The sequence below is a fragment of the Limimaricola variabilis genome (assembly GCF_034371605.1).
GTDB lineage: Bacteria > Pseudomonadota > Alphaproteobacteria > Rhodobacterales > Rhodobacteraceae > Limimaricola > Limimaricola variabilis.
Window position 1 is genome coordinate 1,548,474 of sequence record NZ_CP139691.1, and the last position, 216,367, is coordinate 1,764,840.

The window sequence follows — 216,367 nt, forward strand, 5'->3', positions numbered from 1 at the left end:
CGTGCGCGCAGCAGCCGGTCGGTGAAGACATGGCCGCGCTCCGGATCGGCACAGAGCTGGATCTCGTCCACCGCGAGGAAATCGGCATCCAGTTCGGGCATCGCCTCGACGGTGCAGACCCAGTAGGCGGCACGCGGCGGCACGATCCGTTCCTCGCCGGTGACCAGCGCCACCACCGAGGGGCCGCGCGCCTTGACGATGCGGTCATAGACCTCGCGCGCGAGCAGCCTGAGCGGCAGGCCGATCACGCCCGTCCGGTAGGCCAGCATTCGCTCGATCGCGTAATGCGTCTTGCCGGTGTTTGTAGGGCCGAGCACGGCCGCGATGCGGGAGGGGGTCATGGAAGGTCCTGTGGTCGCGCCGAGGCGGCGGAAAGATCAGAGCGTGCGGCCGCCGAGCATGATGTCGAGGCGATGCGCGGCCTCGCCGGCCTGCGCATCCTGCGGCTTGAGCGCGAGCACCCGGCCCCAGACCTCGCGCGCGGCTTCGGGGCGGCCCATCTCCTCGAGCAGCGCGGCGAAGCCTTCGAGCGCGCCGAAATGGCGCGGCTCGATCGCCAGCGCCGCGCGCAAATCGTCGATCGCCGGGCCGGTCAGCCCGTCGAGGTAATAGGCGTTGGCACGCAGCACATGCGCCTCAGCAAGGCCGGGCGCATGATCGATCGCGGCGGTCAGATGCTCGACCGCGGCCTCGACATCGCCCATGCCCAGCGCCTCGCGACCGCGAGTCAGCAGCAGGTCGATCGCCGGCGAGCCACTGCGCGACCAGGCCTCGCGGATCTCCGCCGAAAGACCGTCGGTCTGCGCCGGCCCCGCCGCCTGCAGCTCCTCGAACAGGCGCGTTACCCGCTCGTCGTCCTGCGCGATGGCCGGGGTGGCCGCGAGCCCGAGCAGCAATGCCGCGAGGACAGGTTTGATGGAAGGAAATCTTGCGCCCATAGTCCCCAGTGTAGGTGCGCGGCATGGCCGAGACCAGAGGCGCCCCATCACAAGGACCAGATCGGTGGCCATCCCGGCTTCCGCGAACGCGAAGGACGACATGATGAGTGAACTGGTGAGCCACGCGGTGACCGCGCTCAACACCAAGATGAACGGGCAAGGCCTCGAGGGCGGCCCGGCCAAGTTCGTGATCGCGGATGAGGGCGCGGTGATGATCGACGAGACCGGCGCGCGCGCCGGCGACGAGCCGGCCGAGGTCACGCTCAGCGCCGACGCCGACACGTTCCAGGCGATCCTCGAGGGCGATCTCGATCCGACCGCCGCCTTTATGCAGGGCAAGCTGTCGGTCGATGGCGACATGGGGCTCGCCATGAAGCTGGCGGCGGTTCTTGGCTGACGGCACCGGGGCACCGGCCGCGCCGTTCTTCGCGGAGGTGGCGGACGGCCCGGCATGCGCGCATTGGATCAGCGCGCGTGACGGCGTCAGGCTCAGGGCCGTGCATTGGCCCGGCCCGGCGCCACGCGGCACGGTGCTGATCCTCACCGGTCGCACCGAATACGCCGAGAAGTACGGCCGCGTCGCGACCGAGCTGGCGGCGCGCGGCTTCGGCTGCGCGACGCTCGACTGGCGCGGCCAGGGGCTGTCGGCGCGCGGGCATCGCGATGCTGCCCGCGGCCATGTCGACAGCTTCGCCGAATACCAGACCGATCTCGACGCGCTGCGCGAGCACGTCCTAGCGTCGGACCTTCCGGGGCCCTACTTCATGCTGGCGCATTCGATGGGCGGCTGCATCGGGCTGCGGGCGTTGATGCGCGGCGTGCCGTTCGCGCGGGTCTGCTTCACAGCACCGATGTGGGGGGTCCTGATGCGCCCGACGCTGCGGTTCGCGGCCTGGGGGCTGAGCAGCGCCTCGCGCTTGGTCGGGCTGAGCCACCTGCCCTCGCCCGGCCGCTCGGCAACGCTCGAGGACGCGGCCGAAGCGGCCGAGGCCAACATGCTGACCCGCGATCAGGAGAGCTTCGACTGGGTTCGCGCGCAGGTCACCGCGCATCCCGAGCTGGGCCTCGCCGCGCCGTCGCTGCACTGGCTCAACGAGGCGCTGCGCGAGACCCGGGCGCTGGCCCGCCTGCCCTCGCCCGACACGCCCTGCCTGACGCTTCTGGGGGACGAGGAATGGGTCGTGGATTCGGCCCGGATCCATGACCGGATGGCGCGTTGGCCGGATGCCGATTTCGAGGTGATCAAGGGCGGCCGGCACGAGTTGCTGATCGAGGATGCGGCCACGCGCGGCGCACGCGTCGACCGGATCGCCGCGCATTTCGCGGGCTGATCACTCCGCCGCGCCGAGATGACCGATCCGGGGCGGCGTCTCGCCCGGGGCTGGCAGCCGCGCCCGAGCCGGATGCCCCCCCGCCACGGTCTCGTGCAGCCGCTCCGACGGGTCGCGGCCGACGATGCGCCGGCTGCGTGACAGGAACAGCTTGTTCCAGCCGCGCCATGTGCTGACCGAAGGGGCCTCGGGGTCGCAGTCGAACTTGGCGCGCCAGCCATCGGGCAGCGCGAGCCCGCGCCCTTCCAGCCGCTCCAGCATCCAGACCAGAGGAATATTGGCCAGCGGGCGGCTCTCCAACGCGCCGCCGAGCTGGCCGCCGATATCGCCATGGGTACCCCGAAACCAGACCTGCTCCACCCGTCCCTGAAACCCCTCGGGCGTCACCCATAGCACCGGTGCATAAGCGTTGCGGGTCTCGTCCAGTGCCAGCGCATGATAGCCGTGCCGCACATGCGCGCCGAGCCGATGGTCGTGGAACATGTGGTTCGGCGCCGACCAGCGCCGGGCGACCGGCAGCCGCAAGCCGAGCGAGGCCACCGTGTCCCAGACGGCGACCGCCTCGATCTCCACATGGTCGTGGCAATGCAGTCTTGAGAAGGCCTGCGCCGCCGGGCTCGGCCCGGCCCCGCGATGACGGTAGTGGCGATAGGCGTCGCGCACGTTGCGCTCGGTCGCCTCGTCGGCGCGCAGCAGGCCGACCCGGCTGATCACCCCCGCCAGCGAGCGCACCGCGTAGGCGCCGCGCGAATAGCCGACGAGGATGATCGTGTCGCCGGGCCGAAACCGCGAGGCGAGCACCCCATAGGCGCGCTGAATGAGCCGGTTGATGCCGCGCCCCATGAGCACGTCGAGCGTCTCGCGCCACGAGGTCCACTGGATCCCGGCTTCGTAATGTACGGTCAGGTTGGCGTGCCGACCGCTTTCGCGCAGCAGCTTGTAGGTCAGCCCGGCATTGGTCTCGAAGCCGCGCTTCAGGGTCGACATCGTGCCGTCGAGGATGATGACATGGGTGGCCGGACCACGGGCCCGGGGCTGGCCTTCCGCCTGACGCGGTCGCCGCCCGACGAGACCCAGCAGCCAGTCACGGACGCTCATCGGGGCCCCTGTTTCCTGCCTGCGCTGTGACCGCCCGCCGCATCCCGCTCCTTCCGCAGTTAACCTTTACCCTAGAGGCCGGGACGGGTCTGTCCAGAGCCGAGCCAACTCGGCCCGTTCATATGTGCCATATCCGTTGAAACAGGTCGTTACCCCGACAAGATAGGCACCCATCGAGCGGAAGAGCAGCCAGTCGCCCTCGCTGGCGCAGCCCGGCAGTGCGGTCTCTCCGGGCAGCCGATCGAGGCTGTCGCAGGTGGGCCCCCACAGCGCGAAAGGGCGCGGTTGCGCCAGCGCCCTGCCGTTGCCCGGCAGCAATTCGACGCGGGACACGCCGATCGAGGGGCATTCCGACAAGCCGCCATAGATTCCGTCGGCGAGGTAGAGCGCGTCGCCGCGCCGGGCCTTGATCGGGACCGCATAGGCCATCGCGTCCGCGACCAGTCCGCGCCCCGGCTCGCAGACCAGCGGCGGCGGCGTGTCGAAGGCGGCGCGGGCATCGGCGATGGCCGCGAAGATCGGCTCCAGCGGTGGATCGATGCCATCGCGGCCCGAGGGGAACCCGCCACCGACATTGAGCCGGGCGAGCGTCACGCCCGCCTCGCGCGCCAGTTCGGCGCAGGCGGTGATATAGCGTGTCCAGGCGCGCGGGTCGGCGCATTGCGTGCCGACATGGAAGGTCATCGACACCAGATAGCCCTGCTCCGCCGCGCGCCGCAGCAGCGCCAGAGCCAGTTCGGGCGAGGCGCCGAACTTGGCCCCGAAATCATAGGCGGCGCCCGGCACCGGAAGCTTGAGCCGCACCGCGATCTCGGCGCCGCGCCCCACCCCCTCGGCGGCCAGCTTGTCGAGTTCGCCCATCTCGTCGACCGACCATGACACCACCCCGGCCTCGATCCCGACGCGGATCTCCGCGCGCGAGCGCACCGGGTTGTGGTAATGCAGCCGCGCCTCGGGGCAGACGCCGCGCACCAGCGCCATCTCGGCCGGCGAGGCGACGTCGAAGCCGCGCATCCCACCCGCTACGAGTCGCGCGATCACGCAGGGGTCGGGATTGGCCTTCACCGCGTAGGTGACCTCGCCCGCGAAGCCCGCCCGGAACTGCGCATGCCGCGCGTCGAGCGCCGCCGGGCAATGGAACAATACCGGTGCCTCGCCGGCATGACGGGCAAGCCAGGTCGCAGGCGTGTCGGCGGCATCGGCCACTATCGGGGTTTGCAGCATTCGGGGCCCTCCTGCTGCGATGTTGCGGCCATGCGTCGCCGGATCGAAGCGGCATTCCGCGCGAAATGCCTCGACGGATCGGCGAATCGCCGACAGGATCGCCGATATGACCGATGCCACCGATGCCCGCCTGCTCGCCCTGCTGACCGAAAACGCCCGTGCGCCGGTGGCGCAGCTGGCGCAGCAGCTTGGCCTCGCGCGCTCCACGGTGCAGGCCCGGCTCGACCGGCTGGAACGCGCGGGCCTGATCGCCGGCTACACCGTCCGGCTGGCGGAACGGGCGCGCGGCGGGATCTGCGCCACGGTGCTTGTGCAGATGGTGCCGGTGCGGCAGGCCGCCGTGCTGGCCGGGCTCAAGCGTCTGCCCGAGGTCGAGACCGTGCATACCACTTCCGGGCGCTTCGACCTCGCCTGCCGGCTGCGCGCGGCGACGACGGAGGCGCTCGACGCGGCGCTCGACCGGATCGGCGCCCTGGACGGGGTGAAGGCAACCGAGGCGCTGATCCATCTTTCCACCCGGATCGACCGGGGCTGATCCCTTTTCCTCCCCTCCCCCGCGCGCTACAGACAAGGCCGATCTGCACGAGGAGCCCGGGACATGGCGATGGAAAAGACATTCGACGCGGCCGAGGCCGAGGCCCGGCTCTACGCGGCGTGGGAAAAGGCGGGCGCGTTCCGCGCCGGCGCCGGCGCGCGCCGCAGCGAGACCTTCTCGATGATGATCCCGCCGCCCAACGTCACCGGCTCGCTGCACATGGGACATGCCTTCAACAACACGCTGCAGGACATCCTCGCGCGCTGGCACCGGATGCGCGGCTTCGACACGCTCTGGCAGCCCGGGCAGGACCATGCGGGCATCGCTACGCAGATGGTCGTGGAGCGCGAGATGGCCAAGGCAGGCAATGAGAGCCGCCGCGAGATGGGCCGCGAGAAGTTCCTCGAGAAGGTCTGGGAGTGGAAGGCGCAGTCCGGCGGTACCATCATCGACCAGCTCAAGCGGCTCGGCGCATCCTGCGACTGGGAGCGCAACGCCTTCACCATGTCCGGCGCGCCCGGCGCGCCCGAGGGCGAGCAGGGCAATTTCCACGACGCCGTGATCAAGGTCTTCGTCGACATGTACGACAAGGGCCTGATCTATCGTGGCAAGCGGTTGGTGAACTGGGACCCGCATTTCGAGACAGCGATCTCGGATCTCGAGGTCGAGAACATCGAGCAACCCGGCAACATGTGGCACTTCAAGTACCCGCTCGCCGGCGGCGAAACCTACACCTATGTGGAGCGCGACGAGGACGGCAACGTCGTCTTCGAGGAAGAGCGCGACTACATCGCCATCGCCACCACGCGCCCCGAGACGATGCTCGGCGACGGCGCGGTGGCCGTTCACCCCGATGACGCGCGCTACGCCCCGATCGTCGGCAAGCTCTGCGAGATCCCGGTCGGGCCCAAGGAACACCGTCGCCTGATCCCGATCATCACCGACGAATATCCGGAGATGGATTTCGGCTCGGGCGCGGTGAAGATCACCGGCGCGCACGACTTCAACGACTACGAGGTCGCCAAGCGCGGCGGCATCCCGATGTACCGCCTGATGGACACCAAGGGCGCGATGCGCGCTGACGGCGCCCCCTATGCCGAGGCCGCCGCCCGGGCGCAGGAAGTGGCCCGCGGCGCCGAGATTTCCGTGATGGAGGCCGACGCCCTCAACCTGGTCCCGGACGAGTATCGCGGCCTCGACCGCTTCGAGGCGCGCGAGCGCGTGATCGCCGACATCACCGAACAGGGCCTCGCCGTGATGGTGCCCGAATGGGACCCGCGCCTCGGCCCCAAGGCCGCCAAGCGCGAGGCCGCCGAGGAAGGCGGTACCCCGCCCGAGACGCGACTGGTGCCGCTTGTCGAGCACAAGCCGATCATGCAGCCCTTCGGCGACCGCTCCAAGGTGGTGATCGAGCCGATGCTGACCGACCAGTGGTTCGTCGATACATCCAAGATCGTCGGCCCCGCGCTCGACGCGGTGCGGTCGGGCGAGACCAGGATCCTGCCCGAGCGCGACGCCAAGGTCTATTTCCACTGGCTCGAGAACATCGAGCCCTGGTGCATCTCGCGCCAGCTCTGGTGGGGCCACCAGATCCCGGTCTGGTACGGGCCGACCCTGACCGACGGCCATGTCGATCTCGAGGCCGAGTGGACGCCGTTCTGCGCCGCCACCCGCGAGGAGGCGCTCGCCAAGATGGCCGCCTACTACGGCCATGACGAGATCCGCTTCGTCGAGGATCGCCAAGAGGCGATGGCGCTGTTCGAGGCGGCGGTGGGCAACACCACCGACGAGGGCGCGATCCGCTCGCCTCAGGCCCCGACCGCGATCCCGGTCTGGCGCGACCCCGACGTGCTCGACACCTGGTTCTCGTCGGGTCTCTGGCCGATCGGCACGCTGGGCTGGCCCGAGCAAACGCCGGAGTTGGAGAAGTACTTCCCGACCAGCACGCTGGTGACCGGCTTCGACATCATCTTCTTCTGGGTCGCCCGGATGATGATGATGCAATACGCCGTGGTCGGTCAGAAGCCCTTCGACACCGTCTATGTCCACGCCCTCGTCCGCGACGAGAAGGGCAAGAAGATGTCGAAGTCGCTGGGCAACGTCATGGACCCGCTCGACCTGATCGACGAGTTCGGCGCTGACGCGGTGCGCTTCACCCTCACCGCGATGGCGGCGATGGGGCGCGACCTGAAGCTCTCGACGCAGCGCATCCAAGGCTACCGCAACTTCACCACCAAGCTGTGGAACGCCTGCCGCTTCGCGGAGATGAACGGCGCGCTGGCGCCCGAGCGCCACGCTGCGCCGGCGGTGCCGCCCAAGGCGACCGCAACCGTCAACCGCTGGATTGTCGCCGAAACCGCGAAGATCCGCGAAGAAACCGACGCGGCGCTCGCGGCCTATCGCTTCAACGACGCCGCGAACGGGCTCTATGCCTTCGTCTGGGGCAAGGTCTGCGACTGGTATGTTGAGTTCTCCAAGCCGCTGCTGCAGGGTGATGACAACGCGGCCAAGGCCGAGACGCAGGCGGTGATGGCCTGGGTGCTGGACCAGTGCATGATCCTGCTGCACCCGATCATGCCCTTCATCACCGAAGAGCTATGGGGCAACACCGCCAAGCGCGACACCATGCTGGTCCATGCCGAATGGCCCGAATACGGCACCGCCGAGCTCGCGGACCCCGAGGCCGAGGCCGAAATGGGCATCGCCATCGCCATGGTCGAGGGCGTGCGCTCGGCCCGGGCGCAGATGAACGTGCCGGCCGGGCTGCAGGTGCCGGTGGTGCTGGTGAACGCCGACGAGGCCGTTCGCAAGGCATGGGACCGCAACGCCGCGATGATCTCGCGGCTTGCGCGAATCGACAGCCTGACCGAGGCGACCGAGGCCCCCAAGGGCGCGATCAGCGTTCCCCTGAGCGGCGCGACGCTGGCACTGCCACTGGCCGACATCATCGACGTCGCGGCCGAGAAGGCACGGCTCGAGAAGGTGGCGGGCAAGCTGGCCAAGGAGATCGGCGGGCTGAAGGGCCGGCTGAACAACCCGAAATTCGCCGCCAGCGCCCCGGAGGACGTGGTCGAGGAAACCCGCGACAACCTCGCCGCCCGTGAGGCCGAGGCGGCGCAGCTCGCCGCCGCGCTGGAGCGGTTGGCCGAAATCGCGTGAGTAAGAAGCGGCGGTCCGGTTGCCGGGCCGCCGCCCGTCAGAACGAGTCCATGAACAGGATGCGGAACAGCAGGGCGACGACGACGAAGCTGCCCGTCCCCAAAAGGATCAGCCAGACATAGTCGAAGGCTGAGCGTTCGTCGCTCCCCGGGGCATCGAGCCCGGCGCGAAAGGCTTTAAGCATTCGTCTCATAAAAAATAAAAATCGCCTTAAAGTTGTCACTGCACGCTAGGCGAGCCGAGCCCACCATGCAAGTGTTTGATGCTTGTGATGGTTATCGCCGCGCGGCATGCTTCCCGACATGACCGACCCACGCCTCACCCCGCTCGCCGCAGCCCTTCCCGACGTCGTTCCCTTCGTCGGGCCGGAAACGCAGGAACGCCGCCGCGGCCGTGCCTTCCGCGCCCGTCTCGGCGCCAACGAGAACGTCTTCGGCCTCAGCCCGCGCGTGCTCGAAGCGATCCGCGAAGCGGCGCCGGACGTCTGGATGTATGGCGACCCCGAGGCGCATGAGCTGCGGCAGGCGATCGCCGTGCATCATGGCGTCGACCCGAAACATGTCCGCGTCGGCGAGGGCATCGATGGCCTGCTCGGGCTGCTTGTGCGGTTGACCGTCGGCCCTGGCGACTGGGTCGTGACCTCCGAGGGCGGCTACCCAACCTTCGACTTCCACGTCGAAGGCTTCGGCGGCCGGATCGAACGGGTGCCCTATGCCGATGACCGGGTCGACGCGCGCGGCCTGATCGATCGGGCCGACTGGACCGGCGCGAAGCTGGTCTACATCGCCAACCCGGACAACCCGATGGGCGGAATGCACGGCGCGGAGGCGATCCGCCAGATGATCGAGACCCTGCCCGCCGACGCGTTGCTGGTACTCGACGAAGCTTATGCCGAGTTCGCGCCAGCGGAGGAGCTGCCCGAGATCGACCCCGCCGATTCCCGGGTGATCCGGCTGCGCACCTTTTCCAAGGCCTATGGCCTTGCGGGCGCGCGGGTGGGGTACGCGATCGGCCCCGCGCCGCTGATTGCGGCCTTCGACCGGGTGCGCAACCATTTCGGCTTGGGCCGCCTGTCGCAGGTTGCGGCGGTCGCGGCCTTGGGCGACGGCGATCACCTGACGCATGTGGTGACCCAGGTCGCCGCCGCGCGGGCCCGGATCGCCGCCATCGCGCATGATGCCGGTCTGGTGCCGCTGCCCTCCTCGACCAATTTCGTGGCGATCGATTGCGGCGGCGACGGCGCGTTGGCGCGCCGGGTGATGCAGGAACTGGCGGCCCGCGACGTCTTCGTACGGATGCCCGGCGTCGCACCGCTCGACCGCTGCATCCGCATCAGCGCTGGCAGCGAGGCCGATCTCGACGCCCTCGCGCAGGCGTTACCGGCCGCGCTGGAAGCGGCACGCGCCGCGAGCTAGGTCTCGCCGGGCAAAAGAAGGTCGCCATGCGCCCACCCGCCCCGGACTACACCTCTGCCTTTCTCGCCACCTTGGGCGTGCTGCTGTTCATGGGCTTGCTGACCGTGGCCGCGCTCTGGGGCTGGGTCGGCGTGCTGTTGGGCGCGCTGGGCTTCGACAAGCTCGCCCGCCCCATCGCCCGCCGCGCCCGCCACGTGCGGCGTTAGAGCCGGGCCGACACCTCCGCGACGCTGGTTTCGATCAGCTCGAGGCAATCGGGCGTCGAGAAACGGTGATCGGCCCCGTCGACCAGCGTCAGCCACATGTCCGGCCCTTCCGCATGTTCCAAAAGCCGCAGCGCGGTGGAGGCCGACACGTCCTCATCCGCCGTGCCCTGCAGGAAGCGCACCGGGAAGGGCAGCTTCAGCGGCGTGCGCAGCACCAGCTGCTTGCGCCCCTCCTCAATCAGGCGACGGGTGATCCGCAGCGGCTCGCCATAATCGGACGGGTAATCGAGGTGGCCATCGGCCGCGAGAGCGGCGCGCATCTCCTCCGTCATCTCCGCCCAGAACCCGTCCTCGGTGAAATCGGGGGCGGCGGCGATGGTCACGAGACCCGCCACCTTCGCGGGCATGGCGCGCGCCAGCAGCAGCGAGATCCAGCCCCCCATCGACGAGCCGACGAGGATCTGCGGCCCGTCGGTCAGCTCCAGCGCCGCCGCCGCGTCCTCGGCCCAGTCGCCGATCGCGCCCTCCTCGAAGCGGCCGCCGCTGCTGCCATGGCCGGAATAATCGAAACGCAGGAAGGCGCGACCTTCCCGCTTCGCCCAGTTCTCGAGATGCAGCGCCTTGGTCCCCTCCTTGTCGGAGCGAAAGCCCCCCAGGAATACCACGCCCGGCCCCGTCCCTGGGGTGAGATCATAGGCGATGCGGCGGCCCTGCGGGCTGGTGAAATCGGGCATGATCCTCTCCGTTCTTGGTCGGCGCGCAGCATCGAAGCGCTGGGCCACGATGGCAAGCCCCGCGCTTGACAGCCCGGCCCCACCCGATCATCAAGCCCCGACACACATAACCCGCAACCGGGCGTTCCGTGGGCGCCAAACCGACGAGGAGGCCGCAGATGGCCCAGATCTCCCTCACCTTCCCCGATGGCAACAGCCGCGAGTATCCCGCCGGCGTGACCCCCGCCGAAGTGGCGCAGTCGATCTCGCCCAGCCTTGCCAAGAAGGCCATTTCCGCCGACGTGAACGGCAATCACTGGGACCTGAGCTGGCCGATCCAGCATGACAGCAAGATCGCGATCCATTCCACCAAGGACGCCGAGCCGTCGCTGGAGCTGATCCGCCACGCCTTTGCCCATGTCATGGCGCGCGCCGTGCAGGAGATCTGGCCTGACGTGAAGGTCACCATCGGCCCGGTGACCGAGCATGGCTGGTTCTACGATTTCGACCGCTCCGAGCCCTTCACCCCCGAAGATCTCGGCGCGATCGAGAAGAAGATGAAGGAAATCATCGCCAAGTCCGAGCCGATCCGCAACGAGGTGTGGGACCGGGCGCAGGCGCGCGCCTACTACCAGGAGCGCGGCGAGACCTTCAAGATCGAGCTGCTCGACCGCATCCCCGAGGACGCGCCGATCCGCATGTACTGGCACGGCGACTGGCAGGATCTCTGCCGCGGCCCGCATCTGCAGCATCTGGGCCAGCTCCCGGCCGACGCCTTCAAGCTGATGGGCGTCTCCGGCGCCTACTGGTTCGGCGACGTGAGCCGCCCGCAGCTGCAGCGGATCTCGGGCGTGGGCTTCCGCAACCGCGATGAGCTCAAGGCGCATCTGACCATGCTGGAGGAGGCCGCCAAGCGCGATCACCGCAAGCTGGGCCGCGAGATGGACCTGTATCACCTGCAGGAGGAAGCGCCGGGCATGGTGTTCTGGCACCCGAACGGCTGGACCGTCTACCGCGCGCTCGAAGACTACATGCGCCGCCGCCAGAACGCCGCCGGCTACCGCGAGATCCGCACCCCGCAGGTCGTCGACCGCGTGCTGTGGGAGCGTTCGGGCCACTGGGAGGCCTATCGCGAGAACATGTTCATCGTCGAGGTAGACGAGGAAGGTGCCAAGGAAAAACGCACCAACGCGCTCAAGCCGATGAACTGCCCCTGCCACGTGCAGGTGTATAACCAAGGCCTCAAATCCTACCGCGACCTGCCGCTGCGGCTCGCGGAGTTCGGCTCCTGCCACCGCTACGAATCCTCGGGCTCCATGCACGGTCTGATGCGGGTGCGCGGCTTCGTGCAGGACGACGCGCATATCTTCTGCACCGAGGACCAGCTCGAGCAGGAATGCGCGGACTTCATCGCGCTGCTCGCCTCGGTCTACCACGATCTCGGCTTCGAGAAGTTCGACATCAAGCTCTCGACCCGGCCCGAGACCCGCGTCGGCTCGGACGAGATCTGGGACAAGGCCGAGACCGCGCTGGAGAAGGCGATCCAGAAGGCTGGGGCCGATTACACCATCGATCCGGGCGAAGGCGCCTTCTACGGCCCCAAGCTCGACTTCAAACTGACGGATGCGATCGGGCGCGAGTGGCAGTGCGGCACCTTCCAGGCCGACTTCAACCTGCCCGACCGTCTGGATGCGGAGTTCGTCAACGAGAAGGGCGACAAGGCCCGCCCCGTCATGCTGCACCGCGCGATCCTCGGCTCTTTCGAGCGGTTCTTGGGCATCCTGATCGAGAACCATGCCGGCCGCCTGCCGCTGTGGCTCGCGCCGCGTCAGGTCGTGGTGGCCTCGATCGTCTCGGATGCCGATGATTACGTGCACGAGGTGGTCGCCGCGCTGAAGAAGGCGGGCATCCGCGCCGAGGCCGACACCCGCAACGAGAAGATCAACTACAAGGTGCGCGAGCACTCGGTCGGCAAGGTGCCGGTGATCCTCGCCATCGGCGGCCGCGAGGTCGAGGAGCGCACCGTCAGCCTGCGCCGCCTCGGCGAGAACCGCTCCGAGGTGCTCAGCTTGGACGAGGTGCTGGCCCGTCTCAAGGACGAGGCGACGCCCCCGGACCTGCGCCGCGACGCCTGAGGCTAGAGCCCTTGGCGGTAGATGCCGTCCTCTTCGATCACCGGGCGCTTCATGAGCGCCGGGTGATCCTCCAGAAGCCCGGCCATTGGCCGGGCTTTTTCGTCATCCGAGAGCCCGCGCCACGTGGTCGAGGCCCGGTTGATCGCGCGGTCGCCGAAGGCCGCGAGGATCGCCGCGCGCTCCTCCGCGGCCAGCGGTTCGGCCCGGATATCGACCAGAACGGGGTCGTGCCCCTGCTCTTTCAGCGCCTCCATCGCAGCGCGCGTACGATCGCAGTTCTTCAGCCCCAGAACCCGCATCTTTGCCTCCAGTTGTGATTTGCCTTTCAGTGGCGCGCCCTAATGTCCTTGGCAACCGCAAGGCGTGCGGTGTGTGATCAAGATACGGGAGAGCGTGCCATGCCGAAGGGCACCGTGAAATGGTTCAACACCACCAAGGGATACGGCTTCATCGCGCCGGAGGATGGCGGCAAGGACATCTTCGTCCACATCTCGGCGGTCGAGCGCTCGGGCCTCACCGGCCTCGCCGATGACGAGCCGGTGGAGTTCGAGCTGATCGAAGGCCGGGATGGACGCGAGATGGCGGGGAATTTGCGGAAGGTTTGATTGTCTGCCGCTAACAGATGCAAGGCATCGAACCTATCAGACAGCTATTGCCAATGCTGGCTGACGAAAGGTGCTTTGCGATAACCTTTGTAGCTCTTTTTCGCCACATCCTCAGGGTCCGGCTTTCCGTGAAAGACCACCACGGACACCTCTTTCGGAAGAACGGTTTCCATAGCTGGCAGGGGCGCAATGCGCGGCAATCCGCGCCTTATCTTCTCAGGAAGCGCTGTGCCCCAGAATGTAGACCCCAGATCGAATTTGTAAGAAACCACCTTATCACTCTGAAACCAGTCAATCTCTTTAACAAGATCCGAGATATAATCCTGATCCCCGGGATATCTTTCGACGATGCTTCCGTCGACTTTCAATCCATCATACAGATATCTATAGGGCCCGGAGGGAAAGCACAGGATCGAGCTGTTGCAGCGAACATTCTGCTTTCCAGAAAAAGGCCTACAGGCGGAAAACGACAGCTCCTCATCGAGTAGAAAATCGATGCTCCCTGTAATGACGACATCAAGGTCCAAGTATAGTATCCGCGCGCCCTCAGGGAACAAATCAGGATTGAACAAACAAATTTTGTTCCACCAGCCGGTCCAGTTTTCCGTAAGCGGCACGACGTGGACGTCATCGGGCAAATTCGTTCCATCATCGGTCAGGCAAAAAAATTCATGCGGAACGTTTAGGTTCCGCCTGACCATATTCCGCAACCTTGTTACATAGGACGAAGGGTACTTGTTGCCCCATTTGACGCAAGCAACGACAACCTTAGACACGGCGCATCCTCAATTTCAACGGCATTACTCCCTGAATGGCCTAGGCTCATCAGCGTGGAGCTCCGTGACCCTATTTTCGGACAATGTCCGAGAACTCCCGCCACTCGCGCGCACTCATCCCCGACGTCGCTTGGGTCACTTCCTCCCCAGCGAGCATTCGACGCAGGCACTCCACACCGGAAGCTGAAAGCGTCACCCCCCCGAGGCGATACTCCTCGAAGGCGCGGTAGGCGGCAGGCACCCAGTCCCTGACCATCTCGCAGATCGCGTCCGCATAGACCCGGATCTCGTATTGCGCGTGGCTGTCGGCGCGTAGCCGCAGGAAGTGGAACAGGTTGTGCAGGTCCACCTTCCAGTACCACTGCGTGTAGATGTTGGCGGGCAGGTTCATCCGCGCCAGCTCGCGCGCGAGGCCCTGTTGGCCGTCATCGGAAATCATCGCTTCGTAGTGGTCATAGGCACGGTGCGCGTCCTCGCGGAGCCAGTCGAGCACGCGCGCCGATTCCTCCTCGCCCAGCACGTCGCCCCGGCCCTGGTTGTTCTGCGCCGACTGCGCGGCGAGGTCTTCGGCGCGGGGGATGTAGAACTCCCGGTCGAGGATCGAGTAGCGGGCGGAGTATTCGTTGACGTTGGCGGTGCGGTGGCGGATCCACTGGCGCGCGACGAAGACCGGCAGCTTCACGTGCAGCTTCAGCTCGCACATCTCGAACGGCGTCGAGTGCCAGTGCCGCATCAGGTAGCGGATCAGCCCCTCGTCGTTCTGCACCGACTTGGTGCCGCGCCCGTAGCTCACCCGCGCCGCCTGGCAGATCGCCGCGTCGTCGCCCATGTAGTCGATCATCCGCACGAAGCCGTGGTCGAGCACCGGGTGGGCCTTGTAGAGATGCTTCTCGGCGCCTTCGGAGACGGCGCGCAGCGTCTGTCGGGGGGTGGCGCGAAGATCCTCGATCTCGGCTTCCTGCTCGGGCGTCAGCGGCATGGGTTGGTCTCCTTGATCCGGGTCTGGAGCCTGCATAGCCGCGTGGCCGGATTGGAACAATCGCCCGGTGCCGTTCCACCCCGCGTTGACACCCGCCACCCTGCCCGGGAATGGTCGCGTCATCCCCCGAGGCCGAGGCCCCCGATGTTCCGACCCCTTTCCGCCGCAGCCCTGCTCCTTCTGGCCGCCTGTGGCGACGGCCAGCCCTTCGTGTTCCCCGACGAGGAGGAGACGACGGAGGAGGACAGCGGGGAAGGTCCGGGCGACTCGATCCGGCGCAGCGAGGAGCGCGACGCGGATGGCGGCGGCTTTGTCACGTCCGTGCAATACGACGCCGCCAGCGACAGCTTCAGCGTCGACAACATCCCCTTCGACGGCGACCGCCCCTATGAGCGGCAGGCCCGCTTCGGCAGCCTGAACGGCTTTGCGCTCTATGACAGCGTCGGCAGCTTCGGCGACGATTCGGTGGTGCTCGACCCCGAGACCGGGGCCCGGATCCGGCAGTTCGACTACCGTGCCATCTATGGCGAAAGCCGCGACACCACCCGCATCGACGGTCAGCTGCAGCCGCGCTCGCGCTTTGCCATCATCCGCACCGGCGATTATCGCGGCTATGGCTTCGGCGGCTTCCTCTACGAGCGCAACGGCGGCGTCGAGATCCCCAAGGACGGCCAGGCGGTGTTCAGCGGCGACTATGCCGGGATCCGGGTCTTCGACGGCGGAACCGGTCTCGAATACAGCTCCGGCGACGTGGAGATCGCCGTGGATTTCGAGGATTTCACCGAGGATGACGGGCTGCGGGGGGTGGTCTACAACCGCCGGATCTTCAATTCCGGCGGCCGCGAGCTTGCTGTGCTCGGGCCGAACGATCCGCTCAACGACGAGGCGCTGGTCGCGCCGCCGCTGACATTCGACGTCGGCCCCGGCGTGGTGCAGAGCAATGGCGAGATCTCCGGCACGGCATCGAGCACGCGTGGCCTCGAGGATGGCGGGACCGAGGTCTTCGAGGAAGGCACGTTCATGGGGATCATCGGCGGCGAGGCGCAGGAGATCGTCGGCATCGTCGTGATCGACAGCACCGATCCGCGCTACGAGGGCAGGATCAAGGTGCGCGAGACCGGCGGCTTCATCGTCTACCGATGATCCGACGCCTGGCTTTCGGGCTTGCCCTTGCGCTTGGCCTGGCCATGGGCGCGGCGGCCGCGCCGGTCGAGATCGGCCCCGACGCGATGCGCCGCCTCGCGGCCGGCGCGCTGGCCGCCGAGAATGCACCGGCCGCGCTCGAGCTGAGCCGCGCTTTGCTGCTGCGCGATCCGAACGATCCGACCGCATTGATGCTGGCGGCCGAGGCCGCGACGCTGACCGGCGACTGGCCGGGGGTCGCCGATTATGCCGGGCGGGCGCATCGGCTGGTCGAGGGACCGGCCCGGTTCCGCGCGGCCCGGCTCGCCGCCCATGCGCGGATGCGCCAAGGCCGCTTCACCCAGGCGCAGTTCTGGCTGCGCCGCGCCAGCCCCGACGCGCCGGACGCGGCCGCCCTGGAGGGCCTTGCCCGCGACTACCGCGCCGTTGCGGCGCGCAACCCGCTGGCGTTCCGGCTGGGTTTCGGCGTCGCGCCTTCCTCCAACGTCAATGGCGGCAGCCGCGCCGAGGAGCTGCGCCTGCCCGGCCTGCCCTTCGTGTTCGAACTGACCGGCGACGCGAAGGCGCTCTCCGGCACCGTGTTCGACGCCCGCTTCGGCGTCCGTGGGTCGATCGCGAACTCCGCCTTGCCCGGCCCGGCCTGGATCGACCTTGCCGCCGAGGCGCGCCTGCCCCGGCTGAGCACCTCGGCACGGCGGCAGGCGCCGGATGCAAAGGGCGCGGATTACGCGCGGGCCACGCTGAGGGCGGCGGCCAACCAACGGATCGCCGCCGAGGCGCCGATCGACCTTTCGGCCGAGGTTGCGCGGCACTGGTATGGCGGCGAACCCCTGGTCGACACCTTGCGCCTCGGCGTCGCCCGGCCGCTCGCGCGGACGCAGAGGGCCAACGTGGAGGTCAGCCTCGCAGGGGAATACAGCTATCGCCACGACCTCGACGCGGGCTGGTGGGCGCCGGTGGGGCAGCTCGGCTTTTCGAAGGAGCTGGCCGGGGGCGACCGGCTTCGGATGTCGCTCGGGCTGCGGCACGTGCCGGGGGAGCGCCCGGATCTGTCGCATGATGCCGTGACGCTGAGCCTCGACCATGACCTGGCACGCCCGGTGGGACCGGCGCGGATCGGCCTGGGGGTCGAAGCGCAATGGCGCGACTACGCCGCCACGCGCTACGATCTGGGTGGCCGTCAGGATCGGGAGTTGCAGGCCGAGCTTCGCGTCGGCCTGCCCCGGACCGCGCGCTGGGGCTTCTACCCCGAGCTCGGGCTTACCGCCCGGCGCAGCTGGTCGAGCGTGCCGCTTTTCGAGGAGCAGGCACTGACGCTCGAGCTGGGCCTGCGCTCCTCCTTCTGATCCGGGCACTGGCCCCCGGCTCCCAGCCTGCTAGGTTCAGCCGCGCAATCAGACAGCGGAGAGCCGGAATGGCGTTGAAATACCTGCACACCATGGTCCGGGTGAAGGATCTCGAGAAGAGCATGGCCTTCTATGAGCTGCTCGGCCTGCGCGAAACCCGCCGCAAGGAGAGCGAAGGGGGGCGCTTCACGCTGGTCTTCATGGCCCCCCCGGGGCAGGAGGACTGCCCGGTCGAGCTGACCTGGAACTGGGATGGCGACGAGGGCCTGCCCTCGGACAGCCGGCATTTCGGCCACCTCGCCTACGAGGTCGACGACATCTACGCGATCTGCGCGCATCTGCAGGCCAACGGCGTCACCATCAACCGGCCGCCGCGCGATGGACACATGGCCTTCGTCCGCTCGCCCGACAATATCTCGATCGAGCTGCTGCAAGCGGGCGAGGCCCTGCCCGCCAGGGAGCCTTGGGCCAGCATGGAAAACACCGGCCACTGGTGAGGCCCCGCCCCCGTCGGGGTCAGTAGATGTAGCGGATCTGATCGCTCCAGTAGCGCTCGATCCGCCGCAGCGACATGGTGATGTCGTCGATGCCCGACTGGTCGAGCACGCCGCGTGACAACATGCCCGCGGCGTGGCTCGCGAACAGCTTGTCGACGATATCTCGGATGCGGCTGCCCTTCTCGGTCAGACGCACCCGGACCGAGCGGCGATCGACGTGGCAGCGCTGGTGGTGCATGTAGCCCGCCTCGACTAGCTTCTTGAGATTGTAGCTGACGTTGCTGCCCTGGTAGTAGCCGCGCGACTTTAACTCGCCCGCCGTCACCTCGTTGTCGCCCACGTTGAACAGCAGGAGCGCCTGAACCGCGTTGATCTCGATCACGCCGACGCGCTCGAACTCGTCCTTGATGACATCGAGCAGCAGCCGGTGAAGCCGTTCCACCAAGGTCAGGCTGTCGAGATAGCTCGCCATGAAGGCCGTGTCGCGGGCACCGCGCAGCGTCGGCTCGAGGGTGGAATGCACGCTCATCGTCACTTCTCCATTCTGCCCGCCCGTAGGCAGAAATGCAGAAGAATGACGAATAAACGGTTAAACGGCGGGGCGCTTCATCGCGGCCGGGTCACGCCGCGCGCGCCCTTAGCGATCTCGGCCACCAGCGCGGCGTAGGTCTCGGGCACCGGCTGCGTGCCGGCGATCCAGGCATAGATGTCGTGGTCGTTCTCGGACAGAAGCCGGTCGTAGAGGGCCAGTTCCGCGTCGCTCATCGCCGCCAGCCGACGCGTGGCGAAATCCTGCAGGATCAGGTCCATCTCCTTGATCCCCCGCCGCATCGAACGCATCGCGAGCCGCCGCTCGCGAGTGTCGCGCGGCTCGTCGATGGGCGCCGCGGGCTCGATCGGCAGCCCGCTCACGAGGCCGCCTCCGCGGTCCGCTTCAGCCGCTTCTCCAGCGTGGCCATGCGTTCGGCCGCCTGCAGCATCTCGGCGCGCAGCACCCGCATCTCGGACAGGATCTCGCCCAGCGCCGGGGGTGTGCCTTCGGCCGGTGCTTCCGGGCCGTCGCCACGCCCGGTGAGCAGCCAGCTCAGCGACACGTTGAGCATCCCCGCCAGCATCTGCAGCCGGTTGGCGCGCGGCTCGTCCATGTCGTCTTCCCAAGCCTGGAGCGTCGCGGTCTCGACGCCGATCCGCGTCGCCAGCGCCGTCTGGCTCAGCCCCGCCGCTTCGCGCGCACCCGCGAGCCTGTCACCGAAGGTGGCGGCCGCCTCGCTGTAATAGCCTTCGTCCTGCATCGCATCCCTCCTGCCCGGCGGCCGCTTGATGGCGGCCCGTCCCAGCCATATGACATGGGCGGGGCGCCGTTGAAAGAACGGGCGCGACCCGTCCCGCGCAGCCAGCGACATCCCGGAGACCGTCATGCCGTTTCTTTCCGACACCCTCTCGCGGGTGAAGCCCTCCCCCACCATCGCCATGACCAACAAGGCGGCCGAGCTGAAGGCGCAAGGCCGCGACATCATCGGTCTCTCGGCGGGCGAGCCGGATTTCGACACCCCGGCCAACATCGCCGAGGCCGGGCGCCGCGCCATCGCGGAGGGCAAGACACGCTACACCGCGGTTGACGGCATCCCCGAATTGAAGCGCGCGATCTGCGCCAAGTTCGAGCGCGACAACGGTCTCGCCTACAGCCCCGCACAGGTCAGCGTCGGGACGGGTGGCAAGCAGGTACTATATAACGCGCTGATGGCGACGCTGAACCCCGGCGATGAGGTGATCATCCCCGCCCCCTACTGGGTCAGCTATCCCGACATGGTGCTGCTCGCAGGCGCCACGCCCGTCACTGTGGCCTGCGGCATCGATAACGGCTTCAAGCTGACGCCTGAGGCGCTGGAGGCCGCGATCACCCCTGCCACCAAGTGGCTGATGTTCAACTCGCCCTCGAACCCCACCGGGGCGGGCTATTCGCGCGACGAACTGAAGGCGCTCACCGAGGTGCTGATGCGCCACGACCATGTCTGGGTGATGACCGACGACATGTACGAGCACCTCGCCTTCGGCGATTTCCGCTTCTGCACGCCCGCCCAGGTCGAGCCGGGCCTCAAGGACCGGACGCTGACGGTCAACGGCGTTTCCAAGGCCTATGCGATGACCGGTTGGCGCATCGGTTATGCCGCGGGCCCCGAGCCGCTGATCCGCGCCATGGCCAAGCTGCAGTCGCAATCGACCTCGAACCCCTGTGCGATCAGCCAGTGGGCAGCGGTCGAGGCGCTGGAAGGCCCTCAGGACTTCATCGCCGCCAACAATGCCGTGTTCGAACGCCGCCGCGATCTCGTCGTCGCGGCGCTGAACGCCTGCCCGGGCGTGACCTGTCCGGTGCCGGACGGGGCCTTCTACGTCTATCCCGACATCTCGGGCTGCATCGGCAAGACCAGCGCCGGCGGCACCGGGATCGCCGATGACGAGGCCTTTGCCACGGCACTGCTCGAAGAAGAAGGCGTGGCCGTCGTCTTCGGTGCGGCCTTCGGACTGTCGCCCAACTTCCGCGTCAGCTATGCCACGTCGGATGCGGCGCTGGAGGAGGCCTGCGCCCGCATCCGTCGCTTCTGCGACGGGCTGCGCTAGGAGGAGAGACGCGATGACCGACCTGTCGGGCTATTATTTCAGGGTGCGCGAGACCGGTGGCACCATGTACCGCATCGGCGACGAGACCCGGCACCGCCGGGTCGACCTCGAGCAGATCGCGGTGATCAACACCCGCAACGGCGAGATCCGCGCCCCCGGCAACCGCGAGATGGCTCCCGAGGACCGGGCTGCGGCCGAAGCCTGGCTGGAACAGCGTCGCGCGATCCTCGCGGCCCGGCAGATCGACGATATCCATCGCGCCATCGACCACATGAACCTCACCGCGCAATGGGTGCAGAGCCAGGCCAGCGAGGCCGATCTGGAGGCCGTGACCGAGCCGCTGCTGCTGGCCATGCACGACCTGCGGACGATCCTGGTGCGCAAGAAGGCCGATCGGGTCGAGGCGGCGCGGCGGCAGGACTAGCGGTCGCGCCGACCCTTGCCGCGGATCACCCGCCACAGATAGAGCGCGACGATCACCATGATGATGCCGTTGGTCACCGGGTTGAGCCAGCCCTGCACCCGCTCGTACTGGCTCTCGAGCAGGTAGCCCGCGCCGAACAGGGCGCCGACCCAGACCAGCGATCCGGCGGTCGTGTAGAGCAGGAACCGGATCCGCCCCATGCGCTGCAGTCCAGCCGGCACCGAGATCAACGTCCGCACGGTGGGGATCATCCGGCCGAAGAAGATCGCGGCCGTCCCGTGCCGGTCGAACCAACCCAGCGCCCGCTCCACGTCTTCGCGCGTCAGGGTCAGCCAGCGCCCGTGCCGATCGATCCAGCGCATCAGCCGCTCGCGGCCGAGCCTGCGGCCCAGCTCGTACCAGAGCCACGCCCCCGCGACCGTCCCGATCAGGCCGCCTAGAAGCGTCAGGATCGGGTTCGTCTCGCCGGTGGCGGCGTTGTAGCCCGCGAGCGGCATCACCAGCTCCGAGGGGATCGGGGGAAAGACGTTCTCGAGGAACATCAGGAAGGTGACGGCAAAGGCGCCGCCGGCGGCGATCCAACTGGTGATGAAATCGAACATGGCCCGTCAACCAGCGGGCGGCGTCAGGGTTCCTGATCCATGATGCGCGCCGAGCGCGACCAGAACCGCCACAGCAGCAGCGCCGCCGCCAGCCCCAGCCCGGTCACCAGCCCGAGCCAGACCCCCGCCGCGCCGAGACCGAGCGGAAAGCCCAGCAGATAGCCCACCGGCATGCCGATCACCCAGTAGCTGATCGCCGCCATCACCATCGGCACGCCGGTATCCTGCACGCCCCTCAGCAGCCCCAGCGCCATCACCTGCAGCGCATCGACCACCTGGAACAGCGCCGCCAGCATCAACAGCGTCACACCGGTCGCGACCACCGCGTCGCGCGCAGGGTCGCCCGGGTCGACGAAAGCCGCGACGAAGATTTCGGGGATCAAGACGAAGACCAGGCCGACCAGCCCCGCCGAGACGGTCGACAGCACCATGCCGGACTGGCCGATCAGCCGCAGCGCCGTCTCGTCGCGCCGGCCCAGCGCCCGGCCCGCGCGCACGGTGGCGGACTGGCTCAGGCCGACCTGGACCATGAAGGCGACCGAAGTGATCTGCAGCGCGATGCCATGCGCGGCGAGCGGCACCGCCCCGATCCAGCCGATCATGATGCCGGTGGCGACGAAGAGCCCGCCCTCGGCGAGGCTGGTCAGGCCGATCGGCACGCCAAGCCGGACCACCCGGCCCAGCACCTCGAGATCGGGCCGCCAGATCCGCCGCATCAGGTCGTATTGCGGCAGCCGCCGCAGCGCATAGACCACGAGGATGACCGCCTGCAGGATCGCCATCGACAGCGAGGCGATCGCCGCGCCTTGGATGCCCAGCTCAGGCGCACCCCAATTGCCGAAGATCAGGGCGTAGTTCAGCACCGCGTTGCATACCGCCATCAAGAGCGTCGACCACAGCAGCACCGAGGTGTGTTCGAGCGCCGAAAGGAAGGACCGCATGACCATCGCCACCAGGCCCGGCACCATCGCCCAGCCAGCGATCCGCAGATAGGCTTCGCCGGCCCGTGCCACCTCGGGCTCCTGGCCCAGCGCCAGCAGCATCGTCTCGGCCCACATCAACGGTGGCACCAAGATCGCGGCATAGATCAGGCCGATCCAGATCCCCATGCGGGTCACGCGCCGCACCAGCACGCTGTCGCCGGCCTCGGCCGCCGCGGCGACCACCGGCATCACCGCCCAGGCAAAGCCGGAGCCGACGATATAGAGCAGGAAATAGAGCGAGGTCGCGATCGTCGCCGCCGCCAGGGCCGTCACGTCGTACCAGCCCAGCATCACCGTGTCGGTGACGTTCATCGCCATCTGCGCGAGGTTCGAGCCGATCAGCGGCAGCGCCAGCGTGAACAGCTTGCGCGCATGCTGGCCGCGGGTCCGCGCCTCGAAGGGCTGCTCGGGAGAAATAACTGCCTGCGTCATGCAAATTTCCTACGCCGCCCGTCCCGCCCGCGTCCAGTTCGCGATTGTACCCCTGACGTCGGGGCGGGCTCAGCCCCCGAGCGTCCCGCGCCAGCCATGCACGGGTGCAAAACCCAGCATCCGCTTGGCCTTCTCGTTGGAATAGAAGCTCTCCTGCAGCCCCATCTCGCGCCGCAGCTCGACCCCCTCGTAGAATTGCGCGCGGACCTCCGCGTTGCTCAACCCGACCGACAGATCGTCATTCGCGACGTTGAACACCTCGTAGCCGAGCCCGTCGGTGGCGAGGCAGCGATCCACCATCTGCCCGAGATCGCGCGCGTCGATATAGGCGAAGATGTTGCGCCGCCTGAGCGCGGGGTCGGCCATGTAGGCCGGGAATTGCTCCGCGTATTCATGCGGCTCGATCACGTTGTTGATCCGCAGCCCGTAGATGTCGAAGCCGGTGCGCGCTTGGAAGCTCTTCGCCGTCGCCTCGTTGACGACCTTGGACATGGCGTAACTGTCCTGCGGCACGGTCGGGTGCCCCTCGTCGACCGGCAGGTAGGCGGGCTTGACCTCACCATCGTGGAAACAGACGCCGTAGGTCGTCTCGGACGAGGCGAAGATCACCTTGCGGATGCCGAACTTCGCCGCCGCGTCCAGCACGTTGTAGGTGCTCATCACGTTGACGCGGTAGGTCTCGTTGTCGGGCTTGAGCAGGATCCGCGGTACGGCGGCGAAATGCACGATCGCGTCGTAGCGCGGCACGCCCGTCCCCGGCTCGAGCTCGTCGAAGCCGGCATAGGCATGGGCCGCGTTGAAGACCTGCCCGGCATCGGTGAGGTCGCAGATCAGGTTGTCGACGCCCGGATGATCGAGCGGCACGAGATCCAGATTGGTGACGCGGTGGCCGCGCTCCAGCAGATAGGGGATCGCATGGCGGCCGGCCTTGCCCGCGCCGCCGGTGAACAGGATGCGCATGGTGTCCTCCCTCGCGTCTTGTACCGCTTGTCATAGTGTGGCCCCATCCCGGCGCAACCCGGAGGAGAGAGAATGACCAAGTTCCTGCTGGCCGCTTCGGCGGCGCTGCTGGCCGCACCCGCGATGGCGGAAAACCGGATCGACCGCATCCGCCCCGACGCTCCCGAGCTGGCCGCGCATGGCGCGCATGTCGTCGGCGTCACCACCATGACCTTCACCCGCGAAAGCGTGCCGGACGTGGCCCGCGCCACCGAGGATGGCGTCGAAGACTACGACCGCGAGATCACCGTCGAGGTCTGGTACCCGGCCGCCGAGGGCACCGAGCCGGGCGGCAGCTACACGGCGCTGCTGCGCGACGGCGTGACCGAGGTGCAGCTTGCGGGCCGTGCTGCGCGCGATGCCGAACCGGCGATGGAGGGCGAATATCCGCTCGTCCTCGTCTCGCACGGCTATCCGGGTAACCGGTTCCTGATGAGCCATCTCGCCGAGAACCTCGCCACCAAGGGCTATGTCGTGGCCTCGGTCGACCACCCGGATTCGACCTATGACGACATGGGGGCCTTCGGCTCGACGCTGGTGAACCGCCCCCGCGATCAGGCCTTCGTGCTGGAGCGCATGGCCGAGCTGGAGGACGGCATCGGCGCGATCACCGACGGCGACACGGCGGCGGTCATCGGCTACTCGATGGGCGGCTACGGCGCGCTGATCTTCTCCGGCGCCGGGCTGACCGAAGATTTCCGCATCTCGCGCTACGCCCCGCCGCAGGATCTTCTGGAGATCAACGCGCATGGCGCCGAGACCATGGCCGATCTGCCCGACGCGCGGGTCAAGGCGGTGGTGGCGATCGGGCCTTGGGGCCGCAACCGCGACGCCTGGGATGCCGAAGGGCTGTCAGCCATCGACAAGCCTCTGATGCTGATCGCGGGCGGGGTGGATGACGTGTCCGGCTACGACGCGATCCGTTCGATCTTCGAGGAGACCACCGGCACCGAGCGGCACCTGCTGACCTTCGACGACGCCAACCACAACGCCGCCGCGCCGATGCCCGCGCCGGAGGAAAGCTGGACCGTTTCCGAGAGCCTGGGCTACGCCCCCTTCGACCATTACGCCGATCCGGTCTGGGACACGGTGCGGATGAACAACGTCACCCAGCACTTCGTCACCGCCTTCCTCGACCTGCATCTCAAGGGTGACGCGGCCAAGGCCGACTATCTTGACCTCGTGCCGGACAGCGCCGATGCGGTTTGGGACCGGGCCGAAGACGGCACGCCGAACGCGGCCGACAACTACTGGGCCGGTTTCCCGAACCGCACCGCCAAGGGCCTGCGCTTCGAGACCCGCGTGGCGGGCGAGTGACCCGCGCCGGGGCCGCCCGCGCGGCCCCGGACCCAGCACCCGGCACAAAATAAGAACGCCCGCGCCAAGCATGGCGTTGCCCCTGCCCCCACCTCCGGGTTATATGGCCGGCACCCCAGAACAAGAGCAGTGCCCATGCCCGACGATCTCCTCTCCGGCGCCGAGCCCGCCTACGACGCCTCTTCCATCGAAGTCCTCGAGGGGCTGGAGCCGGTCCGCAAGCGGCCCGGCATGTATATCGGCGGCACGGATGAGCGCGCGCTGCACCACCTCGTCGCCGAGGTGCTCGACAACTCCATGGACGAGGCCGTCGCGGGCCACGCCAACCGGATCGAGGTCGAGCTTCTGGCCGACTACTCCGTGGTGATCCGCGACAACGGCCGCGGCATCCCGATCGACCCGCACCCCAAGTTTCCCGGCAAATCCGCGCTGGAGGTCATCCTCTGCACGCTGCACGCCGGCGGCAAGTTCTCGGGCAAGGCCTACCAGACCTCCGGCGGTCTGCATGGCGTCGGCGCGTCGGTCGTGAACGCGCTGTCGGATTCGATGGTCGTGCAGGTCGCGCGCAACCGCGAGCTCTACGAGCAGAGCTTCTCGCGTGGCGTGCCGCAGGGGCCGGTGGCCAAGATCGGCGCCGCCCCGAACCGGCGCGGCACAACCGTCACCTTCCATGCCGACGAGGAGATCTTCGGCCACCACCGTTTCAAGCCGGCGCGGCTGCTGAAGATGGTGCGGTCCAAGGCCTATCTTTTCTCGGGCGTCGAGATCCGCTGGAAGACCGAGATTGACGACGGCGAGACGCCGCGCGAGGCGACCTTCCACTTCCCCGGCGGCCTTGCCGACTACCTCGCCGAGACGCTGGGCAAATCCTCGACCTATGCCGACAAGCCCTTCGCCGGCACGGTCGAGTTCCGCGAGAAGTTCAACGTGCCCGGCAAGGTCGAATGGGCGGTGAACTGGACGCCCTCGCGCGACGGCTTCACCCAGTCCTACTGCAACACGGTGCCCACGCCCGAGGGCGGCACGCATGAGGCGGGCTTCTGGGCCGCGATCCTCAAGGGCATCCGGGCCTATGGCGAACTGGTCAACAACAAGAAGGCCAGCCAGATCACCCGCGAGGACCTGACCACGGGCGGCTGCGCGCTGGTCTCGTGCTTCATCCGCGAGCCGGAATTCGTCGGCCAGACCAAGGACCGCCTCGCCACCACCGAGGCGCAGCGCCTCGTCGAGAATTCGGTGCGCGACCACTTCGACAACTGGCTGGCCTCCGATACCAAATCGGCGGGCGCGATCCTCGATTTCCTCGTGCTGCGCGCCGAGGAACGGCTCCGGCGCAAGCAGGAGAAGGAGACGGCCCGCAAATCCGCCACCAAGAAGCTGCGGCTTCCGGGCAAGCTGGTCGACTGCTCGACCAACACGCGCGAGGGGACCGAACTCTTCATCGTCGAGGGCGACTCCGCGGGCGGCTCGGCCAAGATGGCGCGCGATCGCAAAACGCAGGCGCTGCTGCCGCTGCGGGGCAAGATCCTCAACGTGCTGGGCGCGGCCTCGTCGAAGCTCGGCTCGAACCAGGAGATCAACGATCTGACGCAGGCGCTGGGCGTGGGCCTGGGCACCAAGTTCAACGTCGACGACCTGCGGTACGAGAAGGTCATCATCATGACCGACGCCGATGTCGACGGCGCGCATATCGCGGCGCTCCTGATGACCTTCTTCTTCAGCCAGATGCGGCCGATGATCGACCACGGCCATCTCTACCTCGCCTGCCCGCCGCTCTACCGGCTGACCCAAGGCGCCAGGCGTCTCTACGTCTCCGACGACGCGGAGAAGGAGCGGATGATGGCCAAGGGCCTCGGCGGCAAGGGCAAGATCGACGTGCAGCGCTTCAAGGGTCTGGGCGAGATGGATGCCAAGGACCTCAAGGAAACGACCATGGATCCCGCCTCGCGCAAGCTGATCCGGGTGTCGATCAACGACGAGGAGCCGGGCGAGACGGCGGATCTGGTCGAGCGGTTGATGGGCAAGAAGCCGGAGTTGCGGTTCCAGTACATCCAGGAAAACGCCCGCTTCGTGGAAGAGCTGGACGTCTAATCGGAGGTTTGCTCCGCGAGCGATACCACCCCTGCATCGCGCAAGGGCCGGTCTGGGACCGGGCCCGTTGGCGGCAGGGGTGGCGGGGTGCAAACACGGGCGGCGGTCCCCGCCGCGCCGAAGGAAGGGTCATGCCCCTCTTGATGGCGAAAGCTTAGAGGCCGAAGTTCGCCGCGGTCAGGTTACGCTGACGGCGCGGGCCGACCTCGTTCCCAAAGAGATAGCTCACGCCCAGCATCGCTTCCGCGTCGCTGGCGCTGGCGAAGCCGTCGTCGGCATAGGAGCCGCCCAGTGTCGCGCTCAGCTGAACGCGGGGCGTCGCGTAGAATTCCACACCGACGTCGTAGGTGAAGGTATCCCAATCGTAGCCGAACACCTCGACATAGGTGTAGTCGAGCCCACCGGTGATGGCGACGCGCTCGCTGACGGCGGACGCCACCGAAAACGACGAAACGATGGCGGTCTCATCCGAGATATCATCGATGTCGATGACCGCCAGCAGGTGGCTCGAATGAAGGCTGTCGCCCGAGTTGCCTACTTGGAAGCCGACACCGTAGAGGTTTGCACCCTGCTCGATGCCAGCCATTTCGGCACGACCGAGCACGAAACCCAGGCGACCAAAGCCGATATCCCGGTAGCCGAATGCAACGATCGACGAACCATCCGCCGTCGCAGACGAGTTTTGGTCTTCGGAATGGAACGAACGAACCGCTGCCTGAACCCCGAAATCGGGACCGAAGGCTAGGTCGACGTTGCCGAAAAGGGTCGCGGTTCCGATATCACCGCTATCCCCGCTGGTACCCGTGGACGTCAAACCGACCTCGGCACTGCGCAGCTCAGCAGAAGCTGCACCTGCACCCATCGCCAAGCCGGCAGCCAGGAAACCTGCAATCTTATTGAACATTATTTTCTCCGTATCCGGGTGCCCAGAAAAAGCAGGCTCCCGAGGCGCACTCATCACCCCGGGGATACGAAGACAATCAGAAATGCACTTTTAGGTAGTTTACTAGTGCAATTATGCAACCCAAAGACGATCACCGCGCCTAGAGGTTAAACTGTTACGCCACCACCCCGTGATCCATCCGCACGACCCGATCCATCCGGCTCGCCAGCTCAAGGTTGTGCGTCGCGATCAGCGCCGAGAGCCCCGTGCCGCGCACCAGCGCCATCAGCGCGTCGAACACCCTGTCGGACGTGTCGGGATCGAGGTTGCCGGTGGGCTCGTCGGCCAGCAGGAGCCGCGGTGCGTTGGCCAGCGCCCGGCAGAAGGCCACGCGCTGCTGCTCGCCGCCCGACAGCGCCGCCGGGCGGTGATCGGCGCGCTGCTCGACACCGACCTGCGCCAGCAACCCACGCGCCCGCTCTTCGGCCTCCCGGCGGGAGACACCGGCGGCCAGCTGCGGTAGCACGATGTTCTCGAGCGCCGTAAACTCGGGCAGCAGGTGGTGGAACTGGTAGATGAAGCCGACATCGGCGCGGCGGGCCTGGGTGCGGCGGCGATCCGAGAGCGCGGTCATCTCCTGGCCGGCGATCTCGACATGCCCCGTATCGGGCGTGTCCAGCAGCCCGGCGATATGCAGCAGCGTCGACTTGCCCGCGCCCGAGGGCGCGACGAGGGCTACGACCTCGCCGGGGTGCAGCGACAGCTCCGCGCCGCGCAGCACCTGCACCTCCGAAGGCTTGCCCTTGTTGTAGGTCTTGGTCAGGCCGGTGAGTTTCAGGATCGGGTCATTCATAGCGCAGCGCCTCGACCGGGTTCATCCGCGCCGCGCGGCGGGCGGGAAAGAGGGTGACAACCCAGGACAGGGTCAGCGACAGGGCCACGGCCGACAACACGTCGCCCAGCTCCAGCTTGGCGGGCAGCGCGTAGATGCCGCGGATCGACGGGTCCCAGACGCCGCCGCCGGAGAAGTAGTTTACCGCCGAGAAGATCGGGTCGATCCAGATCGCGAAGGCGCAGCCGAGGACCACGCCGAGGATCGTGCCCAGCGTGCCGATCCCGGCACCGCAGATGAAGAACACCCGCAGCACCGAGCCCTCGGTGAGGCCCATGGTGCGCAGGATGCCGATGTCGCGGCCCTTGTTCTTCACCAGCATGATCAGCCCCGAGATGATGTTCATGCTCGCGATCAGCACCAGGATCGAGAGGATCACGAACATCACGTTGTCCTCGACGGTGAGCGCGCGCAGAAAGGCGCCCGCGCTGTCGCGCCAAGTCCACAGGAAGGCGGTCGGACCCGCCGCCTCGAGGATCTCGGGCAGCAGCTCCTGCACGTTGTCGGGGTCCTCGACCATCACCTCGATCTCGTCGACCACGTTGTCGCGGTTGAAGAACAGCTGGGCCTCGGCCAAGGGCAGATAGGCCCGAGTGCGATCGATGTCGTAGCGCCCGGCGGTGAAGATGTAGGTGACCTCATAGGCCGAAACGCGGGGGCTCTGCCCCATCGGGGTCTGCGCGCCGTTGGGCGAGATCAGCCGGACCTTGTCGCCGATCCCGACCCCCAGCTCGCGCGCCACGCCCGAGCCCAGCGCGATCCCCTCCCCGTAGCGGGCGATGTCGCCGACCCCGGTTTCGGGATCGGCGATGCGCGGCAGGCTCGACAGGTCCTTCGCCGAGAGGCCGTAGACCTCGACACCGGCATTGCTATTGCCGAAACTCGCCATCACCTGTCCGCGCACCACCGGCGCGGCGCGGGTGACGCCGTCGATCTGCATCAGCCGCTCGGACAGGCCGTCGTAATCCTCGATCACCCGGCGGGTGATGTCGGTATTGGGGATGACGCTGTCCTGGTAGACGGTGACATGGGCGTTGGCGCCGAGAATCGTGTCGATGAACTCCTCGCGGAAGCCCGCCCGCACCGCCAGCGTCGCGATCAACGCGAAGACAGCGAGCGTCACCCCGACGAGGCTGATCCAGGTCATGACGCTGACCCCGCCCTCGGCGCGGCGGGCGCGGATGTAGCGCCAGGCGATCATCCACTCGAAGGCGGAAAACGGTGCGGTGCGGTTGGCCATGCGAAGTCCTGTCAAATGCGCGCGGACCTTGGGGGGGCGCGCGGTCATGGTCAAGCCGCAGCCATGCCCGCTCACGCCACGGTGTCGGCGCTTGACGCAGGCGTCGCGCGCGGGCCAGCTAGTTGCGGGGATGTCATGCGCGCCGGGCGCGCCCATGGCCGCAGTTGGAGGAGAAGCGCCGATGCGCGCCGTGATCTGCCGCGCCTATGGCGGGACCGAGCATCTTGAGATCGTCGAACGCCCCCTGCCCGAGCCAGGGCCGGGCGAGATCCGCGTCGGGCTTTGCGCCAGCACGGTGAGCGCCGGCGACTGGCGCATCCGCTCGCTGACCGTGCCGGCGGGCTACGGGCTGGTGCTGCGCGCCGCCATGGGCTGGACCGGGCCGCGCCAGCCGGTGCTGGGCTCCGCCTTCTCCGGGGTGGTCGAGGCGGTGGGCAAGGACGTCACCCGCTTCGGGCCGGGCGACGAGGTGTTCGGCTCGACCGGGATGAAGCTGGGCGCCCATGCCGAGGCGGTGGTGATCGCCGCAGAGGGGGCGGTGGTCCACAAGCCGCATGTGCTGATCCATAGCCAGGCCGCCGCGCTGCCCTTCGGCGCGACCACGGCGCTGCAGTTCCTGCGCGACAAGGGGCGGCTCAAGGCCAAGCACCGGCTCTGCGTGGTCGGCGCTTCGGGCGAGGTCGGCGCGGCGGCGGTGCAGATCGGCCGGGCCATTGGCGCGCATGTGACCGCGGTCTGTTCGGCCGCCAATTCGGATCTGGTGCGCGATCTGGGGGCGCGCGAGGTGATCGCGCATGACGAAGAAGACCCCTTCGCCGAGGAGAACCGCTTCGACGTGATCTTCGACACGGTCGGCGCCGCGCCGCTCAAGCGGCGGATGCGGGCCCTGCGGCGGCGCGGGCGGCTGCTGCTGGTTTATGCCGGTCTCGGCACCGAAATCGCCGCCCGTTTCGCGGGTCGGGGCGGCCGCCGCGCCCGGAGCGGCATGGCGAATGAAAGCCGCGCCGACATGGAAGAGATCGCCCGGCTCGTCGAGGCGGGCGACCTGCGCGCGGTGATCGACAGCCGCTACCGGCTGTCGGAGATCGCCGCCGCCTATGATCGGGTCGCCACGCGCCGCAAGCGCGGCGCCGTGGTGCTTTTGCCCGACGAGGCCTAGGCCTCAGAGATAGGCGTAGATCCGGGCGATCTTCTCCACCGCCTGCTCGGGCGGCAGCTCCTCGCTCTCGCCGGTGCGGCGCGAGACCAGCTCCACAACCCCGTTCTTGAGCCCCTTGGGCCCGACGGTGATCCGCCAGGGCAGGCCGATCAGGTCCATGGTGGCGAACTTCGCCCCCGCCCGCTCGTCGCGGTCGTCATAGAGCGGATCGAGACCCAGCGTCCGCAGACCCGCATAGATGCCGGCACAGGCGGCGTCGGTCTCGGCGTCGCCCTGACGCAGGTTGACGATGCCGACATGGAACGGCGTTACCCCCTCGGGCCAGATGATTCCCTTCTCGTCGTGGCTGGCCTCGATGATCGCGCCGACGAGACGGCTGACGCCGATGCCGTGGCTGCCCATCTCCACCGGCACGCGCTTGCCCTCGGCATTGGTCACGGTCGCGCCCATCGCTTCGGAATACTTGGTGCCGAAATAGAAGATCTGGCCGACCTCGATGCCGCGCGAGGAACGGCGACGCTCCTCGGGGACCTCGTTGAACAGCGCCGGGTCATGGGTCTCGTCGGTCCGCGCATAGGGCGTGGTCCACTCGGAGACGATCTCCTTGAGCTGGGCGGGATCTTCGTAATTGACCATGCGGTCGGCCAATTCGAGATCGAGGATCGCGCTGTCGTAGAACACCTCGCTCTCGCCAGTCTCCGCCAGCACGAGGAACTCGTGAGTGTTCTCACCGCCGATCGGGCCGGAATCGGCGCGCATCGGGATCGCCTTGAGACCCATCCGCTCATAGGTGCGCAGGTAGCTCACCATGTGGCGGTCATAAGCCTCCAGCGCGCTCTCGCGGTCGACGTCGAAATTGTAACCGTCCTTCATCAGGAACTCGCGGCCGCGCATCACGCCGAAACGGGGACGCATCTCGTCGCGGAATTTCCACTGGATGTGGTAGAGCGTCTTGGGCAGGTCGCGATAGGACGAGACATAGCTGCGGAAGATGTCGGTGATCATCTCCTCGTTGGTCGGGCCATAGAGCATCTCGCGGCCCTGACGGTCCTTGATACGCAGCATCTCTTCGCCATAGGCCTCGTAGCGCCCGCTTTCGCGCCACAGATCTGCCTGCTGCAGCGTCGGCATCAAGAGCGGGATGTGCCCGGCCTTCTGCTGTTCCTCGTCGACGATCCGTTCGATGTTGCGCAGCACCCGCAGCCCCAGCGGCAGCCAGGAATAGATGCCGGCGCCAGCCTGCTTGATCAGCCCCGCGCGCAGCATGTAGCGGTGACTGACGATCTGCGCCTCGGCCGGGGTTTCCTTGAGCACGGGCAGGAAATAGCGGGTCAGGCGCATCGAGGAATTCCTATGTCTAGAGAGCCGGGCGGACGAATCCCCCTCTAGGGCAGAGCCGGGCACCTGACAAGCGCAGTCCCGCCCCTGCCCCGGCGTTCCGGCACGGCCCAAAAGGCTTGCGCGCCCGCCCCCCGGCGGCGAGATAGGTGGGACACTACCCCAAGGAGCCCCCACCGTGGCACTTCCGATCCAGCAACAGGCACGCATCTGGGCGGTGATCGCCGCCGTCACCTTCGTGCTGCTGTGGCTCTTGGGCGACGTGATCCTGCCCTTCCTCTTGGGGGGGGCGCTGGCCTATCTGCTCGATCCGGTGGCCGATAGGCTGGAACGGCTGGGGCTGAGCCGGAGCTGGGCGGTGGCGGTGATCGCTCTGGGCGCAGTGCTGGTCTTCGCCGCGGCCGTGCTGCTGCTGATCCCCACGCTGATCCGCCAGACCAGCCAGCTGGTGCAGACCGCGCCCGAGCTGTTCTCGGGGCTGCGCGATTGGCTGGCACTGCGCTTTCCAGACCTGATGGACGAAAGCTCGACCATCCGCGGCCAGCTCGACGCGATCGGCGCGGCGGTGCAGGCGCGCGGCGGCGAGATCATCAACGGCCTGCTCTCCTCGGCCATGGGGGTCATTAACCTGCTGGTGCTGTTCGTGGTGGTACCGGTGGTGGCGGTCTATCTGCTGGTCGACTGGGACCGGATGGTGGCGCGGATCGACGAGCTTCTGCCGCGCGAGCATGCGCCGACCATCCGTCAGCTCGCGCGCGAGGTCGATCGCACGTTGGCCTCCTTCGTGCGCGGCCAAGGACTCGTCTGCCTGATCCTCGGCACCTACTACGCGGTGGCCCTGGCGTTGGTGGGGCTGAATTTCGGCCTCGTCATCGGCGCGCTGGCGGGTCTCGTCACCTTCATCCCCTATGTCGGCGCGCTGGTCGGCGGCGTGCTGGCGATCGGACTCGCGCTGTTCCAGTTCTGGGGAGACTGGATCTGGATCGGCGCGGTGGCGGGGATCTTCGTCACCGGCCAGATGATAGAGGGCAACATCCTGACGCCGCGGCTCGTCGGTTCCTCGGTTGGCCTGCACCCGGTCTGGCTGCTGTTCGCGCTGGCGGTGTTCGGAGCCTTGTTCGGCTTCGTCGGCATGCTGGCGGCGGTACCGATCGCGGCGAGCCTCGGCGTGTTCGCCCGCTTCGCGATCGACCGCTACCAGCACAGTGCGCTCTATCGTGGCAGCGACCCGACGCCGCCGCCGGGGGCGTCTGAAACCATCGCGCCCGGCGCAGCGCAGGACGCCGGCACGGCCTCGCCGGAGGGCGCATGGCGTGGCAACTGAGCCTCGATCTGCCGCACGCGGTATCGCTGGGGCCCGAGGACTACATCCTCTCGGAGGCCAACCGCGCCGCGCATGACATGGTCACCGCCATGGTCTGGCCCGAGGGCAAGCTGGCGCTGATCGGTCCGCGCGGATCGGGCAAGAGCCACCTCGCCCGGCTCTGGCAGGCGGAGACGGACGCGATGATCCTGCCGGCGCGGGATCTCGGGCCGAGCCTGCCACTGCCCGGCCCCGGCGCCGCCATCGTGGTCGAGGATGTCCAGCGCCTCGCACCCGCCGCCGAGGCGACGCTGTTCCACTTGCACAACCGCCTTGCGGCATCGGGCGGACGGCTGCTGCTCACCGCCGATCGGCCGCCGGCGCGGCTCGACATCCGGCTCCCCGATCTGGCCTCCCGGCTGCAGGCCACGGCGGTGGCCCGGATCGCCGATCCCGACGACCGGCTGCTGGGCGCGGTGCTCGCCAAGCATTTCGCCGACCGGCAGCTGGTGCCAATGGCCGGTGTCATCCCCTATCTCGCCACCCGGATCGAGCGCAGCTTCGCCGCCGCCGCCACCGTCGTCGCCCGGCTCGACCGAATGGCGCTGGCCGAAGGGCGGCCGGTGAGCCGGGCGCTTGCCCGCCGGGCGCTGGACGCCGGCTGAGGCCCCCGCTGGACAATCCCGACATGCGGGCGCGATACTGAGGCTCCGTCACACCAATGTTGCCGAGATGCGCCAGACAGCTCCTATGACACAGGCCGATTTCCTCGCCGCCGGTTTCGCCGAGCCGGTTTCGCTCGACGCCGACCTCACCGGCCCGGCGCGGTTCGTCAACCGTGAGCTCAGCTGGCTCGGCTTCAACTTCCGGGTGCTGGAGGAGGCCGAGAACCCGCGCGTGCCCCTGCTGGAGCGGCTGCGCTTCCTGTCGATTTCGGCCACCAATCTCGATGAATTCTACACCGTCCGCGTCGCCGGCCTGCGAGAGCTGGCGCAGACGGGCAACGCCACGCCGGCGATGGACGGGCTGACCCCGGCCGAACAGCTGCGGCAGATCGACAGCGAGGCGCGGGCGCTGATGGCGCGCCAGCAGGAGATCTTCAAGGCGCTATGTGACGAGATGGCGCGCGAGGGGATCGCCATCCTGACCCGCGAGGACATCACCAAGGCCGATCGCGCCTTTCTCGCCGACGCCTTCCTCAACCGGGTCTTCCCGGTGCTGTCGCCGCTGGCCATCGACCCGGCGCATCCCTTCCCCTTCATCCCCAACGAGGGACTGGCGCTGGCGCTCGCTCTGGAACGGGTGTCGGACAAGAAGCCGCTGCGCGCGCTGCTGCCGGTCCCGGCGCAGATCGACCGCTTCGTGCCGCTGCCCTCCGAGGAGGGGCAGCGATATCTGCCGCTCGAGGAGCTGCTGCTGCTGAACCTCGACCAGCTCTTTCCCGGCTACAAGATGAAGGGGCACTGCACCTTCCGGGTGCTGCGCGACAGCGATCTCGAGGTCGAGGAGGAGGCCGAGGATCTCGTGCGCGAGTTCGAGGTCGCGCTCAAGCGGCGGCGTCGCGGCGAGGTGGTGCGGATGAAGCTCTCGGCCGGGGCACCGTCCGCGCTCAAGGCCACCATCATGGAGGAGCTGCACATTCGCGACGCCGAGGTGGTCGAGGTCGAGGGGCTGATCGGTATCGGCAATCTCAAGGAGCTGGTCACCGATAGCCGCCCGGACCTGCTCTGGCCGCCCTTCACACCGCGCGTGCCCGAACGGGTGCAGGATCACGACGGCGACATGTTCGCGGCGATCCGCCAGAAGGACATGCTGCTCCACCACCCCTACGAGACCTTCGACATGGTCAACCGCTTCCTGCAGCAGGCGGCGACCGATCCCGACGTGGTGGCGATCAAGCAGACGCTCTACCGGACCTCACGCAATTCGCCGATCGTAGAAGCGCTGTGCGAGGCGGCCGAGGAGGGCAAGTCGGTGACCGCGCTGGTCGAGCTGAAGGCCCGCTTCGACGAGGCCGCCAACATACGCCAGAGCCGTAGGCTGGAGCGCGCTGGCGCGCATGTCGTCTACGGCTTCACGCAGTACAAGACCCACGCCAAGATCAGCACGGTGGTCCGGCGCGAAGGCGACAGCCTCGTCACCTACACGCATTTCGGGACCGGCAACTACCACCCGATCACCGCACGGATCTATACCGACCTGTCCTTCTTCACCTGCGACGCGGCGCTGGGCCGCGACGCCACCAAGGTGTTCAACTACATCGGCGGCTCGGCTGAGCCGCTCGGCCTCGAGAACCTCGCCATTTCGCCGATCTCGCTGAAGACGCGACTCCTGGAGATGATCGAGGCCGAGGCCGAGCATGCCCGCGCCGGTCGCCCCGCCGAGATCTGGGCCAAGATGAACTCGCTCGTCGAGGCCGAGGTGATCGACGCGCTCTACGAGGCCAGCCGGGCGGGGGTGAAGATCTCGCTGGTGATCCGCGGCATCTGCGGGCTGCGGCCCGGCGTTGCGGGCCTGTCCGAGAACATCCGGGTGAAGTCGATCGTCGGCCGCTTCCTCGAGCACAGCCGGATCGTCTGCTTCGGCAATGGGCGCGGCCTGCCCTCCAAGAAGGCGCGGGTGTTCATCTCCTCGGCCGACTGGATGGGTCGCAACCTGAGCCGCCGGGTCGAGACGCTGGTCGAGATCACCAACGCGACCGTAAAGGCGCAGATCACCGACCAGATCATGGCCGCCAACCTCGCCGATGTGGCGCAGAGCTGGGTCATGGGGCCAGATGGCCGCTTCGGCCGCGCCGACTGGCCCGAGGATGGGCGCGCCTTTTCCTGCCACCGCTTCTTCATGGAAAACCCCTCGCTGTCGGGACGCGGCACGGCGGGCGCGGGCGACGTGCCGCAACTCACCCATGCGCATGACTGACCCCGCATGAGCCTGCTCTCGGACTGGAACCGTCGCCGCCTCGACCGCAGGCGGGCCGCGCAATTCGCCGCGGTGCGGGACGACGCGTCGCTGCGGCTCGACATGGCGGCGCTGCGCCGCGCGCGGGTGGTGGTGATCGGCCCCGCCGACACCGCGGCCGACGAGCTCGGTGCGCTCGATCCGGATGACCATGACCTCGTGGTGCGGATCAACAACGGCTTGGCCATGGCGCAGGCGGCGCAGGGCGTGCTGGGGCGGCGCACGGACATGCTGGTGCACAATCTCAAGGAAAGCGGTGCCCGCTCCGCCGGGCGTCTCGATCCGGAGATAATGCGCGCGCAGGGGCTGTCGACCGTGCTCTTCCCGCATGCCGGCCCCGGCCGGATCACCAGCGACCTGCCCCGGGCGCGCCGCCGCCTCGACGGCCTCGGCATCGCATTGCGGATGCCCGATCCCGATCTCTATGCCCAATGGTGCGCCGCGCTCGCCCCGGCTTTTCCGACCAGCGGCGCGGTGGCGATCCTGACCATGCTCGCCGCCCGCCCCGCAGGGCTGTCGCTGGCGGGCTTCACCTTCTTTCGCACCGGCTATGCGCCCGGATACAACGCCGCCGGTGCCGGGGCGCAGGGGGCGCGAGACTGGGTTGCCCGGACCGGCGTGCACGATCCCGACGCCGAAAGGCAGCTCGTCGCCCGGGAGTTGGATCTCGCTCGCGCGGAAGGTGTGGAGATCGCATTGGGAGAGGGCGTTGCCGCCGCGCTGGAGGCCTGAAACGGGGTTTTTCCCAATCCGATCAAGGCGCGGTTCATTTCCTGTTTGCCCTGCGCGCTCCAGCCGCTAAGACCGCCACCGAGGCGGAGCGTTGACTCCGTGAAGGGCCGGGCCACATGCTGCGGCAGGATCATGGGGGCTTCATGAACGATCAAGGCGACGCGCATCGCGGCGACTGGGGGCCTTTCGGCCGGCCGCTTTTCAACGATCCCGAGAGCCGTGCACTGAGCCGCGTGGGCGTGGTCGATATCGGCTCGAACTCGGTCCGGCTCGTGGTGTTCGACGGTGCCGCCCGTTCCCCGGCCTATTTCTACAACGAAAAGATCATGTGCGCGCTGGGCGAGGGCTTGTCCGAGACCGGCCGCCTCTCGCCCAAGGGGCGCGAGCGGGCGCTGAAGGCGCTCAAGCGCTTTGCCACCCTCGCCGAGGGGATGAACATCACGCCGCTCACCGCCGTGGCCACCGCCGCCGTTCGCGAGGCCGAGGACGGGCCCGAGTTCCGCGAGGAGGTGCTGCGCGAAACCGGGATCGAGATGCATGTCATCACCGGCGAGGAAGAGGCCCGGCTTTCGGCGCAGGGCGTGCTTCTGGGCTGGCCCGGCTCCTACGGCATGGTCTGCGACATCGGCGGCTCCTCGATGGAGCTGGCGGACATCGCCGAGGGCAAGGTCGGCCGCCGTCTCACCTCGGCGCTGGGCCCCCTGAAGCTCAAGGAGGTCAAGGGCGGCGAGAAAGGTCTCGACGCCTACATCAAGTCCACGATCGAGCAGATCCACGAGCAGATGGACGGCGAGACGGGCATGCGGCTGTTCCTCGTCGGCGGTTCCTGGCGGGCGATCGCGCGCTGCGACATGACCCGGCGCGACTACCCGCTCACAGTTCTGCACGAATACCGGATGACCACCGAGGCCGTCGCCGAGACGCGCAAATATATCGAGCAGGAGGACCCCTCCGACCTGCGCAGCCGGGCCGGCATATCCTCCGACCGGATGGCGCTGGTGCCGCTGGCGATCCGGGTGCTCGACCAGCTGGTGCAGGTGTTCCAGCCCAAGGACATCACCATTTCGTCCTATGGTATCCGCGAAGGCATGCTCTACGAGCAGATGCCCCCTGCCCTGCGCGACCGCGACCCGCTGATCGAGGCCTGCCGCTTCGCCGAGGCCAAGGACGCGCGGATGCCGGGTTTCGGGCCGATCCTGTTCGACTTCGTCCGGCCGCTGTTTCCGCATGCCGACTGGCAGCGCAAGCGGATCATCAAGGCCGCCTGCCTGCTGCACGACGTCAGCTGGCGCGCGCATCCCGACTACCGCCCGCAGGTCTGCTTCGACAACGCGACGCGCGCCAATCTCGGCGGCCTCAAGCATTCCGAGCGGGTCTTCCTCGGCCTGGCGCTGATGCACCGCTATTCCAACAAGCGCGAGGGCGTGCGCTACGAGCAGATGTTCACGCTGGTCTCCGACGAGGACCAGCGCGAGGCCGAGGTGCTGGGCCGCGCGATGCGGCTGGGGGCGATGATGTGGCTCGGGGCCGAGACGGTGCCCGGCAACCTCGCCTGGAACGCCGTCGACCGTACGCTGACGCTCGATCTGGACCCGCGCGCGAAATCGCTCTTCGGAGAGGTGGCCGAGCAGCGGTTCAAGTCGCTGGTCGCCGCGCTCGACGCCACCGGCGAGGTGCGGATCAGGGATTGAGCAGGTCGGCAAGCCGGGTGAGCCGCGTCGACGCGGCCACCGAAAGCCGCCCCGGTGCGGCCCAGGCCACCCCCCGAAACGGCATTCCCGCCGCGAGCGCCGTCGCCTCGTCGACCTCGGTATCGCCGACATAGATCGCCCGGTCGACGCCCAGCGCCTCGATCACCGCCCGCAGATGGCCGGGATCTGGCTTGCGGGCGGGCACGACATCGGCGCCGCGCACCGCGTCGAAGAGCGGCGCCAGCCCCAGCCTCTCCAGCACCGCCAGCGTCAGCGCCTGCGGCTTGTTGGTACATAGCCCCAGCCGCCAGCCCGCCCGCTTCAGCTCGGCGAGGTCCTCGGCCACATGCGGGTAGATGGTGGTCCGTGACACCGGTTGCTCGGCATAGGCGGCCACATAGGCCTCGGTCAGGATGGCAATGTCGGAGGGCGCTGCGGGAATGCATTGGTGGGTCAGCAGATCCGCGACCAGCTGCCGCGCGCCATTGCCGATCAGACCGGTCACGACGGCTTCGTCGGTCGCGTCGAGCCCGTGTGCAACGAAGGTCCGGTTCACCGCGTCGGCAATGTCGGGCGCGCTGTCGATCAGCGTGCCGTCGAGGTCGAATACCGCGGCGCACGCGCCGCCTCCGGTCTGCGTCATGCGTCGGTCCCGTTGGTCATGAAATCAGGTTACGCGCCGGACCTCCGGGGCGGCAATGGCTCATATGTCGATTTCCGGAGCCTCCGGGTCGGGCGCGAAATCGGGGGCCTCCGGCTTGCGCCGGATGATGATGTCGCCGTTGTCGAGGATCTCGGGCGCCTCGTAATTGGCGATGTCGTCGATCCGGTCGAGCACCTGCATCAGCGCCGGCCCCATTTCGCTCAGCAGCGCGCGCAGATGCGGCTCCGCCATCTCGGCGAAGGCGCGGAAATCCTCGATCGCGGGCTCCATCTCTCCGAGAATGCCCTCGAAAAACAGCTCGGCGCCCCGCTGCATGAGGCTGAAGCCCTCATCCTCGGCGGGGGGCTCGGGTGTCTGCGCCTGAAGCGGGGCGGCGAGAAGAGCGGCGACGGTGATCGGAATGATACGTTTCATGCTCCGCGATCTAGCTGTCGGCAGCAGTGTTTCCAGAGAGATCGAGGTCGAGCGTCACGGGGAAATGATCCGAGGCTGCGAGCAGCGCCGCGCGCAGATCGGCATCGGCGTAGATCGCGGGATCGTCGAAAGGATGCCAGATCCGCCAGCACGGAGAGAAGGCACGCAGGTCGGGCGAGATCATCGCGTAGTCGAGAAGCGCAGAGAGGATGCGCCAGTCGGGCGGCACGGCAAATCGCGCGGTGGCCGGCTGCGCCGCCAAGGGGTGCGCCAGCGCCAGCCGGGCATGCGGGTCGAACAGGCGCCGCTCCGGCGGTCCGTCCTCGCCCAGCGCGATCTCGATGCCCGAGCGGCCGAACAGCGCCTCCTGCGCGTCGAGGCCCGGGCCATCGTTGAAATCGCCCATCACCACGAGAGCCTCGCTCGCGTCGAGATGATCCTCGATCCGGCCACGCAGCCAACTGCATTGCGCGATCTGCTTGCGCCGGTTCTCGACCGCGACGCGGCGCTGCGCTTGGGGGGTTTCGGCGCCATGCGGCGCCTTGGACTTGGCATGCACGCCGATCAGTCGAAACGCCCGTCCCCCCGCCTCGATGGCAAGCTCCAAGGGGGGCTTCGACCAGACGATCCGGCTTTCGCCATGGCCCGCATGGGTGTCGAAGCGGGGCGCCCGCAAGCTTTCGCGCGGATCGTGCCGGGCCGTCAGCCGATCGGGATCGTACAGGAAGGCGATCTCCTGCTGGGTGTGGCTGGGAAAGCCGATCAGCGCACTGCGAGCGCGCAGGTTAATCTCGGTGGCCAAGGTCTCGAGGGCCCGAACCCCGTTGCGCCGGCCGCCGGTATCGGGTGCCTCCACCACCACGATGCCATCGGCATCGAGGACGCGCAGCACCTTGGATATCCCGTCGAGCTGCCGGGCGCGGGTGATGCCGTGCCGTGCGCTGTCGGCGCTGTCACGCTGCGGGCGGCCCGCATCGTCGAACAGCCGGTCGAACCAGGCGACGTTCCACGTCGCCAGCCGCATCAGCCCCGGCTCCCCTCGCCGCCTGCCATGGCCGCCTGCCCGGTCTCGATCCGCTCCCAGGCGTGGTTCGCGGCGATCAACCGGCTCTCGGCCAGCTTCATCGCCTCCTCCGGCAGGCCGCGCGCGGCGAGCCGGTCGGGATGGGTTTCGCGAACGATGGCCCGCCAAGCGGCGCGGGCGGCATCGCGCCCGGCCTCGGGCGCCACGCCCAGCACGTCCCACGGATCGGGCTCGCAATCCGGCACGAAGCGGGCACGCAGCCGGGCGAAGGCGCGTTCGTCGATCTCGAAGATCTCGGCGACCCGCCGGAGGAAGGCGTTCTCGGCCGGGTGGTAGTCGCCATCGGCGAGCGCGATGTGGAACAGCCCTTCCATCAGGTCGCAAAGCGGCCCCTTCTCGCCGCGGAACATCGCGGCGATCTTGCGGGCGTAATCCTCGAAACCGGCCACGTCGGTGCGCGCCATGTCGAACACCCGTGCGGCGTTGGCCTCCTCCTCGGGGGGGATGGTGAACACCTCCCGGAAGGCCGCGACCTCGTTGCGGGTCACGAGACCGTCGGCCTTGGCCATCTTGGCGCCCAGCGCGATCACCGCAATCGCGAAGGCGACGCTGCGCTCCGGCGGGGTGCGCATGCGTTCGAAGATGGAAGCGAGGCTTTCGCCCTGCCTGAGGGCGGCGATGATCTCGGCGATACGGGTCCAAATCGACATGGGGCCACCTTAGCGCCGCAGCGCGGCAATGTCAGAGAGGTTTCTGCAGGATCGCGAGGTCGAGCCAGCGGCCGAACTTGCGCCCGACCTCGGGCATGGTGCCGGTCCGGACGAAGCCCAGGCGTTCATGAAAGGCGATGCCGGCCGTGTTCTCGGCGGTGACGCAGGCGACCATCACGTGCTTGTCGGCGGCGCGCGCGGTGTCGAACAACCGCTCCATCAGCATCCGCCCGACACCGCGTCCCTGCAGATCGGGCGCGAGCAGGATCGTATGCTCCACCGTGTGGCGGTAGCCATCGGTACCGCGAAAGGGGAACCAGCGGGCAAACCCGCGCACCCCGCCCTCGTCCCAGACGAAGAAGGGATCGCCCGAGCAGGTGATCTCGGCGATTTCAGCATCGCTGCGCTCGGTCGCGTTGAAGATCGAGGTGGTCTCGCGGATCACCCGGTTCCAGATCGCTCCCAACGCAGGTGCGTCCTCGGGCGTGGCGGGGCGGATCATGGCGGGTCTCCGGCAGCGTGTCTCGGCAACCGTGATGTCGCGTCGCGCGCGCCGCTGCAAGACCGATCCGGAGATCGCCGCTGCCCATCGCGACAGAGTCATCACGCGTCGCGCGTGTGGCGCAGCCCCCCGATCTGCTAGGAATATTCCGTCCCGACCCTTCCAGCAGCCCCAGGAGAGCGGAGTTGTGCTCCAAGACGTTGGGCCTACTCTGCGTGGATTGTCGCAGCACCCTTCGCGCGGAGCACATTCGCGCCTATGTTGAAGACATGACACAGCTTCGCCCCATGCTCGCGCTTCTCGTCGCCCTGCTCTGGGCCGCTCCGCTCGCCGCCGCGCAGGAGGCGCCGGGGCCGTTGGAGCGATGGCTGGAGGAGCCGCGCGCGGCCTATCCGGTGGCCGAGGCGGAGTTGGCGGAATTCCTCCATGTCGCGCGGCCAATCATCGTCTTCGCCGACAACGCCAACGACCCGCAGTTCCAGCGACAGATGAGCTTTCTGGCCGAGCGAATCGACGACCTCGTGGCCCGTGACGCGATCGTGCTGATCGATACCGATCCCGCCGCCCGCAGCCCGATCCGGCGCGTGCTCAGACCGCGGGGCTTCGCTGTGATCCTGATCGGCAAGGATGGGCGGATCGCCCAACGCAAACCTGCGCCCTTCACCGCGCGCGAGCTGATCCGGGCGATCGACAAGCTGCCCCTGCGCCAGCAGGAGATCCGAGACGCCAACCGCCCTGTGGGCGGCGCTGGGGCGCAAGCGCTGGAGACGCGCTGACCGGTTTGGCGCGAGCACTCCGCGGCCCCATCGGACCGGAACCGCCTTGCACGCTTCGGCTGTCGCGTGCGGGCACCCTTGCTCAGTCGACGCAAAGCCTTGCGACGATTGACGATTGCCTCCCCAGTACCGGCACGTTCGACCGGCCAAACGAAAAGGACCGCCGGGATCACTCCCGGCGGTCCATCATGTCAACCGCTCCCAGCCAAGGCTGGGTGCGCGAAGGGCTCAGTAGCAGCCGTTCGCGTTCGGGTTGGTGACGCAGGGCGCGATGCCGCCGATGGCGCCACCGACCAGCGCGCCGGTGATCGCGTCTTCGCCGGTCAGTTCGGCAGCGGCAGCACCCGCGAGGGCGCCGGTCGCGGCACGCTCACCGGGGGTCGCGCCACAGGCAGCGAGGATGGCGGCGACGCCGAGCGCGCCGAAGAGTTTGAACTTGGATGCCATTCTTGGTCTCCGAAAATGAATGGTGGTGCCCCAGATGAGACCGTCACTGCCACTTCGCGCAAGCTCGTGCAAGAGAGCAACACGCACGGTTTCGCGCCTTGGGCACGCAGGCCATGGCATGGGCGACATCCCGCCACCCGCACCCGGCCTGGACCGGGTCACCAGTCCTCGTCTTCCTCGTCCTCGTCTTCACCCGGGACGTCGCCGAACACGTCCGGGAAGGAGCGGCGCGCCTGGGCCACGTCGATCCTGAGCAGCGCGTCGTAGTCCTGCGGATCGAACGGCTCCTCGGCAGGCACCACCTCGCGACCGAACAGCCAGCTCAGCCGGCCGGCATCGAGATTGCCGCGCACGAATGGCTCTTCGCCGAAATGCGCCCAGAGCGCGGCCATGAAGCCCTCATCGGCGCGGCGGTCGGGTGGGCGCCGGTCGCGGAAGCGCTCGCGACGGATGATCTTCGTCGGCCCCTCCTTGGAAGCGCGGCGAATGGTGAACTGGAAATCGGTACCGGGCAGCCGGCCGGGAAATCCGCGATGCTTTTCCATGTCAAACTCGTCCTCGGGCAGCGCCGCGACGGGTGCGGCAGCCCGCCGGATACCGCGCCACGCCGGCTTTCGCCATTCCCAAATGGGTCTGGACGACCTGGAAGACGACGCGCCTGCTCCTTGAATGTGACTGCGCGCTGTCGTGATGCCTCGGGCTTTGCAGCGCAAGCTGGCGCCACGCCTTTTCGCTTGCTGCACTGGGGATGCGGGCTAGCTCGATCCGCATGTTGCTGACCATCGCCATTCTGTTCGTGATCGTCCTGGGATCGGTACACCATTTCGGATTGGTGCTGTGTCGGCACATCCTGCCCCCCGCGAAAGGCCGCAATTCGCTGGTACCGCTCGGCGCCTTCATCCTGACCGCATTGCTGCACACGCTGCATATCGCGATCGGGGCGATGCTCTACGTGTTGCTGCAGGAGCAGGCTTGGCCCGGCGGCTTCGGCGTCAGCTTCACCAACTGGATCGACTACGTCTATCTCTCGGCCATTGCCTTTTCGACCGTGGGTTTCGCCGATCTCGACGTGACCGGGCCGATGCGTCTGGTCGTCGGCGCGCAGGCAATGGCGGGCTTCATGATCATCACCTGGTCTGCGACCTTCATCTACGACGTCTCCGCCAAGCAGCTCGAGAAGCACCGCTGAGGGATCAGCTTCCGGCGTGGCGCCACCCCGCGCGCCGTGCCTCGGCCTCCGAGCAGAACCAGCGTTCCCCGGCGCCCGTGTCGATCTTCGTACGGCCGTAATAGGGATCGCCCGGCATATGGTAGATGCGCCCGCCGCCGGAGATGTTGCCCTTGATCGCGCAGCCACCGGCCTCGACGCGCTCCGGTGCGGGGTCAGGGGTGCCCTGCCCTGCCCTCTTGGCCCGGCGCCAATCCCACGGTGCCTGAACCTCGCCGCGCCAGATGCCACGCCGGGCAGCGCGTGCTTCAGCTTCCTGCGCCACGTAGGCGCGGGAATACTCGACATAGGCCAGCGCCAGCCCCTCTGAGACCAGCATCTCGCCGATATCGGCACCATCCACGGCGCAGCGTGCGACGATGCGTTCGTAGCGATCGATGTCGACGGTCTCGCAACGCGCCTCGCGACCCGCGAAACGCAAGGACGCCTCCTGCGTGACCCAGTCGCCGCAGGCCCATTGCGCGCCTGATCCGGTGTCGCAGCTCTGCGCGTCCTCGGGGGCGTCGACACCGTGCAGCCGCACCCGTGCGCCGCCCACGTCGAGCGTGTCGCCGTCGATCACGGCGACGATGCCTGACGGGCCGGTTGCGGGAGCGGGCTCGATCGAGCAAAGCCCCAGAAATGCGAAGATCGCGAAGCAGGCCATGCCGGAGATGTCGGCGCTTTCGACGCCCCCGGCAAGTGTTTCGTTAACGAATAGTTAAGGAATTCGTGCTCGGCGCGAGTCTTAGCGCTGCGCCACCCGCCATGCAGGATGAATCCACGGCTTTTCCTGCAGCGGATCGAGCTTGCGGCCAAGAATGTGATCGGATGCCTTTTCGCCCACCATGATCGACGGCGCGTTGAGGTTGCCATTGGTGATGCGTGGGAAGATCGAGCTGTCGGCGACCCGCAGCCCCTCGACCCCGATCACCCGGCATTCCGGATCGACCACCGCCGACGCGTCGTCGCGGGCGCCCATCTTGCAGGTGCCGCAGGGGTGATAGGCGCTCTCCACATGCTCCTTGATGGCCTCGTTAAGATCCTCGTCCGATTGGTAGGCCTCGCCGGGCAGGATCTCGTGGCCGCGATAGGGGGCGAAGGCGGGCTGGGCAAAGATCTCGCGAGTCAGCCGGATGCAGGTCCGGAAATCCTCCCAGTCCTGCTCCGTCGACATGTAGTTAAAGAGGATCTTCGGCGCCTCGGCCGGATCGCTCGAGGCCAGCGTGACATGCCCCCGCGAGCCTGACCGCATCGGGCCTACATGCGCTTGGAAACCATGCCCCTCCGCCGCCGCCTGCCCGTCATAGCGGACGGCCATGGGCAGGAAATGGTACTGGATGTCGGGATATTCGACGCCTGCGCGCGAGCGGATGAAGCCCGCGCTCTCGAACTGGTTCGACGCACCGAGCCCGGTGCGGCTCAGCATCCATTGCGTGCCGACCTTGCCCTTGCCCCAGAGGTTCCAGTGGCTGAAGAGCGAGACCGGCTGGGTCGCGGCCATCTGGATGTACATTTCCAAGTGGTCCTGGAGATTCTGGCCGACGCCCGCGCGGTCGGCCACCACGTCGATCCCGTGCTCGGCCAAATGCGCGGCCGGGCCGATTCCCGACAGCATCAGGAGCTTGGGCGAATTGATCGAAGAGGCCGCGACGATCACCTCGGCGCGTGCGCGGATCACCTCGACCCGGCTGCCACGCGAGATTTCCACGCCGGTCGCGCGCCCCTCTTCGATCACGATTTTGCGGGCCAGCCCTCGAACCAGGCTGCAGTTGTCGCGCTTGAGCGCGGGACGCAGATAGGCATTGGCCGCCGACCAGCGGGTACCCTGCCAGATCGTCGCCTCCATCGGGCCGAAGCCTTCCTGCTTCTCGCCGTTGTAGTCGTCGGTGAGCTGGTAGCCCGCCTGCCCGCCGGCCTCGACGAAGGCACGGGTCAGCGGGTTGTCGCGGGGACCGCGGGTGACATGCAGTGGGCCGTCATGGCCGCGCCGCGCGGGGTCGCCGCCATGTCCGCCATCGTGCCAGTTCTCCATCCGCTTGAAATAGGGCAGCACGCTCGCATAGTCCCAGCCCTCGGCCCCCATCTCGGACCAGGTGTCGAAGTCGCGCGCATGGCCGCGCACATAGACCATGCCGTTGATCGACGACGAGCCGCCGATCACCTTGCCGCGCGGCGTGGCGAGACGCCGGCCGCCCAGATGCGGCTCGGGCTCGGAGCGGTAGCCCCAATCGTAGCGCGACATGTTCATCGGGTAGCTGAGCGCGCCCGGCATCTGGATGAACGGCCCGGCATCGGTGCCGCCATACTCGATGACGATCACGCTCTTTCCCGCCTCGGACAGGCGATAGGCCATGGTGCAGCCGGCGCTGCCGGCCCCGATGATGATGTAGTCCGCTTCCATGTCACGCTTCCTTCTGCCGGAGCGGCCTCGGGGCCGCTCGACGGTCGTCTTGTTGCGCCCCCTCGGGGGCCGGTTCAGAACGGGGCTTCGACGGCGCCCGTGGCCACGTAGACGGTCTTGAGCTGGCTCCAGTGCTCGATCGCCACCCGGCCGTTCTCGCGGCCCACGCCGGACATCTTCATGCCGCCGAAAGGCGCCTCGACCGGCGTCAGGTTGTAAGTGTTGATCCAGCACGATCCGGCCTGCAGCGCCGCCACGAAGCGGTGCGCACGGGCGATGTCGCGGGTGAAGACCCCGGCCGAGAGCCCGTAGATCGTCGCATTGGCGCGCTCCAGCGCCTCTTCCTCGGTCGCGAAGCCGAAGACCGACATGACCGGGCCGAAGATCTCCTCGCGGGCGATGGTCATGTGGTCCTCGACATCGGCGAAGACCGTGGGTTCGATCCAGAAACCCTCGCCTTCGAGCCGGCCGCCGCCCGCGACCAGTCGCGCGCCTTCCTGCTGGCCCTTGGCGATGAAGCCCTCGACGATCTCACGCTGCCGCTCGGACACCATCGGCCCGAAATTGGTCGTCTCGTCGAGCGGGTCGCCGGTCTTCACGGCCTTCAGGCGTTCGGCCAGCCGGGTGAGAAATGCCTCGCGGATGCCGTCCTGCACGAAGACGCGGGTGCCGTTGGAGCAGATCTGCCCGGTCGAGTAGAAGTTGGCATTGATCGCCGCCGAGACCGCGTCCTCGAGGCTGGCATCGTCGAAGATCACCAAGGGCGACTTGCCGCCCAGTTCCATCGTCACCGATTTCATCCCCTCGGCGGCGGCGGCATAGACCTTGCGCCCGGTCGGCACCGAACCGGTGAGCGAGACCTTGGCCACGCGAACGTCGCTCACCAGCCCGGCGCCAACCTCGCCATAGCCCTGCACCACGTTGAACACACCGTCGGGCAGCCCCGCCTCCTTGAGGATCTCGGCCACCTTTAGGGCGCAGAGCGGCGTCGTCTCGGAGGGCTTGAACACCATGGTGTTGCCGCAGGCCAGTGCCGGCGCGGCCTTCCAGCAGGCGATCTGGGTGGGGTAGTTCCAGGCGCCGATGCCGACCGCGACGCCCAACGCCTCGCGGCGGGTATAGACGAAATCCTCGCCAAGCTGGATGTGCTCCCCGGAGAGGGTCGCGGCCAGCCCGCCGAAATATTCCAGCGCGTCGGCACCGGAGGTCGCGTCGGCGACCAGGGTTTCCTGCAGCGGCTTGCCGGTGTCGCGGGTTTCCAGCTCGGACAGCTCGCGGTTACGGGCGCGCATGATGTCGGCGGCGCGGCGCAGGATGCGGCCGCGCTCGGTGCCGGTCATCGCGGCCCAGGCGGGCTGCGCGCGACGCGCCGCTTCCAGCGCCCGGTCGACGAGCGCGGGGGTCGCGGCGTGCAGATCGGCGATCTTCTCGCCGGTAGCGGGATAAATCACCGGAAGCGCCGTACCGGACGCGTCCTCGACATACTGGCCGTCGATGAAATGGCTGGCCTCGGGCTGAGTCGGATAGGTCATGACTGCGTACTTTCGGAATGGTGAAGGGGAGAGATCACTCACCACGCGGGAAGCGCTGGCTCTCCTCGAGAATGTTCAGGTCCATGTGGTTGCGCATGTACCGCTCGGAGGCGGCGCGCAGCGGCTGGTAGTCCCAGGGGTAATAGCCGCCCTGCCGAAGCGCCTCGTAGACGACCCAGCGGCGGGCCTGGCTCTGGCGCACCTGGGCATCGACGAGGCCGAGATCCCAGCGTTCGGAGGCAAGCTGGCGGAACTGCCGCAGCGTCTCGGCATGGGCGGGATCGGTGGCGAGGTTGGTCCGCTCGCCCGGGTCGGCCTCGAGATCGAAGAGCTGTTCGGGGTCGACCGGACAGGCGGTGTATTTGAACCGCCCCTGCCGCAGGCCGATCAGCGGCGCGATCGACCCTTCGGCGGCGTATTCCATCGCCACCGGCGTCTCACGCCGGCCGCCCTGCCCCAGATGCACGAGGCTCTCCCCATCGGTCCAGGGCGTGACCTCGGACATGTCGACGCCGGCGAGCTGGCACAGGGTCGGCGTGACGTCGATGCTCGACACCGGGTCCGTGACGAGGCTGGGCTCCATGCCGGCCGCCGAGATCATCAGCGGCACGCGGGCCGATCCCTCGAAGAAGTTCATCTTGAACCACAGGCCCCGCTCGCCCAGCAGGTCGCCGTGATCCGACACGAAGACGACGATCGCCTCCTGGCGCGTGTCCTCGAGCACCTGCAAGATCTCGCCCAGCTTGTCGTCGACATAGCTGATATTGGCGAAATAGCCCTGCCGGGCCCGGCGGACCTGCTCGGGCGTGATGTCGAAGCGGTCCGAATCGCAGGCGTCCCACAGGCGGCGCGAATGCGGGTCCATCTCGTCATAGGGGATCGCCTCGCCCGGCGCGTCGAGATGGGCGCAGTCGTTGTAGAGATCCCAGTATTTGCGCCGCGCGACATATGGGTCATGCGGATGGGTGAAGCTCACCGTGAGGCACCAGGGCCGGGCGTCGTGGCCACGCGCGAGGTCGTAGAGCCTTGCCTTCGCCTGATGCGCGACGTCGTCGTCATATTCGAGCTGGTTGGTGATCTCGGCCACCCCGGCGCCGGTCACCGAGCCGAGATTGTGATACCACCAGTCGATCCGCTCGTTCGGCTTGCGCCAGTCCGGCGTCCAGCCGAAATCGGCCGGGTAGATGTCGGTGGTCAGCCGCTCCTCGAAACCGTGCAGCTGGTCGGGGCCGACGAAATGCATCTTGCCCGACAGGCAGGTCAGCCAGCCGGCCCGGCGCAGGTGATGCGCGAAGGTGGGGATGTCCGAGGGGAATTCGGCCGCGTTGTCGTAGACCCCGGTGCGGAATGGCAACTGGCCGGACATGAAGGAGGCGCGCCCCGGCGCGCAGAGCGGGCTGCCGGTATAGGCATTGGCGAAACGCGTCGAGCGGGCGGCCAGCTTCTTGAGGTTCGGCGCGTGCAGCCAGTCGGCGGGGCCGTCGGGAAACAGCGTTCCGTTCAGCTGGTCCGCCATGACGATGAGGATGTTGCGGCTCGGGGTCATTTCAGCTCCAGTTCCAGCGCGGCGAGCAGCTGTCGCGTGGCGGCGGGCCCGTCGGCCGGACCGCCCGCGAGGCCCTGCTTGAGATACATCCCGTCGATCAGCGCGGCGAGGCGCTCGGCGGCATCTGAGGCACCCGCCCCCAGAAGCGGCCGCAAATCATGCGCGAGATTCGAGCGCAGCCGGCGGTGATAGATCCGCAGCAGCCGCGCGGCGGGCTCCGAGGTGCGGGCGAGGACGTAGAAATTGAGCCAGGCCGCCACCACTTCAGAGCGGAAGTTGGAGGGGCCGAAATTGGCGCGCAGGGTCGCGGCGACACGGGCGCGCGGGTCGCCCTGCGCCGCGATCAGCGCGTCGCGCACCTCGGCGGAATACTCGGCCAGCAAGTGCCGCATGGCGGCGAGGAAGATCCTTTCCTTGTTGCCGAAATAGTGATGCGCCAGAGCCGAGGACATGCCCGCGCGCCGGGCGATCCGCGCCACCGTGACATCGAGCGAACCCTGTTCGCCGATCTCCTCGATCGTCGCTTTGACCAAGGCCGCGCGCCTTATAGGTTCCATCCCGAGCTTGGGCATCAAGGGTCTCCTGATCCGCCCCGGTTCAACGACCGGGTTGCAACCGCGACCCTAATAGGCTTTTTATTGACGCGTCAATCAAGAACCAAAACACCACAGGAAGGACGACCATGATGCTTCGCACCACGATCAGCGCCCTGGCGCTCGCCACCGCCGCCACAGGCGCCTTTGCCCAGGACGCCGCCGAATGCCGCGACGTCGTGATGTCCGACGTCGGCTGGACCGACATCACCGCGACCACCGCCACCACCGCCATCGTGCTTGAAGGTCTGGGCTACGAGCCCGAGATCAAGGTGCTCTCGGTGCCGGTGACTTTCACCTCGATGTCGGACGGCGACATCGACGTGTTCCTGGGCAACTGGATGCCCACGCAGTCGAGCGAGATCGCCCCCTACACCGAGGATGGCAGCATCGAGACGGTGCACAAGAACCTCACCGGCGCGAAGTACACGCTGGCCACCAACGCGGCCGGTGCGGCGCTGGGCATCGCGAACTACGCCGACATCGCCGAGCACGCCGATGCGCTCGAGAACACCATCTACGGCATCGAGCCGGGCAATGACGGCAACCAGCTGATCCTCGAGATGATCGAGACCGACGCCTTCGGGCTGGGCGATTTCGAGGTCAAGGAAAGCTCCGAGCAGGGCATGCTGGCGCAAGTCGACCGCGCCTCCAAGCGCGACGAACCGGTGATCTTCCTCGGCTGGGAACCCCACCCGATGAACGCCAACTACGACATGACCTATCTCGAGGGCGGCGACGACTGGTTCGGCCCGAATCTCGGCGGTGCCGAGGTCTACACCGTCACCCGCAAGGGTCTTGTCGAAGAGTGCCCGAACCTCGGCCAGCTCCTGAAGAACCTCGAGTTCTCGCTCGAGATGGAGAACGAGATCATGGGCTCGATCCTCAATGACGGAATGGACCCGCGCGAGGCGGCGCAGCAGTGGCTCGCCGCCAACCCCGAGGCCGTCGAGCCCTGGCTCGAGGGCGTGACCACGCTCGACGGCGGCGAGGCGCTGCCCGCCGTCAAATCCGCGATCGAGGGCTGAGGGCCTTCTCGCCGGGCGCGCCGCGCATGGCGCGCCCCTACCCCGGCCCCCGTTTCAGGGGCCGGGCCCGGATCTCAGGCCGCTCGGCGGCCCCCGCCCATCCGACCCGCGGCGCCCGGCGTCGCATTCCCGACACGGAGACCCCGATGACCGGACCGAACCGAGGCCGCGCGCCATGGAAATGACCATCCCCAAGATCCCCGTGGGCCGCTGGGCCGCCGATGGTTTCGACTGGCTGGAGACCAACCTGGCCATCGTCTTCGACACCTTGTCGCTGCTGCTCGAGGGCATGATCGACGGCATCCTGTGGCTGCTGCAGACACCGCCCGAGTTGCTCGTCATCGCCGTCTTCGTGGGCCTCACCTACGCGTTGCAGCGCCGCTGGCAGCCGGCGCTGCTGGTCGCGCTGGGTTTTCTCTTCGTCCTCAACCAGGGCTACTGGGAAGAAACCACCGAGAGCCTGACGCTGGTGCTGTCGGCCTGCGTGGTCTGCATGGGCGTGGGCGTGCCGATCGGCATCGCCGTGGCGCACCGTCCCAAGCTCTATGCCTGGGTCGCGCCGGTGCTCGACCTGATGCAGACGCTGCCGACCTTCGTCTACCTGATCCCGGCCATCGTGTTCTTCGGCATCGGCATGGTGCCCGGCCTGATCGCCACGGTGATCTTCGTGCTGCCGGCGCCGATCCGGCTGACCCAGCTCGGGATCTCCAACACGCCGACTGCGCTCGTCGAGGCCGCGCAGGCCTTCGGCGCGACGCCGCGCCAGCTGTTGTGGAAGGTCGAGCTGCCCTCCGCCTTTCCGCAGATCATGACCGGCCTTAACCAGACCATCATGCTGTCGCTGTCGATGGTGGTGATCGCGGCCCTCGTCGGCGCCGACGGGCTCGGCGTGCCGGTGGTGCGTGCGCTCAACTCGGTCAACACCGCGCTGGGCTTCGAGAGCGGATTCGTGATCGTCGTGGTCGCCATCATGCTCGACCGGGCGCTGCGGGTGAAACGAGGATGACCATGACCGATACGAGCAAACGCAACGCCGTCGAGTTCGACGCCGTCAACATCGTCTTCGGCGACAAGCCCGAGACTGCCCTGCCCCTGATGGACGAGGGGCAGAAGCGGCCCGAGATCGCCGAGAAGACCGACCAGGTGCTCGGCGTGCACGACTGCACGCTCGACGTGCCAGAGGCCGAGATCCTCGTGCTGATGGGTCTGTCCGGCTCGGGCAAGTCGACGCTGCTGCGGGCGGTGAACGGCCTCAACCCAGTGGTGCGCGGCGACGTGCGGGTGCGCATGAACGGCGAGATGACCTCGGTCACCCATGCCGACAAGAAGACGTTGCGCCAGATCCGGCTGCACCACGTCGCCATGGTGTTCCAGCAGTTCGGCCTGCTGCCCTGGCGGACGGTGCGCGACAATGTCGGCCTCGGGCTGGAGCTCGGCGGCATGTCCAAGGCCCAGCGCCGGGAGCGGGTCGAAACCGAACTGGAGATGGTCGGTCTCGCCGATCGCGCCGATGCGCTGGTGGGCGAGCTCTCGGGCGGCATGCAGCAGCGCGTGGGTCTCGCCCGCGCCTTCGCCACCGACGCGCCGATCCTGCTGATGGACGAACCGTTCTCGGCGCTCGATCCACTGATCCGCTCGCGGCTTCAGGACGAGCTTCTCGACCTGCAGGCGCGCAAGAAGCGCACCATCATCTTCGTCAGCCACGATCTCGACGAGGCGTTCAAGCTCGGCAACCGCATCGCCATCATGGAAGGCGGACGGATCGTCCAGTCGGGCACCCCGCGCGAGATCTTCACCCGTCCTGCCAATGGCTACGTCCGCGACTTCGTGGCCCACATGAACCCGCTCGGCGTGCTCTGCGCCCGCGACGTGATGGACCCCGACGCCCAGCTTGCGGCCGAGGGACAGGTGACGGCCGACACCCCGATCCTCGAGGTGATGGCGCGCATCCATGCCACGCCCGCGCCGCTGGATGTGACAGAAGGCGGCCGCGTCATCGGCCAGGTCAGCCCCGGCTCGATCCTCGAGCGGCTGGGCCAGATGCCGACCGACTGAACAGCGCGTCGGGCGCGGCGGCGATCGCCGCCCGCCGCGCCCGCGCCTCACGCCAGGTGATGAAGATCACCGCGCCCATGATGATCGCACCGCCCAGCAGGGTGAAAGGATCGACCGGCTCGCCGAAGAGCAATGCACCGACCGCCACCGCCCAGACCAGCTGCAGAAACGTCACAGGCTGTGTCACGGTCAGCGGCGCCGCCGCAAAGGCCCGGGTCATCGTGTAATGCCCGGCGGTGCCGAGCCCCGCCGCCGCGAACAGCAATATGAGTTCGGTCGCGCCCGGCGTCTGCCAGACCGGCAGTGCGAAGGGCAGAAGCCCGAGCGGCACCATCAGCGACATCATCGCCACGATCACCTCGGCCGGAAGATCCTCAGAGAGCCGCTTGACCACGAGGTAGCCCGAGGCGATCAGCATTGCCGTGCCCATCATCGCGACATGGCCCGGATCGATCTCGCGTAGGCCGGGCCGCAACACCACCAGCGCGCCGATGAACGCCGCCGCCACCGCCGCCAGCCGCCGGGGCGGCAGCCTCTCACCCATCAGCAAAGCCGCGCCGACCGTCACCCAGATCGGGTTGAGGTAGTTGATCGCCGTCACCTCGCCCAACGGGATGCGCGCGATCGCAAAGAACCACAGCCCGACCCCGGCGCTGTGCAGCACCGCGCGCAGGCTCAGCAACCGCCAGTGCGACGGCGTGAGCCGCACCCGCGCCAGCGCCGGCAGCATGGGCAGCAGAAATGGCAGGCCCAGCGCGAAACGCAGCACCGCCGTCTGTGCCGCCGGCAGCGCCGCGCCGACCGACTTGATCAGCACCGTCATGCCGACGAAGCACAGCCCCGCCGCCACCATCCAGCCGATCCCGACGAGCGGGGCGGAGGCCGGGCGCGAAATGTATGCTGTCGTCATGTAAATCTCCTGCCGCCACAGGATCGCAAAGCCGGACCGGATGCAAGCCTGACCAAGCCATGGTCCCGCTTGGCCGTCCTCTAACCGCCCAGCACCAACCCGGCGGCGATGCTCCACATCACCAATGCGATGCCCGCATCGAGCACCCGCCACGCCGTCGGCCGCGCGAAGACCGGGCGCAGCAGTCGCGCGCCATAGCCCAGCGCGAAGAAGAACACGAACGAGGCCGTGACCGCGCCGGTGCCGAAGGCCCAGGTCTGCCCTTCGAAGCGCGAGGCAACCGAGCCCAACAGTACCAGCGTGTCGAGATAGACATGCGGGTTGAGCCAAGTCAGCGCGAGGCAGGTCAGCACCGCCCGGCGCAGCCCCGCCGGGCCGTCATCGGCGGCGCGCAATGCCTCTCCGCCGCGCCACGCGGCGATGAGCGCACGCGCCCCGTAGACGATCAGAAAGGCCGCCCCGCCCCAGCGCAGCAAGGGCGCGATCCACGGCGCGGCCTCGGCCAGCGCCGCGAAGCCCGACACCCCCGCCGCGATCAGCACAGCGTCCGACAGGGCGCAGGTCATCACCACGGCAAGGACATGGTCGCCTCGGAGCCCTTGGCGCAGCACGAAGGCGTTCTGCGCCCCGATGGCGAGGATCAGCGACAGCCCGAGCGCGAGCCCGGCCGCGAAGGCGGAGAGGGAACCGACATCCATCCGCCCGCCTTAGCGGCCGCCCCCTGCCCCCGCAATCTCAGAACGGCACGTCGTCGGCCTGATCGGCAGCCACCACGAAACGCGCGACGACCTTCTTTTGGCCGGCCTTGTCGAAGGCGATGTCGAGCTTGTCGCCCTCGACGCCCACAACCTCGCCATAGCCGAACTTCTGGTGGAACACCCGATCTCCGGCGGTGAAGGAGGACACCGCCGTCATATCGATGGTGATATTCTTGGCCTCGGCCGGCTGGCGCATCTGCCTCTGCTGGCCCCGGGCCTGCAGTCGCTTCCAGCCGGGGCTGTTGTAGACATCGGCCTTGGCGGCGTTGTCGTGCAGGCGCGAGCCTTGGATCGCGTCGATCGCGGGCGACGCGCTGGCCGCCATGCCGGCGGCGCCGTAGCCGCCGCCATAGAGCCCCGGCGGGGTCAGCACCTCGACATGGGTCTCGGGCAACTCGTCGATGAAGCGCGAGGGCAGCTGGCTCTGCCACTGGCCATAGACGCGACGATTGGCGGCAAACGAGATCGTGCAGATCTGCTCGGCGCGGGTGATGCCCACATAGGCGAGGCGACGTTCCTCCTCGAGGCCGCGCAGCCCGCTTTCGTCCATCGAGCGCTGAGATGGGAACAGCCCGTCCTCCCAGCCTGGCAGGAACACCATCGGGAATTCGAGGCCCTTGGCGGCGTGCAGCGTCATGATCGACACCTTCTCGCCCTCCTCGGCCTGCTCGTTGTCCATGATCAGCGCCACGTGCTCGAGGAAGCCCTGCAGGCTGTCGAAGCTTTCCAGCGCCTTCACAAGTTCCTTGAGGTTCTCGAGCCGACCCGGCGCTTCGGGCGTCTTGTCGTTCTGCCACATCGCCGTGTAGCCGCTCTCGTCGAGGATCATCTCGGCCAGCTCGACATGGGTGTCGCTCTCGTTGACGACCTGCGAATGCCAACGGTCGAGCGCATCGACGAGGATCGACAGCTCCTTGAGCCCCTTGCCGCCCAGAAGCTTTGTCTGGACCACGATGCGCGCGCCTTCGACGAGGCTGACGCCGTTCGAGCGCGCGGCGCGCTGGATCGTCTGCACTGCCTTGTTGCCAAGGCCCCGCTTGGGCGTGTTGACGATCCGCTCGAAGGCGAGGTCGTCGTCGAGCGAGACGGCGAGGCGGAAATAAGCCATCGCGTCGCGGATCTCGAGCCGCTCGTAGAAGCGCGGGCCACCGATCACGCGATAGGGCAGACCGATGGTCAGGAACCGGTCCTCGAAGGCGCGCATCTGGTGCGAGGCCCGCACCAGGATCGCCATCGAATCGAGGCCGATGGGCGCCATCCCCCGGGTGCCGCGCTGCGCCGCCTCGATCTCCTCGCCGACCCAGCGCGCCTCCTCGTCGCCGTCCCAATGACCGATGAGGCGGACCTTCTCGCCTTCCTGCTCCTCGGTCCAGAGCGTTTTGCCCAGACGCCCCTTGTTGGCGGTGATCAGCCCCGAGGCCGCGCCGAGGATATGCGGGGTGGAGCGGTAGTTCTGCTCCAGCCGGATCACCTCGGCGCCTTCAAAATCCTTTTCGAAGCGCAGGATGTTGCCCACCTCGGCGCCGCGCCAGCCATAGATCGACTGGTCGTCGTCGCCGACGCAGCAGATGTTCTTGTGCCCGCCTGCCAGAAGCCGCAGCCACAGATACTGCGCCGCGTTGGTGTCCTGGTACTCGTCGACGAGGATGTAGCGGAACCAGCGGCGATACTGGTCGAGCACGTCGTCGCGGGTCTGGAAGATCGTGACCATGTGCAAAAGCAGGTCGCCGAAATCGACGGCGTTCAGCTCCCGGAGCCGAAGCTGGTAGGCGGCATAGAGCTTGCGCCCCTTGCCGTCATAGGCCGAAGCGTCGGCGGTGGGCACGTTCTCGGGCGTCAGCGCCCGGTTCTTCCAGTCGTCGATGATCCCCGCCAGCATCCGCGCGGGCCAGCGCTTGTCGTCGATGTTCTCGGCCGTGACCAACTGCTTCAGAAGCCGGATCTGGTCGTCGGTGTCGAGGATGGTGAAGTTCGACTTGAGCCCCACCAGCTCCGCGTGCCGGCGCAGCAGCTTCACGCAGATCGCGTGGAAGGTCCCGAGCCATGGCAGCCCCTCGACCGTCTCGCCGAGCATCCTACCGATGCGCTCCTTCATTTCGCGCGCGGCCTTATTGGTGAAGGTCACGGCGAGGATCTCGTTCGGCCGGGCGCGCCCGGTGCGCATCAGGTGCACGATCCGCGCGGTCAGCGCCCGGGTCTTGCCGGTACCCGCCCCCGCCAGCATCAGCACGGGGCCGTCCATCGTCTCGACCGCGAGCCGCTGCGCCGGGTTGAGCCCGTCGAGATAGGGCGCGGCGCCGCCGGGCTGCGCCATGGCGCGTCGCGACAGGGGCATGGAGGCGGCCTCGAAGGCCTCGTCATCGGAAAAGCTGCTCATGGCCCCAATCTAGCCGTCGCCGTCCGTGAAGAAAAGCCGCGTTCCATATATGTTCACAACGCGGCGTTCTCGGGGCGAAATCATTGGAAGTTCCGCAGTTTCCCCCATCCGAACGGCAGATTCCGGCGCTTCGTTAACGGCCGGGCAGTGCCACGATGCCAGTCTGGATGGGCAACCACAGGATGGCCCTCATGACTGACCCCCGCTTTCTCCGACGCCCGCGGCTCAACATGCTGCTCGTGCTGTTCCTCGGCCTCGCCACCGCCGTCGCCTGGCTTTCCGTGGTTTACCTGCCGACCCCCTTGGTCAACCGCATGATGCGCGAGGATATCAGCCGCGAAGCCGAGCACTGGCGCACGCGGGTGCTGCACGCGCTCGAGAACGGCAGCATCGCCTTCGAGACCGGACAGATCAGCGCCGCCGATGCCGACTGGCTCGAGGAGGTGACGACGCTGTCGGATATCTACCGCTTCAAGCTCTTCACCGCCGAGGGCCGCGTCTTCTGGTCGTCGCGCCCTTCCGACATCGGCACCGTCAACGAGAAGCCCTACTTCCAGAGCATCGTCGCGCAGGGGCAGAAATACTACGTGGCCAATATGAAGCCGATGGACGAGGTCGACGGCCATCTGCACGCCGCCGCCGATCACCATCTGCCCGGCGACATGCTGTGCGTGGCGGAGATCTATACCCCGGTGATGCGCGACGGCCGCTTCGTCGGCGCGATCGAATTCTATACCGACATCACCGCGATGGGGCACACCTTCACCGATCGGCTGCGCACCATATTCCTCGGGCTGTCCAGCATTTCGCTGATCCTGCTGGTGATGACCAGCGTGGTGATCCGCCGGGCCGGACGGACGCAGCTGCGGGTTCTGCGCCAGCGCGCCGAAAAGGAACGCGAGATGATGGAGGACCAGATGCGGCTCGCGCGAGAGGTGCGGCTCTTGGGAGAGCTGAACGAGTGGCTGCAATCCTCGCGCTCGCTCGACGAGTTGTTCGAGATGGTCGGCCGCTTCATGAGCCACATCCTCCCTGAGAGCGAGGGCAGCGTTTACGTCTACTCCAACTCCCGCGATGTGCTGATGGGGGCGGCGAGCTGGAATGGCGGGCACCATTGCGACCACATCCGGGCCGAGGATTGCTGGGGCCTGCGCCGCGGCCGGACCTACAGCTTCGGCGCCTCCGAGGTGGACTTCCCCTGCGGCCATTCCGAGGCACAGGACGAGCGTCCGTCCTTCTGCTTTCCCGTGCTGGCGCATGGCGAGACGGTGGGGCTGCTGCATCTCAAGGCCAAGACCGGCATCAGCCTCGAGACCTTCCGCTCCAGCCAGAAGCTCGCCCAGATGTGTGCCGAGCAGATCAGCCTCGCCATCGCCAACGTGCAGATGCGCGACCAGCTGCATGACCGATCGATCCGCGACCCGCTGACCGGGCTCTACAACCGCCGTCACCTGACCGAAACGCTGCGCCGTCAGCTCGAGAGGGCCGCGCGCGAGGACCGCGCCTTGGCGATCCTTTCGGTCGATGTGGATCACTTCAAGCGCTTCAACGACACGCATGGGCATGATGCGGGCGACATGGTGCTGCGCGCGGTGGGTGCGGTGCTCGAACAGATCTGCGACGGCGACGAGACCGCCTGCCGCATGGGCGGCGAAGAATTCATGCTGCTGCTGCCGGAGCTGGGCCGCGAGGCGGCGGCGCTGCGGGCCGAGGCGCTGCGCGGCGCCATCGAGCGGATCAGCGTGCGCTACGGCGAGAAGACCCTGCCGCGGATCACCGTCTCGATCGGCCTCGCCGTGCATCCCGAAGACGGCACCATGCCGCAGCAGCTGATGAAGGCCGCCGACGACGCGCTCTACGACGCCAAGGCGCGCGGCCGGAATCAGGTGGCGATCGCCGGAGAGGAGGATCCGAACCCACAGGAGGCGACCGCCATGCTCCTGCCGGCGACGCCCGAGGAACCCGACGGAAGGCACGCCGCCGCCTGAACCTCCGTTAGCGCTATCAGTAGGGGGCGCCTATGACACCACCACAGTATCTCGGGGCTATACTGCACCGCAGAAAGCCCTAGACTGCGCCCGACCAAACGGAAGGGGTGGACATGGCCGATTTCGAGAAAATCCTGATCGCCAACCGTGGCGAGATCGCGATCCGGGTGATGCGCGCGGCAAACGAGATGGGCAAGAAGACCGTCGCGGTCTATGCCGAAGAGGACAAGCTCGGGCTGCATCGCTTCAAGGCCGACGAGGCCTATCGCATCGGCGAGGGGCTCGGGCCGGTTCAGGCCTATCTCTCGATCCCCGAGATCATCCGCGTCGCCAAGATGTCGGGCGCCGACGCCATCCATCCCGGCTATGGCCTGCTGTCCGAGAACCCCGAATTCGTCGATGCCTGCGTGGCGGCCGGCATCACCTTCATCGGCCCCAAGGCCGAGACCATGCGCAAGCTCGGCGACAAGGCCTCGGCGCGCAAGGTGGCGATCGAGGCCGGCGTGCCGGTGATCCCCGCGACCGAGGTGCTCGGCGACGACATGGACGCGATCCGCAAGGAAGCCGCCGAGATCGGTTACCCGCTGATGCTCAAGGCGAGTTGGGGCGGCGGCGGCCGCGGCATGCGGCCGATCATGGATGAGAGCGAGCTTGTCGAGAAGGTCCGCGAGGGCCGGCGCGAAGCCGAGGCCGCCTTCGGCAATGGCGAGGGCTATCTCGAGAAGATGATCCTGCGCGCCCGCCACGTCGAGGTGCAGATCCTCGGCGACCAGATGGGCCAGATCTACCACCTGTGGGAGCGCGACTGCTCGGTGCAGCGCCGCAACCAGAAGGTCGTCGAGCGCGCCCCCGCCCCCTATCTCTCCGAGACCCAGCGCGAGCAGATCTGCAATCTCGGCAAGAAGATCTGCCAGCACGTGAACTACGAATGCGCCGGCACGGTCGAGTTCCTGATGGACATGGATTCGGGCGAATTCTACTTCATCGAGGTGAACCCTCGCGTGCAGGTCGAGCACACCGTGACCGAGGAGGTCACCGGCATCGACATCGTGCGCGCCCAGATCCTGATCGCCGAGGGCAAGTCGATCGTCGAGGCCACCGGCTGCGCCTCGCAATACGACGTGAAGCTTGACGGCCACGCGCTGCAGTGCCGGGTCACCACCGAGGATCCGCATAACAGCTTCATCCCCGATTACGGCCGGATCCAGACCTACCGCTCGGCCACCGGCCCCGGCATCCGCCTCGACGGCGGCACCGCCTATTCCGGCGCGGTCATCACCCGGTTCTACGACTCGCTGCTGACCAAGGTGACGGCGCGCGCGCCCACGCCCGAGATGGCGATCGCGCGGATGGACCGGGCGCTGCGCGAGTTCCGGATCCGCGGGGTGAGCACGAACATCGATTTCGTGATCAACCTGCTCAAGCATCCGACCTTCCTGTCGAACCAGTACACGACCAAGTTCATCGACACGACGCCGGAGCTGTTCAAGTTCGACACCCGCCGCGACCGGGCGACGCGGCTGCTCACCTACGTGGCCGACATCACCGTCAACGGCCACCCGGAGACCGAGGGCCGCGCCCTGCCCCCGCGCGACGCCAAGACGCCGCGCCCGCCTGCCGCGCGCACCGATGCCCTCCAGCCCGGCACGCGCCAGATCCTCGACGAAAAGGGCCCCAAGGCCGTGGCCGAATGGATGAAGGCGCAAAAGCAGCTCCTCATCACCGACACCACGATGCGCGACGGGCACCAGTCGCTGCTGGCGACGCGGATGCGTTCGATCGACATGATCCGCGTCGCGCCCTCCTACGCCGCCAACCTGCCCGGCCTGTTCTCGGTCGAATGCTGGGGCGGCGCCACCTTCGACGTGGCCTACCGCTTCTTGCAGGAATGCCCGTGGCAGCGGCTGCGCGACATCCGCGCGGCGATGCCCAACATCATGACGCAGATGCTGCTGCGCGCCTCCAACGGGGTGGGCTACACCAACTACCCCGACAACGTGGTGCAGGGCTTCGTGGCGCAGGCCGCGACCTCGGGCGTCGACGTGTTCCGCGTCTTCGACAGCCTCAACTGGGTCGAGAACATGCGCGTCGCGATGGACGCAGTGATCGCGGCCGAGAAGGTCTGCGAAGGCACGATCTGCTACACCGGCAACATGCTCGATCCGGCGCGTTCGAAGTATGACCTGAAATACTACGTCGCCATGGCCAAGGAGCTGGAGAAGGCCGGCGCCCATGTGCTGGGCGTCAAGGACATGGCCGGCCTGCTCAAGGCCCCGGCGGCGACGCAGCTTTTCACCGCGCTCAAGCAGGAGGTCGGCCTGCCGATCCACTTCCACACGCATGACACCTCGGGCGCGGCGATCTCGACCGTGCTGGCGGCCTCGGCCGCGGGCGTGGACGTGATCGACGCGGCGATGGACAGCTTCTCGGGCAACACCTCGCAGCCGACGCTCGGCTCGATCGTCGAGGCGCTGAGCCAGACCGACCGCGACACCGGGCTCGACATCGAGGCGATCCGCGAGATCTCGAACTACTTCGAACAGGTCCGCGCGCATTACGCGGCCTTCGAGAGCGGGCTGCAGGCCCCGGCCTCCGAGGTCTATCTGCACGAGATGCCCGGCGGGCAGTTCACCAACCTCAAGGCGCAGGCCCGTTCGCTCGGCCTCGAGGATCGCTGGCACGAGGTCGCCAAGACCTATGCCGACGTGAACATGATGTTCGGCGACATCGTGAAGGTCACGCCCTCCTCCAAGGTCGTGGGCGACATGGCCCTGATGATGGTGAGCCAGGGGCTGACCCGCGAGCAGGTCGAGGATCCGAACACGGATGTCTCCTTCCCCGACAGCGTCATCGACATGATGAAGGGCAATCTCGGCCAGCCGCCGGGCGGCTGGCCCACGGCGCTGCAGGCCAAGGTGCTCAAGGGCGAGAAGCCGCTTCAGGATCGCCCTGGCAAGCATCTGAAGCCGGTGGATTTCGAGGCCGCGCGCGCCGAGGCCCAGAAGGCCACCGGGGAGGCCGAGATCGACGACGAGGATCTCAACGCCTACCTGATGTATCCCAAGGTCTTCACCGACTATGCCAAGCGGCATCAGCAATACGGCCCGGTGCGCACCCTGCCGACCCGGACCTTCTTCTACGGCATGGAGCCGGGCGAGGAGATCTCGGCCGAGATCGATCCCGGCAAGACGCTGGAGATCCGGCTGCAGGCGGTAGGCGAGACCGGCGATGACGGCGAGGTCCGCGTGTTCTTCGAGCTCAACGGCCAGCCGCGCACGATCCGGGTACCCAACCGCAAGGTCGCGGCCACGGCCCAGAAGCGTCCCAAGGCCGAGATCGGCAATCCCGCACATGTCGGTGCGCCGATGCCGGGCGTGGTCTCCACGGTCGCGGTGCAGGCCGGCCAGAAGATCAAGCAGGGCGACATGCTGCTCACCATCGAGGCGATGAAGATGGAGACCGGCCTGCATGCCGAGCGCGATGGCAAGGTAAAGGCGGTGCACGTGACGCCGGGCGCGCAGATCGACGCGAAGGACCTGCTGGTCGAGATCGAATGACCCGCCTCGGCGCGATCAGCCTCGTCGTCCCCGATTACGACGAGGCAATCGCCTTCTTCACCGGCCCCATGGGCTTCGTCCTTACCGAGGATATCGACATGGGGGCCGGGAAGCGCTGGATCCGCGTGGTGCCGCCGACCGGCGGCACCGGCTTCATCCTCGCCCGTGCCGAGGGCCCGGCTCAACGCGCCGCGATCGGGGCGCAGGGCGGCGGGCGGGTCTGGCTCTTTCTCGAAACCGACGACTTCGACCGCGACGCCGCCCGCATGACGGCGGGCGGCGTGGTCTTCGAAGAGGCGCCCCGGAACGAGCCCTATGGCACGGTGGCTGTGTTCCGCGACCCTTGGGGCAACCGCTGGGATCTCATCGAACCGGCCTCTGCGGGTTGAAGCGGGAACGCCTCGACGGCTGACAGGTTGTTTCGCGACGCCCATGGCTGCCCGCAAACGGGCCGCCGCTCCCGGGCCGCGCAGCAATGATGGACCACCATGATCGAGCTTTTCTCCGACCCCGCCGTCTGGGCTTCGTTCCTGACGCTCACCATCCTCGAGATCGTGTTGGGCGTCGACAACGTCATCTTCATCTCGATCGCCGCTGCACGACTGCCCGAAGCGCAGCGCCGTCGGGCGCGGGTGCTGGGCCTCGCCGGCGCGCTGGTGCTGCGCATTGGCCTGCTGTTTTCGATCGCCTGGATCGTCTCACTGTCCGAACCCTTTACCACGATCCTCGGCCACCCGCTGTCCTGGCGCGACGTGATCCTGCTCGTCGGCGGTGCCTTCCTGATCTACAAGGCTGCCACCGAAATCTTCGCCGAGGTCGAGGGCGACAGCACCCATGGCGCAGAAACATCGGCCAAGGCGACCTTCTTCGGCGTGATCGTACAGATCATCGTGCTCGATCTCGTCTTCTCGCTCGACAGCGTCATCACCGCAGTGGGCATCGCCGACCATATCGAGGTGATGGTCGCCGCCATCACCATCGCGATCCTGCTGATGATGGTCGCCGCTACCCCCATCGCCAACTTCGTCGAGCACCATCCTTCGACCAAGATGCTGGCGCTGGCCTTTCTGGTCATGGTCGGCATGTCGCTCGGGGCCGAGGGGCTGGGCTTCCATATCGAGCGGGGCTTCATCTACGCGGCGATGGTCTTTGCGGGCGGGGTCGAGGCGCTCAACCTGTGGCGCCAGAAACGGCGTCTTCGGGTGAGGATCGCCGCCGATAAGGTACTCGCGAGCGAGGGCGAGCGTGCCGGGGTGATGCACCGGCACTGAGCCCCGGGCGGTCGAAGAAATCGGTGCGGGCCGTGCATTTTTCGGCTTGCACCTCCCCGCCACCCCCGCTACATCCGCCCCACGAAACGGAAGCGGGTGTAGCTCAGGGGTAGAGCATTACCTTGCCAAGGTAAGGGTCGTGAGTTCGAATCTCATCACCCGCTCCAGTTTCGACCTCCCCGACATCGACGAGACCTGAACCGCGCCAGCGTGACTGCTGTCGTTCGGCCCCTTACTTCGGCTTGGGCTGGCATACCCTTCGAGACCGTTCCGTGTTGTCGCCAAGGCTTGCAGTCAGCAGGTGCAAGACGGGCCACACGGCACCACCCGGTGCCAGTATGGTCTCGCGAAGCGCGCTATCCCCATTCGGAGAGATCCCATTCGGCGCGATCAGGATGGCATCGGGCCTCCTCGCTCCACACGAAACCGGGCCGGTCAGAACTTCCGCAAAGTCGCCCGGTTTTTCTCTCGCCCCCCCTCTTGCACCTCTCCGCCGCTCCCGCTACATCCGCCCCACGAAACGGAAGCGGGTGTAGCTCAGGGGTAGAGCATTACCTTGCCAAGGTAAGGGTCGTGAGTTCGAATCTCATCACCCGCTCCAGTTTCGATCTCCCAACATCGCAGTGCCACCCTTGGCCCCGCCCCCGTCGCCGCCTATACGGTCGGCGAAACCAGACGAGGGATGACATGCGGACCGCCAAGATCACCCGCACCACCGCCGAGACGTCGATCGAGGTTGAGATCGATCTCGACGGCACCGGGGCTTATGACAACCAGACCGGCGTCGGCTTCTTCGATCACATGCTCGACCAGCTGTCGCGCCACGCGCTGATCGACATGAAGGTGCGCGCCAAGGGCGATCTGCATATCGACGACCACCACACCGTCGAGGACACCGGCATCGCGCTGGGCCAGGCGCTGCGGCAGGCGCTCGGCGACAAGAAGGGCATCCGCCGCTACGGCTCGTGCCACCTCGCGATGGACGACGCGCAGGTGCGCGCGGCGCTCGACCTGTCAGCCCGGCCCTTCCTGATCTGCAATCTCGACTTCCGCGCTTCCAAGATCGGCAGCTTCGACACCGAGCTGGTGCAGGAGTTCTTCCAGGCGCTGTCGACCCATGGCGGCATCACGCTGCATATCGACCGCATTCACGGCTACAACACGCATCACGTCGCCGAAGCCGCGTTCAAGGCCGTCGCCCGCGCGCTGCGCGAGGCGGTGGAGCCGGATCCGCGTCGCTCCGACGCGATTCCCTCGACCAAGGGGGCGCTATGAGCCTCACCGCGCTGATCGATTACGAGAGCGGCAACCTGCACTCGGCCCAGAAGGCCTTCGAGCGCATGGCGCGCGAGGGCAACGCGGGCGAGGTGATCGTCACCTCGCGGCCCGAAGACGTGGCCCGCGCCGATCGGATCGTGCTGCCCGGCGACGGGGCCTTTCCGCATTGCCGGAACGCGCTCTCGGCCCAGCCCGGGCTGCACGAGGCGCTGGTCGAGGCGGTCGAGGTGCAGGGGCGCCCCTTCCTCGGGATCTGCGTCGGCATGCAGCTGCTGGCCGAGATCGGCCATGAATACGAACGCACCGAGGGGCTCGGCTGGGTGCCGGGCGAAATCGTGCGGATCGAGCCGTCGGACCCGAAGCTCAAGGTGCCGCATATGGGCTGGAACGACCTCGTCATCGACCGGCCCCATCCAGTGCTGGAAGGGATCTCGACCGGCGATCACGCCTATTTCGTGCATAGCTGGCAGTTCCGCCCGACCGACCCCGACACGCTGCTCGCTCATGTCGACTATGGCGGGGCGGTGACGGCGGTGGTGGGGCGCGACAACGTCGTCGGCGCGCAGTTCCACCCTGAGAAGAGCCAGGCGGCTGGGCTGCGGCTCATCGCCAACTTCCTGAACTGGAAGCCCTGATACGACAAGGCCCGCGCGGATTGCGCGGGCCTTCTGTTTCACGGGAATCGCTCACTTCAGGAAGGCGGCGAGATCCTCGTAGAACTTGTCGGCATGGGTCGCGGTGAGGCCGTGCGGCGCGTCGGCATACTCCTTGAGCGTCGCGTTCGTCCCCACCAGCTTGGCCGCGCGCCGGCCCGACGGGTCGATCGGCACGGTCTCGTCCTTGCCGCCATGCACGATCAGGGTCGGCACCTTGAAGGCCTGCATGTCGTTGCTGAAATCGGTCTGGCCGAAGGCATCGACGCAGTCGAGCGTGGCCTTGGGGCTGGCCTGCATCGCCATCATCAGCGACCAGTGCAGCACGCCTTCGCTGACCTTGTTGTCGTAGAACGACTTGAAGAACGTCTTCAGGAATTCCGGCCGGTCCTTGCGCAGCCCCTCCTTGATGCCCTCGAACACGTCCTTGGTGACACCGTCGGGGTTCTTCTCGGATTTCAGCATCCCCGGCGCGACCGAGGCGATCAGCCCGGCGGCGCGGACATTGCGCCCGTCATGGCGCGACATGTAACGCGCGACCTCGCCGCCGCCCATCGAGAAGCCGACGATGGCTGCGTCCTTTAGATCGAGCTCACGCATCACCGTGTCGAGGTCGTCGGCCATGGTGTCGTAGTCGTAGCCTTGGAAGGGTTGTCCGGAGCGGCCGAAGCCGCGACGATCATAGGCGACGACCCGGTGGCCGGTCTCGGCCAGCCGCACCGCCTGATACTCCCACGAATCCGAATTGAGCGGCCAGCCGTGGATCAGCACCACGGGGCGGCCTTCGCCCCAGTCCTTCACGCAGAGCTGGGTATGGTCCTTGGTGGTGACGAGGGGCATCCGATGTCCTTCCCTTGATCGTTGACGGAAAGGAAAACCGGCACACCCCCCGCGCTGTTCCGGGCTATTGCTCCTTCTGCCAGACCCCGCCCTCGCGGCAGAAGCCCAGCACGCAGCCCGATACCGACAGCCGGTCCCCGGCGAGCACGAGCTTCGAGTTGTAGGTCTTGCCGTTGTCCGGCGCGAAGACCTTGCCGCGATACTCGCCGCCGCCGACCGCCTTGGTCTCGGAGATGATGTGGCGCCCGAGATTGGGGGACGCGATCTCGGCACCATCGGGTCCATAGGCCTTGACCAGCTGGCCGCAGAGCTGCGCACCGCAGGGCGCCACCTGCACCAGGCCGCTGTTGCCGTTGTCGTCGGGCGCCGTGCGCCAGGTGCCGAGCAGCGGCTCGGCCGAGGCCGTTCCCGCCATTGCCATGGCCGCCAGCGCGGCCCAGGCCAGTCTCTTCATGGTTGTCTCCTCCTCCATACAAGGCGAAGCTGACGCGAAGGTCAGCCGCGCAGGCAAGGCTGACGTGGCGTTGCATCCGGGGCCTTCGCGTGCCACAGCGCGGGCGCGACACAGCCCGGAGACCGCGCCATGATCCTGTACCCCGCCATCGACCTCAAGGACGGCCAGGCCGTGCGGCTCCTGCGCGGCGAAATGGACAAGGCAACCGTGTTCAACGACGACCCGGCGGCCCAGGCGCGGGCTTTCGTCGAGGCCGGGACCGAATGGCTCCACCTCGTCGACTTGAACGGGGCCTTCGCGGGCGAGCCGGTGAACGCGGCGGCGGTCGAGGCGATCCTCGCGGCCTGCCCGGGAACCCCCGCGCAGCTCGGCGGCGGCATCCGCGACATGAAGACCATCGAGACCTGGATCGAGAAGGGCCTCGCCCGGGTGATCCTCGGCACGGTGGCGGTCGAGAACCCCGATCTCGTTCGTGAGGCCGCGAAGGCCTTCCCCGGCAAGGTCGCGGTCGGCCTCGACGCGCGTGAGGGACGCGTGGCGACGCGCGGCTGGGCCGAGGAGACCGACGTGATGGTCACCGACCTCGCCAAGAGCTTCGAAGATGCCGGGGTGGCCGCGATCATCTACACCGACATCGCCCGCGACGGCGCGATGGCGGGGCCGAACGTGGCCGCGACCGAGGATCTCGCGCGCGCCGTGTCGATTCCGGTGATCGCCTCGGGCGGCGTGTCGTCGCTCGACGACCTGAAGGCCCTAAAGTCGACCGGTGTCATCGCCGGCGCGATCTCGGGCCGGGCGCTCTATGACGGCGCGATCGACCTTGCCGAGGCGCTGGCGCTGCTTAAGGGCTGACGCGAAGCGGCGCCGCACGGTCCCCCGCGCAGCGCCACCTTCATCACCTCGCGACTGCGCCGGGCCTCAAGCCGACCCGTGCGTGCCGGGGATCACTCCCCCGCCGCGGCCTTGGCAAATTTTTCCAGCGCGTTCTCCATCTTCTCGATGGCCTCGAGATCGTCGTCGACGGCGAGGTCGTCGAAGGTTTCCTCCGGCTCTTCATAGGCCACGAAGACCTGCCCCGACCCGTCGTCATAGGCGAGGATCTTGAGCGGCAGGTAGAGCCCCGCCAGCGGATCCTCCTGCATCACCGGCGTCCCGAGCTGCGGGTTGCCGAAGATCAGCAGCTGGCTGTCGGCCAAGGTCATGCCTGCCTGCTCGGCCCCGGCCCCGTGATCGACGCGGGCAAAGACGGTCGCCCCGGCCTCGGTGACGGCGGCTTCGAGGCGGTCCATCACCTCGGCGACGGTGCCGGTGGCTTGCATGGTTTCGGTCTCGGCCATGGCGGGGGCCGCGAGGGCGGTGGCGGCGAGACCGGCGAGGATCGTGCGTTTCATGTGAAATGCTCCCTTTGTGCTGCTGCTCAACCAGCAGATGCCGCCTTCCGTTCCGGCACTGGCCCCGCCGCGCCGGGAGGGTTAGAAGGGCCGCGACCGCAGGAGGGCCCTACATGCTCAAGACCCGCATCATTCCCTGTCTCGACGTGGCCGATGGCCGCGTGGTGAAGGGCGTCAATTTCGTCGACCTGCGCGACGCGGGCGATCCGGTGGATGCCGCCCGCGCTTATGACGCGGCGGGCGCCGACGAGCTGTGTTTCCTCGACATCCACGCCACACACGAGAATCGCGGCACGATGTTCGACCTCGTCCGGCGCACCGCCGAGAGCTGCTATATCCCGCTGACCGTGGGCGGCGGGGTGCGCAGCCATCACGACGTGCGTGCTCTGCTGCTCGCCGGCGCCGACAAGGTGAGCTTCAACTCCGCCGCAGTGGCCGACCGCACCGTCGTCACCGAGGCGGCGCAGCGCTTCGGCGCGCAGTGCATCGTCGTGGCGATCGACGCCAAGACGGTGGAGCCGGGCCGCTGGGAAATCTTCACCCATGGGGGCCGCAAGCCCACCGGCATCGACGCGGTCGAGTTCGCCACCGACATGGAGCGGCGCGGCGCCGGTGAGATCCTGCTCACCTCGATGGATCGCGACGGCACGCGAGCGGGCTTCAACCTGCCGCTCACCCGCGCCATCTCGGACGCGGTCGACATCCCGGTGATCGCCTCGGGCGGCGTCGGCACGCTCGACCACCTCGTCGAGGGCGTGACCGAAGGCGGCGCCAGCGCGGTGCTTGCTGCCTCGATCTTCCATTTCGGCACCTACACCATCGCCGAGGCCAAGGCGCATATGCAGGCCGCCGGCATACCGATGAGGATGGCATGAGCCTGCACGATCTCGCCGCCACGATCCTTGCCCGTCGCGGCGCCGATGCCGATACCAGCTGGACCGCCAAGCTGTTGTCGAAGGGCCCGGAAAAATGCGCCGAGAAATTCGGCGAAGAGGCGGTCGAGGCGATCATCGAGGCGGTGAAGGGCGATCGCGAAAAGCTCGCCTCCGAGGCCGCTGACGCGCTCTACCACCTGCTGGTGATGTGCGCGGCGCGCGACGTGACGCTCGAGGACATCGAGGCCGAACTGGCCCGGCGCGAGGGCCGTTCCGGGCTGGCTGAGAAGGCCGCACGTCCCCGCTAAATACCATGACCCCGCCGCCGTGCCTCGGCGGCGGGGTTTTTCGCGGCGCTCAGGCTCAGGCGGCCTTGTCGGCCGGGCTCCAGGCGAACTTCTCGAACGGCTTGTCCACCGGCGTGCCGGCAAGGTGGTTGGTGTAGTTCGACATGACCTTCTGGCTGTAGCCCAGGATCACCTCGAGAATGTTGCGCTTGGTGAAGCCCGCATCGAGGAAGGCCTGCACCGAGGCGTCGTCGACATTGCCGTGATTGCGCACCAGCTTCAGCGTGAAGTCACGCAGCGCCTCGAGCCGGGCATTGGGCAGCGGCGTGCCGTCGCGCAGCGCGTTGGTGATCGCGTCGTCCACGCCCATGCTCTTGGCGATACCGGTATGGGCGGGAACGCAGTAATGGCAGGCGTTTTCGACATTCACGGTCTGCCACACGACGGTCAGCTCGTCCTTGTCGAAGCTCGAATTCACGAACAGCTCATGGATCCGCTGGTAGGCTTCGAGCAGGCCGGGCGCCTCGGCCATGACGGCATGCAGGCCGGGAACCCGGCCAAAGGCCGCGCGCGACTTGGCGAGCAGCGGCTTGCTCTCCTCGGGGGCGGTGTTGTCGTCGTGGAAGGTGAAATCGGTCATCGAGAACTCCGGTCGCTCTGTGGGGGGCATTGATGCCCGGACAGGACGACAGATAGCCGATTTGAGTGATCGCTCAACAGCCAAATTGAGCGATCACTCAAACTTGAGCGTAACTCCCTGTGCGGGGCACGGGACATTCGCCTCTTCCTCCCCTATCTTCTGCGCATGACACGAACCCGACCCTATGACCGCGACGTGGCGCTGGACGCCGCCCTGTCCCTGTTCTGGCGCAAGGGATATCACGCGACCTCCCTCAAGGATCTCGAGGGGGCCTTGCAGATGAAGCCCGGCAGCATCTACGCCGCCTTCGACAGCAAGCACGCGCTCTACTTGTCGGTTCTGGAACGCTATTTCTTGCGGTCGCGCGGCGAGCTGAAGGCGCTGCGCGAGCGACCGGGCCCGATCCTGCAGGGCCTTGCCGATCACCTGCGCGCCGTGGCGCGGCGCGAGGCGGACGACCCGGCTCGCAGCGCCTGCATGCTGGTACGTACGATGCTGGATGCGACGGCGGGTGAGGCCGAGTTGGGCGCCCGCGCGCGTGGCTATCTCGACGCGATCCGGGCCGAGATCGAAGCCGCCTTTCGCAAGGCACAGGAGAACGGCGAATTGACGGAGGCGCAGGACCCTGCCCGTCTGGCCCAGCGCTACCAGTCTAACATGACCGCGCTGCGGATCGAGGCGCATCGCGGGCTCGACGATGCCGCGCTGATCGCCCTGGCCGAGGAAATGGCGCAGGAGGTCGAAGCGCTGCGCCCGAACTGAGCGGCATTCACCCCGATAAAAAAAGCCCGGGCCATGGCCCGGGCTTCAAGGTGTGGAACGAGGGACAGTGAAATGAAGCGCATATGTTCCAGATACGCGCCTCCATGAAACGATCTAACCACGAAAAGGTTCCACGCGAAGACGGCTTCCCCAATTCGTGAACGGGTGGTTAGCAAAGCGAGAGCTAGCCTGCCGTCGTGGCCCGGGCGGCATAGAGTGCCACTGCGGCTGCGTTCGAGACGTTCAGCGACCCAAATCCCCCCGCCGCGTCGATCCGCACCAACGCGTCGCAGGTCTCGCGCGTTCTCTCCCTGAGCCCCGGCCCCTCGGCGCCGAGCACCAGCGCCACGGGACGGTCGCGGCGCCCCTCGAGTGCCTGCTCGATGCCCTGCTCCGCCTCGCCGGCGAGGCCCAGCACCAGATAGCCCATATCCTTCAGCCGTTGCATGGTGTCGGCGAGGTTCCGGACCCGCAGATAGGGCTGACGCTCCAGCGCGCCCGAGGCGGTCTTGGCCAGCGCCCCCGTCTCGGGAGCGGAATGCCTTTGCACGCCGATCACCGCCCGGGCGCCGAACACCTCGGCCGAGCGCAGGATCGCCCCCACATTATGCGGGTCGGTGACACGGTCGAGCAGCAGGAGCCGCGGCGGCCCGGCGCGCTCGCCGCCCAGCGCGATGTCGTCGAGCGAGCCCCAGTCGAGCGGCTTGACCTCGAGCGCCGCGCCCTGATGCACGGAGTCCGGGTCGATCGGGGCGGCGAATTTGCGCGGATCCGAGATCTCGGGCGTCATGCCGCTCTCGGCGATGGCGTCGGCGAGCTTGGCCTCGGCGTTCTTGGTGACGACGAGACGCAGCCGCTCGCGACGCGGGTTCATCAGCGCGTCGCGTACCGCGTGCAGGCCGAACAGCCAGACCGTCTCGGCGGCCGAGGCGCGCTTGGCCTGCTCCTTCTCGATGACCCATTTCGGCTTTTTCATCGCGCTCTCCGCTTGGCTTGGGGCTTCGCCTGATTGCGCTTTCGCGGCCGCGAAGTCCAGCGGCCGCCCCCATGCGCCGCGCCGTCGGGGAAGCCGGATTTTGAGGTTGACGCCTCCGTGGAGCACGCGTATTCCCGCTCTCGCACCGGGTCGAGGCCCGGCTGCGGGCGACGAGCTGCAAGGTGCGGCAGCGGACTGTAACTCCGCCGGGGAGACCCACGCCTGGTTCGATTCCAGGGTCGCCCACCACCCCTCCCCCCTTTTCAAGACGACGGTTTGACCGGCCGATGCACCCCTCATAGGGTCGGCGCGGGGAGACGCGCATGGGTCGTTTCGACATCGTCATCATCGGCCAAGGCGGCCGGATCGAGGCCGAGGCGCTGCTGCTCGCTGCCTCTCTGCGCGCCCGTGCCCCGGGATTCGCGGGCCGGCTCCTCGTGGCCGAGCCGCAGCCTGGGCCGCTCTGGCCGGACGATCCGCGGATGAGCGACGACGGCCGCGCCATGCTGTGCGAACTGGGGGCCGAGATCCTGCCCTTCGAGAACCGGCATTTCGGCGCGTCCTACCCGCATGGCAACAAGATCGAGGCGCTCTGCGCCCTGCCTGCCGCTCCCTTCCTGTTCCTCGACAGCGACACGCTGATCCTGGGCGAGATCGGCGATCTTCCGATCGACACCCACCCGCCTGCCGCCTCGATGCGGCGCGAGGGCACATGGCCGATCGAGGAGGTCTACTGGCCGGGCTACACCGCGAGCTGGCGGTCCCTCTACGACCGTTTCGGGCTCGACTTCGAAAGCTCGCTCGACAGGAACTGGCCCGACGAGTTCTGGAAACGCTACCTCTATTTCAACGCCGGTTGGTTCTGCGGCCCGGATGCGCAGGCCTTCGGCGCACGATTCTTGGATTACGCCGTGCAGATCCAAGACGACCCGCCGGCCGAGGTGGCGCTGCAACCCTTCGACCCATGGCTCGATCAGGTGGCCTTGCCGCTGGTGATCCACGCCCTGGGCGGCGGCCGTCCCGGCCCGGCGCTGGCCGGGCTCGACGGGGCGATCACCTGCCACTACCGCACCTTTCCCCTGCTCTATGCGCGGGAAGATGACGCGGTGGTCGAGACGCTGGAACAGGTGGCGGCGCCGAACCGGCTCAAGAAGCTTCTGAAGCGGCACGAACCGATCCGCCGCATGGTCTATCAAGGCCGCGGCGCCAAGGTCCGGGCCCTGTTCGACCGCAATGCCCTGCCCGCGCAGGAAAAGGAGATCCGAACCATACTGCGTGCGCATGGTTTCTGGATGAGGTGACACCCGAAGGAGGCCGCGATGTTCATCCCCGACATGCTGTTCCAGGATTGGACCGGGATCGCCCGCACCATCGTGGTCGGCGCGCTGGCCTATGCGGGGCTCGTCGCCTTCCTGCGCATTTCCGGCAAGCGGACGCTGGCCAAGCTCAACGCCTTCGACCTCGTGGTTACCGTGGCGCTGGGCTCGACACTGGCGACGATCCTGCTGTCGGAAAGCGTGGCATTGGCCGAGGGGCTGGTGGCCTTTGGGCTGCTGATCGGCCTGCAATGGCTGGTCGCGCGCGCCTCGGTCGGCTCCACCCGCTTCGCCCGCATGGTCCGCTCGGAGCCCAGCCTGCTGCTGCGCGACGGCGAGATGCTGCGCGGCGCGATGGCCCGCGAACGCGTCACCGAGGAAGAGCTAGAGGAGGCGATCCGCAATTCCGGCAAAGCCGATCGCACCCAGCTCGCCGCCGTGGTGCTCGAGAGCGACGGCTCCTTCAGCGTGATCGAGGGTCCCGTGCGCGACCTGCCCGGCATGGACAAGTCGCACTAGGTGTCGGGCTTACTCGATGGCCCAGACCATGCTGACCCCGGCCGAGATCTCGACCTCACCTTGGGCGATCGGCACGCCGCCATCCGCGGCCATGCGCATTTCCATCATCGCCGGGCGTGGCCCGAAATCGGCCCCGGTCTCCGAGATCGACAGCACTTCGCCGAGCGTTACCCCCGCCGCCTCGGCATAGGTTGCCGCGCGGGCCTGCGCATCGGCGATGGCGGCCCGCCGCGCCTCGTCATGCGCGCTCGCCCGGTCTTCGAGGGCGAATTCGAGTCCTTCGAGCCGGTTCGCCCCCTCGCCCACCGCGGCGTCGAGCACCTCGCCCAGCCCGTCGAGATCAACCACCCGCAATTCGACCAGCGTGGTGGCGACGAAGCCTTCGGGTTCGGATTGCCCGTCATGCATCCGCGCATAGTCGCGGTCGAGGCTGAGCTGGCCGGTCTGGACGTTTTCGGGTGGGATGCCCGCCGCCTCGAGCCGCTCCAGCACCCGCGCCATGGCGGCGTTCATCGCGTCGAGCGCGGCGCGCGCGGTTTCGGCCGTTTCGCTGACGCCGAGCCGCACCCGGGCGATCTCCGGGGCGGCGCGGACATGACCCTCGCCGCGCACGGCGATGCTGCGCTGTTGGGGTGCCGGTGTCTCGACCGGCTGCGCTGCTCCGGCACCGGCCATGCCGGCGAGAAGCGCCGCGGCGAGAATGGTGTGTTTCATGGGGACCTCCCTGGTCTTCATTCCGTTCGGGTCGCAGGGAACGCCCGCAATTAGGGCGACGCAAGAGAGGAGCAGTCATGCGACGATCACAACCTCGGGGTGGCGGGTTGCGCACGCGGAAAGCCGCCGGCAAAATGTCGCCGGTCAGGCGCGTCTGTTTCCGGACCCCGCCAGTGATGCTAAGGCCGATCGCATGACACCCAATTTCGCCCTGTCCCTCTCTCTAGAGGGCCTGAGACTTCTGCATCGCGACGCCGAGGGCTGGACGCTTATCGGCGACGTGCCGCTCGACAGCGCCGATCTCGCGGGCGAACTGGCGGCGCTGCGGGCCCGTGCCCTGGCCCGCGCGCCCGAAGGCATGCGCACCAAGCTGCTGATTCCCGAGGATCAGATTCGCTACCTCGAACTCGAGGGCGAGCAAGACGCGGTAGCCGTGGCGCAGGCGCTGGAGGGCGCGACTCCCTACACCGTCGACGAGCTGGCGATCGATTTCGTGGTGACCCAAGGGCGCACCCATGTCGCCGCCGTGGCGCGCGAGACCCTCGACGAGGCGCTCGCCTTCGCGCGCGAGCATGCGATGGCACCGGTGGCCTTCGCCGCCGTGCCGGAGACCGGGAACTTCCCGGGCGAGCCCTTCTTCGGTGGCGTGCCGGGCCTGGGCGCGCCGGTGACGCGCGACACCGTGCCGGTACGCGCCCGCGCCGTGGCGCTGGCCGAAGCGCCGGAGCCTTTCCCCACGCCGGAACCGGCGACCGAGCCGCTGCCGACCGATCCGGCTGTCGAGGAGCAGGCCGACAGCGCCCCCGCCGAGGCGCCGGATCAGGAAACTGAGCCTGAGCCTGAACCTGAGTTGACCGAGGCTCCTGTCGCGGCGCCCGCCGAACCGGCCCCCCAACCGGAGGCGGGCCTGTCAGGCGTTCAGGAAGACATCCCGGCAACGCAACCGGACGACGACGGCATGCCTGCCGAGCAGTCCTCCGCTTACGAGACGGAGGCTGACAGGGTCCCTGAACCGCTCGAAGCTGAGCCGCTGTCGGAGCTTGAGCCGGAGCCGGTGCCAGTGCCGGTGCCACGACCCTTGTCCGAACCGGAGCCGGGCGAGGATGAAGATGACGCCCTGCTCGCTTCTCCCTCCCCTGCCGCGCCCCCCCGCACCGCGTCCCCGGCGGGCGACCAGCCGCGCCCTGCCGCGCCGCCGGCCTCGCCGCCCTTGCCGCCGCGCGGTGAGGCTGTTCCGGCCGTGCCACCGGCGGATCGGGAAGCGGCAGAGGCCGCGAAGCGGATCATGCCGCCTGCCATGCCCCGGCCGGGCGCGCCGCCAGCCGCGATGCCCGCCGTCCCACCGGCCGAAACGAGCGCTCGCAAAGAGCCCGAAACGCCGAACGGCGCCGAGGCGCAGGCGCTCGCCGCCGGTGCCGCGCTGAAAACCGCGACGCCGGCAGCGGCCGCGACCGCACCCAACCGTGGCGTCGACCGCGCCAGCGAGCGCGAGCGCATGACGGTGTTCGGCGCCCGCCGCTCCGAGCCGGAGACCCGGCCGGGTCGTGGCGCGCTCATGGCCGGGCTGGCCGCGTTGCTGATTCTCGTGCTGCTCGTCGGACTGTGGCTGCGTGGCAGCAGTGAGGCGCCGCAGGCCGGGCTGCTGCGCGATTCTTCTCCGGCCGTGGAGATGGAGCCTGCGGCCACCGCTGCGCCGGAGGCTGCGGATACGCAGGAAATCGAAGCCGCCGCCATGCCCGAGCCGGTGGAGCTACCGAATTACGACGACTATCCCGAGCCCGAGCCGGTCTCGGCCGCCGCCATCAGCCCGGCCGAAGCCGAACGCATCTATGCCGCGACCGGCGTCTGGCTGCGGGCCCCGCGCCTGCCGCTGACCCCGCGCAGCGAAGCGCTCGAGGCGCCGGTGCCCGCACTGGCCGATCAGGCGCTGACCGGGGATATGCCCCTGATACGACTCGCCGCCGCTTCGCCCGATGCGGGTCTGCCGGCGCAGAGCGTTCCGCCCCCCGCCGGCAGCGTCTTCGACCGCGACGCGCGCGGCTTCATCGCCGCGACGGTCGAGGGGACCGTGCTGCCGCAGGGCCTGACGGTCTATAGCGGCCGTCCCGAGATCCTGCCGCCGAACCGCCCCGGCACCGTCGCGCCCTCGCAACCGGCTGAAGCCGAAGCCGAATCCGAATCCGACACTGGCACCGACGAAGAGTCTGGCGAGCAGCTGACGATCCTGGTTCCGGAAGTTACCCCGGAGTCCCGCCCTGAGGATCTGGCCCCGAACGCGGGTCCGCCCCCCGTTGTGCCGCCGAATCGCCCGGGCACGCTCGTCCCCGAGGCTGAGGCCGACGCGGAGGAGGATGGCGAAGCGGCTCAGGCCGAGGTGTCGCCCGGCGGCGTGGCGCTCGACGCCCTGCGGCCCACCCGCCGCCCTGAAGATCTCGAGCCCGAGCCGCTGGCCGCCTATGAGGGGCCGCGCCCGCCGCTGCGCCCCGAGGGGCTGGCCCCCGATGCCCAAGCGCAGGTGGACGAGGCCGCCGACGCGCAGGCCGAGGCCCTGGCCGAGGCGGTGAGCAGCACCCCCGATGCGCCGCCGGCCCGTGCCTCGGTCGCCGACGCGCTGGCCTCTCTCATGGCCGATGCGCCCGACCCGCTGGCCAATGCCACGGCGCAGGCGGTTCCGACCGCGCGCCGCCCCGATTCCCGGCCCCGCAATTTCGACCGGGTCGTCGCCCAGAGCCGCGCGCGCGTGGCGGCCCCCGCCCCCGCCGCCACGGAGCCCGAAGAGGTGGCCAGCGCCACCGTCGCGCCGGACGGCCCGGTGCCGGGCGGCGTCGCGCGCGCAGCCACCATCGATGGCGCGATCAACCTGCGCGACATCAACCTGATCGGCGTCTATGGCCGGCCGGGCGCGCGCCGCGCGCTGGTGCGGATGGCGAATGGCCGTTACCTGCGGGTCGGCATCGGCGACTCGCTCGATGGCGGACGCGTCACCGCGATCGGCGACGACGTCCTGAACTACGTCAAACGCGGTCGTACGCTGGTTCTGCAGATCCCCGACTGATCTCGCGCACATTGCCTTCGCCTGCCCCAGCGGCGATAGCTGGGGCATGCAGGGATTTCTCTTTCAGGCCACGATCTATCTGGGCGCGGCGGTGCTGGCCGTGCCGCTCGCCGCGCGGCTCGGCCTCGGCTCGGTGCTGGGCTACCTCGCCGCCGGGATCATCATCGGCCCGGCCACCGGGCTGGTCGGGGCCGAAACCGAGGATCTCCAGCATTTCGCCGAATTCGGCGTGGTCATGATGCTGTTCCTGATCGGGCTGGAGCTGGAGCCCCGCGCCCTGTGGAACATGCGACAACGGCTGATCGGACTGGGCGGCGTGCAGGTGGTGGTGACCACCGGCGCACTGTTCGCCGCCGGCAGCCTGCTCGGGCTCGATCCGCGCGTCGCGCTGGCCACCGGGCTGATCTTCGCGCTCTCCTCCACCGCCATCGTTCTGCAGACCCTCTCGGAGAAGGGGTTGGTGCAGACCCAGGGCGGGCGGTCGGTCTTCTCGGTCCTGCTCACCCAAGACATCGCCGTGATCCCGATGCTGGCGCTGCTGCCCCTGCTGGCGCTGTCGACCCATGGCGGCGGGAATGGCCACGATACCCCGGCCAACCCGGACGCGCCCGGCGTCAAGGAGGTCGAGGCAGCGCGCACGCTGATCGAGAACCTGCCCGGCTGGGCGGTGACGCTGGTGACGCTAGGCGCAGTGGCCGTGGTCGTTCTGGCCGGCATCTACCTGACCCGCCCGGTCTTCCGCTACATCCACCATGCCCGGCTGCGCGAACTCTACACCGCGCTGGGCCTGCTGATGGTGGTGTCGATCGCGGTGCTGATGGAGCTGGTCGGCCTCTCGCCCGCGCTGGGCACCTTCCTCGCCGGGGTGGTGCTCGCCAACTCCGAGTTCCGCCACGAGTTGGAGAGCGACCTCGAGCCGTTCAAGGGCCTGCTGCTGGGGCTGTTCTTCATCACCGTGGGTGCCGGCATCGACTTTGGTGTGCTTCTGGACAGCCCGATGCGGATCGTGGCGCTCACTCTGGGCGTGATCACGATCAAGGGCGGGCTGCTCTACCTGCTGGCGCGACTGGCGCGGATGCACACGCGCGACCGCTGGCTGTTCACACTGGCGCTGGCGCAGGCGGGCGAGTTCGGCTTCGTGCTGTCATCCTTCTCGCTGCAGCAGGGCGTCCTGGCGCAGTCCGAGGCGGAGGTGATCCGGCTGGTGATCGGCCTGTCGATGCTGGTCACGCCGCTGCTGTTCATCCTCTACGAACAGCTCGTCAAACGCGCCGAGAAGGCACCCGATCTCGACCCGGACGAGATCGACCGCAAGGCGCCCGTGATCATCGCCGGGATCGGCCGCTTCGGGCAGGTGGTGAGCCGTCTGGTGCAAGGCGCGGGCATCGACACGGTGGTGCTCGACCATGACATGGAGATGGTCGACACGATGCGTCGTTTCGGCTTTTCCGGCTTCTTCGGCGACCCGACCCGGCCGGATATCCTCCATGCCGCCGGGCTGGAGACGGCGAAGGTGCTGGTGGTGGCGCTCGACGACCGTCATGCCGCGCTCAAGCTCGTCCGCCACGCCCGCGCGCAGCGACCGGACCTGCACATCGTCGCCCGGGCCTTCGACCGCGAGCATGTCTACCAGCTGTTCCAGGCGGGCGCGAACGACATCGTCCGAGAGATGTTCGATTCGAGCCTGCGGGCCGGGCGCTACGTGCTGGAGAATATCGGCCTGTCGAAATTCGAGGCCTCGGAAATCGAGATCGCCTTCTACCAGCAGGACCGGGCCGGGGTGCGCGAACTGGCGCAACTGTGGAAGCCCGGCATCCCGGTCGCGCAGAACGCGGAATACGTGAAACGCGCGCGCGAGCTGAACAAGGATCTGGAGACCATGATCCTCGAACGGCTGCATCCGCAGGGCGACGCCGCCGAGACCGGCGACGTCGTGGGCTACCGCAGCAAGGATCGCAGCTGATCAGCCGTCGCTGACCCCGGCCTCGGCAAAGCTCGCCATGCCGGAATGGCAGGCGATCGCGCCCTTGAGCACGCCGATCGCCAGCGTCGCGCCCGACGCCTCGCCGAGCCGAAGCCCGAGCGAGAGCAAAGGGGTCTTGCCCAGCGCATCGATCAGGCGCGCATGCGCCGCCTCGGCGCCCTGGTGCCCGGCCACGGCGTGGTCGAGCGCCCCGGGCGCGGCACGGTGCAGCACCAGCGCGGCGGCGCAACAGATGAAGCCGTCGAGGATCACCGGGATGCGGTGATGCCGCGCGGCCAGGATAGCGCCCGCCATCGCCGCGATCTCGCGCCCGCCCAGCTGGCGCAGCACCTCCAGCGGGTCCTTCTCACCGGCGATCCGGGCCACGCCCTGCGCCACGGCCTCGGTCTTGCGCGCGAGACCGGCATCGTCGACCCCCGTGCCCCGGCCGGTCCAATCCTCGGCCCGGCCCCCTTCGAGCGCATGGGCGATCGCCGCGGCCGAACAGGTATTGCCGATCCCCATCTCACCCGCGACGAAGAGGTCGGCCTCGGGATCCACCGCGTTCCAGCCGATGGCCAGCGCGTCCACCAGCTCGGCCTCGCTCATCGCCGGGCCCTCGACGAAATCGCCGGTCGGTCGGTCGAGGTCGATGGGATGGGCGGTCATGCGTGCGCCGAAGGCTTGGGCGAGCTGGTTCACCGCCGCGCCACCGGCCTCGAAATTGCCGACCATCTGGGCGGTCACCGCCGCCGGAAAGGCCGAGACGCCGCGCGCCACGACGCCGTGATTACCGGCGAAGACCGCAACCTGCGGCCGCTCCATGCGGGGCCGGGCATCGCCGCGCCAGCCGGCATACCAGATCGCCAGTTCCTCGAGCCGCCCCAGCGCCCCGGCGGGCTTGGTCAATTGGGCGTCACGCGCCTCTGCCGCGGCGATCGCCGCCGTGTCGGGACCGGGCCGTTCGGCCAGCAGGACGCGGAAGGTGGACAGGTCGTCGAAAGGGGCGGTCATGCGGCATCCTCGTTGCATCCCGGTTTGTCCGTGCCTAACCGGTGTCGGCGAAGTTTGGAAAGAGGTTCCCGATGCTCCTGCCCCTGCGTGCGGCCCTAGGCCTGCTGACCCGCCTCCCCGTGCAGCCGGCGCCGCTCCGGCCCGAAGGTGTGTGGGCGTTCGGGCTGGCGGGGCTGGCGGTGGGCGGGCTCGCGGCGGCGCTCTACTGGCTGGCGCTGGCGATGGGGCTGCCAACGGGACCGGCCGCGGCGCTGGCGCTGGCGGCGCAGGTGCTGCTGACCGGCGGTCTGCACGAGGACGGGCTGGCCGATTGCGCCGACGGCCTGTGGGGCGGGTTCGAGCGGGCCGGTCGGCTCGAGATCATGCGCGACAGTCGGGTCGGCAGCTACGGCGTGCTCGGGATCGGGCTGACGCTACTGTTGCGCTGGTCGGCGCTCGTGGTCGCGGGCCCGCTGGGGCTGGTGGCCGCTGCCGTGCTGAGCCGCGCGGCGATGATCTGGCCAATGCACTGGCTGCCGCATGCGCGCAAGGACGGGCTGGCGCGTCTGGCCGGACGCCCCTCGATGCGCGCCACCGGCCTCGCCTTCGGCTTGGCGACGCTGCTGGCCCTGCCCTTTGCCGGCTGGGGCCTGCTGGTCGCTCTCCCGCTCGCGGCAATGGCGGCGCTGGCCTGCAGCTGCATCGCCAAGGCCAAGATCGGCGGGCAGACCGGCGACGTGCTCGGCGCGACCCAGCAGATGGCCGAGATCGTGGTGCTGCTCGGCCTCGCGGCGCTGGTCTAGCGCGTGCAGTCCAGAGCCGGCCCGAAGCCATCGGGCTCCAGCGGGCCGATCTCGCGCGCGGTGAGCGCACCATCGATCAGGCGCACCGCCATCGCCCTTTGCCATCCCGCATCGGCGAGAACCAGTTCGGTCCCCTCGCCGCAATCGCGGATACCGCCCTCGATCCGGGGTACGCCGAATCGGTGATTGGTCAGCCCCTCGAGCGCGGCGACCTCCTCCAGTACGCCATCCTGCATCCGCCAGACCCGCAGCACCCGCGCCAGATGCGGCCGGTCGACATAGGCCAGCTCGACCCGGCCGTCGCCATCGAGATCGGCGGGCGGCATGGGGGCGAGCCAGCGATGCGGCGTGCCGATGAACGGCGTGGCGGCAATGAGCCCCTCGGGACCGTAGACCGAAAGCCGCGCCCCCTGCGCCGTGTCGGTCTCCACCACCACGGCATCCAGCCCGCCATCGCCGTCGACATCCGCGAGGCGCGGCGCGAGATCCTCGAACACCCGGTGCTCCGGCAGGCGGACGACGCGCGTCGCGCCATCCGGGGTCACCATCTCCAGCGCGCCCCACTCCTCGGTCTCGCCGAACACGCCATGCGCGTAGCGCGTGGTCGGTTCGGCGAATCGCGCCTCGGCCAGCCCCTGCGCCACCGCGGGACCGGCCAGCGCCGCGCCCAGGAGCAGCCCTGCCAGAGCCCGCTGCATCAGATCTGCCGCTCGGGCATCCGCACCACCAGCCCGTCGAGCGCGTCCGACACCTTGAGCTGACAGGTCAAGCGCGAGGTCTCGGCATCCGGCTCATAGGCGAATTCGAGCATGTCCTCTTCCATCGGGTCCTTCTCGGGCAGCTTCGCCACCCAGCCCGCATCGACATAGACATGGCAGGTCGAGCAGGCGCAGGCGCCGCCGCAATCGGCCTCGATGCCGGGGATGCCGTTGTCCCGCGCGCCCTCCATGACGGTGAGGCCGTTGGCCACGTCGACGACATGCTCGGTGCCGTCATGCTCGATATAGGTGATCTTCGCCATCTGCGGCTCCTCTGTCGCGTTGCGCCGCCCTGTCTAGGCGAGCAATGGCGCGCCCGCCAGAGCCGCGAGGCGCCGCTCCGCCAGATGTGTTGCGGCACGCGCGCCACGCGCCGCCGCTGCCGCGCCCGGCGGCTTCCGGCAGCGGCCGGGGCGGTCTAGGGTCGGCCCGACAACCATCCCGGTGCCCCATGTTCCGCCTGCTCCTCGCCCTTCCCCTCGCCGCCTGCGCCGTCACCCTGCCACAGGTGCCGGCCTTCATGGCGGCCGAGATCGAGACCCGCGAGGATGGGCGCTGCTATGGCCGCGACATCACCCCCGCCGTTCTCGAGACGGTGCAGGAACAGCTGCGCGAGCCGGGAGACGGCCCGGCCCGCTATCGCAGCGTGACGCGACAGCGAATCGTCCAAGAGCGCCGCGAAGTCGCGTTCGAGACGCTCTGCCCGCCCGCCTTCACGCCCAGCTTCGTCGAGACGCTGCAACGCGCGCTGGTCACCCGCGGCTTCCATCCCGGCCCGGTGACCGGGCAGCTCGACCAGCGCAGTCTCGACGCGGTGCGCGCCTTCCAGCGGGCCACGGGCGGCCCCGACAGCCCGGTGCTGTCGCTGGCCTCGGCGCAGCGGCTCGGCATCGTCGCGCTGACGCCCGAACAGCTCGAGATCATGAACCGGCGCTGAGCACGAAAAAGGGCGCCCGAAGGCGCCCTTTCAATGATTCCCGCGCAATGGGGATCACTCGGTCTCGCCGAGCCCCAGCGCCACGAAGCGCGGATCGCCGGCGCGACGCACCAGCAGCAGCAGCGACTTGCGCCCAGCTTCGCGGGCTTCTTCGACGCGGGCTTCGAAATCGGCGATCGAGGCGACCGGCTGCTGACCAGCCTCGGTGATCACGTCGCCCGCGGCGATGCCCTTTTCGGCGGCATCAGAAGCCGGATCCACGTCGGTCACGACCAAGCCTTCGGCGTCCTCGGCCAGTTCGAGCTGCTGGCGCAGTTCGGGCGTCAGCTCCGACAGGTTCAGGCCGAACATCTCGGTCTCGGCGGCGTCGCCCGAACCGTTGGCCGATGCCGGCACAGCGGCCTCGGCATCCTCGCGGCGGCCCAGCGTCACGGTGAGCTCGACCGTCTCGCCGTTGCGCAGCACCGTTACCGGCACCGCCTCGCCCACCGGGGCACGGCCGACCATGCGCACGAGGTCACGGGTGTCCGGAACCTCCTTGCCGTCGAAGTTGACGATCACGTCGCCCGCTTCCATGCCGGCCTCCATCGCCGGGCCCTCGGGCACGTCGGTGACGAGCGCACCGGCGGCGCCTTCCAGCCCCTCGATCGCTTCGACCATGTCGGGGGTTACGTCCTGGATCCGCACGCCGAGCCAGCCGCGCCGGGTCTCGCCATACTCGCGCAGCTGGTCGACCACCTCGGTCACCACGTCGGAGGACATGGCGAAGCCGATGCCGATCGAGCCGCCATTGGGCGACAGGATCGCGGTGTTCACACCGATCACCTCGCCGGACATGTTGAACAGCGGGCCACCCGAGTTGCCGCGGTTGATCGCCGCGTCGGTCTGAATGTAGTCGTCATAGGTCCCCGACAGCGCGCGGCCGCGGGCCGAGACGATACCGGCCGAGACCGAGAAGCCCTGCCCCAGCGGGTTGCCCATGGCCATGACCCAGTCGCCGACGCGGGCCCCCTCCGCGGTGCTGTCGCCGAACTCGACATAGGGCAGCTCATCGCCCTCGACCTTGAGCAGGGCGATGTCGGTCGAGGCGTCGGTGCCCACCACCTCGGCCTCGAGCACCTTGCCCGAGAAGAACTCGATGTTGATCTCGTCGGCGCCCTCGATCACGTGGTTGTTGGTCACGACATAGCCGTCGGCCGAGATTACGAAGCCCGAGCCGAGCGCCGAGGAGCGGCGCGGCGCGCTGTCGCCGCGCTCCTGGAAGTCGCGGAAGAACTCCTCGAAGGGCGAGCCCTCGGGGACCATGCCCTGCGGCCCGGTCGGCGCGGAGACCATGGTCGAGGTGGTGATGTTGACCACGGCCGGGCTGACCTGCTCGGCCAGATCGGCGAAGGTCAACGGACGCGTCGCGTCCGGCGCGTCGGCGGTGGTCCGCGGCTCGGCTTCCGGGGTGACGGCGGTGTCCTGGGCCGCGAGCGGGGCCACCTGACCCAGCCCCAGCGCGGCGCCCAGGGCCAGCACCGAGACGGCGCGGAATGGTGACTTGAAGTTGGTCTTGGCGTTCACGGGCACACTCCTGTTTGGTCCTGTGCTGCGGAGCGCGACGCAAGGGCCGCTCCGGTCGGCGCAGACCATCAACCTAAGTTGCGCGGGCCGCAACTCAAGCCCCGTCGCGGCGCGTCAAAGCGGTGTGAAAGGTTGTAACACCCGCCCGCCCCGCGCGGCTCAGCCGCTCATTGCCCGGACGATCCACAGCAACGCGACGCCGATCGCCAGCGTCGTCAGCCCGGCGAGACGCCGCGCCTCTGGCGGCATGTCGCGCAGGCCGTCGAGCATCCTCATCAACGCCGAAGGGGCCAGCGCCCAGGCCAGCCCCTCGATCACCAGAACCAGGCCCAGGCCCAGCAGAATCGGCGTCACTGCGTCGCCGTCTCGGCTTCGACCCCGGCCTCGGCCTCATCCCCGGGCAGGATCACCCGCGGACGCAGCGTCTCGGCCTGGCCTTCGGCGGCCGCGTCGGCCTCGGCCTGTGCATCGATCTCTCCCTCTTCGGTCGAGAAGGTCACGGTGCCGTCCTCGCCCTGCCGCACCTGCAGACTGTCGAGGCGGATCGCCCCCGCCCCGGCCGCGTCGGCGCCTTCGCCCTGCGAGGTCTCGTTGGTGCGAGGCCGCGCCGGGGCGGGGCTCACCCCCTCGGGCAGATCGTCGTCGTAGAGGTAGTCGAAGAAGGCGCTGTCGGGGGTCATCACCAGTTGCGAATTCGACCCCTGCAGTGCCCGCTCATAGGCCTGCAACGAGCGGTAGAAGTCGAAGAACTCCGGGTCCGCGCCATAGGCCCCAGCAAAGATCGCGTTGGCTTCGGCATCGGCCTCGCCTCGGGTTACCTGCGCCTCGCGCTCGGCTTCCGACAGGGTCTCGATCACGGTCCGGTCGGCCAACGCGCGCACGCGCTGCGCGGCCTCGTTACCGCGGGCGATCTCGTCGGCGGCCTCGCGTTCACGCTCGGCACGCATCCGCGCGAAAGTTGCGTCGAGGTTCTGGCTCGGCAGGTTGGTCTGCTTCAGCCGTACGTCGACCACGTCGATCCCGAGGCCCTGCGCCGAACGCTGCGCCTGCTCGCGAATCCGGTTCATCAGCTCGCGCCGATCCGAGGAGAGGATCGTGTCCGAGGTCACCTGATCGGCACCGAGCACTTCGCGGATCTGCGCATTGAGGATCGAGCTCAGCCGATCCTCGGCGGCGCGCACGCCGCCGACGCCGACGGCCTGCCGGAACTGCACCACATCGCTGATGCGGTAGCGCGCGAAGGCGTCGACCACGAGGCGGCGGTCGTCCGAGGGGGTTACCTCGATCGTGTCGGTATCGAGCGACAGGATCCGGTCGTCATAGGTGACGACCTCCTGGATCAGCGGGATCTTGAGCCCGAGACCGGGCTCTTCCTTGACCTGACGGATCTGGCCGAACTGCAGCACCAGCGCCTTTTCGCGTTCGTCGACGACGTAGATCGAGGAGAGCGCCACGGCGACGGCGATGACGACGGCGGGCAGCGCGATTGCGGTGGTCTTCATATCAGTTCCCCTGCCCGGTGTTGCCGTCGGACGCGGCCGCGCCCTGCTGCGACTGGCCCCTGTCGCGGCCCAGCTCGTTCAGCGGCAGGAACGGCACGATGCCGGTGCCGCCATTTCCGCCAGTCATGAGCGACGGGTCGAGCACCATCTTGTCGACGTCGCCCAGCACCCGCTCCATCGACTCGAGATAGAGACGACGGCGCGTCACTTCCGGCGCCTGGGCGTATTCGTCCTGCACCGCCGAGAAGCGGCTGGCCTGACCCAGAGCGTCGTTGATGATCTGCGCGCGGTAGCCTTCGGCCTGCTCGATGGTCTGAGCGGCCTCACCACGCGCTTCGGCGAGCACCCGGTTGGCATAAGCGTCGGCCTGACGCTGCAGGCGGTCGCGCTCCTGCTCGGCGGCCTGCACGTCGCGGAAGGCGTCGATCACCTCCGAAGGCGGGTCGGCGCGGTCGAGGTTGACCCGGACGATGTTGATGCCGCTCTCATAGGCGTCGAGCGTCGCCTGGATCGACTCCATCGCCGTGTCGGCAATCACGCCCCGGTCGCGGTTGAGGATCGGCGCCAGGTTCGAGGCGGCAATGATCTCGCGCATCACCGATTCCGACACCGCCTGCACGGTCAACTGCGGGTCGCGGATGTTGAACAGGAAGCGCGCCGGATCCGAGACGTTCCACACCACCTGGAAGCCGATATCGACGATGTTGGCGTCGGTGGTCAGCATCAGACCGTCATTGTCGCGGCCGATGCCGATGTTCTCGGTCCGCTCGGAGGTCACGTTGACCACCTCATGTGTGACCAGCGGCCAGGGCGCGAAGTTCAGACCGGGGCTGCCGGTCGAGGAGTAGGAACCGAGGAACAGTTCGACGGACTGCTCTTCCGGGCGCACGGTGTAGAACGACATCACGCCCCACAGCACCAACGCGCCGGCGGCGACGAGACCGATCGTGCCGCGCGACATGCGGAAATTCGGGCCGCCATTGCCGCCCGATCCGTTGCCGCGACCGCCGCCGCCGCCGCCCATCAGCACGCGCAGCTGCTCGCGGCCCTTGTTCATCAGCTCGTCGATCTGCGGCGGCTCGCCGGGACGGCGCGGCCGCTGCGGGCCACCGGGCCGCCTGTCGTCATCCCCGCCGCCGGGACCGCGCCCGCCTCCGCCGCCGCCCCAGGGGCCGCCGTTGTTTCCAGCCATGAAGCCACTGTTCCCTTGTTGGTTTCCCCCGTGCCGGTTTTACCCGGCACGCTTTGCATGTGTGCCCTCAGGGGCGGTATTCAAGAACGCCGCGTCGGCTCGCGCATGGTCACGATCTCTTCGGCCATGGTCGGATGCACCGCGACGGTGCGGTCGAAATCCTCCTTGGTCGCGCCCATCTTGACCGCGATCCCGGCGAGCTGGATCATTTCGCCCGCTTCCGGTGCGACGATGTGACAGCCAAGGATCTTGCGCGTCTCGACCGAAACGACCAGCTTCATCAGCACCCGTTCGGCCGATCCCGCGAAGGCGGACTGCATCGGCTTGAAGGACGAGCAGTAGATCTCGACCGGCTCGATCTCGCGCGCGGCTTCCTCGGTCAGACCGATGGTGCCCAGCTCGGGCTGGGTGAACACCGCCGAGGGGATCAGCGCGTGATCGACCGGGGTCGGGTTGCCCTTGAACACGGTCTCGACGAACTGCATGCCCTCGCGGATCGCCACCGGGGTCAGGTTCACCCGGTCGGTCACGTCGCCGATCGCGTAGATCGAGGGGCAGGCCGTCTGGCTGTACTCGTCGACCTCGATCGCGCCCCCGCGTGCAAGGCGGACGCCAGCCTCTTCGAGGCCCAGCTCCTCGGTGTTGGGCCGCCGACCGGTGGCGAAGAGCACCGCGTCATAGACCGCCTCGTCGCCATTGGTGGCCTTGACCCAGACCGGGCCACGGGTGCCGAGCGCCGCCTCGGGCAGGTTGGTGCCGGCGCCGGCAGCGTCGGAATTGGTGCCGTGCTGGCGGGCCGGATCACCGGCCTCGGCCTCGGGGCACATCTCGACCACGTTGGTGCCCAGATGCAGGTCGATGCCGCGCGCGCGCATCGAATCCGCGATCAGCCCGCGCGCCTCGTCGTCGAAGCCGCGCAGAATCTGCGCGCCACGATAGAACTGCGTCACCTTCACGCCCAGCCCGTGCAGGATGTTCGCGAATTCGCAGGCGATGTAGCCGCCGCCGATGATCAGGATCGAGCCGGGGAGCGTCTCGAGATCGAAGATGTCGTCGGACACCATGCCCAGATGGGCGTTGGGCAGATCCGGCCGCACCGGCCGGCCGCCGGTCGCCACGAGGATATGCGCCGCGCTCTTGCGGCTGCCATCGGCAAGCTCGACGGTGTGCGGATCGGCGACGCGGGCGCGGGCGTCGAACATCTCCACCCCCGAGCCGTCGAGCAGGCGGCGATAGACGCCCTCGAGCCGGTCCAGCTCGGTGTGCAGCTTCTCGCGGAAGGGGCGCCAGTCGAAGCGGCCCTCGCCGATCTCCCAGCCATAGGCGCGGGCCTCCTCGAAGGTCTCGCCATAGCCCGAGGCATAGACCATGAGCTTCTTGGGCACACAGCCGCGGATCACGCAGGTGCCGCCCATGCGGCTTTCCTCGGCCAGCGCGACGCGTGCACCGGTGGCGGCGGCCATGCGCGCGGCGCGCACCCCGCCCGAGCCGCCACCGATCACGAAGAGATCATAGTCGAAAGCCATAGATTGGTCGGTCCCCGTTCAGTCGGAAATGTCTGTGAAGATGTTGTCGGCGGCGAGAAAATCGAACTGCGTCACCTCGGCCGCGCCGTCGAGCTCGAACCGCTCGACCTTGCCGTCGCCATGGCCGATGATCAGCGTGTCGCAGATATCGACGAAGAGCCCGTTCTCCACCACCCCGGCGATCTGATTGAGCGCGAGGCCGAGTTGGCGGGCATTGCCGATCCGGTTGAGATGCAGATCGAGCACGTAGTTGCCCTCGTCGGTGCGGACCGGCTCGCCGCCCTTCTCGCGCAGTTCCACCTCGCGACCCAGCACGTCGAGGCCGACCAGCGTCTCCTCGATCAGCGCCTTCGTGGCCTGCCAGCCGAAGGGGATCACCTCGACCGGCAAGGGAAAGGCGCCCAGCGTCTCGACCCGCTTGGTGGCGTCGGCGATCACGACCATCCGGTCCGAGGCGGTGGCGACGATCTTCTCGTGCAGCAAGGCGGCGCCGCCGCCCTTGATCAGGTTGAGCGCTCCGTCCACCTCGTCGGCGCCGTCGATGGTCAGGTCGAGCCAGCCCGCCTCTTCGAGCGACACCACCTCGATGCCCAGCTCGCGCGCCAGCTCGGCGGTGCGATGCGAGGTCGGCACGGCGCGGAAGGACAGCCCCTCCTCGCGCAGCCGCTCGCCCAGGCAACGGACCAGCCATTCCGCGGTTGAGCCGGTGCCCAGCCCCACGCGCATGCCGTCCTCTACCATGCGGCTCGCCTGCTTGGCAGCAACGAATTTCGCTTTCTCTACGGGTGTCAGATCCTTGGCCATCCGGCGCCTCCTCGCGGGTCCGCCCCGGTTATAGGAAAGATGCCCGGCACCTGCGAGGGGCAATCGACCCCGGCGCCGCGGGGTTTTCCGGTTGCACGGGACGAATATCGATGCTGCGATCCGCCCGCGCGGCGCGCTTTGGAGGCAGAATGACCCTGCGACTGCACTATGCCCCCGACAACGCCTCGCTCTGCGTCAGGCTGGCGCTCGAAGAGCTCGGCCTCGACTATCGCACCGTGCTGGTGGACCGCAGGATCCGGGCGCAGCGCGCGCCCGCCTATCTCGCGCTCAACCCGCACGGGCTGATCCCGGTCCTCGAGACCGAGGAGGGGCCGATCTTCGAGACGGCGGCAATCCTGCTGTGGCTGGCCGACAGGCACCGCGACCGGGTCGCGCTCTTGCCTCCGCCGGAGGCCCCCGACCGCGGTCGGGCGCTGGCATGGCTGTTCTGGATGTCGAACACGCTGCACCCGGCGTTGCGGATCATGTTCTACGGCGATGCCCATATCGCGCCGGCCCATGTCGCGGCCCTGCAAGAGGCCACCGCCCGCCGCATCGACGCGATGCTCGACCGGCTCGAAGCGGCGTTGCCGGAACTCGGGGATTGGCTCGGCGGCCATGGCCCCTCGGCGCTCGATTGCTACCTTGCGCCGATGCTGCGCTGGTGCGCGCTCTATCCCGAGGGCGGCACCGGCTGGTTCGGCCTCGGCACGCGCCCGCGGTTGCGCGCGTTGCTCGCGCATTTCGAGACGCGGGCCTGCGTCGCGGCGGCGATCGCGGCCGAGGGCCTTGGGGCAGCCCCCTTCACCGCACCGCGCCTGCCGCAGCCACCGGAAGGCAGCGCCACCTGAGGTCCTCATCCGGTCGGCCCGAAAGGGTCATTGCGAAGAGAAACGCGACGCCTCAGCCGGCGAAGTAGCGATCCGCCGGGAGATAGCCCGCCGCACGCACCGTTGCGCACCAGTCGCGCTCCAGCGCGGTGTCCCCCACCACGAGGTAGCGGTCGGCAGGGCCGTCGAGCATGGCGCGCAGCCGGGCGCGGGTCTCGCCCCAGCCCGCGGAGAGCCCCGGCGCGGCATGCGCGGCGTCGAGCGGCGCGGCACGGAGCACCCGGTTCGGGTCGAGCGGCGGCTGTACGACGGCAATCCGCAGTGCATCGAGAGCCTCCAGCTTCGCGCGCCGCGCCTCGGGCAGCCGGTCACTCGCGCGTAGGAGCCGCAGCGCGTTCGACGAAAACAGAAAGCCGATCAAGTCATGCCCGGTTGCCGCCCGCACCGAGGCGTAGCTTCGATAGTCGAGACCGAGCTCGGCGGCGCGCTTCACCCGCAGCCGCACCACCTCCACCGGCAGCACAGGCAGCAGTTCGCGCCGCGCCCGGCCCCAGGCATGCCGGCGCCAGCTCGCGCCGGGCTCGAGCGTCGGGCCGCCGTTATGGCTGATCACCGATCCCATTCACGCAGCCGCGCCACGTAGCGCGCCATGGTGTCGATCTCGAGATTGATCGATTTGCCGACGACTACCTCGCCCCAGTTGGTCACCTCCCGGGTATGCGGGATCAGGTTGATGCCGAACTCGGCGTCCTCGACCTCGTTCACGGTGAGCGAGGTGCCGTTCAGCGCCACCGAGCCCTTGGGCGCGATGAACTTGGCCAGCGCGTCGGGGGCGCGAAAACGCACCCGCAGGCTGTCGCCCTCGTCGCGGGTCGAGACCACTTCGGCCACGCCGTCGACATGGCCCGAGACGATGTGCCCGCCCAGCTCGTCGCCGACCTTGAGCGCGCGTTCAAGGTTGAGGCGCTTGCCCACCTGCCAGCCATCGCGGCCGATATTGGTGAGGTTCACCGTCTCGGCCGAAATCTGAACCTCGAACCAGTTGCGGGGCTCGCGGCCCAGCGCCACCACCGTGAGGCAGACGCCGTCGCAGGCGATCGAGGCGCCGATGTCGATGCCGTCGGGATCGTAGGCGGTGGCGATGCGGGCGCGCAGGTCGCCCTCTTGCACCACCTCGAGAACCTCTCCGACGTCGGTGATGATGCCTGTGAACATGGGTGCGCTCCTGTCTTGCGCCCCAAGACCTAGATGCGCGGTTCGCCCCGCACAAGGGCAGGCGCTTTTCCCTGCCCTCCCGGTGCCATAAAAGGGCCCGGCGCTTTTGCGAAATCGAAGGGATCGACCGTCACCATGGCCCGCATCATGACCGATCCCGCGACCAAGCGTTTCCTGTTCCTGCAAGGCCCGCACGGGCCCTTCTTCGACCGGCTCGCCGCCATGCTGCGTGCCGCCGGGGCGCGGACCTGGCGGGTCGGGTTCAACGCGGGCGACGCGGCCTTCTGGCGCGACCGCGCGGGCTATATCCCCTATCGCGGCGATGCGGCGGGCTGGGCCGCGACCTTCGGCATGCTCGTCGCCGAGCACGGCATCACCGACATCGTGCTCTATGGCGACACGCGCCCCGTCCACGCCACCGCCGTGGCCGAGGCCCGGGCGCGTGGCTTGACCGTCCATGTCTTCGAAGAAGGCTATCTGCGGCCCTGGTGGGTCACCTATGAGCGCGGCGGCACCAACGGCCATTCACGCCTGATGGAGATTGGCATCGACGAGATGCGCACGGCGCTGGAGCGCTCCGACCCCGAGATCACGGAAGCGCCCGCCCATTGGGGCGACATGCGCCAGCACGTCTTCTACGGCGCGCTCTACCATTGGTTCGTTCTGTTCCGGAACCACGCCTATCCCGGTTTCCCTGCGCATCGCGAGCTGCCACTCGCGACCGAGGCGCGCCTCTACACCACGCGGCTTCTGCTGATGCCCTTCATCGCGCTCGACCGGATCGTGGCCACGGCGCGGATCCGGTATGGCGGCTATCCCTATCACCTCGCGCTGCTGCAGCTCGAACACGACGCCAGCTTTCGCGCGCATTCGCCCTTCTCGCGCATGGCGGAGTTCCTCGAACTGGTGATCGCGGGCTTTGCCAAGGGGGCGCCGCGCCACCATCACCTCGTGTTCAAGGCGCATCCGCTCGAGAACGGGCAGGCGCCGCTCAAGCGGATGATCCGCGACCTGGCGCGCGTGCATGGCGTCGAGGCCCGGGTGCATTACCTGCGCGGCGGCAAGCTGGCTCGGCTTCTGGACGCGGCGCGCACCGCCGTCACCGTGAACTCCACCGCCGCGCAGCAGGTGCTGTGGCGCGGCATCCCGCTCAAGGCGTTCGGCCGCGCGGTCTATTCCAAGCCCGACCTCGCCTCGACCCAGGCCCTGCCCGAATTCTTCGCCCAGCCGGTCCGACCCGACCGCCGCGCCTATCGCGACTATCGCCGCTTCCTTCTCGAGACCAGCCAGGTCTCGGGCGGGTTCTACTCGGCGGCGGGGCGAAGGCGGCTGTTGCGGCAGGTGGCCGACATGATGCTCGCGGCCGAGGACCCCTACGACGCCCTGCGCGCGGGCCGCGCCGCCCCGCGTCAGCCATTGCGCGCGCTGCCCTGACGGCACGCGAGCGCGACCCGCAGGCCACACCGCCCGCCTCGCCGCCGCACCGCGCCCTCACGGCAACTGGTCAGGCCCCGACGCGCGCGCTAGCCTTGCCCGCGACGGGCAGAACATGCCCCGCATCATGATAGGCCCGGGACACAACGGGCCGCAGGCAGACCGGCCCCGGCGCGGGGTCGCAGGCAGACAGGAACAGGTCGAGGAGACCGCGCAGTGACACACCTCCCCCACCGCCTCGCCCGCGGTGCGGCCCTCTTGGCCGCGATCGCCCTCGTCGCAGGCTGCGGGCTGACCCCGCGTTCGGGCCCCAACAAGCGCGAGATCTTCGCGGGCTCCGTGCTGCGCGAAGGCGATGCCTTCGTGGTGGCGGTGGACGACCGGGTGAACCGCATCGCCGGCGTCACCCCGGCGCTGGGCTTCGCCGCGACCTTCGAGAACGCGGCCCTGCTGGGGTCGGACACGATCCAGCCGGGCGACGTGCTCGGGCTGACGGTCTGGGAGAACGTCGATGACGGCCTTCTGGTGCCGAGCGGCCAGAATGCCACCGTGCTCGAAGAGGTGCAGGTCGACGGCTCGGGCTTCATCTTCGTGCCCTATGCCGGCCGGATCCGCGCCGCCGGCAACAGCCCCGAGGCGATCCGCCGGATCATCAGCGAGAAGCTCGAGGCGCAGACCCCCGATCCGCAGGTGCAGGTCCGCCGTCTCGCTGGCGACGGGTCGACCGTGTCGGTGGTGGGCGATGTCGGCGCGCAGGGCGTCTACCCGATCGAACGGCCGACCCGCACCCTCTCGGCGATGCTGGCGGCGGCCGGTGGCGTCACTGTGCGGCCCGAACTGGCGCAGGTCACCGTTACCCGTGGGGGCACCACCGGCGAGGTCTGGTTCCAGGACCTCTACGAGCATCCGCGCGCCGATATCGCGCTGCGCGCCGGCGACCGGATCCTGGTCGAAGCGGACACCCGCGATTTCACCGCGCTGGGCGCCACCGGCACCCAGGAGCTGGTCCCCTTCGAAAGCCGCAACATCTCGGCGATCGAGGCGATCGCCCGCGTGGGCGGCCTGAACCCGCAGCTCGCCGATCCGACCGGCGTCTTCGTGTTCCGCAACGAGCCCGCCGTGATCGCCAGCCAGATCACCGGCATTCCGGATCTCGTCGGCACCCAGCGGCTCGTCTACGTGCTCGACCTCACCCGGCCCAACGGCATGTTCATGGCGCGCGATTTCGCGATCCGCGACGACGACACGGTCTATGTCACCGAGGCGCCGATCGTCGAGTTCGGCCGGGTCATCAACGGGCTGACCGGGACGCTGACCAGCTCGCGCGGCGCCGTCGACGCCGTCCGCTAGGGGTGGCCAAGCGCCCGCGCCGCCTGTTCGTCTGCAATGGAGGGCTGCTGGCGCGACCGATCCGCGCACGGCTGCGCGGGGCCGGCTACGCGCCGCGGCTCGGCCTGCCGGGTGCGAGTGATCTCGTCGGCGTCTGGGGCCAGAGCCCGACCGCCTGGCGCGGCGAGGCGCTCGCCAAACGGCGCGGCGCGGCACTGGTGCGGATCGAGGACGCCTTCTTGCGCTCTGTCCTGCCGGGGCGCTCTGGGACGCCGCCCCTTGGCCTGCTGATCGACCACGGCGGCGCGCATTTCGACCCTTCCGCGCCGTCGGACCTCGAAACGCTGCTCGCAACCTCCCCGCTCGACGACACCGCCCTGCTCAACCGCGCGCGCGACGGCATGGCCCGGCTGCGCTGGGCCGAGCTGTCGAAATATTCCGCCTTTGACCCCGAAACACCGCTGCCCGAGCCGGGCTACGTTCTGGTGATCGACCAGACCGCCGGAGATGCGGCGGTGCGTGCCAGCCGAGGCGACCGCGCGGCGTTTCTCGAAATGCTGTTCGACGCGCGCGAGGCGCATCCGCACGCCCGGATCGTCATCAAGACCCACCCCGAAACCCAGCAAGGCTTTCGCGCAGGCCACTACCGCGACAGCGATCTGGGGCCCGGCATGGAGTTCTGCGACAGCCCGGTTTCGCCTTGGCGGCTCCTCGAAGGGGCGATCGCCGTGCATGCCTTCTCCTCGCAGATGGGCTTCGAGGCGATCCTCGCCGGGCATCGCCCCGTCATCCATGGCCAGCCCTTCTATGTCGGCTGGGGGCTGACCGACGACCGCGCGCCGGTGGCGCGGCGGCAGCGCAGCCTGACCCGCGCGCAGCTCTTCGCCGCGGCGATGATCCTCTACCCGCATTGGCACGACCCGTATCGCGACCGTGCCTGCGGATTCGAGGCGGCGCTCGACACCTTCGAAGCGCAGACCCGCGCTTGGCGCGAGGATCGCACGGGCTGGGTCGCGACGGGCATGCGGCTCTGGAAGCGGCGACATCTGCAGGCGGGCTTCGGCACCTATCGTCCGGTGATCTTCGCCGATCCGCCCAGACGCGCGGCGCGGCTCGCAGAGCGAAGCGGACGCCGGCTGATGGCCTGGGGCGACCGGCCCGCCCCGGCGGAGGCGGTACGCGTCGAGGACGGCCTCTTGCGATCGCGCGGTCTCGGCGCGGCCTTGGTGCCGCCCGCGAGCCTCGCTCTCGACGATCTGGGGCTGCATTACGATCCCGCTCGCGAAAGCCGCCTGGAGCGGCTCATCGCCGCCGCGCCCACCCTGCCCGACCACGCGCGACGTCGCGCCGAGCGGCTGGTAGAGCGGCTCGTCGCGGCGCGGCTGACGAAATACAACCTCGCTGGAGACATGCCGCCCGAGCTTCCCCCGGGCCGGCGCATCCTTGTGCCGGGACAAGTCGAGAACGACGCCGCGATCCGCCTGGGCGCGGGAGAGATAAAGACCAATCGCGGCCTGCTCGAGGCCGTGCGTGCCGCCCATCCCGACGCGGTCATTCTCTACAAGCCGCATCCCGACGTGGAGGCCGGGCTGCGCCCCGGGGCTGTGTCCGATGCCGCTGCGCTGGCCGATGTCGTGCTGGTCCGGGCCGACATTCACGCGGCACTCGCCGTGGCCGACGAGGTCTGGACCATCACCTCCGGCACCGGCTTCGAGGCGCTGCTGCGCGGCATTCCGGTCACCTGTCTCGGTACGCCCTTCTATGTCGGCTGGGGGCTGACGCGCGATCTCGGACCGCCCTGCCCGCGCCGCACCGCCCGGCCCGATATCACGGCGCTGGCGCATGCCGCGCTCATCAGCTGGCCGCGCTATTTCGACCCGGTATCAGGCCGCCCCTGCCCGCCGGAAGTGACGCTGGACCGGTTGATCGTGGGTCAGGGCCGGACCGCGCCCGCCTTGCGCGCATTGGCGCGAATTCAAGGGCTTCTGGCCGGATTTCCCGGCCTCTGGCGTCGCTAGGCAGCGGCCCGCCGGCACCGGACGGCCCACCCGGCAGGATGCCGCGTCCGCGCCTGCCAGCCAGGCGACAGCGCCCCGTCGAACCTGTTAGCCCGTCCGCAGCCGGCCGATGCGCCGGGGGCGCATGTCGCCCGATCACGACAAAGGACAGACCATGACTCGTAGCTTCAAGTTCATCGCTCCCCTCGCCCTCGCGGGCCTTGCCACCACCGCCACCGCGCAGGAGGCGACCTTTGCCATGGTGGATGCCGATGGCGACGGCTTTCTGGTGGAAGCCGAGCTGACCGCAGCCTTCGGCGAGGTCGGCACCCAATTGCTGCGCTACGACCTCGACGCCGACGGTCGGCTGAGCGCCGAGGAAATGCAGGCGCGCAACGAGGCCCGGGCCGAGGTCGAGGCTCAGGGCGAGACCGCGACCGGAGCCGCGGAGACCGCGGCAGAGGCAGCCGGCGAGGCGGTTGAGCAAGCCAAGGAAGATGCGGAGGTCGAAGCGGAAGCCTCCTCCGAGACCGAGGTCGAGGCAGGCGGGGCAGATGCCTCGGTCGATCTCGACGCCGGGCTTTCGGTCGGCGCGTCGAACTGAACCTTTGCGACCGCCCTATCCGGGGTGGTCGCCTTCCGCGCCTTTGGCGGGACGCCAGACGCTCATCACGTCGACGCCTACCCGCTCCTGCGTCACGAGGGTCAGTCGCGGCGCCTTGGCGAGCGCGTCGATCCCCATCGCCGACAATGCCGGCGTGCCTTCGGCGCCGATCGCGAGCCCGGCCGTGAACAACACCAGCTCGTCGACCAGCCCCGCCCCCAGCAGCGAGGCGGCAAGCCCGGCTCCGCCTTCGCAGAACACCCGGGTCAGCCCCGCCTCCGCGAGCGCCCCGAGCGCCGCCGCCGGGTCGATTTGGCCGCTGGCCAGCTTGCAGGGCAGGCTACGGGCGCCAACGGCTTGCCATGGCGCCGTGTCGGCGCCCTCCTCGTGGCACAACCAGAGCGGCACCGTGCCCGCCGTCCGCGCCAGCCGCCCATCGATCGGCAGGTCGAGCCTGCGCGACAGCACCACCCGCACCGGCTGTCGATCGATGCCGAGACCCCGCACGTCGAGCATCGGGTCGTCGGCCCGCGCCGTGCCGCCGCCCACCATCACCGCGTCATGCCGGGCCCGCATCATGTGAACCCGCGCCCGCGCGGCGGGGCCGGTGATCCAGCGGCTCTCGCCCGAGCCGGTTGCAATGCGGCCGTCGAGACTGGTGGCGAGTTTGAGCGTGACGAAGGGCCGCCCGCGTTCCACCCGGCTCAGGAAGCCCGCCATGTCGCGCCGTGCCTGCGCCTCCATCAACCCGGTTTCGACCACGATGCCGGCCGCGCGCAGCCGTTCCAGACCACGTCCGGCAACTCGGGGGTCGGGATCTTGGGCCGCGACGACGACCCGTGCCACGCCCGCCGCTACCAGCGCCTCGGCGCAGGGCGGCGTCCGGCCGTGGTGGGCGCAAGGTTCGAGCGTGACATAGGCCGTGGCGCCGCGCGCGGCGTCCCCCGCCTGGGCCAGCGCCTGCGTTTCCGCATGCGGGCGTCCGTCATCCGCGGTGCGCCCGCGTCCGACGATGCGGCCGTCCCGTACGATCACGCAGCCGACATTGGGATTGGGCCAGACCCGTCCCAGCCCGCGCCGCCCCAGCGACAGCGCCAGCGCCATGAAGCGGCGATCGGTGCTGCCGTTCACTTCCCGGCCGGGTTCGGGCGCAGCGCCGACATGAAGCGGTCGAAATCGCCCACAGCCTGGAAGTTCATGTAGACCGAGGCGAAACGCACATAGGCCACCGTGTCGATCCGGGCGAGCGACTCCATCACGATCTCCCCAATCTTGGCCGAGGGGATGTCGGTGTCGCCCATGCTCTCCAGCCGGCGGACGATGCCAGAGATCATCTGGTCCATCCGCTCCGGCTCCACGGGGCGTTTCTGCAGGGCGATGCGGATTGAGCGTTCGAGCTTGTCGCGGTCGAACTCCTCGCGCCGGCCATTCGACTTGATCACCACGAGATCGCGCAGTTGCACGCGTTCATAAGTGGTGAAACGGCCATTGCAGGAGGGGCAGAAGCGGCGGCGGCGGATCGCGGCGTGGTCTTCGGCGGGACGCGAGTCCTTCACCTGCGTGTCGACATTTCCGCAAAACGGGCAGCGCATCCCGGTCCTCTTGCCATCATGCTGGGGGCCTGACGGCCCTGGTCCACGACGACTATAGGAGACCACCCACAGAATGGGTAGGGCGAAATATCCACACACCAGATGACGTGGCTTCGGCTCCTGCCCGCCCGGCGCAACCCTGAGGGTTAATGCAGCTTCGGTATTATGTTACCCTTGGGGCCATGCCGTTCTGGTTGCAGCGGCGATTTCGAGTGAGCCGTATGACATCGGAGATTTTCATGTACAGGACAATTGCCTCCCTCAGCCCTGCCCTCGTCACCGCCCTGTCCGCCGGATGCGCGCCGATGCCGGTCGAGCCCTCGGCCAATTTCGCCCCGCTGACCGAGCAGGCCGCCTTCGCGGCCGCGATCGTCGGCAAACGTCTCACCATCGAGGATACGAGCAGCCCCAGCTTTCTCGTCGTGAACGCCGACGGCACCATGGAGGGCGTCTACGAGGGTACCGCCTATGCCGGCACGTGGCTGTGGCGCGACGGGTATTTCTGCCGCACCGGAACCGTCGGTTTCGAGTTGCCGGAGAACTGTCAGCTCTGGGAGATTTCGGGGGACCGGGCGCGCTCCATCCGTGATCGGGGTCAAGGCAGCGTCAGCAATTACCGCCTCTAGCGCAGCAGCGCCGTGACCTCGCGCCGATGCGGGCGGGTGCGATGCTCGAATAGGTAGATCCCCTGCCAAGTGCCGAGGCTCATGCGCCCGTCGATCACCGGGATCTGCAGCGAGGTTGGCAGCAGGGCCGCCTTGATGTGGCCCGGCATGTCGTCCGGACCTTCATAGGTGTGGGTGAGGTAGCGCATCGAGGGATCGTCGCTCGGCGGCACGAGGCGATGGATGAACGCTGCAAGGTCGCTCTGCACCTCGGGGTCGGCATTCTCCTGTATCAACAGCGAACAGGAGGTGTGGCGCACGAACAGGGTGAGCAGCGCCTCCTCGGGCGCGGCATCGGCCACCCAATCGGCGACCCGGGCAGTAAACTCGATCAGGCCGGGGCCGCGGGTCTCGATTGAGAAGCCGGTATGCAAGTTCAGCCGGTCACCACGCAGCGGACCTCGGGGGTGCCGCCACCGATGAAGACGCTCTCCAGCGTGGCACGGCACTCGGCCAGTTCGTTGGCGGAGACCGGGATCTCGATGGCGCCGTCGAGGTCGTAGCGCGCGGCCGGCTCGGTCACGTCCTGGAACCCCGCAGCGGCGGAAAGGATCGGCGTGACACCCATCAGCGGTGTCGTGACGGCAGCAACGAAGGCGAAGGCGATCAGCTTGTTCATGGCGGTGTCTCCCGTCTCGATCCTGCCTGAACAACACGCAGAGACGGAGATGGTTTCACGCTAGTTCACTGGCGCCTCGAGACCAGTGGCCGGAGCGCAACACTCCGGCCTTTCACCCCCTACTCGGCGGGTTCGCGCAGGCCCAGCGCCGGGGTCCCGCCCTCGTCCTCAGCCTCGTCGAAATCGACGCCGAGGCTCTTCTGGGTGCGCGCGCCCATTACCTTGAGCTTTTCGATCTGGCCCAACACGTTGCCGCGCCCGCTGGAGAGTTGGCCCATCGCGTCGTCATGCGCGCGGCTCGCGGTGGCAAGTGCTTTGCCGACCTGCTCCATGTTGCCTACGAAGCCCGCGACCTTGTCGTAAAGCTTGCCCGCCCGATCGGCGATCGCCTCGGCATTGCTCTCGCGCCGCTCGACCGTCCAGATGTGGTCCACCGTGCGCAGCGTCACCATCAGCGTCGAGGGAGTCATCACCCCGACCCCCTTGGACACCGCATAGGCCGTGAGGTCGCCGCTCTCGGCCAGCGCCGCCGACAGCGCCCCCTCGATCGGCATGAACATCAGCACGTAATCGACCGAGCCGTCCTGCATCGCGTGGTAGCCCTTGGCGGCGAGCTGATCGATATGGCGGCGGACCGCCGCGACATGCTCGCGCAGATGCCCTGCACGCTCTTCCTCGGTCTCGGCATTCACGGCGGCCTCATAGGCTACGAGGCTGACCTTGCTGTCGATCACCAGGCTCTTGTCGCGGGGCATCTTCACCACGACGTCGGGCCGCCAGCGCGCGCCCTGATCGTCGGTGCGGCTCTCCTGCACGACATAATGGGTGCCGCGCTCGAGCCCCGAGCTTTCAAGAATCCGCTCGAGGATCATCTCGCCCCAAGCGCCCTGCTTCTGCTTGTCGCCCTTGAGCGCGCGGGTAAGAGCGGCGGCTTCGGAGCGGATCGTCTCGGACTGGGTGGTCAGCATCTCGATCTGCTTGCCGAGCCGCGCGCGCTCCTCGTCGGCCTTGCCATGCACCTGCCGAAGTTCGGTCTCGAAGCGCGAGACATGGTCGCGGAACGGGGTGAGAAGCTCGGTGAGCTTCTGGGTGTTGGCCTTGGAGAAATCCTCGCCGGTCTGGCGCAGGGTTTTCGTGGCGAGCTCTTCGAAGCGGCGCGACATTTCCTCGCGCAATTCCTTGAGTTCCTTGATCCGGGTCTCGGCGGCCTCGATTTCGCCCGCGCTCCGCGCCTGCAGCGTCGCATGGTCCGACTGGAGCTGCGCATGGCGCTCCTGCAGCTCGCGCATCTCGGCGGTGATCTCCGAAAGCTGTCCCTTCAGATCGTCGCGCGCCTGTTCGAGCCCGCGCTTGGCCTCCTCCAGCGCCGCCTTGGCCGCGCGGGTTTCGCCATGGGCGGCATCGCTCTCGAACTGGGCCCGCCGGGCCGCGGTCAGCTCTTCCTTGAGCGCGGCCAACTCACGCTCGCGCTCCTCCAGCCGGGTGCGCTGCCCCTCGGCCTGGCTGCGCACCTCGTCGGCCGCGCGCCGTCCTGCCTCCAGATCGCCGCGCAGCCCCGCCAGCGCGGCGCGTGCCCCCTTGAGGGCGGTGACCGCGGCAACGAGGGCCACGAGCAGTACGAGGGCCGCACCTAGGGAAACGACGCTGAGGGGATCGCTGGGCATGGGGGCATCCTTGCTGGAACTGCGCCGATGTTCACGGTTCGACCCCGATCCGTCAACCCGGCGTTGCAGATACGAAAAACGGCGGCGGGATGTCCCGCCGCCGTCCTGAATTCATCGCCTTGGCTTACTGGTCTAGGAAGCTGCGCAGCTTGCGCGACCGGCTCGGATGCTTGAGCTTCCGGAGCGCCTTGGCCTCGATCTGGCGGATCCGCTCGCGCGTCACCGAGAACTGCTGACCGACCTCTTCGAGGGTGTGGTCGGTGTTCATGCCGATGCCGAAGCGCATCCGCAGAACCCGCTCCTCGCGCGGGGTGAGCGAAGCCAGAACCCGCGTCGTGGTTTCCTTCAGGTTCTCCTGAATGGCCGAATCCAGCGGCAGGATCGCGTTCTTGTCCTCGATGAAATCGCCGAGCTGGCTGTCTTCCTCGTCGCCGATCGGCGTTTCGAGCGAGATCGGCTCCTTGGCGATCTTCATCACCTTGCGGACCTTCTCGAGCGGCATCTGCAGCTTCTCGGCCAGCTCCTCCGGGGTCGGCTCGCGGCCGATCTCGTGCAGCATCTGGCGGCCGGTCCGCACCAGCTTGTTGATCGTCTCGATCATGTGGACCGGGATACGGATGGTCCGGGCCTGGTCGGCGATCGAACGGGTGATCGCCTGACGGATCCACCATGTGGCGTAGGTCGAGAACTTGTAGCCGCGGCGATACTCGAACTTGTCCACGGCCTTCATCAGGCCGATGTTGCCCTCCTGGATCAGGTCCAGGAACTGCAGGCCGCGATTGGTGTATTTCTTGGCGATCGAGATCACGAGGCGCAGGTTGGCCTCGACCATCTCTTTCTTGGCCTGACGGGCTTCCTTCTCGCCCTTCTGGACCTGCTGGACGATGCGGCGGAACTCGCCGATGTCGACCCCGACATACTGGCCGACCTGGGCCATCTCGCCGCGCAGTTCCTCGATCTTGCCGGCCGAACGCTCGAACAGCGCCTGCCAGCCGCGGCCCGGCTTCTCGGCCATCCGGTCCATCCAGGTCGGATCGAGTTCGGCGCCGCGATACTCGTCGATGAATTCGCGGCGGTTGATACGCGCCTGGTCGGCGAGCTTCACCATCGAGCTGTCGATCGACATGATCCGGCGATTGATGCCGTAGAGCTGGTCGATCAGCGCCTCGATGCGGTTGTTGTGGAGGTGCAGCGAGTTCACCAGCACGACCAGCTCGGAACGCAGCGACTGGTACTCGGCCTCGTTCGCCTTCGAGAAGGTCGAGTCCTCGTTCAGCGTCGCCGACATCCGGGCGTCCTGCATGTCGGACAGGCGCGAAAAGTTCTCGGCGATGGTGTCGAGCGTCTCGAGCACGCGCGGCTTGAGCGCCGCCTCCATCGCGGCGAGCGACATGTTGTGCTGCTCGTCGTCCTCGTCGTCGTCATCGCTGTTGCGGATCGGGTTGCCGTCGGCGTCGTATTCCGGCTTGTCGCCACCGCGCTCGGACTTCTCCGCACCGCTCGCGGCGCCGGCCTCGACCACGGGCTCGTCGCCCTCCTCTTCGCCCATCTGGCCCGAGAAGGTGGTTTCGAGATCGATCACGTCGCGCAGCAGAATGTCCTCGGACAAGAGCTCGTCGCGCCAGATCGTGATCGCCTGGAAGGTCAGCGGGCTCTCGCAGAGGCCCGCGATCATGGTGTTGCGGCCGGCCTCGATCCGCTTGGCGATGGCGATCTCGCCCTCGCGGCTCAGCAGTTCGACCGAGCCCATCTCGCGCAGATACATCCGGACGGGGTCGTCGGTGCGGTCGAGCTTCTCGGCCTCGGCGCCGCCCAGCGCCACCTCGCGGTTGCCGCCGACGGTGGCAATCTCGCGCGAGCCGCCCTCCTCGACTTCCTCGCTCTCCTCGGCCTCGGTGACCTGGATGCCCATCTCGGAGAGCATCGACATGACATCCTCGATCTGGTCCGAGGAGACCTGATCGGGGGGCAGCACCTGGTTGAGCTGGTCGTAGGTGATGTAGCCGCGCTCGCGCGCCTCGGAGATCATCTTCTTGACCGCCGCCTGGCTCATGTCGAGCGTCATCGCCCCGTCCTGGTCGTCGTCCTTGCGGTCGTCGGTGTCTTTCGCGGCCATGAAGGGCTCCTCGTTCGGTGAACGTCCTGTCCAGCGCCGGGCAGTGATTCGGACTGCCCGAATCAAGCCGCAAGGGCCGCGATTCGCAACCTCCCGGCGTCCGATTCTTTCACGCAGTCGCAACGTCCGCTGCCGAATCGGGTGCAGCGCGTCGCCGATCAGCTGCCGGGCTTCGCCTTTCCAAAGGCGATCGTGCCCAGCAAGGCATCGAATTCGGTCCGCTCGTCACGCCGCATCGGCGCGCCGTTGGTACCGTATTCGTATTCGGTCGTGTCCTCCCCGTCGCCACGCCCCGCCCGATCCAGCGCCTCGGCGGCCCGTGACAGGCGCCAGGTCAGCCCCTCGTCGCTCAGCCCCGAGAGGTCCTCGACCGCCTCGGCCAGTTCGCGGGCATGACCGCGTCGGGCATCGAGCTTGGCCAGCTCCTCCGCGAGGCACATCCGCGCCGTCTCGGCATCGCCGGGTCGGCGGACGCCCGGGCTGATCGCCACATGGCGCTGCGCGAACAGGGATTCAAGGGCTTCCGGCCCCAGCCGAGCCTCGAGCGCGCCGCGCAGGTCCGGCTCGTGATGGCAGGCGAGAATGCCATGCACCAGCGCCGCGTGATCGGAATCGCGGCACTCCATCCGTTCCAGCGCCACCTCGAACTCGGGCAACACCTCGGGCGTGGCGATCAGCGTGGCGAGGATGACCGCCTCGCGCAGGTGATCCTCGACCGCGCCGCCGGTGGCGAGCATCGAGGCGCGCGCCGAAGGGCTGGGCGCGAGCGGCAGCTGGCCGGGCTTGAAGAACCCGCCCTTGCCACCCCGGTCGATCCGGGTCGGGCCGTTCTGGCGGCGCGGGTTGAACAGCTCCCACTTCAGCCGCTTCAGTTCCTGTTCGTAATGGCCGCGCAAATCCGGATCGCGGATCAGCGCCACCGCGTCGCGCAGCCGCTTGTCGAGAGCGGCCCGCCGCTCGGGGCTGTCGAAATCATGCCCCTCGGTCTCGCGCCGCCACAGCAGCTGCACCATCGGCTGCGCGTTCGACACGATCTCGCGCATCGCACCCGCACCCTTGGCCCGGATCAGATCGTCGGGATCGAGCCCTTCCGGCATCAGCGCAAATCGCAGCCCATGCCCCGCGCCGATCAGCGGCAGCGCGAGGTCGATCACCCGCTGCGCGGCGCGCAGCCCCGCCGCGTCGCCGTCGAGCGCGATCACCGGCTCGGGATGCACGCGCCACATCAGCTGCAGCTGGCTCTCGGTCACGGCGGTGCCGAGCGGGGCCACCGCCGCCTCGAGCCCCGCCTCCGATAGCGCGATCACATCCATGTAGCCCTCGGCCACCACGAGCGGCGCGCCCTTGCCCGCGGCCTGACGCGCCTGAGCGAGGTTGTAGAGGTTGCGTCCCTTGTCGAAGAGCTCCGTTTCCGGGGAGTTTAGGTATTTCGCCCGCGCATTGGGATCCATCGCCCGCCCGCCCAGCGCGATGGCGCGGCCGCGCGCGTCGCGGATGGGAAAGATGATGCGGCCTCGGAACCTGTCATAGAGCGCGCCGCCACCATCGGGCCGCGCGGCGAGGCCGGCGGCGACGATCATCTCCTCGGCGATGCCCTTGGATTTGAGAGCGCGGGTCAGCGCGGCCCGGTCGTCGGGGGCGAAGCCCAGCTCCCAGCGCGACTGCGCCGCCTCGTCGAGGCCGCGCCCGGCGAGGTAGTCGCGCGCGGCGCTGGCGACCGAGCTGCGCAGCTGCATGCGGAACCATTGAACGGCCTGCTCCATCACCTCCACCAGCTCGGAACGACGATCGGCCTTTTTCTGCGCCTGCGGATCGCGTTCGGGCATAGCCATGCCCGCCTCGGCGGCGAGGATCTTCACCGCGTCGATGAAGTCGACATTCTCGGTCTCGCGCACGAAGGAGATCGCGTCGCCCTTCGCGTGGCAGCCGAAGCAGTAGTAGAACCCCTTGCGGTCATCGACGTGAAAGCTCGCCGATTTTTCCTGGTGGAACGGGCACGGCGCCCAGAAATCGCCCTTGCCCTGGTTCGACTTCTTCATGTCCCACGCGACCTTGCGCCCGACCACCTGGACGAGGCTGAGGCGCGTGCGCAATTCGTCGAGGAAACCGGGGGGCAGACTCATGGCGTCAATATCGGGCCGGGCGGGGGGCAAGTCCAGAACCAGCCCGCCCTCGACCGATCACTTCTCGCGTCCCGCCGGCCCCTCGCGTAGGCCCGCGAAGAACCGCGAGAGCAGCGCCTCCGCCTCGGCGGCCGCGATGCCGTCGAACAGTTCGGGCCTGTGGTGGCATTGCGGGTGCGAGAACACGCGCGCGCCTTGCGCGACGCCGCCCGACTTGGGATCGGCCGCGCCGTAATGCAGCCGCGCGATGCGGGCGAAGGAGATTGCCGCCGCGCACATCGGACAGGGCTCCAGCGTCACCCACAGCGCGCAGCCGGTCAGCCGCTCGGAGCCCAGCGCCGCGCAGGCGGCCCGGATCGCCAGCATCTCGGCATGGGCGGTGGGATCGTTCATCTCGCGGGTGCGATTGCCGGCCCGGGCGATGGGTCGCCCGGAGGCGTCGGCAACCACGGCGCCGACTGGCACCTCGCCGCGCGCGGCGGCGGCGCGCGCCTCCTCGAGCGCGATATCCATGTGCGAGCGAAAACGCATAGGCCCTGATGCCCGGCGCACCCGGCGCTGGCAAGGCCGGGCGCGAGCGGCTATGGCGGGAGGATGGACAAGAACGAAATCCCCGAGGGCGATCGGATCGCCAAGGTTCTCTCGCGCGCAGGCGTGGCTTCGCGCCGCGAAGCCGAGCGCATGATCGAGGACGGCCGCATCAAGGTAAACGGCGAGCGGATCTTCAGCCCGGCGCTGAACGTCACCGCCAAGGACCGCATCACCGTCGACGGCGCGCCGCTCGCCGCGCCCGAACCGGCGCGGCTGTGGCTCTATCACAAGCCCGCCGGGCTGGTGACCTCCGCCTCGGACGAGAAGGGCCGCAAGACGGTCTTCGACGAGTTGCCCGAGGACATGCCCCGGGTGATGAGCGTGGGCCGACTCGACCTCAACTCCGAAGGCCTGCTGCTGCTGACCAATGACGGCGAGCTCAAGCGTCGGCTGGAGCTGCCCTCGACCGGCTGGCTGCGCCGCTACCGGGTCCGGATCAACGGCTCGGTGAGCGAGGAAAAGCTCGACCGGCTGCGGCAGGGCATCTCGGTCGAGGGCGTCGACTACCAGCCGATGCAGGTGACCTTCGACCGCCAGCAGGGCGCCAACGCGTGGCTGACGGTCGGACTGCGCGAGGGCAAGAACCGCGAGATCCGGCGCGCCATGGCGGCGCTCGAGGTGACGGTGAACCGGCTGATCCGGATCAGCTACGGCCCGTTCCAGATCGGCAATCTCGAGCCCGGCGAGGTCGAGGAAATCCGCCCCAAGGTGCTGCGCGAGCAGCTCGGCGAGAAGGATGGGCCGAAGGTGCAGCGGCGCCGCCCCGATGGCAGCCCGGGCGCGAAGCCCGCTGTGCGCGGCGGTGCACCCAAGGGGCCGGGCGGCGCGCGCAAGCAGGCGAGCGAGGCCAAGCGGACGGGCCCCGGCAAGACCGGCCCGGCCAAGACCGGCGCGCCCGAGGCCAGCAAGCGGCCGGGCGGCACCGGTCGCGTGTTCGGCGCGAAGGTGGCGAGTAGCGGCGAGCGCCCCACCTCGGGCGGCCAGCGACCGGGTCCGAAGGGCGATCGGCCAGCACCCAGGGGCGACCGCCCGACGCGCGGCGGCCCCGGGGGCGGCAAGAGCGCCAAACCTTTCAAACGCTGAGCGCCTCTCGAAAAGCCGCGCGCCACCTCCTATTATCAAGAGGGCCTAGCCAAGGGACCGCCCGGCCATGACGCGATTGATTCTGCTGCTGCTTGTCGCCTCCGCGCTGGTCTTTGCCGGGGCGCAATTCCTCTCGGCGCTGCGCGATGTCGCGCGGCGGCGCGGGGGATTGCCAGCCACTCAGGAGGACGCCATGCCAGCGCCATTCCGTACCATCGCCTATCTCGTGCTGCTGGCCCTGATGGCCGGTACCGCCACCGGTCTTCTGGGGGCCGGCTGATGGCCCGGCGCTTCGGCGGGCGATACAGCCCCGGTGCACAGCCCGGCCAGCCGGCCGCCGATCCACGCGACACCGCGCGGGTCGACCCGGCAGGCGCACGGGTGAACCTCCTCTTCGTGCCCCCTGCCCTGTTGGCGCTGTTCTCGCTCGGTGCCGGGCCCGCCGGCCTTGTCGCCGGTCTGGTCGGCGCAGGTGTGCTGACGCTCGCGGCCTTCCTGCTGCGTGACGGGCTGCGGGCCGAGGCCGAGTGGCGGGCCCGGCCCGTCGCCCGCAGGCCGGCCTGGCCCCGCAAGATGATGGCGTCGGGTCTGACCGGCCTCGGCGTGGCACTCGCCGCATGGTCGGGCGATGGCGGCGTGCTGGGCGCGGCGCTCTATGGCCTCGCCGCGGCGGGGCTGCACGTTGCGGCCTTCGGCATCGATCCGATGTCCGACAAGCGCATTGAGGGCGTCGACGACCACCAGCAGGACCGCGTGGCCAAGGTGGTCGACGAGGCCGAAACCTATCTCGCGCAGATGCGCTCGGCGATCGCCGCGCTGCGCGACCGCCAGCTCGACGAGCGCGTGGCCGCCTTCCAGGCCCGCGCGCGCGAGATGATCCGCAGCGTCGAGCGCGATCCGCGTGACCTGACGCAGGCGCGGCGCTATCTGGGCGTCTATCTGATGGGCGCGCGTGACGCCTCGGTGAAATTTGCCGATCTCTGGTCCCGCAACCGCGACAGCGCCGCGCGGGCCGAGTATGAATCGCTCCTGACGGATCTCGACCGCAACTTCGCGGCCCGGACCGAGACGATGCTGCTCTCGGACCGGACCGACATGGATATCGAGATCAGGGTGCTGCGGGACCGACTCGCACGCGAAGGCGTTGTTGCGTCGTCTGAAAGAGGGAACGAGTGATGTCCGACAAGACCCGCGACGCGGCCGCGGCCCGGATGGCCGAAATCGATACGCTGAACGACGCCCGCCTGCCCGACCCGGCGCCCGAGCTGAGCCTCGAGAGCGCCGCGCCGGCGCAGACCGAGGAAATCCGCAAGCGGATGACCGAGATCGATCTCGGCGATACCAATTCCATCGTCCGCTTCGGCTCCGGCGCGCAGGCCGAGTTGCAGCAGATCAGCCAGTCGATGCTTCAAGGCGTGCAGAACAAGGATGTGGGCCCGGCGGGCGACAGCCTGCGCGACATCGTCGCCACGATCCGCGGCTTCGATGTCGGCGAGCTCGATCCGAACCGCAAGCGGTCGCTCTGGGACAAGCTGATGGGCCGGGCCAAGCCGCTGGCCAAGTTCACGGAGCGCTACCGCGAGGTGCAGGGCCAGATCGACCGGATCACCGACGAGCTTCTGCGCCACGAGCATGCGCTGATGAAGGACATCGAGAGCCTCGACGTGCTCTACGACAAGACGCTCGCCTTCTACGACGAGCTGGCGCTCTACATCGCTGCCGGCGAGGCCCGCCTGAAGGAGATCGACGAGACCGAGATCCCTGCCCAGCAGGCGCGGATGGAGGCGGCCTCGGAGGAGCGCCAGGTGATGGCGGCGCAGGAGCTGCGCGACATGCGCGCGGCGCGTGACGACCTCGAAAGGCGGGTGCATGATCTCAAGCTCACCCGGCAGGTGACGATGCAGTCGCTGCCCTCGATCCGGCTGGTGCAGGAGAACGACAAGTCGCTGGTCACCAAGATCAATTCGACGCTCGTCAACACGGTGCCGCTGTGGGAGACCCAGCTGGCCCAGGCGGTGACAATTCAGCGCGGCGCGGCGGCGGCGGGCGCGGTGCGCGAGGCCAACGATCTCACCAACGACCTGTTGCGCTCGAACGCCGAGAACCTGCGCACCGCCAACAAGGCGATCCGCACCGAGATGGAGCGCGGCGTGTTCGACATCGAGGCGGTGAAGGAAGCCAATGCCAACCTGATCGCCACCATCGACGAGAGCCTGACCATCGCCGACGAGGGCAAGCGCAAGCGCGCCGAGGCCGAGGCCGAACTGCGGCGCATGGAGGCCGAGCTGAAATCGGCACTCGGCGCGGCCCGTGGCCGGGCTGCGGCGCAGGGCGATCGGCGGGGGTGACGCGGTGAGGCTCGATCGCGCGTCCGGATTCGTCGGGGGGCTCATGGCCCTGTCGCTCGTCGCCGCCTGCGCCGAGCCGCCCGAACTCGTGCCGGTGACGCCGCCGCGCAACCAGCCGGTCGCCACCGCGCCGGCGGCCATGGCACAGCCATCTACTCCGAGCCCGCAGCCGCGGCCCGAGCCCGTGGCCGACCCGGTCCGTTCGGCCGCGAGCCAAGCCCTGTCGCAGCATTACGCCAAGCTGCAATCCGACCTCGTGGCGCAGGGGCTCCTGCGCGGCGATGGCGGCGGGCCCGACACCCCCTTCACCGACACCATGCTGGCCCGCAACTTCATCCGGATCGCGCTGTTCGACGAATATGTCGCCGACGGCACCGAGCTGCGCGCCGAGGCGACGATGAGCCGGCTGCGTCGCTGGGAAAGCCCGATCCGCATGGATGTCCGGTTCGGCGACACGGTTCCGGCAAAGCAGCGGGTACGGGATCGAAATGCCGTCGCCGCCTATGGCGCGCGGCTGTCGCGGCTCACAGGCGTGCCGATCACCCAGACCGCCGAGGAAGGCAACTTCTCGGTGCTGATCCTGAACGAGGACGACCGCCGCGGCTTCGAAAGCGAGCTGCGCCGCATGGTCCCGGGCATCGCCGAAAGCTCGGTGCGCGCCTTCCTCAACCCACCACGCTCGACGCTGTGCCTGGTCATCGCCTTCTCGCAGGATGGCGGCAGCACCTATAGCCGCGCCGTGGCGCTGATCCGGGGCGAGCATCCGGACCTGCTGCGCCTCGCCTGCATCCACGAGGAGCTGGCGCAGGGCATGGGCCTCGCCAATGACAGCCCCCAGGCCCGCCCCTCGATCTTCAACGATGACGAGGAGTTCGGCCTGCTGACCAAGCATGACGAGCTGCTGCTCAAGATGCTTTACGATCGGCGCATGCGGCCGGGGATGAGCGCCGTCGAGGCGGCGCCGATCGCCCGCGACATTGCGGCGGAACTCTTGGGCGGCAACGTCTGAGCGCAACACGGGAGACGACCATGGGCATTCTCGACTTTCTCTCCGGCCAGTTCATCGACGTCATCCACTGGACCCAGGACGACCGCGACACCATGGTCTGGCGCTTCGAGCGCGAAGGCCACGAGATCAAGTACGGCGCCAAGCTGACGGTGCGCGAAGGCCAGGCGGCGGTCTTTGTGCATGAGGGCCAGCTTGCGGATGTGTTCAAGCCCGGTCTCTACATGCTCGAGACCAACAACATGCCGATCATGACCTCGCTGCAGCACTGGGACCATGGCTTCCGCTCGCCGTTCAAGTCCGAGGTCTATTTCGTCAACACCACCCGCATCACCGACCGCAAATGGGGCACCAAGAACCCGGTGATGTGCCGGGACCCCGAATTCGGCCCGGTGCGGCTGCGCGCTTTCGGCTCCTACGCGATGCGGGTCAAGGATCCAGCCCTGTTCCTGCGCGAGATCGTCGGCACCGATGGCGAGTTCACGACCCAGGAGATTTCCTACCAGATCCGCAACATCGTGGTGCAGGAGGTGAGCCGGGTGCTCGCAGGCTCGGGCATCCCGGTGCTCGACATGGCGGCCAACACCGGCGATCTCGGCAAGGTCGTGCGCGACGCCATCTCGCCCGTGGTGGCGCAATACGGCCTCGAGATCCCCGAATTCTACGTCGAGAACATCTCGCTGCCAGACGCGGTGGAGCGCGCGCTCGACAAGCGCACCTCGATGGGGATCGTCGGCGATTTGGGCCGCTTCGGCCAGTACTCCGCCGCCGAGGCGATGACCACCGCCGCCGCCAACCCCTCCGGCACGATGGGGGCGGGCATGGGCTTCGGCATGGGCATGGTCGCGGGGCAAGGGCCGTGGGGCCCGATGCCCGGCCAGCCGCAGGCCCAGGCGCCGCAGGCCGCGCCGCCACCACCGCCGCCCGCCGAACATGTCTGGCACCTTGCGGTGAACGGAGAGGTCACCGGACCCTTCTCCAAGGCGCGGCTCGGGCGCATGGTCACCGAGGGCGGCTTCAACCGCGACACCCTCGTCTGGACCGCCGGGCAGGATGGCTGGAAACCGGCCGAGGATGTGGACGAGTTGGCGCAGCTCTTCACCGTGATGCCGCCGCCCCCGCCGCCTGCCCCGTGAGCCGGGCATGACGGATCTGGCCGACCCCGCGCCCGGCGCGCCCAGCGGCGTGGTCGAGGAGCACCGCTTCCCCTGCCCGGTCTGCGGCAGCGACATGCATTATGCCCCCGGCACCACCGAGCTGGCCTGCACCCATTGCGGCCACCGCGAGGCGATCGCGTCGCGGCCCGACCCCGAGGCCACGCGCGAGATCGACTTCGAGAGCGCCCGACGCGGCTACGTGCCGGTCTCCCAGATTGAGGAGACTCGGGTCGCCTCCTGCCCCAATTGCGGGGCGCAGGTGGAATTCGCGCCCGGCACCCACGCCACCCGCTGCCCCTATTGCGACACGGCGGTGGTCGCAGACACCGGCACCCATCGCCACATCAAGCCCCGCGCGCTGCTGCCCTTCGAGGTCGACGAGGCCCGCGCGCAGAAGGCCCTGACCGAGTGGCTTGGCAGCCTGTGGTTCGCGCCGAACGGGCTCAGGCAATACGCGCGCAAGGGGCGGCGGATGAACGGTATCTACGTGCCGTTCTGGACCTTCGACGCGGCCACCCAGACCGAGTATCGCGGCCAGCGCGGCGATACCTACTACGTCACCCGCACCGTGATGCGCGACGGCAAGCCCACCCAGGTGAGCGAGCCGCGCATCCGCTGGCGCCGGGTGCGTGGGCGCGTCGCGCGCTTCTTCGACGACATCCTCGTGCTCGGCTCGAAATCCCTGCCCAAGGCCCATACCGACGCGCTCGGGCCTTGGGATTTGCCCGCACTCACCCCATACCGGCCGGAATACGTGGCGGGCTTCATGGCCGAAGGCTACCAGGTCGAACTCGACGCAGCCTATGCCGAGGCGCGGCAGATCATGGAGGACGTGATCCGCACGGATGTGCGCCGTGACATCGGCGGCGACCAGCAGCGGATCGACGACATGAACACCCAGGTGAGCGATGTCACCTTCAAGCATGTCCTGCTGCCGGTATGGACCGCCGCCTACCGCTACCGTGGCCAGAGCTATGCCTTCGTGGTCAATGCCCGCTCGGGCAAGGTGCAGGGCGCGCGGCCCTACTCCAAGTGGAAGATCGCGATCGCGGTCCTCTTGGCGCTGATCGTGGCGGCGATCCTGGGCTATTTCGGCTATCTCAACCAGTAACCCCGCTTGCACGACCCGGCGTCAGGCGGCATTGTCCGCGCCGATCCAGACGCCTCCAAGACCCGGAAGGAAACCCGATGATCCTCGCCTGCGGCGAAGCCCTGATCGACATGCTGCCCCGTCGCACCGAAGCGGGCGAAACCGCCTTCGCGCCCTATGCCGGCGGCGCGGTGTTCAACACCGCCATCGCCATGGGCCGTCTCGGCGCGCCCACCGGGTTCTTCTCGGGCATCTCCTCGGACATGTTCGGCGACATCCTGCGCCAGACGCTCGAAGCCTCGCGGGTCGACACCTTCCCGGCGCATATCTCGGACCGGCCGACAACGCTCGCTTTCGTCAAACTGAACGACGGTCATGCCACCTACAACTTCTACGACGAGAACACCGCCGGACGGATGCTGTCCGAGGACGACCTGCCCGAGCCGGGCGCCGAGGCGCTCTTCTTCGGTGGCATCTCCCTTGTGGTCGAGCCCTGCGGTGCCGCCTACGAGGCTTTGCAGGCGCGCGAAGCACCGACCCGCGTCACCATGATCGACCCGAACATCCGCCCCTCCTTCATCCGCGACGAGGCGGCCTATCGTGCCCGGCTTGAGCGGATGATCGCGCGCGCCGACATCGTGAAGGTCTCGGACGAGGACCTGCACTGGATCGAGGGCACGGGCGAGACCGCCGATCTGGCGCGCAAGATGCTCGCCAAGGGACCTAAGCTGGTCTGCATCACCGAGGGCTCGAAGGGTGCCACCGGCTACACCGCCGAGCACACGGTCAGCGTGGCCTCCCAGCGGGTCGAAGTGGCCGATACGGTCGGCGCGGGTGATACCTTCAACGCCGGCGTGCTGGTCAGCCTCGAGCGCGCGGGGCTGCTCAACAAGGCGGACATCGCCACGCTCGACGAAGACGAGATCCGCAACGCGCTCAGCCTCGGCGCCAAGGCCGCCGCGATCACCGTGAGCCGCGCGGGCGCCAACCCGCCCTGGGACCACGAGCTTTGAGGGCACTGGTCCAGCGCGTCAGCGAGGCCAGTATCAGCGTCGATGGCGAGGTGGTGGGTCGCTGTGGGCCGGGGCTTCTGGTCCTGGCCTGCGCGATGCAGGGCGATACCGACACCCTGCCCGCGAAGATGGCGGCCAAGATCGCCAAGCTCAGGATCTTTCGCGACGAGGCTGGGCGGATGAACCGCTCGCTGCTCGATATCGGTGGCAGCGCATTGGTCGTGAGCCAGTTCACGTTGGCCGCCGACACCCGCACCGGCAACCGCCCGGGTTTCTCGACCGCGGCGGCGCCCGAGATCGGCGAGCGCCTCTACCTGGCCCTGGCCGAGGAACTGCGCGCGCTGGACGTACCGGTGGAGACCGGCCGCTTCGGCGCCGACATGAAGGTGGCGCTGGTCAATGACGGGCCGGTGACCATCCCGCTGGAGATCACCGGCTGAACCGTCTCAGCAGGGTTGGGCCATCACCAGCACCCAGACCGGCCCCTTGGCGCCCTGGGCGATGCCCACGCCGAACTCCTGCGCCCGGTCGAGCTCCATCACCTTGCGATGGCCGGGCGAGCCCTGCCAGCCGGTGATGATCTGGTTGGGACGGGGGTAGCCCCAGGCGAGATTCTCGCCGCTGACACCGGCGCAATAGCCGGTACGCTCCACCCGGATCCGGTGATTCGAGCCGTCGCTGCCGCGATGGCCGAACTGGCCGGTGCGAGCGAGATCGCAGGCCTGAACCTGAGCGGCGCGGGACAGGGCGGGGTCATGCGACACCCGGCCGAGGCCTCGTGAGGCGCGGAACGCGTTGAGTCCCGAGGCGACGCTAGTCGCCTTGCTGTTGGCATCGGCCGGCAATGCGCAGCCAGCGGTCGAAGCGGCGGCAGGGGCGGCGTCGAAGACGGGGATCGCGGGCACAAGCCCGAGCACGGGCAGCGCGGCAAGGGCCGCGGCCTTCAGGGTCTTTTTCATCTGCTCTCCTCAAGCGCGTTTTTTTGCTAGTTCGCAAAAGGAACGTGGCAAGAGCAAGGCGAGAGGAAATTCAGGATAGGGTTTGCGCGATCATCCGCGCGTCCCCGCAAGAAGCCTGAGCGGCAAGCTGCCTGCGAACAGCGTCACGGCGACGCAGACAATGGAGGGGCCGACCGGCGTGTCGAGCCACAGCGCCACCCATAGCCCGCCCAGCGCCGAAAGGGCCGCCGCGCCCCCCGCAAGCACTGCCATCGCCTCCGGCGTACGCACGGCGCCGCGCGCCGCGGCCGCGGGAATCACCAGAAGCGCGGTGATCAGCAGCGCGCCGACCACCTTAATCGCCACCGCGACCACGGCAGCAAGCAGCAAGGTCAGCACCAGCGCCTCGCGACGCGGCGCGATTCCCGAAGCATGGGAGAGGTCGGGCGACAGCGTCGCGGTAAGCAGCCGCCGCCAGCGCCAGGCCAGCACCCCCGCCACGAGCGCCGCGCCGCCCCAGATCCAGGCAAGATCGCTCCGTGTCACGGTCAGCACATCCCCGAACAGGTATAGCTCGAGATCCACCCGAACGCCGCCAGTCAGCGCCACCGCGACGAGGCCCGTGGCCAGCGCCCCGTGCGACAGCACCCCGAGCACCGTGTCATGGGCGAGGCCACGCCCGGACAGCGCATGCACCGCCAGCGCCATCGCCAGCGCCGTACCGAGCACGCCCGGGAACACCGCCATCCCCTGCCCCAGCGCAAGCGCCACCCCGAGAATCGCCGCATGGCTCGTCGCGTCGCCGAAATAGGCCATGCGCCGCCACACCACGAAGCAACCCAAGGGACCGGCGGCCAAGGCGGTGCCAAGCGCGGCGAGCCCCGCACGGATCAGGAAATCATCGAGCATGTCAGCCTTCGGCGTGGGAATGGTGGTGATGGTGATGCGCGGCGCCGCCGGCTTCGTGCGCATGGTCGTGCTCGTGCCGGTAGAGCGCCAGCTGGCCACCGGTGCCGGTGCCGAACAGCTCGCGCCAGGCCAGGGCGGCGGTGACCACCTCGGGCGTGCCCTCGCAGCAGACATGGCCGTTCAGGCAGATCACCCGGTCGGTGGCCGACATCACCACGTGCAACTCATGGCTGACCATCAGCACCGCGCAGCCCAGATCGCGCCTGAGCGCCGCGATCCGACGATAGAAGGCCGCTTGGCCCGGCTGATCGAGGCCTTGGGTCGGCTCATCGAGGATTAGAATCTGCGGTCGGTTCAGCACGGCGCGCGCCAGCAGCACACGCTGGAACTGCCCACCCGAGAGCGCCGCCATCTGCCGCCCCTCGAGGCCGGTCGCGCCGGACTGCTCCAGCGCGGCGGCTGCGTCGGCGTCCGAGACGCGATGCGGCAGGTCCAGAAAGCGCCGTACGGTGATCGGCAGCGAGGCGTCGAGCACGAGGCTTTGCGGCACGTAGCCGATGCGCAGCCCCCGCGCGCGATGCACCTTGCCCCGGCGCGGCGCGAGTGCCCCGATCAGCAGGCGCAGCAGCGTGCTCTTGCCCGAGCCGTTCGGCCCGACCAGCGTCACGATCTCCCCCGGCGCGACCGAGATAGAGACGTCGCGCAAGACCGGTGCGGTGCGCGGACCGTATTCGAGCCCGGTCGCAGAGAGCAGCGCGTTCATGCCGAACGCTCCTGGCAGGCGGGGCACAGGCCCTCGGCCTCGACCACCACCCGCTCGATGGCAAAGCCCGCCTCGGCGGCCGGTCGATCGAGCCCGCCCGCCCCCTGCATCTCGGCCACTGCGCCGCAGCCACGACAGATCAGGAACGCCGGTGCATGGTCGGCACCGGGTCGGGCGCAGGCGACATAGGCCGAAAGCCTTTCGATCCGGTGCGCCAGGCCGTGATCGACCAGGAATCCCAGTGCGCGGTACGCCACCGGCGGCTTCGAACCGAGGCCCTCGGCATCGAGCCGGGCCAGCACGTCATAGGCGCCCATCGCCGCGTGCCCTTCGAGCAGGATCTCCAGGACACGGCGGCGCAGCGGCGTGAGCCGCGCGCCATCGGCCGCGCAGCGCGCCTCGGCGACGTCGAGCGCGCCTCGGATGCAGGCGGCATGATCGCCGCAGGCGAATCCGGCTCCGTTCATGCGCTGCTCCTTCTTGCCGGCCGCTTCTTGACCATTTGTTACGTTATAACATAGCTCGTAGCTCCCGATTCCCGCAGGCTCAAGAGGCTTTCATGCGCTGCACCGTCCCCACCGCCGTCGCGACAATCCTTCTGGCCGGCCAAGCTCTGGCCGAGGTGCCCCGCGTCGTGACCGATACCGCGCCGGTGCACAGTCTCGTGGCCCGAGTCATGCAGGGGGTCGGTACGCCCGACCTGCTGTTGCCGCCCGGCGGCTCGCCACATGATGCAAGCCTGCGCCCCTCGGATGCGCAACGGCTGTCGGAGGCGGAGCTGATCATCTGGACCGGGCCAGATTTCCTTCCATGGCTCGAAGACAGCCTGACCGCGCTCGCGCCCGAAGCGCAGCGCTTGGCACTGCTTGAAACCGATGGCTGGACGCGACTGCCGCTGCGCGAGGATCCCGCTTTCGAAACCGACGGGCATGACGATCACGGCGAGGCAGACGAAGAGGCGGAGCACGGATCGCACGATGCCTCCGGCACAACCGACCCGCACGCCTGGCTCGACCCCGAGGTGGCGGCTGCCTGGAGCGAAGCCATCGCAGAAACCCTCGCCGCCGCGGATCCGGAGAACGCCGAACTCTACCGTGACAACGCCAAGGCGGCGATCGCGGCGGATGCCGAGATGACGGCCCGGATCGCGGAGCGGCTGGCGCCGCTTGCGGGTCGCCCCTACCTCGTCGCGCATGACGCCTACCAGTATTTCGAGACCCGCTTCGGCCTGCCCGCTGCCGGCGCGCTGGCGCTGTCCGATGCTTCGGCCCCGGGGCCCGCGCGGATCGCGGCGCTGCGCGAAATGGTAGAGGCAGGCGGCATCGCCTGTGTGCTGACCGATCCGGAGACGGCGCCCGATCTGGTCGCCCTGCTGCGCGAGAACAGCGATGCCGCCACCGCGGCGACCGACCCCGATGCGCTGGGGCTGGAGCCGAGCTCCGACCTCTATCCGGCCCTGATGGAAGGGCTGGCGGCGGCCTATGAGGACTGTCTCGGCTAGGCGGCGCTGAGGCTGACCGTGACGCGGTTGCGGCCGGTCCGTTTGGCCGCATAGAGCGCCGCATCGGCGCGCCGCATCAGCGCTTCGGCCGCCATGTCCGGCGCGGCCCCGGCTGGCCCCGGCCCCAGCGCCACCCCGACCGAGACGGTCACGACCTGCAGGGAGGCGTGGCCCGACCCTCCAATGTCGAACGGTCGTTCGCGGATCCGGCGGCGCAACCGCTCGGCCGCGCGGCGTGCCTGGTCGAGCGTGGCGTCGGGCATCGCCACCAGAAACTCCTCCCCACCGATCCGCGCGATCAGGTCGGCAGGACGCAGCCCGTCCCGCAGCCGTGCCGCAACCTGCGCCAGCACCGCATCTCCGGCAGCATGGCCATGCCGGTCGTTGACTGCCTTGAACAGGTCGATGTCTAGCAACATCACCGCAAGCGGCCGGTCGCGCCTCCGAGCCTCGGTGATCAGCCGAGCCAGATGCGGCAGAGCGTAACGGCGGTTCCACAATCCGGTCAGCGCGTCGGTCAACGCGGCCTCCAGCCCGTGCCGCTCGGTGGCACGCAGCCGGTCGGCGAGCGTCTTGCGGTGCAGCAGGCGACGCGCCCGGAAACCGATCTCGGCCTCCGTCACTGCCGCGGGGACTATGTCGTCCGCGCCCAGATCGAGCAGCATCGCCGCTTCGCGGCCCGGCTCGGGAAGCAGCACGAGCTGCGCCGCGCGGCGGGTCGCGGAGCGGCTGCGCAGCTCGGCGACGATCCGGAACAGCTCGCGCGAGGGGGCGCCAGCCGCTCGCAGCGCGGCGCCGTCGATCACGAACAGATCCTCCTCGCGGGTGGCGGCGGCGAATGGCCCCTGCGGCCCTACGTGACGCGGCGCGCAGAGTAGATCACGCGCGTCCACTAGTGTTCCCTGCACCCGGTCAGGCGCGATCAGGGTCGTGCGCGGCCGGGACGTGAAGCCGGGGGCGGCCTCCGAGAAGCCCAGCATCCGGTGCGTCGCCTCGCGCCGCGCCAGCTCTTCGAGCGTGTCGCGGGCCCGCATCAGGTTGCGAATCCGCGCCTGCATCAGCGCCGACGAGACCGGCGCCTCGGCCACCTCGTCCGCGCCGGCCTCGAGCAAGGCGAGCCGGGTTGCACCCGCCGCCCAGTGCCCCTGCACCACCACCGGCAGCCGCTCACCTCCCGGCATCGCGCGCAATCGGGCGAGAAAGGCGGTGATCTCCTTAGGTCCGGTGTCGCCCACCGGCAGCTCGGCCAGCACGAGATCGACGCCCGGGTCGGGCAGCCGCGCCAGGATGCCCGCGAAACCCGGACAGAAGTCACATTCGAAACCCGCGTCGACCAGAGCCCGGCCCTGCTGCGCCGCCTCCGTTGCGATTCGACCGGTGATCAGGATACGACCCGACATGCAGATGTCCTTGTTCGGGCCAGCGGCCCGCTTCCGGGCCCAGCGCCCACTCCCGCCATCGAGGGTCGGAAAGAATGGTTAACAAATGCTTGCAAAACACCGGGGAGCGGTCGGCATGAAGCGGGAACAGGCCGAGGTGATCGCGCTGCAGGCGCTGGGCTGGCTTGCCGCCAATGACGAGCTCTGGCCGGTATTTCTCGGCTCCTCGGGCGCGGCGGCCGAAGACCTGCGCGATCGGGCAGGCGAAGCCGAGTTCCAGGCATCGGTGCTCGAATTCCTGACCATGGATGATGGCTGGGTCACCGCCTTCTGCGACGGGGCGGGGTATGAGTATGACGCGCCGCACACGGCGATGCTGGTGCTGGCGGGGCCGTCCAGGATGAACTGGACATGACCCCGCGCGCGCTGATCTTCGACAAGGACGGCACGCTGTTCGACTTTCAGGCGACGTGGGGCCTCTGGTCGCGCGGCCTGATCCTGGCCGAGGCGGAGGGCGATACGGCGCGCGCTAAAGCCATTGCCACGGCGCTTGGCTACGACCTGGCTTCGGGACGTTTCCTGCCCGACAGCCCGGTCGTCGCATCGACCCCGGGCGAGATCGCCGACGTGATGCTGCCGCATCTGCCGGGTACCGATCGCGCCACGCTGGTCGCGCGCATGAACGCCCGTGCGGCCCAGGCGCCGCAGGTCGAGGCGGTGCCGCTTCTCCCGCTGTTCGAACGGCTCACCGCACGGGGCCTCAGCCTCGGCCTCGTGACCAACGACGCCGAGGCTCCCGCGCGTGCGCATCTGGGGGTGGCGGGGCTGACCGAGGTTTTCGGCTTCATCGCCGGAGCCGATAGCGGATACGGGGCCAAGCCCGGTCCCGGCCAGCTCCTGTCCTGCGCGCGGGCGCTGGGCCGGCTCCCCGCCGAATGCGCGATGATCGGCGACAGCCTGCACGACCTGCATGCGGCCCGTGCGGCCGGGATGCGGGCGATCGCGGTGCTGACCGGCCCGGCGCCGCGCCATGTCCTCGAACCCCATGCCGATGCGGTTCTGGACGACATCGGAGGTCTGCCGGACTGGCTCGACAGTTTGCTCACGAAGGCGTGATCGCATCGGCTGCAACCCGGCGCATCGTGCTGCCGTGTCTGCTGGCGTCACGAGGGGGCACGGACGCCCCCCGAACCGTCAGGGAGACGACAAGATGAACCTCAAGGCCCTTATCGCAGGCACCGCCCTCGCCCTCACCTCCACGGTCGCGCTGGCCGAGACCCATGCCGAGACCGGCAACCCGATGGTCGGCGGCGCGCCCATGTTCCCCGAGAAGAACATCGTCGAGAACGCCGTGAACTCGGCCGATCACACCACCCTCGTCGCCGCCGTTCAGGCCGCGGGCCTGGTCGAGACGCTGTCGGGCGAAGGCCCCTTCACCGTCTTCGCGCCGACCAACGCCGCCTTCGAAGCGCTGCCGGCCGGGTCGGTCGAGGACCTGCTCAAGCCGGAGAACAAGGATCGTCTGACCGAGATCCTCACCTGCCACGTGGTCGCGGCCAACGCGATGTCGGACGCGATCTCGGGCATGATCGCCGATGATGGCGGCATGCACGAAGTCGAAACCGTCGGCGGCTGCAAGTTCATGGTTTCCGAGGGCGAAGACGGCACGATCATGATCACCGACGGTCAGGACCGCACCGCCAACGTCACCGTGGCCGACGTGAAGCAATCGAACGGCGTGATCCACGTGATCGACGGCGTGCTGCTTCCCGCGGTCGAATAATCCCCCCAGAGACAGTCGGCTCTCCCGTGCCGACCCGGCCCGCCGCGACCCCCGCGGCGGGCCTTTTCGTGCCGAACCGCCGCCCGGCGCCACGCGCGGCATCGCGACGCAACCCGGCGGCTCGGTCTTTCAAATTCGGCCCGGCGGGCGCATGTGAGGGTCACACGCCACCGCCCGAGGTTCCCGGATGAGCGAAGATGCCCCACAGCCCCCCACTCCCGAAGAGGAGCGCCCGACCCGGCCCGCGATCCTGCGCGGGTTTCGCCGGCGATGCCCGAATTGCGGCGAGGGCGGCCTGTTCCAGGGCTATCTCAAGGTCGTCGACCGCTGCCCGGTCTGCCGGGAAGAGCTGTATCATCATCGTGCCGATGACGGCCCGGCCTATCTGACGATCCTGATCGTCGGCCACCTGCTGGCCCCGGTGATCCATATCGGCTTCACCCGATTCCGCCCCGAGCCTCTGGTGATGGCAACGGTGTTGACGGTGGCGGCGGTGGCGCTGTCGCTCTACCTGCTGCCGCGTCTGAAGGGGCTGGTGGTCGGCATCCAGTGGGCGCGCCGGATGCACGGCTTCGGCAAGCCGCAGTGAATTCCGGCGCCGTCCCCATACGAGATGCAGCGACGGTTGTGGTGCTGCGCGAGCGGCCCGAGGGGCCGGCGGTTCTGATGGGACGGCGCGGCGCGCAGGCGGTGTTCATGCCGTCGAAATACGTGTTTCCCGGCGGTGCGCTCGACGCCTGCGATGCCGGTATCGCGGCGATGGCCCAGCTGCCGCCGGAACATGCCGGGCGGCTCGGCCCCGGTGCGGCGGCGCTGGCCGCCTGCGCGATCCGCGAATTGTGGGAAGAGACCGGTCAGATCCTCGGCCGACGTGGCGACTGGCCGGATCCGCCCGCTGGCTGGCGCGGCTTCGCGGCAACCGGTCATTGTCCGGATGCCTCCGCGCTGGTGCCGGTGTTCCGCGCCATTACGCCACCCGGCCGACCGCGCCGCTTCGACGCGCGGTTCTTCCTCGCGCCGGCAACGGCGCTGGCCAGCGATCCCGACGATTTCGGGCGCGCCGAGGATGAGCTGACCCATCTCCACTGGGTACCGCTGGCGCGGGTCCATGACCTCGACCTGCCCGACATCACCCGGCTGGTCCTGCACGAAGTCGAGGCGCGTCGCGACGATCTCCGGGCCGATCGGCCGCTGCCGTTCTTCAACGGCACGACGGCGGCCGAATCCTTCGATTCTAGCGGTTCGTGACCAGGGCGCCGGTGTCGTAGCCGTTGAAATCGAGCATTTCGCGGGCTGCGCGGGCGCGGTCGACCCCGGCCTGTCCCGGCCGGTCCATGATCCAGCCATAGGCGCCATCCGGCGCACCGATCACCGCGGTACGGAAGTCGTCATCGGTCCAGAGCAGCCACCAGGGCGCGCCCGCGACCACCATGCGCCCGCGCCCGGCCGACGTCACCGGCACCAGCCGCGCCCCGCCCGCACCCGACAGCCGCGCCACGCCCGCCCCCTTGGCGTCGAGCTGCAGCGTCACCCGGTCGTTCGGCGCGAGCGGTCCGCCCGGATAGGCGGCGGCGACAACCCAGTCGCCGTTCAGATCGGTCGGGCTGCCACGCAGGCTGGAGGCGATCGGCGCATCCGTGGCCCGGAAGACCGGCGCCGTCTCGGGCGGCGGCGCGGCCGCGCCACAGGCGGCGAGCAGCGGCAGGAGCGCCCAATGGCCCCAGCGGGTGGCCCGGTTTTCAGCCCGGCCACACTGCGTCTTCCGGTTGCGTCCCGTCATGCGCCGCTCCCCCTTGTCCCGATCATCAATAGGGCATCGGGTGCTGCTTGTGCACCGTCTCGATCTCGGCCACCACCTCGTCGGACAGCGCCACCTCGCGGCCGGCCAGGATCCGCTCGAGCTGTTCCACATTGGTCGCGCCGAAGATCGGGCAGACCGCGAAGGGCCGGGTCCGCTGCCAGGCCAGCGCCATGTGTACCGGGTCGAGGCCATGCTTCTGCGCGATGTCGAGATAGGCCTGCGTCGCGCCGATCACCCGGTCGGTCTTGCGACCGCCCAGGTTGCCATTGATCCACAGCCGCGAGCCTTCCGGCACGCCGTTTTGATACTTGCCGGTGAGATAGCCGCAGGCCAGCGGCGAATAGGCCAGGAGCAGCACGTCCTCGTTCACGCTCACCTCGGCAAGGTCGGTGTCGTGCAGTCGCGACAGCAGGGAGTACTCGTTCTGGATCGAGGCCACGCGCGGCCCGCCGGTGGCTTCCGCCCGGTCGATCCAGCGGGTGGTGCCCCAGGCGGTTTCGTTCGACAGGCCGAAGGCGCGGATCTTGCCCTCGGCTACCAGATCCTTGAGCGTCGCCAGCACGCCGTCCATATGATCGCGGGTGCGCGCCGGGTCCTGCCCCGAGGGGTCGTAGTTCCAGTACTGCCGGAAATGGTAATGGCCGCGCTCGGGCCAGTGCAGCTGGTAGAGGTCGATCACGTCGGTCTTCAGCCGCCGCAGCGATCCCTCGACGATCTCGCGCAGGTTGGCGCCGTCATAGCCCTTGCCGTCGCGGGCCCAGCCGGGATTCGGGCCGGCGGCCTTGGTGGCGATCTTGTAGCGGTCGCGCTTGCCGCTCTTCTCGATCCAGTTGCCGATGAACTCCTCGGTGCGGCCCACCGTCTCGGCCTTGACCGGGTTCACGGGATACATTTCGGCCGCGTCGAGGAAGTCGATCCCCGCCTCGAGCGCCATGTCGAGCTGGCGATGTGCGTCGTCCTCGGGGGTCTGGCTGCCATAGGTCATCGTGCCCAGGCACCATTCGCTGACCTCAATGCCGCTGCGGCCAAGGGGGATCTTCTTCATGTCGGGGCCTTCCGTGATCTCCGGGCCGGGCGTCACGCCCGGTCCGCGAGGCGAAGAGGTAGGCCGCCCTGCGGGCAACGGCAAGCGGGCAGGCACTGGCATCGGCGGCGCGCGCCCGCTACAGGGGGCGCGGACGCAGCGAAGGACGCACGCATGGCACGGCATCTCATCACCTCGGCCATCCCCTACATCAACGGGATCAAGCATCTGGGCAACCTGGTGGGCAGCCAGCTCCCGGCCGATCTCTACGCCCGCTACCAGCGCGGGCGCGGCCACGAGGTGCTGTTCCTGTGCGCGACCGACGAGCACGGCACTCCGGCCGAGCTGGCTGCCGCCAAGGCAGGCAAGCCGGTGGCCGAATACTGCGCCGAGATGCACGAGACCCAGGCCGAGATCGCGCGCGGCTTCCGGCTGTCCTTCGACCATTTCGGTCGCTCGTCCAGCCCGCAGAACCATCGGCTGACCCAGCATTTCGCCGCCCGCCTCGACGCGGCCGGGCTGATCGAGGAGCGGGTCGAGACGCAGATCTACTCCAAGGCCGACGGCCGCTACCTGCCCGACCGCTACATCGAGGGCACCTGTCCCAATTGCGGCTTCGAAAGCGCGCGTGGCGACCAGTGCGACAACTGCACCAAGCAACTCGACCCCGTCGACCTGATCGAGCCGCGCTCGGTGATCTCGGGCTCCACCGATCTGGAGCCGCGCAAAACCAAGCACCTCTATCTCAAGCAGAGCGGCATGCGCGGCGAGCTGCAGGACTGGATCGATTCCAAGGCCGACTGGCCGATCCTGACCACCTCGATTGCCAAGAAATGGCTCAATGACGGCGACGGCCTGCAGGACCGCGGCATCACCCGCGACCTCGACTGGGGCATCCCGGTGAAGAAAGGCGACGCGGACTGGCCCGGCATGGAGGGCAAAGTCTTCTACGTCTGGTTCGACGCGCCGATCGAATACATCGCCTGCGCGCAGGAATGGGTCGATGCAGGCAAGGGTGCGGATTGGGAGCGCTGGTGGCGCACCGACCGCGGCGCCGACGACGTCCGCTACACCCAGTTCATGGGCAAGGACAACGTGCCGTTCCACACGCTCTCCTTCCCGGCGACCATCCTCGGCTCGGGCGAGCCGTGGAAGCTCGTCGATTACATCAAGTCGTTCAACTACCTGAACTATGATGGCGGCCAGTTCTCGACCTCGCGCGGGCGCGGCGTGTTCATGGACCAGGCGCTCGAGGTGCTGCCTTCGGATTACTGGCGCTGGTGGCTTCTGAGCCATGCGCCCGAAAGCTCCGACGCCGAGTTCACCTGGGAGAACTTCCAGCAATCGGTGAACAAGGATCTCGCCGACGTGCTCGGCAACTTCGTCAGCCGCGTCACCAAGTTCTGCCGCGCCAGGTTCGGCGAGGAAGTCCCTGCGGGCGGCGCCCATGGCGCGCGCGAGGATGCGCTGATCGCCGACCTGGAGCGCCGGGTACGCGCCTATGAAGGCCACATGGACGCGATCGAGGTGCGCAAGGCCGCGGCCGAGCTGCGCGCGATCTGGGTGGCGGGCAACGAGTATCTGCAGGATGCGGCGCCCTGGGCCACCTTCAAGACCGAGCCCGAGACCGCCGCGATGCAGATCCGTCTCGCGCTCAACCTGATCCGGCTCTACGCGGTGCTCTCCGCACCGTTCATCCCCGATGCGAGCGCGCAACTCCTCGAGGCGATGAAGACCGAGGACGACGCCTGGCCCGGCGATATCGGCGCGGCGCTTCAGACGCTGTCGGTTGGTCATGGCTTCGCGGTGCCGGACGTCACCTTCCGCAAGATCACTGACGAGGAACGAGCGGAGTGGCAGGAGCGCTTCGCCGGCACTCGCGGCTGAGCCACGCGGAAATTCGACGCCTAGGGAAAGATTGGGCTGGATCGGTCACGTGCAAGTTGCGCTAGTCTGGCGTGGCAAGCCAGGAGCGACCGATGAGCAAGCCCCTTCGACGGATCCCGACCACCCGCGGCGTCCTCGCGCCGCCTGATCCCTTCGGGGCGTTCGGCTGGACCTCCTGGGGGTCGGTGCTGGCGGGGGCCGTGATCGGGTTGGCGCTGATGCTGCCGTTGATGCTGCTGTGGCGCGGTCTCGCGGGCGTCCTTCCGGGACCCGCGGGTTTCTGGTCCGCCCTCCTGCCCCTGCCCGCACTCTGGGCCGCAGGCTGGGCCGCCGCGACGTTGTCGGGCGCACCCCGACGCCGCATCGCCGCGCTGCACGGGATCTGCGCCTGGGCGCTGCTTGCCATGGTCGTGACCGCCGCCACGGTCTTCGCCCCCGCCCTGATCGACCGCGCGGTGCCGGAATTCCGCGGCCTTGCCGCGGCGCCGAAGAACGATCTGGTGCTCGGCGTTCTGGCATTGGCGGGGCTGTTCGCCGCCGCGCTGGGCGGCAGCCTCGGCGGACCGGCCGCAGAGGACTGATCAGCGCCCCTCGATCAATTCCAGTTCGACCTCCCGCAGGCGGCCGCCGCGCGACAGCGTCACCGTGACCGCCTCGCCCGCACGCCGCCGATCGACCAGCGCCAACAGATCGTCGAGGTTTTCCACCGGCGTCCCGTCGATCGCCACCACCACGTCGCCGGGCAACAGCCGTCCACGCGCCACCCGCGCCGGCTCGACCCCCGCCCGGTCCGCCTGCGACCCCGGCGCCACCTCGAGCACCAGTGCCCCCGACAGCCCCTGCCGGTTGACCGCGGCATTGATCCGCGCGTCGAAGCCCAGACCCAGCGATGGCGGGCTGTAGCGCCCGGTCTCGATCAGCTGCGGCACCACCCGCGCCACGGTCGCCACCGGCACCGCGAAGCCGATCCCGGCGCTGGCGCCCGAAGGAGAGAAGATCGCGGTGTTGACGCCAACGAGGCGGCCGCGCGCATCGAGCAGCGGGCCGCCGGAATTGCCGGGATTGATCGCGGCGTCGGTCTGGATCAGCCCGCGGATCGCACGACCGCCATCACCCGGCAGCTCGCGGTCCAGCGCCGAGACGATGCCGGTGGTCAGCGTCCAGTCGAGCCCGAACGGGTTGCCGATCGCCAGCACCGACTGCCCGACCTCCAACCCCTCGCCCGCCTCGGGGCGCGGCAGCGGCGCGGGCAGATCTTGGCCCTCGATCCTCAGCACCGCGAGATCATGCGTCGGGTCGCGGCCAATTACCCGAGCTTCGAGCGAACGGCCATCGGCGAGCTGCACGACGGCGCGGCTCGCGCGCTGGATGACATGATCGTTGGTGACGACGTGGCCGGCCGCGTCCCACAGGAAACCTGAACCTGAGCCGAGCGACGTCTCGCCGGTGCGACGGGTGAAGGGGTCGACGACCCGGGTCCGGGTGGTGATCGCTACCACGCTGTCGCGGGCAGCGCGGAACACCGCGATGGTCCGCGACTCCTCGGGCTCGAGACTGGCCGGCCCGGGCGGGAGGGCGGCTGGCGGCGCGGGCTCGGGCGTGGCGACGAAACGCCCGGCAAGGAAGGCCGCAACGAGCAGCAGGGCCAGCAGAGCCCCCGCGAGACTGGCGCGCATTCTGGTCCCCCCATTCGACGTTGCCGCTACACCGGCACGGGCTAAGTGGTCTCCAAACCCCGTCCATCCAGCGGACGGCCTCAATTTTCATGGGAGTTACCCCTTGCGATACGTGCTTTCCACCCTTCTCGCGCTGGGCCTCGGTGCCGGTACCGCCGCAGCCGCCACTTGCGGCAACGACGCCTCGGGCTTCGAACGCTGGAAACAGGAATTCGCCGCCGAGGCAGCGGCGCAGGGCGTCGGACAGGCCGGTCTGAACGCGCTGGCCCAGACCAGCTACGCCCAGCGCACCATCAATGCCGACCGCAACCAGAAGAGCTTCAACTACTCGCTCGACAAGTTCTTGCAGGTGCGCGGTGCCGACACGATCGTCGCGCAGGGCCGCAAGAAGCTCGCCTCCAATCCCGGCTTCTGGCAGAGCCTCGAGAGCCAGTACGGCGTGCCGGCGGGCGTGCTGATCGCGATCCACGGCATGGAAACCGGCTTCGGCAACTTCATGGGCGATTCGAACGTGCTCTCGGCGATCGCGACGCTGGCCTATGACTGCCGCCGGTCCGACTTCTTTTCACAGCATGCTCTGGCCGCGTTGATGCTAGTCGATCGCGGCGCCGTCTCCCCCAACTCGATCGGGGCGATGCATGGCGAGCTGGGCCATACCCAGTTCCTGCCCGGCAACATCCTGCGCTACGGCGTCGACGGCGATGGCAACGGCCGGGTCGACCTGACCAACCTGACCGACGCCATGGCCTCGACCGCCAACTACTTGCGGCAGAAGGGCTGGCAGCCCGGCGCCGGCTACCAGGAAGGCCAGCCGAACTTCCGGGTGATCCAGGAATGGAACGCCGCCGGCGTCTATCAGAAGGCGATCGCGCTGATGGCGGCCCGCATCCAGGGCTGACCCGGCGGTTCCGCGCAGGCGGGTCGGCGCTCAGGCGTCGGCCCCGTCCGGCTCCCAGGCCGCGAGCCAATCGCGGGCCATGGCCAGCGCCGCCTCGACCTGCGCGTTCAGCGCCTCCACCTCCGCCGTCGTGCATCGCTGCGGCGCCCGGCGCTCGATCCGGCCAAGGCTCTGGACCGGGCCCGCCAGCGCCAGCATCGCCGCACCACCGCGCAGCTTGTGCGCCACCGCCACGACACCTTCGTCCGACTCTATCAGTCCCGCCAGCACGGGGCGGGCCTCGTGCCATTCGCGCTCGAAGCCGTCGAGCGCCGCCCCGATCCGCTCGGCACCCAGCATCTCGACCACTTCCTCGAAATCATCCGAATCCACCAGCGCGCCGACCGGCATCGGATCGGGAGGACAATCCGGTATTGCTCCGCGAGCCTCGCCGCGCGTACCGATCCCGTCGAGGATGCGCCGGATCACCGGCAGGCGCAGCGGCTTGGCATAGACCTCGCTCATGCCGGCCTTGACGCCCGCGGCGCGGGCCTCGGCGGTGCCATGCGCGGTCAGCCCGATGACCGGGGGCCGACGGTCGGCCGGGAAAGTGTCGCGGATCGCCTGCGCGGCTTCGATACCGCCCATCACCGGCATCTCGAAATCCATCAGCACCAGGTCGAAATGCTCGGCCCGTAGCCGCTCCAGCCCCTTCGCGCCGTTCGAGGCCTCGGAGACGATGTGACCGAGTTGCTGCAGCATGCCGCGCAGCACCATCCGGTTGACCGCGTTATCCTCGATCACGAGCACCGACAGAGCCGATCCGGGCGTCGCGGGTTCTGGGATCGGCTCGGGCGCCTCCAGCGGCGGGGCAATCTGGGGCAGTGGCAGCCACAGCCGGAAAGTGCTGCCCTCGCCCGGCACGCTGGAGACGGTGATGTCGCCCGACATCATCCGCGCCAACCGCCGTGAAATGGCGAGGCCGAGCCCGTCGGAGCGCCCCTGCCGTCCTTCCGGGCGAGCCCGGGTCACGAACTCCGCGAAGACCCGTTCGAGGTCGGCTTCGGCGATGCCGATTCCGGTGTCGCGCACCGTGATTTCGATCCCGGTTTCCGCGAGGCGGAGCGACACGGTGATGCCACCGCGCTCGGTGAACTTGATGGCGTTGCCGATCAGGTTGGTGACGACCTGCGCGACGCGGTTCGGGTCGCCCTCGAACCAAGCGCCGAGATCGGTCTCATCGGCATCGAGGTCGAGCGGCAGATCCTTTTCGGCCGCGAGCGGGCGCAGCACCGAGATCAGCCGCTGCAGCATCGGGCCAGGCGCGAAGGCCACGGTCTCGATCCGCTCCTCGCCGGTTTCGATGCGGGTGATATCGAGCGATTCGTTAACCAGCTGCAGCAAGATTTCGGCGGAGGCGAGAGCGACACCGACCTGGCGCCGCTGGTCGGGGCTCAGCGCGGTGGTGTTGAGAAGGTCGAGCACCCCCATGATGCCGTTGAGCGGGGTGCGCATCTCGTGGCTCATCACCGACAGGAAGCGCGACTTGGCACGGTCGGCCCGCTCGGCGGTGTCGCGGGCCGCGATCAGCCGCGCCTGGCTGGCCTTGAGATCGGTGATATCGCGCAGATAGCCGATGAAGACCGGCGCTTCCGGACCCTCGACATGGGTCATCACCGCCTCGATCGGGAACAGCTCGCCATTGCGTCGCCGCGCCACCAGTTCGACCCGGCCAGCGCCGATCAGGTATTCCCGGCCAGTCGCAGCAAAGGTGCGGATCCGCTCCTCGAAGATCTCGCGCCGCTCCACCGGCACCAGCGTGTCGCGCACCTTGCGGCTCAGGATTTCGGATTTGCGCCAGCCGAACATCTCTTCTGCGGCCGGGTTGAAGTCGATGATCCGTCCCTGCCGGTCCGCCACCACGATCGCGTCGAGCGAGTTGCCGATCACCGAGTTGAGCCGCTCAGCGGTACGCGACAGCACCCGGTCGCGTTCGACCACGCGGCGGCGCTGCACGTCGATCAGCCGCAACAGCGCGCCGAGCAGGATCAGCAGGAGCCCCCCGGCAAGGGCGGTGAGTTCGGCCTGCCTGCGCACCCGGTGGCGGTAGGATTCGGCGTCCTCGGCGAGGATGTCGAGGCCGTTCAGCGACAGCTCCCGCATTACCGGCTGCACGCCGATCGTCTCCTCGAAGATCCGCTGCAGCTCCTCCGAGCCGACATCGGGCGCGGCGAAGAGCGCGTCGACCCGGTCGGCATAGGCGTCGATCTGCGCCAGCAGCGCCGGAACGCCCGGATGTTCGAGCAGCGGCCGGCCGATCTCGCCGCTGCGCACAAGACCGAGCCGGCTGAGAAGGATGTCGAAACGCAGCTTGAGGGCTGCGACGTCGCGGCCCTGCCTCAGCGCGCCGCCCTGCCCGGCGGCGATCACGTCACGCGCGAAGATCGCGGTTTCGAGTTCGAGCTGTGCCAGCGTCCACTGGGTGTTGTCGATGCCGGCGCTTTCGAGATCGCGGATCTGGCGGCCCAGCATCCAGCCGAGCGATAGCACCGCCGTGAGCACGATCGCGGCGGCGATGCCCAGGCCACTGCGGATGTTGAGGTGCCGCGCCAATCCATGTCCGATGCCTTCCCGGACACTCACCGGCGCGGCTCCGTCACTCCGTCACGGTCATCTGCGCAAGTTGCCAGATGCTCCGCTTGTAATGCTCTTCGGTGCGGTATTCCGGCCCCCGGTCATAGGGATAGACGATCCAGAAAGGACCCTTTTCTCGGATCGACACGGTTTCGCCGTCGATCCGTGTAGCGACGATCGGCACCCGGTCCTCGATGTCCGAGAGCGGGATCCGCACGCGGTAGTCGTTGAGCGCCGTCATCTCGAGCACCGCGTCGGGGTCGCTGCGGAGCTCGCTCAGCCCGGCCGCCTCGATCAGCGCCGCAACCGGTACGCCGGAAAACTGGCTCTCGCCATCGGTCCAGATCGTTCCGGTCTCGAAGCTTTCCTGCTCAAGCTCGTCGAGCGCCGCCAAGTCGAGCACCAGAGGCGTCACATCGGGGCCGCCGATCCGCAGCTTGCCCGGCTCGATCTGGGAACGGCTTTCGTCCGTGACCGGGGCGTGCTGGACCTCGGTGCGGGTCGAATCGGTTTCGGCAGCCGAGAAGCCGGGCATTGAGAGTCCGACCAGGGCCAGACCGGAAAAGGTCAATCCCATCACAGCACTCGCATAGACCAACTGCATTCTGGCTCCTTTCCGCTTCGCGCAACCACGCCCAGAATGCGCGATCTGGACGCAATTTGCGAATCCCCTCGCTATCACTCGCGCAGACCGTGGCCACGAAACCCCAGCTTCAGGGGGTTAACCTATGAAATCTGCTTGATGGCCTCGGATTCGCCCGTTTCAAGACCTATCGATTCTCGGTATCCTAAATATGACGTTGCCACGACCCGGATCGGCCGGATCGTGGCGGAAATCGAAAGGACCGACCATGCGTATCCTGATCGCAGATGACCACGACCTGGTACGCGAGATGATGGCGGCATATCTCGAGCGGGACGGCGGCATGCAGGTGATCCAGTGCGCCAGCTTCGAGGAAGCGATGGGCGAGATGGTGCGCAACGGCCCCTTCGAACTCGTGCTGCTCGATTTCCGGATGCCGGGAATGCGCGGTCTGGAAGGGCTGCGCGAGGCGATCGAGGCTGCCGGCGGCAACCCGGTCGCGCTGATCTCCGGCAGTGCCGACAAGTCGGTCGCCGAAGAGGCGCTGGCCGCAGGCGCCGCGGGCTTCCTGCCCAAGACCATGTCGGCCCGCTCGATGACCAACGCGGTCAAGTTCATGAGCATGGGCGAGACCTTCGTGCCGGTCGACTTCATGACCGCCAAGGAGGTCGAGAACCCGGCACTGGCCCATCTCACCCCGCGCGAGCGGCAGGTGCTCGAAGGCATCTCCAAGGGCAAGTCGAACAAGGAGATCGCGCTCGACCACGACATTCAGGAGGTCACGGTCAAGCTCCACGTGAAGACACTGTGCCGCAAGATGGGTGCCAAGAACCGCACCCAGGCCGCGATGATGGCGCGCGATCAGGAAATGGTCTGACGCCTCAAGTACCAGTCCGTTCGGCCCTCTCCTACGTCTGCGGCCACGTGCCGAGTTCCGAAATCCGGTAGCCCCCGGGATAGCCCGGCCGCCGCCGCGCGGTCACCAGCCGTGGCCGGCGTCGACGCGGCAAACAGCGCAGCAGCCAGGCCCGCCCCCGCATCGCCAGATGGACCCAGCGCCGCAGTTGGTCGGATGGTGCCGGCAGACCGGTCGCCGACAGCAGCGGCGCGTCCATCAGCGCAAGCGCCACCGGTCGACCGAAACGATGAAGGCGGCGCGGCAGGTAGAAGCCGAGCAACAACTCCAAGGTGATCCCGGCCAGCGCCGCGTTGCTCGGCGCGAAGCGAAAGCGGTCGCGCTCGAAGGCGGCGGCAAATGCCTCAAAGCCGGCCAGATCCGCCGGGATTCCGGGGATTCCCATCCGGGCCCCGAGCCGGCGGTGATAATTGGTCCATGCCGCGCGCTCATGCGCCGTCATCGGCCATCTGCCGAAACGGTCGAGCCAACGGATCGGCTCGAGCACGAAGGTGCACAGCACGTAGAGCATGTCATCATCGGCGATGCGGTAACGGCCATGCATCGCGTTGATGCGGCCGATCGCGGCGCGGCCGCGGTCGCTGTCGATGCCGTTCTCCATCGGCTCGGAGATCAGCAGCTCGGTGTCGTCATAACGCTTGCGGGGCCGTTCGGCGAATTCGCGGGTCTTCATCAGGAGCCCCGAAATCGACGGCACCGCGTAGCTACGAAACAGCGCCAGTTCGAGTGCCCGCTCGATGTCCCAGGAGAAGGCGTAGGTCGTCAGGAGCCGCGCGATCTCCTCGCAATCTCCCTCGGACGAGAGCTGCGGGATGCGATCCTCGGGGACGGCCACGGCGTCAGGCCAGCAGCGTCGCCATGCGGCGCAGCGCCAGCGTGTAGCCTTGAACGCCGAAACCCGCGATCACGCCGTCGGCCCGCAGCGAAACGTAGGAATGGTGGCGGAAGCTCTCGCGCTTGTGGACGTTGGAGATGTGCACCTCCAGCACCGGCCCGTCGAAGGCGTTGAGCGCGTCGAGGATCGCCACCGAAGTATGGGTATAGGCGGCCGGGTTGATGATGATCCCTGCTGCCTGATCGCGCGCTTCGTGGATCCGGTCGATGATGCCGCCCTCGTGGTTGGACTGGAACAGCGCCGTCTCAAGCCCCAGCTCCGCGCCCAGCGCCGCGCAGTCGCGCTCCACGTCCGCGAGCGTGTCGTGGCCGTAGATCTCGGGCTGACGCTTGCCGAGCAGGTTCAGGTTGGGTCCGTTGAGGATGTAGATGCGCCGGTTCATCGACTGGTCTCCCGCCTTCGCTTTCCCCAGCGGTATGGCGGGAAAGCCCGGCCGCATAAAGCGGTTTTGCCGCCGCCCCTCCCCCGGCGGCGGCCCGGCTCAGGCGGCGCGCGGCGTGGCCGCCGGCCGCGCGGCGGCGATCAGCGCCGCGATCTCCGGACGGCAGGAGCCGCAATTGCTCCCCGCGCCCAGCGCCTCGGAGATCGCCGCAACGCTGGTGGCGCGGCCCGTCACGATCGCCTCCCGGATGGTGTTGACGCCGACACCGAGGCAGGCGCAGAGCACCGGCCCCGGATCGGGCCGACCGGCGGCGGCCCGCCCCGACAGCGCCTGCCGATCCTCGCCGCCAAGCATCCCCGCCAGATGCGTGCGCGACAGCGCCACCGGCTCGGGCGAGACGAAAAGCGCCGCCACCAGCCGCCCCTCCTCCATCAGGGCCAGCCGCTCGGTTCCGCGCGCCGGGTCCGAGACGCGCATGATCTGCGCATCCGGCAGGCCGAACAGACGCCGTGCTTCCTCCTCCCAGTCCTCCGGCGTCTCGATCCCCGCCATCTCGACCTGCCAGCCGCCCTCGACCCGGGCACGCGCCCAGTAGCCGCATTCCGGCGCGGGCCGAGCCTGGGCCACCGCGAAGCCGAACCAGCGCGCGGCATAGGGGGCGACCGAGATCGGCACCGCCTTGCTTTCGGGCTGCCCCGAGACCGGATCGACATGCGCCGTCACCAGCGCGTCGACCCGGCCCGTGGGCGCGGTCTCGCCGCTCCAGTGGATCGGCGCGAAGACCTCGCTCCGGCGCACCCGGTCGGTGACCAGCACGCGCAGCACCGTGCGTCCAGCGTGGTTGCGCAACTCGGCCAGACCGGCCGGAGCGAGGCCGAGCCGCTCCGCATCCTCGGGATGGATCTCGACGAAGGGCTCGCCCATGTGCCGGTTAAGCCGCGCCGAACGGCCCGAACGGGTCATGCTGTGCCATTGGTCGCGGATGCGCCCTGTGTTGAGCTGGAACGGGTGGTCCGCATCGGGCTCTGCCACCGGCGGCCGCGCCGTGACCGGGATCATCCGGCCCCGCCCGGAGGGCGTGAAGAACCGCCCGTCGCAGAAGAAGCGCCCGCCCTGCCGCGCCCCGGCGGCGGGCCAGCGGAACGGCGCGAGCGTGGCATAGCCCTCCGCATCGAGCGCCGCGTGATCGGAGATGTCGAAATCGGCGCCCAGCCGCCCGGCGACGCCGGATAGCGCCGCGTGCTCGCGAAACACCGCCGCCGCGTCGGGCCAATCGAAGGCCTCCGGCCAGCCCATGCGCCGACCGACCTCGGCCAGAATCGCCCAGTCGGGGCGCGCCTCACCCGGGGCGAGCAACACGGCGCGCTGGCGGCTGATCGTGCGGTCGGAGTTGGTGACGCTGCCGTCGCGCTCGCCCCAGCCAGCAGCCGGGAGCAGCACATGGGCGAGCCGCGCCGTGTCTGTGGAGGCGGTGATCTCGCTCACGGCCACGAAATCGCAATTCGCGATGGCCGCGCGGACCCGGTCGGCCTCGGGCATCGACATCGCCGGGTTGGTACAGATGATCCACAGCGCCTTGATCTCGCCGCGCTCGACCGCGCGGAACATGTCGACGGCCTTGAGGCCCGCGCCCGCCGGCATGGCCGGGGCCTTCCAGAAGCGCTGCACCGCGTCGCGATGGGCGGGGTTGTCGATGTCGAGATGGCTCGCCAGCGCGTTGGCGAGGCCGCCCACCTCGCGCCCGCCCATGGCGTTGGGCTGACCGGTGACGCTGAACGGGCCCATGCCCGGCTGCCCGATACGGCCGGTGGCGAGATGGCAGTTGATGATGGCGTTGACCTTGTCGCTGCCGGAGGCGGATTGGTTCACGCCCTGGCTGAACACGGTCACAACCTTCTCGGTGCCGATCCACATGTCGAGGAAAGCTGCGATCTCTGCCGCACCCAGCCCGGTGAGCGAGGCATCCTCCGCATTGGCGGCGGCCAGCGCCTCGGCCATGCCGTCGATATGGCGCGCGAAACGCGGGTCTCGGGCGCCGCGGCGGTCGATCTCCGCCAGAAGCGCGTTGAAGAGCGCCACGTCCGCCCCCGGCGCGATCGCGAGGTGCAAATCGGCGATGTCGCAGGTCGCGGTGCGGCGCGGATCGATCACCACGACGCGCATCGCGGGCCGGGCCGCCTTGGCCGCGACGATGCGCTGGTAGAGCACCGGGTGGCACCAGGCAAGGTTAGAGCCGGTCAGTACGACGAGATCCGCGAGTTCCAGATCCTCATAGGTGCCGGGCACCGTGTCAGTGCCGAAGGCGCGCTTGTGGCCTGCCACGGTCGAGGCCATGCAGAGCCGCGAATTGGTGTCGATATTGGCTGAGCCGATGAAGCCCTTCATCAGCTTGTTGGCGACGTAGTAATCCTCGGTGGTCATCTGCCCCGAGACGTAGAAGGCGACGCTGTCGGGGCCGTGTTCGGCGATCGTCTCGCGGAACCGGTCGGCGACATGGTTCAGCGCCGTGTCCCAATCGGCCCGCGCCCCGCCGATCACGGGATGCAGGAGCCGATCCTCAAGGCCCATCGTCTCGCCCAGCGCCGTGCCCTTGGAGCAGAGCCGCCCGCGATTGGCCGGATGGTCCGGATCGCCGCGCACCGTCAGACCGCCCTGCCCGTCCGGCTTGGCAAGAACGCCGCAGCCGACGCCGCAATAGGCGCAGGTGGTGCGGATCTCGCCGGGCTGCGCGGAAAGATGCGCGGGCCCGGTCATGCCGCCGCCCTGCGGCCCACCGCGTCGCCGTCGAGCAGCAGCCGTCCGTTCTCGACTCGCAGCGGATAAGTCGGGATCGATCCCTCATCCGCGCCCTGCGCCTCGCCGGTTTCGAGGTCGAACACCCAGTTGTGCAGCGGGCAGGTCACCGCGCGGCCATGCACGATGCCTTCCGACAGCGGCCCGCCCTTGTGCGGGCAGCGGTCGGAGGCGGCGAAGACCTCGTTCTCACCGGTGCGGAACAGCGCCACGCAACCGACCGGCGTCTTGACCAGCCGCGCGCCGCGCAGCGGGATGTCGTCGAGAGCGCCCACATCGATCCAGTTCATTCCGCAGCCTCCAGCGTGAGATCGGCCAGCGGCTGGAAGCGGCGCGCCTGCGCCGGTTCGGCCCGCTCGGCCCAGGGGTCCTTCTGGTAGATCGTCTGGCTTAGGTCGAAGCGCGCCACCAACGCCGCGCGCTCCTCCGCGTCCGAGAGCGCCGCGCGCACCCAGTCCATGCCGACCTTGGCAATCCACTTGTAGGGTCGGTCGAGATACTTGGCGTGCTCGCGGTAGAGCTGCACGAAGGCTACCGACCATTCCTCGGCCTCGGCCTCGGTCGCGACCTTCACCAGGGGCTGGATCTCCTTGAGATCCATGCCCGCCGCGCCACCGACCCCGATCTCGAAGCCCGAGTCGACGCAGACGATGCCCAGATCCTTGCAGGTCGCCTCGGCGCAGTTGCGCGGGCAGCCCGAGACCGCGAGCTTGACCTTGTGCGGCGTCCAGGAGCCCCAGAGCCGCTTTTCGAGTTTCACGCCGAGGCCGGTGCTGTCCTGCGTGCCGAAGCGGCAATGCTCGCGCCCGACGCAGGTCTTCACCGTGCGCAGCCCCTTGGAATAGGCATGACCAGAGACCAGCCCCGCCTCGTTCAGATCGGCCCACATCGCGGGCAGGTCCTCCTTGCGCACGCCCAGGAGGTCGATGCGCTGGCCACCGGTGACCTTGACGGTCGGCACGCCATACTTGTCGGCGGCGTCGGCGATTGCGCGCAGCTCGCGCGAATTGGTCAGCCCGCCCCACATGCGCGGCACCACCGAATAGGTGCCGTCCTTCTGGATGTTGGCATGGTTGCGCTCGTTGACGAAGCGGCTTTGCGGGTCGTCCTGGTATTCGAGCGGCCAGTCGGCCAACAGGTAGTAGTTCACCGCCGGGCGGCAGACATGGCAGCCATTGGGCGTGGTCCAGCCCAGTTCCTGCCAGACGGCGGGCTGCGACTTCAGCTCGCGTGCCTTGATCAGGCGACGGACATCCTCGTGAGTGAGGTCGGTGCAGCCGCAGACCGGCTTGGCCGTCGGCATGACGAAATCGTCACCCAAGCTCAACGCCATGACCTGTTCGACCAGCCCTGTGCAGGTGCCGCAGGAGCCCGACGCCTTGGTCACGGCGCGCACGTCCTCGATGGTCGTGGCGCCGCCCTCGACGGCCTCCACGATCCGGCCCTTGCACACGCCGTTGCAGCCGCAGATCTCTGCGTCAGCCGGTAAGGCTGCAACGGCCGCCATAGGGTCCGCTTGGGCGCCCCCTTGGAAGGCAGGCCCGAAGATCAGCGTGTCGCGCATCTCCGAGACGTTCTCTCGGTCCTTGATCAGGCCGTGGAACCAGGCGCCGTCGGCGGTGTCGCCATACATCACCGCGCCGATCAGCCGCTCGCCTTCCAGCACGAGGCGCTTGTAGACGCCGCGCGCCGGATCGCGGAACACGATGTCTTCGCGGCCTTCGCCTTCGGCGAAGTCACCCGCCGAGAACAGGTCGCAGCCGGTGACCTTGAGCTTGGTCGCGACCTCCTTGGGCTGGAACGCGGCTTCTTGGCCCAGCAGCGTCTGGGCCAGCACCTTGGCCTGGTCGTAGAGCGGGGCGACGAGGCCGAACACCGCGCCGTTGTGCTCGACGCATTCGCCCAAGGCCAGCACGTCCGCGTCCGAAGTGACCATCTGGTCGTCGACATGCACGCCGCGCCCGACCGCGAGACCAGCGGATTTCGCGAGCGCCACGCTCGGGCGAATGCCCACCGCCATGACCAGGAGATCGCAGGGCAGCTCGGTGCCGTCATCGAGCAGCAGTGCCTTCACATGACCATTCTCGCCGAGGATCTCCTTGGAGTTGGCCGAGCACATCACCTTGATGCCCTTGTCGATGAGGGCCCGGCGCAGGAGATACCCCGCCGCCTCGTCGAGCTGGCGCTCCATCAGGTGGCCCATGATGTGCACCACGGTGACCTCGACGCCGCGCGCGGCCATGCCGGCCGCCGCTTCGAGGCCGAGGAGCCCGCCGCCGATGACCACCGCCTTCGCATCCGGCCTGGCCGAGAGGCCCATCATCCGCTCGGTGTCCTCGAGGTCGCGGTAGGGGATCACGCCTTCAAGGTCATGGCCCGGGAGCGGGATCATGAAGGGGTCGGAGCCGGTCGCGACGACGAGCTTGTCATAGGGCACCTCGCCCTTCTCGCCGACCACGACCCTGCGATCCCGGTCGATCTCGACCACCCGCTCGCCGAAGCGGCAGGCGACACCATTGGCCGCGTACCAATCCTCGTCATGGGTGACGATCTCGGCATAGGTCTTCTCGCCAGACAGAACCGGAGAGAGCATCAGCCGGTTGTAGTTGCCGCGCGGCTCGGCGTTGAAGAGGGTGACTTCATAGGCCGAGGGGTCGCTTTCGAACAGGTGCTCCAGCATCCGGCCGGAGGCCATGCCGGCGCCGATGACGACGAGTTTCTGGGTCATGGCGGTCACTCCGCTGCGATGGCGCTGGGCGCCGATTTCTTGCGAGGGTCACGGCCGTGCTCGTATTCCTCGAGGAAATCGAGCACTTCCTGCCGGTAGTGGTAGTAGTCCGCGTGCTCCAGCAGCGCCTTGCGGGTGCGCGGGCGCGGCAGGTTCACGTCGACGATCTTGCCGATGGTGGCGCGGGGGCCATTGGTCATCATCACCACCCGGTCGGCCAGCAGGATCGCCTCGTCGACGTCGTGGGTGACGCAGACCGCCGTGGTCTTGGTCCGGTCCCAGACATCCATGAGAACCTCCTGCAACTCCCAGCGGGTGAGGCTGTCGAGCATGCCGAAGGGCTCGTCGAGCAGCAGCAGCTTCGGCGAGAGGGCGAAGGCCCGGGCGATGCCGACGCGCTGGCGCATGCCGTTCGACATCTCGGACGCCATCCGGTCCATCGCGTCACCGAGGCCCACACGTTCGAGGTAATGTTCGACCACCTCCTGCCGTTCGCCCTGGCTGGCCCGCGGATAGACCCGGTCGACCCCGACCGCGACGTTCTCGCGCGCGGTGAGCCACGGGAACAGCGAGGGGCTCTGGAACACCACGGCGCGCTCGGGATCGGCGCCCTCGACATGGCGACCGTCGAGCTTGATCGCGCCCTTGGAGATCTCGTTGAGGCCGGCGGCCATGGTCAGCACGGTCGACTTGCCGCAGCCGGAATGGCCGATCAGCGAGATGAACTCGCCACGGTTCATCTTGAGATTGAAGTCCTCGACCACCGTCAGCGGGCCTTTCGGCGTCGGGTAGATCTTGTGGAGCTGACTGAAGTCGAGGAAGCGCTCGTCGATCAGGCCTTCCTGCGCCGCCTTCTGCGCGGCGGGTAGGTCGTGGACCGGGCGGATGTCCGGCAGGCGGCGCGTGCCCTCGACGCGGGACTTGATGCCGACATCCATCAGATAGCCCGTCACCCGGGCCCGCAGCGCCTTGAAGGCGGGGTCGGAATTCATGGCCGCCCGGTCACGTGGCCGCGGAAGCGTCACCTGCACCGCCTCGCCCAGTGTGCCGTCGGGGTTCAGCGGCACGATGCGATCGGCGAGCAGGATCGCCTCGTCGACGTCGTTGGTGATCAGCACGCAGGTGGTGCGCTCGCGCTCCCAGATCTCGAGGATCTCGTCGGCGAGATTGGCCCGGGTCAGCGCGTCGAGCGCGGAGAGCGGCTCGTCGAGGAGCAGCACCTCGGGCTCCATCGCCAGGGCGCGGGCGACAGAGACGCGCTGGCGCATGCCGCCTGACAGCTCGGCCGGGCGGCGGGTCGTGGCATGGCCCAGACCCACCATCTCGATATAGCGCTGCGCCTTGGCGGCTTTTTCGGCCTTCGACAGCTTGGGATGCACCGCCTCGACCGCGAGCATCACGTTGCCCGCCACGGTGAGCCAGGGCATCAGCGAGTAGCTTTGGAACACCAGCCCACGCTCGGGACCGGGGCCGGTGACGGGCTTGCCCTTGAAGCTGACGCTGCCCTGGTCGGGCGTCACCAGCCCGGCCATCAGGTTCATCAGCGTCGACTTGCCGCTGCCCGAGAAGCCGAGGATCGCCACGAACTCGCCTTCTGCGACGTCGAGATCGATCCTGCGCAGCACGTCCTTGCGCGTCTTGCCTTCGCCGAAACCCTTGGAGACGTTGTCGAATGTCAGGATGCTGGTCATGGCGATCACCGGTTCGGGGCGTAGGTGAAGAGCGACTGCAGCGCGAACATCACCCGATCGAGGAGGAAGCCGATGATGCCGATGGTCAGCACCGCGACGATGATCCGCGCCAGCGAGGAGGAGGAGCCGTTCTGGAACTCGTCCCAGACGAACTTTCCGAGGCCGGGGTTCTGCGCCAGCATCTCGGCGGCGATCAGCACCATCCAGCCCACGCCGAGCGACAGGCGGAGCCCGGTGAAGATCAGCGGCAGCGCCGAGGGCAGCACCAGCTTGGTGATCTTGGCGCGGGGGCTCATCTTGAGCACCTTGGAGACGTTGACCAGATCGCGGTCGACCTGCGCCACGCCGAGCGCGGTGTTGATCAGCGTCGGCCAGAGCGAGCAGAGCGTCACGGTGATCGCGGAGACGAGGAACGACTTGGCGAACAGCCCGCCCTCGGCGGCGCTGACGGCAGAGACCACCATGGTCACGATCGGCAGCCATGCGAGCGGCGAGACCGGTTTGAAGATCTGGATGAGCGGGTTCAGCGCCGCGTTGGCGGTGGCCGAAAGGCCCGCCATGATGCCCAGCGGGATCGCCACGGCGCTGGCCACCAGGAAGCCGAAGAACACGGTCATGATCGAGGTGCCGATCTGGTCGTAATAGGAGGGCGAGCCGGTGAAGGCGATTTCCTTGACCTCATCCGCCCTGCCCTGCTCGACCAGCCGCTCGTTGCGCAGGGCCACCTGCTCCTCGAAGCGGGCCTTCTTTTCCGCAGTGCGAACCGCGTCCTCGTGCAGGCCCACGGCCTCGGTCCAGACCTGCCCCGGCCCGGGGATCGCGCCGAGCGAGGTCTGCACCTGCGGCGCCAGCGCGGCCCAGAGCGCGAGGAACCCCGCGATGGCCAGGAGCGGCACGCCCAGGAGCCGCCAGACATCGCGCATCTGCGCGCGCGGGTTGTCACCGGCGGCGGCCTTGATCAGCGGGGTGAGCCAGGCCAGGCCGAGGACCTGGAACCAGCGGTCGGCAGCACCGAGGCGCGCGAACCAGCGGGCACGCCGGGCCTCCTTGTGGCCAGCCTCGATGGCGGTGGGATCGACTGCGGTCATGGGGGTGCTCCGGGGGTTGGGATCTGCGGAGGGAATGGGAGTGGCGGGACCCCGGGCGGGATCCCTGTCGGGGGTCAGCCCTGGATTTCGGAGCCGACCACGGTCTGGTCGCCCTTCAACCCGATCGGCAGGCTGTCGAGATAGGCGTTGGGGGCGCGGCCGTCATAGCCGATGCCGTCGATGATATCGGCGGCCGGGGTCGGCGCCTTGTAGCCGTCGCTGTCCCAGGGGAAGTCGGCCTCGTCGGCGAGCCCCTCCTCGACCAGCATCCGCGCCGCTTCGAGGTAGATCTCGGGCTTGTAGACGGATTTGGCGACCTCGTCGTACCAGCTGTCGGGCTTGGCCTCGGCGATCTGGCCCCAGCGGCGCATCTGGGTGAGGTACCACACCGCGTCCGAATAGAAGGGATAGGTGGCGTGGTGGCGGAAGAAGGTATTGAAGTCCGGCACCTCGCGCACGTCGCCCTTCTCGTATTCGAAGGTGCCGGTCATCGAGGCCGCGATCACTTCCGGATCGGCGCCCACATATTCGGGGCGCGACAGGATCTCGACCGCTTCCTCGCGATTGGCGTTGTCGTTCTCGTCGAGCCAGATCGCGGCACGGATCAGCGCCTTGGTGATGGCGATCGTGGTGTTGGGGTTTTCCTCGATGAAGTCGGCGGTCAGGCCGAAGACCTTCTCGGGGTTGTTCTTCCACAGCTCGTAATCGGTGATCACCGGCACGCCGATGCCCATGGCGACGGCCTGCTGGTTCCACGGCTCGCCCACGGCGTAGCCATAGATTGTGCCGGCCTCGAGCGTCGCGGGCATCTGCGGCGGCGGCGTCACCGACAGCAGCGCCTCGGCGCCGATCTGGCCGGTGGTGTTCTGCTCGGAATAGTAGCCCGGCTCGATGCCGCCTGCGGCGAGCCAGTAGCGCAGTTCGTAGTTATGGGTGGAGACCGGGAAGACCATGCCCATGTTGAAGGGCTTTCCTTCGGCGCGGTACTGTTCGATCACCGGCTTCAGGGCCGCGGCCGAGATCGGGTGCTGCGGGCGGCCTTCGGCGTCGGTCGGGATGTTGGGCTTCATCGCCTCCCAGACGGCATTCGATACGGTGATGCCGTTGCCGTTGAGGTCCATCGAGAAGGGCGTGACGATATGCGCCTCGGTGCCGTAGCCGATGGTCGCGGCGAGCGGCTGGCCCGCCAGCATGTGCGCGCCGTCGAGCTGGCCGTCGATGACGCCGTCGAGCAGCACCTTCCAGTTCGCCTGCGCCTCGAGCGTGACGAACAGCCCCTCATCCATGAAGTAGCCCTGCTCGTAGGCCACCGCGAGCGGCGCCATGTCGGTGAGCTTGATGAAGCCGAAGGTGAGCTCGTCCTTCTCCAGCGTCAGCATTTCGGCCATGGCGGGGCCGGCGAGGAATGTGGAAGCAGCGAGGATCGCGGTCAGCCTTGTCATGAAGGTCGTTCCCTGTCCGTGGCCCGGCAGGTCCGGGCAAAAACAAAAAGAGCCGCCGACAGATCTCGCGACCGGAAGGTCACGGAACCATCGAGCGGCTTTGCTCCAGATCGCCCATTCGCTGGGAGAATTCGGTCGGCCCGGCGCCATTGCCCGGCCTACATCGTCGATTAGGACCCTTCCGATCCCTTGCCGCAAGGGCATTGCCGCGATGCGGCGTAGGCTTCGGGGGTCATGCGCGGAACTGCCCGAAAATTGATCACCGGGCCGGCGAAGAGTCGAAAATGCGTCCGTCGAAGAACCGCTCGGGCCGCAGCCCGGGGGCCTGCGGATCGGAATCGCCCAATGGCAACGAAGCGCCGGTAGCCGCCAGCGCGCGGCGGTAGAGATCACCACGAAACACGGCCGTCACGCTGCGCGCCGCCGCCTCCGGGTCGCGCCCGGCGCGTGCCGCCAGATGGCGCCCGATCCACGCTGCCTGTGCGCCCCAGGGGTAGCCGGCCTCGGCGGGATCGAAGCTCACCAGACGATCCACGCGCCGCACCTCGCCGCGCGAGGAGACCGTGAGACGCCCCGACAGCGCCCGGTCGACCAGTTCGGCCGGCATGTCGAGATATTCCGGCCGGGCCAGGAGCTCGGCGGCGGCGGTGCGGCTCCCGGGCTGCGCCAGCCAGCGCCCAGCCCGCCACACGGCCCGCAGCAACGGCTCGAAGCGCGGGTCACCCGCCTCTCCGGCGCGCACCGCAAGCACCTTTTCAGGCGCGGCGTCCCAGATCGCGGCCCCCGGCAGCAGCAGCTCGCCTGTGCCGGTTTCCACCGCGATCGATCCCCAGGGTTCACCGACGCAGAAGGCGTCGATCTCGCCCGCCCCGATTGCCTCGGCCATCAGCGGCGGTGGCACGCTGCGGATCTGCACCTCGGCGCCCGGTGCCGCGGTGTCGAGCCAGTGGCGGATCAGCTCGGCATGCATGGAAAAGGGAAAGGGCACGCCGATCCTGAGCCCTGCCCCTGCGGCGTCGCGCAGCGCCAGCGCGGCGGCGCCGGCATCGTCGAAGCCGAAACCATGCCCCCGCGCGCGCATCCGCGCGGCAAGATCGCGGCTGACGCCGATCACGTTGCCATTGAGAGACAGCACCGACAGCGCATGGATCGGCGCGCCCGCCCCGCCCAGCCCCAGCGCCGTGGCGACAGGCACCGCCGACAGCATGTGCGCCGCGTCCACCGCACCAAAGGCCAGCATGTCGCGCGAGGCAGACCAGGAAGGCGCACGGTGCAGCGCGATGTCGATGCCCTCGGCGCGGGCAAAGCCCATTTCGCGCGCGACGATGACCGGGGCCGCGTCGACCAGCGGCGTGAAGCCCAGCGCGATCACCGGCAGGTTCATGACAGCAGCCCCGCCGCGGTGACCAGCGATTCCGCCACCTCGGCCAGCCGCCGCCCCTGATCCATCGCCGTGCGGCGCAGCAGCGCATAGGCCTCGCCTTCGTCGATGCCGCGCGCCTTCATCAGGATGCCCTTGGCCCGGTCGATCACCTTGCGCTCCTCGAGCGCGCGGCGCGTTGCCGCCAGCTCGGTCCGCATCTGCCGGAACACCTGAAACCGCGCCATCGCCGCGTCGAGCACCGGCTTGAGCCGCTCGGGGCGCAGACCGTCGACCACATAGGCCGAGACCCCGGCCTCGATCGCCGCGCGGGTGAGCCCTTGCTCGCTGCGATCGACGAACATCGCCACTGGCCGGTCGAGAGGGCCTGAGGCCAGCGCCAGCTCCTCGAGCGTGTCGCGGGACGGATCGGCGATGTCGATCAGCACGATGTCGGGGTCAGCTTCGCCGATCCGCCGGGCGAGACCGGTCGCCTCATGCAGCACCCGGATCTCGTGGTCGCCGGTGGCGCGCAGGCTTTCGACGATCAGGCGCGCGCGCTCCCGATCCGGCTCCACCACCACGATGCTTAACCTGTCACCCATGGCGCAGCCATCCGGCCACCACCGCGCGTCGTCAACGTCGGCCCACCGGACCGCCTGTGAGATGCGATGAAATTCGGCACCTGCATGCTTCCTGTCCGCCCATTCGCCCGGAATGATGCTTTATTGGGCACATTCCGCCTGCTGCGCGGGCGCCCGTTGTGACGCCCGATTGCGGCAGCCCTGCCACCCCCGGTTGGCGCAGGGGACCCGGACCGGCCAAACGGGGATGCACGCTCGCGCGCGAGACGCTACAGCGGACCGGCAAGGCGCAGGGCGAGAACGGTGCGCCGGGCGCGCCACCGAAGGGGTCGTTGCATGTTGTCGTGGGGCATACCGGCGCTGCTGCTGGCAACGATGGTAAACCAGCTGCCGATCATCAGCGCCTTCGTGCCCACCGAACCGGTCTATGTCTATCTCGGCACGCAGCTGCCGCAGGGCGGCTGGAGCTCGATCCTTGCCTGCATGCTGGGGGCGTGGATCGGCGCGCAGGCCTCGTTCTGGCTCGGTCGGCTGGCAGGCGCGCGGGTGCTGGCGCGGATGGACGCGGCGCCGGGCGCGATGGCGCGGGCCCGCCGTCTGTTCATGCGGCGCGGCGCGCCCTTCGTGGTGCTGGCGCAGCTGATCTGGCCGATCGCCACGCTCAGCCAAGTGCTTGCCGGCGCCTGGGGCATGCGGCCCCTCACCTACTTGGCGGTCTCGGCGCTGGGCGCGGTGCTCGCCGTGGCGCAATACGTGGCGATCGGCTACGCGACCGCGCGCGGCCTCGCCGCATTCGGGTTGGAGCCGGGCGACTCGCTGCTGATCTGGCTGTCGCCCTACTGGGTCCTGATCGGCCTCGCCGCGATCCTGCTCCTCGGCACGGCGCTGATCCTGCGCCAGACGCGGCACGCCTTGTCGATCCGGATCGCCTATTCGGTGGTGCTGGCGCTCGCGATGTTCGTCGCGGTCAATCTCGGCACCCTGACCGCGCGGGTCGAGGCGGTCGAACGGGTGGCACCGGTACCGCTGGCGACCGCCTGCCGCGCCCTCGACGAAACCTTGGTGGCGCGCACCGGCGAGACCCCCTTGCACGAAGCACAGCCGGTGAACCTCGCCTTGATCGGCTTCGACAACCCGGCGCGCCTGCTCGAGAGCCTCGGCTGGCTGCGCAACCGCACCTATGCGCGTGGCGACCTCGAGCCGCTGGAGATATTGGTGCTGACGCTGCGCGGCCTGCCGCCGGCCTCGTCGCTACTGCTCGAGGGCATCGCCACCGATCTCGCCTGGCAAGAGGAGCGCGGCGCGGTACCGCGCACGCAGCTGCGTCTCTGGCCCGTCGCCATGCCCGAGGGTGCCCCGGCCGTGCAACTGGCCTCGGTCGGGCGGATCGACGCGGTGACGCTGCGGCTGCAGGGCCGCGTGCCGGTGCTGGCCTACGACCTGTTTCCCTATACCGACACCGCCCGCAACCGCGAGGCCGAGGTGATCACCCGCGCCGTGCCCGGCGTGCGCTGGCGGCTGGCAGGGCCCGCTACGCGCGCAGAATCCGATTGGCAATTCGAGAGCGACGGACGGATCGCAGTATTGACGGCCCCCGGCGCGCCGGATCTCGCGACGCTCTGCGAAGGCGTCGCCCGCTAGGCATACCGGCCAAAGGGCGCGTCTCGCGGTCATGGACGGCGCCCTGCCTATGCAGGGCGCCGTTTCGCGTCTCAGAAGGCCGGCACGGTCTGGCGGCGGCGCTGGAGCAGCACCACCCCCGCCAGCAACAGCAGGGCCGGAATGTAGAACACGTACTTCGTGATCCGCTCGCGCGGGGCCTGGATCTGCGACAGCGCCACCGGCGTGTCGGAATAGAAGTCGAAATTCGCCAGCTTCTCGGCCGCGGTGGTGCCGAACATCGGCTCGTCGAGCCGCATCGTGTCACCCTCGGGGAAGAGCAGGAGCCCAGAGGCGTCGATCCGCTCCGCCACCTCGCCTTCGGCCACCTGCATCACCAGCGTGGTCTCGGTCATTGCGCCGGAAGTGAAGTCCGGCCCCTCGATCCTGAGCCGCAGCGTGTCGCCCGGATCGGCCTCGGCCACCGCCGTTTCGAACTCGGCCGGGGGGAAGGTCTGGAACGGGCTCTGGATCTGGTTGAGCCAGAAGCCCGGCACGAACAGCGTGAAGGCCACCAGCAGGAGCGCGGCGGATTCATGGATCTTCGAGGGCGCGAGGAAATAGCCCTGCGTCGCGGCGGCAAAGAGCAGCATCGCGAAGGTCGCCACCACGAAGATGAACACCGCCTGCCCGATTCCGAACCACGTACCAAGATCGATGCCGTAGAGGATCAGCGCCGGGTTGTAGATGAACAGGAAGGGCAGCGCGACGGTCCGCAGCGAATAGAAGAAGGCCGTGAAGCCGGTCTTGATCGGGTCGCCACCCGAGACGGCAGCCGCCGCAAAGCTCGCGAGGCCCACGGGCGGCGTCACGTCGGCCATGATGCCGAAGTAGAACACGAAGAGATGCGCCGCGATCAGCGGCACGATCAGCCCCTCCTGCGCACCGAGATTGACCACGACCGAGGCCATCAGCGACGACACCACGATGTAGTTCGCCGTGGTCGGCAGCCCCATGCCAAGGATTAGCGAGAACAGCCCCACGAAGATCAGCATTAGGATCAGGATGCCGCCCGAGAGCTGCTCGACGAGACCGGCGAGTTCGGTGCCGATCGGGGTCTTGGTGACGGTGGCGACGATGATGCCGGCGGCCGCCGTGGCCACGCCGATGCCGATCATGTTGCGCGCGCCCGCGACGAGACCGTCGCGCAGATCGTGGAAACCGGCCGCGAACTCGGAGGCGAGGTGGCTCCCCTGCCCCCGGAACAGCGCCTTGAGCGGACGCTGGGTGACGATGATCAGCAGCATCAGGCAGGTAGCGTAGAAGGCCGACTTGGCCGGGCTCTGCCGCTCGACCATCAGGAACCACACCAGCACCAGGATCGGCAGCACGTAGTGCAGGCCGGTGGCATAGACCTCGCCCACTGTCGGCAGGCGGATCTCCTCGTCGGAGGGGTCGTCCATGGCGAGGTCCGGCCGCTTGGCCGCCACCGCGACAAGGCCGAGATAGACGAGGCCGAGAACGATCATCATCACCGGCGCGGCCAGCGAGGGCAGCGCGCCTTCAAGCGCATCAACGCCGTAGATCAGCGCGGTGAAGCCGACGCCTGCCACCACGAAGCCCAGCGCGAACTTGATGATCATGCCGGAGAAGCTCTTGCTTTCGCCCAGCGCCGGCATGCCGCGCTTCAGCGCCTCGAGATGCACGATGTAGACCAGCGCGATGTAGGAGATCACCGCCGGGATGAAGGCGTGCTTGATCACCTCGAGATAGGAGATGCCGATGAACTCGACCATCAGGAAGGCGGCCGCGCCCATCACCGGAGGCATGATCTGGCCGTTGACCGAGGAAGCCACCTCGACGGCGCCCGCCTGCTCCTTGGAAAAGCCCACCCGCTTCATCAGCGGAATGGTGAAGGTGCCGGTGGTGACCACGTTGGCGATGGACGAGCCCGAGATCAGGCCGGTCATCGCCGAGCCGACGACGGCGGCCTTGGCCGGGCCGCCGCGCAGGTGGCCCAGACCCGCGAATGCGAGCTGGATGAAGTAGTTGCCCGCGCCCGCCTTGTCCAAGAGCGAGCCGAACAGCACGAAGAGGAAGACGAAGGCCGTCGAGACTCCCAGCGGAATGCCGAAGACACCCGCCGTGTCGAGCCATTGCGCGTTGATCAGCGAGGTGAAGGACAGCCCTTCGTGCTCGACGAGATCGGGAATGAGCCAGCCGGTGCCGAAATAGGCATAGGCGAGGAACAGGCCGCCGACCACGGTGAGGGCCGGGCCGAGCGCCCGGCGCGAGGCCTCGAGCAGCACCAGGATGCCGACCGAGCCGATGATCACCTGCGCCTGCGTGGGCAGACCTGAGCGCGCGGTCATCGCCAGCGTGTCTGAGAACCAGAAGACGTAGAAGGCGCAGAAGGCGCCGATCAGGGCCAGCGCCCAGTCGACCAGCGGCACCTTGTGCCGGGGGCTCGACTTGAAGGCCGGATAGGCGAGGAAGGCCAGGAAGATCGCGAAGGTGAGGTGGATGGGCCGCGTCTGCGAGGAGTTGAGGACCGGCAGGTAGGCCCCGAACCACAGCTGCGGCTGGGCGATCCAGAGCTGGAACAGAGACCAGGCCATGGCGGTGCCGGCGATCAGCATCGCGGTGGCGCGGTTCACGGGCGCGCGGGCGCCGGAATCGCTGCTGGTGACGAGATCCTGAAGGTCGTCGTCCGAAAATTGCCGGTCGTCCCGGTCCTCGCGCTGCTCTGCCATCGGACGCGCTCCCTCTCATGTTGTCCCGAAACCCCGTCGCCGAGACGGGTCGGGCCGGGGCGCGTTTCACACGCGCCCCGGCCAATCATTCAGCGTTGTCTGGCGATCACTCGATCAGCCCGGCCTCGCGATAGTACTTCTCGGCGCCCGCATGCAACGGGGCGGAGAGACCATCGGCGACCATCTCTTCCTTGGTGAGATCGGCGAAGGCCGGGTGCAGGCCCTTGAACTGGTCGAAGTTCTCGAACACCGCCTTGGTCACCTCGTAGACGACCTCCTCGGGCACGGTGGCCGAGGTCACGAAGGTCGCGCCGACGCCGAAGGTCGCGGTGTCCTCGTCATTGCCGCGATACATGCCGCCCGGGATGGTGGCGGTGCGGTAGTAGGGGTTCTCCTCGACGAGCTTGTCGACGGCCTCGCCGGAGACGTCCACCAGCACCGCGTCGCAGGCGGTGGTGGCTTCCTGGATCGAGCCCGACGGGTGGCCGACAGTGTAGACCATCGCGTCGATGTTGTTGTCGCACAGCGCCTGGCTCTGCTCGGCTGCCTGCAGCTCGGAGGTCAGCTGGAAGTCGTCCATGGTCCAGCCCATGGCCTCCATCAGCACTTCCATGGTGCCGCGCTGGCCGGAGCCCGGGTTGCCGACGTTGACGCGCTTGCCCTTGAGATCCTCGAAGGTCTCGATGCCGGCATCGGCACGGGCCACGACGGTGAAGGGCTCGGGGTGGACCGAGAACACCGCGCGCAGGTCCTCGAAGGCCCCCTGCTCCTCGAACTGCGAAGTGCCCTCGATGGCGTGGAACTGCCAGTCGGACTGGGCGACGCCGAATTCCAGCTCGCCCGAGCGCAGCGCGTTGATGTTGTAGACGGAACCGCCGGTCGACTCGACGCCGCAACGGATGCCGTGATCGGCGCGGCCACGGTTCACCAGACGGCAGATCGCACCGCCGGTCGGGTAGTAAACGCCGGTCACGCCACCGGTGCCGATCGAGATGAAGGTCTGGTTGTCCTGGGCCGATGCGCCGCCGGCGACCAGCGCCAGCGCCGCCGCGGCGCCTGCGATACGGATGTTCATGCGGTCTCTCCCTTCGGGTTTTACATTATCATGGATCGCCTAGGCGATCTGTGCGCCTAAGGCTGATCTCTTGCCCGTGAAAGTCAACCGCCGTGGCGGGTCAACAGGTTACGATGCGGGAAGTTCGTGCGGAACACGCGATCCGTGCCGCGCGTGGCACGCCGCCCCACGGGTTTCAGGGGAGTCGGCGGACAGGCTGGCTCTCTCCGGTGACCGGGTTGATCCGCATCAGCAGGTCGAGCGGATCGGGACCGGGCGGCGCGTAGAGCGCTGGCGCGCCGCACTCGGCGAGGGCCGCTTCGAGCCTAGCGGGCGCCATCTTGGCCGCGCCCGGCGGACGGCTGTCGCCGACCGAGGCGGGCAGCAGCCCGAGCAGCCGGTCGGAACCGATCCGCAGGGTGATCTCCATTGGAGGAAGCGGCGGCGCGTCGCGGGGACGTTCGTCGAGGCAAGCGGCGATCCAGCGGCGCACCTGCCGCCATTCATGCGGGGTCAGCCGCGCCAAGGCGGCGGCGGCTGCATCTTCGTCGAGCTGGGCCGAAGGGGGTTGCGGGGAAAGGGCGGGGCGGCGTTTGGCCTGCGCCGTCGCGAGACCGGAGAGCACGAGCGCCCCGGCGAGGGCGGCTCCGAGCATTGCACGTTTCATGACGATCACTCGCATGGGCCGCGCCGATACGGCGGGCCTGACAACGATGAATTCGGTGAGTCCTTTGGCTAGAGGTAATATTCTATACCAAGTCCGGCCGGCGTACGACGATTCTCGTGCCACCGGGCCGCGATGGTCGCCACCATTTTCACCCTCTCAGCGTGCGGCGTTGACCTGCGTGAGTTGCCAGATGCTGCGCGCGAAGGTCGTCTCGGTGCGGTAGCGCGAATCCCGGTCATAGGGATAGACCAGCCAGAACGGCCCCTTCTCGCGCACTGGCATGGCCCGGCCATCGACCCGGGTCGCGATGATCGGCGCGTTCGGATCGATCTCCGCGACCGGAATCTCGATCCGGTAGTCGTTCAGCGCCACCAGTTCCACCTGGTCAGCCATGCCCGCGATACCGGTCCGATCGAGCAGCGCCGCCAGTGGCACGCCGGAGAATTGTGCCTGGCCGTCGGTCCAGATCGTGCCGGTGACGAAGCTCTCCTGCGGCAGCGCATCGAGCGCCTCGAGGTCGAACAGTGTCACCGTTCGATCCGGCCCGGTCACCTGCAGCGGCAGGCCCGTCTCGGCGGAAAGCGGGAGAGGCAGGACAGCCAGAAGCAGAAAGAACAAGGGAATGAGTGCAGTCCTGAACATGCGTTATCGCCTTCCGGTTGCATCTCCAGGAAAATGCCCCAACTCTATCCCCAAGGCCACTTCGCATTGGGAGAGCTTCTTACTCAGATGGGTAGGGTCGCCGACCTGTCCGCATAGGGTCGCCCGGCAGCGGAGCCGGGAGGCGGCGCGACGGAAGCGACGCACCGTCACGCGCATGATCGGGCAGCCGGACACACCGTTGCCCGAATTCGTCAAGGTTCTTGCCGCATAAGGGATCTGACCAGTCCTTGCCACCACCGGAGGGTGAAATGCGAATTCTGATCGCCGACGATCATGGTCTGGTGCGGGAAATGATGGCGGCTCTTCTGGAGCGCGACGGCGGCATGCGGGTGATCCAATGCGACAGCCACACCGCCGCCATGACCGAGATGCAGCGGGCCGGGCCCTTCGAGCTGGTGCTGCTCGACTACATGATGCCCGGCATGGAGGGGCTGAACGGGCTACAGGCCGCGCTCGACCTCGCCGGCGGCAACCCGGTGGCGCTGATGTCGGGCATCGCCGACCGCGCTGTGGCCGAAGCCGCGCTCGCCGCCGGGGCAGCCGGGTTCGTGCCCAAGACCATGACCGCGCGGTCGCTGGTCAACGCCGTGAAGTTCATGGCGATGGGCGAAACCTACGCGCCGCACGACTTCCTGAGCGCCAACGATGCTCCCACGGAGCGGCACCTGCTCACCCCGCGCGAGCGGCAAGTGCTGCAGGGGTTGACCGAGGGGAAATCGAACAAGGAGATCGCCCGTGATCACGAGATCCAGGAGGTGACGGTCAAGCTGCACGTCAAGACGTTGTGCCGCAAGCTGGGCGCGCGGAACCGTACCCAGGCGGCGATGATGGCGCGCGACCGCAGCCTGATCTGACCGGTTCAGGCCCGTGCCAGCGCCGCCGCGATCCTGTCTCGCCCGACACCGGCCGCCAGCAGCGCCGAGAGCAGCAGCCGCGCCTTGAGGCCCGACAGCGTCCCGGTGAGCATCGCGCCTGCCCCGACCAGCGTCGCGGCTCCGCTGTCGCCGCCATAGACCGTGCGCGTCCGGCCTTCGCCGCAGCGCGACGCGACCAGCACCGGCACCCCCGCCTCGGTGAGCCGCGCCACCGCCTGCGCGAAGCCGCGCGGGGCATTGCCGCGACCGAAGCCCTCGATCACGACCCCACGCGCGCCATTGGCGGCGCAGTAGTCGAGAAAGGCCGGGGTCATGCCAAGCGCCATGCGCATCAGCTCGACCTCCTCGACGAGGCCCGCATCCTCGACCACCCGGCGCGGACCGGGATGGCGATAGAGATGCACCTCGTCCAGATCGACCTCGCCGATCTTGCCCAGTCCGGGCGAGCGGAAGGCGTCAGTGCGCGAGGCATGCGCCTTGGTGACGTCGCGCGCGGCGTGGATCTCGCCCTCGAAGACGATCGCCGCGCCGATACCGCGCGCCGCCGGAGAGGCCGCGACGCGGATCGCGTCGGCGATGTTGCGCGGCCCGTCGCTGTCGGGATCGCCCGCGTGGCGCTGCGCCCCGGTGAAGACCACCGGTTTGTCACCATCCACGAGGATGTCGGCGAGATAGGCGCTCTCCTCCATCGTGTCGGTACCGTGGGTGACGACCACGCCGGCGCAATCGGGCTGTGCCAGCGCCGCACGGATCGCCGCGACGAGGCCATGCGCATCTGCGAGCGTCAGGGCGAAGCTGTTGAGCTCGCGGAACTCCTCGACCCGCACCTCGATCCCCTCGAGCGGGTCGTGCAGCGCCGCGAGCAGCGCGCTGCCGCCCAGCCCCGCCACCACCGCGCCCTCGGCCTCGGAATGGCGCGAGGCGATGGTGCCGCCCGTCGAAATCAAGGTGACCCCGGTCATGATCCGTCCTTCGTCAAATTCCGTTGGTGCCCGCGGCCGGCACCAGAATTCCCTAAAAATCAACCACATGCCCTACATGCGCGTAAATCATGCGTAGCGACCCCATGAGCAACCATCTTTCCACCTGACCTACCACTCTTAGGAAGTCCATGAAGCTGATGATTGTTTCCACGACGGTCGCGCCATGAATTGGCGCAACTTACTCCGCGCCGGTGGCATCGCCAAGATGTGTCGCCGCTGCGGCGGAACCGGCGTCGTCGCCCGAAGGGGGAGGCCCGTCCGTTATGACCGCTGCCCCAGGTGTTCAGGGAGGGGCGGCAAGCGCCAGATCGCCCGGACTCGCCCCCACCCGCCACAACAAGAGGCCACCATGCGCCCTGACTACGAAGGCGACGAAGCCGGCCGCTGCGGCGGTTGCGGCTCGCGCGACATGATCACCACCCGCCTCTGCGACAGCAAGATCCTCATGGGCCGCTGCAATGCCTGCGGGCGTGTCCAGGACGTGGAGACCCGCGACTGGCCCGAGGCCGAGCCCTGCGACGACTGCGCGTTCCGGAAGGGCTCGCCCGAGCAGGCCGACCCATACCGCTGGGCCGAGATCTACGAGGCACCGGACGCGAGACACGGCCGCGTCACGGTCTGCGCCGGATGGCTGAATGCCCATGCCGCCCATCTGAAACGTCGGGAGCGCGAGACCCCCATTGCCGGAAAACGACATGACCGCTGACAGCCCGACGAACACGCCCGTTCGTGTTTACCTCATACCAGAGATGCTAGGGGGCCTAGCAGAACCCAACCCCGAGACGGGCCGCACAGCCGAATACGTCCGCCCCGACTACTCCCCGGCGGGGGAGGTGAGGGTGAAGCCGCTCAAGTGGATCGAGACAACAACCGGAGCATGGGATCAGCCAGTTTGGCTATCCAGCCCATACCGCATTACGTTTCACGGGAGCACATTTGGCCTTGAGCGCGCCGACGCGGCAATAGGCGACTATTTCATGACATTGGAAGACGCCCAAGCCGAAGCGCAAGCCGACTATGAGACCAGCATTCTCGCCGCCCTATCCCCTACCCCGGCTCCCTCGATCTGGCGGGACATCAGCACCGCGCCGAAGGATGGTCGCCTCGTATTGCTGCGCACCGAGCATGGCGATGAATGGGCCGGAACATACGTCGCCTACTGGATCGCCTCGCGGGGGCTCTGGTTCTACTCGCAAGATCGCAGCGTCCCCCGACCGACCCACTGGATGCCGGTGCCGCCCGCCCCCGGTGCAGAAGCTGGAGCCGCTCTCGGCGAATGAAGAACCGCCCGCCGGTCATCCCGGCGGGCGGTCTTGTATCAGGCCGGCGTAGGGCAAGGGACGGGACAGCGATCGAGAGCGAGGATACGCGCTGGCATCAGCCGCGCCCCCCGCCGATCTTCGCGGTCGCACGGATCCGCCCGATGATCGCCAGGATGCCACCCACGCCCGAGGCGATCTCCGCCGCATGCTGGCCCAGCGAGACCTGATCGGCGGGCGAGACGGCCACGCCCCAGATGATCTGCACCAGGGCCGCGACAACGGCGGCGAGGCCGCCCCAGATGGTCAGGGACTGCAGGGCGGATTTGTAGTTGGTCATGGTCATGCTCCTTTCTGAGCGGGGTAGAAATCGGGGAGGTCGACGGTTTGCCCGGCGAGCGCATGGGTGCTGTCGCCGAGGAACTGGATCCGGCCGTCTCGCACGAAGCTGTGGCAGATGGAGAGGTTGACGCCCGGCCTGTCCGGATCGGGCATCGTCACCAGCACCGAGGGCTGGAAGGTCGGCGCGTCGGCGTCGCCGTTCCAGTCCCAGTGCGGGGGGCGGTCGCCATCGATGGTGACCACGTGCATCGTGCCGCAGCCGGGGCACATGAAGCCCACCCGGCCACCTTGCAGGCCACGGAGTTTGCTGCCGAGCTGCATGGTCAGGCCGCCGTCCGAGCGAGATGCGCGCCGGTCAGCGCGTGGATCCGGGCGATGAGGTCGTCGGAGGTCGCGGCCTCCTGCCCGGCCTCGATCGGCGCCACCGCTGGGCGCTGCATGCGCTCGAGCAGCTCGGCACCGGAGATGGTCTTCAGCACGCCACGCAGCTTGCCGCGCGCGTCGACGCGCCAGATCGCGATGTCGTCGCCGTTCCAGTCGTAGTCGCCCGTGTCGAAGAGCCGCTTCTCGGCCGTCCGGCGCTTGCGGATTTCCGGTGGCCGGAGCCAGCCGAAGAAGTGCTCTGAGGCCTTCGGATCGCCGGCGTTGATCTGCCGCGTCAGGATCGCGCGGTAGATGCCACCGGTGTTCAGGTCGAAGGATCCGAGCGCATCCAACTGGTGCTGCGCGAGCGGCACCTTGATCGCCTCGTTCACCCGCGCCTCGTAGCTCGCGATGTCGGCCCGGAAGACCTCGATCGCGTGGTCGATGGCCGCGTCGAGATCGGCCGGCATGCCGCGCGGCAGATCCGCCGGGTCGATGCCGCCGGCGTTTTTCGTGTGCCCGATGCCGTAGGTCAGGACGCCCACGCTGTCGTAATAGGGCGCAGGCACGATGCCCTCGTGCTCGGCGATCTCGAGCAGGCCCCGGTCGCTGATCTTCATGGTGATCCCCCATGCGAAGAGACCCCGCTGGCGGGGCCGGTGGTCGGAAAGGTCGGAGAGTTCAGGCCCGGCGGCGTTGCCGGCGCGCGGTGGCCTGCTTGCGCAGCCGGCGCCACATGTGCCGGCGCCAGGATACGGCGCAGAAGGTGAAGGTCAGGCCCACCTTCGAGGCGATGATCCAGATGTCGCGCGCCTCGTCGCCGAAGCGCAGGAAGGCGGTGACCAGAACCGTCAGGCTGACCCAGGCATAGCCGAAGGCGATGACGCGCGCGGGTGGCTTGGCGAGGAGCGCATTCTGATGGGCAAGCCACCAGCAGACGACGACGAGCGCGCCTGAGGACAGTGTGTGCGCGGTGAGCATGAGGTCAGGCATTATCCTTCCCTCCGGACGGCAGCAGTCGGCGCCGGAGCGCATGCACAGCCGCGATGCCACCCTCGCCCATCAGGAAGCCCGCGGCGAGGTAGGCGTAGATCCCCGAGCCGGTCATCGCGTCGATCAGGTGCCCGGCCACGCCACCCAGGAAGATGGCGGAGACGGCGCCGACGACGCCGTGCAGTGCCCGGCGGGTCCAGCTTTCCTCCGGCAGCGACAGAGCGCGCACGAGCGCACCGCCCGCGCCCGAGAGGATCAGGGCGGAGACGTGCTCGGGCGCGGCGCCGAGGAGGCGGGAGATCTCGTCGAGGATGTTCATGTCGCGGCCTCGTGGCGGTCGTGAGCGTTGTGGGTCAAGGGAGGCTCCGGATCAGCCGGGATAGAGTGCGGTAACCCTGTTTGCGGTTGCGGCAGCTTGAGGAGGAGGTGCGCCCGCCGATCTCCCGGAAGGCGGCGATGGATTGGGCATGCAGCGTTACGCCTTATACCAATCCCACAGCGCCGGAGTTCGACAGTATGCCTCCGCTTCGGCCAGCGTCTGCGGCGGCATCGGAATGCGGCTCGGCGCGCCCGGCACGATTGCCCGGCGGTTCCAGTCGAGATGCTCGCGGATGCCCGCTTGGTCGACCACCTTCTTGCCATCGGTGAAGGTCAGCCCGCATAGCGGGTTGAGCCGCAGATCACCCGCCAGCACCCCCGCCACACCGGCCGCGAACAGGTCCTCGGCCTCGTCGGCCCCGATGAAGATGCTGTTTGCATCCTTTCCCGAGCCGGACTTGTAGGCCGCGAAATCCGCCTGCGACAGAATGTTGTAGGTGGTCCCGCCCGCGACCATCTGAACCGTGCGCGACGAAAACGGCTGGATATACACGTTGTAATCCACCGTCAGGTTCGCATCCCCCGGGTAGGTCATCAGGGCGATGTTGGCGTCGGGGCGATACCCAAGAACGATATTGCTCTTGAACGTCGATCCGGAGCCGAAGGCCGTGCTTGCCACGTTGAAGGCAATTCGCGAGCGACACACGAACATGTTGCTTTCGACATGGGCCGTGGTGTCTTGCAGCACGTTGACGATACCGGCGGAAATCGTGTTGCCGCCGAGCAACTCGTTGAACACGCTGTTTTTGACGGTCATCAGATTGGCCGTCGAAGGGTTTTGGCCCGGCGGGTTAGGTCGCCGCACAGCCCCATTGCCATCCCGCACCGCCCAGAAAATCATCCGTTCGATCTCGCAAAGCGGCTGGTCGGCACGGACCGTGATGCCGTTCAGCGCCTTGGTGCTGTCGCTGCGGCTGCGCACCAGGACATCGCGGTATAGCTGCGTCTTTGCCGCCGCCTCGATCGACCCGCTGTCGAGCGCCACGAATTGATCCAGAACGATCTCGGAAAAATCCATGCCGTTCGGGCCAAGAGATCCGTGGCAGTAGAAGGCCGTGCCGCCGCGCTCGTATTCCGTCGAGATCGACATGCACCGATTGAGTCGGGCTTTCCGGCCTTCGGCGTCATAGCGGAAGATCGTCCATGCGATCTGCCCGTTGACCGGGGCGCTGCCCCACCCATAGGCGATGCTGTCCTCGGCGTAGCCCGACTTGAAGATGATGTTATGCTTGTTGCCGTAGGAGGCGAGACACCGCTTAAGCGTGGCGTCGTCGCCCGACAGGATCGAGCCGTGACCGTCCACCTGCCCCGAGGCGTGGATGCCCTCGATATACTGACCGTCAAAGGCGGGGTTCGTCGTGGCCCCGCTGTCGCCGTTGACCCCCACGCCCGCCTTGAGCTTGGACGCCCGGTAGGTCTTGCCGTCGCTGCGCGGATCGGTCGAGCCATAGGGATGCACATAGGCGGTGGTCGTGGCGCCCGTGCGGCTGGAGAAATACACCGAGCCGGGGGTCGAGACGACAGCCGAGACGCTGGCCTGCGGGCGCAGCTCCTTGCGAACCCCGCCTGAAACCTCCCACATCTGATATTGCGGGTCGTTGATGTAGGACAGCACCTCGCGGGTCAGCGTCACCTCATAGGTGTTCGCATTGCCCGAGGATGCGGTGAAGCTGCCCGCCGACACCGCAGGGGCGCACTCGATCAACGGCAAGGCGCCCTCACCGAAGCCGATGATCTTGCGAATGCCATTCGGCGGCTCGATGGTCGCATCGGTGAACACCGACCCGGCCCGCAGCCCGAGGCTGTCGGACTTGGCGGGGTTGAGCGCCAGAAGCCCGCCGATGGTTTTCTTCGCCAACGCGCTCGACAGACCGCTTTTGGTGTCGGCCCCATGCACGCTGTCGGCGTGCATCCGCGCCTCGGAGTACCGCTCGGACGCCAGAAGCCGCTCGATATCCGCCAGCGCCCGGCGCGGGCCGAGATCGTCGCGCGGATCGGCCCAGACCACCTCGAAATCATTGGCGTTCGCCTTGACCAGTGCGCCGCCGATCTTTCCGCCGGCCGGGGCCTGTTCGGCGATCGAGTTGTGGTCCGCCGCTGTGGCGGTCTTGAACTCCACCTCCGTCAGCCACTCGATCGCCACGCCGCTGCCGCTCACGCCGAGAATGCGCAGGTAGCGATAGCCCGGCAGAAGCGGCCCCTCCTGCGTCAGCGTCAGCGGGTGCTCTTCGTAGTAGTCGCTGCCCGATTGCGTCAGCGCCGCGCCCCAGTTGATCGACCCGCTCACGTCCAGCCAAGACGCATTGTCGTTGCTCACCTGGATCTTGACGCTGCCTTGGCTGCGCTGCCCGTTCCACCAGAAGCGGATTGCGCTGAAAATGTAGCGCGATGCCCGCCCGAAATCGAACGTCAGCGCCTTGCCCGCCATGGTCCCCGAAAACTGCGCGGCGTTGCTGGCGTCGGCCACCTTGCTGCCGTTGACCAGGTTGGTGGCCGTGCCTTTGAAAATGGCCCCCGCCGTGGAATACCCCGTGATCGACGCCGAGCGGTCGCCGGTCGTATAAGCGAAGGTCGGGGTGAATTTCGCGATCTCCGCCCGGATCGCGCTGGCGTCGCCGATCACCAGAAAGGTGATCGGGTCGGTCCCGAGCGTGGCCACTACCGAGGGTGTCTTGTAGACCTTGCCGGCATTGGTCACGCCATCCGTCACCTCGAAAGCCGAGCCGACCACTTCGGCGGCGGCGTTCATGTCGGTCGCCCGCGCGTGCGCCCCGGCGCTGTTGTAGACATAGACGCCATTCTGCGCAGCGTTGGTCTGCGCCGGCGCCAGGTAGCGATCGCCGTTCGACATGGTGCGGCCGTCGACCGCATAGGCCCCGGTCAGCGCGACGTTGCCGGTCGCAGCGGCCACCACTGCCTGTTTGCGGGTGTAGCCGTCGATGCCGACCGCCTCGAGCGCGGTCACGCGCTCGGCCAGCGGCAACCGCGCCACCTCGACCGCCGCGCCGGCGCTGTCGCGGTAGAGCACCAGATCGCCGCCGATGCGCACCGAGAACCCACCCCCGGAGGCGGTCGCCGCGAGCCCCTCAGCGGTGCTGCCGAAGACCGGATAGCCGAGCGCCGAGGCGGTCTGCAGCGCCCCGAGCGCCCGCTCGAGCGCGTCCACCCCGAGCAGCGCGCGCGTTTCGTCCGTCGTCTTGTAATTGGCCATATGGGGCGCTCCGTCAGGTGATGGTTTGCGAGACAGGCCCGGCGTCGCTCGCGCTCGGCTTGCCCGAGACGTTGATCGAGCGCGCGGTCCAGCTGAAGCTGCCGGCGCCGGGGCTGTCGAAGAAGGCGATCGCCGTGCCCGGCGCATCGAAGAAGGTGCCGACCTCGACCCCGCCGCGATAGACGATGGTCTTCCACAGGCCAGGGCTCGTGCTCGTGACCAGCGACACCCGCGCCGAGCCGCCGGTCTCGTCGCTCACCGCCAGATCGGTCGGCGGCGCCGGCGCGCTGGCATCGGCCGAGGCCGTGACACCATTGATGACCGCCCAGGCACTGCGCCGCTCGTCGGACGTCTCGAAGGCCAGCCGCAGGTCGTAGTCGGCCCCGTCGTCGAGCGGCGAGATCAGCGCCGAGGTGGCCGAACCTGGCAGCGGCCAGGCCTCCCAGGCGCCGCTGCCCGCCGGGGCGTATTGCGCCACCGGCGCGAGCGCGTCCGACTCGGGCGCATCCCACTGCAGGCCGATCCCGGCGGTGAAGGCGTTCTGCGCGGTGCGGCGCCCGGCGCCGGCGGCGGCGAAGTTGGCGGGCACCGGCAGACCCTCGGAGGTATCGGGCTCGGGCAGCGCCACCGGATCGGGTTCCTCGGCCACCGACCAGGACAGCGCCGCCGGGTCGAAGCTGCGCAGCTGCAGCACCACCCGGCCGCTGCTAAGGTCGAGGCGGTAGCGCCGGATCCGCCAGGCCACCGCCGGCAGCTCCAGCATGTCGATCGACACGTAGCGCTCGAAGATCGCCCGCATCGCGGAAGGCTTGCAGGCAATCGTCAGCACGTGGCCCGGGTTGTCGGCCTCGATCCGGTGCTTGGCGCAGCGCGCGCCCTGCCCTGCACTCGGCGCGAAGGACAGATCGAGCTGCGGCCCGACCGCGATCTCGCCGTTCTCGGCCTCGCGCGCCGCGTCGACCCAGGCCTCGCCCGTGGTCTGCTGGTAGCCCAGGGCCGGATCGGTGTAGACCCAGGGCAGCTCGGTGTAGCGCTCGAGCCGGTCCTGCCCGGCCTCCCAGCTTTGCAACTCGATGATCTCGCTCTCGGCAATCGTGACGCTCGGTTCGCGCCACTTGCCGACATGCACGCCGATCTTGCCCGAGGGCATGAGCTGCACGTCGCCGTTGCAGGCATCGAGCATCCGACGCAGCACGTCGCCGGGCTTTTCCGACAGCGCGTAGCTGCCCGCCAGACGATAGCGCGGCTCGGTACCGCCGGCGGCCAGCGGGATCGCGTCATCGGCGTCATTGGCGGCGCCGACCAGCACCGTGTCGTCGACCATCCCCGCGAGGTTGAAGCCGTCCGGGTGCTCGATCAGGTCGGCCACCGCCAGCGCGGCGTTGTCGGAATAGGCCGTCGCACCAGAGCGCGGATCGCGCAGCCGCGAGGTGCGCGCGACGATCTCGATCTCGGGCGGACGGCCGTTCGGGTAGACCTCGCGGAACTGCTCGGGCTTGACCTGCTCGGAAATCAGCAGCGTGGTCCAGAGCCCGTCGAGCCGGTGGCTGGCGTCGAACTGCGGCCAGCGGCCCTCGAGCACCGTATAGTGCCCGGAGGGCACCGCCCCGCGCCGGGTCAGGATCCGCACCCGCGACTTCACCGTGCTGTCACCCACGCCGGAGCGGGTGATGTATTGATCGTCGGTCACGTAGCCGTCGCCGTCGATCGCCACCTCGGCCTTGTCGAGATAGTAGCCCTCGATCCCGTCGATCCGGCCGTGGCCATGCGCGATCAGCTCGCACATGAAGCCCTGTTGCGCGCGGCGGAACACCACCTGCCCGCCGACGCGCACCCGGCCGTAGTGGCGAATGCGGGGCCCCACCGCCTGCTCGCGCTGCAGCTTGATGTTGTCGGGCGTGGTCTGCGCCGGCGCATCGGGGCGCAGCGCCACAGACAGCGCCACCGACGCGCCGATGCTGGTCACCACGCCGAGCGCGGTCAGCGTGCCCGAGGCGGTGATCAGCGCGGCGGTGCCGCCGGCGGCGAAGGTCGCGGGAAAGACGAAGGCGAGCGCCTGCGGCATCAGTCGAGCCCCCATCCGGTCAGCAGCGTAAAATCGCGGGTCATGCGCACCCCGCCATCGGTCTTGATCACCAGCCGACCGCCGCGCAGCACGCCGCACAACACCTGCCCCTCGAGCCGCGCCACCGCGACGCCGGTCTCGGTCTCGCCCGTCCGGAAGCCGGCCATCAGTCGACGCGACAGACCGGCCAGCCCACCGGCGCGCAGCAGCACCTGCCGGCAGCCGAAGGCGGTGTCGTAGGTGCCGCGCAGATCCGCCGCCGGATCCCGGCCGGTGATCTCGGCCACCAGCGAGGCCGGCCAGAGCGCACAGTCGGTCTGACCCCAGCGCCAGGGATCGCCCCCGGTGCGCCGGATGAATTCGCTCACCAGGTTGTCCATGTCACATCCGTGTTGGTCACCTCGGGCACGAAGCGCAGGCCCTGGTCGCCGGGATGCCGCCGCGCCTGATCGCGCGGGGTCAGCATGCCGAAGACCGGCGCGCCCTTGCGGCTCAGCGGCCCCTCGACCGGCAGCGTCAGCCGCGCCTGGCTCGGCCCGAAGCTCGCCTTCACCCGGTCCATCAGCCCGGTGTGGATCGCGAAGGGCACGCCCACCGGCAGCGGCCGGCCATGCGCGTCGGTGGCGCTGCGGCTCAGGATCTGCCCCCAGAGAATCGCCGGGCGGTTCAGATACTCCCCCGGGCTGCCGACCAGCGCCGGGATCCGGCCCTTGCCGTTCACGCCCACCTCGCCCGGGGCGAGCAGCTCGTAGGGCAGCGCCAGCTGGTACTCGATGAGCGGCGCCAGCTCCTCGGCCCCACCGGAGATCTCGGCGATCGAGACCATGTCGCCCATGCCCTGCCACTCGCGCCCCCAGGCGGGGTCGGTGAACGGGATGTTGGCGTTGCTCAGGTAGCGCGTGCCGGAAGCGAAGCGCAGCTCCAGAAGCAGCATCAGCGCCACCGTTTCGGCCTTCAGCGCCGCCTCGACCGCGGCCGGGTCGGGCTGGCCCTCGAGAAACAGGCTCATCGCTCGAAGGCCTCGACCACGTCGAGCATGTAGAGACCGCGCAGCTGGCTGAAGTTGTGCGCCTCGTCGGCGGCGTCGTCGGAGGGCAACCGCACCCGCACCTTCGGCGCGCCGATCTCGACCACCGTCCCGGCCGTCACCGGCGCCCGCAGCGGCGGGTTGAACCGCACCGTGCCGTCGGTGTTCGAGGCCACCCGGTGCAGCCAGCCGTTGATCGAAAACACCGCGTCGCGGCGCAGGAAGTCGCCCGACAGCCCGGTGAGCTGCAGGATCGTCGCGCCCGCCGGCGCATCGGCCGCCACGGTCGGGTTGCCCTCACCCACCACGAAGCCCGAACCGCTCTCGTAGAGAAAGCCGCCGTTCCAGTCGGTGACGAACAGGATCTCGCCCGGCGCGGCGTAAGGCGTCCGGCCGTTCGGCACCGGCAGCAGGAAGCTGTTCAGCGGCCCGCGCAGATCGTCGAGGAAGGACAGCCAGCCGCCCCAGGCGCCATCGGCCGAAGCATCCCAGCCGCCCTCGACCTGGTAGCTGCAGGACCAGGTCCGCGCCTCGCGGGTCAGGTACTGCTGCCGCCCGTCGAGGCCGGGGCCTGAGGACGGGGTGCGGGTCTGCAGCCGCCAATGCGTCCGCTGGCGAAACCGCATGCCGCCGGGAAGGGTGATCAGCGCCATGCTCAGCTCCGCCTCTGGCTCTGCGCGAGCTGCTCGTTGTTCGCCTGGATCAGCTGCGCCGCGACCGGCCCGGCGGTGCCGGCGATCTCGGCCTGCAGCAGATGGCCGTCGAGGCTCACCCGCACGTCGACAATGCCGGCCGCGCCGTCCGCCATCCGCTTCGAGATGTCGTGCGGGATGATCTGCGTGCCGCGCGGCAGGTTCATGATCTCGCCCCCGAGCTCGTTGATCCGGGTCAGTCCGCCGCGCCAGTTGGCGGTGCCGCGCGCATTGGCCCCGATCGCCACGCTCGGGATCGCCCCGGGGATCGAGGGCGCGATCGCGCCCCAGATCGAGTTGAAGGCCTGGTCGGCGAACATGCTCGCGAGGTTCTGCGCGAGGCTCGCGATCGCATCCTTCGCGCTCGCGGCGCCGGTGACGATCGAGGAAAAGGCCGAGCCCGCCGACTGCTTCAGCGTGTCGGCCATCTGCGACGCGCGATCCTTGGCCTGCGTCATCGCGTCGATCTCGGTGTTGAGCCGGGCGATCTCCCGCCCCTGCGCGCTGGTCGCCGTGGTGCCCGCCGCCTGGGTGTCGGTCCAGATCTTCGCCTGCAGGTCGGTCATGTTGAGGGTGGCGGTCAGCTTCTCGTGCTCGGCCCGCAGATCCTTCAGCACCTGCAGGCGCTTTTCCGCCTCGGCCGCCGCCTTGCTCTCGGCCGCGCTCTTGCCACCCCCGCCGCCGGCGTCGCCGGTGTTGATCGGCAGGCCGCCGCCGCCACCGGCGCCGCCGCCGAAGGCGTCGGTCATCTGGTCCGCCGTTTCCGCCGTCTCGGCGGCGGTCGCCCCGAGTTGCGAGACCAGCGCATCGATATCGGCCAGCGCGGGAGCTGCGGCATTAAAGCCTTTCGCCGCCTCGGCGAAGTTGCCGCCCGATATGTCCTGCAACTTCGAGCCGATGCCGCGCAGATCATCGGCCAGCCCGGACCCCTCATCACGGAAGGTGAACAGCCAGCGCGGCACGCCCATGTCGGTGAAGTGCTGGATCACGTCATCCCAGGCCCCGACGATATCCGCAAAGCGGTTAATGAAGCTGGCCGCGATACTGTTGGCCGTGCCCTTGAGGCTCTCCCAGAGCGCGAAGGCGAACTTGTCGATATTCTGGAACGACTGGTAGGCGACTTTCTGCACCAGAGCGAAAGCCGAGCCGAAGCCACCGGCCGCCTGCGCCAGCGTGGCGAAGCGGTGGACCAGCTCGCCCGCCAGGACGATCACCGCCCCGATCCCGGTGCGCATCAACGCCCCGCGCAGCGCCCCCAGGGCGCCGGTGAGGCCGAGCGTCGCGGCCTTAGCCAGAACCAGCGCCCCGACGTATCGCGCGCCGAACCAGGTGACGGCCGTCGCGACATAGGTCGAAAGACGGCTGATGTTGGCGATCAGCACATCGGTGATCTGACGCAGCCAGCCGCCCTCGCGCATCGCGTCCGCGAAGCCGTTGGCCAGGGCGGTGAGCGTCGGCGCCAATGCCCCGGCGATGCGGTTGCCCAGCCCCTGCATCGCCATGCTGACGTCCTGCAGCGCCAGATGCGCGCGGTTCAGCACCGCCACGGTCTGCGTGTCCATGACCGCGCCGAGGCTGTCGGCATTGTCCGCCAGCCGCTGCATCTCGGCACCGCCGTTGCGCAGCAGCGGCAGCAGCAGCGTGGCGTCGGAGGCCATGGCCTCGAGGTAGAAGGTCATGTCCTGCTGGCTGGCCCCGGCCTTCTCGAGGCTCGAGACGTAGAGCTGCAGCGCGTCCGGCCCGGAGAGCTTGCGGAACTGGTCGGCCGTCACCCCGACCTTGGGCGCGATGTTCTCGAAGAAGTCGACCATCGGCCCGGCGCCGGTCGCGGCATAGTCGCCGATCCGGTCGTTCACGTCCTTCAGGATGTCGGCGAGCTTGTCCTGCTCGACGCCGACGGTCTTGGCGCCCGCCGCCCAGCGTTGCAGATCGTCGGGAGCCGCGCCCGCGACCTGGCTGAACCGGGTGATTTCGTTGGCGCTGCGCGCGGTGGCGGCGGTGAGCGCGCTCAGCCCGGCCGCCGCCGCCGCCGCGAGCGACGCGAAGGCGGTGAAGCTCTGGCGCATGTCGCCCAGGCGGCGCTTCGCGGAGCCGAGCCCCTTCTCGAACTGCGCCGAATCGAGCCCGAGGTTGACGCGCAGCGCGCCGATCACCGATTGCGACATGACATCAGCCTTTCTTTGCACCCCAGGCGGCGGCGAGCGCGTCGCACATGGCCTGCAGCATGACGGGGGACTGGCGTTGCGCCGCGCGGGCACGGCCGGTCACGAAGCGGCGCAGGTCCGGCAGGGTCTTGACCCGTGCCAGGGCGGCGGCGTGCCAGGCCTGCCAGGCGCGGCCCTCCTGCTCGCGCGTCAGCCGCGCCCGGGCGCCGCGCATCTGCACCAGGTAAAGGCGCGGGGTCAGAGACCAGAACGCGGCCGGGTCGAACCCGGCCGCGACGTAGCCCTCGAGCAGCGCCAGGTAGTCTAGACCGCCTTCGACTTTCGGCTCGAGCGGCGCTTGCCGTTTCCCGCGTCCCCAACCTCCTTCGCGGTCGGCGAGGCGTCGAGGATCGCGCGCTGCAGCGCGGCCGCGTCCTCCGACATGATCGCGCCCGCCTGCGCGATCGTCGTGCCCGGGTGGTGGTGCTGCAGCATCGCCCAGAACATGGCGCGCATGTCGGTGATCGTCAGACCGCCGGTCTCGGCGGCCTGGAAGGAGGCCAGCGCCTCCTTGCCGCTCTCGGCCTCGAATGCGGCCATCGCGTTGAAGTCGCAGCGCAGCGTGTAGCGCTCGCCCTCGACCTCGACCGTGGCCTCGCCCAGGAACCGGTTCGCCATTACGCCGCCACCAGCGTGGCCTTGCCCGACTGCTTGATCGTGCAGGTCGCGGTCATCTTGTCGTTGTCGACCAGCTCGCCGAGCTCGTAGGAGGTGAAGATCCCCGAGAACTGCATCTTCACCCCGTTCGGGAAGATGATCTCGTACTTGCCCTTGCCGGCCTCGAAGGCGTCGACCAGCGTGTCGGTCTCGGAGGGCTCGAAGTTGAGAGTCAGCGACGCCTCGCCGCCCTCCATGATGCCGGCGATGAACTCGCGGTAGGCATCGGGGCTGTTGAGATGGGTGGCGTCGATCGCCTCGCGCGAGCGCGACGGCGGGGTGATCGCGATCACTTCGGCCGCCGGCGCGTAGGTGCCGGGGGTGGCGCCCTCGATACCGAATACGGCGCCGAAGCCGATATCTGCTTTCGTCTCAGGCATGGTCAGCCCTCCAATAGGTCAGGAAATCGAGTGAGATGCGGAACGGCAGCTCCGCCTCGTTGTTGCCGCCCTCGCGCGTGTCGCGGGTGGCGTCGTGGAAGATCGCCCGGAATCCGCCGCCGCGATGCGTGTCGAGCGCCGCGCGCACCGCGCGCGACAGACGCTTGGCGGCGGCATAGCTGACCGCGTAGCAGTCAACCTGCACCCGGCCGCGCGACAGGCCGTCCGAGCCGGTCAGGGTCCGGCCGGCCCCGTCACCGATCGTCCAGAGCACCAGGTAGGGGCCCGAGGTGTCGGAGGCGGCGCCAAAATCGATGCGCGCCCCGGCCAGAGCCGTCACGCCCGCGTCGGCCTTCAGGAGGGCGCGGAAAGCCTCCTCCATCAGCGCACCGGCGGGATGACAGTCACGACGCCATAGAGGAGGTCGGTCAATGCCTCGCAGGTAAGAGGATCGGCCATCAGCTTGCCATCGGAATTGCGCCGCGCCCGGACCAGCCAGCCCTCAGCGTCGTCACATTCGTAGACATCCTCGACCTCGACGCCGTCGAGGAAGACGCGGGTGCCGAGGTGATCCGAGTTATTTGCCGTGTAGTGGGTCATGCTGCCTCCATCTGCGAGCCAAGCTCAGCGCTTCGCCTTGGCGGCGCGCGCCTCGGCGCGCTTCACCGTCTTGCGGATTTCGGCCCAGAGATCGGCCCGCAGCCGCGCCAGCATCGGCCCGCGCTGCGCGTCCCAGGCGGGCCGCACGAAGGGCTGCGGCGCCGTGCCCGGGTGCTGCGTCCCCGCATAGCGCCCCTTGTTGATGTGCGGCGCCGTGCCGAACTCGGCGTAGACCGCCTGCGGCAGCGGCCCCGGGCCGACGAACATCTCGACCGCCGCCCGATCGTTGCGGAACATCCGGCGATGCAGCCGCGCCTGGCGCGTCGAGAGCTTGGTCGAGACCGCAATCGAGTCCGCCAGATCGTCGGTCGCGGTGTCGCCCGTCGGCGCCCGGCTCCGCATGTCCTCGGCCAGCGGTGTCGCCGCTTTCTTCAGCACCCGCCGCAGCGCCGCCTTGCCGGTGGATTTCGGCAGCTTCGCGAGCTCGCGCTCGAGATCCCGCAAACCCTCGATCTTGACCGTCACGCCCATCTCAGGCGATCCGCGCGCAGGTGATCTCGAGCCATTGCCGTCGCCCCTCGCCTTCCTTGATGCCGGTGATCTCGTAGACGGCGCCCTCGCAGACAATCCGGTCCGTCGGGGCGATCGAGGTCGAGAAGCTCGAATAACGGACCACGAAGCGCGTCGTGACATGCGCCGCGACCTCACCGGCACGCCAGCGCTCGCCATCACTCAAGTCGGTCTTCTGAGCCCAGATCGGCGTCCCGAAATTGTCGGCGGCCGGGTCGGCCGCGTTCCAGTCCCGAGACGAGTTGAAGCCGTTGTCGGTGACCGCGGCGCGCCGAACCTGCAGGCGGCGATCTAGTTTTGCGGCCCTCATGTCAGACCCAGAACACGTGCCGCTGCAGGATCGACTGGGCGTGCGGCGGCATCTCCGGCGCCTGAGCGTCGTCGCCTCGATTGCCGTAGTAGTGAGCCGCCAGCAGTAGCACCGCGACCTTCAGGTCGGCCGGGATGTCGACGGCGCCGCCATAGCCTGCCGTCATCCTGATCGTCACGCTCTCCGGCGCGTGGAGTGACACGGGCCAAGTCGAAAGAACCGGCGGCATCACGCAGGGTGCCGAGGCACTACCTGTCAGGCGCCAGTTGCCCACTGCGAGCGACTGCGCCGAGCCGTCCTGCGCCAGGTAGTCTATCGCATCCACGCTCTGGACCGGCGCCAGCGGCAGCCGCACTCCGGCCGCCAAGGTCGAGACGCGGTACTCGACTACCTGCGTCACCAGCCGGCGACGCGTGAACGCCTCGACCTCGCGCCGAGCGGCCGCGATGTAGTCGCGCAGCAGGGCATCGTGGTCGGGGGCATCGACGCCGCAATGCTCCTTCACCCGCTCGAGCGTGACAGGCTCCTCGGTCGGGTCCTGGACGGTGATCAGCGACATCGGCGCGGCTCCTACTTGGATTCCAGCGCATCGGCCCATTCACGGAGGCGGAGCGCGATCTGAGAGCCCGTCACGCCGCGCTCTTGGGCATCCAGGACGGCGCGTCCCAGATCATCTTGCAAGCGACGGACCGCGGGGACCGGCGAGGTGCTTTCCGCGCGAACCTTCGCCGGGCGTCCCAAAGGTCCGCCATCAAACCCGCCTGCGTTATAGACGTCTTCGACCTGCTTGCTCGGCATCGGCGCGGCTCAGATCTCGACCGCGATGCCGCGAGAGGTGAAGTGGCGCGCCGAGGCCAGCGACATCACATGGCGCGCGCCCTTTTCGAAGCGCGTCTCGCGCGGCGTGCCTTGCAGGCCGTCGTCGATCACATGATCGCGCTGGAAGACGATCGCGATGTGGCCGTCGGGTACCAGCGCGTGCGACTGGTCTGCGTCTCCTTGCGCAGGATCCTCGGTGCTCGGAACGGATGCAGCTGCATCGGGACGCTGGCCGGACGCATCGGCCTCGCCATACCGGGCATCGCCCTCATCCTCGGCCGAGGGCCGTGGGTTCGCCCGATCGACCTCGGTCCCGTCGGTGGCCGCCGTCGCGTCGTCGGGGGCGGCATCCGCGTCGGCACCAGTTGCGTCGGCGGGATCGGAGTCGGCTGCGAGCGTATCGTCGGCCGGGGTATTCTCATCGGCGCCAGCCGCAAGGGCCGGATCGAATTCGGTGACGGGCGCGGCGGTGGCCACATCTTCGATCGCGGTGGGGGTGGTATCGTCCGGCGTGGTTTTCGTCTTGCGAGCCATGGCGGCTTCTCCTGTGGAAGAAGGGGTAGCCCGAGCGCCCTTGAGCGCCCGGATTGCGGGATCAGAGGATGACGATCTCGCTCACGCTCGGTGCGTCGTAATCGGCAGCGGGCCCGTACCGGCAAGTGCCCCCGAAGACCATGCCGCCCGCGTCGGAGGCGGCGGTGCCGACGGTGATCGACAAGCGGAAGTGGTTGAAGCCGTTGGCGATGTCGAGATCGTCGGCCGACAGCGCGATGACCGCCTGGCGGTTGCTGCCCGCCCCGGCCTGCGTCAGCTGGGTGATCGCCGCGCCGATGACGTCCTTGGCGCCGGTACCGGCGCTGTCTGAGGCTTGCTCGATCTTCGCGTCGAGCGTGGCACCGGCGCCGAGGTCCCCGGCGGCGACGACGGCCATGAAGTCCTGCCAGTTGCCGGCGCTGATCCAGCCGGTGGTGACGGTACCGGCGGCATAGGCGGCCGGGTCGATCGAGGCGAGAAGGCCCAGGGCGGAAGCCAGGGCGACGGTTTTCTGCGTCATGTGGATGCTCCTTCAGCAGAGAGGGAAAGCGGCGCCGCCAAGCGCGACGCCGCGGGCCGGGACCCGGGCGTTACGCGCGCTCGGCCAGCGCCACGAAGTGCGACTTCGTCGCCGCGCCGTTCGCCGGATCGACCGGCTTCGACAGGTGGGGCTGGCCGCCGAAGCGGAAAGTCCAGCGGAAGGCCTCGATCGCGTAGTCGAAGTAGAGGTGCATCGACTGCGCGAACTTCGGGCCGCTCTCGCGCTTCAGCGCGTAGTAGCCCTTGGGCGAGATCAGCTGCAGGTCGCCCTTATCGCCCAAGGTGCGCGCATGCTCCGACAGCATCACCGGCAGGCCGAGCAGCATGCCGCCAGGCGCGTCCGCGAGGCCGTTGGGCGGCATCCAGATCGGACGGTCACCCACGGTCATCGTCATCAGCTGCGGCAGGGTATCGGAGTTCGCCAGCCAGAACGGCTTGTCGCCAGGGATGCGCAGCAGCCGCGAGAACATCGCCAGCACGTTCGCGGCGACGATGGTGTCCGCCGCCTGGGCATCGGCCTTCGGCACCGTGACCAGCGCCGGCGAATTCAACCAGCCCATCGGCTGACCGGCGCCGGTCCCGTAGATCATCGCGCTGTTCCGCTTCCAGGCGATCGCCTGGCCGGCCTTCTTGGTCAGGCGCGCGTTGAGACGCGGCGCGTCCTCGAGCAACTCCTCGGTGGCCAGCACGAAGGCGTAGAGCTCGTGCAGCACGATGCTGCGCGGCTCGGTCGCGAGCTTCGAGGGCGTCATCTGCTGACCCTCACTGCGCCAGCGCGCGGTGACGCCGCCCGCGCCCCAGGGCGTGGTTTCGTCGGCGATACCGTCGACCTTGCGCTTGTCGGTCGGCTCCTCATCGACCAGCGGACCGAACTCGTCGAGCTCCGCCACCACCTCGAAGATGCTCTCGCGGAACTGGACCGGCACCTCGAAGCCCTCGCCCGAGGCCGCGCCGCCCTGGTGCACGTTGGACGGGTTCGCCGCCATCAGGCGCGGATCGACCATGCTGCCCTGGCGGCTGGCGTTCTTCACGGCACTGGCGAATTCGGCCATGCCCTTGAAGCCGCCGGTGGCCTTGGGGTCAGGCTCATGGACGTCGTAGACCCCCGCGCCGGCGGTCTGAACCGCGTCCATCGAGCGGCGCTCCTCGGCGAGCCGCTCGGCCCGCGCGATCTGGCCGCTCACCTCTTCGATGTCGGCCTTGATGCCGTCGTAACGCGTCTCCTCCTCGGCATTGAGATCGCGGCCCTCGGCATCCGCGGCTTCGAGGATCGACAGGCCCGATGCCTTGAGATCGGCCAGTCGCTTCTTCAGTTCCGCCAACTTTTTCATGGCAATTCCTTCTCTAGCACCGGGGTGAACACGCCATGCCAGCGCGGTGCGCCCGGTGCGCGCCGCGTCGGTGACCGTCTGGTCGTGGGTGGAAAGGGTCAGAGGAGCGCCAGTCTCCTGCGCTCGAGGGAGGCGCGGCGGCTGCCCGCCCGCGCGGGCCGCATCAGCCGGGCTAGCGTGTCGTCGAACGTGGCCACCCGGTCGGCCATGCCGAGCCGCACGGCCTCGGCGGCCCAGTAGGTCCGGCCGCCGCCGAAGTGCTTCTCAGCTGTCTCGGGATCGGCACGCACCACGCTCACCGGAACGCCGCGCCCTTTGGCCACGTCGCTCGTGAACTGGTCGTAGTTGTGCTTCACGGACGCCTGCAGCGCGGCGCGGGCAGCATCGTCGAGCGGGCCGAAGGGATTGGTCTCGACCTTGCGGGGCCCTTCGAAGATCACGCTGGGCGAGACCCCCTCGCGCTTCAGACGTTCGCTCACCTCCTGGTGCATCGTATAGACGCCGATCGAGCCGACTTCGCCCGAGGGCGTCACCACGATCTCGTCGCAGGCGCTGGCGATCCAGTACGCGGCCGAGGCGGCCAGGGTGTTCGCCACCGCGACGATCGGGCGGTCGGGCCGCGAGGCGGCGCGGATCATCGCCACGGTTTCCTGGACAAGCTCCACCCGCCCGCCGGGGCTGTCGATGTCGAGCAGGATCGCCGAAGTCTCGGGATCCGAGGCGGCGGCGCGGAAGGCTTCCGAGAAGCGCTCGAGCGAGACGGCGCCCGACATGTCCGACAGCATGTTGCCCCGCGGCATGATCGTGCCGTGCAGGCGCAGGACCCGCACGAGACGCGCGCCGCTGCGGCTGTCGCTCGACAGCGCCAGCTGCTGCCGGTCCGGAAAGGCGGGCTCCCCGCGCGGCCCGGCCGCCACCCGCAGCGCGACCGCGGCGACGATCTGTTCGGCCTTGGCAGGCTCGATGAACCAGCAGCCGGTGCTCGCCATGCGGATCAGGCGTTCGATTTCATGCGACATGGGTCACCCTCGTGTTACGGGGGACATCGCCGGCCTCGACGCTGTCGCGCAGGAACGCGATCGCGCGGGATGTCCCGTCCTTCTGCCCGGCGTTGCCGACCGGGACCATGTTGAGCGGCTCGATGAACCGGTCGCCGCCGCGGCCGATGCCGTTTTGGTTCTCGAGGCGGCGGATCTCGTTGACGCTGAGCCAGCCCCATTGGCGGGCTATGGCGTAGGCTTCGAAGCGTGTCTTGATATCGCCGCGCAGCAGGCTCGCGACGTTGAACTCGAAATACTCGCGGGCCCCGTCGAGGAACCACTTGTTGACGCTGCGCTCGATCAGCTCGAGCCAGGGCCCGAGCGTGTCGGTCACGAACTCGAGGCTCTGGTGCTCGATGTTCGAGAAGGTCGCCTTGTCGAGGATCCCGAGCTTGTGCGGTGGGATCCGCCACAGTCGGCTGATGTCGAGCCAGAGCTCCTTGCGGGTCTCGAGGAACTGCGCCTGCTCGTTCGAATGCGCGAGCTGCTGCGCGCCCATCCCATATTCGAGGATGCCCGGCTTGTGCCGGTTGCGGCCGCCGAAGAAGCGCTGCCAGGCGGAAAGGAAGTTCTCCTTCGATGCCTGGTCTGCGAAGTTCCCCTTGTGCGTGAAGATCACGGGCGGCGTGGCGTCGTTCGCGAAGAAGCTGTTGGCATAGCGCTGCAGCGCCAGAGCCGCACCGATCGCCTCGACCCCGTCCTGCAGGATCGGCGAGCGCCCCGTCATGCCGTCCTGGACGGGCGGCAGCGGGATGTACCAGGCATCGTCATCGAGCAGCACGCGCTCCGGTCGCCCCGGCTCGGTGATGCGAAACCGCAGGCTGCGATCGGGCAGCATCTCGACCCGGAAGTGATCCGGGGAGATCCGCCACAGCCGCTCCTCCCGCCCCCAGCTCTGGCGCTCCGCGAGGAAGCGGCCATGCGATGCCAGGTCGTCGACCAGGTTCGCGAAGAACTCGTAGGAGGTCTCGCGGGAGTTCGGATTGGCCAGGAGCCGCGCCACCGGGTGATCCGAGCGCTTCCGGCGTTGATCACCCTCGCCGCGCTCGAAGACCGAGAAGGACAGCCCCGCCACGGTCTCGCTCAGGACCTGAAGGCAGCCGCGCACCACCGGAACGGTGCGTGCGCTCTCGATCGAGACCTTCACGCCCGCGGCCGAGGCCTTGCCGACGCGGCCATACCAGAAGTCGTCGGCGGGGTTGCGGGCGCCGGGCGACGAGGCGTTGGCCTGCATGCTCCCGCCGAGACCGATCATCGAGAACAGGCCCATCACGCCACCCTGTAGTCGGCCGGAATGGTGATCTGCGACACCGCCGCGACGGGGTTGCGCGCCATCAGCAAGAACGCGTTCAGCGACGCGATCAGCGGATCGATCTTCGCCTTGCCCGCGGTTTCCTTGGTGATGATCACGGCATTGCCTCTCTGTTCGGTCTTTGCGTTTCCGAGCACCCAGCCCATCATGGGCTGGCGCCCGTGCCTCAGCGTTCCATTCTTCAGCTTGCGCTCCATTCCCCAGATTGCGGGGGACAGCCGGTAGCCCTGCGGGATGGCCAGCAGCAGGTCATCCTCGAGACCGCGCCCCACGAGCTCGTCGACGATCGCCGAGATCCCCGCCGGATCGAGCCCCACCGCCCCGCTGTCGGGCAGCAGGTCCGCCTTGAACAGCCGCTCCACATAATCCCCGACCTCGACGACATCCTGCGTCGGATCCTCGCCCGTCAGGATGGTCAGGTCGCCGGCCGCCGCGAAGTCGTGCAGGCGCGGCGCGATCTCCTTGCGCAGCTCGAGCACCTCGGGATGCGCCCAGGCATGCGCCCAGTGCAGCCAGCGCTTGGTCTCCCGGTCGCGGCCGATCACCGCGAGGCCGAGAAGATCGTCGAGCCCGCCGCCATCGACGCCCGCCACCGCGACCTCGCTGCGCGCGATCAGCTCATCGAGGGTCAGGCCCGCCTCACCCGCACCCTCCCAGTGCCGTGCGCCGATCCAGCTGTCGGTCCTGAGCCCGATGCCCACCTCGACGTTGAAATGCTGCGAGGCGAGAAGCGCCATCGCGGCCGGGCCATCCCGCTCCGCCGTCAGCAGCTGGTCGGCCAGGAACTGCGGATCGACGGACACGCCGAGGTTCGGGTTCACCAGCCCCCAGGTCGCGGGCTTCTTCCATCCGCCCTTCTTCGCCATGCTTTCGGGCAGCTCGTAGAGCACCGCCAGGAGCGGCAGCCGCAGGTCGCCATCGCGCACCGCCCGGGCCTTGTCGAGCTCCTGCTTGAACACGCCCGCCGGCGGCTCCTTCGACTGGGTCGTGATCTGCATCAGGAACCCGTCGGGCCGTGCCGCCAGCGCCCCGCGGATCTCGACGAAGACCGCCGCTGCGCTCGACTTCTTCGCGAACTCGTGAGTCTCGTCGATCAGCGTGAACGTGGCCTTGCCGCCGGTGATCGCGTCGGTATCCGCCGCCTTCACGGCGATCTCTGCGCGGCTCACGCGGTGCACGATCTTTTTGATATGGTCCCGCGGGTGAAACGTGGCCGTGAGTTTCTTGTCCAGCCGGATGATGCCCGCGGCCTGCTTAAAGGCAATCTCGGCGATGGTCTTGGTTGGCGCGATCAGCAGCAGCTCGGCCTCGGGCCGCTCGTTCATGATCGCAGCCGTGACGATGATGGCCGCGGCGATCGACGATTTCCCGTTCTTCTTGGGGATCAGCAGGAAGAACTCCCGCAGGGCCCGTCTTTTTGTCTCGGGGTCGTAGCTGCCGAAGATCGCCGCGACCAGGTCGAACACCCACTGCTCGCAGGCTTCGCCATAGGTCGGGGTGCCGATGATGTCGGGCACCCGCAGCCGTTTGAAGATCCGCAGCGCCTTCTGCGCCATCGGGTCGAAGAGCGGCAGGTCCGGGATCAGACTGTCGCGGTTGCGGATCCGCTGTTCCCAGTCGGGCACCGCCGTGTCCCAGGCATCGCCGATACGGTGCGCCATGTCGGGCCCGTCAGTTCACCATGCCGGGGAACTGCAGGTCGTCCCCCCATTCGTCATCGCCCCCCGCTGCGGCGGCTTCGGCATCGAGCTGCGCCTGCTCCTTCTTGCCCAGCCGCTCGACCTTCGACTCGGCTTTGCCACCGGCGGGCTTCTCCATCCGCTGGCCCGCGCGCATCAGGTCGGAGCGTTCGATCATCTTCGTCAGTTCCTTCAGCGCGGCGACGTTGCCGGCGTTCGCCTGCTCCATGACGATCTCGAAGCGCCGGGCATCGAGGCGGTCGCGCATCTGGTCGCGCTCCTTCAGCTCGGCTCTAAAATAGCGCTTCAGCGTCGCCTCGGAGACCGGGATCGCCGCCGCCACGCGGGTGTTAGACCACCCGAGCGCCAGCAACAGCTTGACTTTGTTGCGATCTTTTTCGGTGGCCTCGTAGGGCGGCCGACCACGCTGGCCCTTGCCGGGCCGAACGGGATTGCCGAACAGGTCGAAAATCTCGTCAGTCACGAAAAAAACCTCCACGTGAGACTATGCGCCGGTCTAGAGATCGCGGCCCCTCCAGGTTTCGACACCCCCCTCCCCCTCGGCCGCGCGCCCCTACTGGGTCCGCTCCCCGAGGCGGCGCTCGCGCACCACCACGCCTCGCGCGACCCATTCTCCGAGCCGGTCGGCAACGTTCAGCCTGCGAGCGACTGACAAAGGGAACAGAGCGATCAGATGGCAAAGCCCGATCGCCACCCAGAACCTCAGGCGCGGAATGCGTAGCGACAGAGCAAGGGTCACCCGATCAGCCATGGTTGCCTCCCTGATGAAAGCGACGGCGCTCCTCGCGTTGCTTCGCGCCGTCATGGCAGCCTTTGCAGAGGCACTGCAGGTTCCCGCGATCCCAGAACAGCGCCGGGTCGCCACGGTGCGGAGACTTGTGGTCCGCGACGAGCAGCGAGGTATCGCCCTCGATCCGATGGCACCGAACGCAAGTGAACGCCGCCTCGACCAGCACCTCCCAGCGAAGCGCCTGCCAGCGCGCCGTCTTGTACCAGCTGCGCCAGGCATGGCGCGCGTCGCGCTCCCGGCTCTCGCTCGGACGCTCGGCGTAGGACAGCCGGGGCGCCAGGGATCGGAGCGGCTGGCCCAGCTGCTTCAGTCGAGCCATGGTCCGCCTCGCGATGTTCGGAAAAGGAAACGCCCGGTCGGGTCTCGGGTCCCGCCGGGCGCACTTGGTGATGATGCCCTCAGGGCTACATCCGGTCGGCTTAATCGAAAAGCCCCTTTTTGATGTCAGAGAGCGTAAAGGCGATCCAGCGCCCCGCACAGCGCCTCTCTGAGCGGGCCACGCGTCCTTTGTGTGTCAGCCCATCCGTACTGCCTGCGAAGCTCATTGATCGTCACGCCCTGCACGCACACCGCATCGACCAGCTGACGCGCGCGGATCGTCCGGCGGGGATCGTCGACGCGGCGCCGCTGGGGCGCGAGCACCACTTCGTCGCCGATCGCGCGCAGCATCCGGCGGTAGCGCTGGATGTCGTGGACCACCGCATCGATCCAGGACGCCGAGCCGTCACCGGCTTTCGTCTGACCCTCGATCGAGGAGCACTTGACGCCCGCAGCCTCGACCCGCTCGGCCAGCGCGGCATAGACGCGGCCGGCCTCGACCTGGGCAATGGTGAAGAGTTCGGGGCCTTCGGGATCCCGGCGGCGCGCCTGTAGCTCCATCCGGTCGAAGGCATCGACCGTCGCGGCCGGGTGGAAGCCCTCGGTCGTAGCGCGCCGGGTGCGCAGCCCCGAGGGCGTCATCACCGTCTCGTACTGGCGCAGCACCCGCATCGGCCCCCGGCCCGGCGCAACCGGGATCTCCGGGCTGCAATCGATGGGCGGTTGGGCCTGAGTCAGCAACGCCTGCACGCGGTCCACCTCCGCCGAAAGGCGATCCTTGCCGGTGACGGGGCGCGCGGTGAGGCCGAGGAGGCTGAAATGCTGGGACATGGGCGGGTCTTTCTCAATATCTGGTGGTTCTAAATGGAAGATGCGCAGGATGATGTGATGACGGGAGGAGGGAGCGGGAAGGTAGGGAGGGTAGAGATTCTAACGGGAGGAGGAATTCAGCCTCGTAGTTCTATCTAACATTCTGTTTCTGTTTGTTATTTCTCCTTTTATGGGAAGGTAGGGAATGTAGGGAGGATAATTGGAAGAGTATGCCGTGAACTGATGTTTACCGGATCACGCTTCTCTCACGCGCACATGCGTAGGCGAAAACTGCCTCCCTACCTTCCCTACCCTCCCGCCGCGCCTCACAAGGTACTGGCAGGTCTCGACAATCCACCCAGACCCTTGATTTCGCCAGCCTCCCAGCGCCGCGTCTCTACCTTCCCTACCCTCCCGCGAGAGCGCATCGAGAGGGGTGCGGGGAGACCGGGACGGAAGGGGCTCACGCGTAATCCTCCGGCTGGTAGTTGGCCGACGCACCGGCATTCGCGGCGCTGTCGTCTCGGCCGACACCGATGGGCTGACCCTTGCTGTCGCGTGGCGCCGCCTTCCATCGCGCGGCGAAATCGCTCACCAGCCGGATGCCGTGGTACTGCGATAGGGATGCCTTGCCCTTGGTGAACCGCTTGCCCGTTGCCGGATGCTTCCATTGCTTGGACTTCACGGCGAGCTGGCGCGTCACGGTAGTGGGCTGCTTGGTGTTCAAGCCACGCTCGAGCAGGTGATAGTTGAAGGCGTCCGCGAGATCCCGCGAGAGAATGGTGTCGCTGTCATCGCCGGTGATCTCGCACGAGCTCATCAGGAACGAGCCCAGGGGATCGCTCTCCTCCCGGTACTCGTCCGTCGCGTCCCGCACCATGGACGGAGGTGCGAGGCCCTGCTCGAGATAGGCGCAGGCGCCCTCCACCAGCCAGGCGAATATGCCGACCCTCTCGGCCCAGAGCTTCTCCACGAGCTTGTCGTCACGCTCTTCGAGCGGGATCTGCACGTCGAACGGCACCAGGAGCATTCGGCGCCAGATGCCGTCGTCGATGCCCTGAATGCCGGGCTTGTGGTTGCCCGACATGGTGACCTTGAAATTGATCTCGACCTCGATCTGCTCGCCGTAGTTCGGCCGGACCGGGAGCGCTTCGCCACCGGTCATGTGCTTGATCATGCCCTCTTGCAGGGGCACCCCCTGATCGGGCTCGGATGTGCGGACGAACCGGGCCCCCAGGAGCGGCACCAGGTCGGGCGTCGCGTCGGCGCCGCCCCGTCGATTGGTGCCGGTGATCGACTCGATCTTCATCGTGGCGGCGTAGCTGTTCAGGACACGCGCCACCGTATCGACGAGGACGCCTTTGCCGTTGGCGCCGGAGCCGTAGAAGAAGGCGAGGTTCTGAACCTTCAGGCCGAGCATCGACAGGCCAAGCCAACGCGCAAGGAAGGCGCGCATCTCGCGGTCCGGCTGGATCCGCTCGAGGAAGCTCTTCCAGAGTTCGGACCGGGCGCCTGGCACGTACTCGACGGGCACCAGCTTCGTGAGCCTTTGCTCGCGGCGATGCGGGAGGACCTCGACCGAGGCCGACTTCCGGCCGCCCTCGTCATCGACGGCGAACCGCAATGCCCCCGAGAGCGTGTTCACCTCGTAGGGGTTGGTGTCGAGCGCCTCGAAAGGCACGGCGAGATCCGTTTCGCTTTCGTCGATCATGTGACCGAGCGAGGCGCTGTTGCCGGCGACGCGCGCATGGCCAAGCCTTCGGCCGATCAGCGACTTGTGGTCCTTCAGCGTCGCCTCGATCGACTTCAGTCGCGCGATGATCGTGCCAACCTCTTCGGCATGGCCCTCTGCGCGCTCACCCTCCTCAAGGGAAGCGAGCTCGGACTCGCGGCGGCGCAGCCGCTTCTCCTCCGCGATCAGCGCCTTCTCGCGCTTTGTCGGCTCGATGAACTGCGTCTCCTGCTCGATCAGCCGCCAGATGCCTTGCGCACGCGTCCTGACCCCGAGCTTGTCTTGGTCCTTCGCCCAATGCGTTCCCACCCAGGTGAACCAGCTCACGCGCGGCACATACATCAGGTCTTCGCCGTGATGGATGATCATTCTCTGGCCGTTGCCGTAGTCATTGAGCGGCTGCTCGGCCGCGCGGCGGAGGCGATCGAGCAGCTCGGCGTTGGCATGGTCTTCGGTGGGTTCGTCGCCGTCAGCGGGAGGCACGTTGTTTTCGCTCAGGGGGTCCGGGGTGTCGGTCGCGATCGGCACATCACCCATGTCGACCTCCTCGGCCGAGGCGATGCGGTCGCGCACCTCGCGCAGCGGATCGGTCTCATCCGTCATTGTGGGTCCCTCGTCAGAATATCGTTCAAGTCCTGTCCCTCGCCCGCATGGACGATGGAGATGCTGTCGAGCCCGCTGATGCGCGCACGGGCGCGACGCAGGCCGGAAAGAAGCTGGGCGCGGGTCACGCGCGGGTCGCTGTCGCCGTCCTGGATGAAGACCAGGCGACGAACCCAAGGCGGCGGCAGGAAGGCGGTGTCATCCTCGAGGTCGGGAATGCCGGCATACTTCATGCCCTTGCCGCGCAGCACGCGGCGGCCCGCCATGTTGCCGAGATCGATACCGGCCCAGTAGGCCGCACCGGGCAGCGCGTCGGCCGCGAGCGCAGTCAGCGTCGTCTCGATCCCCTCGCCCATCACCAGCGTGTCGAAGTCCCCCGGCCGCGGCCGGTGATGGGTCAGCCGGATGGCGCAGCCTTTCTTGGAGCCGAGGCTCTTCTTGCGATCGAGGATCTCGCCGTCGCGCTCGATCCGCGCCTTGCCCTGCGGCCGATCGAGATCGAACCAGGTGCGATGCACGGCCGAGAAGCCACCGCCGGGCAGCTGGATTGCCGCGAGCATGGCCGGGCCGCGATGGACCTCCTGCCAGCCGCGCCCTTCGGCCGGCACCATGTAGGGCAGCGCCGGCGCATAGCGCAGGCAGGGCGGCGGGCTTGATGCCAAGGCGTCGGGCAGACCACGCAGGCGCAGGTATTCGACAACGGGCGAACCGGTGGCGGGCACGGCCGCATCCCAGATGGCGCGGGCGGCCGAGACCGCCTCGGCGCGCTTGCGCTCCGCCACCCGTTCGGCCTCTGCCCGATCGCGCTCCCGCGCCTCTTCGCGCTGCCGGCGAACCTCGGGATCGATCTCACGCTCCGCCTCGCCCACGAGCCAGGCGAGGGCCGCCTTGAAATCGCAGGCGAGCACCAGCTCGACCAGGCGCACGCCGTCGCCGCCGCCGCAGTGCCGGCAGTTGAACACGCCGAGGTTCGGGTTGATCGAGAACCGATCCTTGCCGCCGCAAGCGGGGCACGGTCCCACCTGCTCACGCCCAGCAGGCTTCAAATCCTTGATGTTGAGGCGATGCGCGACCTTCTCTATCGGGATCGCGCGGGCCTCCTCGAGCCGGGTATCATCCATCATCGACATGCCCGCCTTACAGCCCACCGGTCAGGCGCTGCTGCGCCGCATCGGATCGGCCCGCATAGAGCATCAGCAGCGCCCGGCGCAGCAGCTCGTCTGCCTGCTCCGGACGGATGCCGGCAGCGCCATGGGCAACACGGCCCGCCTGCACGCGCACCAGCTCGATCGGTTCGGCCAAGGGTTCGTCATTCGGCTTGCCGAGGCGGTCAAGCACCTCCCGCAGCCGGGCGCGCAGGCTGTCGCGCACGTCGGCCGAACGGGACGGCGTCAGCGCATAGGTGACCGAGGTTTCGACCATCGCCGCCACCGCCGCGAGATCCACCGGATGACGTGGCCGCTCAGCCATGGCCGGCCTCGCGCTGCCAGGCATCGAAGCCGCGTGGGAGATCTTCGCGCAAAAGCTGCGCCGTGCGCTCGGCATCGCTGCGCACCGCGCCGTCCTTCCAGTCGCAGACGAAATGGAAGAGCGCGAGCCCTGCCCCTTCGGGATCTTCGGGCGCATCAGCAGCGAAGGCACTGACCGCGGCCATGGCCAGCGCATCGTCGGGCACGAGGTCCCGGGCATAGATTTCGAAGGCCTCGATCTCCCCGGCCGTGACGGGCCGCTGGCGCGCCTCGAGAGCGATCGTGAGCGCGCGGTACCCGAAGGCGATGCAGGGATTGAAGCCAGTCATTCCTGATCCCCCGAGCGACGCGGCGAAACCACCAGCTCGCGGCGCAGCGCAAAAGCCCCGTTGGGCTCGCGCAGCCGCGCCAGCAACCGCTCGGCCACGGCCGAGGGCTCGAAACCGGCGAAATCGCAGACCATGGCGAAGTCGGGCGAGCCGATCCACGCCGGGGTGGCCCCGCTCGCGCTGATCGGCGCGCCAAGATGCACGTCGATCGCGGACAACAGGCACTGGCGCAGCACCTCCTGCCAGAGCGTCCGGCAGCGCACGACGTCGGCGCTGTCGGTGCCGGACCACCAGTGCTCGGGCCAAGGCTCGCGGCGCTCGGCTTCGCAGGTGGCGTTGCGATTGTCCGCCTCCACTTGCGCCTCGATCAGCTGCCGCAGACCGCGCGCTGTGCGGCCGGGCATCTCGTCCGGACCAGTCCGCTCCAGTCGAGGCGAAGCGGCGGACGGGGATGGGAGCAGGCGGCCTCCGCCCGCCACCTTGGCGAGATCGGACAACAAGTCGCCCGGGCGCGAGGCGGGAACGGGACGGCTGGCCACTGCCCTCAGAGCGGCAAGGATATCGACGGTCATGACGGGATGCCTCCTTCACGATGCCAGCGCTGCAGCATCGCCGTCAGCGTCTCGGTGAGCAGCGCCATCTGGCTGCGCTGTGAATAGCCGGGCTGCATGCGAAGTCGGGCGACGTCGCCGTTGATCCGCGCCAGGTCGAGGTGATCGATGAAGGGGATCAGCGTGCCGAGCCGCACCTTCGGTGTCGCGATCACGGCGGCGATCAGGGGCTTGAGCGTTTCGTTGCTCCAGGCCTCGACGAAGCCGCCGCCGAAAGTCGAGCGGGCCAACGCCGTCAGCGCACGGGTGACCAGGTCGCCATGTCCGGCCTCGACCATCTGGCGGATCGCCGAGACGGCATAGACTTGCCGCACCTGCCGCTTGTCGCTGCTGGCCTGAAAGGTCATCAGCTCGCACCCGGCCGCAGCCACCACCCGCTGACATTCGACGGCCCAAGCCTCGCCCGCGGCCAGCGCCGCCTTGAACACTTGGATCGGATGCACGCGGGTCATCTCGCCGTTGATCCCGGCGAAGGCGGCGGCCTGGGCGGCTGGATCGAGATCGACGATCAAGCCCGGCACCGCCGTGTGACCGACGAGGGCCGCGCCATGGGTACGGTGCTGCCCGTCGATCAGCGCCAGGCGATCGCCATCGATGGGCGCGGCCATGACGGGCGAAAAGCGCGTCCAGGTGAAGCGCGAGGCGATCCGGTGGATGATCTCCCAGTTCGCCTCGAGGAGTGGGCGCTGGTAGCGATCGTCAATCACCAGCCGCGCGATCGGGATCCAAAGAAGCTCGGGACGCGCCTCGATCGGCAGCTCCTCCGGCATGGGGCGGTCAGAGACGTCGATGCTGCGATAGCTCACCAGTAGCCCTCCAGCACCTTGGCCGGACCATCGCCGGATTCCGCCAGGTCCGCGGCGCGCACCCGGTTCGTGGTGACCAGCACGGCGCGCTTGTCGACACCATCGGTCCGGGCAATGGCGAGGCAGGTCTGGCCGGTGCGGCGGCGCTCGATCCAGCTCAGCACGATGTCATCGGTGTAGACCCGTTTCATGCGAAGGCCTCCTCGATGTGATCCGCTAAAGCGCGCAGCTGCGCCGGCATGTCGGAAGTCACGGGGCCGGAGAAGATCGGCTTGCGATCGGCGGGCCGGAGGGCCTCGCACGCGACCAGCGCGAAGAAGGTTGTTGAATCGCGCTCGCGCACAACCTCGACCGCGAGGTGGGCGAGCGGAAACCGGGCCCGGGGGGCCGCCAATGCCGTCATGAACTGCTCTCCTCTTCGTTTTTTCGGTCGCGGTCTCAGTTGCCGCGCCGTCTTACGTCTCGGGTAGGTTTCGATCGGTGGTCGGCCGGGCGTCGCCCGGGGTCGCTTCGTGCGCGCGGCCGATGCCGGCGAGCATGTGAATGTGGCCGGTCTCTTCCGGGCTCAGTCCCTCGCCTGTCGCGGTGCGCATCTCGATCTCGATTAGGGCCTCGCGCAGCGCCTCGATCTGACGGAGGGCATCATCCAGGCGCGCGGCGTCGGACGTAGAGTGATCGACCAGGGCAATCGAACGCATCGCCCCCTTGCGGGAGGTGATGAAACCCCGGCTGGACAGGCCATCGATGAGCCGCGCCACGCCGCTTTTGGACGACAGCCCCAGCGCTTCGCGGATCTCTTCATACGTCGGCGGGACACCCTTGAGGGTCAGCTCGGAGCGGATGAAATCGAGCGCCTGCTTCTGGCGGGGCGTCAGGCCGAGTACGGGCATCCTATCGGCGAGACGCCCCGTGGAGCAGACGTTGACCCTGCGGCTCTCGAAGATTGGCGGCTGGTCGATCGAGATGGTGGGCATGATCTTGCTCTCCTCGTCGTTTCTTGTTGCTCGCAGCCTTAGCGGCCGCGCTGCCTCACGGCCTCGGCCCGCATGCGCGCCAGGACCTCGATCGCCTCGTCGATCTGCACGATGGTGTCGTCGCAATCGTTCGCGCAGCTGCTCAGCTTGGCCTTGAGGGCCGAGGCCACCACGTCGCCGAACTCCTTCGCCGCGTCGCCGCTCAGCGCGATCAGGCAACCAGGGCCGCTGACGTCGAGCGGCTGGAAGACCCCGCCGGCCAGCGTGCAGAAATGCCGCGCGATCGGCTCGGCCGAGGCCGCGCACATCCGGCCCAAGCGGTCGAGGTAGTTCGCGCCGAGCCCGCCCGGGCGGTCCTCGTTGACGGCTGTGCCGTAGCTCAGCACCGAGATCGAGACGCCAAGATCCGAGGCCGTGTTCTCAAGCCCGCCATTGGCGCGGTAGGCCGCGGCGATCGCGGACTGGATGCTGTCGGGACGGTTCTTTCTCATGCTGCTGCCCTCGCCTCACCAGCTGGGCGGCGAACCATGGACATGTCACTTTGACATGAGGCATGTTTGGCGCGCGCCGGTGCGGGAACACCGACGCGCTTTCCCATACGGCTATGAGAGGCCACCGCATGGAAACCATCCTCGGCAAGGGTCTGAACGACCTTGCCAATCTGGTAAGCGAGAAGTGGTACGCAGGAATGGGACTGACCGGATTGATGATCCTGCTGGGACTCCTGCTCTTCGACACGCCACATGACACGATCATCGTGGGCGCCATCGCCGTCGCGCTGATCGGCATTGGCTTCGGCGAGGGGGAGTGCCGTACCTTTCAGAAGTTCGCGGACAACAAATTCATCTACACCCGTCCTGTCCGACGTCTGAATGGTCCTGGCTTCACACTCTACTTGATCGGCACAATTGGCCTGATCGTCGCCATGACCCGGGGCTGGGCACTCTACGGCTGACAGGACGATCTTCAGTCCGCGATCTTTACGGTTGACCGCCGGAGCCATCCGGATTCTGTCGGGGCGGTTTTTTCTCATGCCGCCACTCCCAAACGATAGAAACCTTTACCGCGATCTGACTTACCCCGCCTACACTCCCCCTGAAGTTGATTGAGAATCACGAGACAACGCGGAGGCGGAGAATGCAGACGATCCTGGAATGGCTTGAGGGCCGGAGCCCTGACATCGACACTCCCCCTGCCTTCCCTGATAATCTTTTGAACGTGCATGGCCTGACATCGACGGACAGCGCCGACATGCACGAGGTCGCCGATGAGGCGGTTGAGCTCGAACCTGTCTTCGCTGTGATCGATTATTGCGATGCGACCGGCGCAAAGACGCGCCGCCGCATAACCATGCGCAGCCTTAGCCGCGGGCCGAATGCCCCGATCCTCCGGGCTATCTGCCACGAACGTCGAGCGCTCAGGGCCTTCCGATGCGACAGAATCCAATGCTTCGTTGACGAAGACGGTGTGGTGACGGAATGCCACGGATTTTTCCGCGAGATCATGGGCATTGACCTTGGAGGCTTGGCCCCAGCCGTTGACCCTCAGGCACTGAACTTGGCCCGGCGCGCCCGGGATCGTCTCCGCCCAATGCTGTCGGTCCTGGTCGCAGCCGCGCGCTCGGATGGACATCTCCACCCAGAAGAACTCGATGCCATCTTGCGCTATGCCGAAACCGAAGCCCTCCGCCTTGAAGATGAAGGCGAGTTCGACGGACCAATAACCTTGGAGGTCTTGGACCAACTTGCCCGCCTCCTGGTGCACATGGCGCCCCAGCGTTCCTCGATCGAAAATTACTACGAACGTACGCGTGATCTCTCTGGCGCAGCAGAGATCAACTTCGAGCGCGCCCTCCGAGAAGTCATCCTCGCAGACGGTCAGATCGCAGCCGGAGAGGTCGCCTTCGCTGAAGAGCTGATTACTTCCTTCCGCGAACGAAGAAGAGCGCACATGGAGGGGGTATCGAGCCTCTAGCTTCACTGCGAAAACCTCGGATGGGTGTTGACTCGACCCGGCTCGGTGCGCGGGTCAGGTTGGGCGCATGAGGCCGGTGTGGGGATATGAGATGAATGGGGGCACATCAGGCAGCGGCGCCCGTCGGAGGCCGCCGAGGCGCATCATCTGCGGGGACCCAAGAAATTGCTGGTACTGCCCCTCCCGTCTCTCGCTCGATGCTTGCAGCAAGCCTAAGACTGGGAGTCATCGATCCGTCCTTCAGGCGCGAAATAGTGGCCTGGGTGGCTCCTACGCGCTTTGCAAAGTCCCCTTGGCGGGTTCCGGTTTCGGCGAGGTATTGAGAGAGGGTTTGCATGCCCTCCATATACGAGACAGGAATATGCGGGTCAAGTATGAAGATGCGTGACGCGTATTTGCCAGTGGCAGAACTTCTTGCTCATCATTGGCGCATGACGAACATTGCCCACTATCGGAAGATGCGGGGGCTCACGCAGACGGATCTCGCGGAGATGGTTGGCGTGAAGCAGCCGCACATCTCACGGATCGAGAAGGGGGACGATGGCGTCTCGCTCCGGCTCTACAAGGACATCGCAAGCGCCTTGCATGTTGAACTGTACGAGCTTTTCACCGACGAGATGAACGACTCCGAGGCGCTGCTCCTTGAAGCGTTTCGGCAGGTCCCGCCTCAAATCCAGAGGAGCTGGATTGAGATGGCGCGGGTGGCAGCAGCCCAGCCCCAGACAGAAGATCAATGAGATGGCGGCGCTGCTGATCCGTCATCTGCCGAACAAGGTCAGCGAACTCGCCTTCAGGGGTTTTCATCCTTCCACCTCTCGCCTTCATGGGCGGGAACAATATGAGAACGTTCGCCGGTGTCCAGTCACGCAGCGTCATTTTCTCTGCGGGATCGATGTCTCCATCCTCAACCAGGCGCGCGTAGACAAGCCGCAGAAAGAGTACCCGCATGGCACGACTGATCGACTGCTCCATTCCAAAGGTTATCGGCTGCGAAATCTCCCTGAGCTGGGGCGGCAAGCTGCGTATCAAGCTGCCTTATGGGTGGAAGTCACATGCCTACGAGCATGCCGACATCGCCGAAATACTGCCTATTGACGAGGAAAAGTACCGGTCGGCCGGCGGCGCGGCCATAGGGGCAATCGTCGGAGGCGTACTGACAGGCGGCATCGGCTTTCTTGCCGGGGCCGCTATCGGCGGAAGACGTCGCCGCAATAGCAGTTACTTGATCCGCTTCACGGACGGCCAGTTCGTGGCTTTTGAGGAGAAGAAAAAACCCAACCTCATCGTTCTTGACCACATGCTTGAAACTGAGAAGGTTCGCGTAATGGCCTCCCCACCGAGCCAAAAGAACAAACCGGAACAAGTTTCGTCCGCCCAACCCCCTTGTTCTCCGGCGCCTAAAGGTGGCGACTTGTGAACGGGCGGGCAATCAGGCTGTGACTTGGCGACCGCGAAGAGTTTGGCGCCGCAGAATCCTAGCGGGCATCCTACTCCTCGCCGTCGCCCCTGCCCTGGCGGGCATCTCATTCATCGAGGACTGGCGGGAGGCCCCCGTGTTCCCCCTCGCCCTAATCGCGTTCGGCCCGCTGACCGTGATCAGCCTGTTCGTGGCGCTGACGCCGTTCCTGGAGGGGTGGTGGTTGAGGAAGCGGCGGGGGTGTGGCGGCAAATGATTGTTAATCTCGCCGTCCGGACTGTCGAGATGCACGCCTGTGCCCTTAATCAAGTGAATAAACCCGTCCCGGCTCCATAGGCCAAGGTAAAGGGCGCCGGCTCGGATCTCGATGCGGCGCTTACCCTTAGGCAGCGGTACGATAGCGTCGCTCATCATCTCTCCTCGCCCGGCCCCGCGCCGGGCTTTTTCATGCGCCGCCATCCGGCGCCGACGACAATGCCATAGCGATAGCTAACGAATCGAACCAGTAGCAAAATACCTGTGTCGTATATTAATACTTGACCTGTATATTCCTGATACGTATTGCTTGACCCATACCGCACCCCTGCGGCCATGGGAGACCCACATGCCCCCCGACCTGCACCACCGCGTATCCCGCCTTGTCCATGCGCTCGATCGCATGACTGCGGAAGAACGCACCGAAGCGATTGCCAACGAGGTAATCGAGACCGGCGGCATCTGGCAGATGCCGGCGAAAGACGATCGGTGCCGCTTCCTCATTTCCCTGCATGGCATCGAGGTGCCCGGCTGTGATGCCGACAGCGCTGCGATGCACTGGCATATCGATGCCCGCAGTGCGATCGGCGGCTGGCCCCATCCGGACCATGACCCCGACCTGCGCCGCGCCCAGCTCGAATGGGCGCAGATGATCCTGTTCATCGGCGCGGAGGATCTGCGTAGGCAGGCGGCCGCGATCGCGATGCTCTGGTCTGCCAGCCAGATGGTGCGCGATGCCGCGCGTCTGCACCTCGAGCAGCGGGAGGCGGCAGCATGAGCCGCCCCTACAACCCGCCCGAAGCCAAGGTTGCAGAGATGCTCTCTCGCTTCACACCGCGCCAACTGGCGATTGGCTATTTGCGAGCCCAACACCGAGCACGCGGCGCCGAGGTAGCCTTTCACCTAATGGCCAGCGTCAATGACATGACGCTTTCCGCCGTTACCGGCGACTACAAGGGCGCCCGCAATGCTGTTGAGACAGCAAAGACGCACCTTCGCACGTCCAAGGAGCCCAGCGAATGACCGCGCTCGCTGACATTCCCCGCGTCCATCCAGCGCGTCCGGCCAATGACCCGCGCCCGCCCCTGTCGGCTGAAGATCGGCGCGCGTTGATCGAAACCGAGAGCTTGGCTAATTCGCTGGAGGACCTCGACCGCGCTCGCCGCCGGGACAGGACAGTCATTGCTGACGTCGATCGCCTGACTGCGGCCCCCGTCCATGATGTGATCGACGTCGTCCCGCTGGAGAGCGACAGCTTCGAGTATCGCGTGATGTCCGGGTTGGCAGCCTTCATCGGCGCCGCGGCGGTTATCCTGGTCGCGACCTTCGCGCTGTCGCTCCTGGCGGATCTGCCGAGCGTGCTGGCGAGGGGGATGGCGCCGTGATGGATCTCTGCACCTGCGCCCCTTGCCTGTGCTTCGACGAGATCGAGCGCCTTGAGAGCGGCATCGAACTCGCCCTCGACATCCTCCACTCCGGGCGCACGGCCGAAGCCGAGGCGGTGCTGGCAACCTTGGTCGACGGCACGGACCCCGAGGTCGAGGCCGCGCGCGAGGCGCTGCGTCGGACGCTGATCGAGCAGTGGCAGGGCATCTACGGTCCGCGACAGCCCTTCTTGGAATGGGCGCATGCGCGCCGAGGAGCGGCATGATGATCGACATGCTTCGCGCGAGTTTGAATACGCCATCCGGCTGGCAACCCATTGCAAGCGCTCCGAAAGATGGAACGCCCGTCCTGCTATGCGACGGCGGCCTTATCGGCCTGTTCTATTGGGGCAATCCGGGGCCCGGGCGCTTCGGCCAGAAGATGCCCGAGACATGGATCGGCGCCGTCGCCATAGGCCCCGCGACCGAATGCAGCCACCCCTTGCCGCCTGTCGTGAACATGATGGGCGCCGAGGCAACCCACTGGGCCATGCTGCCCGAGCCGCCGGCAGAATGAGCCATCAGAGGAGCGAAGCCATGTGCGGTGAGTGCCGCGATCTCTTGAACGAGGCGATGAACCTCGCTGTTCGCTCTGAGCAATTCGAGGGGCAGCGGCGCCGGGAAGCCGCGCTCGATGCCTCGGTCGATCCCGAGAGCTGGCAAGCCAGCGGCCAGTTCGACGCATATGTCCAGCGCCACAACGCGCGGCATCCGAGCAGCCGGATCGCGACGCGCAGCATGACGATGCACCTTTGGGTGCAGGACCAATATGACAAGGATTTGGCGTCGTGGCGGGGACGAGCGGCCGCTCACCTGAGCCAATGCAACGATTCCAGACAGGAGCCCTAATTCATGCCCAACCCCATCATGAAGTATTTCGAGTACGCTCACCTGCCCCCGCACCTTCAGGTCGTCAGTCGGCCCTTGGGTGAACTGGCGGCACAGATGAACGAGCAGCTGCCCGATGGTCCCGAAAAGAGCGCGGGCCTTCGCAAACTGCTCGAGGCAAAGGACTGCCTGGTTCGGGCGGCCCTCGAATGAATACCGCGTCCCGCCGCCCGTCGACGCCCACCCCGCATCGGAGGAGAACCCCATGCCTGCCGCTCAGCTGATAGCCGTGGATCCAGAGGCGCTGGATCTCATCCTGGCCAGGCTGTCCGCCCTCGAAGAGCAGGTGCGCCAGGCGCGCATCGTGCCCGAACCGCAATGGCTGACCGTCAAGGAATACGCTGCGAAGATCGGGCGCTCGGAGCGCACGGTGTTGCGCAAGGTCGAGGCGGGCGAGCTCGAGACCAGGCACATGTCCGGCGTTCGGATGATCCGCGTCTAGTCGAGACGGCGGGCGAGCTCCTCTGCCGTCTCGTTGTAGTACGACTGGAGCTGGGAGATGTTCTTGTGCCCAACCATCCGCGCCAAGGCGAGCACGTCGAGCTTACGCGCCAGCCTGGTGATCGCCTCGTGCCGGCTGTCATGGTAGTTCAGCCCCTCCACCTTGGCCCGACTCCTGATCTTGCGCCAGAGTGGATCGAGGTTCGCGATGTTGAACACCGGGTCCATCTTCGGCAGGGCCTCCAGAAGCCGTACGGCCTCGGCCGAGAGAGGGACCTCACGCGACGTTCCGTTCTTTGTCATGGGAAGCCGGACGATCCGCCGCGCGAGATCCACGTCGCGCCAGCGCATGGCGGTCACCTCCCCGGCACGCATCCCCGTCTCGATCGAGAACAGGAAGGCGTGAAAGGTGCGTCCCGTCGCCGTCGTCAGATCGGTGCCGGCGCTGATCTGAAGCCGCTCCATTTCCTCGGATGTCGGGCGCCGATCGCGCGGCGGCGGCTCGCTCGGCCGGCGCACGTCCGACAGCGGGTTGACCGAAATCATCCCCCACTCCTTGCGCGCGACATTCAGCACGGCCGACAGAAGCGTCATCTCCCGCCGCACGGAGCCGGGAGCCACCTCGCGCAACCGCCTGTCGCGCCATTCCGCGAAGTCAGCGGGTTTCAGATCGTCCATGGCGATCGCGCCGATGGTGTCGGCCTTGAACCGCTCGAGTCGCAGCGTCTCCCATCTCGCACCCCGCTTGCCCGGGGAGACCTCGCGGGCGTAGCGGTCCAGGACATCGCGGAACGGCGCTCGGGTCCTGATGGCGTCGGCATTGACGATGGCGTATTCCTGCCGGGCCGCCCAATCCTTGGCCTCGGCCTTGCTGGCGAACACCTTCGACCTGCGGACGCCCTGCCGGGCCACCTCCGCGCGCCAGCCTTTTCCATGCTTACGTATGCTCGCCATTTTACGCACCTGCGGGATTCGTGCGTAAAGGGGTGTCAGGAATGCGCGATTCTCGCAAGACAGCGCGCCCGCATCTTTCCGCATGGCGCGCAAAATGTCCTTAATTTGCTGTATATATCGGACGTTTATGGGTTTTTCTTGGTGCCCGCGGCCGGACTCGAACCGGCACGCCCGAAGGGCAGGAGATTTTAAGTCTCGTGTGTCTACCATTTCACCACGCGGGCACGGGCGGCAGGCTTACGATGCCCGCGCCCGACGGTAAAGCGTCCTCGGCTCAGATATCGGTGCCCGGTGCCTCGATCAGGCTGCGCTCGGGCAGCCAGGGATTGAGCGCGAGCGCGGTGTCGAGCGCGCGCCGCGCCTCGGTCTCGCGGCCCAGTTCCCAAAGCGCCAAAGCCCGCCCTGACAGCGCGCCGACATGATCGGGCATCCGCTCCAGCGTCGCGTCGATATCGGCCAGGGCGGCCGCGTAATCGCCGCGCAGGTAGTGCATGTAGGCGCGCTGGTTCCAGCCCTCGGCATAATCCGGGCATTCCGCGACCAGTTGGTCGAGAAGCTGCAGCGCCGCTTCGTCCTGGCCGCCCAGACGGTGGGAAATGGACCGATCGAGCAGGTCCTGCGCCGCCGCGTCCGGCGCGTCGCGCCACAGCTCCCAGAGCCGGTCCATCAGACGCTGCGCGGTGCCGGGATCGGGGGCGCGGGCCAGCCGCTCGGTCAGCTGTGCCCTTTCCTCGCCATGGTCGGGCGGCGGCGGACAGTCGCGTGCCGCCGCCGGAGCGGCGGCGAGACACAGGACCATGGCAGCGGCACGGATCATGCTACATGCTGCCCAGGCGCGCCCGCGCCAGTCAAGCTTTCCACATCGGACCCCGCATGATCCCGATTCGCGACCACAACCCTTCGACCCGCACGCCCTGGGTCACCTGGAGCCTGATCGTCATCAACATCGCGATCTATCTGTGGATGGTGGTGACGCTCGACACCGGCGATGACTTGGCGCGCCTCTATTACGACTGGGCGATGATCCCGGTGCGGCTGACCGCGCTGGAGAACCCGGTGGCGCTTCTCAGCTCGCTGTTCCTGCATGGCGGGCTGTTCCACCTGCTCGGCAACATGCTGTTTCTGTTCATCTTCGGCGACAACATGGAAGAGCAGCTCGGCCATGCGGGCTTCGCGGGCTTCTACATCGCTTCGGGGGTGGCGGCGAATCTCGTGCAATACGCGACCGAGCCGTTCTCGGTGGTGCCGACGATCGGCGCCTCAGGCGCGATCGCGGGGGTGATGGGCGGCTACCTGCTGCTTTTCCCCCGCGCGCGGGTCGACATCTTCGTGCTCCTGCGGGTCGTGCCGGTGCCGGCCTGGCTGGTGCTGGCGGTATGGTTCGGACTGCAGGTGCTGGGCGGGCTCGGCGCCGATCCGACCACGGGCGGCGTCGCCTACTGGGCCCATGCGGGCGGGTTCGCCGCCGGGCTCGCGCTGACCGTGCGGCCATGGCTCCGGCGCGGCGGCCCCGCCTTCTGGAGCCGCACCCACGGCCTGCCCCCGCACCCTCCTGCCCCGCCGCTCGGGCGCAGCAACATTCCCGTCGTCAGGAGACGCCGATGACACTCCAGCAACCGGTTCATCATCTGAGCTGCCATTGCGGCGCGGTCGAGCTGCGCGTGCATCTTAAGCACGGCCTGTCAGGCGCGCATCGCTGCGACTGCTCCTATTGCCGCCGGCGGGGTTACATCGCCGGGCCGGTCGATCTCGACCAGCTGGAGCTGCTGCGCGGGGCGGAGGCGCTGACGCTCTACCAGTGGAATACCATGACCGCCAAGCACTGGTTCTGCCGGATCTGCGGCATTCACACGCATCACCAGCGCCGTTCGAACCCGAACGAATACAGCGTCAACATGGGGGCGATCGCGGGGCTGAACCCCCGCGATCTCGGTGAGATCCCGTGGTCGGACGGCGTCAATCACTCCGCCGACCGCTAGCGGGCTCAGGCCTCGCGGGCGCGGACCAGCTTCGCGAACTTCTCGAAGATGTCGGCATTGGCCGCGACGAGGTCGCCATGCTCGAGGGGGTCGTGCCCGTCGCGGATCGGGCCGACGAAGCCGCCGGCTTCGGTGACGATGATCATTCCCGCCGCGATGTCCCAGATCTTCAGCTCGCGTTCCCAAAAGCCCTCAGTGCGGCCGGCTGCCACATAGGCCATGTTGAGCGCGGCCGAGCCGTACTGGCGCAGGCCCGAGACCTCGGGCGCGATGCGGGCGATGTCCTGGATCATCGCGGGCAGCGTGCGGCGCCCGGCGCAGGGCACGCCGCTCGAGAAGATCGATTCGACCAGCCGGTGCCGCGCCGAAACCCGCAGCCGGCTCTCGTTGAGCCAGGCGCCCTCGCCCTTCTCGGCGTGGAACATCTCATCCTTGACCGGGTCGTAGATCACGCCGGCGACGATCTTGCCCTTGTGCTCAAGCGCGATCGAGATCGCCCAGTGCGGCATGCCGTGCAGGTAGTTGGTGGTGCCGTCGAGCGGGTCGACGATCCAGCGCCGGGTCGGGTCCTCGCCCTCGATCGGGCCGCCTTCCTCGCCAAGGAAACCATAGGAGGGGCGCGCTTCGAAAAGCGCCTCGCGGATGGTCTGCTCGGCCTGCCGGTCGGCGCGGGTGACGAAGTCGCCCGGCCCCTTGGTCGAGACCTGCAGCTGCTCGACCTCGGCGAAATCCTTGAGCAGCGCGCGACCGGCGCGACGCGCGGTCTTCATCATCACGTTGAGATTGGCGGAACGGGCCATCGGGGCCTCCTGAGGCTTGGGGCTGTCAGGCCCTTCGGGGCCCTGAGATGTACGGATCACGGCGCCATAGCCGCTTGGCGCTCGCCGGGCAAGAGGGCGCTCAGCCGCGCTGCAGCTTCACCGCCTCCTGCCGGGCCAGCCGGTTGAAATGCGCGATGTAGGGCCGGGCGGTGTCCTCGCTGCGGGTGGCGGCATAGAGCCTGCGGGTCCGACCCTGCGCCGTCAGCGGCCGGATCGCGTAGTCGGGATGGCCGCGCAGGTGCCGCACCACCCAGTCGGGCAGCACCGCCACGCCGCGCCCGGACGCCACCAGCAGCAGGATCACCGCCGTCAGTTCGGCCTGGCGGATCGCCGCCGGCTCCACCCGTGCGGGCGTCAAAAGCTCGGTAAACACGTCGAGCCGCGCCCGCTCCACCGGGTAGGTGATCAGGGTCTCGCCGGCGAAATCCTCGGCCTCGACATGCGGACGGTCGGCCAGCGGGTGTCCCGAAGCGCAGAGGAACACCGGCTCGTAGTCGAAAAGCGGCGTAAAATCGGTCTCCGGCAGGTCCTCGGGGTCCGAGGAGATCACCACGTCGACCATTTCTCGCCGCAGCGCGGGCAGCGCTTCGAAGGCAAGGCCGGGACGGATGTCGATATCGACCTCGGGCCAGGCCTTGCGGAACTGCTCGAGCACCGGCAGCAGCCATTCGAAGCAGGCATGGCATTCGATCGCGATGTGCAGCCGCCCGGACTTGCCCGCGACCAGCCCCGCGAACTCGGCCTCGAGCTCGGCGACGCGCGGCAGAATGTCCTCGGCCGCGGCCAGAAGCTTGAGCCCCGCAGCCGAAAGCTTCAGGGGCTTGGAGCGGCGCACGAAGAGTTCGACCCCGGCCTGATCCTCGATGCCCTTGATCTGATGCGACAGCGCCGACTGTGTTATGTTCAGCAGATCGGCCGCCCGAGCCAGACCGCCGGTGTCGTGGATGGCCTTGATCGTGCGCAGGTGCCGGAACTCGATATGCAAGTGAAACTCATCATCGTGGTGAGGGTTATGAATTTGTCTCACGTCACCCGATCTGCGACAAGCTCCCCATCCAAAGGAGATCGTCCATGACCCGCCCCGCCGTCAGTTTCGAATTCTTTCCGCCGAAGAACATCGAGGGCTCGTTCCGCCTGTGGGACACGGTGCAGGCGCTGGCGCCGATGGGCCCGGAATTCGTCTCGGTGACCTATGGCGCCGGTGGGACCACGCGCAAGCTGACCCATGAGGCGGTGGACGCGATCCACAAGAAGGCGGGGCTGCGCGTCGCCGCCCACCTGACCTGCGTCGAGGCGACCAAGGCCGAGACGCTGGACATCGTGCAGGGCTATGCCAAGGCCGGGGTCGAGGAGATCGTGGCGCTCAGGGGCGACCCGCCGAAAGGCTCGGGCGGCTTCCGGCCGCATCCGGAGGGCTTTTCCGGCTCGGTCGAGCTGATCGAGACGCTGGCGGCGATGGACCGCTTCCGCATCCGCGTCGGCGCCTATCCCGAGCGGCACCCCGACGCGGCGCATGAGCTGGCCGATGTCGAGCATCTCAAGCGCAAGTTCGACGCCGGTGCCCATAGCGCCATCACCCAGTTCTTCTTCGAGGCGGACACCTTCTTCCGCTTCCGCGACGCCTGCGAGAAGGCCGGCATCACCGGGCCGATCATCCCCGGCATCCTGCCGATCGAGAACTGGAAGGGCGCGCGCAAGTTCGCGGCGATGTGCGGCACCTCGATCCCGCAGGTCATGGCCGACGGCTTCGATCACGCGAAGGATCAGGCCGAGGCCGACCTGCTGGCCACGGCGCTCGCCACCGAGCTGTGCGACAAGCTGATCGCCGGCGGCGCCGAGCACCTGCATTTCTATACGCTCAACAAGCCGGACCTGACCCGCGACGTCTGCCACGCGCTGGGCATCACGCCGAAGGCCACGCTGAGCGAGGTGGCCTGACCCGCCGGGGGCTCCGCGCCCTCGCGTATCAGGTCCACTGCGATGGGAGGGGCGCGCCCCCTCCCCTTCACCGCTCCACAAATACGCCCTACCCGGCCCCGCCCCTCGCACTACCCTCGGGGGTATGGCCGATCTGCTGACTTTCACCGACCGGGGCATCTACTGCGAAGCGGGCGATTTCTACATCGACCCCTGGCGCCCCGTTGACCGCGCGCTCGTCACCCATGGCCATGCCGATCACGCGCATGAGGGGATGAACCGCTACCTCGCCACGGACATCGCTGCCCCTGTGATGCGGCACCGGCTGGGCGATATCTCCCTCGACACGATCCGCTATGGCGAGACGCGCCGCATCGGCGACGTCACCGTCTCGTTCCACCCGGCGGGCCATGTGCCCGGCTCGGCGCAGATCCGGGTCGAGCGCAAGGGCGAGGTCTGGGTCGCGTCGGGCGATTACAAGACCATCGATGACGGGCTCTCGACCCCGTTCGAGCCAGTGAAGTGCGACGCCTTCATCACCGAATCCACTTTCGGTCTGCCGGTGTTCAAATGGACCCCGCAGGCGGATCTGGCGCGTGACCTCAATGCTTGGTGGGCCGCCAACGCCGCCGAGGGACGGTTCTCCCTGATCGGGGCCTATGCGCTGGGCAAGGCACAGCGCATCCTGTCCTTGGCCGACAGTTCGATCGGCCCGATCCTGACCCATGGCGCGGTCGAGAACACCAACGCGGTATTGCGCGCGCAGGGCATCAAGCTTCCCGACACGATCCGGGTCACGCCCGATCTCGATCTCAAGGCGCATGCCGGCGCGCTGGTCGTCGCCACGCCCTCGGGCCTTGGCGGCCCCTGGGCGCGGCGCTTCAACGTCGCGGGCAACCCGGCCTCGACCGCCTTTGCCTCCGGTTGGATGGCGCTCAGGGGGGTGCGTCGCAGGCGGGCGGCGGATCGCGGCTTCATCATGTCCGATCATGCCGACTGGCCCGGCCTGAACGCCGCGATCCGCGAGACGGGGGCGCAAAGGATCTTCGTCACCCATGGCTACACCTCGGTCTTCCGCCGCTGGCTGGAGAGCGAGGGCTTCGACGCCCATGTCGTCTCGACCGAATATGCGGGCGAGAACGTCGATGCCGACGACGAGGGGGAGGCTGCGTGAAACGCTTTGCCGAACTGTTCCGCGCCGTCGACCAGACCACCCGCACGACCAAGAAGGTCGCGGCGATGGCCGCCTATTTCGACGAGGCGCCCGATGCCGACAAGCTTTGGACCATCGCGCTGTTCTCGGGCCGCCGTCCGCGCCGGACGATCACCGCCACCGTGCTGCGCGAATGGGCGGCCGAGCGCGCGGGCATCCCGCTGTGGCTGTTCGAGGAAGCCTATCCGATCGTCGGCGATCTTGCCGAGACGATCTCGCTCGTCCTGCCTCCGGCCGAACGGGAGGAGGACCGCCCGCTCAGCCACTGGATCGGCGAGATCCGCCGCCTATCGAAGCAGGACGATGCCGCGCGCAAGGCCGGCATCCTCGCGGCCTGGGACGTGCTCGGGCCGACCGAGCGGCTGTTGTTTACCAAGCTGCTGACCGGCAGCTTTCGCGTCGGGGTGAGCCAGAAGCTGATGACCCGGGCGCTGGCGCAAGCCACCGGCATCGACGAGGCCGAGCTGACCCATCGCCTGATGGGGTCGTGGACGCCCGACGACATCTCGTGGCACGCGCTGGTGCACGAGCCGGACCCGACCGCGAGCCTGTCGCGCCCCTATCCCTTCTACCTCGCCTACCAGCTCGATAGCCCCGAAGATCTTGGCGATCCCGCGAACTGGATGGCCGAGCGCAAATGGGACGGCATCCGTGGCCAGCTGATCCTGCGCGGCGGCGATCACCATCTCTGGTCCCGCGGCGAGGAACTGATGACCGACCGGTTTCCCGAGCTAGCGCGGATGAAGGATTTCCTGCCGATGGGCACCGTGATCGACGGCGAGATGCTGGCCTGGGGGGAAGAGGCGCCGCTGTCCTTCAACGCGCTGCAAAAGCGCATCGGCCGCAAGACGGTGCCCAAGAAGCTCCTGGCCGAAGCGCCGGTGATCCTGATGGGCTACGATCTGCTGGAGCAGGATGGCGAGGATATCCGCACCCTGCCATTCGCCGAGCGCCGCGCCCGGCTCGACGCGCTGGGGACGGATCTGCCGCCCGAGGCACCGTTCCGCCTCTCGCCGCTGGTCCCGGTCGAAAGCCTCGACCAGCTCGCCGAGGAACGCGCGCGCTCGCGCGAGTTGATGGCCGAGGGGCTGATGCTCAAGCGGGCCGACAGCCCGTATCTTGCGGGACGCAAGAAGGGTGATTGGTGGAAGTGGAAGGTCGATCCGCTCACCATCGACGCGGTGATGGTCTATGCGCAGGCCGGCTCCGGGCGCCGCGCCAACATGTTCACCGACTTCACCTTCGCAGTGAAGGACGGCAACGGGCTCGTGCCCTTTACCAAGGCCTATAGCGGCCTGACCGATGCGGAGTTTCGCAAGATCACGGCATGGGTGCGGAAAAACACGCTCGAACGCTATGGCCCGGTGCGTCACGTCAAACCGGAACATGTTTTCGAGATCGGCTTCGAGGGCATCCAGCCCAGCCCGCGCCACAAGTCCGGCGTCTCCCTGCGCTTTCCGCGCATGCTGCGCTGGCGCCATGACAAGCCGCTGGACGAGATCAACACGCTCGACGACCTGCGCGACATGCTTGCCGCCTATGGAGGAGACACCGCCGCATGAGACATGCCCTCGCCGTCATCGCCGGGATCGTCCTCGCTCTGCTGATCATCGCCTCGGCCCTGCCGCTGTGGGAGACCGACACTTGGTGGGTGCGCTATCTCGATTTCCCGCGCATGCAGTTCGCAGCGCTGATCGTGGGGTTCTGGGCGCTGATGGCCGGTCTGGGCGGCATTGGCCGGGGCGCGGCGCGCTGGCTGACGCTGCTGGCGGTGCTGGCGCTGGGCTACCACGGCTATCGCCTTTGGCCCTACCAGCCGCTGGCCGCGAAGATGGACCCCGGCCTCGCCAGCTGCGCGCCCGAGGAGCGGCTGAGCATCCTTGTCGCGAACGTCCAGCGTTCGAACCGGCAGGCGGAGGAGGTGATCGCCTTGGCCCGAGAGCAGGATCCCGACCTCTTCCTGGTGCTGGAAACCGACGAATGGTGGGACGAGGCGCTCTCCGCACTCGATGCCAGCTATGACCACCACCAGCAGGACATCCCTTCCGAGGCCACCTATTACGGGATGCACGTCTTTTCGCGTCATCCCTTCGCCAGCGCCGAGATGCGCTTTCCCTTCGGGGCCGACACGCCCTATTTCGACGGCGTGGTCGAACACCCGGCGGGTCAGGTCCGCGTGCTGGGGGTGCATCCCCGACCGCCGCATTACTTCCAGCCCTCGACGCTGCGCGACGCGACCATGCTTCAGGCCGCGATCGAGGCGCGCGACGGTACCCTGCCCGCGATCGTCGCGGGTGATTTCAACGCCGCCGCCTGGGAGCGCACCGCCCGCCGCACGCTGCGGCTGGGGCAGCTGATCGATCCGCGTGCAGGGCGCGGTCCGATGCCGAGCTTCGACGCCAATTCGTGGTGGATGAAATGGCCGCTCGACCAGATCCTGTGGCAGCAGGGGCTGGCCATGGCCGATTTTCAGGTGTTGCCGGGCATCGGCTCGGACCATTACCCGGTCCGCGCCGATCTCTGCCTCACCCCAAATGCCGATCAACGCCTCGTCGCCCCGCGTGAGGACGATCCGGCCGAGGCGGAGGCCACCTTGGAGAAGGCACGCAGCATGCGCGACGAGGCCTTCGACGGCTGAGCCCGTCGCGACGGGTTGAGCCGCCCCGCTGCCGTCCATATCTTTCGCCTTCGTAACACCGCAACGGAAGGTTCGCCCATGACCATCACCCCCCGCTTCGACGCCGCGACCGAGACCGGGGGCCGCCCCCTGGGCAACCTGCCGGAATGGGATCTGAGCGATCTCTACCCGGCTCCCGACAGCGCCGAGATCAAGAACGACATCGACTGGCTGGAGAAGGCCTGCGCCGAGTTCGCCGCCGATTACGAGGGCAAGCTCGCCACGCTCGACGCCGCCGGGCTGCTGGAGGCGGTGCAGCGTTACGAGCGGATCGACGTCGTCGCCGGGCGCATCATGTCCTATGCCGGGCTGCGCTATTACCAGCACACCACCGACTCCGAGCGGGCCAAGTTCATGTCCGACTGCCAGGACCGGATCACCGCCTACACCACGCCGTTGGTGTTCTGGGGGCTGGAGTTCAACCGTCTCGACGAGGATCATCTCGAAACCCTGCTTGGCCAGAGCCAAGAGCTGAACCGCTACCGTCCGGTCTTCGAGCGGATGCGTGCGATGAAGCCCTACCAGCTCTCGGACGAGCTGGAAAAATTCCTGCACGACCAGTCGAGCGTCGGCGCGGCCGCCTGGAACAAGCTGTTCGACGAGACCATCGCCGGTCTCACCTTCACCGTCGATGGCGAGGAGCTCGGCATCGAGGGCACTCTCAACCTGCTGACCGAGCAGGACCGCGCCAAGCGCGAGGCCGCGACGCACGAGCTGGCGCGGGTGTTCAAATCGCAGATCCGCCTTTTCGCACGCGTACACAACACGCTCGCCAAGGAAAAGGAGATCGAGGATCGCTGGCGCGGCATGCCGACGCCGCAGACCGGGCGTCACCTGTCGAACCACGTCGAGCCCGAGGTGGTCGAGGCGCTGCGCGACGCGGTGGTCGCCGCCTATCCGCGCCTGTCGCATCGCTACTACGCGCTCAAGGCGAAATGGCTCGGCCTCGACCGGATGCAGGTTTGGGACCGCAATGCGCCGCTGCCGATGGAGACCGACCGGATCGTCGGCTGGGACGAGGCGCGCGCCATGGTCGAGGAGGCCTATGGCGATTTCGACCCGCGCATGGCCGAGCTGGCCAAGCCGTTCTTCGAGGATGGCTGGACCGACGCCGCCGTGAAGCCGGGCAAGGCGCCGGGTGCCTTTGCGCACCCGACCGTTTCGACTGTGCATCCCTATGTGATGCTGAACTATCTCGGCAAACCGCGCGACGTGATGACCTTGGCGCATGAGCTGGGCCACGGCGTGCACCAGCGCCTCGCCGCGGATCAGGGGGAGCTTCTGTCCTCCACCCCGCTAACGCTGGCCGAGACCGCGAGCGTGTTCGGCGAAATGCTGACCTTCCGCAAGCTGCTCGCCAAGGCCAAGGACCAGAACGAGCGCAAGGTACTGCTCGCCGGCAAGGTCGAGGACATGATCAACACGGTCGTGCGGCAGATCGCCTTCTACGACTTCGAGTGCAAGCTGCACGCGGCCCGCGCGCAGGGGGAACTGACGCCCGACGACATCGACGCGCTATGGATGAGCGTGCAGGCCGAGAGCCTCGGGCCGGTCTTCGACTTCGCGCCGGGCTATGAGAGCTTCTGGGCCTATATCCCGCACTTCGTGCATTCGCCCTTCTACGTCTATGCCTACGCCTTCGGCGACGGCCTCGTGAACGCGCTCTATGCCGTTTACGAAGAGGGCGGCGAGAACTTCCAGGAGAAGTATTTCGAAATGCTCAAGGCAGGCGGCTCCAAGCACCACAAGGAGCTTCTGGCGCCCTTCGGCCTCGACGCGAGCGATCCGGCCTTCTGGGACAAGGGCCTGTCGATGATCGAGGGAATGATCGACGAGCTGGAGGCGATGGAGGGCTGACCGCCCCATCCCCTGAACGTGGCAAGGGCCGGGGATCATTCCCCGGCCCTCTTCATGTCATGCGATGCGATACGACGGGGCGACCTCAGTCGTCGTCATCGTCCTTGTCGTCATCATCATCTTCATCGTCGTCGTCGTCTTCATCGTCGTCGTCATCGTCATCGTCATCGTCATCGTCTTCATCATCCTCGTCGCGCTCGCGGCGCTTCTCGGACTTCTTCTTCTCGCGCTCTTCGCGCTTCTTGGCCTTTTCGGCGTCGCGCTCATCGCGTTCCTCGGCCTTTTCAGCGTCGCGCTCGTCACGCTCTTCGGCACGCTCCTCCTCGCGTTCGCGCCGATCTTCCTGTTCTTCCTTCGCGCGTTCGGCGCGGTCGTCGTCATCCTCGTCGTCACCTTCGTATTCGTATTCTTCTTCGACGAGGTTGCCGGCGTTGTCGTACTCGCGTTCGACCTTCGCGCCGCTGGCGCTGCGCGTTTCCTCTTCGAACATGCGGCTGCCATCATCGCTGTAGACGCGCTCGGTGCTGCCCGAAGCGCCGCTGGCCTCGACGATCAGCTTGTCGCCGCTCGGCCGGATGCGGATTTCGCCGCTGTAGCCCTGGCTGACGAGGTGCGCCACCACGGCGTCGATCGCGGCTTGGGTCGGCGCCGCCATGGCCGGCGCCGCCAGACCGAGGCCCGCCGCCGCGATTCCAGCCGCGAGATAGGTTTTGAACATCATGATGCCTCCTGCCCCATGTCCAACGGTCGCTTTCTGGCGACCACTACTTCGGGATAGGTCATGACTCGTGAATGTGTCGATATTGGGCCAGCCATCGGCTCCTGCGGGTCAGGCCAGCATCTCCTTGACCACCTCAAAGGACGAGCTCAGCTCCTCGGCCTCGGCACGGGCGATGGCGGGGGTGGCGCGCACCCACTCGCCACTCTCGACGCAGTGCAGCATGAAATGCGCGAGGTCGGCGTGACGGGTCCGGATCAGATCCTCGGGGATGACGTCGGGCGTGACGACGTAGTCACCGGTCAACGGTTCGGGCAGCAGCCAGCCGGGACGCACGGCGGTCCAATCGAGATCGCTTCCCCGCAGCATCTCCTCCATTTCGCCCATCTGGTGCAGCACACGGGTCAGGGCCGGAATGGCGGTGGTACGGAACAGCAGCGGGCCCCGGTCATGCGTGACCACGAAGCTCGCCGAGATCGTAACTAGCCGCCTTACCCCTCGCGCATCCATCGCGTCGATGAGGTTGCGGGTGCCCATCGTGTAGAGCGGCGGCGGATCCATCAGCGTCTTGGGATCGCCGGGCACGCCCAGCGCTGATATCACCGCGTCGACGCCATCGACGATGGGGCCGAGATCGTCCTCGATCACGTTGGCCGTCACCCGATCCACGTTGTGGCCGGCGGGGGGCGCATCGTCGGGCCATTTCATCTCGGCGGCGCGGACATGGTGGCCCTTCGCCACTGCCTGCTTCACGACCTCCTGCCCGGTCACACCATGCGCGCCGAGCACGAGGATCTTCATCTGGTCAGCCATCGCGGTTGCCTCCGGTGATCTTCGCCGGAACAACCGCGATCCGGCTCAGCCGTTCCCACCCTTGGCATAGACCATGTCGATCATCGCCTGCGTGCCCCGACTGAACTCCAGCGGACAGGCGTAGTCCGCGCCGCCGATCGCGGCGGTGAAGGCCTCGACCTGGAGCTTGTAGTGATCGACGCCGGGCCAGCGCTCATGCACCACGCGCATGCCCTCTGTCTCAAGCGTCATCTCGGCTTGGCCGAAGCTGTTGGCGTTGAACGGGCAAAGCATCTTGAGCACGCCCTTGTCGCCGTGAAAGGTCACCTCCTGGCGCGGATGCAGCCGCATCGAGACCATGCCGGAATATTCGAAGCTTTCGAACTGCGCCGCGACCTGCGCATAGACGTCGACGTCGTTCTCGTATCGAATGTTGGCGTGGCGGATCTGCTGCGGCTCCTCGCCGGTGACGAAGCGGACCGAGCCGAAGGCATAGACGCCGATATCGGGCAGCCCGCCGCCGCCGGTCTCGGGTTTGTTGCGGATGTTGTCGGTCTGGGCCGCGTTGTTGAAGCTGAATGCCGCCTCGACATGGCGCAATTCGCCCACCGCGCCGCCTTGCACCAATTCCTTGGCCCGGATCCATTGCGGGTGATGCACAATCATATAGGCCTCGGCCGCCATCAGCCCGGTCGCATCGCGCTTGGCGATCACCGCGTCGAACTCCGAGGCCTGCATGGCGAGAGGCTTCTCGCACAGCACGTGCTTGCCCGCCTCGAGCGCCTTGAGCGTCCATTCGACATGCATGGCGTTGGGCAGCGGGATGTAGACCGCGTCGATCTCGGGGTCGTCGAGCAGCGCCTGATAGTCAAGATGCACCCTGAGACGCGGCTGAAAGGCACGAAAGGGCGCGGCCTTCTCCTCGGAGGAGGTAGCCAGCGCGACGAGTTCGGAGCCTTCGGCGGAATGGATTGCACGGGCCATGGCACCCAGCGCGAATTTCGAGGCGCCCAGCACGCCCCAGCGGATCGGATCGGTCATCGTCTCTTCCCTTTCTGCCGAAAGAGAAAACCCTCCCCCGGTCTCGCGGGAGAGGGTAGCGGACGCGGCGCCGGGCGCAACGCTCAGGCGTCTTCGAGCATGCCGCGCTCGCGCGCCAGCTCCTGCATCCGCTTCTGAAGCTTTTCGAAGGCGCGCACCTCGATCTGGCGGATCCGCTCGCGGCTCACCTCGTACTGCCCCGACAGTTCCTCGAGCGTCACCGCCTCGTCCTGCAGCCGGCGCTGTACGAGGATGTCGCGCTCGCGGTCGTTGAGGACGCCCATCGCCTCGGCCATCAGCTCGCGACGGGCGTCGAGCTCGTCGCGCTCCTCGTAGTCGGTGGCCTGGTCGGCGCTGTCATCCTCGAGCCAGTCCTGCCACTGCGTCGCGCTGTCGCCATCCGAGCCGACCATGGCGTTGAGCGACGCGTCGCCGCCCGACATGCGCCGGTTCATCGACACGACCTCTTCCTCGGTCACGCCCAGATCGGTGGCGATCTGCTTGACGTTCTCGGGGCGCAGGTCGCCCTCTTCGAGCGCGCCGAGACGGGCCTTGGCCTTGCGCAGGTTGAAGAACAGCTTCTTCTGGCCCGAAGTGGTGCCGAGCTTGACCATCGACCAGGACCGCAGGACGTATTCCTGGATCGAGGCGCGGATCCACCACATTGCGTAGGTGGCCAGCCGGAAACCCTTTTCGGGGTCGAACTTCTTCACCGCCTGCATCAGACCGACATTGGCCTCGGAGATCACCTCGGCCTGCGGCAGCCCGTAGCCGCGATAGCCCATGGCGATCTTGGCGGCGAGCCGCAGATGCGAGGTCACGAGCCTGTGCGCGGCGCTGGCGTCCTCGTGGTCCACCCAGCGCTTGGCCAGCATGTACTCTTCTTCCGGTTCCAGCATCGGGAACTTGCGGATTTCCTGCAGGTATCGGTTCAGTCCCTGCTCCGGCGACGGGGCGGGGAGATTGCTGTAGGTCTCTGCCATGGGCCCCTCCTTTCGGTCTGACGTTCGACCAAGCGATACGGCCCCTGCCCCTGCCCGGCAAGCACCGCTACCGCATCGGTCCTGTGCAATGGTGAACCCTTCGCCCCGATCCGGCGAGGGGGCGCATGAAAGGCTCGATCATATGTGAATTTCGTTACCGTCTTTCAACCCCGAAGCGCGGAAAGGAGTTCCGCCATGTCCGGCGGCATCGGGCTGTCGAAGCGCAGCTTTTCGCCGGTTGCGGGATGGGTGAAACCGAGGCTCGCGGCATGCAACGCCTGCCGGCCAAAATTCGCGGCCAGCGTAACGGCACGGGCGCCATGGGTTTTTTCCGACAGTTTGCGCCGCCCGCCATAGACCGGATCGCCGATCAGCGCGTGGCCGGCATGCGCCATGTGGACCCGGATCTGATGGGTGCGCCCGGTTTCCAGCCGGCATTCGACCAGCGCCGCCCCGGCAAAGGCCTCGATCACCTTGGCGCGCGTCACCGCGTGGCGGCCCTGCTCGAAGCTCACCGCCTGGCGCTGCCGGTCGGTCCGGTGCCGGCCCAGCAGCGTCTGGATCTTCAGCACCGACCCGGTCTCGAAGCTCGCCCCCTTCACGCCGCGCAGGCGCGGGTCGTTCGGATCCGGGACGCCGTGGCACAGCGCGAAATAGTGCCGCTCGGCGCTGTGTTTTTCGAACTGGATCGCCAGACCCTGATGGGCGCGGTCGGTCTTGGCGACCACCAGAAGGCCCGAGGTGTCCTTGTCGATCCGGTGGACGATGCCGGGACGCTTCGCACCGCCGACGCCGGACAGGCTGTCGCCGCAATGATGGATCAGCGCGTTGACCAGCGTGCCGTCGGGCGAGCCGGGCGCGGGATGGACGACCATTCCAGCAGGCTTGTCGATGACGATCAGGTCATCGTCTTCCCAGACGACCTCGAGCGGGATCGCTTCCGGCTCCATGTGGCTTTCGGCCGCCTGCGGCACCGCGATCTCGACCACTGCCCCGGCGGCCACGGCCGCTTTCGCATCGGTCGCCACTGCCCCATCCACCGTCACCGCCCCCTCGGCGAGCAGCTTGGCGATGCGCGAGCGCGACAGCGCGGCCTCCTCTGGCACATCGCGGGCGAGCGCCTTATCAAGACGCGCCGGCGGATCTTCGGCGATGGTGAAGCGGATGATGGAGAGATCGGCCATGCAGCCTCCCGAGACAGATGGCCCGGTCCGGATCCCACCCGAGCTGCGATGGCTCAAATGGCTGGTGATCGTGCTGGCGGGCGTGATGATCGCCGGCTTCCTAGTGCTGATTGCGGCGCTTGTCATCCGCCTGAATGCCGAAGCCCTGCCTTTGCCCGACCAGATCGCGCTGCCCGAGGGGGCCGAGGCCCAGGCTTTCACCCAAGGTTCGGACTGGATCGCGGTGGTGACGACCGACGACCGGGTGCTGGTCTATGGGCGCGACGGGGTGATGCGGCAGGAGATGCAGATCGACCGCGCGCCGTAACCTGCCGCGCGGCCGATCGGGTCAGGCATGACCGCCCTGGTGCGGGACCAGATGCTCCCATAGCGCGGCCACGGCCAGCACGATGCCGCACAGCACCGCGTTCCAGGCCATGATCGCCATCGCGGTAAAGCCGAGCATCCACGGCGCCGCGACCACGAGGATGGCGATCACCGCGACCGCCATGTCGATCCAGCTCTGCTGCTCGGAATCGAGCAGCCCGACGAGCGCCAGCGTCGCGACCAGCGCGCCGAGCGCCACCACGCTCCACAGCGCCGAGCCGCCCGCCATGCCGAGCATGAAGGGCGAAGCGACGAGCCACAGCCCGATCGCGCCGAAGAGCCAGTCCTGCCAGTGATGTCGATGAGTCATGTGTCCACCTCCCAACCCATCGGCGCGCCCCGTCCGGGCCGTCCATGCGTGGGAAGCGGCCCTCGGGCCACGGAAGCCACAAAGGCTTCGGAAATGACATTGGCACGTGGCAAGAACCGCGCAAGCCGTGCCACTTCAATTTCGCGAGATCGGGGGAGTGGTACCGCCTCCCTGGCTTGAACAGGGGACCTCTGGATCCACAATCCAGCGCTCTAACCAACTGAGCTAAGGCGGCACTGGCGCGGAATTAGCGCCGAGGCGCGGGGATTGCAACCCCCTCTCGCGGCTTCCGCGACGGCTCCGGCTTGTCCGGCGCGCGACCGCGCGCTAGGGACGTCGCAGCCAGGAAAGGAAGCGCCATGGGCATCAACACCGAACGCGACATCGAGGCGAATCTGCAGATCGGCCCGACCGATCACGGCATGGTGCGGCTGTTCATCGAGGCCGACGGCGCCGAGATCCCGATGGATTTCGAACCCGAGGAAGCCGAGGACATCGCCGAGGAAATCATGGCCGCCGCGCGCGCCGCGCGCTCGGTCAAGAAGAAAGGCTGATCGCCGGATCGCGCGCCTTGTGCCAGCGCAAGGCGGCATGGCGCGCGAATTTCTGCAGCATCACCTTGCGCCGCGCGCCCGACAGCTTCGCCTCGGGGGCCATGGTCACGATCTCGGCGTCATAGCCGTCGGCCACGATCACCCCGGTGTCCTCCGGAAGCAGGTCCAGCGGGAAGGCATCGTCCACCGCCCAGAAATAGCGATCGCAATATTCGAGGTATCCCTGCCATTTGCGATCGGCGGTGAAATCGGCGCGCGACGATTTGCACTCGATGACCCAAAGCTCGCCCTTCGGGCCGAGACCCATGACGTCGACCCGGAGCCCCGGCGCCGGCACGAACTCCTCGACCGTGACGAAGCCATGACCCAAGAGATGACGACAGACGCCACGCGCCAGGATCTGCCCCGGCTGCGGCAGGGCACGCGGCCGCGACAGCGCCTTGGCCGATAGCGCATCGTCAGGCAGCGCTGCCACCCGGCGCTCTCCCTGTTCCCAATCGTCCCAGTCATCGGTCATGGGCGGCATCATGAACATATCGGCAACACGCTTCAAGCGGCGAAAGCCGGGGCGCGGCCCCTTGTCACGCCCGATCCGCGATCCTAGATGTGGTCGCGGCGGGTTCTGCTCTTCTCGTGACAAGGGGTCAAATTCCAGAGGCCTTAAGCAATTCCACGGGAGCTGGCTCTGTGCGGACCCTGGTTCGTTTATCTGGCGCCCACCTGTATACACAGGTCCCCGGGAATTCTCACCCCTACGGTCGCTGCGGTTCCCGCCATTTCCGCACCCCCCGAGCTGCGACGAAACGCCTTTCCATGGTAGGCTGGGCGGACCTCACGATCCGTGGAGTCCGCCATGACGATTACGATCAGGGCCCTGCCGCTCATTGTTCCGATCTTCCTTGCTACACCGATCGCGGCGCAACCGCTCGACGTGCCGTTCGATACCTATTGCCCGCCAGACGCACAGGCCGCCTGTTTCGGCGCGGCGACGGTGATGGGGCTCGACCCGAACGGCGACGGCTTCCTCGCGGTGCGTGCCGGACCGGGTACCCAGTATCCGATGATCGCCCGCATCCATAATGGCGACCGCGTCCGCACCTACGACGCGCGCGGGCCATGGTACGCGATCAGCTTCGGCCCCGAGGCCCGACTGGGCTGGGCGCATGGCAACTGGCTGGGCGACCATTACCCCTGAGGCATCCCCGGCCCCATCCCATGCGAAAGGGGCGTGGCCATCGACCGCGCCCCTCCCTCATTCCGCTTGCCGCGTGGCTCAGAACGCCTCGGGCCGGGCCTCGCGCGCCATGTGATCGAGCACGGCGTTGACGAATTTCGGCTCCTTGCCATCGGGGTAGAACGCCTTGGCGATCTCCACGAACTCGACGATCACCACCTTGGGCGGCGTGGCGTTCGCCAGAAGCTCGGCCCCGGCGGCGCGGAACAGCGCCCGCAGCGTCGGATCGATCCGGGCGATCGGCCATTTCGCGACCAGAGCGCGGTGCGTCATCTGGTCGATCTGGGCCTGCTCGTCGACGGCACGCTCCATCAGGGCACGGAAGGTGTCGACGTCGCCCTCTTCCCATTCGATCTCGTCATAGACGGCGCCGAAGCGATGGGTCTCGAACTCGCGCATCACCCGGTCGACCGACTGGCCCGAGGATTCCATCTGGAACAGCGCCTGCACCGCGTACATCCGCGCGGCAGAACGCATCCGGCGTTTCTGGTTCTGACGATCCGCCATCAGCCCTCTCCCAGCCGGTCGGCGGTGAAGCCGAGGCCCTTGCCCTGCTTCTTGAGGTTGCGCGACAGCGCAACCAGATGCAGCGCGGCAGCGGCGGCGCCGCCGCCCTTGTTCTGGCCCTGCGGGTCGGCGCGCACCGCCGCCTGCTCGTAGTTTTCGACCGTCAGGATGCCGTTGCCTATGCAGATCCCCTGCAGGCCCAGCAGCGTCAGCCCGCGCGAGCTGTCGTTGCAGACGGTGTCGTAATGCGTGGTCTCGCCGCGGATCACGCAGCCCAGCGCGACGAAGCCGTCATATTCGCCCATCCGGGCGGCGATGCCGATCGCACTGGGCAGTTCGAGGGCGCCGGGCATCTCGATCACTTCGTAGCTGCCGCCGGCAGCCTCGATCTCTGCCATGGCGCCGGCGACGAGGTTGTCGGCGATGTCCTTGTAATAGGGTGACACGACGATGAGGATCTTCGGACCCTCGTCGAATTCGGGACGCGCGAGCACGTGGTGGGTGGGGCCGGCCATCATCCGATCTCCGAGATCTTGCGGGTGCCGGTGATCTCGAGCCCGTAGGCGTCGAGCCCGACCACGCGGGGTTGGGGGGAATTGGTCAGCAGGACGATCTTCGACAAGCCGAGCGAGGAGAGGATCTGCGCGCCGAGGCCGTATTGCCGCAGCACATGGGGCGAATGCTCCTCGGTGGTGGCGAGCTTCATGTGCAGGTCACGCAGCAGCACCAACACGCCGCGCCCTTCCTCGGCGATGAGGCTCATCGCGTCGCCGAACTCGCGCGCACGGCCCCGCGGGCCGGTGCCGACCACGTCGAGCATCGGGTCGAGCGTGTGCATCCGCGTCAGCACCGGCTCGGGACCCGAGATGTCGCCCTTGACCAGCGCGATGTGCTCGGCGCCCTGCGTCTCGTCGACATAGACGCGCAGGGTCCAGTCGCCGCCGAACTCGGACTGGATCTGCTGCTCGTCGCGCAGCCGCACGAGATTGTCGTGACGACGGCGATAGGCGATCAGGTCGCTGATCGTGCCGATCTTGAGCGCGTGCTTCTGAGCGAAGGCCACGAGATCCGGCAGACGGGCCATGGTCCCGTCCTCCTTCATGATCTCGCAGATCACGCCCGAAGGGTTGAGCCCGGCCAGCCGCGAGATGTCGACGGCCGCCTCGGTATGGCCGGCGCGGACCAGCACCCCGCCCTCGCGGGCCCGCAGCGGGAACACGTGGCCCGGCGTGGCGATGTCGGCCGCGGTCTTGGAGGCGTCGATCGCCACGGCGACGGTGAGCGCACGGTCATGCGCCGAAATACCGGTCGAGACGCCCTCGCGCGCCTCGATCGACACCGTGAAGGCGGTCTCGTGGCGCGAGGAGTTGTTGGTCGACATCAACGGCAGGCCCAGCGCGTCGATCCGCTCGCGCGGCAGCGACAGGCAGATCAGCCCGCGGCCATGGGTGGCCATGAAGTTGATCGCGTCGGGCGTCGCCATCTGCGCCGGAATCACCAGATCGCCTTCGTTCTCGCGGTCCTCGTGATCGACGAGAATGAACATGCGGCCGTTGCGGGCGTCGGCGATGATCTCCTCGATCGGGCTGATCGCGTCGGACCAGTCGCGTTCGACGGGGCCGGGATTCTCGAAGCTGTCGGTCACTGGCGGGTCCTGACGGTTTGATGCGCAGAGGGGTGGATGAGCGTGCAGATAACGGCTGGGGGCGGGTTTGCAAAGCCCGCAGGGCCGTCGCGGCACGCTGCCGTCGCGCACCGGTAATGTGCGCTCAGCGCCCCGGCCAGCCCGGGGCCCGTCCCACCCCCGCGATCACGGCGTCGAGCGCGGCGCGTGGCGCGATGGCGAGCATCAGCGGCGCGTCGCAAGACAGCTCCACCTGTCCCTCCGCCTCGTTAGACGTGCCGATCCGCACTGCTGGGGAAAAGGCGATGCCCGCCGTGGGCCAGCGCAAGCCGCGCGAGATGCACCCCACCTCGCCCATCGGGAAAAGGGAGAAGGGCTCTCCCGCCGAGAGGTCGAGCGTGATCTCGGGAGGACAGAGGAACACCACGCTCTCGGCGCCGATCAGCACGCAGCGCCGATCGGGCCGGGCCGCGAGGACGTGGAACGCCGCCAGCTCGTGGTCGAGCCGGCCGCCGGTGAAGCCCGCCGCCAGCACCAGCGGCGCGTCGATGTTCCGCAGCGCCTTGTCGAAATCGGTGCTGTCCTGCTCGGCGATCGGATGCAGCCGGCCACCGAAAAGCGGCGCGGCGCTGCCGATGCTGTCCATGTCGCCGATCACCGCCCGCGGCGTGTGCCCGGCGGCGGCGGCATGGCGGGCGCCGCCATCAGCGGCGACCAGCACCGGCGCGCGCGACAGCGCCAGCGCCAGATCCCCCGCCCCGAGCGCTCCACCGCCCAGCAGCGTTACAGCCCCATCGCTCTGGACAATTGCCACGCCGGCCCTCCATCATCGCCTCGGACCGAACGGTCTGCCGCGGTTTTGCCATGAAAACATCCCGCGGCCACCCATGTCGTGATCCTGTTTCAAACCCATTCACTGCTACATCGGAGCGGACAGGGTAGAAAGCGAGCACTCAGATGGTTGGATCAAGCAAGATACTCACGGTGTCCTACGGGACGTTCTCCTGCACGCTGGAGGGCTTCGACGACTCGTTCGACACGATGAAGGCCATCGCAGAGTATTTCCGCGACCTGGCTGCCGATGACCGCTATTTCGGAGCCGAGCCGCCGACGCCCGACGCCGAGATGCTGGCACGGATCGCCGAACGCGAGGTCGCCCGCCGGGTCGAGGCCCGCAGCGAAGGCACGGGAATCGTGCTGCGCGCCGGGCAGGCGCTGCCGCCGGTCGCCCCGGCACAGACCGAGGCCCGCGCCGCCCCTGAGGCTGCGCCGCAGCCGCATGTCGCTCCCGCAGCCCCGGAAGAAGCCCCGGCCGCCGAAGCGCCTGCTGCCACTCCCGTTGCCGCTCCTGCCGCCGCCGCGGCACCTGCCGCATCAGAGCCCGAGCGGGCTCCGGTCGCGCCGCGCCAAGCCGAGCCCCAGGTGGCTCAGCAGCCGGCCGCGGCACGTCCCGCGCCGTCCCGCCCGGCGCCCGATGGCGACAGCGTCGCCGCGAAGCTGCAGCGGATCCGCGCCGTCGTCGGCCGCCAGCCGGCCTTTGCCGCGGATGAAGACGAAGAGGACATCGCCCCCGCCGCCGGACAGCGGCCGGCAGCCGGCCTGTTCGACACCGCTCCGGCGCAGCCGCGCGAAACCGCCAAGCAGGCCGAGCCGGAATCGCCCCGGCAGTCCGAGGCGGAGACGAACGAGGCAGAGCCCGCCCGTCCGACCCGCGCCCGCGTGGTGCGGATGCGCAAGGCCGATTTCGAGCGCGCCGTCGCCCGTGGCGAAGCGCATCGCATGATGACGGAAGAAGAAAGCGCTGCCGAAGAAGTGTCGGCCGAGCGGAACGCCGAACCGACCCCATCGGCTGCCGCGCAGGACAGCATCCAAGAAGACGCGGCGCAGGTCGAAACCGCGCAGACGGAGGCGGCGCAGGAAGCGAGAGACACCGCTCCCGACACGACCCCGATGCAGGCCGAAACCGAAGCCGATACCGTCGAAACGGCGCAAGCGGATAAGGAAGAGGCAGCCGAAGAGGCCGAGACCGCCCAGGAGGAAGCTGATACCGCGGCCCGAGCCCGCGAAGAGGCCGCCGAATCCAAGCGCCGCGAGGCCGATCTGTCCGACGAGGCCGAGCGGGCCCTGCTCGCCGAACTGGCAGCGCTAGAGCGCGAGATGGGTCTCGAAGGCGATGGTCCGGCCTCGCAGGAGATCGCGGAAGCCGAAGAAGCCCGAGCGGACGAAGCCGAAGAGACCGCTGAGATCGAGGAAACCGCTGAAGCCGAAGAGGCCGCCGAAGCTGATACGGCACGCGACGTGACGGATGCTGACTGGATCGGTGGTTTCGATCCGGCCGAAGCCGCGCGCCAGCATCTCGAGTTCGAGTTCGGGCCCACTGCCGACGCGACGGCCCCCGATGCGCAGCCGAAACAGGAGCAGGAGCAAGTCGCCG

The 216,367-nt window shown here is 68.2% G+C and carries 233 protein-coding genes, 5 tRNA genes and 1 other RNA gene (2 of these 239 only partly in view); 98 read left to right on the forward strand and 141 right to left on the reverse strand.

Annotated elements, in window-relative coordinates:
• Together T8T21_RS07595 and T8T21_RS07600 are read right to left on the reverse strand one after the other, a co-directional pair.
• Positions 1-341 carry the beginning of a helicase-related protein gene (locus T8T21_RS07595; protein ID WP_322337408.1) on the reverse strand. Its footprint begins 2,752 nt before the window's first position, so the window shows 341 of its 3,093 coding nt (coding positions 1-341); it begins with the start codon at positions 339-341; its stop codon lies off the left edge, out of view.
• 36 nt (positions 342-377) lie between these two features.
• Entirely contained in the window at positions 378-896 is a 519-nt protein-coding gene (locus T8T21_RS07600) for a tetratricopeptide repeat protein (RefSeq protein WP_322337409.1), read from the reverse strand.
• Between the two features lie 145 nt (positions 897-1,041).
• Between T8T21_RS07600 and T8T21_RS07605 the strand changes: the two genes are divergently transcribed.
• Positions 1,042-1,335 (forward strand): SCP2 sterol-binding domain-containing protein, encoded by a 294-nt coding sequence (locus tag T8T21_RS07605; protein WP_322337410.1) that lies wholly within the window; start codon positions 1,042-1,044, stop codon positions 1,333-1,335.
• The gene (locus tag T8T21_RS07610) at positions 1,328-2,269 is read left to right on the forward strand and encodes an alpha/beta hydrolase (RefSeq protein WP_322337411.1); all 942 of its coding nucleotides are present in this window, start codon (positions 1,328-1,330) and stop codon (positions 2,267-2,269) included. The genes T8T21_RS07605 and T8T21_RS07610 overlap by 8 nt, the downstream gene beginning before the upstream one ends.
• Here T8T21_RS07610 and T8T21_RS07615 read toward each other — a convergent pair whose 3' ends face one another.
• Positions 2,270-3,367, reverse strand: a complete 1,098-nt coding sequence (locus T8T21_RS07615) for a DUF2235 domain-containing protein (RefSeq protein WP_322337412.1) — start codon at positions 3,365-3,367, stop codon at positions 2,270-2,272.
• 66 nt (positions 3,368-3,433) lie between these two features.
• A complete protein-coding gene (locus T8T21_RS07620) occupies positions 3,434-4,591 on the reverse strand; it encodes an alanine racemase (protein WP_322337413.1) in 1,158 nt (385 codons plus the stop codon).
• A gap of 106 nt (positions 4,592-4,697) precedes the next feature.
• Between T8T21_RS07620 and T8T21_RS07625 the strand changes: the two genes are divergently transcribed.
• A complete protein-coding gene (locus T8T21_RS07625; protein WP_246391209.1) occupies positions 4,698-5,126 on the forward strand; it encodes an Lrp/AsnC family transcriptional regulator in 429 nt (142 codons plus the stop codon).
• Between the two features lie 63 nt (positions 5,127-5,189).
• Positions 5,190-8,285: a valine--tRNA ligase gene (locus T8T21_RS07630; protein WP_322337414.1), complete on the forward strand. Its 3,096-nt coding sequence runs from the start codon at positions 5,190-5,192 to the stop codon at positions 8,283-8,285.
• Between the two features lie 37 nt (positions 8,286-8,322).
• Here T8T21_RS07630 and T8T21_RS07635 read toward each other — a convergent pair whose 3' ends face one another.
• A complete protein-coding gene (locus T8T21_RS07635) occupies positions 8,323-8,478 on the reverse strand; it encodes a hypothetical protein (protein WP_322337415.1) in 156 nt (51 codons plus the stop codon).
• Positions 8,479-8,587: 109 nt separating this feature from the next.
• Here T8T21_RS07635 and T8T21_RS07640 point away from each other — a divergent pair, with 109 nt between their 5' ends.
• On the forward strand, positions 8,588-9,700 hold the full coding sequence (locus T8T21_RS07640) for a pyridoxal phosphate-dependent aminotransferase (RefSeq protein WP_322337416.1): 1,113 nt from the start codon (positions 8,588-8,590) through the stop codon (positions 9,698-9,700).
• Positions 9,701-9,726: 26 nt separating this feature from the next.
• The gene (locus T8T21_RS07645) at positions 9,727-9,906 is read left to right on the forward strand and encodes a hypothetical protein (protein ID WP_183471898.1); all 180 of its coding nucleotides are present in this window, start codon (positions 9,727-9,729) and stop codon (positions 9,904-9,906) included.
• Here T8T21_RS07645 and T8T21_RS07650 read toward each other — a convergent pair.
• Entirely contained in the window at positions 9,903-10,640 is a 738-nt protein-coding gene (locus tag T8T21_RS07650) for an alpha/beta hydrolase (RefSeq protein ID WP_322337417.1), read from the reverse strand. The two genes, T8T21_RS07645 and T8T21_RS07650, sit on opposite strands and share 4 nt — an antisense overlap.
• Positions 10,641-10,798: 158 nt before the next feature.
• Here T8T21_RS07650 and thrS point away from each other — a divergent pair, with 158 nt between their 5' ends.
• Positions 10,799-12,754, forward strand: a complete 1,956-nt coding sequence (gene thrS, locus T8T21_RS07655; RefSeq protein WP_322337418.1) for a threonine--tRNA ligase — start codon at positions 10,799-10,801, stop codon at positions 12,752-12,754.
• A 2-nt stretch (positions 12,755-12,756) separates the two neighbouring features.
• On the opposite strand, the gene T8T21_RS07660 is transcribed toward thrS, so the two are convergent.
• On the reverse strand, positions 12,757-13,053 hold the full coding sequence (locus tag T8T21_RS07660) for an arsenate reductase family protein (RefSeq protein ID WP_322337419.1): 297 nt from the start codon (positions 13,051-13,053) through the stop codon (positions 12,757-12,759).
• Positions 13,054-13,152: 99 nt separating this feature from the next.
• Between T8T21_RS07660 and T8T21_RS07665 the strand changes: the two genes are divergently transcribed.
• Positions 13,153-13,359: a cold-shock protein gene (locus tag T8T21_RS07665; protein WP_021692131.1), complete on the forward strand. Its 207-nt coding sequence runs from the start codon at positions 13,153-13,155 to the stop codon at positions 13,357-13,359.
• A 44-nt stretch (positions 13,360-13,403) separates the two neighbouring features.
• Here the strand turns inward: T8T21_RS07665 and T8T21_RS07670 are convergent, their stop codons facing one another.
• Together T8T21_RS07670 and thyX are read right to left on the reverse strand one after the other, a co-directional pair.
• Positions 13,404-14,135 carry a glycosyltransferase family protein gene (locus T8T21_RS07670; RefSeq protein WP_183471890.1) on the reverse strand — a complete coding sequence of 244 codons (732 nt, stop codon included), beginning with the start codon at positions 14,133-14,135 and terminating at the stop codon, positions 13,404-13,406.
• 70 nt (positions 14,136-14,205) lie between these two features.
• Complete coding sequence (gene thyX / locus T8T21_RS07675) at positions 14,206-15,114, reverse strand: FAD-dependent thymidylate synthase (RefSeq protein WP_322337420.1); 909 nt, start codon at positions 15,112-15,114, stop codon at positions 14,206-14,208.
• Between the two features lie 144 nt (positions 15,115-15,258).
• Between thyX and T8T21_RS07680 the strand changes: the two genes are divergently transcribed.
• The 3 genes from T8T21_RS07680 (at position 15,259) to T8T21_RS07690 (ending at position 18,100) form a co-directional block, all read left to right on the forward strand.
• A complete protein-coding gene (locus T8T21_RS07680) occupies positions 15,259-16,257 on the forward strand; it encodes a hypothetical protein (RefSeq protein WP_322337421.1) in 999 nt (332 codons plus the stop codon).
• Positions 16,254-17,603: a hypothetical protein gene (locus T8T21_RS07685; protein WP_322337422.1), complete on the forward strand. Its 1,350-nt coding sequence runs from the start codon at positions 16,254-16,256 to the stop codon at positions 17,601-17,603. Before T8T21_RS07680 ends, T8T21_RS07685 begins: the two co-directional genes overlap by 4 nt.
• A gap of 68 nt (positions 17,604-17,671) precedes the next feature.
• A complete protein-coding gene (locus T8T21_RS07690) occupies positions 17,672-18,100 on the forward strand; it encodes a VOC family protein (RefSeq protein ID WP_322337423.1) in 429 nt (142 codons plus the stop codon).
• A 19-nt stretch (positions 18,101-18,119) separates the two neighbouring features.
• On the opposite strand, the gene T8T21_RS07695 is transcribed toward T8T21_RS07690, so the two are convergent.
• The 3 genes from T8T21_RS07695 to T8T21_RS07705 form a co-directional block, all read right to left on the reverse strand.
• A complete protein-coding gene (locus T8T21_RS07695; RefSeq protein ID WP_183471880.1) occupies positions 18,120-18,629 on the reverse strand; it encodes a MarR family winged helix-turn-helix transcriptional regulator in 510 nt (169 codons plus the stop codon).
• 77 nt (positions 18,630-18,706) lie between these two features.
• Positions 18,707-19,012 carry a succinate dehydrogenase assembly factor 2 gene (locus T8T21_RS07700; RefSeq protein WP_322337424.1) on the reverse strand — a complete coding sequence of 102 codons (306 nt, stop codon included), beginning with the start codon at positions 19,010-19,012 and terminating at the stop codon, positions 18,707-18,709.
• The gene (locus T8T21_RS07705; protein ID WP_183471878.1) at positions 19,009-19,392 is read right to left on the reverse strand and encodes a helix-turn-helix domain-containing protein; all 384 of its coding nucleotides are present in this window, start codon (positions 19,390-19,392) and stop codon (positions 19,009-19,011) included. Before T8T21_RS07705 ends, T8T21_RS07700 begins: the two co-directional genes overlap by 4 nt.
• A gap of 124 nt (positions 19,393-19,516) precedes the next feature.
• On the opposite strand from T8T21_RS07705, the gene T8T21_RS07710 reads away from it, so the two are divergent.
• Positions 19,517-20,719: a pyridoxal phosphate-dependent aminotransferase gene (locus T8T21_RS07710; protein ID WP_322337425.1), complete on the forward strand. Its 1,203-nt coding sequence runs from the start codon at positions 19,517-19,519 to the stop codon at positions 20,717-20,719.
• A 13-nt stretch (positions 20,720-20,732) separates the two neighbouring features.
• On the forward strand, positions 20,733-21,143 hold the full coding sequence (locus tag T8T21_RS07715) for a hypothetical protein (RefSeq protein ID WP_183471875.1): 411 nt from the start codon (positions 20,733-20,735) through the stop codon (positions 21,141-21,143).
• On the opposite strand, the gene T8T21_RS07720 is transcribed toward T8T21_RS07715, so the two are convergent.
• From T8T21_RS07720 to T8T21_RS07730, 3 genes are all read right to left on the reverse strand, one after another.
• A complete protein-coding gene (locus T8T21_RS07720) occupies positions 21,140-21,745 on the reverse strand; it encodes a DedA family protein (protein WP_322337426.1) in 606 nt (201 codons plus the stop codon). The two genes, T8T21_RS07715 and T8T21_RS07720, sit on opposite strands and share 4 nt — an antisense overlap.
• Before the next feature lie 23 nt (positions 21,746-21,768).
• Positions 21,769-23,160: an MATE family efflux transporter gene (locus tag T8T21_RS07725; protein WP_322337427.1), complete on the reverse strand. Its 1,392-nt coding sequence runs from the start codon at positions 23,158-23,160 to the stop codon at positions 21,769-21,771.
• Between the two features lie 69 nt (positions 23,161-23,229).
• The gene (locus T8T21_RS07730; protein WP_322337428.1) at positions 23,230-24,120 is read right to left on the reverse strand and encodes an NAD-dependent epimerase/dehydratase family protein; all 891 of its coding nucleotides are present in this window, start codon (positions 24,118-24,120) and stop codon (positions 23,230-23,232) included.
• A 72-nt stretch (positions 24,121-24,192) separates the two neighbouring features.
• On the opposite strand from T8T21_RS07730, the gene T8T21_RS07735 reads away from it, so the two are divergent.
• Both T8T21_RS07735 and parE read left to right on the forward strand, forming a co-directional pair.
• A complete protein-coding gene (locus T8T21_RS07735; protein ID WP_322337429.1) occupies positions 24,193-25,476 on the forward strand; it encodes an alpha/beta hydrolase family protein in 1,284 nt (427 codons plus the stop codon).
• A gap of 135 nt (positions 25,477-25,611) precedes the next feature.
• Positions 25,612-27,567: a DNA topoisomerase IV subunit B gene (gene parE / locus T8T21_RS07740; protein ID WP_322337430.1), complete on the forward strand. Its 1,956-nt coding sequence runs from the start codon at positions 25,612-25,614 to the stop codon at positions 27,565-27,567.
• 154 nt (positions 27,568-27,721) lie between these two features.
• Here the strand turns inward: parE and T8T21_RS07745 are convergent, their stop codons facing one another.
• The 3 genes from T8T21_RS07745 to T8T21_RS07755 all read right to left on the reverse strand — a co-directional run bounded on the left by T8T21_RS07745 (position 27,722) and on the right by T8T21_RS07755 (position 30,582).
• Positions 27,722-28,471, reverse strand: a complete 750-nt coding sequence (locus tag T8T21_RS07745; protein WP_322337431.1) for a hypothetical protein — start codon at positions 28,469-28,471, stop codon at positions 27,722-27,724.
• Positions 28,472-28,625: 154 nt separating this feature from the next.
• Positions 28,626-29,303, reverse strand: a complete 678-nt coding sequence (locus T8T21_RS07750) for an ABC transporter ATP-binding protein (protein ID WP_322337432.1) — start codon at positions 29,301-29,303, stop codon at positions 28,626-28,628.
• The gene (locus tag T8T21_RS07755; RefSeq protein WP_322337433.1) at positions 29,296-30,582 is read right to left on the reverse strand and encodes a lipoprotein-releasing ABC transporter permease subunit; all 1,287 of its coding nucleotides are present in this window, start codon (positions 30,580-30,582) and stop codon (positions 29,296-29,298) included. Before T8T21_RS07755 ends, T8T21_RS07750 begins: the two co-directional genes overlap by 8 nt.
• Before the next feature lie 181 nt (positions 30,583-30,763).
• Between T8T21_RS07755 and T8T21_RS07760 the strand changes: the two genes are divergently transcribed.
• Entirely contained in the window at positions 30,764-31,741 is a 978-nt protein-coding gene (locus tag T8T21_RS07760; RefSeq protein ID WP_322337434.1) for an NAD(P)-dependent alcohol dehydrogenase, read from the forward strand.
• A gap of 3 nt (positions 31,742-31,744) precedes the next feature.
• On the opposite strand, the gene proS is transcribed toward T8T21_RS07760, so the two are convergent.
• The gene (gene proS / locus T8T21_RS07765) at positions 31,745-33,082 is read right to left on the reverse strand and encodes a proline--tRNA ligase (protein WP_183471856.1); all 1,338 of its coding nucleotides are present in this window, start codon (positions 33,080-33,082) and stop codon (positions 31,745-31,747) included.
• A gap of 175 nt (positions 33,083-33,257) precedes the next feature.
• Between proS and T8T21_RS07770 the strand changes: the two genes are divergently transcribed.
• The 5 genes from T8T21_RS07770 to T8T21_RS07790 all read left to right on the forward strand — a co-directional run bounded on the left by T8T21_RS07770 (position 33,258) and on the right by T8T21_RS07790 (position 39,763).
• Entirely contained in the window at positions 33,258-34,403 is a 1,146-nt protein-coding gene (locus tag T8T21_RS07770) for an AI-2E family transporter (RefSeq protein ID WP_322337435.1), read from the forward strand.
• The gene (locus T8T21_RS07775) at positions 34,388-35,047 is read left to right on the forward strand and encodes a P-loop NTPase family protein (RefSeq protein ID WP_322337436.1); all 660 of its coding nucleotides are present in this window, start codon (positions 34,388-34,390) and stop codon (positions 35,045-35,047) included. Before T8T21_RS07770 ends, T8T21_RS07775 begins: the two co-directional genes overlap by 16 nt.
• Positions 35,048-35,132: 85 nt before the next feature.
• Positions 35,133-37,301 carry an RNA degradosome polyphosphate kinase gene (locus tag T8T21_RS07780; protein WP_322337437.1) on the forward strand — a complete coding sequence of 723 codons (2,169 nt, stop codon included), beginning with the start codon at positions 35,133-35,135 and terminating at the stop codon, positions 37,299-37,301.
• Positions 37,302-37,307: 6 nt separating this feature from the next.
• Positions 37,308-38,072 carry a hypothetical protein gene (locus T8T21_RS07785; protein WP_322337438.1) on the forward strand — a complete coding sequence of 255 codons (765 nt, stop codon included), beginning with the start codon at positions 37,308-37,310 and terminating at the stop codon, positions 38,070-38,072.
• Positions 38,073-38,215: 143 nt separating this feature from the next.
• Positions 38,216-39,763 carry a Ppx/GppA family phosphatase gene (locus T8T21_RS07790; protein ID WP_322337439.1) on the forward strand — a complete coding sequence of 516 codons (1,548 nt, stop codon included), beginning with the start codon at positions 38,216-38,218 and terminating at the stop codon, positions 39,761-39,763.
• Here the strand turns inward: T8T21_RS07790 and T8T21_RS07795 are convergent.
• Genes T8T21_RS07795 through T8T21_RS07815 form a run of 5 tightly spaced genes read right to left on the reverse strand, consistent with a single transcriptional unit; the run spans position 39,753 to position 43,077 of the window.
• Positions 39,753-40,406, reverse strand: a complete 654-nt coding sequence (locus T8T21_RS07795) for an HAD-IA family hydrolase (RefSeq protein ID WP_322335154.1) — start codon at positions 40,404-40,406, stop codon at positions 39,753-39,755. The two genes, T8T21_RS07790 and T8T21_RS07795, sit on opposite strands and share 11 nt — an antisense overlap.
• 60 nt (positions 40,407-40,466) lie before the next feature.
• The gene (locus T8T21_RS07800; protein WP_183471844.1) at positions 40,467-40,841 is read right to left on the reverse strand and encodes a hypothetical protein; all 375 of its coding nucleotides are present in this window, start codon (positions 40,839-40,841) and stop codon (positions 40,467-40,469) included.
• A gap of 10 nt (positions 40,842-40,851) precedes the next feature.
• On the reverse strand, positions 40,852-41,865 hold the full coding sequence (locus T8T21_RS07805; protein WP_322335155.1) for an endonuclease/exonuclease/phosphatase family protein: 1,014 nt from the start codon (positions 41,863-41,865) through the stop codon (positions 40,852-40,854).
• The gene (locus T8T21_RS07810; protein WP_183471840.1) at positions 41,865-42,575 is read right to left on the reverse strand and encodes a tellurite resistance TerB family protein; all 711 of its coding nucleotides are present in this window, start codon (positions 42,573-42,575) and stop codon (positions 41,865-41,867) included. Before T8T21_RS07810 ends, T8T21_RS07805 begins: the two co-directional genes overlap by 1 nt.
• A gap of 31 nt (positions 42,576-42,606) precedes the next feature.
• Positions 42,607-43,077: a GNAT family N-acetyltransferase gene (locus T8T21_RS07815; protein WP_322335156.1), complete on the reverse strand. Its 471-nt coding sequence runs from the start codon at positions 43,075-43,077 to the stop codon at positions 42,607-42,609.
• Positions 43,078-43,346: 269 nt separating this feature from the next.
• On the opposite strand from T8T21_RS07815, the gene T8T21_RS07820 reads away from it, so the two are divergent.
• Positions 43,347-43,853 carry a DUF4174 domain-containing protein gene (locus T8T21_RS07820; RefSeq protein ID WP_183471836.1) on the forward strand — a complete coding sequence of 169 codons (507 nt, stop codon included), beginning with the start codon at positions 43,347-43,349 and terminating at the stop codon, positions 43,851-43,853.
• Positions 43,854-44,081: 228 nt separating this feature from the next.
• Here the strand turns inward: T8T21_RS07820 and T8T21_RS07825 are convergent, their stop codons facing one another.
• Both T8T21_RS07825 and T8T21_RS07830 read right to left on the reverse strand, forming a co-directional pair.
• Positions 44,082-44,300: a hypothetical protein gene (locus T8T21_RS07825; RefSeq protein WP_183471834.1), complete on the reverse strand. Its 219-nt coding sequence runs from the start codon at positions 44,298-44,300 to the stop codon at positions 44,082-44,084.
• A gap of 158 nt (positions 44,301-44,458) precedes the next feature.
• Positions 44,459-44,845 (reverse strand): hypothetical protein, encoded by a 387-nt coding sequence (locus T8T21_RS07830; RefSeq protein WP_322335157.1) that lies wholly within the window; start codon positions 44,843-44,845, stop codon positions 44,459-44,461.
• Positions 44,846-45,069: 224 nt separating this feature from the next.
• Here T8T21_RS07830 and T8T21_RS07835 point away from each other — a divergent pair, with 224 nt between their 5' ends.
• Positions 45,070-45,489, forward strand: coding sequence for an ion channel (locus tag T8T21_RS07835; RefSeq protein ID WP_183471830.1), 420 nt, complete (start codon positions 45,070-45,072; stop codon positions 45,487-45,489).
• Between the two features lie 4 nt (positions 45,490-45,493).
• On the opposite strand, the gene T8T21_RS07840 is transcribed toward T8T21_RS07835, so the two are convergent.
• The 5 genes from T8T21_RS07840 to betI form a co-directional block, all read right to left on the reverse strand.
• Entirely contained in the window at positions 45,494-46,174 is a 681-nt protein-coding gene (locus tag T8T21_RS07840) for a thermonuclease family protein (RefSeq protein ID WP_322335158.1), read from the reverse strand.
• A gap of 81 nt (positions 46,175-46,255) precedes the next feature.
• A complete protein-coding gene (betA, locus tag T8T21_RS07845; RefSeq protein ID WP_322335159.1) occupies positions 46,256-47,911 on the reverse strand; it encodes a choline dehydrogenase in 1,656 nt (551 codons plus the stop codon).
• A 74-nt stretch (positions 47,912-47,985) separates the two neighbouring features.
• On the reverse strand, positions 47,986-49,443 hold the full coding sequence (gene betB / locus T8T21_RS07850) for a betaine-aldehyde dehydrogenase (protein WP_322335160.1): 1,458 nt from the start codon (positions 49,441-49,443) through the stop codon (positions 47,986-47,988).
• 34 nt (positions 49,444-49,477) lie between these two features.
• On the reverse strand, positions 49,478-50,989 hold the full coding sequence (gene betC / locus T8T21_RS07855) for a choline-sulfatase (RefSeq protein ID WP_322335161.1): 1,512 nt from the start codon (positions 50,987-50,989) through the stop codon (positions 49,478-49,480).
• Positions 50,986-51,561: a choline-binding transcriptional repressor BetI gene (betI, locus tag T8T21_RS07860; RefSeq protein WP_322335162.1), complete on the reverse strand. Its 576-nt coding sequence runs from the start codon at positions 51,559-51,561 to the stop codon at positions 50,986-50,988. Before betI ends, betC begins: the two co-directional genes overlap by 4 nt.
• Before the next feature lie 110 nt (positions 51,562-51,671).
• Here betI and T8T21_RS07865 point away from each other — a divergent pair, with 110 nt between their 5' ends.
• The 3 genes from T8T21_RS07865 (at position 51,672) to choV (ending at position 54,665) form a co-directional block, all read left to right on the forward strand.
• Positions 51,672-52,610 (forward strand): choline ABC transporter substrate-binding protein, encoded by a 939-nt coding sequence (locus tag T8T21_RS07865; protein WP_183471820.1) that lies wholly within the window; start codon positions 51,672-51,674, stop codon positions 52,608-52,610.
• Positions 52,611-52,785: 175 nt separating this feature from the next.
• Positions 52,786-53,616, forward strand: coding sequence for a choline ABC transporter permease subunit (gene choW / locus T8T21_RS07870; protein ID WP_322335163.1), 831 nt, complete (start codon positions 52,786-52,788; stop codon positions 53,614-53,616).
• 2 nt (positions 53,617-53,618) lie between these two features.
• Complete coding sequence (choV, locus tag T8T21_RS07875; protein ID WP_322335164.1) at positions 53,619-54,665, forward strand: choline ABC transporter ATP-binding protein; 1,047 nt, start codon at positions 53,619-53,621, stop codon at positions 54,663-54,665.
• Here the strand turns inward: choV and T8T21_RS07880 are convergent.
• The 3 genes from T8T21_RS07880 to T8T21_RS07890 form a co-directional block, all read right to left on the reverse strand.
• Positions 54,616-55,575 carry a DMT family transporter gene (locus T8T21_RS07880; protein ID WP_322335165.1) on the reverse strand — a complete coding sequence of 320 codons (960 nt, stop codon included), beginning with the start codon at positions 55,573-55,575 and terminating at the stop codon, positions 54,616-54,618. The two genes, choV and T8T21_RS07880, sit on opposite strands and share 50 nt — an antisense overlap.
• Positions 55,576-55,655: 80 nt before the next feature.
• Complete coding sequence (locus T8T21_RS07885; protein ID WP_322335166.1) at positions 55,656-56,273, reverse strand: LysE/ArgO family amino acid transporter; 618 nt, start codon at positions 56,271-56,273, stop codon at positions 55,656-55,658.
• A 37-nt stretch (positions 56,274-56,310) separates the two neighbouring features.
• Complete coding sequence (locus T8T21_RS07890) at positions 56,311-58,710, reverse strand: ATP-dependent helicase (RefSeq protein ID WP_322335167.1); 2,400 nt, start codon at positions 58,708-58,710, stop codon at positions 56,311-56,313.
• A 191-nt stretch (positions 58,711-58,901) separates the two neighbouring features.
• On the opposite strand from T8T21_RS07890, the gene T8T21_RS07895 reads away from it, so the two are divergent.
• From T8T21_RS07895 to hisH, 8 genes are all read left to right on the forward strand, one after another.
• Complete coding sequence (locus T8T21_RS07895; RefSeq protein WP_322335168.1) at positions 58,902-60,698, forward strand: sensor domain-containing diguanylate cyclase; 1,797 nt, start codon at positions 58,902-58,904, stop codon at positions 60,696-60,698.
• 113 nt (positions 60,699-60,811) lie between these two features.
• The gene (locus T8T21_RS07900) at positions 60,812-64,255 is read left to right on the forward strand and encodes a pyruvate carboxylase (protein WP_322335169.1); all 3,444 of its coding nucleotides are present in this window, start codon (positions 60,812-60,814) and stop codon (positions 64,253-64,255) included.
• Positions 64,252-64,644 carry a VOC family protein gene (locus tag T8T21_RS07905; RefSeq protein ID WP_322335170.1) on the forward strand — a complete coding sequence of 131 codons (393 nt, stop codon included), beginning with the start codon at positions 64,252-64,254 and terminating at the stop codon, positions 64,642-64,644. The genes T8T21_RS07900 and T8T21_RS07905 overlap by 4 nt, the downstream gene beginning before the upstream one ends.
• Positions 64,645-64,743: 99 nt before the next feature.
• Positions 64,744-65,526: a TerC family protein gene (locus T8T21_RS07910; protein ID WP_322335171.1), complete on the forward strand. Its 783-nt coding sequence runs from the start codon at positions 64,744-64,746 to the stop codon at positions 65,524-65,526.
• Between the two features lie 92 nt (positions 65,527-65,618).
• Positions 65,619-65,693 (forward strand) — tRNA-Gly (locus T8T21_RS07915).
• 359 nt (positions 65,694-66,052) lie between these two features.
• Positions 66,053-66,127: transfer RNA gene (locus T8T21_RS07920), tRNA-Gly, on the forward strand.
• Positions 66,128-66,213: 86 nt separating this feature from the next.
• Positions 66,214-66,801, forward strand: coding sequence for an imidazoleglycerol-phosphate dehydratase HisB (hisB, locus tag T8T21_RS07925; RefSeq protein ID WP_322335172.1), 588 nt, complete (start codon positions 66,214-66,216; stop codon positions 66,799-66,801).
• On the forward strand, positions 66,798-67,439 hold the full coding sequence (gene hisH, locus T8T21_RS07930) for an imidazole glycerol phosphate synthase subunit HisH (RefSeq protein WP_322335173.1): 642 nt from the start codon (positions 66,798-66,800) through the stop codon (positions 67,437-67,439). Before hisB ends, hisH begins: the two co-directional genes overlap by 4 nt.
• A gap of 51 nt (positions 67,440-67,490) precedes the next feature.
• Here hisH and T8T21_RS07935 read toward each other — a convergent pair whose 3' ends face one another.
• Together T8T21_RS07935 and T8T21_RS07940 are read right to left on the reverse strand one after the other, a co-directional pair.
• A complete protein-coding gene (locus T8T21_RS07935) occupies positions 67,491-68,297 on the reverse strand; it encodes an alpha/beta fold hydrolase (RefSeq protein ID WP_322335174.1) in 807 nt (268 codons plus the stop codon).
• A gap of 64 nt (positions 68,298-68,361) precedes the next feature.
• Positions 68,362-68,751 carry a DUF2147 domain-containing protein gene (locus tag T8T21_RS07940; RefSeq protein WP_322335175.1) on the reverse strand — a complete coding sequence of 130 codons (390 nt, stop codon included), beginning with the start codon at positions 68,749-68,751 and terminating at the stop codon, positions 68,362-68,364.
• A 129-nt stretch (positions 68,752-68,880) separates the two neighbouring features.
• Between T8T21_RS07940 and hisA the strand changes: the two genes are divergently transcribed.
• Positions 68,881-69,603, forward strand: a complete 723-nt coding sequence (gene hisA, locus T8T21_RS07945) for a 1-(5-phosphoribosyl)-5-[(5-phosphoribosylamino)methylideneamino]imidazole-4-carboxamide isomerase (protein ID WP_322335176.1) — start codon at positions 68,881-68,883, stop codon at positions 69,601-69,603.
• Between the two features lie 92 nt (positions 69,604-69,695).
• Here hisA and T8T21_RS07950 read toward each other — a convergent pair whose 3' ends face one another.
• Positions 69,696-70,142, reverse strand: coding sequence for a DUF302 domain-containing protein (locus T8T21_RS07950; protein ID WP_322335177.1), 447 nt, complete (start codon positions 70,140-70,142; stop codon positions 69,696-69,698).
• A gap of 113 nt (positions 70,143-70,255) precedes the next feature.
• Between T8T21_RS07950 and hisF the strand changes: the two genes are divergently transcribed.
• A complete protein-coding gene (hisF, locus tag T8T21_RS07955; RefSeq protein WP_021692191.1) occupies positions 70,256-71,017 on the forward strand; it encodes an imidazole glycerol phosphate synthase subunit HisF in 762 nt (253 codons plus the stop codon).
• Positions 71,014-71,325 carry a phosphoribosyl-ATP diphosphatase gene (locus T8T21_RS07960; RefSeq protein WP_322335178.1) on the forward strand — a complete coding sequence of 104 codons (312 nt, stop codon included), beginning with the start codon at positions 71,014-71,016 and terminating at the stop codon, positions 71,323-71,325. Before hisF ends, T8T21_RS07960 begins: the two co-directional genes overlap by 4 nt.
• 55 nt (positions 71,326-71,380) lie before the next feature.
• Here T8T21_RS07960 and T8T21_RS07965 read toward each other — a convergent pair whose 3' ends face one another.
• A complete protein-coding gene (locus tag T8T21_RS07965) occupies positions 71,381-71,944 on the reverse strand; it encodes a carboxymuconolactone decarboxylase family protein (protein WP_322335179.1) in 564 nt (187 codons plus the stop codon).
• A 165-nt stretch (positions 71,945-72,109) separates the two neighbouring features.
• Here T8T21_RS07965 and T8T21_RS07970 point away from each other — a divergent pair, with 165 nt between their 5' ends.
• Entirely contained in the window at positions 72,110-72,706 is a 597-nt protein-coding gene (locus T8T21_RS07970; protein ID WP_322335180.1) for a TetR/AcrR family transcriptional regulator, read from the forward strand.
• A 184-nt stretch (positions 72,707-72,890) separates the two neighbouring features.
• On the opposite strand, the gene rlmB is transcribed toward T8T21_RS07970, so the two are convergent.
• Positions 72,891-73,682, reverse strand: a complete 792-nt coding sequence (gene rlmB / locus T8T21_RS07975) for a 23S rRNA (guanosine(2251)-2'-O)-methyltransferase RlmB (protein ID WP_183471783.1) — start codon at positions 73,680-73,682, stop codon at positions 72,891-72,893.
• Positions 73,683-73,847: 165 nt separating this feature from the next.
• Here rlmB and T8T21_RS07980 point away from each other — a divergent pair.
• From T8T21_RS07980 to T8T21_RS07990, 3 genes are all read left to right on the forward strand, one after another.
• Positions 73,848-73,931, forward strand: a tRNA-Tyr gene (locus T8T21_RS07980).
• 74 nt (positions 73,932-74,005) lie between these two features.
• A complete protein-coding gene (locus T8T21_RS07985) occupies positions 74,006-74,983 on the forward strand; it encodes a hypothetical protein (protein ID WP_322335181.1) in 978 nt (325 codons plus the stop codon).
• Positions 74,984-75,001: 18 nt separating this feature from the next.
• A complete protein-coding gene (locus tag T8T21_RS07990) occupies positions 75,002-75,517 on the forward strand; it encodes a DUF421 domain-containing protein (protein ID WP_221188764.1) in 516 nt (171 codons plus the stop codon).
• 9 nt (positions 75,518-75,526) lie between these two features.
• Here the strand turns inward: T8T21_RS07990 and T8T21_RS07995 are convergent, their stop codons facing one another.
• Positions 75,527-76,231, reverse strand: a complete 705-nt coding sequence (locus T8T21_RS07995) for an SIMPL domain-containing protein (RefSeq protein WP_322335182.1) — start codon at positions 76,229-76,231, stop codon at positions 75,527-75,529.
• A 193-nt stretch (positions 76,232-76,424) separates the two neighbouring features.
• Between T8T21_RS07995 and T8T21_RS08000 the strand changes: the two genes are divergently transcribed.
• Both T8T21_RS08000 and T8T21_RS08005 read left to right on the forward strand, forming a co-directional pair.
• Complete coding sequence (locus tag T8T21_RS08000; protein ID WP_322335183.1) at positions 76,425-79,286, forward strand: hypothetical protein; 2,862 nt, start codon at positions 76,425-76,427, stop codon at positions 79,284-79,286.
• A gap of 46 nt (positions 79,287-79,332) precedes the next feature.
• Positions 79,333-81,249 (forward strand): monovalent cation:proton antiporter-2 (CPA2) family protein, encoded by a 1,917-nt coding sequence (locus tag T8T21_RS08005; protein WP_322335184.1) that lies wholly within the window; start codon positions 79,333-79,335, stop codon positions 81,247-81,249.
• Here the strand turns inward: T8T21_RS08005 and cobT are convergent, their stop codons facing one another.
• Positions 81,250-82,263 (reverse strand): nicotinate-nucleotide--dimethylbenzimidazole phosphoribosyltransferase, encoded by a 1,014-nt coding sequence (gene cobT, locus T8T21_RS08010; RefSeq protein WP_322335185.1) that lies wholly within the window; start codon positions 82,261-82,263, stop codon positions 81,250-81,252. It abuts the gene before it with no gap.
• A 71-nt stretch (positions 82,264-82,334) separates the two neighbouring features.
• On the opposite strand from cobT, the gene T8T21_RS08015 reads away from it, so the two are divergent.
• On the forward strand, positions 82,335-83,045 hold the full coding sequence (locus T8T21_RS08015; RefSeq protein WP_322335186.1) for an adenosylcobinamide-GDP ribazoletransferase: 711 nt from the start codon (positions 82,335-82,337) through the stop codon (positions 83,043-83,045).
• On the opposite strand, the gene T8T21_RS08020 is transcribed toward T8T21_RS08015, so the two are convergent.
• Positions 83,042-83,743: an FG-GAP repeat domain-containing protein gene (locus tag T8T21_RS08020; protein ID WP_322335187.1), complete on the reverse strand. Its 702-nt coding sequence runs from the start codon at positions 83,741-83,743 to the stop codon at positions 83,042-83,044. The two genes, T8T21_RS08015 and T8T21_RS08020, sit on opposite strands and share 4 nt — an antisense overlap.
• Positions 83,743-84,066 (reverse strand): 2Fe-2S iron-sulfur cluster-binding protein, encoded by a 324-nt coding sequence (locus T8T21_RS08025; protein ID WP_183471767.1) that lies wholly within the window; start codon positions 84,064-84,066, stop codon positions 83,743-83,745. Before T8T21_RS08025 ends, T8T21_RS08020 begins: the two co-directional genes overlap by 1 nt.
• A gap of 188 nt (positions 84,067-84,254) precedes the next feature.
• Here T8T21_RS08025 and T8T21_RS08030 point away from each other — a divergent pair, with 188 nt between their 5' ends.
• Complete coding sequence (locus T8T21_RS08030; protein WP_322335188.1) at positions 84,255-84,740, forward strand: peptidoglycan-binding domain-containing protein; 486 nt, start codon at positions 84,255-84,257, stop codon at positions 84,738-84,740.
• Positions 84,741-84,794: 54 nt separating this feature from the next.
• Here T8T21_RS08030 and T8T21_RS08035 read toward each other — a convergent pair whose 3' ends face one another.
• From T8T21_RS08035 to rpiA, 6 genes are all read right to left on the reverse strand, one after another.
• Positions 84,795-86,306: a Do family serine endopeptidase gene (locus T8T21_RS08035; RefSeq protein ID WP_183471763.1), complete on the reverse strand. Its 1,512-nt coding sequence runs from the start codon at positions 86,304-86,306 to the stop codon at positions 84,795-84,797.
• Positions 86,307-86,465: 159 nt separating this feature from the next.
• Entirely contained in the window at positions 86,466-86,660 is a 195-nt protein-coding gene (locus tag T8T21_RS08040) for a DUF2065 domain-containing protein (RefSeq protein WP_322335189.1), read from the reverse strand.
• Complete coding sequence (gene hflC / locus T8T21_RS08045) at positions 86,657-87,808, reverse strand: protease modulator HflC (RefSeq protein WP_183471759.1); 1,152 nt, start codon at positions 87,806-87,808, stop codon at positions 86,657-86,659. The genes T8T21_RS08040 and hflC overlap by 4 nt, the downstream gene beginning before the upstream one ends.
• 1 nt (position 87,809) lies before the next feature.
• Positions 87,810-89,000, reverse strand: coding sequence for an FtsH protease activity modulator HflK (gene hflK, locus T8T21_RS08050; protein ID WP_322335190.1), 1,191 nt, complete (start codon positions 88,998-89,000; stop codon positions 87,810-87,812).
• 80 nt (positions 89,001-89,080) lie between these two features.
• A complete protein-coding gene (locus T8T21_RS08055) occupies positions 89,081-90,526 on the reverse strand; it encodes an FAD-dependent oxidoreductase (protein ID WP_322335191.1) in 1,446 nt (481 codons plus the stop codon).
• Positions 90,527-90,544: 18 nt separating this feature from the next.
• Positions 90,545-91,330, reverse strand: a complete 786-nt coding sequence (gene rpiA / locus T8T21_RS08060; RefSeq protein WP_322335192.1) for a ribose-5-phosphate isomerase RpiA — start codon at positions 91,328-91,330, stop codon at positions 90,545-90,547.
• Positions 91,331-91,479: 149 nt separating this feature from the next.
• On the opposite strand from rpiA, the gene T8T21_RS08065 reads away from it, so the two are divergent.
• Positions 91,480-92,181: a glutathione S-transferase family protein gene (locus tag T8T21_RS08065; protein ID WP_322335193.1), complete on the forward strand. Its 702-nt coding sequence runs from the start codon at positions 91,480-91,482 to the stop codon at positions 92,179-92,181.
• 52 nt (positions 92,182-92,233) lie between these two features.
• Here the strand turns inward: T8T21_RS08065 and T8T21_RS08070 are convergent, their stop codons facing one another.
• Both T8T21_RS08070 and T8T21_RS08075 read right to left on the reverse strand, forming a co-directional pair.
• Positions 92,234-92,782: a hypothetical protein gene (locus T8T21_RS08070; RefSeq protein WP_322335194.1), complete on the reverse strand. Its 549-nt coding sequence runs from the start codon at positions 92,780-92,782 to the stop codon at positions 92,234-92,236.
• Positions 92,770-93,375 carry a riboflavin synthase gene (locus T8T21_RS08075; protein ID WP_183471747.1) on the reverse strand — a complete coding sequence of 202 codons (606 nt, stop codon included), beginning with the start codon at positions 93,373-93,375 and terminating at the stop codon, positions 92,770-92,772. The genes T8T21_RS08070 and T8T21_RS08075 overlap by 13 nt, the downstream gene beginning before the upstream one ends.
• 147 nt (positions 93,376-93,522) lie before the next feature.
• On the opposite strand from T8T21_RS08075, the gene T8T21_RS08080 reads away from it, so the two are divergent.
• The 4 genes from T8T21_RS08080 (at position 93,523) to T8T21_RS08095 (ending at position 98,739) form a co-directional block, all read left to right on the forward strand.
• Positions 93,523-94,809 (forward strand): capsule biosynthesis protein, encoded by a 1,287-nt coding sequence (locus T8T21_RS08080; RefSeq protein WP_322335195.1) that lies wholly within the window; start codon positions 93,523-93,525, stop codon positions 94,807-94,809.
• Between the two features lie 216 nt (positions 94,810-95,025).
• Complete coding sequence (locus T8T21_RS08085) at positions 95,026-96,159, forward strand: polysaccharide biosynthesis/export family protein (RefSeq protein WP_322335196.1); 1,134 nt, start codon at positions 95,026-95,028, stop codon at positions 96,157-96,159.
• Between the two features lie 2 nt (positions 96,160-96,161).
• The gene (locus T8T21_RS08090) at positions 96,162-98,156 is read left to right on the forward strand and encodes a capsular polysaccharide biosynthesis protein (RefSeq protein WP_322335197.1); all 1,995 of its coding nucleotides are present in this window, start codon (positions 96,162-96,164) and stop codon (positions 98,154-98,156) included.
• A 154-nt stretch (positions 98,157-98,310) separates the two neighbouring features.
• The gene (locus T8T21_RS08095) at positions 98,311-98,739 is read left to right on the forward strand and encodes an EF-hand domain-containing protein (protein WP_322335198.1); all 429 of its coding nucleotides are present in this window, start codon (positions 98,311-98,313) and stop codon (positions 98,737-98,739) included.
• A gap of 15 nt (positions 98,740-98,754) precedes the next feature.
• Here T8T21_RS08095 and ribD read toward each other — a convergent pair whose 3' ends face one another.
• Entirely contained in the window at positions 98,755-99,870 is a 1,116-nt protein-coding gene (gene ribD, locus T8T21_RS08100; protein ID WP_322335199.1) for a bifunctional diaminohydroxyphosphoribosylaminopyrimidine deaminase/5-amino-6-(5-phosphoribosylamino)uracil reductase RibD, read from the reverse strand.
• Positions 99,867-100,331 (reverse strand): transcriptional regulator NrdR, encoded by a 465-nt coding sequence (gene nrdR, locus T8T21_RS08105; protein WP_183471738.1) that lies wholly within the window; start codon positions 100,329-100,331, stop codon positions 99,867-99,869. The genes ribD and nrdR overlap by 4 nt, the downstream gene beginning before the upstream one ends.
• A gap of 239 nt (positions 100,332-100,570) precedes the next feature.
• Between nrdR and T8T21_RS08110 the strand changes: the two genes are divergently transcribed.
• Complete coding sequence (locus tag T8T21_RS08110; RefSeq protein WP_322335200.1) at positions 100,571-100,957, forward strand: hypothetical protein; 387 nt, start codon at positions 100,571-100,573, stop codon at positions 100,955-100,957.
• On the opposite strand, the gene T8T21_RS08115 is transcribed toward T8T21_RS08110, so the two are convergent.
• From T8T21_RS08115 to T8T21_RS08140, 6 genes are all read right to left on the reverse strand, one after another.
• On the reverse strand, positions 100,954-101,370 hold the full coding sequence (locus T8T21_RS08115; RefSeq protein ID WP_322335201.1) for a secondary thiamine-phosphate synthase enzyme YjbQ: 417 nt from the start codon (positions 101,368-101,370) through the stop codon (positions 100,954-100,956). The genes T8T21_RS08110 and T8T21_RS08115 overlap by 4 nt on opposite strands.
• Before the next feature lie 2 nt (positions 101,371-101,372).
• On the reverse strand, positions 101,373-101,615 hold the full coding sequence (locus tag T8T21_RS08120) for a hypothetical protein (protein ID WP_322335202.1): 243 nt from the start codon (positions 101,613-101,615) through the stop codon (positions 101,373-101,375).
• Between the two features lie 119 nt (positions 101,616-101,734).
• Positions 101,735-103,279, reverse strand: a complete 1,545-nt coding sequence (gene rmuC / locus T8T21_RS08125) for a DNA recombination protein RmuC (RefSeq protein WP_322335203.1) — start codon at positions 103,277-103,279, stop codon at positions 101,735-101,737.
• 124 nt (positions 103,280-103,403) lie between these two features.
• A complete protein-coding gene (gene rpoD / locus T8T21_RS08130; protein WP_183471727.1) occupies positions 103,404-105,395 on the reverse strand; it encodes an RNA polymerase sigma factor RpoD in 1,992 nt (663 codons plus the stop codon).
• A 158-nt stretch (positions 105,396-105,553) separates the two neighbouring features.
• Complete coding sequence (gene dnaG / locus T8T21_RS08135) at positions 105,554-107,518, reverse strand: DNA primase (RefSeq protein WP_322335204.1); 1,965 nt, start codon at positions 107,516-107,518, stop codon at positions 105,554-105,556.
• A 57-nt stretch (positions 107,519-107,575) separates the two neighbouring features.
• Positions 107,576-108,049, reverse strand: coding sequence for a nucleoside deaminase (locus tag T8T21_RS08140; protein WP_183471723.1), 474 nt, complete (start codon positions 108,047-108,049; stop codon positions 107,576-107,578).
• A gap of 63 nt (positions 108,050-108,112) precedes the next feature.
• Between T8T21_RS08140 and T8T21_RS08145 the strand changes: the two genes are divergently transcribed.
• The 9 genes from T8T21_RS08145 (at position 108,113) to dtd (ending at position 116,246) form a co-directional block, all read left to right on the forward strand.
• Positions 108,113-109,192, forward strand: coding sequence for a pseudouridine synthase (locus tag T8T21_RS08145; RefSeq protein ID WP_322335205.1), 1,080 nt, complete (start codon positions 108,113-108,115; stop codon positions 109,190-109,192).
• 67 nt (positions 109,193-109,259) lie between these two features.
• Positions 109,260-109,472, forward strand: coding sequence for a hypothetical protein (locus tag T8T21_RS08150; RefSeq protein ID WP_183471719.1), 213 nt, complete (start codon positions 109,260-109,262; stop codon positions 109,470-109,472).
• Entirely contained in the window at positions 109,472-110,368 is an 897-nt protein-coding gene (locus tag T8T21_RS08155; protein ID WP_322335206.1) for a 5-bromo-4-chloroindolyl phosphate hydrolysis family protein, read from the forward strand. The genes T8T21_RS08150 and T8T21_RS08155 overlap by 1 nt, the downstream gene beginning before the upstream one ends.
• Positions 110,368-111,540, forward strand: coding sequence for a toxic anion resistance protein (locus T8T21_RS08160; RefSeq protein WP_322335207.1), 1,173 nt, complete (start codon positions 110,368-110,370; stop codon positions 111,538-111,540). The genes T8T21_RS08155 and T8T21_RS08160 overlap by 1 nt, the downstream gene beginning before the upstream one ends.
• 43 nt (positions 111,541-111,583) lie before the next feature.
• Positions 111,584-112,549 (forward strand): DUF2927 domain-containing protein, encoded by a 966-nt coding sequence (locus T8T21_RS08165; RefSeq protein WP_183471713.1) that lies wholly within the window; start codon positions 111,584-111,586, stop codon positions 112,547-112,549.
• A gap of 20 nt (positions 112,550-112,569) precedes the next feature.
• Complete coding sequence (locus T8T21_RS08170; RefSeq protein WP_322335208.1) at positions 112,570-113,682, forward strand: SPFH domain-containing protein; 1,113 nt, start codon at positions 112,570-112,572, stop codon at positions 113,680-113,682.
• 7 nt (positions 113,683-113,689) lie between these two features.
• Positions 113,690-114,814 (forward strand): primosomal protein N' (replication factor Y) - superfamily II helicase, encoded by a 1,125-nt coding sequence (locus T8T21_RS08175; RefSeq protein WP_322335209.1) that lies wholly within the window; start codon positions 113,690-113,692, stop codon positions 114,812-114,814.
• Between the two features lie 77 nt (positions 114,815-114,891).
• Positions 114,892-115,806 carry a carbohydrate kinase family protein gene (locus tag T8T21_RS08180; protein ID WP_322335210.1) on the forward strand — a complete coding sequence of 305 codons (915 nt, stop codon included), beginning with the start codon at positions 114,892-114,894 and terminating at the stop codon, positions 115,804-115,806.
• Positions 115,803-116,246, forward strand: coding sequence for a D-aminoacyl-tRNA deacylase (gene dtd / locus T8T21_RS08185; protein ID WP_322335211.1), 444 nt, complete (start codon positions 115,803-115,805; stop codon positions 116,244-116,246). Before T8T21_RS08180 ends, dtd begins: the two co-directional genes overlap by 4 nt.
• 6 nt (positions 116,247-116,252) lie before the next feature.
• On the opposite strand, the gene T8T21_RS08190 is transcribed toward dtd, so the two are convergent.
• From T8T21_RS08190 to T8T21_RS08205, 4 genes are all read right to left on the reverse strand, one after another.
• Positions 116,253-116,765, reverse strand: coding sequence for a CAP domain-containing protein (locus tag T8T21_RS08190; RefSeq protein ID WP_322335212.1), 513 nt, complete (start codon positions 116,763-116,765; stop codon positions 116,253-116,255).
• Between the two features lie 90 nt (positions 116,766-116,855).
• The gene (locus T8T21_RS08195; protein ID WP_322337474.1) at positions 116,856-117,653 is read right to left on the reverse strand and encodes a metal ABC transporter permease; all 798 of its coding nucleotides are present in this window, start codon (positions 117,651-117,653) and stop codon (positions 116,856-116,858) included.
• Position 117,654: 1 nt separating this feature from the next.
• Entirely contained in the window at positions 117,655-118,416 is a 762-nt protein-coding gene (locus T8T21_RS08200) for a metal ABC transporter ATP-binding protein (protein ID WP_322335213.1), read from the reverse strand.
• Positions 118,413-118,883: a Fur family transcriptional regulator gene (locus tag T8T21_RS08205; protein ID WP_322335214.1), complete on the reverse strand. Its 471-nt coding sequence runs from the start codon at positions 118,881-118,883 to the stop codon at positions 118,413-118,415. The genes T8T21_RS08200 and T8T21_RS08205 overlap by 4 nt, the downstream gene beginning before the upstream one ends.
• Before the next feature lie 92 nt (positions 118,884-118,975).
• On the opposite strand from T8T21_RS08205, the gene T8T21_RS08210 reads away from it, so the two are divergent.
• Positions 118,976-119,917 carry a zinc ABC transporter substrate-binding protein gene (locus T8T21_RS08210; RefSeq protein WP_322335215.1) on the forward strand — a complete coding sequence of 314 codons (942 nt, stop codon included), beginning with the start codon at positions 118,976-118,978 and terminating at the stop codon, positions 119,915-119,917.
• On the opposite strand, the gene T8T21_RS08215 is transcribed toward T8T21_RS08210, so the two are convergent.
• Positions 119,914-121,317 carry a diguanylate cyclase gene (locus T8T21_RS08215; protein WP_322335216.1) on the reverse strand — a complete coding sequence of 468 codons (1,404 nt, stop codon included), beginning with the start codon at positions 121,315-121,317 and terminating at the stop codon, positions 119,914-119,916. The genes T8T21_RS08210 and T8T21_RS08215 overlap by 4 nt on opposite strands.
• Before the next feature lie 115 nt (positions 121,318-121,432).
• On the opposite strand from T8T21_RS08215, the gene T8T21_RS08220 reads away from it, so the two are divergent.
• The 5 genes from T8T21_RS08220 to T8T21_RS08240 all read left to right on the forward strand — a co-directional run bounded on the left by T8T21_RS08220 (position 121,433) and on the right by T8T21_RS08240 (position 124,327).
• Complete coding sequence (locus T8T21_RS08220) at positions 121,433-121,711, forward strand: DUF3572 domain-containing protein (RefSeq protein WP_322335217.1); 279 nt, start codon at positions 121,433-121,435, stop codon at positions 121,709-121,711.
• Positions 121,708-122,412: an HAD family hydrolase gene (locus tag T8T21_RS08225; RefSeq protein ID WP_322335218.1), complete on the forward strand. Its 705-nt coding sequence runs from the start codon at positions 121,708-121,710 to the stop codon at positions 122,410-122,412. Before T8T21_RS08220 ends, T8T21_RS08225 begins: the two co-directional genes overlap by 4 nt.
• A 94-nt stretch (positions 122,413-122,506) precedes the next feature.
• Positions 122,507-123,079: a fasciclin domain-containing protein gene (locus T8T21_RS08230; protein WP_183471688.1), complete on the forward strand. Its 573-nt coding sequence runs from the start codon at positions 122,507-122,509 to the stop codon at positions 123,077-123,079.
• A gap of 187 nt (positions 123,080-123,266) precedes the next feature.
• Positions 123,267-123,668: a DUF983 domain-containing protein gene (locus T8T21_RS08235; RefSeq protein ID WP_183471687.1), complete on the forward strand. Its 402-nt coding sequence runs from the start codon at positions 123,267-123,269 to the stop codon at positions 123,666-123,668.
• Positions 123,665-124,327 (forward strand): NUDIX hydrolase, encoded by a 663-nt coding sequence (locus tag T8T21_RS08240; protein WP_407660020.1) that lies wholly within the window; start codon positions 123,665-123,667, stop codon positions 124,325-124,327. The genes T8T21_RS08235 and T8T21_RS08240 overlap by 4 nt, the downstream gene beginning before the upstream one ends.
• Here T8T21_RS08240 and T8T21_RS08245 read toward each other — a convergent pair.
• Together T8T21_RS08245 and T8T21_RS08250 are read right to left on the reverse strand one after the other, a co-directional pair.
• On the reverse strand, positions 124,314-124,859 hold the full coding sequence (locus T8T21_RS08245) for a lipocalin family protein (RefSeq protein WP_322335220.1): 546 nt from the start codon (positions 124,857-124,859) through the stop codon (positions 124,314-124,316). The genes T8T21_RS08240 and T8T21_RS08245 overlap by 14 nt on opposite strands.
• Before the next feature lie 25 nt (positions 124,860-124,884).
• Complete coding sequence (locus T8T21_RS08250) at positions 124,885-125,925, reverse strand: aldo/keto reductase (RefSeq protein ID WP_322335221.1); 1,041 nt, start codon at positions 125,923-125,925, stop codon at positions 124,885-124,887.
• Between the two features lie 153 nt (positions 125,926-126,078).
• Between T8T21_RS08250 and metG the strand changes: the two genes are divergently transcribed.
• Positions 126,079-127,791 carry a methionine--tRNA ligase gene (gene metG, locus T8T21_RS08255; RefSeq protein ID WP_322335222.1) on the forward strand — a complete coding sequence of 571 codons (1,713 nt, stop codon included), beginning with the start codon at positions 126,079-126,081 and terminating at the stop codon, positions 127,789-127,791.
• A 92-nt stretch (positions 127,792-127,883) separates the two neighbouring features.
• On the forward strand, positions 127,884-128,372 hold the full coding sequence (locus tag T8T21_RS08260; protein WP_183471679.1) for a hypothetical protein: 489 nt from the start codon (positions 127,884-127,886) through the stop codon (positions 128,370-128,372).
• On the opposite strand, the gene T8T21_RS08265 is transcribed toward T8T21_RS08260, so the two are convergent.
• On the reverse strand, positions 128,373-129,467 hold the full coding sequence (locus T8T21_RS08265; protein ID WP_322335223.1) for a S1C family serine protease: 1,095 nt from the start codon (positions 129,465-129,467) through the stop codon (positions 128,373-128,375).
• A 103-nt stretch (positions 129,468-129,570) separates the two neighbouring features.
• On the opposite strand from T8T21_RS08265, the gene T8T21_RS08270 reads away from it, so the two are divergent.
• Complete coding sequence (locus T8T21_RS08270) at positions 129,571-130,365, forward strand: lytic murein transglycosylase (RefSeq protein WP_322335224.1); 795 nt, start codon at positions 129,571-129,573, stop codon at positions 130,363-130,365.
• A gap of 30 nt (positions 130,366-130,395) precedes the next feature.
• Here the strand turns inward: T8T21_RS08270 and T8T21_RS08275 are convergent, their stop codons facing one another.
• Both T8T21_RS08275 and T8T21_RS08280 read right to left on the reverse strand, forming a co-directional pair.
• A complete protein-coding gene (locus T8T21_RS08275; RefSeq protein WP_322335225.1) occupies positions 130,396-132,987 on the reverse strand; it encodes an ATP-binding protein in 2,592 nt (863 codons plus the stop codon).
• 13 nt (positions 132,988-133,000) lie between these two features.
• Positions 133,001-133,582 carry a hypothetical protein gene (locus T8T21_RS08280; protein ID WP_322335226.1) on the reverse strand — a complete coding sequence of 194 codons (582 nt, stop codon included), beginning with the start codon at positions 133,580-133,582 and terminating at the stop codon, positions 133,001-133,003.
• Positions 133,583-133,829: 247 nt separating this feature from the next.
• Here T8T21_RS08280 and T8T21_RS08285 point away from each other — a divergent pair, with 247 nt between their 5' ends.
• Positions 133,830-134,438 (forward strand): response regulator transcription factor, encoded by a 609-nt coding sequence (locus T8T21_RS08285; protein WP_183471669.1) that lies wholly within the window; start codon positions 133,830-133,832, stop codon positions 134,436-134,438.
• 31 nt (positions 134,439-134,469) lie between these two features.
• Here T8T21_RS08285 and T8T21_RS08290 read toward each other — a convergent pair whose 3' ends face one another.
• The 10 genes from T8T21_RS08290 to T8T21_RS08335 all read right to left on the reverse strand — a co-directional run bounded on the left by T8T21_RS08290 (position 134,470) and on the right by T8T21_RS08335 (position 147,461).
• The gene (locus T8T21_RS08290; RefSeq protein ID WP_322335227.1) at positions 134,470-135,312 is read right to left on the reverse strand and encodes an oxygenase MpaB family protein; all 843 of its coding nucleotides are present in this window, start codon (positions 135,310-135,312) and stop codon (positions 134,470-134,472) included.
• Between the two features lie 4 nt (positions 135,313-135,316).
• Positions 135,317-135,754 (reverse strand): type II 3-dehydroquinate dehydratase, encoded by a 438-nt coding sequence (gene aroQ, locus T8T21_RS08295; protein ID WP_322335228.1) that lies wholly within the window; start codon positions 135,752-135,754, stop codon positions 135,317-135,319.
• A 99-nt stretch (positions 135,755-135,853) separates the two neighbouring features.
• Positions 135,854-138,508 carry a molybdopterin-dependent oxidoreductase gene (locus tag T8T21_RS08300; RefSeq protein ID WP_322335229.1) on the reverse strand — a complete coding sequence of 885 codons (2,655 nt, stop codon included), beginning with the start codon at positions 138,506-138,508 and terminating at the stop codon, positions 135,854-135,856.
• Entirely contained in the window at positions 138,505-138,837 is a 333-nt protein-coding gene (gene nirD / locus T8T21_RS08305; protein ID WP_322335230.1) for a nitrite reductase small subunit NirD, read from the reverse strand. Before nirD ends, T8T21_RS08300 begins: the two co-directional genes overlap by 4 nt.
• Positions 138,834-141,275 (reverse strand): nitrite reductase large subunit NirB, encoded by a 2,442-nt coding sequence (gene nirB, locus T8T21_RS08310; protein WP_322335231.1) that lies wholly within the window; start codon positions 141,273-141,275, stop codon positions 138,834-138,836. Before nirB ends, nirD begins: the two co-directional genes overlap by 4 nt.
• 5 nt (positions 141,276-141,280) lie before the next feature.
• Complete coding sequence (locus T8T21_RS08315; protein ID WP_322335232.1) at positions 141,281-142,966, reverse strand: ABC transporter ATP-binding protein; 1,686 nt, start codon at positions 142,964-142,966, stop codon at positions 141,281-141,283.
• A gap of 5 nt (positions 142,967-142,971) precedes the next feature.
• Positions 142,972-144,054 carry an ABC transporter permease gene (locus tag T8T21_RS08320; protein ID WP_183471655.1) on the reverse strand — a complete coding sequence of 361 codons (1,083 nt, stop codon included), beginning with the start codon at positions 144,052-144,054 and terminating at the stop codon, positions 142,972-142,974.
• 74 nt (positions 144,055-144,128) lie between these two features.
• Positions 144,129-145,496 carry a CmpA/NrtA family ABC transporter substrate-binding protein gene (locus tag T8T21_RS08325; RefSeq protein ID WP_322335233.1) on the reverse strand — a complete coding sequence of 456 codons (1,368 nt, stop codon included), beginning with the start codon at positions 145,494-145,496 and terminating at the stop codon, positions 144,129-144,131.
• Positions 145,497-145,755: 259 nt separating this feature from the next.
• Positions 145,756-146,880 (reverse strand): ABC transporter substrate-binding protein, encoded by a 1,125-nt coding sequence (locus tag T8T21_RS08330; protein WP_322335234.1) that lies wholly within the window; start codon positions 146,878-146,880, stop codon positions 145,756-145,758.
• Positions 146,877-147,461, reverse strand: a complete 585-nt coding sequence (locus tag T8T21_RS08335) for an ANTAR domain-containing response regulator (RefSeq protein WP_183471648.1) — start codon at positions 147,459-147,461, stop codon at positions 146,877-146,879. The genes T8T21_RS08330 and T8T21_RS08335 overlap by 4 nt, the downstream gene beginning before the upstream one ends.
• A gap of 315 nt (positions 147,462-147,776) precedes the next feature.
• On the opposite strand from T8T21_RS08335, the gene T8T21_RS08340 reads away from it, so the two are divergent.
• A complete protein-coding gene (locus T8T21_RS08340) occupies positions 147,777-149,081 on the forward strand; it encodes a VTT domain-containing protein (protein ID WP_322335235.1) in 1,305 nt (434 codons plus the stop codon).
• Between the two features lie 71 nt (positions 149,082-149,152).
• Here the strand turns inward: T8T21_RS08340 and T8T21_RS08345 are convergent, their stop codons facing one another.
• The 4 genes from T8T21_RS08345 to T8T21_RS08360 all read right to left on the reverse strand — a co-directional run bounded on the left by T8T21_RS08345 (position 149,153) and on the right by T8T21_RS08360 (position 154,155).
• The gene (locus tag T8T21_RS08345) at positions 149,153-151,792 is read right to left on the reverse strand and encodes a TRAP transporter permease (RefSeq protein WP_322335236.1); all 2,640 of its coding nucleotides are present in this window, start codon (positions 151,790-151,792) and stop codon (positions 149,153-149,155) included.
• Positions 151,793-151,898: 106 nt separating this feature from the next.
• Positions 151,899-152,867: a TAXI family TRAP transporter solute-binding subunit gene (locus tag T8T21_RS08350; RefSeq protein WP_322335237.1), complete on the reverse strand. Its 969-nt coding sequence runs from the start codon at positions 152,865-152,867 to the stop codon at positions 151,899-151,901.
• 175 nt (positions 152,868-153,042) lie between these two features.
• A complete protein-coding gene (locus tag T8T21_RS08355; RefSeq protein WP_322335238.1) occupies positions 153,043-153,513 on the reverse strand; it encodes a hypothetical protein in 471 nt (156 codons plus the stop codon).
• A gap of 156 nt (positions 153,514-153,669) precedes the next feature.
• Positions 153,670-154,155: a molybdopterin-dependent oxidoreductase gene (locus T8T21_RS08360; RefSeq protein ID WP_322335239.1), complete on the reverse strand. Its 486-nt coding sequence runs from the start codon at positions 154,153-154,155 to the stop codon at positions 153,670-153,672.
• A gap of 269 nt (positions 154,156-154,424) precedes the next feature.
• Between T8T21_RS08360 and T8T21_RS08365 the strand changes: the two genes are divergently transcribed.
• Positions 154,425-155,030: a response regulator transcription factor gene (locus T8T21_RS08365; RefSeq protein WP_322335240.1), complete on the forward strand. Its 606-nt coding sequence runs from the start codon at positions 154,425-154,427 to the stop codon at positions 155,028-155,030.
• 5 nt (positions 155,031-155,035) lie between these two features.
• Here T8T21_RS08365 and T8T21_RS08370 read toward each other — a convergent pair whose 3' ends face one another.
• Positions 155,036-156,013: an asparaginase gene (locus tag T8T21_RS08370; RefSeq protein WP_322335241.1), complete on the reverse strand. Its 978-nt coding sequence runs from the start codon at positions 156,011-156,013 to the stop codon at positions 155,036-155,038.
• Positions 156,014-156,383: 370 nt separating this feature from the next.
• Between T8T21_RS08370 and T8T21_RS08375 the strand changes: the two genes are divergently transcribed.
• Together T8T21_RS08375 and T8T21_RS08380 are read left to right on the forward strand one after the other, a co-directional pair.
• Positions 156,384-156,740 carry a hypothetical protein gene (locus tag T8T21_RS08375; RefSeq protein ID WP_322335242.1) on the forward strand — a complete coding sequence of 119 codons (357 nt, stop codon included), beginning with the start codon at positions 156,384-156,386 and terminating at the stop codon, positions 156,738-156,740.
• Between the two features lie 133 nt (positions 156,741-156,873).
• Positions 156,874-157,314: a hypothetical protein gene (locus T8T21_RS08380; protein WP_322335243.1), complete on the forward strand. Its 441-nt coding sequence runs from the start codon at positions 156,874-156,876 to the stop codon at positions 157,312-157,314.
• Between the two features lie 97 nt (positions 157,315-157,411).
• Here T8T21_RS08380 and T8T21_RS08385 read toward each other — a convergent pair whose 3' ends face one another.
• From T8T21_RS08385 to T8T21_RS08580, 40 genes are all read right to left on the reverse strand, one after another.
• On the reverse strand, positions 157,412-157,633 hold the full coding sequence (locus T8T21_RS08385) for a hypothetical protein (RefSeq protein ID WP_090113110.1): 222 nt from the start codon (positions 157,631-157,633) through the stop codon (positions 157,412-157,414).
• A gap of 2 nt (positions 157,634-157,635) precedes the next feature.
• Entirely contained in the window at positions 157,636-157,956 is a 321-nt protein-coding gene (locus T8T21_RS08390; protein WP_322335244.1) for a DUF6527 family protein, read from the reverse strand.
• Between the two features lie 2 nt (positions 157,957-157,958).
• On the reverse strand, positions 157,959-158,618 hold the full coding sequence (locus T8T21_RS08395; protein WP_322335245.1) for a lysozyme: 660 nt from the start codon (positions 158,616-158,618) through the stop codon (positions 157,959-157,961).
• A 61-nt stretch (positions 158,619-158,679) separates the two neighbouring features.
• Positions 158,680-158,979 carry a hypothetical protein gene (locus tag T8T21_RS08400; protein WP_322335246.1) on the reverse strand — a complete coding sequence of 100 codons (300 nt, stop codon included), beginning with the start codon at positions 158,977-158,979 and terminating at the stop codon, positions 158,680-158,682.
• Positions 158,980-158,983: 4 nt separating this feature from the next.
• Positions 158,984-159,310 carry a hypothetical protein gene (locus T8T21_RS08405; protein WP_322335247.1) on the reverse strand — a complete coding sequence of 109 codons (327 nt, stop codon included), beginning with the start codon at positions 159,308-159,310 and terminating at the stop codon, positions 158,984-158,986.
• A gap of 156 nt (positions 159,311-159,466) precedes the next feature.
• A complete protein-coding gene (locus T8T21_RS08410) occupies positions 159,467-162,580 on the reverse strand; it encodes a hypothetical protein (protein ID WP_322335248.1) in 3,114 nt (1,037 codons plus the stop codon).
• Between the two features lie 13 nt (positions 162,581-162,593).
• Positions 162,594-164,645, reverse strand: coding sequence for a phage tail protein (locus T8T21_RS08415; RefSeq protein ID WP_322335249.1), 2,052 nt, complete (start codon positions 164,643-164,645; stop codon positions 162,594-162,596).
• Positions 164,645-165,013, reverse strand: coding sequence for a DUF6950 family protein (locus T8T21_RS08420; protein ID WP_322335250.1), 369 nt, complete (start codon positions 165,011-165,013; stop codon positions 164,645-164,647). The genes T8T21_RS08415 and T8T21_RS08420 overlap by 1 nt, the downstream gene beginning before the upstream one ends.
• Positions 165,010-165,654 carry a hypothetical protein gene (locus T8T21_RS08425; protein ID WP_322335251.1) on the reverse strand — a complete coding sequence of 215 codons (645 nt, stop codon included), beginning with the start codon at positions 165,652-165,654 and terminating at the stop codon, positions 165,010-165,012. Before T8T21_RS08425 ends, T8T21_RS08420 begins: the two co-directional genes overlap by 4 nt.
• Complete coding sequence (locus T8T21_RS08430) at positions 165,651-166,325, reverse strand: hypothetical protein (RefSeq protein WP_322335252.1); 675 nt, start codon at positions 166,323-166,325, stop codon at positions 165,651-165,653. Before T8T21_RS08430 ends, T8T21_RS08425 begins: the two co-directional genes overlap by 4 nt.
• Positions 166,326-166,327: 2 nt before the next feature.
• Positions 166,328-168,529 (reverse strand): phage tail tape measure protein, encoded by a 2,202-nt coding sequence (locus tag T8T21_RS08435; protein WP_322335253.1) that lies wholly within the window; start codon positions 168,527-168,529, stop codon positions 166,328-166,330.
• A gap of 4 nt (positions 168,530-168,533) precedes the next feature.
• Positions 168,534-168,743 carry a hypothetical protein gene (locus T8T21_RS08440; protein WP_322335254.1) on the reverse strand — a complete coding sequence of 70 codons (210 nt, stop codon included), beginning with the start codon at positions 168,741-168,743 and terminating at the stop codon, positions 168,534-168,536.
• Between the two features lie 89 nt (positions 168,744-168,832).
• Positions 168,833-169,186, reverse strand: a complete 354-nt coding sequence (locus T8T21_RS08445) for a GTA-gp10 family protein (RefSeq protein ID WP_322335255.1) — start codon at positions 169,184-169,186, stop codon at positions 168,833-168,835.
• Positions 169,186-169,605, reverse strand: coding sequence for a phage tail tube protein (locus tag T8T21_RS08450; protein ID WP_322335256.1), 420 nt, complete (start codon positions 169,603-169,605; stop codon positions 169,186-169,188). Before T8T21_RS08450 ends, T8T21_RS08445 begins: the two co-directional genes overlap by 1 nt.
• Entirely contained in the window at positions 169,598-169,987 is a 390-nt protein-coding gene (locus T8T21_RS08455; RefSeq protein ID WP_322335257.1) for a DUF3168 domain-containing protein, read from the reverse strand. The genes T8T21_RS08450 and T8T21_RS08455 overlap by 8 nt, the downstream gene beginning before the upstream one ends.
• On the reverse strand, positions 169,987-170,205 hold the full coding sequence (locus T8T21_RS08460) for a hypothetical protein (RefSeq protein ID WP_322335258.1): 219 nt from the start codon (positions 170,203-170,205) through the stop codon (positions 169,987-169,989). The genes T8T21_RS08455 and T8T21_RS08460 overlap by 1 nt, the downstream gene beginning before the upstream one ends.
• Positions 170,206-170,229: 24 nt before the next feature.
• The gene (locus T8T21_RS08465) at positions 170,230-170,736 is read right to left on the reverse strand and encodes an HK97-gp10 family putative phage morphogenesis protein (protein WP_322335259.1); all 507 of its coding nucleotides are present in this window, start codon (positions 170,734-170,736) and stop codon (positions 170,230-170,232) included.
• Position 170,737: 1 nt separating this feature from the next.
• The gene (locus T8T21_RS08470; RefSeq protein ID WP_322335260.1) at positions 170,738-171,085 is read right to left on the reverse strand and encodes a head-tail adaptor protein; all 348 of its coding nucleotides are present in this window, start codon (positions 171,083-171,085) and stop codon (positions 170,738-170,740) included.
• 1 nt (position 171,086) lies between these two features.
• On the reverse strand, positions 171,087-171,644 hold the full coding sequence (locus T8T21_RS08475) for a head-tail connector protein (RefSeq protein WP_322335261.1): 558 nt from the start codon (positions 171,642-171,644) through the stop codon (positions 171,087-171,089).
• 11 nt (positions 171,645-171,655) lie between these two features.
• The gene (locus T8T21_RS08480; RefSeq protein WP_322335262.1) at positions 171,656-171,883 is read right to left on the reverse strand and encodes a hypothetical protein; all 228 of its coding nucleotides are present in this window, start codon (positions 171,881-171,883) and stop codon (positions 171,656-171,658) included.
• Positions 171,884-171,892: 9 nt separating this feature from the next.
• Positions 171,893-172,438, reverse strand: coding sequence for a hypothetical protein (locus T8T21_RS08485; protein ID WP_322335263.1), 546 nt, complete (start codon positions 172,436-172,438; stop codon positions 171,893-171,895).
• 61 nt (positions 172,439-172,499) lie between these two features.
• On the reverse strand, positions 172,500-172,958 hold the full coding sequence (locus tag T8T21_RS08490) for a hypothetical protein (protein ID WP_322335264.1): 459 nt from the start codon (positions 172,956-172,958) through the stop codon (positions 172,500-172,502).
• A 70-nt stretch (positions 172,959-173,028) separates the two neighbouring features.
• Positions 173,029-174,309 (reverse strand): phage major capsid protein, encoded by a 1,281-nt coding sequence (locus T8T21_RS08495; protein ID WP_322335265.1) that lies wholly within the window; start codon positions 174,307-174,309, stop codon positions 173,029-173,031.
• A 98-nt stretch (positions 174,310-174,407) separates the two neighbouring features.
• Entirely contained in the window at positions 174,408-175,328 is a 921-nt protein-coding gene (locus tag T8T21_RS08500; RefSeq protein ID WP_322335266.1) for a S49 family peptidase, read from the reverse strand.
• Positions 175,318-176,619 (reverse strand): phage portal protein, encoded by a 1,302-nt coding sequence (locus T8T21_RS08505; protein WP_322337475.1) that lies wholly within the window; start codon positions 176,617-176,619, stop codon positions 175,318-175,320. Before T8T21_RS08505 ends, T8T21_RS08500 begins: the two co-directional genes overlap by 11 nt.
• The gene (locus T8T21_RS08510; RefSeq protein WP_322335267.1) at positions 176,619-178,322 is read right to left on the reverse strand and encodes a terminase large subunit; all 1,704 of its coding nucleotides are present in this window, start codon (positions 178,320-178,322) and stop codon (positions 176,619-176,621) included. Before T8T21_RS08510 ends, T8T21_RS08505 begins: the two co-directional genes overlap by 1 nt.
• A 10-nt stretch (positions 178,323-178,332) precedes the next feature.
• Entirely contained in the window at positions 178,333-178,824 is a 492-nt protein-coding gene (locus T8T21_RS08515; RefSeq protein WP_322335268.1) for a resolvase, read from the reverse strand.
• A gap of 90 nt (positions 178,825-178,914) precedes the next feature.
• Complete coding sequence (locus T8T21_RS08520; protein WP_322335269.1) at positions 178,915-179,112, reverse strand: hypothetical protein; 198 nt, start codon at positions 179,110-179,112, stop codon at positions 178,915-178,917.
• A complete protein-coding gene (locus T8T21_RS08525; RefSeq protein ID WP_322335270.1) occupies positions 179,105-179,470 on the reverse strand; it encodes an HNH endonuclease in 366 nt (121 codons plus the stop codon). The genes T8T21_RS08520 and T8T21_RS08525 overlap by 8 nt, the downstream gene beginning before the upstream one ends.
• A gap of 125 nt (positions 179,471-179,595) precedes the next feature.
• Positions 179,596-180,300: a hypothetical protein gene (locus tag T8T21_RS08530; RefSeq protein ID WP_322335271.1), complete on the reverse strand. Its 705-nt coding sequence runs from the start codon at positions 180,298-180,300 to the stop codon at positions 179,596-179,598.
• A gap of 442 nt (positions 180,301-180,742) precedes the next feature.
• Positions 180,743-182,614: a DNA primase family protein gene (locus T8T21_RS08535; protein ID WP_322335272.1), complete on the reverse strand. Its 1,872-nt coding sequence runs from the start codon at positions 182,612-182,614 to the stop codon at positions 180,743-180,745.
• Positions 182,611-183,738: a DUF7146 domain-containing protein gene (locus T8T21_RS08540; RefSeq protein ID WP_322335273.1), complete on the reverse strand. Its 1,128-nt coding sequence runs from the start codon at positions 183,736-183,738 to the stop codon at positions 182,611-182,613. Before T8T21_RS08540 ends, T8T21_RS08535 begins: the two co-directional genes overlap by 4 nt.
• Positions 183,739-183,751: 13 nt before the next feature.
• Positions 183,752-184,084, reverse strand: a complete 333-nt coding sequence (locus tag T8T21_RS08545; protein WP_322335274.1) for a hypothetical protein — start codon at positions 184,082-184,084, stop codon at positions 183,752-183,754.
• Positions 184,077-184,412, reverse strand: a complete 336-nt coding sequence (locus T8T21_RS08550; protein WP_322335275.1) for a hypothetical protein — start codon at positions 184,410-184,412, stop codon at positions 184,077-184,079. Before T8T21_RS08550 ends, T8T21_RS08545 begins: the two co-directional genes overlap by 8 nt.
• Positions 184,409-184,984, reverse strand: coding sequence for a hypothetical protein (locus T8T21_RS08555; protein WP_322335276.1), 576 nt, complete (start codon positions 184,982-184,984; stop codon positions 184,409-184,411). The genes T8T21_RS08550 and T8T21_RS08555 overlap by 4 nt, the downstream gene beginning before the upstream one ends.
• Complete coding sequence (locus T8T21_RS08560; protein ID WP_322335277.1) at positions 184,981-185,829, reverse strand: ParB/Srx family N-terminal domain-containing protein; 849 nt, start codon at positions 185,827-185,829, stop codon at positions 184,981-184,983. Before T8T21_RS08560 ends, T8T21_RS08555 begins: the two co-directional genes overlap by 4 nt.
• Positions 185,826-186,020 (reverse strand): hypothetical protein, encoded by a 195-nt coding sequence (locus tag T8T21_RS08565; protein ID WP_322335278.1) that lies wholly within the window; start codon positions 186,018-186,020, stop codon positions 185,826-185,828. The genes T8T21_RS08560 and T8T21_RS08565 overlap by 4 nt, the downstream gene beginning before the upstream one ends.
• Positions 186,017-186,232, reverse strand: coding sequence for a hypothetical protein (locus T8T21_RS08570; RefSeq protein WP_322335279.1), 216 nt, complete (start codon positions 186,230-186,232; stop codon positions 186,017-186,019). Before T8T21_RS08570 ends, T8T21_RS08565 begins: the two co-directional genes overlap by 4 nt.
• 52 nt (positions 186,233-186,284) lie before the next feature.
• Positions 186,285-186,803, reverse strand: coding sequence for a LexA family protein (locus T8T21_RS08575; RefSeq protein WP_322335280.1), 519 nt, complete (start codon positions 186,801-186,803; stop codon positions 186,285-186,287).
• A gap of 38 nt (positions 186,804-186,841) precedes the next feature.
• Positions 186,842-187,294, reverse strand: a complete 453-nt coding sequence (locus T8T21_RS08580; RefSeq protein ID WP_322335281.1) for a hypothetical protein — start codon at positions 187,292-187,294, stop codon at positions 186,842-186,844.
• Between the two features lie 128 nt (positions 187,295-187,422).
• Here T8T21_RS08580 and T8T21_RS08585 point away from each other — a divergent pair, with 128 nt between their 5' ends.
• The 12 genes from T8T21_RS08585 to T8T21_RS08640 all read left to right on the forward strand — a co-directional run bounded on the left by T8T21_RS08585 (position 187,423) and on the right by T8T21_RS08640 (position 193,203).
• Entirely contained in the window at positions 187,423-187,758 is a 336-nt protein-coding gene (locus T8T21_RS08585) for a hypothetical protein (protein ID WP_322335282.1), read from the forward strand.
• 182 nt (positions 187,759-187,940) lie between these two features.
• A complete protein-coding gene (locus T8T21_RS08590; RefSeq protein ID WP_322335283.1) occupies positions 187,941-188,777 on the forward strand; it encodes a tellurite resistance TerB family protein in 837 nt (278 codons plus the stop codon).
• A gap of 374 nt (positions 188,778-189,151) precedes the next feature.
• A complete protein-coding gene (locus T8T21_RS08595; RefSeq protein ID WP_322335284.1) occupies positions 189,152-189,514 on the forward strand; it encodes a helix-turn-helix domain-containing protein in 363 nt (120 codons plus the stop codon).
• A gap of 209 nt (positions 189,515-189,723) precedes the next feature.
• Positions 189,724-190,194 (forward strand): hypothetical protein, encoded by a 471-nt coding sequence (locus T8T21_RS08600; protein ID WP_322335285.1) that lies wholly within the window; start codon positions 189,724-189,726, stop codon positions 190,192-190,194.
• A 604-nt stretch (positions 190,195-190,798) separates the two neighbouring features.
• Complete coding sequence (locus tag T8T21_RS08605; protein WP_322335286.1) at positions 190,799-191,227, forward strand: hypothetical protein; 429 nt, start codon at positions 190,799-190,801, stop codon at positions 191,225-191,227.
• Positions 191,224-191,472 carry a hypothetical protein gene (locus tag T8T21_RS08610; protein ID WP_322335287.1) on the forward strand — a complete coding sequence of 83 codons (249 nt, stop codon included), beginning with the start codon at positions 191,224-191,226 and terminating at the stop codon, positions 191,470-191,472. Before T8T21_RS08605 ends, T8T21_RS08610 begins: the two co-directional genes overlap by 4 nt.
• Positions 191,469-191,834 (forward strand): hypothetical protein, encoded by a 366-nt coding sequence (locus T8T21_RS08615; protein WP_322335288.1) that lies wholly within the window; start codon positions 191,469-191,471, stop codon positions 191,832-191,834. The genes T8T21_RS08610 and T8T21_RS08615 overlap by 4 nt, the downstream gene beginning before the upstream one ends.
• Positions 191,834-192,100 (forward strand): hypothetical protein, encoded by a 267-nt coding sequence (locus tag T8T21_RS08620; RefSeq protein WP_322335289.1) that lies wholly within the window; start codon positions 191,834-191,836, stop codon positions 192,098-192,100. Before T8T21_RS08615 ends, T8T21_RS08620 begins: the two co-directional genes overlap by 1 nt.
• The gene (locus T8T21_RS08625; protein ID WP_322335290.1) at positions 192,100-192,390 is read left to right on the forward strand and encodes a hypothetical protein; all 291 of its coding nucleotides are present in this window, start codon (positions 192,100-192,102) and stop codon (positions 192,388-192,390) included. The genes T8T21_RS08620 and T8T21_RS08625 overlap by 1 nt, the downstream gene beginning before the upstream one ends.
• A complete protein-coding gene (locus T8T21_RS08630; protein ID WP_322335291.1) occupies positions 192,387-192,722 on the forward strand; it encodes a hypothetical protein in 336 nt (111 codons plus the stop codon). Before T8T21_RS08625 ends, T8T21_RS08630 begins: the two co-directional genes overlap by 4 nt.
• Before the next feature lie 3 nt (positions 192,723-192,725).
• Positions 192,726-192,914, forward strand: coding sequence for a hypothetical protein (locus tag T8T21_RS08635; RefSeq protein WP_322335292.1), 189 nt, complete (start codon positions 192,726-192,728; stop codon positions 192,912-192,914).
• Positions 192,915-192,966: 52 nt separating this feature from the next.
• Positions 192,967-193,203, forward strand: coding sequence for a hypothetical protein (locus tag T8T21_RS08640; protein ID WP_322335293.1), 237 nt, complete (start codon positions 192,967-192,969; stop codon positions 193,201-193,203).
• Here the strand turns inward: T8T21_RS08640 and T8T21_RS08645 are convergent.
• The 3 genes from T8T21_RS08645 to T8T21_RS08655 all read right to left on the reverse strand — a co-directional run bounded on the left by T8T21_RS08645 (position 193,200) and on the right by T8T21_RS08655 (position 194,973).
• Positions 193,200-194,156, reverse strand: coding sequence for a tyrosine-type recombinase/integrase (locus tag T8T21_RS08645; RefSeq protein ID WP_322335294.1), 957 nt, complete (start codon positions 194,154-194,156; stop codon positions 193,200-193,202). The genes T8T21_RS08640 and T8T21_RS08645 overlap by 4 nt on opposite strands.
• 139 nt (positions 194,157-194,295) lie before the next feature.
• Positions 194,296-194,380: transfer RNA gene (locus T8T21_RS08650), tRNA-Leu, on the reverse strand.
• 50 nt (positions 194,381-194,430) lie between these two features.
• The gene (locus T8T21_RS08655; protein ID WP_322335295.1) at positions 194,431-194,973 is read right to left on the reverse strand and encodes a tetratricopeptide repeat protein; all 543 of its coding nucleotides are present in this window, start codon (positions 194,971-194,973) and stop codon (positions 194,431-194,433) included.
• Between the two features lie 56 nt (positions 194,974-195,029).
• Here T8T21_RS08655 and T8T21_RS08660 point away from each other — a divergent pair, with 56 nt between their 5' ends.
• Both T8T21_RS08660 and T8T21_RS08665 read left to right on the forward strand, forming a co-directional pair.
• Entirely contained in the window at positions 195,030-195,761 is a 732-nt protein-coding gene (locus tag T8T21_RS08660; RefSeq protein ID WP_322335296.1) for a rhomboid family intramembrane serine protease, read from the forward strand.
• Positions 195,758-196,135, forward strand: coding sequence for a GFA family protein (locus T8T21_RS08665; protein ID WP_322335297.1), 378 nt, complete (start codon positions 195,758-195,760; stop codon positions 196,133-196,135). The genes T8T21_RS08660 and T8T21_RS08665 overlap by 4 nt, the downstream gene beginning before the upstream one ends.
• Positions 196,136-196,140: 5 nt before the next feature.
• Here T8T21_RS08665 and T8T21_RS08670 read toward each other — a convergent pair whose 3' ends face one another.
• Positions 196,141-196,935, reverse strand: a complete 795-nt coding sequence (locus tag T8T21_RS08670; RefSeq protein WP_322335298.1) for an inositol monophosphatase family protein — start codon at positions 196,933-196,935, stop codon at positions 196,141-196,143.
• 100 nt (positions 196,936-197,035) lie between these two features.
• Positions 197,036-197,941 (reverse strand): LysR family transcriptional regulator, encoded by a 906-nt coding sequence (locus tag T8T21_RS08675; protein ID WP_322335299.1) that lies wholly within the window; start codon positions 197,939-197,941, stop codon positions 197,036-197,038.
• A gap of 86 nt (positions 197,942-198,027) precedes the next feature.
• Here T8T21_RS08675 and metF point away from each other — a divergent pair, with 86 nt between their 5' ends.
• The 5 genes from metF to T8T21_RS08700 all read left to right on the forward strand — a co-directional run bounded on the left by metF (position 198,028) and on the right by T8T21_RS08700 (position 204,620).
• Positions 198,028-198,894, forward strand: coding sequence for a methylenetetrahydrofolate reductase [NAD(P)H] (gene metF / locus T8T21_RS08680; protein WP_322335300.1), 867 nt, complete (start codon positions 198,028-198,030; stop codon positions 198,892-198,894).
• Between the two features lie 124 nt (positions 198,895-199,018).
• Positions 199,019-200,047 (forward strand): ligase-associated DNA damage response exonuclease, encoded by a 1,029-nt coding sequence (locus T8T21_RS08685; protein WP_322335301.1) that lies wholly within the window; start codon positions 199,019-199,021, stop codon positions 200,045-200,047.
• Positions 200,044-201,648, forward strand: coding sequence for an ATP-dependent DNA ligase (locus T8T21_RS08690; RefSeq protein ID WP_322335302.1), 1,605 nt, complete (start codon positions 200,044-200,046; stop codon positions 201,646-201,648). The genes T8T21_RS08685 and T8T21_RS08690 overlap by 4 nt, the downstream gene beginning before the upstream one ends.
• Positions 201,645-202,724 carry an endonuclease/exonuclease/phosphatase family protein gene (locus tag T8T21_RS08695; protein ID WP_322335303.1) on the forward strand — a complete coding sequence of 360 codons (1,080 nt, stop codon included), beginning with the start codon at positions 201,645-201,647 and terminating at the stop codon, positions 202,722-202,724. The genes T8T21_RS08690 and T8T21_RS08695 overlap by 4 nt, the downstream gene beginning before the upstream one ends.
• 78 nt (positions 202,725-202,802) lie before the next feature.
• On the forward strand, positions 202,803-204,620 hold the full coding sequence (locus T8T21_RS08700; RefSeq protein ID WP_322335304.1) for a M3 family oligoendopeptidase: 1,818 nt from the start codon (positions 202,803-202,805) through the stop codon (positions 204,618-204,620).
• A gap of 85 nt (positions 204,621-204,705) precedes the next feature.
• On the opposite strand, the gene T8T21_RS08705 is transcribed toward T8T21_RS08700, so the two are convergent.
• From T8T21_RS08705 to T8T21_RS08725, 5 genes are all read right to left on the reverse strand, one after another.
• Positions 204,706-205,275, reverse strand: a complete 570-nt coding sequence (locus tag T8T21_RS08705; RefSeq protein ID WP_322335305.1) for a hypothetical protein — start codon at positions 205,273-205,275, stop codon at positions 204,706-204,708.
• A 174-nt stretch (positions 205,276-205,449) separates the two neighbouring features.
• Positions 205,450-206,151: an NAD(P)-dependent oxidoreductase gene (locus tag T8T21_RS08710; RefSeq protein ID WP_322335306.1), complete on the reverse strand. Its 702-nt coding sequence runs from the start codon at positions 206,149-206,151 to the stop codon at positions 205,450-205,452.
• A 45-nt stretch (positions 206,152-206,196) separates the two neighbouring features.
• On the reverse strand, positions 206,197-207,171 hold the full coding sequence (locus T8T21_RS08715) for a Gfo/Idh/MocA family protein (protein ID WP_322335307.1): 975 nt from the start codon (positions 207,169-207,171) through the stop codon (positions 206,197-206,199).
• A gap of 83 nt (positions 207,172-207,254) precedes the next feature.
• A complete protein-coding gene (rpoH, locus tag T8T21_RS08720; protein ID WP_183475158.1) occupies positions 207,255-208,154 on the reverse strand; it encodes an RNA polymerase sigma factor RpoH in 900 nt (299 codons plus the stop codon).
• 164 nt (positions 208,155-208,318) lie between these two features.
• Positions 208,319-209,338, reverse strand: coding sequence for an RluA family pseudouridine synthase (locus tag T8T21_RS08725; protein WP_322335308.1), 1,020 nt, complete (start codon positions 209,336-209,338; stop codon positions 208,319-208,321).
• Between T8T21_RS08725 and T8T21_RS08730 the strand changes: the two genes are divergently transcribed.
• On the forward strand, positions 209,337-209,645 hold the full coding sequence (locus T8T21_RS08730; protein ID WP_183475156.1) for a DUF6476 family protein: 309 nt from the start codon (positions 209,337-209,339) through the stop codon (positions 209,643-209,645). The two genes, T8T21_RS08725 and T8T21_RS08730, sit on opposite strands and share 2 nt — an antisense overlap.
• Positions 209,646-209,666: 21 nt before the next feature.
• On the opposite strand, the gene T8T21_RS08735 is transcribed toward T8T21_RS08730, so the two are convergent.
• Both T8T21_RS08735 and T8T21_RS08740 read right to left on the reverse strand, forming a co-directional pair.
• Entirely contained in the window at positions 209,667-210,014 is a 348-nt protein-coding gene (locus T8T21_RS08735; RefSeq protein WP_183475155.1) for an SPW repeat domain-containing protein, read from the reverse strand.
• A gap of 158 nt (positions 210,015-210,172) precedes the next feature.
• Positions 210,173-210,249: transfer RNA gene (locus T8T21_RS08740), tRNA-His, on the reverse strand.
• A gap of 124 nt (positions 210,250-210,373) precedes the next feature.
• Here T8T21_RS08740 and T8T21_RS08745 point away from each other — a divergent pair.
• A complete protein-coding gene (locus tag T8T21_RS08745; RefSeq protein ID WP_183475154.1) occupies positions 210,374-210,568 on the forward strand; it encodes a DUF6324 family protein in 195 nt (64 codons plus the stop codon).
• Here T8T21_RS08745 and T8T21_RS08750 read toward each other — a convergent pair.
• Complete coding sequence (locus T8T21_RS08750; RefSeq protein ID WP_322335309.1) at positions 210,552-211,085, reverse strand: MmcB family DNA repair protein; 534 nt, start codon at positions 211,083-211,085, stop codon at positions 210,552-210,554. The genes T8T21_RS08745 and T8T21_RS08750 overlap by 17 nt on opposite strands.
• 99 nt (positions 211,086-211,184) lie before the next feature.
• Between T8T21_RS08750 and ssrS the strand changes: the two genes are divergently transcribed.
• Both ssrS and T8T21_RS08755 read left to right on the forward strand, forming a co-directional pair.
• Positions 211,185-211,342: non-coding RNA, 6S RNA (gene ssrS / locus T8T21_RS20885), on the forward strand.
• 79 nt (positions 211,343-211,421) lie between these two features.
• On the forward strand, positions 211,422-211,763 hold the full coding sequence (locus tag T8T21_RS08755; protein WP_322335310.1) for an SH3 domain-containing protein: 342 nt from the start codon (positions 211,422-211,424) through the stop codon (positions 211,761-211,763).
• A gap of 78 nt (positions 211,764-211,841) precedes the next feature.
• Here the strand turns inward: T8T21_RS08755 and nusB are convergent, their stop codons facing one another.
• From nusB to T8T21_RS08775, 4 genes are all read right to left on the reverse strand, one after another.
• Positions 211,842-212,309: a transcription antitermination factor NusB gene (gene nusB / locus T8T21_RS08760; RefSeq protein WP_183475151.1), complete on the reverse strand. Its 468-nt coding sequence runs from the start codon at positions 212,307-212,309 to the stop codon at positions 211,842-211,844.
• Positions 212,309-212,824: a 6,7-dimethyl-8-ribityllumazine synthase gene (locus tag T8T21_RS08765; protein WP_322335311.1), complete on the reverse strand. Its 516-nt coding sequence runs from the start codon at positions 212,822-212,824 to the stop codon at positions 212,309-212,311. Before T8T21_RS08765 ends, nusB begins: the two co-directional genes overlap by 1 nt.
• The gene (ribB, locus tag T8T21_RS08770) at positions 212,824-213,954 is read right to left on the reverse strand and encodes a 3,4-dihydroxy-2-butanone-4-phosphate synthase (RefSeq protein ID WP_183475149.1); all 1,131 of its coding nucleotides are present in this window, start codon (positions 213,952-213,954) and stop codon (positions 212,824-212,826) included. The genes T8T21_RS08765 and ribB overlap by 1 nt, the downstream gene beginning before the upstream one ends.
• Before the next feature lie 124 nt (positions 213,955-214,078).
• The gene (locus tag T8T21_RS08775; RefSeq protein WP_322335312.1) at positions 214,079-214,747 is read right to left on the reverse strand and encodes a thiamine diphosphokinase; all 669 of its coding nucleotides are present in this window, start codon (positions 214,745-214,747) and stop codon (positions 214,079-214,081) included.
• Between the two features lie 143 nt (positions 214,748-214,890).
• On the opposite strand from T8T21_RS08775, the gene T8T21_RS08780 reads away from it, so the two are divergent.
• On the forward strand, positions 214,891-216,367 hold the 5' portion of the coding sequence (locus tag T8T21_RS08780) for a hypothetical protein (protein WP_456085782.1). 812 nt of this gene lie beyond the right edge of the window; only the first 1,477 of its 2,289 coding nucleotides appear in the window; the start codon lies at positions 214,891-214,893; the stop codon falls past the right edge of the window.

Excerpts from the sequence above, each read along its gene's own strand:
- T8T21_RS07605 (WP_322337410.1), top strand. The coding sequence starts at position 1,042 with ATGAGTGAACTGGTGAGCCACGCGGTGACCGCGCTCAACACCAAGATG.
- T8T21_RS07615 (WP_322337412.1), bottom strand. The coding sequence starts at position 3,367 with ATGAGCGTCCGTGACTGGCTGCTGGGTCTCGTCGGGCGGCGACCGCGT.
- T8T21_RS07620 (WP_322337413.1), bottom strand. The coding sequence starts at position 4,591 with ATGCTGCAAACCCCGATAGTGGCCGATGCCGCCGACACGCCTGCGACC.
- T8T21_RS07625 (WP_246391209.1), top strand. The coding sequence starts at position 4,698 with ATGACCGATGCCACCGATGCCCGCCTGCTCGCCCTGCTGACCGAAAAC.
- T8T21_RS07630 (WP_322337414.1), top strand. The coding sequence starts at position 5,190 with ATGGCGATGGAAAAGACATTCGACGCGGCCGAGGCCGAGGCCCGGCTC.
- T8T21_RS07635 (WP_322337415.1), bottom strand. The coding sequence starts at position 8,478 with ATGAGACGAATGCTTAAAGCCTTTCGCGCCGGGCTCGATGCCCCGGGG.
- T8T21_RS07640 (WP_322337416.1), top strand. The coding sequence starts at position 8,588 with ATGACCGACCCACGCCTCACCCCGCTCGCCGCAGCCCTTCCCGACGTC.
- T8T21_RS07645 (WP_183471898.1), top strand. The coding sequence starts at position 9,727 with ATGCGCCCACCCGCCCCGGACTACACCTCTGCCTTTCTCGCCACCTTG.
- T8T21_RS07650 (WP_322337417.1), bottom strand. The coding sequence starts at position 10,640 with ATGCCCGATTTCACCAGCCCGCAGGGCCGCCGCATCGCCTATGATCTC.
- thrS (WP_322337418.1), top strand. The coding sequence starts at position 10,799 with ATGGCCCAGATCTCCCTCACCTTCCCCGATGGCAACAGCCGCGAGTAT.
- T8T21_RS07660 (WP_322337419.1), bottom strand. The coding sequence starts at position 13,053 with ATGCGGGTTCTGGGGCTGAAGAACTGCGATCGTACGCGCGCTGCGATG.
- T8T21_RS07665 (WP_021692131.1), top strand. The coding sequence starts at position 13,153 with ATGCCGAAGGGCACCGTGAAATGGTTCAACACCACCAAGGGATACGGC.
- thyX (WP_322337420.1), bottom strand. The coding sequence starts at position 15,114 with ATGCCGCTGACGCCCGAGCAGGAAGCCGAGATCGAGGATCTTCGCGCC.
- T8T21_RS07680 (WP_322337421.1), top strand. The coding sequence starts at position 15,259 with ATGTTCCGACCCCTTTCCGCCGCAGCCCTGCTCCTTCTGGCCGCCTGT.
- T8T21_RS07685 (WP_322337422.1), top strand. The coding sequence starts at position 16,254 with ATGATCCGACGCCTGGCTTTCGGGCTTGCCCTTGCGCTTGGCCTGGCC.
- T8T21_RS07690 (WP_322337423.1), top strand. The coding sequence starts at position 17,672 with ATGGCGTTGAAATACCTGCACACCATGGTCCGGGTGAAGGATCTCGAG.
- T8T21_RS07695 (WP_183471880.1), bottom strand. The coding sequence starts at position 18,629 with ATGAGCGTGCATTCCACCCTCGAGCCGACGCTGCGCGGTGCCCGCGAC.
- T8T21_RS07705 (WP_183471878.1), bottom strand. The coding sequence starts at position 19,392 with ATGCAGGACGAAGGCTATTACAGCGAGGCGGCCGCCACCTTCGGTGAC.
- T8T21_RS07710 (WP_322337425.1), top strand. The coding sequence starts at position 19,517 with ATGCCGTTTCTTTCCGACACCCTCTCGCGGGTGAAGCCCTCCCCCACC.
- T8T21_RS07715 (WP_183471875.1), top strand. The coding sequence starts at position 20,733 with ATGACCGACCTGTCGGGCTATTATTTCAGGGTGCGCGAGACCGGTGGC.
- T8T21_RS07720 (WP_322337426.1), bottom strand. The coding sequence starts at position 21,745 with ATGTTCGATTTCATCACCAGTTGGATCGCCGCCGGCGGCGCCTTTGCC.
- T8T21_RS07725 (WP_322337427.1), bottom strand. The coding sequence starts at position 23,160 with ATGACGCAGGCAGTTATTTCTCCCGAGCAGCCCTTCGAGGCGCGGACC.
- T8T21_RS07730 (WP_322337428.1), bottom strand. The coding sequence starts at position 24,120 with ATGCGCATCCTGTTCACCGGCGGCGCGGGCAAGGCCGGCCGCCATGCG.
- T8T21_RS07735 (WP_322337429.1), top strand. The coding sequence starts at position 24,193 with ATGACCAAGTTCCTGCTGGCCGCTTCGGCGGCGCTGCTGGCCGCACCC.
- parE (WP_322337430.1), top strand. The coding sequence starts at position 25,612 with ATGCCCGACGATCTCCTCTCCGGCGCCGAGCCCGCCTACGACGCCTCT.
- T8T21_RS07745 (WP_322337431.1), bottom strand. The coding sequence starts at position 28,471 with ATGTTCAATAAGATTGCAGGTTTCCTGGCTGCCGGCTTGGCGATGGGT.
- T8T21_RS07750 (WP_322337432.1), bottom strand. The coding sequence starts at position 29,303 with ATGAATGACCCGATCCTGAAACTCACCGGCCTGACCAAGACCTACAAC.
- T8T21_RS07755 (WP_322337433.1), bottom strand. The coding sequence starts at position 30,582 with ATGGCCAACCGCACCGCACCGTTTTCCGCCTTCGAGTGGATGATCGCC.
- T8T21_RS07760 (WP_322337434.1), top strand. The coding sequence starts at position 30,764 with ATGCGCGCCGTGATCTGCCGCGCCTATGGCGGGACCGAGCATCTTGAG.
- proS (WP_183471856.1), bottom strand. The coding sequence starts at position 33,082 with ATGCGCCTGACCCGCTATTTCCTGCCCGTGCTCAAGGAAACCCCGGCC.
- T8T21_RS07775 (WP_322337436.1), top strand. The coding sequence starts at position 34,388 with ATGGCGTGGCAACTGAGCCTCGATCTGCCGCACGCGGTATCGCTGGGG.
- T8T21_RS07780 (WP_322337437.1), top strand. The coding sequence starts at position 35,133 with ATGACACAGGCCGATTTCCTCGCCGCCGGTTTCGCCGAGCCGGTTTCG.
- T8T21_RS07785 (WP_322337438.1), top strand. The coding sequence starts at position 37,308 with ATGAGCCTGCTCTCGGACTGGAACCGTCGCCGCCTCGACCGCAGGCGG.
- T8T21_RS07790 (WP_322337439.1), top strand. The coding sequence starts at position 38,216 with ATGAACGATCAAGGCGACGCGCATCGCGGCGACTGGGGGCCTTTCGGC.
- T8T21_RS07795 (WP_322335154.1), bottom strand. The coding sequence starts at position 40,406 with ATGACGCAGACCGGAGGCGGCGCGTGCGCCGCGGTATTCGACCTCGAC.
- T8T21_RS07800 (WP_183471844.1), bottom strand. The coding sequence starts at position 40,841 with ATGAAACGTATCATTCCGATCACCGTCGCCGCTCTTCTCGCCGCCCCG.
- T8T21_RS07805 (WP_322335155.1), bottom strand. The coding sequence starts at position 41,865 with ATGCGGCTGGCGACGTGGAACGTCGCCTGGTTCGACCGGCTGTTCGAC.
- T8T21_RS07810 (WP_183471840.1), bottom strand. The coding sequence starts at position 42,575 with ATGTCGATTTGGACCCGTATCGCCGAGATCATCGCCGCCCTCAGGCAG.
- T8T21_RS07815 (WP_322335156.1), bottom strand. The coding sequence starts at position 43,077 with ATGATCCGCCCCGCCACGCCCGAGGACGCACCTGCGTTGGGAGCGATC.
- T8T21_RS07820 (WP_183471836.1), top strand. The coding sequence starts at position 43,347 with ATGACACAGCTTCGCCCCATGCTCGCGCTTCTCGTCGCCCTGCTCTGG.
- T8T21_RS07825 (WP_183471834.1), bottom strand. The coding sequence starts at position 44,300 with ATGGCATCCAAGTTCAAACTCTTCGGCGCGCTCGGCGTCGCCGCCATC.
- T8T21_RS07830 (WP_322335157.1), bottom strand. The coding sequence starts at position 44,845 with ATGGAAAAGCATCGCGGATTTCCCGGCCGGCTGCCCGGTACCGATTTC.
- T8T21_RS07835 (WP_183471830.1), top strand. The coding sequence starts at position 45,070 with ATGTTGCTGACCATCGCCATTCTGTTCGTGATCGTCCTGGGATCGGTA.
- T8T21_RS07840 (WP_322335158.1), bottom strand. The coding sequence starts at position 46,174 with ATGGCCTGCTTCGCGATCTTCGCATTTCTGGGGCTTTGCTCGATCGAG.
- betA (WP_322335159.1), bottom strand. The coding sequence starts at position 47,911 with ATGGAAGCGGACTACATCATCATCGGGGCCGGCAGCGCCGGCTGCACC.
- betB (WP_322335160.1), bottom strand. The coding sequence starts at position 49,443 with ATGACCTATCCGACTCAGCCCGAGGCCAGCCATTTCATCGACGGCCAG.
- betC (WP_322335161.1), bottom strand. The coding sequence starts at position 50,989 with ATGACCCCGAGCCGCAACATCCTCATCGTCATGGCGGACCAGCTGAAC.
- betI (WP_322335162.1), bottom strand. The coding sequence starts at position 51,561 with ATGCCCAAGCTCGGGATGGAACCTATAAGGCGCGCGGCCTTGGTCAAA.
- T8T21_RS07865 (WP_183471820.1), top strand. The coding sequence starts at position 51,672 with ATGATGCTTCGCACCACGATCAGCGCCCTGGCGCTCGCCACCGCCGCC.
- choW (WP_322335163.1), top strand. The coding sequence starts at position 52,786 with ATGGAAATGACCATCCCCAAGATCCCCGTGGGCCGCTGGGCCGCCGAT.
- choV (WP_322335164.1), top strand. The coding sequence starts at position 53,619 with ATGACCGATACGAGCAAACGCAACGCCGTCGAGTTCGACGCCGTCAAC.
- T8T21_RS07880 (WP_322335165.1), bottom strand. The coding sequence starts at position 55,575 with ATGACGACAGCATACATTTCGCGCCCGGCCTCCGCCCCGCTCGTCGGG.
- T8T21_RS07885 (WP_322335166.1), bottom strand. The coding sequence starts at position 56,273 with ATGGATGTCGGTTCCCTCTCCGCCTTCGCGGCCGGGCTCGCGCTCGGG.
- T8T21_RS07890 (WP_322335167.1), bottom strand. The coding sequence starts at position 58,710 with ATGAGCAGCTTTTCCGATGACGAGGCCTTCGAGGCCGCCTCCATGCCC.
- T8T21_RS07895 (WP_322335168.1), top strand. The coding sequence starts at position 58,902 with ATGACTGACCCCCGCTTTCTCCGACGCCCGCGGCTCAACATGCTGCTC.
- T8T21_RS07900 (WP_322335169.1), top strand. The coding sequence starts at position 60,812 with ATGGCCGATTTCGAGAAAATCCTGATCGCCAACCGTGGCGAGATCGCG.
- T8T21_RS07905 (WP_322335170.1), top strand. The coding sequence starts at position 64,252 with ATGACCCGCCTCGGCGCGATCAGCCTCGTCGTCCCCGATTACGACGAG.
- T8T21_RS07910 (WP_322335171.1), top strand. The coding sequence starts at position 64,744 with ATGATCGAGCTTTTCTCCGACCCCGCCGTCTGGGCTTCGTTCCTGACG.
- hisB (WP_322335172.1), top strand. The coding sequence starts at position 66,214 with ATGCGGACCGCCAAGATCACCCGCACCACCGCCGAGACGTCGATCGAG.
- hisH (WP_322335173.1), top strand. The coding sequence starts at position 66,798 with ATGAGCCTCACCGCGCTGATCGATTACGAGAGCGGCAACCTGCACTCG.
- T8T21_RS07935 (WP_322335174.1), bottom strand. The coding sequence starts at position 68,297 with ATGCCCCTCGTCACCACCAAGGACCATACCCAGCTCTGCGTGAAGGAC.
- T8T21_RS07940 (WP_322335175.1), bottom strand. The coding sequence starts at position 68,751 with ATGAAGAGACTGGCCTGGGCCGCGCTGGCGGCCATGGCAATGGCGGGA.
- hisA (WP_322335176.1), top strand. The coding sequence starts at position 68,881 with ATGATCCTGTACCCCGCCATCGACCTCAAGGACGGCCAGGCCGTGCGG.
- T8T21_RS07950 (WP_322335177.1), bottom strand. The coding sequence starts at position 70,142 with ATGAAACGCACGATCCTCGCCGGTCTCGCCGCCACCGCCCTCGCGGCC.
- hisF (WP_021692191.1), top strand. The coding sequence starts at position 70,256 with ATGCTCAAGACCCGCATCATTCCCTGTCTCGACGTGGCCGATGGCCGC.
- T8T21_RS07960 (WP_322335178.1), top strand. The coding sequence starts at position 71,014 with ATGAGCCTGCACGATCTCGCCGCCACGATCCTTGCCCGTCGCGGCGCC.
- T8T21_RS07965 (WP_322335179.1), bottom strand. The coding sequence starts at position 71,944 with ATGACCGATTTCACCTTCCACGACGACAACACCGCCCCCGAGGAGAGC.
- T8T21_RS07970 (WP_322335180.1), top strand. The coding sequence starts at position 72,110 with ATGACACGAACCCGACCCTATGACCGCGACGTGGCGCTGGACGCCGCC.
- rlmB (WP_183471783.1), bottom strand. The coding sequence starts at position 73,682 with ATGAAAAAGCCGAAATGGGTCATCGAGAAGGAGCAGGCCAAGCGCGCC.
- T8T21_RS07985 (WP_322335181.1), top strand. The coding sequence starts at position 74,006 with ATGGGTCGTTTCGACATCGTCATCATCGGCCAAGGCGGCCGGATCGAG.
- T8T21_RS07990 (WP_221188764.1), top strand. The coding sequence starts at position 75,002 with ATGTTCATCCCCGACATGCTGTTCCAGGATTGGACCGGGATCGCCCGC.
- T8T21_RS07995 (WP_322335182.1), bottom strand. The coding sequence starts at position 76,231 with ATGAAACACACCATTCTCGCCGCGGCGCTTCTCGCCGGCATGGCCGGT.
- T8T21_RS08000 (WP_322335183.1), top strand. The coding sequence starts at position 76,425 with ATGACACCCAATTTCGCCCTGTCCCTCTCTCTAGAGGGCCTGAGACTT.
- T8T21_RS08005 (WP_322335184.1), top strand. The coding sequence starts at position 79,333 with ATGCAGGGATTTCTCTTTCAGGCCACGATCTATCTGGGCGCGGCGGTG.
- cobT (WP_322335185.1), bottom strand. The coding sequence starts at position 82,263 with ATGACCGCCCCTTTCGACGACCTGTCCACCTTCCGCGTCCTGCTGGCC.
- T8T21_RS08015 (WP_322335186.1), top strand. The coding sequence starts at position 82,335 with ATGCTCCTGCCCCTGCGTGCGGCCCTAGGCCTGCTGACCCGCCTCCCC.
- T8T21_RS08020 (WP_322335187.1), bottom strand. The coding sequence starts at position 83,743 with ATGCAGCGGGCTCTGGCAGGGCTGCTCCTGGGCGCGGCGCTGGCCGGT.
- T8T21_RS08025 (WP_183471767.1), bottom strand. The coding sequence starts at position 84,066 with ATGGCGAAGATCACCTATATCGAGCATGACGGCACCGAGCATGTCGTC.
- T8T21_RS08030 (WP_322335188.1), top strand. The coding sequence starts at position 84,255 with ATGTTCCGCCTGCTCCTCGCCCTTCCCCTCGCCGCCTGCGCCGTCACC.
- hflC (WP_183471759.1), bottom strand. The coding sequence starts at position 87,808 with ATGAAGACCACCGCAATCGCGCTGCCCGCCGTCGTCATCGCCGTCGCC.
- hflK (WP_322335190.1), bottom strand. The coding sequence starts at position 89,000 with ATGGCTGGAAACAACGGCGGCCCCTGGGGCGGCGGCGGAGGCGGGCGC.
- T8T21_RS08055 (WP_322335191.1), bottom strand. The coding sequence starts at position 90,526 with ATGGCTTTCGACTATGATCTCTTCGTGATCGGTGGCGGCTCGGGCGGG.
- rpiA (WP_322335192.1), bottom strand. The coding sequence starts at position 91,330 with ATGGCCAAGGATCTGACACCCGTAGAGAAAGCGAAATTCGTTGCTGCC.
- T8T21_RS08065 (WP_322335193.1), top strand. The coding sequence starts at position 91,480 with ATGACCCTGCGACTGCACTATGCCCCCGACAACGCCTCGCTCTGCGTC.
- T8T21_RS08070 (WP_322335194.1), bottom strand. The coding sequence starts at position 92,782 with ATGGGATCGGTGATCAGCCATAACGGCGGCCCGACGCTCGAGCCCGGC.
- T8T21_RS08075 (WP_183471747.1), bottom strand. The coding sequence starts at position 93,375 with ATGTTCACAGGCATCATCACCGACGTCGGAGAGGTTCTCGAGGTGGTG.
- T8T21_RS08080 (WP_322335195.1), top strand. The coding sequence starts at position 93,523 with ATGACCGATCCCGCGACCAAGCGTTTCCTGTTCCTGCAAGGCCCGCAC.
- T8T21_RS08095 (WP_322335198.1), top strand. The coding sequence starts at position 98,311 with ATGACTCGTAGCTTCAAGTTCATCGCTCCCCTCGCCCTCGCGGGCCTT.
- nrdR (WP_183471738.1), bottom strand. The coding sequence starts at position 100,331 with ATGCGCTGCCCGTTTTGCGGAAATGTCGACACGCAGGTGAAGGACTCG.
- T8T21_RS08110 (WP_322335200.1), top strand. The coding sequence starts at position 100,571 with ATGTACAGGACAATTGCCTCCCTCAGCCCTGCCCTCGTCACCGCCCTG.
- T8T21_RS08120 (WP_322335202.1), bottom strand. The coding sequence starts at position 101,615 with ATGAACAAGCTGATCGCCTTCGCCTTCGTTGCTGCCGTCACGACACCG.
- rmuC (WP_322335203.1), bottom strand. The coding sequence starts at position 103,279 with ATGCCCAGCGATCCCCTCAGCGTCGTTTCCCTAGGTGCGGCCCTCGTA.
- rpoD (WP_183471727.1), bottom strand. The coding sequence starts at position 105,395 with ATGGCCGCGAAAGACACCGACGACCGCAAGGACGACGACCAGGACGGG.
- dnaG (WP_322335204.1), bottom strand. The coding sequence starts at position 107,518 with ATGAGTCTGCCCCCCGGTTTCCTCGACGAATTGCGCACGCGCCTCAGC.
- T8T21_RS08140 (WP_183471723.1), bottom strand. The coding sequence starts at position 108,049 with ATGCGTTTTCGCTCGCACATGGATATCGCGCTCGAGGAGGCGCGCGCC.
- T8T21_RS08145 (WP_322335205.1), top strand. The coding sequence starts at position 108,113 with ATGGACAAGAACGAAATCCCCGAGGGCGATCGGATCGCCAAGGTTCTC.
- T8T21_RS08150 (WP_183471719.1), top strand. The coding sequence starts at position 109,260 with ATGACGCGATTGATTCTGCTGCTGCTTGTCGCCTCCGCGCTGGTCTTT.
- T8T21_RS08155 (WP_322335206.1), top strand. The coding sequence starts at position 109,472 with ATGGCCCGGCGCTTCGGCGGGCGATACAGCCCCGGTGCACAGCCCGGC.
- T8T21_RS08160 (WP_322335207.1), top strand. The coding sequence starts at position 110,368 with ATGTCCGACAAGACCCGCGACGCGGCCGCGGCCCGGATGGCCGAAATC.
- T8T21_RS08165 (WP_183471713.1), top strand. The coding sequence starts at position 111,584 with ATGGCCCTGTCGCTCGTCGCCGCCTGCGCCGAGCCGCCCGAACTCGTG.
- T8T21_RS08170 (WP_322335208.1), top strand. The coding sequence starts at position 112,570 with ATGGGCATTCTCGACTTTCTCTCCGGCCAGTTCATCGACGTCATCCAC.
- T8T21_RS08175 (WP_322335209.1), top strand. The coding sequence starts at position 113,690 with ATGACGGATCTGGCCGACCCCGCGCCCGGCGCGCCCAGCGGCGTGGTC.
- T8T21_RS08180 (WP_322335210.1), top strand. The coding sequence starts at position 114,892 with ATGATCCTCGCCTGCGGCGAAGCCCTGATCGACATGCTGCCCCGTCGC.
- T8T21_RS08190 (WP_322335212.1), bottom strand. The coding sequence starts at position 116,765 with ATGAAAAAGACCCTGAAGGCCGCGGCCCTTGCCGCGCTGCCCGTGCTC.
- T8T21_RS08195 (WP_322337474.1), bottom strand. The coding sequence starts at position 117,653 with ATGCTCGATGATTTCCTGATCCGTGCGGGGCTCGCCGCGCTTGGCACC.
- T8T21_RS08200 (WP_322335213.1), bottom strand. The coding sequence starts at position 118,416 with ATGAACGCGCTGCTCTCTGCGACCGGGCTCGAATACGGTCCGCGCACC.
- T8T21_RS08205 (WP_322335214.1), bottom strand. The coding sequence starts at position 118,883 with ATGAACGGAGCCGGATTCGCCTGCGGCGATCATGCCGCCTGCATCCGA.
- T8T21_RS08210 (WP_322335215.1), top strand. The coding sequence starts at position 118,976 with ATGCGCTGCACCGTCCCCACCGCCGTCGCGACAATCCTTCTGGCCGGC.
- T8T21_RS08215 (WP_322335216.1), bottom strand. The coding sequence starts at position 121,317 with ATGTCGGGTCGTATCCTGATCACCGGTCGAATCGCAACGGAGGCGGCG.
- T8T21_RS08220 (WP_322335217.1), top strand. The coding sequence starts at position 121,433 with ATGAAGCGGGAACAGGCCGAGGTGATCGCGCTGCAGGCGCTGGGCTGG.
- T8T21_RS08225 (WP_322335218.1), top strand. The coding sequence starts at position 121,708 with ATGACCCCGCGCGCGCTGATCTTCGACAAGGACGGCACGCTGTTCGAC.
- T8T21_RS08230 (WP_183471688.1), top strand. The coding sequence starts at position 122,507 with ATGAACCTCAAGGCCCTTATCGCAGGCACCGCCCTCGCCCTCACCTCC.
- T8T21_RS08235 (WP_183471687.1), top strand. The coding sequence starts at position 123,267 with ATGAGCGAAGATGCCCCACAGCCCCCCACTCCCGAAGAGGAGCGCCCG.
- T8T21_RS08245 (WP_322335220.1), bottom strand. The coding sequence starts at position 124,859 with ATGACGGGACGCAACCGGAAGACGCAGTGTGGCCGGGCTGAAAACCGG.
- T8T21_RS08250 (WP_322335221.1), bottom strand. The coding sequence starts at position 125,925 with ATGAAGAAGATCCCCCTTGGCCGCAGCGGCATTGAGGTCAGCGAATGG.
- metG (WP_322335222.1), top strand. The coding sequence starts at position 126,079 with ATGGCACGGCATCTCATCACCTCGGCCATCCCCTACATCAACGGGATC.
- T8T21_RS08260 (WP_183471679.1), top strand. The coding sequence starts at position 127,884 with ATGAGCAAGCCCCTTCGACGGATCCCGACCACCCGCGGCGTCCTCGCG.
- T8T21_RS08265 (WP_322335223.1), bottom strand. The coding sequence starts at position 129,467 with ATGCGCGCCAGTCTCGCGGGGGCTCTGCTGGCCCTGCTGCTCGTTGCG.
- T8T21_RS08280 (WP_322335226.1), bottom strand. The coding sequence starts at position 133,582 with ATGCAGTTGGTCTATGCGAGTGCTGTGATGGGATTGACCTTTTCCGGT.
- T8T21_RS08285 (WP_183471669.1), top strand. The coding sequence starts at position 133,830 with ATGCGTATCCTGATCGCAGATGACCACGACCTGGTACGCGAGATGATG.
- aroQ (WP_322335228.1), bottom strand. The coding sequence starts at position 135,754 with ATGAACCGGCGCATCTACATCCTCAACGGACCCAACCTGAACCTGCTC.
- T8T21_RS08300 (WP_322335229.1), bottom strand. The coding sequence starts at position 138,508 with ATGACCGGGCCCGCGCATCTTTCCGCGCAGCCCGGCGAGATCCGCACC.
- nirD (WP_322335230.1), bottom strand. The coding sequence starts at position 138,837 with ATGAACTGGATCGATGTGGGCGCTCTCGACGACATCCCGCTGCGCGGC.
- nirB (WP_322335231.1), bottom strand. The coding sequence starts at position 141,275 with ATGACCCAGAAACTCGTCGTCATCGGCGCCGGCATGGCCTCCGGCCGG.
- T8T21_RS08315 (WP_322335232.1), bottom strand. The coding sequence starts at position 142,966 with ATGACCAGCATCCTGACATTCGACAACGTCTCCAAGGGTTTCGGCGAA.
- T8T21_RS08320 (WP_183471655.1), bottom strand. The coding sequence starts at position 144,054 with ATGACCGCAGTCGATCCCACCGCCATCGAGGCTGGCCACAAGGAGGCC.
- T8T21_RS08325 (WP_322335233.1), bottom strand. The coding sequence starts at position 145,496 with ATGACAAGGCTGACCGCGATCCTCGCTGCTTCCACATTCCTCGCCGGC.
- T8T21_RS08330 (WP_322335234.1), bottom strand. The coding sequence starts at position 146,880 with ATGAACCTGCCGGTGATCGCGCTGGGCTTCACGCCGCTGGTCGACGCG.
- T8T21_RS08335 (WP_183471648.1), bottom strand. The coding sequence starts at position 147,461 with ATGGGTGACAGGTTAAGCATCGTGGTGGTGGAGCCGGATCGGGAGCGC.
- T8T21_RS08340 (WP_322335235.1), top strand. The coding sequence starts at position 147,777 with ATGTTGTCGTGGGGCATACCGGCGCTGCTGCTGGCAACGATGGTAAAC.
- T8T21_RS08345 (WP_322335236.1), bottom strand. The coding sequence starts at position 151,792 with ATGGCAGAGCAGCGCGAGGACCGGGACGACCGGCAATTTTCGGACGAC.
- T8T21_RS08350 (WP_322335237.1), bottom strand. The coding sequence starts at position 152,867 with ATGAACATCCGTATCGCAGGCGCCGCGGCGGCGCTGGCGCTGGTCGCC.
- T8T21_RS08355 (WP_322335238.1), bottom strand. The coding sequence starts at position 153,513 with ATGAAACGTGCAATGCTCGGAGCCGCCCTCGCCGGGGCGCTCGTGCTC.
- T8T21_RS08360 (WP_322335239.1), bottom strand. The coding sequence starts at position 154,155 with ATGTTCAGGACTGCACTCATTCCCTTGTTCTTTCTGCTTCTGGCTGTC.
- T8T21_RS08365 (WP_322335240.1), top strand. The coding sequence starts at position 154,425 with ATGCGAATTCTGATCGCCGACGATCATGGTCTGGTGCGGGAAATGATG.
- T8T21_RS08370 (WP_322335241.1), bottom strand. The coding sequence starts at position 156,013 with ATGACCGGGGTCACCTTGATTTCGACGGGCGGCACCATCGCCTCGCGC.
- T8T21_RS08375 (WP_322335242.1), top strand. The coding sequence starts at position 156,384 with ATGCGCCCTGACTACGAAGGCGACGAAGCCGGCCGCTGCGGCGGTTGC.
- T8T21_RS08385 (WP_090113110.1), bottom strand. The coding sequence starts at position 157,633 with ATGACCAACTACAAATCCGCCCTGCAGTCCCTGACCATCTGGGGCGGC.
- T8T21_RS08390 (WP_322335244.1), bottom strand. The coding sequence starts at position 157,956 with ATGCAGCTCGGCAGCAAACTCCGTGGCCTGCAAGGTGGCCGGGTGGGC.
- T8T21_RS08395 (WP_322335245.1), bottom strand. The coding sequence starts at position 158,618 with ATGAAGATCAGCGACCGGGGCCTGCTCGAGATCGCCGAGCACGAGGGC.
- T8T21_RS08400 (WP_322335246.1), bottom strand. The coding sequence starts at position 158,979 with ATGCTCACCGCGCACACACTGTCCTCAGGCGCGCTCGTCGTCGTCTGC.
- T8T21_RS08405 (WP_322335247.1), bottom strand. The coding sequence starts at position 159,310 with ATGAACATCCTCGACGAGATCTCCCGCCTCCTCGGCGCCGCGCCCGAG.
- T8T21_RS08410 (WP_322335248.1), bottom strand. The coding sequence starts at position 162,580 with ATGGCCAATTACAAGACGACGGACGAAACGCGCGCGCTGCTCGGGGTG.
- T8T21_RS08415 (WP_322335249.1), bottom strand. The coding sequence starts at position 164,645 with ATGCCGCAGGCGCTCGCCTTCGTCTTTCCCGCGACCTTCGCCGCCGGC.
- T8T21_RS08425 (WP_322335251.1), bottom strand. The coding sequence starts at position 165,654 with ATGAGCCTGTTTCTCGAGGGCCAGCCCGACCCGGCCGCGGTCGAGGCG.
- T8T21_RS08430 (WP_322335252.1), bottom strand. The coding sequence starts at position 166,325 with ATGGCGCTGATCACCCTTCCCGGCGGCATGCGGTTTCGCCAGCGGACG.
- T8T21_RS08435 (WP_322335253.1), bottom strand. The coding sequence starts at position 168,529 with ATGTCGCAATCGGTGATCGGCGCGCTGCGCGTCAACCTCGGGCTCGAT.
- T8T21_RS08440 (WP_322335254.1), bottom strand. The coding sequence starts at position 168,743 with ATGCGCGGCGCCCGGGCGCGGCTGACGCGCGAGCAGGAGGGCCGCGCC.
- T8T21_RS08445 (WP_322335255.1), bottom strand. The coding sequence starts at position 169,186 with ATGGCGAACCGGTTCCTGGGCGAGGCCACGGTCGAGGTCGAGGGCGAG.
- T8T21_RS08450 (WP_322335256.1), bottom strand. The coding sequence starts at position 169,605 with ATGCCTGAGACGAAAGCAGATATCGGCTTCGGCGCCGTATTCGGTATC.
- T8T21_RS08455 (WP_322335257.1), bottom strand. The coding sequence starts at position 169,987 with ATGGAGGAGGCTTTCCGCGCCCTCCTGAAGGCCGACGCGGGCGTGACG.
- T8T21_RS08460 (WP_322335258.1), bottom strand. The coding sequence starts at position 170,205 with ATGACCCACTACACGGCAAATAACTCGGATCACCTCGGCACCCGCGTC.
- T8T21_RS08465 (WP_322335259.1), bottom strand. The coding sequence starts at position 170,736 with ATGGGCGTGACGGTCAAGATCGAGGGTTTGCGGGATCTCGAGCGCGAG.
- T8T21_RS08470 (WP_322335260.1), bottom strand. The coding sequence starts at position 171,085 with ATGAGGGCCGCAAAACTAGATCGCCGCCTGCAGGTTCGGCGCGCCGCG.
- T8T21_RS08475 (WP_322335261.1), bottom strand. The coding sequence starts at position 171,644 with ATGTCGCTGATCACCGTCCAGGACCCGACCGAGGAGCCTGTCACGCTC.
- T8T21_RS08480 (WP_322335262.1), bottom strand. The coding sequence starts at position 171,883 with ATGCCGAGCAAGCAGGTCGAAGACGTCTATAACGCAGGCGGGTTTGAT.
- T8T21_RS08485 (WP_322335263.1), bottom strand. The coding sequence starts at position 172,438 with ATGGCTCGCAAGACGAAAACCACGCCGGACGATACCACCCCCACCGCG.
- T8T21_RS08490 (WP_322335264.1), bottom strand. The coding sequence starts at position 172,958 with ATGACGCAGAAAACCGTCGCCCTGGCTTCCGCCCTGGGCCTTCTCGCC.
- T8T21_RS08495 (WP_322335265.1), bottom strand. The coding sequence starts at position 174,309 with ATGAAAAAGTTGGCGGAACTGAAGAAGCGACTGGCCGATCTCAAGGCA.
- T8T21_RS08500 (WP_322335266.1), bottom strand. The coding sequence starts at position 175,328 with ATGTCGCATGAAATCGAACGCCTGATCCGCATGGCGAGCACCGGCTGC.
- T8T21_RS08505 (WP_322337475.1), bottom strand. The coding sequence starts at position 176,619 with ATGGGCCTGTTCTCGATGATCGGTCTCGGCGGGAGCATGCAGGCCAAC.
- T8T21_RS08510 (WP_322335267.1), bottom strand. The coding sequence starts at position 178,322 with ATGGCGCACCGTATCGGCGATGCCTGGGACACGGCGGTGCCCGACTGG.
- T8T21_RS08520 (WP_322335269.1), bottom strand. The coding sequence starts at position 179,112 with ATGGCTGATCGGGTGACCCTTGCTCTGTCGCTACGCATTCCGCGCCTG.
- T8T21_RS08525 (WP_322335270.1), bottom strand. The coding sequence starts at position 179,470 with ATGGCTCGACTGAAGCAGCTGGGCCAGCCGCTCCGATCCCTGGCGCCC.
- T8T21_RS08530 (WP_322335271.1), bottom strand. The coding sequence starts at position 180,300 with ATGTCCCAGCATTTCAGCCTCCTCGGCCTCACCGCGCGCCCCGTCACC.
- T8T21_RS08535 (WP_322335272.1), bottom strand. The coding sequence starts at position 182,614 with ATGACGGATGAGACCGATCCGCTGCGCGAGGTGCGCGACCGCATCGCC.
- T8T21_RS08540 (WP_322335273.1), bottom strand. The coding sequence starts at position 183,738 with ATGATGGATGATACCCGGCTCGAGGAGGCCCGCGCGATCCCGATAGAG.
- T8T21_RS08545 (WP_322335274.1), bottom strand. The coding sequence starts at position 184,084 with ATGGCTGAGCGGCCACGTCATCCGGTGGATCTCGCGGCGGTGGCGGCG.
- T8T21_RS08550 (WP_322335275.1), bottom strand. The coding sequence starts at position 184,412 with ATGACTGGCTTCAATCCCTGCATCGCCTTCGGGTACCGCGCGCTCACG.
- T8T21_RS08555 (WP_322335276.1), bottom strand. The coding sequence starts at position 184,984 with ATGACCGTCGATATCCTTGCCGCTCTGAGGGCAGTGGCCAGCCGTCCC.
- T8T21_RS08565 (WP_322335278.1), bottom strand. The coding sequence starts at position 186,020 with ATGAAACGGGTCTACACCGATGACATCGTGCTGAGCTGGATCGAGCGC.
- T8T21_RS08570 (WP_322335279.1), bottom strand. The coding sequence starts at position 186,232 with ATGACGGCATTGGCGGCCCCCCGGGCCCGGTTTCCGCTCGCCCACCTC.
- T8T21_RS08575 (WP_322335280.1), bottom strand. The coding sequence starts at position 186,803 with ATGCCCACCATCTCGATCGACCAGCCGCCAATCTTCGAGAGCCGCAGG.
- T8T21_RS08580 (WP_322335281.1), bottom strand. The coding sequence starts at position 187,294 with ATGAGAAAGAACCGTCCCGACAGCATCCAGTCCGCGATCGCCGCGGCC.
- T8T21_RS08585 (WP_322335282.1), top strand. The coding sequence starts at position 187,423 with ATGGAAACCATCCTCGGCAAGGGTCTGAACGACCTTGCCAATCTGGTA.
- T8T21_RS08590 (WP_322335283.1), top strand. The coding sequence starts at position 187,941 with ATGCAGACGATCCTGGAATGGCTTGAGGGCCGGAGCCCTGACATCGAC.
- T8T21_RS08595 (WP_322335284.1), top strand. The coding sequence starts at position 189,152 with ATGAAGATGCGTGACGCGTATTTGCCAGTGGCAGAACTTCTTGCTCAT.
- T8T21_RS08600 (WP_322335285.1), top strand. The coding sequence starts at position 189,724 with ATGGCACGACTGATCGACTGCTCCATTCCAAAGGTTATCGGCTGCGAA.
- T8T21_RS08605 (WP_322335286.1), top strand. The coding sequence starts at position 190,799 with ATGCCCCCCGACCTGCACCACCGCGTATCCCGCCTTGTCCATGCGCTC.
- T8T21_RS08610 (WP_322335287.1), top strand. The coding sequence starts at position 191,224 with ATGAGCCGCCCCTACAACCCGCCCGAAGCCAAGGTTGCAGAGATGCTC.
- T8T21_RS08615 (WP_322335288.1), top strand. The coding sequence starts at position 191,469 with ATGACCGCGCTCGCTGACATTCCCCGCGTCCATCCAGCGCGTCCGGCC.
- T8T21_RS08620 (WP_322335289.1), top strand. The coding sequence starts at position 191,834 with ATGGATCTCTGCACCTGCGCCCCTTGCCTGTGCTTCGACGAGATCGAG.
- T8T21_RS08625 (WP_322335290.1), top strand. The coding sequence starts at position 192,100 with ATGATCGACATGCTTCGCGCGAGTTTGAATACGCCATCCGGCTGGCAA.
- T8T21_RS08630 (WP_322335291.1), top strand. The coding sequence starts at position 192,387 with ATGAGCCATCAGAGGAGCGAAGCCATGTGCGGTGAGTGCCGCGATCTC.
- T8T21_RS08635 (WP_322335292.1), top strand. The coding sequence starts at position 192,726 with ATGCCCAACCCCATCATGAAGTATTTCGAGTACGCTCACCTGCCCCCG.
- T8T21_RS08640 (WP_322335293.1), top strand. The coding sequence starts at position 192,967 with ATGCCTGCCGCTCAGCTGATAGCCGTGGATCCAGAGGCGCTGGATCTC.
- T8T21_RS08645 (WP_322335294.1), bottom strand. The coding sequence starts at position 194,156 with ATGGCGAGCATACGTAAGCATGGAAAAGGCTGGCGCGCGGAGGTGGCC.
- T8T21_RS08655 (WP_322335295.1), bottom strand. The coding sequence starts at position 194,973 with ATGATCCGTGCCGCTGCCATGGTCCTGTGTCTCGCCGCCGCTCCGGCG.
- T8T21_RS08660 (WP_322335296.1), top strand. The coding sequence starts at position 195,030 with ATGATCCCGATTCGCGACCACAACCCTTCGACCCGCACGCCCTGGGTC.
- T8T21_RS08665 (WP_322335297.1), top strand. The coding sequence starts at position 195,758 with ATGACACTCCAGCAACCGGTTCATCATCTGAGCTGCCATTGCGGCGCG.
- T8T21_RS08670 (WP_322335298.1), bottom strand. The coding sequence starts at position 196,935 with ATGGCCCGTTCCGCCAATCTCAACGTGATGATGAAGACCGCGCGTCGC.
- metF (WP_322335300.1), top strand. The coding sequence starts at position 198,028 with ATGACCCGCCCCGCCGTCAGTTTCGAATTCTTTCCGCCGAAGAACATC.
- T8T21_RS08685 (WP_322335301.1), top strand. The coding sequence starts at position 199,019 with ATGGCCGATCTGCTGACTTTCACCGACCGGGGCATCTACTGCGAAGCG.
- T8T21_RS08695 (WP_322335303.1), top strand. The coding sequence starts at position 201,645 with ATGAGACATGCCCTCGCCGTCATCGCCGGGATCGTCCTCGCTCTGCTG.
- T8T21_RS08700 (WP_322335304.1), top strand. The coding sequence starts at position 202,803 with ATGACCATCACCCCCCGCTTCGACGCCGCGACCGAGACCGGGGGCCGC.
- T8T21_RS08705 (WP_322335305.1), bottom strand. The coding sequence starts at position 205,275 with ATGGCGGCGCCGACCCAAGCCGCGATCGACGCCGTGGTGGCGCACCTC.
- T8T21_RS08710 (WP_322335306.1), bottom strand. The coding sequence starts at position 206,151 with ATGGCTGACCAGATGAAGATCCTCGTGCTCGGCGCGCATGGTGTGACC.
- T8T21_RS08715 (WP_322335307.1), bottom strand. The coding sequence starts at position 207,171 with ATGACCGATCCGATCCGCTGGGGCGTGCTGGGCGCCTCGAAATTCGCG.
- rpoH (WP_183475158.1), bottom strand. The coding sequence starts at position 208,154 with ATGGCAGAGACCTACAGCAATCTCCCCGCCCCGTCGCCGGAGCAGGGA.
- T8T21_RS08730 (WP_183475156.1), top strand. The coding sequence starts at position 209,337 with ATGCAGCCTCCCGAGACAGATGGCCCGGTCCGGATCCCACCCGAGCTG.
- T8T21_RS08725 (WP_322335308.1), bottom strand. The coding sequence starts at position 209,338 with ATGGCCGATCTCTCCATCATCCGCTTCACCATCGCCGAAGATCCGCCG.
- T8T21_RS08735 (WP_183475155.1), bottom strand. The coding sequence starts at position 210,014 with ATGACTCATCGACATCACTGGCAGGACTGGCTCTTCGGCGCGATCGGG.
- T8T21_RS08745 (WP_183475154.1), top strand. The coding sequence starts at position 210,374 with ATGGGCATCAACACCGAACGCGACATCGAGGCGAATCTGCAGATCGGC.
- T8T21_RS08750 (WP_322335309.1), bottom strand. The coding sequence starts at position 211,085 with ATGACCGATGACTGGGACGATTGGGAACAGGGAGAGCGCCGGGTGGCA.
- T8T21_RS08755 (WP_322335310.1), top strand. The coding sequence starts at position 211,422 with ATGACGATTACGATCAGGGCCCTGCCGCTCATTGTTCCGATCTTCCTT.
- nusB (WP_183475151.1), bottom strand. The coding sequence starts at position 212,309 with ATGGCGGATCGTCAGAACCAGAAACGCCGGATGCGTTCTGCCGCGCGG.
- T8T21_RS08765 (WP_322335311.1), bottom strand. The coding sequence starts at position 212,824 with ATGGCCGGCCCCACCCACCACGTGCTCGCGCGTCCCGAATTCGACGAG.